Origin of the sequence: Microbispora sp. CL1-1, from assembly GCF_012034195.1 — a bacterium.
Lineage (GTDB): Bacteria > Actinomycetota > Actinomycetes > Streptosporangiales > Streptosporangiaceae > Microbispora.
In genome coordinates this window covers 57,672-226,367 of the sequence record NZ_JAATEK010000011.1, presented here as the reverse complement: position 1 = coordinate 226,367, position 168,696 = coordinate 57,672, and the positions used below count along the sequence as shown (strand labels likewise).

General features: G+C 70.2%; 146 protein-coding genes and 1 other RNA gene. 69 read left to right on the top strand and 78 right to left on the bottom strand.

Annotation, left to right across the window (positions count from 1 at the left end; translation table 11 throughout):
- Window positions 1–747: 747 nt before the first annotated feature.
- Genes HCK04_RS16645 through HCK04_RS16635 form a run of 3 tightly spaced genes read left to right on the top strand, consistent with a single transcriptional unit; the run spans window position 748 to window position 4,543 of the window.
- Window positions 748–1,596: an ATP-binding cassette domain-containing protein gene (locus HCK04_RS16645; RefSeq protein WP_168065985.1), complete on the top strand. Its 849-nt coding sequence runs from the start codon at window positions 748–750 to the stop codon at window positions 1,594–1,596.
- On the top strand, window positions 1,593–3,941 hold the full coding sequence (locus HCK04_RS16640) for a YhgE/Pip domain-containing protein (protein ID WP_142648223.1): 2,349 nt from the start codon (window positions 1,593–1,595) through the stop codon (window positions 3,939–3,941). Before HCK04_RS16645 ends, HCK04_RS16640 begins: the two co-directional genes overlap by 4 nt.
- A complete protein-coding gene (locus HCK04_RS16635) occupies window positions 3,938–4,543 on the top strand; it encodes a TetR/AcrR family transcriptional regulator (protein WP_142648222.1) in 606 nt (201 codons plus the stop codon). The genes HCK04_RS16640 and HCK04_RS16635 overlap by 4 nt, the downstream gene beginning before the upstream one ends.
- 100 nt (window positions 4,544–4,643) lie before the next feature.
- Here the strand turns inward: HCK04_RS16635 and HCK04_RS16630 are convergent, their stop codons facing one another.
- Complete coding sequence (locus HCK04_RS16630; RefSeq protein WP_142648221.1) at window positions 4,644–5,561, bottom strand: hypothetical protein; 918 nt, start codon at window positions 5,559–5,561, stop codon at window positions 4,644–4,646.
- A 166-nt stretch (window positions 5,562–5,727) separates the two neighbouring features.
- Here HCK04_RS16630 and HCK04_RS16625 point away from each other — a divergent pair, with 166 nt between their 5' ends.
- Both HCK04_RS16625 and HCK04_RS16620 read left to right on the top strand, forming a co-directional pair.
- The gene (locus tag HCK04_RS16625) at window positions 5,728–7,566 is read left to right on the top strand and encodes a substrate-binding and VWA domain-containing protein (protein WP_260617296.1); all 1,839 of its coding nucleotides are present in this window, start codon (window positions 5,728–5,730) and stop codon (window positions 7,564–7,566) included.
- A 32-nt stretch (window positions 7,567–7,598) separates the two neighbouring features.
- On the top strand, window positions 7,599–8,348 hold the full coding sequence (locus tag HCK04_RS16620) for a hypothetical protein (protein ID WP_142648219.1): 750 nt from the start codon (window positions 7,599–7,601) through the stop codon (window positions 8,346–8,348).
- A gap of 56 nt (window positions 8,349–8,404) precedes the next feature.
- Here the strand turns inward: HCK04_RS16620 and HCK04_RS16615 are convergent, their stop codons facing one another.
- A complete protein-coding gene (locus HCK04_RS16615) occupies window positions 8,405–9,367 on the bottom strand; it encodes a pyridoxal-phosphate dependent enzyme (protein WP_205830319.1) in 963 nt (320 codons plus the stop codon).
- 58 nt (window positions 9,368–9,425) lie between these two features.
- On the opposite strand from HCK04_RS16615, the gene HCK04_RS16610 reads away from it, so the two are divergent.
- Window positions 9,426–10,298 carry a LysR family transcriptional regulator gene (locus HCK04_RS16610; protein ID WP_142648218.1) on the top strand — a complete coding sequence of 291 codons (873 nt, stop codon included), beginning with the start codon at window positions 9,426–9,428 and terminating at the stop codon, window positions 10,296–10,298.
- A 4-nt stretch (window positions 10,299–10,302) separates the two neighbouring features.
- On the opposite strand, the gene HCK04_RS16605 is transcribed toward HCK04_RS16610, so the two are convergent.
- Both HCK04_RS16605 and HCK04_RS16600 read right to left on the bottom strand, forming a co-directional pair.
- On the bottom strand, window positions 10,303–10,833 hold the full coding sequence (locus HCK04_RS16605; protein ID WP_142648217.1) for a hypothetical protein: 531 nt from the start codon (window positions 10,831–10,833) through the stop codon (window positions 10,303–10,305).
- Window positions 10,834–11,129: 296 nt separating this feature from the next.
- Window positions 11,130–11,405, bottom strand: coding sequence for a helix-turn-helix transcriptional regulator (locus tag HCK04_RS16600; protein ID WP_142625059.1), 276 nt, complete (start codon window positions 11,403–11,405; stop codon window positions 11,130–11,132).
- A gap of 55 nt (window positions 11,406–11,460) precedes the next feature.
- Between HCK04_RS16600 and map the strand changes: the two genes are divergently transcribed.
- From map to HCK04_RS16580, 4 genes are all read left to right on the top strand, one after another.
- Window positions 11,461–12,228 carry a type I methionyl aminopeptidase gene (gene map, locus HCK04_RS16595; RefSeq protein WP_142648216.1) on the top strand — a complete coding sequence of 256 codons (768 nt, stop codon included), beginning with the start codon at window positions 11,461–11,463 and terminating at the stop codon, window positions 12,226–12,228.
- An 82-nt stretch (window positions 12,229–12,310) separates the two neighbouring features.
- Window positions 12,311–12,949 (top strand): LysE family translocator, encoded by a 639-nt coding sequence (locus HCK04_RS16590; RefSeq protein WP_142648215.1) that lies wholly within the window; start codon window positions 12,311–12,313, stop codon window positions 12,947–12,949.
- A gap of 152 nt (window positions 12,950–13,101) precedes the next feature.
- Window positions 13,102–13,848, top strand: a complete 747-nt coding sequence (locus HCK04_RS16585; protein ID WP_205830318.1) for a VC0807 family protein — start codon at window positions 13,102–13,104, stop codon at window positions 13,846–13,848.
- On the top strand, window positions 13,845–14,852 hold the full coding sequence (locus HCK04_RS16580; protein WP_142648214.1) for a hypothetical protein: 1,008 nt from the start codon (window positions 13,845–13,847) through the stop codon (window positions 14,850–14,852). The genes HCK04_RS16585 and HCK04_RS16580 overlap by 4 nt, the downstream gene beginning before the upstream one ends.
- On the opposite strand, the gene HCK04_RS16575 is transcribed toward HCK04_RS16580, so the two are convergent.
- The 5 genes from HCK04_RS16575 to HCK04_RS16555 are packed head-to-tail and all read right to left on the bottom strand — an operon-like array spanning window position 14,819 to window position 21,090.
- On the bottom strand, window positions 14,819–16,414 hold the full coding sequence (locus HCK04_RS16575) for an acyl-CoA synthetase (protein WP_142648213.1): 1,596 nt from the start codon (window positions 16,412–16,414) through the stop codon (window positions 14,819–14,821). The two genes, HCK04_RS16580 and HCK04_RS16575, sit on opposite strands and share 34 nt — an antisense overlap.
- Before the next feature lie 36 nt (window positions 16,415–16,450).
- On the bottom strand, window positions 16,451–17,599 hold the full coding sequence (locus HCK04_RS16570; RefSeq protein ID WP_142648212.1) for a thiolase domain-containing protein: 1,149 nt from the start codon (window positions 17,597–17,599) through the stop codon (window positions 16,451–16,453).
- 8 nt (window positions 17,600–17,607) lie between these two features.
- Window positions 17,608–18,633, bottom strand: a complete 1,026-nt coding sequence (locus tag HCK04_RS16565) for a lipid-transfer protein (protein WP_142648211.1) — start codon at window positions 18,631–18,633, stop codon at window positions 17,608–17,610.
- Window positions 18,630–19,553 (bottom strand): OB-fold nucleic acid binding domain-containing protein, encoded by a 924-nt coding sequence (locus HCK04_RS16560; protein ID WP_142648210.1) that lies wholly within the window; start codon window positions 19,551–19,553, stop codon window positions 18,630–18,632. Before HCK04_RS16560 ends, HCK04_RS16565 begins: the two co-directional genes overlap by 4 nt.
- On the bottom strand, window positions 19,543–21,090 hold the full coding sequence (locus HCK04_RS16555) for an acyl-CoA synthetase (RefSeq protein WP_142648209.1): 1,548 nt from the start codon (window positions 21,088–21,090) through the stop codon (window positions 19,543–19,545). The genes HCK04_RS16560 and HCK04_RS16555 overlap by 11 nt, the downstream gene beginning before the upstream one ends.
- A 209-nt stretch (window positions 21,091–21,299) precedes the next feature.
- On the opposite strand from HCK04_RS16555, the gene HCK04_RS16550 reads away from it, so the two are divergent.
- Together HCK04_RS16550 and HCK04_RS16545 are read left to right on the top strand one after the other, a co-directional pair.
- Complete coding sequence (locus tag HCK04_RS16550; protein ID WP_260617295.1) at window positions 21,300–22,115, top strand: crotonase/enoyl-CoA hydratase family protein; 816 nt, start codon at window positions 21,300–21,302, stop codon at window positions 22,113–22,115.
- A 95-nt stretch (window positions 22,116–22,210) separates the two neighbouring features.
- Window positions 22,211–23,719, top strand: a complete 1,509-nt coding sequence (locus HCK04_RS16545; protein ID WP_142648207.1) for a hypothetical protein — start codon at window positions 22,211–22,213, stop codon at window positions 23,717–23,719.
- Between the two features lie 4 nt (window positions 23,720–23,723).
- Here HCK04_RS16545 and HCK04_RS16540 read toward each other — a convergent pair whose 3' ends face one another.
- Complete coding sequence (locus HCK04_RS16540) at window positions 23,724–24,917, bottom strand: damage-control phosphatase ARMT1 family protein (protein ID WP_142648206.1); 1,194 nt, start codon at window positions 24,915–24,917, stop codon at window positions 23,724–23,726.
- Between the two features lie 299 nt (window positions 24,918–25,216).
- On the bottom strand, window positions 25,217–26,332 hold the full coding sequence (locus HCK04_RS16535; RefSeq protein WP_142648205.1) for a nitronate monooxygenase family protein: 1,116 nt from the start codon (window positions 26,330–26,332) through the stop codon (window positions 25,217–25,219).
- A 248-nt stretch (window positions 26,333–26,580) separates the two neighbouring features.
- Here HCK04_RS16535 and HCK04_RS16530 point away from each other — a divergent pair, with 248 nt between their 5' ends.
- Window positions 26,581–27,543 carry a LysR family transcriptional regulator gene (locus HCK04_RS16530; protein ID WP_142648204.1) on the top strand — a complete coding sequence of 321 codons (963 nt, stop codon included), beginning with the start codon at window positions 26,581–26,583 and terminating at the stop codon, window positions 27,541–27,543.
- Between the two features lie 234 nt (window positions 27,544–27,777).
- Entirely contained in the window at window positions 27,778–28,932 is a 1,155-nt protein-coding gene (locus tag HCK04_RS16525; protein WP_142648203.1) for a S1 family peptidase, read from the top strand.
- 43 nt (window positions 28,933–28,975) lie between these two features.
- On the opposite strand, the gene HCK04_RS16520 is transcribed toward HCK04_RS16525, so the two are convergent.
- The 4 genes from HCK04_RS16520 to HCK04_RS16505 are packed head-to-tail and all read right to left on the bottom strand — an operon-like array spanning window position 28,976 to window position 32,977.
- Window positions 28,976–29,725, bottom strand: coding sequence for a decaprenylphospho-beta-D-erythro-pentofuranosid-2-ulose 2-reductase (locus HCK04_RS16520; RefSeq protein ID WP_142648202.1), 750 nt, complete (start codon window positions 29,723–29,725; stop codon window positions 28,976–28,978).
- Between the two features lie 34 nt (window positions 29,726–29,759).
- A complete protein-coding gene (locus HCK04_RS16515; protein WP_142648201.1) occupies window positions 29,760–31,100 on the bottom strand; it encodes an FAD-binding oxidoreductase in 1,341 nt (446 codons plus the stop codon).
- On the bottom strand, window positions 31,097–31,999 hold the full coding sequence (locus HCK04_RS16510) for a decaprenyl-phosphate phosphoribosyltransferase (protein WP_260617298.1): 903 nt from the start codon (window positions 31,997–31,999) through the stop codon (window positions 31,097–31,099). Before HCK04_RS16510 ends, HCK04_RS16515 begins: the two co-directional genes overlap by 4 nt.
- Before the next feature lie 51 nt (window positions 32,000–32,050).
- Complete coding sequence (locus HCK04_RS16505; RefSeq protein ID WP_142648200.1) at window positions 32,051–32,977, bottom strand: DUF3068 domain-containing protein; 927 nt, start codon at window positions 32,975–32,977, stop codon at window positions 32,051–32,053.
- 215 nt (window positions 32,978–33,192) lie between these two features.
- Between HCK04_RS16505 and HCK04_RS16500 the strand changes: the two genes are divergently transcribed.
- Window positions 33,193–34,452: an acyltransferase gene (locus HCK04_RS16500; RefSeq protein ID WP_260617294.1), complete on the top strand. Its 1,260-nt coding sequence runs from the start codon at window positions 33,193–33,195 to the stop codon at window positions 34,450–34,452.
- A 1,902-nt stretch (window positions 34,453–36,354) separates the two neighbouring features.
- On the top strand, window positions 36,355–37,125 hold the full coding sequence (locus HCK04_RS16495) for a class I SAM-dependent methyltransferase (protein ID WP_142648198.1): 771 nt from the start codon (window positions 36,355–36,357) through the stop codon (window positions 37,123–37,125).
- Here the strand turns inward: HCK04_RS16495 and HCK04_RS16490 are convergent.
- The 6 genes from HCK04_RS16490 to HCK04_RS16470 all read right to left on the bottom strand — a co-directional run bounded on the left by HCK04_RS16490 (window position 37,066) and on the right by HCK04_RS16470 (window position 48,511).
- Window positions 37,066–38,049 (bottom strand): DUF3068 domain-containing protein, encoded by a 984-nt coding sequence (locus HCK04_RS16490; protein ID WP_168065983.1) that lies wholly within the window; start codon window positions 38,047–38,049, stop codon window positions 37,066–37,068. The two genes, HCK04_RS16495 and HCK04_RS16490, sit on opposite strands and share 60 nt — an antisense overlap.
- Window positions 38,046–42,176: an alpha-(1->3)-arabinofuranosyltransferase family protein gene (locus tag HCK04_RS16485; RefSeq protein ID WP_205830317.1), complete on the bottom strand. Its 4,131-nt coding sequence runs from the start codon at window positions 42,174–42,176 to the stop codon at window positions 38,046–38,048. The genes HCK04_RS16490 and HCK04_RS16485 overlap by 4 nt, the downstream gene beginning before the upstream one ends.
- Before the next feature lie 6 nt (window positions 42,177–42,182).
- Window positions 42,183–43,661, bottom strand: a complete 1,479-nt coding sequence (locus HCK04_RS16480; protein ID WP_260617293.1) for a glycosyltransferase family 4 protein — start codon at window positions 43,659–43,661, stop codon at window positions 42,183–42,185.
- 222 nt (window positions 43,662–43,883) lie between these two features.
- Window positions 43,884–44,015 carry a hypothetical protein gene (locus HCK04_RS43615; RefSeq protein WP_256862666.1) on the bottom strand — a complete coding sequence of 44 codons (132 nt, stop codon included), beginning with the start codon at window positions 44,013–44,015 and terminating at the stop codon, window positions 43,884–43,886.
- Window positions 44,016–44,167: 152 nt separating this feature from the next.
- On the bottom strand, window positions 44,168–46,168 hold the full coding sequence (locus HCK04_RS41180) for a hypothetical protein (RefSeq protein ID WP_185948979.1): 2,001 nt from the start codon (window positions 46,166–46,168) through the stop codon (window positions 44,168–44,170).
- A 135-nt stretch (window positions 46,169–46,303) separates the two neighbouring features.
- Window positions 46,304–48,511, bottom strand: coding sequence for an acyl-CoA dehydrogenase (locus HCK04_RS16470; protein WP_142648246.1), 2,208 nt, complete (start codon window positions 48,509–48,511; stop codon window positions 46,304–46,306).
- Between the two features lie 170 nt (window positions 48,512–48,681).
- Here HCK04_RS16470 and HCK04_RS16465 point away from each other — a divergent pair, with 170 nt between their 5' ends.
- The gene (locus HCK04_RS16465; RefSeq protein WP_142648195.1) at window positions 48,682–49,755 is read left to right on the top strand and encodes a trypsin-like peptidase domain-containing protein; all 1,074 of its coding nucleotides are present in this window, start codon (window positions 48,682–48,684) and stop codon (window positions 49,753–49,755) included.
- Between the two features lie 79 nt (window positions 49,756–49,834).
- Window positions 49,835–50,872 (top strand): adenosine deaminase, encoded by a 1,038-nt coding sequence (locus HCK04_RS16460; protein ID WP_260617292.1) that lies wholly within the window; start codon window positions 49,835–49,837, stop codon window positions 50,870–50,872.
- Here the strand turns inward: HCK04_RS16460 and HCK04_RS16455 are convergent.
- A complete protein-coding gene (locus tag HCK04_RS16455) occupies window positions 50,845–51,417 on the bottom strand; it encodes a UTRA domain-containing protein (protein WP_260617291.1) in 573 nt (190 codons plus the stop codon). The genes HCK04_RS16460 and HCK04_RS16455 overlap by 28 nt on opposite strands.
- Before the next feature lie 161 nt (window positions 51,418–51,578).
- Between HCK04_RS16455 and HCK04_RS16450 the strand changes: the two genes are divergently transcribed.
- From HCK04_RS16450 to HCK04_RS16435, 4 genes are all read left to right on the top strand, one after another.
- Window positions 51,579–51,992, top strand: coding sequence for a hypothetical protein (locus tag HCK04_RS16450; protein ID WP_142648193.1), 414 nt, complete (start codon window positions 51,579–51,581; stop codon window positions 51,990–51,992).
- Window positions 51,977–54,214 carry a hypothetical protein gene (locus HCK04_RS16445; protein ID WP_142648192.1) on the top strand — a complete coding sequence of 746 codons (2,238 nt, stop codon included), beginning with the start codon at window positions 51,977–51,979 and terminating at the stop codon, window positions 54,212–54,214. The genes HCK04_RS16450 and HCK04_RS16445 overlap by 16 nt, the downstream gene beginning before the upstream one ends.
- Before the next feature lie 141 nt (window positions 54,215–54,355).
- On the top strand, window positions 54,356–57,052 hold the full coding sequence (locus HCK04_RS16440; RefSeq protein ID WP_142648191.1) for a LuxR family transcriptional regulator: 2,697 nt from the start codon (window positions 54,356–54,358) through the stop codon (window positions 57,050–57,052).
- 53 nt (window positions 57,053–57,105) lie between these two features.
- The gene (locus tag HCK04_RS16435) at window positions 57,106–57,255 is read left to right on the top strand and encodes a hypothetical protein (protein WP_168065981.1); all 150 of its coding nucleotides are present in this window, start codon (window positions 57,106–57,108) and stop codon (window positions 57,253–57,255) included.
- Between the two features lie 1,776 nt (window positions 57,256–59,031).
- Here HCK04_RS16435 and ssrA read toward each other — a convergent pair.
- The 5 genes from ssrA to ftsE form a co-directional block, all read right to left on the bottom strand.
- Window positions 59,032–59,417, bottom strand: a transfer-messenger RNA (tmRNA) gene (gene ssrA, locus HCK04_RS16425).
- A 292-nt stretch (window positions 59,418–59,709) separates the two neighbouring features.
- Complete coding sequence (locus HCK04_RS16420; RefSeq protein WP_142648190.1) at window positions 59,710–61,614, bottom strand: penicillin-binding transpeptidase domain-containing protein; 1,905 nt, start codon at window positions 61,612–61,614, stop codon at window positions 59,710–59,712.
- Window positions 61,615–61,617: 3 nt separating this feature from the next.
- On the bottom strand, window positions 61,618–62,100 hold the full coding sequence (smpB, locus tag HCK04_RS16415; RefSeq protein WP_142648189.1) for an SsrA-binding protein SmpB: 483 nt from the start codon (window positions 62,098–62,100) through the stop codon (window positions 61,618–61,620).
- 56 nt (window positions 62,101–62,156) lie between these two features.
- Window positions 62,157–63,056, bottom strand: a complete 900-nt coding sequence (ftsX, locus tag HCK04_RS16410; RefSeq protein ID WP_142623990.1) for a permease-like cell division protein FtsX — start codon at window positions 63,054–63,056, stop codon at window positions 62,157–62,159.
- A gap of 14 nt (window positions 63,057–63,070) precedes the next feature.
- Window positions 63,071–63,760, bottom strand: a complete 690-nt coding sequence (ftsE, locus tag HCK04_RS16405; protein WP_079315626.1) for a cell division ATP-binding protein FtsE — start codon at window positions 63,758–63,760, stop codon at window positions 63,071–63,073.
- 179 nt (window positions 63,761–63,939) lie between these two features.
- Here ftsE and HCK04_RS16400 point away from each other — a divergent pair, with 179 nt between their 5' ends.
- Window positions 63,940–64,128, top strand: coding sequence for a hypothetical protein (locus HCK04_RS16400; RefSeq protein ID WP_030509253.1), 189 nt, complete (start codon window positions 63,940–63,942; stop codon window positions 64,126–64,128).
- On the opposite strand, the gene prfB is transcribed toward HCK04_RS16400, so the two are convergent.
- A complete protein-coding gene (gene prfB / locus HCK04_RS16395) occupies window positions 64,122–65,240 on the bottom strand; it encodes a peptide chain release factor 2 (protein WP_142648188.1) in 1,119 nt (372 codons plus the stop codon). The genes HCK04_RS16400 and prfB overlap by 7 nt on opposite strands.
- A gap of 83 nt (window positions 65,241–65,323) precedes the next feature.
- Between prfB and HCK04_RS16390 the strand changes: the two genes are divergently transcribed.
- A complete protein-coding gene (locus HCK04_RS16390; protein ID WP_142648187.1) occupies window positions 65,324–66,394 on the top strand; it encodes a hypothetical protein in 1,071 nt (356 codons plus the stop codon).
- Between the two features lie 13 nt (window positions 66,395–66,407).
- Here HCK04_RS16390 and HCK04_RS16385 read toward each other — a convergent pair whose 3' ends face one another.
- The 4 genes from HCK04_RS16385 to HCK04_RS16370 all read right to left on the bottom strand — a co-directional run bounded on the left by HCK04_RS16385 (window position 66,408) and on the right by HCK04_RS16370 (window position 73,422).
- The gene (locus HCK04_RS16385) at window positions 66,408–71,342 is read right to left on the bottom strand and encodes an NAD-glutamate dehydrogenase (RefSeq protein WP_205830316.1); all 4,935 of its coding nucleotides are present in this window, start codon (window positions 71,340–71,342) and stop codon (window positions 66,408–66,410) included.
- A 38-nt stretch (window positions 71,343–71,380) separates the two neighbouring features.
- Window positions 71,381–72,202 carry a tryptophan 2,3-dioxygenase family protein gene (locus tag HCK04_RS16380; RefSeq protein ID WP_142648185.1) on the bottom strand — a complete coding sequence of 274 codons (822 nt, stop codon included), beginning with the start codon at window positions 72,200–72,202 and terminating at the stop codon, window positions 71,381–71,383.
- A gap of 441 nt (window positions 72,203–72,643) precedes the next feature.
- A complete protein-coding gene (locus HCK04_RS16375; protein WP_142623997.1) occupies window positions 72,644–72,844 on the bottom strand; it encodes a zf-HC2 domain-containing protein in 201 nt (66 codons plus the stop codon).
- Entirely contained in the window at window positions 72,844–73,422 is a 579-nt protein-coding gene (locus tag HCK04_RS16370) for a sigma-70 family RNA polymerase sigma factor (RefSeq protein WP_312845745.1), read from the bottom strand. Before HCK04_RS16370 ends, HCK04_RS16375 begins: the two co-directional genes overlap by 1 nt.
- Before the next feature lie 123 nt (window positions 73,423–73,545).
- Here HCK04_RS16370 and HCK04_RS16365 point away from each other — a divergent pair, with 123 nt between their 5' ends.
- The 11 genes from HCK04_RS16365 to HCK04_RS16315 all read left to right on the top strand — a co-directional run bounded on the left by HCK04_RS16365 (window position 73,546) and on the right by HCK04_RS16315 (window position 86,037).
- Window positions 73,546–74,148 carry a DUF4142 domain-containing protein gene (locus tag HCK04_RS16365; RefSeq protein ID WP_142648184.1) on the top strand — a complete coding sequence of 201 codons (603 nt, stop codon included), beginning with the start codon at window positions 73,546–73,548 and terminating at the stop codon, window positions 74,146–74,148.
- A gap of 21 nt (window positions 74,149–74,169) precedes the next feature.
- Window positions 74,170–75,321, top strand: coding sequence for a DUF1996 domain-containing protein (locus HCK04_RS16360; RefSeq protein WP_142648183.1), 1,152 nt, complete (start codon window positions 74,170–74,172; stop codon window positions 75,319–75,321).
- Window positions 75,322–75,438: 117 nt separating this feature from the next.
- Window positions 75,439–76,320 (top strand): hypothetical protein, encoded by an 882-nt coding sequence (locus HCK04_RS16355; protein WP_142648182.1) that lies wholly within the window; start codon window positions 75,439–75,441, stop codon window positions 76,318–76,320.
- Window positions 76,317–77,774, top strand: coding sequence for an NADH-quinone oxidoreductase subunit NuoF family protein (locus HCK04_RS16350; RefSeq protein WP_260617290.1), 1,458 nt, complete (start codon window positions 76,317–76,319; stop codon window positions 77,772–77,774). Before HCK04_RS16355 ends, HCK04_RS16350 begins: the two co-directional genes overlap by 4 nt.
- A gap of 146 nt (window positions 77,775–77,920) precedes the next feature.
- Window positions 77,921–79,393, top strand: coding sequence for an FAD-binding oxidoreductase (locus HCK04_RS16345; protein ID WP_142648181.1), 1,473 nt, complete (start codon window positions 77,921–77,923; stop codon window positions 79,391–79,393).
- Window positions 79,394–79,451: 58 nt separating this feature from the next.
- Entirely contained in the window at window positions 79,452–80,171 is a 720-nt protein-coding gene (locus HCK04_RS16340) for a GNAT family N-acetyltransferase (RefSeq protein WP_205830315.1), read from the top strand.
- Window positions 80,172–80,333: 162 nt separating this feature from the next.
- Window positions 80,334–81,767 carry an ATP-binding protein gene (locus tag HCK04_RS16335; protein WP_142648180.1) on the top strand — a complete coding sequence of 478 codons (1,434 nt, stop codon included), beginning with the start codon at window positions 80,334–80,336 and terminating at the stop codon, window positions 81,765–81,767.
- A gap of 118 nt (window positions 81,768–81,885) precedes the next feature.
- Entirely contained in the window at window positions 81,886–82,521 is a 636-nt protein-coding gene (locus HCK04_RS16330) for a hypothetical protein (RefSeq protein WP_142648179.1), read from the top strand.
- Between the two features lie 32 nt (window positions 82,522–82,553).
- Window positions 82,554–83,183, top strand: coding sequence for an ABC transporter ATP-binding protein (locus tag HCK04_RS16325; protein ID WP_142648178.1), 630 nt, complete (start codon window positions 82,554–82,556; stop codon window positions 83,181–83,183).
- A complete protein-coding gene (locus tag HCK04_RS16320; protein ID WP_142648177.1) occupies window positions 83,180–83,971 on the top strand; it encodes an ABC transporter permease in 792 nt (263 codons plus the stop codon). The genes HCK04_RS16325 and HCK04_RS16320 overlap by 4 nt, the downstream gene beginning before the upstream one ends.
- 20 nt (window positions 83,972–83,991) lie before the next feature.
- On the top strand, window positions 83,992–86,037 hold the full coding sequence (locus tag HCK04_RS16315) for a polyprenyl synthetase family protein (protein WP_168065979.1): 2,046 nt from the start codon (window positions 83,992–83,994) through the stop codon (window positions 86,035–86,037).
- A gap of 18 nt (window positions 86,038–86,055) precedes the next feature.
- Here the strand turns inward: HCK04_RS16315 and HCK04_RS16310 are convergent, their stop codons facing one another.
- Complete coding sequence (locus HCK04_RS16310) at window positions 86,056–86,778, bottom strand: TetR/AcrR family transcriptional regulator (RefSeq protein ID WP_142648175.1); 723 nt, start codon at window positions 86,776–86,778, stop codon at window positions 86,056–86,058.
- An 85-nt stretch (window positions 86,779–86,863) separates the two neighbouring features.
- Here HCK04_RS16310 and HCK04_RS16305 point away from each other — a divergent pair, with 85 nt between their 5' ends.
- The 3 genes from HCK04_RS16305 to HCK04_RS16295 all read left to right on the top strand — a co-directional run bounded on the left by HCK04_RS16305 (window position 86,864) and on the right by HCK04_RS16295 (window position 89,886).
- Entirely contained in the window at window positions 86,864–87,712 is an 849-nt protein-coding gene (locus HCK04_RS16305; protein ID WP_142648174.1) for an NAD(P)H-binding protein, read from the top strand.
- An 87-nt stretch (window positions 87,713–87,799) separates the two neighbouring features.
- A complete protein-coding gene (locus HCK04_RS16300; protein WP_142648173.1) occupies window positions 87,800–88,228 on the top strand; it encodes a hypothetical protein in 429 nt (142 codons plus the stop codon).
- A complete protein-coding gene (locus HCK04_RS16295; protein ID WP_142648172.1) occupies window positions 88,225–89,886 on the top strand; it encodes a hypothetical protein in 1,662 nt (553 codons plus the stop codon). The genes HCK04_RS16300 and HCK04_RS16295 overlap by 4 nt, the downstream gene beginning before the upstream one ends.
- Window positions 89,887–89,949: 63 nt before the next feature.
- On the opposite strand, the gene HCK04_RS16290 is transcribed toward HCK04_RS16295, so the two are convergent.
- Entirely contained in the window at window positions 89,950–90,627 is a 678-nt protein-coding gene (locus tag HCK04_RS16290) for a TetR/AcrR family transcriptional regulator (protein ID WP_142648171.1), read from the bottom strand.
- Window positions 90,628–90,728: 101 nt separating this feature from the next.
- Between HCK04_RS16290 and HCK04_RS16285 the strand changes: the two genes are divergently transcribed.
- Window positions 90,729–91,691 (top strand): NAD(P)-dependent alcohol dehydrogenase, encoded by a 963-nt coding sequence (locus HCK04_RS16285; protein ID WP_142648170.1) that lies wholly within the window; start codon window positions 90,729–90,731, stop codon window positions 91,689–91,691.
- A 41-nt stretch (window positions 91,692–91,732) separates the two neighbouring features.
- On the opposite strand, the gene HCK04_RS16280 is transcribed toward HCK04_RS16285, so the two are convergent.
- The gene (locus HCK04_RS16280; protein WP_142648169.1) at window positions 91,733–92,368 is read right to left on the bottom strand and encodes a TetR/AcrR family transcriptional regulator; all 636 of its coding nucleotides are present in this window, start codon (window positions 92,366–92,368) and stop codon (window positions 91,733–91,735) included.
- A 120-nt stretch (window positions 92,369–92,488) separates the two neighbouring features.
- Here HCK04_RS16280 and HCK04_RS16275 point away from each other — a divergent pair, with 120 nt between their 5' ends.
- Window positions 92,489–94,606, top strand: a complete 2,118-nt coding sequence (locus HCK04_RS16275) for a glycoside hydrolase family 6 protein (protein WP_142648168.1) — start codon at window positions 92,489–92,491, stop codon at window positions 94,604–94,606.
- Window positions 94,607–94,608: 2 nt separating this feature from the next.
- On the opposite strand, the gene HCK04_RS16270 is transcribed toward HCK04_RS16275, so the two are convergent.
- The 3 genes from HCK04_RS16270 to HCK04_RS16260 form a co-directional block, all read right to left on the bottom strand.
- Complete coding sequence (locus tag HCK04_RS16270) at window positions 94,609–95,283, bottom strand: DUF4166 domain-containing protein (protein WP_142648167.1); 675 nt, start codon at window positions 95,281–95,283, stop codon at window positions 94,609–94,611.
- Window positions 95,280–95,867, bottom strand: coding sequence for a hypothetical protein (locus tag HCK04_RS16265; protein ID WP_240971472.1), 588 nt, complete (start codon window positions 95,865–95,867; stop codon window positions 95,280–95,282). Before HCK04_RS16265 ends, HCK04_RS16270 begins: the two co-directional genes overlap by 4 nt.
- Window positions 95,868–96,465: 598 nt before the next feature.
- Window positions 96,466–96,921 (bottom strand): very short patch repair endonuclease, encoded by a 456-nt coding sequence (locus HCK04_RS16260; RefSeq protein ID WP_142648165.1) that lies wholly within the window; start codon window positions 96,919–96,921, stop codon window positions 96,466–96,468.
- 120 nt (window positions 96,922–97,041) lie between these two features.
- Between HCK04_RS16260 and HCK04_RS16255 the strand changes: the two genes are divergently transcribed.
- Entirely contained in the window at window positions 97,042–98,979 is a 1,938-nt protein-coding gene (locus tag HCK04_RS16255) for a DNA translocase FtsK (RefSeq protein WP_142648164.1), read from the top strand.
- Here HCK04_RS16255 and HCK04_RS16250 read toward each other — a convergent pair.
- From HCK04_RS16250 to HCK04_RS16230, 5 genes are all read right to left on the bottom strand, one after another.
- A complete protein-coding gene (locus HCK04_RS16250; protein WP_312845744.1) occupies window positions 98,960–101,110 on the bottom strand; it encodes a UvrD-helicase domain-containing protein in 2,151 nt (716 codons plus the stop codon). The two genes, HCK04_RS16255 and HCK04_RS16250, sit on opposite strands and share 20 nt — an antisense overlap.
- Before the next feature lie 5 nt (window positions 101,111–101,115).
- Complete coding sequence (locus tag HCK04_RS16245; protein ID WP_260617289.1) at window positions 101,116–102,918, bottom strand: DUF1998 domain-containing protein; 1,803 nt, start codon at window positions 102,916–102,918, stop codon at window positions 101,116–101,118.
- Between the two features lie 81 nt (window positions 102,919–102,999).
- Complete coding sequence (locus HCK04_RS16240; protein WP_142648163.1) at window positions 103,000–106,200, bottom strand: helicase-related protein; 3,201 nt, start codon at window positions 106,198–106,200, stop codon at window positions 103,000–103,002.
- Complete coding sequence (locus tag HCK04_RS16235; protein ID WP_142648162.1) at window positions 106,184–108,091, bottom strand: ATP-dependent helicase; 1,908 nt, start codon at window positions 108,089–108,091, stop codon at window positions 106,184–106,186. Before HCK04_RS16235 ends, HCK04_RS16240 begins: the two co-directional genes overlap by 17 nt.
- On the bottom strand, window positions 108,088–112,773 hold the full coding sequence (locus HCK04_RS16230; protein ID WP_260617288.1) for a DEAD/DEAH box helicase: 4,686 nt from the start codon (window positions 112,771–112,773) through the stop codon (window positions 108,088–108,090). The genes HCK04_RS16235 and HCK04_RS16230 overlap by 4 nt, the downstream gene beginning before the upstream one ends.
- A gap of 425 nt (window positions 112,774–113,198) precedes the next feature.
- Here HCK04_RS16230 and HCK04_RS16225 point away from each other — a divergent pair, with 425 nt between their 5' ends.
- The 5 genes from HCK04_RS16225 to HCK04_RS16205 all read left to right on the top strand — a co-directional run bounded on the left by HCK04_RS16225 (window position 113,199) and on the right by HCK04_RS16205 (window position 119,339).
- Entirely contained in the window at window positions 113,199–115,292 is a 2,094-nt protein-coding gene (locus tag HCK04_RS16225; protein WP_142648160.1) for a helix-turn-helix domain-containing protein, read from the top strand.
- Complete coding sequence (locus HCK04_RS16220) at window positions 115,289–116,221, top strand: hypothetical protein (RefSeq protein WP_142648159.1); 933 nt, start codon at window positions 115,289–115,291, stop codon at window positions 116,219–116,221. Before HCK04_RS16225 ends, HCK04_RS16220 begins: the two co-directional genes overlap by 4 nt.
- Window positions 116,218–117,045: a DUF6339 family protein gene (locus HCK04_RS16215; protein ID WP_142648158.1), complete on the top strand. Its 828-nt coding sequence runs from the start codon at window positions 116,218–116,220 to the stop codon at window positions 117,043–117,045. The genes HCK04_RS16220 and HCK04_RS16215 overlap by 4 nt, the downstream gene beginning before the upstream one ends.
- A gap of 64 nt (window positions 117,046–117,109) precedes the next feature.
- Window positions 117,110–118,078: a DNA (cytosine-5-)-methyltransferase gene (gene dcm, locus HCK04_RS16210; RefSeq protein WP_142648157.1), complete on the top strand. Its 969-nt coding sequence runs from the start codon at window positions 117,110–117,112 to the stop codon at window positions 118,076–118,078.
- A 19-nt stretch (window positions 118,079–118,097) separates the two neighbouring features.
- Window positions 118,098–119,339 carry a DNA cytosine methyltransferase gene (locus HCK04_RS16205; protein WP_142648156.1) on the top strand — a complete coding sequence of 414 codons (1,242 nt, stop codon included), beginning with the start codon at window positions 118,098–118,100 and terminating at the stop codon, window positions 119,337–119,339.
- 162 nt (window positions 119,340–119,501) lie between these two features.
- Here HCK04_RS16205 and HCK04_RS16200 read toward each other — a convergent pair whose 3' ends face one another.
- A complete protein-coding gene (locus tag HCK04_RS16200; protein ID WP_260617287.1) occupies window positions 119,502–120,170 on the bottom strand; it encodes a hypothetical protein in 669 nt (222 codons plus the stop codon).
- A gap of 205 nt (window positions 120,171–120,375) precedes the next feature.
- Between HCK04_RS16200 and HCK04_RS16195 the strand changes: the two genes are divergently transcribed.
- The 4 genes from HCK04_RS16195 (at window position 120,376) to HCK04_RS16180 (ending at window position 121,707) form a co-directional block, all read left to right on the top strand.
- On the top strand, window positions 120,376–120,597 hold the full coding sequence (locus HCK04_RS16195; protein WP_142648154.1) for a hypothetical protein: 222 nt from the start codon (window positions 120,376–120,378) through the stop codon (window positions 120,595–120,597).
- A gap of 113 nt (window positions 120,598–120,710) precedes the next feature.
- Window positions 120,711–120,929 (top strand): hypothetical protein, encoded by a 219-nt coding sequence (locus HCK04_RS16190; protein ID WP_205830312.1) that lies wholly within the window; start codon window positions 120,711–120,713, stop codon window positions 120,927–120,929.
- Between the two features lie 84 nt (window positions 120,930–121,013).
- On the top strand, window positions 121,014–121,226 hold the full coding sequence (locus HCK04_RS42415) for a DUF397 domain-containing protein (RefSeq protein WP_142648153.1): 213 nt from the start codon (window positions 121,014–121,016) through the stop codon (window positions 121,224–121,226).
- A gap of 61 nt (window positions 121,227–121,287) precedes the next feature.
- Window positions 121,288–121,707, top strand: coding sequence for a hypothetical protein (locus HCK04_RS16180; protein WP_142648152.1), 420 nt, complete (start codon window positions 121,288–121,290; stop codon window positions 121,705–121,707).
- 6 nt (window positions 121,708–121,713) lie between these two features.
- Here HCK04_RS16180 and HCK04_RS42410 read toward each other — a convergent pair whose 3' ends face one another.
- The 5 genes from HCK04_RS42410 to HCK04_RS16160 all read right to left on the bottom strand — a co-directional run bounded on the left by HCK04_RS42410 (window position 121,714) and on the right by HCK04_RS16160 (window position 123,606).
- A complete protein-coding gene (locus HCK04_RS42410; RefSeq protein WP_142648151.1) occupies window positions 121,714–122,133 on the bottom strand; it encodes a cytotoxic translational repressor of toxin-antitoxin stability system in 420 nt (139 codons plus the stop codon).
- Window positions 122,130–122,543, bottom strand: a complete 414-nt coding sequence (locus tag HCK04_RS16170; RefSeq protein WP_142623584.1) for a prevent-host-death protein — start codon at window positions 122,541–122,543, stop codon at window positions 122,130–122,132. The genes HCK04_RS42410 and HCK04_RS16170 overlap by 4 nt, the downstream gene beginning before the upstream one ends.
- A 104-nt stretch (window positions 122,544–122,647) precedes the next feature.
- The gene (locus tag HCK04_RS43610) at window positions 122,648–122,779 is read right to left on the bottom strand and encodes a hypothetical protein (protein WP_261985922.1); all 132 of its coding nucleotides are present in this window, start codon (window positions 122,777–122,779) and stop codon (window positions 122,648–122,650) included.
- Between the two features lie 62 nt (window positions 122,780–122,841).
- A complete protein-coding gene (locus tag HCK04_RS16165; RefSeq protein ID WP_142648150.1) occupies window positions 122,842–123,348 on the bottom strand; it encodes a DinB family protein in 507 nt (168 codons plus the stop codon).
- A gap of 18 nt (window positions 123,349–123,366) precedes the next feature.
- Entirely contained in the window at window positions 123,367–123,606 is a 240-nt protein-coding gene (locus HCK04_RS16160; protein ID WP_142648149.1) for a hypothetical protein, read from the bottom strand.
- A 288-nt stretch (window positions 123,607–123,894) separates the two neighbouring features.
- Here HCK04_RS16160 and HCK04_RS16155 point away from each other — a divergent pair, with 288 nt between their 5' ends.
- Window positions 123,895–124,176 (top strand): Fe-S cluster assembly protein HesB, encoded by a 282-nt coding sequence (locus tag HCK04_RS16155; protein ID WP_142648148.1) that lies wholly within the window; start codon window positions 123,895–123,897, stop codon window positions 124,174–124,176.
- A gap of 118 nt (window positions 124,177–124,294) precedes the next feature.
- Here HCK04_RS16155 and HCK04_RS16150 read toward each other — a convergent pair whose 3' ends face one another.
- On the bottom strand, window positions 124,295–125,050 hold the full coding sequence (locus HCK04_RS16150; protein WP_168065975.1) for an SDR family NAD(P)-dependent oxidoreductase: 756 nt from the start codon (window positions 125,048–125,050) through the stop codon (window positions 124,295–124,297).
- 138 nt (window positions 125,051–125,188) lie between these two features.
- Here HCK04_RS16150 and HCK04_RS16145 point away from each other — a divergent pair, with 138 nt between their 5' ends.
- Window positions 125,189–126,049: a helix-turn-helix transcriptional regulator gene (locus tag HCK04_RS16145; protein ID WP_142648146.1), complete on the top strand. Its 861-nt coding sequence runs from the start codon at window positions 125,189–125,191 to the stop codon at window positions 126,047–126,049.
- 36 nt (window positions 126,050–126,085) lie between these two features.
- Here the strand turns inward: HCK04_RS16145 and HCK04_RS16140 are convergent, their stop codons facing one another.
- From HCK04_RS16140 to HCK04_RS16115, 6 genes are read right to left on the bottom strand one after another with little or no spacing between them, the layout of a single operon-like run.
- On the bottom strand, window positions 126,086–126,877 hold the full coding sequence (locus HCK04_RS16140) for an alpha/beta hydrolase (protein ID WP_142648145.1): 792 nt from the start codon (window positions 126,875–126,877) through the stop codon (window positions 126,086–126,088).
- Between the two features lie 18 nt (window positions 126,878–126,895).
- A complete protein-coding gene (locus tag HCK04_RS16135; protein ID WP_221889922.1) occupies window positions 126,896–127,483 on the bottom strand; it encodes a GNAT family N-acetyltransferase in 588 nt (195 codons plus the stop codon).
- A 60-nt stretch (window positions 127,484–127,543) separates the two neighbouring features.
- Window positions 127,544–128,149 carry a response regulator transcription factor gene (locus HCK04_RS16130; RefSeq protein ID WP_142648144.1) on the bottom strand — a complete coding sequence of 202 codons (606 nt, stop codon included), beginning with the start codon at window positions 128,147–128,149 and terminating at the stop codon, window positions 127,544–127,546.
- Window positions 128,146–129,327, bottom strand: a complete 1,182-nt coding sequence (locus HCK04_RS16125; protein ID WP_205830311.1) for a histidine kinase — start codon at window positions 129,325–129,327, stop codon at window positions 128,146–128,148. The genes HCK04_RS16130 and HCK04_RS16125 overlap by 4 nt, the downstream gene beginning before the upstream one ends.
- 10 nt (window positions 129,328–129,337) lie before the next feature.
- A complete protein-coding gene (locus HCK04_RS16120) occupies window positions 129,338–130,066 on the bottom strand; it encodes an ABC transporter permease (RefSeq protein WP_142648143.1) in 729 nt (242 codons plus the stop codon).
- Complete coding sequence (locus tag HCK04_RS16115; RefSeq protein WP_142648142.1) at window positions 130,063–130,974, bottom strand: ABC transporter ATP-binding protein; 912 nt, start codon at window positions 130,972–130,974, stop codon at window positions 130,063–130,065. The genes HCK04_RS16120 and HCK04_RS16115 overlap by 4 nt, the downstream gene beginning before the upstream one ends.
- 164 nt (window positions 130,975–131,138) lie before the next feature.
- Between HCK04_RS16115 and HCK04_RS16110 the strand changes: the two genes are divergently transcribed.
- Both HCK04_RS16110 and HCK04_RS16105 read left to right on the top strand, forming a co-directional pair.
- The gene (locus tag HCK04_RS16110; RefSeq protein WP_240971471.1) at window positions 131,139–132,182 is read left to right on the top strand and encodes an ATP-binding cassette domain-containing protein; all 1,044 of its coding nucleotides are present in this window, start codon (window positions 131,139–131,141) and stop codon (window positions 132,180–132,182) included.
- On the top strand, window positions 132,179–133,024 hold the full coding sequence (locus HCK04_RS16105; RefSeq protein ID WP_142648141.1) for an ABC transporter permease: 846 nt from the start codon (window positions 132,179–132,181) through the stop codon (window positions 133,022–133,024). Before HCK04_RS16110 ends, HCK04_RS16105 begins: the two co-directional genes overlap by 4 nt.
- Here the strand turns inward: HCK04_RS16105 and HCK04_RS16100 are convergent, their stop codons facing one another.
- Genes HCK04_RS16100 through HCK04_RS16090 form a run of 3 tightly spaced genes read right to left on the bottom strand, consistent with a single transcriptional unit; the run spans window position 133,025 to window position 137,700 of the window.
- A complete protein-coding gene (locus HCK04_RS16100) occupies window positions 133,025–136,210 on the bottom strand; it encodes an AAA family ATPase (protein ID WP_142648140.1) in 3,186 nt (1,061 codons plus the stop codon). It abuts the gene before it with no gap.
- A 34-nt stretch (window positions 136,211–136,244) separates the two neighbouring features.
- Window positions 136,245–137,036 carry an alpha/beta hydrolase gene (locus HCK04_RS16095; protein ID WP_142648139.1) on the bottom strand — a complete coding sequence of 264 codons (792 nt, stop codon included), beginning with the start codon at window positions 137,034–137,036 and terminating at the stop codon, window positions 136,245–136,247.
- A 19-nt stretch (window positions 137,037–137,055) separates the two neighbouring features.
- The gene (locus HCK04_RS16090) at window positions 137,056–137,700 is read right to left on the bottom strand and encodes a dihydrofolate reductase family protein (protein ID WP_142648138.1); all 645 of its coding nucleotides are present in this window, start codon (window positions 137,698–137,700) and stop codon (window positions 137,056–137,058) included.
- A 98-nt stretch (window positions 137,701–137,798) separates the two neighbouring features.
- Here HCK04_RS16090 and HCK04_RS16085 point away from each other — a divergent pair, with 98 nt between their 5' ends.
- Genes HCK04_RS16085 through HCK04_RS16075 form a run of 3 tightly spaced genes read left to right on the top strand, consistent with a single transcriptional unit; the run spans window position 137,799 to window position 138,953 of the window.
- Window positions 137,799–138,299 carry a helix-turn-helix domain-containing protein gene (locus HCK04_RS16085; protein WP_142648137.1) on the top strand — a complete coding sequence of 167 codons (501 nt, stop codon included), beginning with the start codon at window positions 137,799–137,801 and terminating at the stop codon, window positions 138,297–138,299.
- A gap of 25 nt (window positions 138,300–138,324) precedes the next feature.
- Window positions 138,325–138,582 carry a type II toxin-antitoxin system prevent-host-death family antitoxin gene (locus tag HCK04_RS16080; protein ID WP_142648136.1) on the top strand — a complete coding sequence of 86 codons (258 nt, stop codon included), beginning with the start codon at window positions 138,325–138,327 and terminating at the stop codon, window positions 138,580–138,582.
- A 2-nt stretch (window positions 138,583–138,584) separates the two neighbouring features.
- Entirely contained in the window at window positions 138,585–138,953 is a 369-nt protein-coding gene (locus HCK04_RS16075; RefSeq protein ID WP_240971487.1) for a type II toxin-antitoxin system VapC family toxin, read from the top strand.
- 69 nt (window positions 138,954–139,022) lie between these two features.
- Here the strand turns inward: HCK04_RS16075 and HCK04_RS16070 are convergent, their stop codons facing one another.
- The 3 genes from HCK04_RS16070 to HCK04_RS16060 form a co-directional block, all read right to left on the bottom strand.
- Window positions 139,023–140,936, bottom strand: a complete 1,914-nt coding sequence (locus HCK04_RS16070; RefSeq protein WP_142648134.1) for an acetoacetate--CoA ligase — start codon at window positions 140,934–140,936, stop codon at window positions 139,023–139,025.
- Window positions 140,937–140,998: 62 nt separating this feature from the next.
- Window positions 140,999–141,922 carry a serine hydrolase gene (locus HCK04_RS16065; protein WP_240971470.1) on the bottom strand — a complete coding sequence of 308 codons (924 nt, stop codon included), beginning with the start codon at window positions 141,920–141,922 and terminating at the stop codon, window positions 140,999–141,001.
- An 8-nt stretch (window positions 141,923–141,930) separates the two neighbouring features.
- The gene (locus tag HCK04_RS16060) at window positions 141,931–142,878 is read right to left on the bottom strand and encodes a LysR substrate-binding domain-containing protein (protein WP_142648133.1); all 948 of its coding nucleotides are present in this window, start codon (window positions 142,876–142,878) and stop codon (window positions 141,931–141,933) included.
- Between the two features lie 109 nt (window positions 142,879–142,987).
- Here HCK04_RS16060 and HCK04_RS16055 point away from each other — a divergent pair, with 109 nt between their 5' ends.
- Entirely contained in the window at window positions 142,988–144,535 is a 1,548-nt protein-coding gene (locus tag HCK04_RS16055; protein WP_142648132.1) for a penicillin-binding transpeptidase domain-containing protein, read from the top strand.
- Window positions 144,536–144,732: 197 nt separating this feature from the next.
- On the opposite strand, the gene HCK04_RS16050 is transcribed toward HCK04_RS16055, so the two are convergent.
- The 5 genes from HCK04_RS16050 to HCK04_RS16030 form a co-directional block, all read right to left on the bottom strand.
- Window positions 144,733–145,452, bottom strand: coding sequence for a haloacid dehalogenase-like hydrolase (locus tag HCK04_RS16050; RefSeq protein ID WP_260617297.1), 720 nt, complete (start codon window positions 145,450–145,452; stop codon window positions 144,733–144,735).
- 469 nt (window positions 145,453–145,921) lie between these two features.
- Window positions 145,922–146,554 carry an HAD hydrolase-like protein gene (locus HCK04_RS16045; protein WP_142648130.1) on the bottom strand — a complete coding sequence of 211 codons (633 nt, stop codon included), beginning with the start codon at window positions 146,552–146,554 and terminating at the stop codon, window positions 145,922–145,924.
- A 44-nt stretch (window positions 146,555–146,598) separates the two neighbouring features.
- The gene (locus tag HCK04_RS16040) at window positions 146,599–147,105 is read right to left on the bottom strand and encodes a hypothetical protein (protein WP_142648129.1); all 507 of its coding nucleotides are present in this window, start codon (window positions 147,103–147,105) and stop codon (window positions 146,599–146,601) included.
- 24 nt (window positions 147,106–147,129) lie between these two features.
- Window positions 147,130–147,804, bottom strand: coding sequence for an HAD family phosphatase (locus HCK04_RS16035; protein WP_142648128.1), 675 nt, complete (start codon window positions 147,802–147,804; stop codon window positions 147,130–147,132).
- 40 nt (window positions 147,805–147,844) lie between these two features.
- Complete coding sequence (locus tag HCK04_RS16030; RefSeq protein ID WP_168065973.1) at window positions 147,845–148,639, bottom strand: YbaB/EbfC family nucleoid-associated protein; 795 nt, start codon at window positions 148,637–148,639, stop codon at window positions 147,845–147,847.
- Window positions 148,640–148,722: 83 nt separating this feature from the next.
- On the opposite strand from HCK04_RS16030, the gene HCK04_RS16025 reads away from it, so the two are divergent.
- From HCK04_RS16025 to HCK04_RS16015, 3 genes are read left to right on the top strand one after another with little or no spacing between them, the layout of a single operon-like run.
- Window positions 148,723–149,055 (top strand): hypothetical protein, encoded by a 333-nt coding sequence (locus HCK04_RS16025; RefSeq protein ID WP_142648126.1) that lies wholly within the window; start codon window positions 148,723–148,725, stop codon window positions 149,053–149,055.
- The gene (locus HCK04_RS16020; RefSeq protein WP_142648125.1) at window positions 149,055–149,981 is read left to right on the top strand and encodes a hypothetical protein; all 927 of its coding nucleotides are present in this window, start codon (window positions 149,055–149,057) and stop codon (window positions 149,979–149,981) included. The genes HCK04_RS16025 and HCK04_RS16020 overlap by 1 nt, the downstream gene beginning before the upstream one ends.
- A complete protein-coding gene (locus tag HCK04_RS16015; protein WP_205830309.1) occupies window positions 149,966–150,247 on the top strand; it encodes a hypothetical protein in 282 nt (93 codons plus the stop codon). Before HCK04_RS16020 ends, HCK04_RS16015 begins: the two co-directional genes overlap by 16 nt.
- On the opposite strand, the gene HCK04_RS16010 is transcribed toward HCK04_RS16015, so the two are convergent.
- From HCK04_RS16010 to HCK04_RS15980, 7 genes are all read right to left on the bottom strand, one after another.
- Window positions 150,240–151,547, bottom strand: coding sequence for a glycoside hydrolase family 3 protein (locus HCK04_RS16010; RefSeq protein ID WP_260617286.1), 1,308 nt, complete (start codon window positions 151,545–151,547; stop codon window positions 150,240–150,242). The genes HCK04_RS16015 and HCK04_RS16010 overlap by 8 nt on opposite strands.
- 56 nt (window positions 151,548–151,603) lie before the next feature.
- Window positions 151,604–153,307 (bottom strand): phosphoenolpyruvate--protein phosphotransferase, encoded by a 1,704-nt coding sequence (gene ptsP / locus HCK04_RS16005; protein ID WP_142648124.1) that lies wholly within the window; start codon window positions 153,305–153,307, stop codon window positions 151,604–151,606.
- A gap of 29 nt (window positions 153,308–153,336) precedes the next feature.
- Window positions 153,337–153,594, bottom strand: a complete 258-nt coding sequence (locus tag HCK04_RS16000; protein ID WP_142648123.1) for an HPr family phosphocarrier protein — start codon at window positions 153,592–153,594, stop codon at window positions 153,337–153,339.
- Between the two features lie 25 nt (window positions 153,595–153,619).
- A complete protein-coding gene (locus HCK04_RS15995) occupies window positions 153,620–154,270 on the bottom strand; it encodes an HAD-IA family hydrolase (protein ID WP_142648122.1) in 651 nt (216 codons plus the stop codon).
- Window positions 154,271–154,274: 4 nt separating this feature from the next.
- Entirely contained in the window at window positions 154,275–154,721 is a 447-nt protein-coding gene (locus tag HCK04_RS15990; RefSeq protein WP_142648121.1) for a PTS glucose transporter subunit IIA, read from the bottom strand.
- 83 nt (window positions 154,722–154,804) lie between these two features.
- Window positions 154,805–155,041 (bottom strand): PTS glucose/sucrose transporter subunit IIB, encoded by a 237-nt coding sequence (locus tag HCK04_RS15985; RefSeq protein ID WP_030509331.1) that lies wholly within the window; start codon window positions 155,039–155,041, stop codon window positions 154,805–154,807.
- Between the two features lie 32 nt (window positions 155,042–155,073).
- Window positions 155,074–156,108, bottom strand: a complete 1,035-nt coding sequence (locus HCK04_RS15980) for an SIS domain-containing protein (RefSeq protein ID WP_142648120.1) — start codon at window positions 156,106–156,108, stop codon at window positions 155,074–155,076.
- A 154-nt stretch (window positions 156,109–156,262) separates the two neighbouring features.
- On the opposite strand from HCK04_RS15980, the gene HCK04_RS15975 reads away from it, so the two are divergent.
- The 3 genes from HCK04_RS15975 to HCK04_RS15965 all read left to right on the top strand — a co-directional run bounded on the left by HCK04_RS15975 (window position 156,263) and on the right by HCK04_RS15965 (window position 159,095).
- The gene (locus HCK04_RS15975) at window positions 156,263–157,003 is read left to right on the top strand and encodes a GntR family transcriptional regulator (protein ID WP_142648119.1); all 741 of its coding nucleotides are present in this window, start codon (window positions 156,263–156,265) and stop codon (window positions 157,001–157,003) included.
- 28 nt (window positions 157,004–157,031) lie between these two features.
- A complete protein-coding gene (locus tag HCK04_RS15970) occupies window positions 157,032–158,366 on the top strand; it encodes a PTS transporter subunit EIIC (protein WP_142648118.1) in 1,335 nt (444 codons plus the stop codon).
- A gap of 276 nt (window positions 158,367–158,642) precedes the next feature.
- Window positions 158,643–159,095, top strand: a complete 453-nt coding sequence (locus HCK04_RS15965) for an Rv3235 family protein (RefSeq protein WP_142648117.1) — start codon at window positions 158,643–158,645, stop codon at window positions 159,093–159,095.
- A gap of 61 nt (window positions 159,096–159,156) precedes the next feature.
- On the opposite strand, the gene secA is transcribed toward HCK04_RS15965, so the two are convergent.
- A complete protein-coding gene (gene secA / locus HCK04_RS15960; RefSeq protein ID WP_142648116.1) occupies window positions 159,157–161,958 on the bottom strand; it encodes a preprotein translocase subunit SecA in 2,802 nt (933 codons plus the stop codon).
- Window positions 161,959–162,177: 219 nt separating this feature from the next.
- Here secA and HCK04_RS15955 point away from each other — a divergent pair, with 219 nt between their 5' ends.
- Both HCK04_RS15955 and HCK04_RS15950 read left to right on the top strand, forming a co-directional pair.
- Window positions 162,178–162,450: an HGxxPAAW family protein gene (locus HCK04_RS15955; protein ID WP_142648115.1), complete on the top strand. Its 273-nt coding sequence runs from the start codon at window positions 162,178–162,180 to the stop codon at window positions 162,448–162,450.
- Window positions 162,451–162,508: 58 nt separating this feature from the next.
- Window positions 162,509–163,726 (top strand): crosslink repair DNA glycosylase YcaQ family protein, encoded by a 1,218-nt coding sequence (locus tag HCK04_RS15950; protein WP_260617284.1) that lies wholly within the window; start codon window positions 162,509–162,511, stop codon window positions 163,724–163,726.
- Here HCK04_RS15950 and HCK04_RS15945 read toward each other — a convergent pair.
- Entirely contained in the window at window positions 163,719–164,423 is a 705-nt protein-coding gene (locus HCK04_RS15945) for a response regulator transcription factor (RefSeq protein WP_142623623.1), read from the bottom strand. The two genes, HCK04_RS15950 and HCK04_RS15945, sit on opposite strands and share 8 nt — an antisense overlap.
- A gap of 232 nt (window positions 164,424–164,655) precedes the next feature.
- Window positions 164,656–165,015: a hypothetical protein gene (locus tag HCK04_RS15940; RefSeq protein ID WP_142648114.1), complete on the bottom strand. Its 360-nt coding sequence runs from the start codon at window positions 165,013–165,015 to the stop codon at window positions 164,656–164,658.
- A gap of 94 nt (window positions 165,016–165,109) precedes the next feature.
- Between HCK04_RS15940 and HCK04_RS44210 the strand changes: the two genes are divergently transcribed.
- The 3 genes from HCK04_RS44210 to HCK04_RS15925 all read left to right on the top strand — a co-directional run bounded on the left by HCK04_RS44210 (window position 165,110) and on the right by HCK04_RS15925 (window position 167,739).
- On the top strand, window positions 165,110–166,690 hold the full coding sequence (locus HCK04_RS44210) for an alpha/beta hydrolase (RefSeq protein ID WP_142648113.1): 1,581 nt from the start codon (window positions 165,110–165,112) through the stop codon (window positions 166,688–166,690).
- 86 nt (window positions 166,691–166,776) lie between these two features.
- Window positions 166,777–167,160, top strand: coding sequence for a hypothetical protein (locus tag HCK04_RS15930; protein ID WP_142648112.1), 384 nt, complete (start codon window positions 166,777–166,779; stop codon window positions 167,158–167,160).
- Between the two features lie 96 nt (window positions 167,161–167,256).
- Window positions 167,257–167,739, top strand: a complete 483-nt coding sequence (locus HCK04_RS15925) for a hypothetical protein (protein WP_142648111.1) — start codon at window positions 167,257–167,259, stop codon at window positions 167,737–167,739.
- 100 nt (window positions 167,740–167,839) lie between these two features.
- On the opposite strand, the gene raiA is transcribed toward HCK04_RS15925, so the two are convergent.
- The gene (gene raiA, locus HCK04_RS15920; protein ID WP_142648110.1) at window positions 167,840–168,505 is read right to left on the bottom strand and encodes a ribosome-associated translation inhibitor RaiA; all 666 of its coding nucleotides are present in this window, start codon (window positions 168,503–168,505) and stop codon (window positions 167,840–167,842) included.
- Window positions 168,506–168,696 lie beyond the last annotated feature (191 nt).

Genomic DNA, 168,696 nt, shown 5'->3' with positions numbered 1-168,696 from the left:
CGCCGCGTTGGACACGCCGACGAAGACGCCGCCCACCAGGGCGGCGACCCCGACAACGGTGCCGATCACCCCGACTCCGGTTCTGCTACTCCTTCTCAAAGCCGAGCTCCTCGCAGGTCGTGCAGGACCCCTGACCCAGGCTGGTGGCGGCGCCACTCCTGGTCCCGCTGAGGGAATTCATAGATGTGAACAACATCCATGAACCGGAACATGGCCAAAAGTACGGACCCCGCGAACCCGGGTCAATGCTCCGTGTCGACCAGCTGACGGGGTGGTCCTGGCACCCGCCGATTCCGGCAGGTGAGACCGTCCGCACCCGGTGCGCGCCAGTGAAATTTTCATGAAACACGGACACGCCGGGAGAGCCGAGGAGGTCATGGCGGAGAGCCATGGCCGACTGGAACGTTGCGCGGCGCCACCCGGCACTCCCCACACACCGCCTGGCACTTCCCACACGGCACCGCGTGACTCCCCCTGCACGGCACCGCCCGGCACTCCCCACACACCGCCCGGCACTTCCCACACGGCACCGCGTGACTCCCCCCGCACGGCGCCACCCGGCACTCCGCGACGTATCCCACACGGCGGCGCGCGGTTCGCCGGCAACCCCCTTCTCCCCGCGTGAGGCCCGGTCACCGCGGACATGGGCCTGTGTCGGCGAAATCACACCATGACGGGCATGGGGCGAGAGCTCCCCAGGGCTACTCTTTTGTACCGACTGGTCAGTGCAAAGAACGGAGCACAGACGTGAATGCCGGGCGAACCACCGACGTCGCCACCCCCTCGGCCGGAACCCCCGACGGGCCGTCCGGCGGCGGGGTGGACGACGCGTCCGACGGCACGTCCGAGGGCGCGTCCGACGGCACGTCCGGCGAGGCGTCCGGCGCCGTGTTCGGCGGGGTCGAGCTGAAGGCGCGAGACCTGGGCGTGCGCGGCGCTCACGGCTGGGTCTACCGGCACGTCTCCCTGCACGCGGCCCCGGGGACGCTGACCGTCGTCACGGGCGAGGCGGGCAGCGGCCGTACGAGCCTGCTGCTCACCCTCGCGGGACGGATGAAGCCCACCGAGGGGACGCTCACCGTCGGCGGCCTCGCCACACCCCGCGGGATCAGGCGGATCGCCGCCCTTGGGCTCTTCCCGGAGGTGAACCCGTTCGACGACGCCCTGACCGTACGGGAGCACCTGCAGGAGCGGCTGCGCCCGCACGGGTTCCTGTGGCGCAGGCGGCACCCGGACGCCGTGCGGTCGGCGCTCGCCCACGCCGGGCTCGATCCGGACGCGCTGCCGCGGGGCGACCGCACCCTGGCCAGGGAGCTCACCCGGGCCCAGGCGGTGCGGCTGGGCGTCGCGCTCGCCCTGCTCGACCAGCCGGGCCTGCTGCTCGTGGACGACGCCGGCACCGGCATCCCCGCGGGCAGGCGGCGCGAGCTGTGGGACGTGCTGCGCGGCCTGGCCGACCAGGGGCTCACCGTCGTCGCGGCGTGCACCGACGCCGAGGAGGCGACCGGCGCGGCCAGCACGCTGCTGCCGCTGCCCGTTCCCGCTCCCCCGGCACCGGGTGCCGGAGACGCGGCGGAGACAGGAGAACGCCGATGAGGATCCCCCACCCCGGCCGGCTCGAACTGCGCAGGTTCCTGCGCTCGCGGCTCACCAGGGCCGCGCTGGTCGCCGTCGTCATGCTGCCTCTGCTGTACGCCGGGCTCTATCTGTGGTCGTTCTGGGATCCCCAGGCGAACCTCGACCGTGTGCCGGTGGCCCTCGTCGTGGAGGACCGTCCCGCCACCGCCGCCGGCGCCGCGGGGAGCCCCCCGAGCACGGTGGACGCCGGACGCGAACTCGCCGCCGAGCTGGAGCGGCGCAAGGTCTTCGCGTGGCACCGGGTCGACGCGGCGGAGGCCGACAAGGGCGTCCGAGAGGGCCGTTACTACCTGTCGCTCACGATCCCGGACGACTTCAGCGCCGACCTCGCCTCGCCCTCCGGCGACGGCACGCCGCGCCCGGCCCAGCTCGGCGTACGGGTGGACACCGGGCGCAGCTACATCATGCGGACGATCTCGGACGCCGTGTTCCGGGAGGTCAAGGAGGCGGCCGGACGCAGCGCGGTCAAGGGCTACCTGGACCAGATCTTCCTGTCCTTCGGCGAGCTGCACGACAAGACCGCCCAGGCGGCCGACGGCGCCGACCGGTTGCACGACGGTGCCGCCGCCGCGAGCGACGGCGCGGCCTCGCTCGCCAAGGGGCTCGGGTCCGCGCAGGACGCGACCGGCAAGCTGTCGTCCGGAGCCGACGCCCTGTACAGCGGGTCGAAGCAGCTCACGAGCGGGCTGCACCAGGCCAGGACCGGCTCGGCCTCCCTGTCCGCCGGTCTGTCGAAGGCGGCCGCGGGCGCGGCCGACCTCCGCAAGGGCCTGTCCGCGCTCGGCAAGGGTGCGGCCGCACTGGCCGAGGGCAACCGCGAGGTCTACCGCCAGGTGCACACCCTGTCTCCCACCGTCAACCGGGCGGCCGACAAATACGTCCCGGTGCTGGAGAAGAACGGCGACCGCATCCGGCAGGGCGCGCTCACCCTCGCGAAGGGCGCCGACGGCTTGGCCGACGCACTCGACGGCCTGCCCCAGGAGGTGCAGGGCTCGGCGGGCACGGCCAGGCAGGACCTGCGGGCCGTCCAGCGCTGGCTGAGCGCCCATCCCGACGCCGACCCCGAGCTGCGCGCGCTGGTCGAGCAGGCCGCGGGGTCGGCGGGCGACCTCGCGTCGGCCGCCGGGCGGCTGCAGAACCGCCTCGGCTCGCAGGAGGGCAGGCTCGACGACCTCGCCGGCACGGCACGGACCGTCGCGGACGACGCCCGCGAGCTGGCCGCCGCCGCGCCCGGCCTCGGCAGCGCGCTGAACGACGCCCGCGACAAGTTCAACCAGCTCGACAAGGGGCTGAAGCGACTGGCCGACGGAGCGTCCGACCTGCACGACGGCGCGGGCAAGGCGCTGAACGGAGCCACCTCGCTGTCGCGCGGCCTCGGCACGCTCAACAGCGGCGCGCGGACCCTGTCCACCGGGCTTGCCAGGCTCGACGACGGAGCGACCGGCCTCAACACCGGGCTCGCCTCGCTCGCCTCCGGCGCGGGCAAGCTCGACAACGGCATCGGCAAGCTGCACCGGGGGGCAGGAAAGCTCGGCTCCGGGCTGGTCAAGCTGACCGACGGCTCAAGCGAGCTGGCCGGCAAGCTCGGCGACGGGGCCGCGCAGATCCCCGACTACGGCACACCGGAGCGCGACAGCCGTACGGACATGATGAGCGACCCCGTCCGGCTCGCCACCGAGGTGGACAACGAGGTGCCCAACTACGGCACCGGGTTCGCTCCGTTCTTCGTGCCGCTCGCGTTGTGGGTCGGCGCGATGGTGACGTACATGGTGCTGCGGCCGCTCAACCCGCGCCTGCTCGCCGGGTCGGCGCCAGCGTGGCGCACGGCCCTCGCGGGCTGGCTTCCCGGGCTCGCGATGGGGACGCTCCAGGTGGCGGTGCTGCTCGCCGTGCTGCGCTTCGGCCTGGGGCTCGAGGCGGCCGACTGGCCGGGGATGGCGGCCTTCCTGGTGCTGGTCACGGCGGCGTTCCTCGCCGTCGTGCAGGCGGTCAACGCGCTGCTCGGGCCGCCCGGACGAGTGGCGGTGCTGGCGCTGCTCATGCTGCAACTCACCTCGTCGGCGGGCACCTACCCGATCGAGACGTCCCCCGGGTTCTTCCAGGCCATCTCGCCGTGGCTGCCGATGAGCTGGGTGGTGTCGGCGATGCGCCGCCTCGTCAGCGGCGGCGACACCACCGTGGTGTGGCAGGCTTGCGGCGTGCTGTCCGCGTTCGTCGCCCTCGGTCTCGCCCTCACCGTGCTCGCCGTCCACCGTGGTCGTACGTGGTCGATGCGCCGCCTCAAGCCGGAGCTGTCGCTGTGAGCGGGCGGGGCGACGGCGCGACCGGCGGCAGGCGGGCCGAGACCCGGCAGCGGCTCTACCGGGCCGCTGCCGAACTCATCGCCGAGCAGGGTTTCGCCGCCACCACCGTCGACGCCATCGCCGAACGCGCGGGAGTGGCCAAGGGCACCGTCTTCTACAACTTCGGCAGCAAGGAGGCGCTGTTCGCGGGCCTGCTCGACCACGGGATCGAGCGGCTCGCCGACGCCCTCGCCGAGGCCGCACGCGCCCCGGCCGCCTCTCCGGTCGCCGTGCTAGACGCGCTCATGCTCGCGCAGCTCCGCTTCTTCGACGAGTACGGGCCGTTCGCCCGGGTGCTGCTGGCCGAGCTGTGGCGGGCGGCCTGGCAGGACGCGATCCTGCGGCTGCGCACGAGCGTGCTCGCGGTCTACGAACGTGTCCTTGCCGATGCCGTGGCGGCCGGCGAGCTGCGCCCGGGATTCGACACCGGCACCGCCGCCACCGCCGTCTTCGGCATGGTGCTCACCGTCGCCATCGAGCGTCGCGCGCTGCACCCCGGCCAGCCGGTCGAGGACGTACACGCGACGCTCGCCGAACTCGTCCACCGCCGCATCTCGCCCTGACGGAGCCCTGGCCGAGCCCCTGATGAGCCCCTGATGAGCCCCAGATGAGCCCCGGACGAGCCCCGGACGAGCGCGGATCGGCGTCGGGCGAGCGCGGACGTCAGAGGAAGAGCTCGTCCACCGACGTCACCGTCACCGCCTTGCGGACCCACTCCTTCAGGAGATTCAGGTCGGAGCATCGGCTGATCCGCTCGCGTGCCTCGGGGGGAATCTCCAGCCCCCGGGCGTCGAGCACGGCGAGGATCGCGTCGATCTCGCCCTCCGCGCGCCCCTGTTCCAGCCCCTGCTCCAGACCCTGCTCCAAGCCCTGTTCCAGGCCCTTGTTCACCCAATCGGAGAAGTAGCGGTCGCCGATGACCTTCTCGTAGTCGGCTGACGCTGTCATCAGAAGCTCCTTCAGGCGCTCACCCACTACTGTGGGTACCAGGCCGAACACGTAGCTCAAATATAGCCGGACGTCCTTCTGGTCGAGCTCGTTCAGCCCCTCCAGCATGACCTCCAGCCCCTTGTCGATGTCGGGGTGGTCACCGTTCATGGCCGCCGACAACACGGCCAGCTCGGGGTGCCTGCGTGCCTCGCCCGGATCGGTGACCAAGGGCAGGCGGTCCGAGTGAATCGCCACCGGGGTGACCGTTCCGCTCGGCCCCATGGAGATGGGCTGCTCGCACCAGCGGCCCACCGCCGGGTTCAGGCTGATCACCAGCAGGGCGGTGTCACACTTCAACCGGGCCCGCAGCGCGGCGACGTATACGGGCCAGGTGAAGCGCTTGTCCGCGTCGTGCCGTAACTGCACCTCGACGATCACCGCCAGCCGGGCCGTTCCCGACCCGTCGCGGAGCACCACGACCGCGTCCGCGCGATACTCCACCGGGGTCAGTTGCGTGGCGTCCACCGCCTCCGCCGTGGCCTTGGCGAATTCGGGCGGCTCGATGCCGCCGACCTCGCGTAACAGCTCCACCGCGGCGTTGGGCCTCCGGTGGAAGAGGTCGACCGTTTGTTGATGGATGAGATTCGGCACGCGGGAAACTTTACTCAGTGTGTTCGAGTCGTTACGGAGAATTATCGGGTTCTGTGGATGAGTGTGGAACGGGGCTGGGGTGTTAGCTGGACGAGATGATCGGCAACTAACGTGATCCGCCATTCGTCGGGATAGATGCAGGTATCCCGTGACAATGGAGGAGCCCGTGTACCCCCCACCGCAGCAGAAGCGCCGCCGCAGCGTGGCACCGTTCGTCGTCGCGGTCATCTTCGCGGGGGCGCTCATCGTCGGGCTGAGGCTGCTGTTCGGCGGAGTTTCAGGCGGCGGTGGCGATGCCGGTGACGGCGGGGGCGACGGGGGCGGGAGTGCGGGCAAACGCGCCTGCGGTGACGACGGGATCACGCTGACCATCGCCGCGTCGAGCGAGAAGGCCGAGCTGCTGCGCACGATGGCCAACGACTACAACGGCCATGAGGTGGACGGAAAATGCGTGGACGTGGTCGTGAACTCCAAGGCCTCGGGCGGGGCCATGCAGGCCCTCGCGCGGGGCTGGGACGAGCGGCAGGACGGCCCGAAGCCGGACGTCTGGACGCCGGCGAGCACCGGCTGGGTCACCCTGCTGCGGCAACGCGTCGAGGGCGGCGACCAGGCGTCGCCGGTGTCCGCCGACAACCCGACGATCGCCACGTCTCCGCTGGTCATCGCGATGCCCAAGCCGATGGCCCAGGCGCTCGGCTGGCCGTCCAAGAAGATCGGCTGGTCGGAGATCCTCGACCTCGCCAACGACCCCAAGGGCTGGGCGGCTTACGACCACCCGGAGTGGGGGAGGTTCCGCCTCGGCAAGACGAACCCGAACTTCTCGACGTCCGGGCTCAACGCCACGGTCGGGGCGTACTTCGCGGCCACCGGGCTGTCGGGCGACCTGACGGAACGAGACGTCGCCGCGGCGAAGACGCGCGAGTTCGTGCGGGGGGTCGAGCGGTCCATCGTCCACTACGGCGACACGACGCTGACGTTCCTGTCGAACCTCCAGCACGCCGACGACTCGGGGACGGCCATGTCGTACATCTCCGCCGTGACGGTGGAGGAGAAGTCGGTGTGGGACTACAACCAGGGCAACCCGACGGGTGATCCCAAGACGCTCGGCGACCACGCCAAGCCGAAGGTCCCGCTGGTGGCGATCTACCCCAAGGAGGGCACGCTCTTCTCCGACCACCCGTACGCCGTGCTGTCCTGGGCGGACGCCGCGAAGAAGGCCGCGGCGGCGGACTTCCTGAAGTATCTGCAGGCGCCCGAGCAGCAGAGGCAGTTCGAGAAGTACGCCTTCCGGTCGTACGACGGCAAGCCGGGCGACCTCATCACGACCGCCAACGGCCTCGACCCCAAGCAGCCGGCGACCACGCTGAGCACCCCGGCGCCGCCGGTGCTGAACCGCATCCTCAAGAGCTGGGCCGAGCTGCGCAAGCCCGCCAACGTGCTGATGGTGATGGACGTGTCCGGCTCGATGGGCGCCGACGTCGAAGGCACCGGCAAGACCAAGCTCGACCTGGCCAAGCAGGCCGCGATCAACGCGCTGCCGCAGTTCGGGCCGAACGACCGGGTCGGCCTGTGGCTGTTCAGCCTCAAGCAGGACGGCGACAAGGACTACCGCGAGCTCGTCCCCCTGGGCAGGGGCAACCAGTCGCAGCTCAAGAGCCGCATCAACGGCCTGATCCCCAGCGGCGGCACGGGGCTGTACGACACGGCCCTCGCCTCCTACCAGTACGTGACGCGCCATCAGAGCGGTGACGCGATCAACGCGGTCGTGTTCCTGACGGACGGCAAGAACGAGGACAACAACTCCATCTCGCTCGACAACCTGCTGCCCGACCTGCGCCATGAGGCGGGCCAGGAGACCGTGCGGATGTTCACCATCGCGTACGGCGGCGACGCCGACCTCGACGTCCTGCGGCGCATCTCGCAGGCCACGGACGCGGCGGCCTACGATTCGCGCAAGCCGGGAAGCATCGACGAGGTGTTCACCGCCGTCATCTCCAACTTCTGATCAACCCTGCCGTCCGACCTGGGAGCCCCCCTTTGTCCCGCTTCACCGAGGAACTCCGCGACCCCTGGGCGCTGCTCCTGGGCGCCACCGCCGCGGGCGCGGCCTGGGCGGTCGGCGTCCCTACCGTGGGGGTGCCCGTCGCCGGGGTCGCGGTCTGGCTCATCAAGGCGTTCGCCTCCGCGTGGCAGTCCACCGGTGGCGAGAGCCGTACGGAAACGCAGGCCCCGCCGGTGACGAAGGGGAGCGCGGAGGAGGCGTGGCTGCGGCGGGCGGAGCGGGCCGCCGCGTCGTTCGCCGACCTGACCGCCTCGATGCGCGGGCAGCTCCTGCTCGACCGGATCGCGGCGATGCGCCCGCAGGTGGACGACACCGTCGGCACGCTGCGCCGGCTGGCCGGGCACGCCTCGGTCACCGGCTCGGCCCTGGCCCGCTTCGACCCCCGGTTCCTGGAGCAGGAGCGCGTACGGCTCACGCAGGCGCGGCAGACGGCCCGGCAGGAGGTCGCGGGCGAGCTCGACCGGTCGATCGCCGCCCTTGACGCGCAGCGCGAGGTGTACGACAGGTTGTGGGGCACGCGGGAGCGGGTGCTGGCCCGGCTGCAGTCGGGCGCCATCAGCCTGGAGGGCCTGGTCGCGCGGGCCGTGGAGATCTCCGCCATGACGGCGGCCTCCGACGACGCGGGCGGCGCCCGGGCGCTCGACGAGCTGACCTCGGAGCTCGAACTGACCCGGCAGAGCCTGCACGAGATCGAGGAGGCCACCCGCGACGACGTCGGCCCCTGAGCCCACTTGAGCCCACTTGAGCCCGCTTGGGGGGCCCTCCGTCCGCCTGTGCGCGTTCAACCGGCGAGGAGGCGGGCGAGCTCGGCCGGGCCGGCGTTGCCGCCCGTGCACACCACGGCCACCCTGCGCCCGGCGAACTCCTCACGCCGGGCCAGCAGCCCGGCGAGGGCCGCCGCCCCCGCGCCCTCGGCCAGGGTGTGGGCCTCGGTGAGCAGCAGACGCTGGGCCCGCAGGATGTCGTCGTCGTCCACCAGCACGAAGTCGGCCAGGCCGTCGCGCATCACGGCCTGCGGGAGCGCGAACGCCGAACCGGTGGCGAGCCCCTCCACGACCGTCTTGACGGGCCGGGTCACCGGCTCCCGCAACCGCCAGGAGTCGTGCGCGGCCGGGGCCTGGGCCGACTGGACGGCGATCACCCGGCAGCCCGGCGCGAGCGCGGCGGCGGCGAGGCACGCCGCGGCGGCCCCGCTGCCGCTGCCCACCGGCACGAACACCGCCTCCAGATCCGGCCGGGCGGTGAACATCTCGACGTAGAGCGTGCCCACCCCGGCCAGGATGTCCGGCTCGTCGGCCGGGCTGATCAGCCGGCGTCCCGTGCGCTCGGCGAGGTCACGCGCGTGCCCGGCGGCCTCCACCATCGTCGCGCCCCGGACCTCGACGGTCGCCCCGAGCGCCTCGACCGCCGCGACCTTGGCGGGGTTCGGGTTCTCCGGCATCAGGACGGCGCACGGCACGCCGTACAGGCGGGAGGCGTACGCGACGGACTGGGCGTGGTTGCCGGTCGAGTAGGTGACCACCCCGCGTTCGCGGCCGGCCATGCGCGCCAGCAACGCGATGCCGCCGCGCACCTTGAACGCCCCCGTGGGCTGGACGTTCTCGTGCTTCACGTGGACCTCGGCGCCCACCGCCGCGTCGAGCACGGGATAGGACCACAGGGGAGTCTCGGGCAGATGCGGGGCGATGAGCCGCCGGGCGTCCAGGATTTCGCGGATGTCGGTCATGACCCCCAGCCTGGCCATCCGCAGGACAATAGGTCCAACTCAACTTCTCAGGCGAAACCATAGACGGGATCGATGAATGCCGCTCGACGTCGTACGGCTGCGGGTCCTCGTGGCGGTGGCCAGGACCGGCACGGTGACCGCCGCGGCGCGGGAGCTGCACTACTCGCAGCCCTCGGTGAGCCACCACCTCGCCCGGCTTGAGGCGGAGACGGGCGCGAAGCTGGTGCAGCGCGTGGGGCGCGGCATCCGCCTCACCGAGGCGGGCCGCCTGCTCGCCGAGCGGGGCGCGGAGATCCTCGGCCGTCTCGACGCGGCATCCACGGAGCTCGCCGCGCACGTCGGGCTGCGCGCCGGACGCGTCCGGCTGGCGGCGTTCCCCTCCGCCCTCGGCACGTTCGTCCCGGCCGCCGCCGCCCGGCTCGCGCGCGACCATCCGGGGCTCGACCTGCGGCTGATGGAGGCCGAGCCGCCCGAGGCACTGCGCCTGCTGCGGGCCGGCCGGGTGGACGTCGCCGTGGTCTTCCGCTTCGGCGAGACCGCCCCCGAGGACGACGGCGTCCGGCTGGTCCACCTGCTCGACGACCCGAGCCTCCTCGTCACTCCCACGGCGTACGGCGACGCGGGCGACCTGGCGGCGTACGCGGACGGGACGTGGATCACGGGATGCGAGCGGTGCCGCGCGCACCTGCTCGCGCTGTGCGCCGAGGCGGGCTTCACGCCGCGCGTCTCGTTCACGACGGACGACTACGTGGCCGTGCAGGCCATGGTCGCGGCCGGGCTGGGCACGGCGATCCTCCCCCGGCTCGCGCTGTCGGCCCACCGCCATCCCGACGTGCGGGTGTCCGAGCTGCCCGGGTCGGACCGCCGGGTCTACGCCGCGACGTACGGCGAGCCGCCCGACCCGCCCGCCACCGCGGCCCTGGTCGCCGCCTTGCTGGCGATCACATGATCCGTCAGCTCGGTGCCGGCGACGGCGTGGCGGCGTCGTTGTCCAGCTCCTTGGCGCTCCACACCGCGACGCCGGTGCCCGGCAGCTGACTGATTTTGGACTCGAACGTGGCGGTGCCGTCCGTCGCGTCGTCGTCCTCCTCGGCGAAGACGAGGAGCGCCTGCCATTCGTTGTACCGGTCCGCGGGGAAGAGCAGCCGGGGACCGATCGACAGGTCCGAGTCGCCGGACAGCCGCTGGCTGTCGACGGTCACCCAGCCGTACGACGGCCGGTCGCTGAGCCGCACGTAGATGAGCGCCGAGCCTCCTTCGGGCACGACCACCTGGGCGGGTGTGACCATGACGTACGGCGTGGCGCTCACGGTCGGGGTCGGCGTCGGAGTGGGAACCGCACTCGGCAGCAGGCGGGCGACGGCGGCCGATCCGCGCGGCGCGGCGTCGGCCGTGCCCGGGACGAGCCCGGTCACCGCGGACGCGGCGGCCACGACGGCCGCGAGGACGGCCGGGCGACGTAACCGGCCGTGGGGGAATCGCATCGGGCACCTCCGTGGTGAGCCGACCGGCCGCCTCGGGCCGGCTGCCGTTGATCGTCGGCGATGCTCACAGCGTCCGATCTGCCACGCGGCCTGTACAGGAACCGCCGCCCCGGCGGCCACCCGGAGGGGCCCGCGACGGGCCGTTCACCTGGGGCAAACGCCCCCGGACACGGACACCCGGCCGGTGAAAGATTCAGCGCCGCCACAGCAAGCCACCGAGCAAACCACCGAGCAAGCCACTGAGCAAGCCACTGAGCAAGCCGCCGCGCGAGGCGCGACGAGCAAGCCGTCGCGGGTCAGCCGGCCTGGCGGAACTCGCCGGTCTGGGGACCCTCCGCGCAGGCGGCGGCCAGCTCGTCCAGCGACAGGCCGAGTGCGGCGGCGAGCGCGGCGACCGTGAAGAAGGCCGGGGTCGGCGCGCGGCCGGTCTCGATCTTGCGCAGCGTCTCGGCCGACAGCCCGGCCGCCGCCGCGACCTCGACCATGCTGCGCTCGCCGCGCGCCTGCCGGAGCAGGACGCCGAACCGCTCCCCCCGCTGCCGCTCCTCGGGGGTCAGGGGCACTCTCACCATGACCGTGATACTAATACCGGTATAGTTATTGGTGCCACCCCCGGAGGGCATTGTCATGGTGGAAATCAAGAGCGACGCCGCGCTGGACGCGATGCGGGAGGCGGGGCGGGTCGTGGCCCGCACGCTCGACGCCGTACGGAAGGCCGCGGCCATCGGGGTGCGGCTCACGGACCTGGACGAGACGGCGCGGGCGGTGCTGCGCGAGGCCGGGGCGAGCTCCCCGTTCCTCGGCTATCGGCCGCCCTTCGCGCCGACCCCGTTTCCCGCCGTGATCTGCGTGTCCGTCAACGACGCGATCGTGCACGGCATCCCGACCGGCTACCGGCTGCGGGACGGGGACGTGGTCGGCGTCGACGCCGGCGCGGTGCTGGACGGCTGGGCGGCCGACGCCGCCGTCACGTTCATCGTGGGCACGCCGCGCCCCGGTGACCTGGAGCTGGTCGACACCACGCGCAGGGCGCTGGAGGCCGGGATCGCCGCCGCGACCGTGGGCAACCGCATCGGGGACATCTCGGCGGCGATCGGCGCGATCGCCAAGGAGGCCGGATATGGCATGCCCAGGGACTTCGGCGGCCACGGCATCGGCCGGCGGATGCACGAGGACCCGTCGGTGCCGAACCACGGGCGGCCCGGCCGGGGCTATCCCCTGCGGCATGGTCTCACCCTGGCCATCGAGCCGATGTTCATCGCCGGGGGCCGGGACGGTTATCACACAGCGGGCGACGGCTGGACGCTGCACAGCACGGACGGCAGCAGGGCCGCCCACATGGAGCACACCATCGCGGTCACCGAGGACGGCCCTCGCGTGCTGACCGTGCTGTGAATCCACTGCTCTGGAGTCGCTGCCCGTGACGGCGCTCTAAATTGACGTGCCGCGACGGCGCCGGTGTCCCTACCATCCGAACATGCCGACTCTGCCCACGCTCGCCCTGTTCGCGGCCGCCACGATGGCGTTGCTCCTGGTTCCGGGACCCGCCGTGCTCTACATCGTCACCCGGAGCGTGGCCCAGGGCCGTACGGCGGGGCTGGTCTCCGTTGTCGGCATCCACACCGGGTCGCTCGTCCACATCGCCGCCGCGGCCTTCGGGATCACCGCGCTGCTCGCCGCCTCGGCTACAGCGTTCGCCGTCGTGAAGTATCTGGGCGCGGCCTACCTCCTCTACCTGGGCATCCGCAAGCTCGTCCGGCGGACGGAGGCGGAGGAGACCGAGGTGAAGCCGGCCTCGCCCCGGCGGCTGTTCGGCGAGGGGTTCGTGGTCAACGTGCTGAACCCCAAGACGGCCATGTTCTACCTCGCGTTCCTGCCGCAGTTCGTCGATCCGGCGCGCGGCCCCGTGGCCCCGCAGGTGCTCGTGCTCGGGGCAGTGTGGGTCGCGCTCGGCATGGCCAGCGACGGCACGTACGCCCTGCTGGCCGCGGTGCTGGCCGGGCGGCTGCGCTCCTCGGCGCGCGCCCGGCGGCGGCTCGACCAGGGCAGCGGCGTCGTCTACCTCGGTCTCGGCGCCGTGGCCGCGCTCGCGACCGAGGGCGCCAAGAAGCTCTGACAGCCCGCCCGAGGGCAGACCCAGCACAGACCCAGCACAGACCCGGGGCAGACCCAGGACATTTGTACTGCCGCAATCGGGATCGCTGAATCTGTCGGGCTCCTCCGGTTTTCGCGAGGCTTAACGCACACGGAGACCCCCTGGAGGACCCGATGACCGAGACCCTGGCCGCCCCAGTGACCGGCCCAGTGACCGGCCCAGTGACCGGCCCAGTGACCGGCCCGGCGACCGCCCCGATGAGTGCCGGCAAGCCCCGGCGGGGCACCCTCCGGACCCTGCTGATGCCGCTCGCGATCGACGTCGCCGCGCCGATGGCCTGCTACTACCTCCTGCACGGCGCGCTCGGCACGAGCGAGGTCACCGCGCTGGCCGTGAGCGGCGTGATCCCGGCCGTCCGGGTGATCGCCGGGATTGTCAGCGACCGCACGATGAACGCGCTGGCCGGGCTGACGCTGGCGGTCAACGTGGCGGGCATCGCCCTGAGCTTCGTCACCGGCGACGCCCGCATGATGATCGCCAAGGACTCCGCCCTCAGCGGCGTGATCAGCCTGTTCATGATGCTCACGGCGTTCACCGCGCGCCCGGTGATGACCCAGGGCATGCGCGCGTTCATCACCCGGGGCAACGCGGCGCGGGAGGCCGCCTGGGAGCGGCTGGCGAACGGCGCGAGGTTCCGCCGCGCCGAGCGCCGCTTCACCGGGATCTGGGGCGCGGCGCTGCTCGCCGACTGCGTGGCCCGGCTGATCGGCGCGTTCACGCTGCCGGCGTCCACCATGATCTGGCTGTCCAACGTGCTGCTGATCGCCGCCCTCGCGGTGGGACTCGTGGTGGCGGGCGCGTTCGGCTCCGGGCCGATCATGTGGATGATCAACAACGAGGTGCGGGGAGACGCTCGATGAGAGGCAGGGGCATCAACTACGACACCGGTTTCCTCCCGGGCGGGCAGCTCAGCCGGGAGACGTTCGACCCGGAGACGGTCCGCGCGGAGATGCGCGTCATCGCCGACGAGCTGCACTGCACCGCCGTACGCATCACCGGCGGGCACCCCGAACGGCTCAGCGTCGCCGCGCGGCACGCCGCCGAGGCGGGGCTGGAGGTGTGGTTCGCGCCCTTCCCCTGCGAGATGACGACGCGGGAGCTCGCGCCGTACTTCGCCGAATGCGCCGAGCGGGCCGAGAAGCTGCGGCGCGACGGCGCGGAGGTGGTGCTCGTGACCGGATGCGAGATGAGCATCTTCTGCACCGGCTTCCTGCCCGGGGAGACCTTCTTCCACCGGATGGCGGCGCTCGGCGCGGGGGACGCCGAGGTGTACGCCCGGTTCGCCGAGATCCCCACCCTGCTGAACCCCTTCCTGGCGGAGACCGCCGAGGCCGCCCGCGCGATCTTCGGCGGGCGGGTGACGTACGCCTCGGGCGAGTGGGAGGACGTCGACTGGAGCCCGTTCGACATCGTCGCGGTGGACGCCTACCGCGACGACCGCAACGCCTCGACCTACCGCGAGGAGCTGCGCTCCCGCTTCCGGTTCGGCAAGCCGGTGGCGGTGACCGAGTTCGGCACGTGCGCCTACACGGGAGCGGGCGCACGTGGCGGCATGGCGTGGGCCATCGTGGACTACACCGCGACCCCGCCCCGGCTCGACGGCGACTACCGCCGCGACGAGGGCGAGCAGGTCCGCTACCTGCGGGACCTGCTCACGGTGTTCGAGGAGGAGGGCATGGACAGCGCCTTCTGGTTCACCTTCGCCGGCTACACCACGGCCTATGACCCCGACCCGCGCGCAGACCTCGACATGGCCTCCTACGGCGTGGTCCGGCTGCTGAAGGACGGCGGGCGGGAGCCGAAGGAGGTCTTCCACGCCCTCGCCGCCGCCTACTCCGGCGGACACGCCGCGGCGGCCACCTGACCGGCCCACCGGTAGTCGGCCTTGCCCGCCGGGGAACGGACGATCTCCTCGACGAACGCGTAGGTCCGCGGCACCTTGTAGCCCGACAGCCGGGTGCGGCAGTGGGCGTCGAGCTGCCGCGCCGTCGGCGTCGTCCCGTCGTACGGCTGGACGACGGCCGCGACCCGCGACCCCCAGCGGTCGTCGGGGATGCCGGTGACGACGGCGTCGAACACGGCGGGATGCCCCTTGAGCACCGCCTCGACCTCCTCGGGGAAGACCTTCTCCCCTCCGGTGTTGATGCACTGGGATCCGCGGCCGAGGATGCGGATCGTGCCGTCCTCCTCCACCGTGGCGAGGTCGCCGGTGAGCAGCCACCGCACGCCGTGGGCGTCGGTCACGAAGGTGCGGGCGGTCTTGCCCGGGTCGTTGTGGTAGCCGAAGGCGATCCGGCCGGCCCTGGCCACCGTGCCGATCCGCCCCGAGCCCGGCTCGACCGGGGTCAGCGTCTCGTCGAGCACGGTCACGGAGGCGCCGGCGTTGGGCCGATAACGCAACCCCGACTCGGGCGACGACCCCTCGACCCCCGACGCCGTGTATCCCGACTCGGTGGAGCCGAAGTTGTCGAGGATCATCCGGCCGGGCAGCAGCTCCTCCAGCCGGGCGCGCACGGCCCCGCTGAGGATCGCCCCGGTGGAGCTGAGCACGAACAGCGACGACAGGTCGTAGGACCCGGCGGCCAGCTCCTCGGCGATCGGGCGGGCCATCGCGTCGCCGGTGATGTTGAGGCTGACGACCTTCTCCCGCTCGATCGCGCGCAGCACGGCGGCGGCGTCGAACCTGCGGACGTGCACGATCGTGCCGCCCATCCACCAGGCGATGAACGTGCCCATCTGGGCCGCGCCGTGCATCAGCGGGGCCGCCGTCATCATGACGACCGGCGACGCCGCGCCGCGCGCCTGCTCGATCACCGCCTCGGGCGTCTTCAGCGGCTCGCCGTACGGGTTGCCGCCGCCGAAGGCGAAGAACAGGTCCTCCGACCGCCACATCACGCCCTTGGGCATGCCGGTCGTGCCGCCGGTGTAGATGACGTACACGTCGTCGCCGGACCGGGGCGGGAAGTCCCTGCCGTCGGGCCGCCCCGCCACCGCCTCCTCGTACGGCACCGCGCCCGGCACGGCGGAGGGGCCGCCGACGGCGACGAGGTGGCGCAGCCCGGGGACCCGCGCGGCCACGGCCGCGACGCGGTCGTCGAACTCCACGTCGAACACCAGGGCCGCGATGCCGGAGTCCTGGTAGAGGTAGCGCAGCTCGGACTCGACGTACCGGTAGTTGACGTTGACCGGCACGGCCCGCAGCTTCAGCGTCGCCAGCAGGGCCGCGACGTACTCCACCCCGTTGTAGAGCTGCATGCCCACGTACGTCCCGCGTCCGACGCCCTGCGCGGCCAGGTGGTGGGCGAGCCGGTTGGCGTGGGCGTCGAGCTCGGCGTACGTCGGGCGGTCGTCGCCGCAGACCAGCGCGACGCGGTCCCCGATGGCGTCGGCGAGCCCCTCGAAGAGATCGGCGTGGTTGAACTCCATCCGGCGGACCTCCCGCTCGTCAGGGTCTGAGCTGCCTCACGGTCTGCGGCTTCCGACGATCCACATCGCGAAGAACTGGGCACCCCCGCCGTACGCGTGGCCGAGCGCGAGGCGTGCCCCCTCGACCTGGTGCTCCCCCGCCATGCCCCGCACCTGGAGCGCCGCCTCGGCGAAGCGGATGAGGCCGGACGCGCCGATCGGGTTGGACGACAGCACGCCGCCGGAGGCGTTCCACGGGGTGTCGCCGTCGAGCGCCGTGCACCCGGCCTCGGTGAGCTTCCAGCCCTCCCCCTCGGCCGCGAAGCCGAGGTTCTCCAGCCACATCGGCTCATACCAGGAGAACGGCACGTACACCTCGGCGACGTCGATCTCCCGGCGCGGGTCGGTGATCCCGGCCTGGCGGTAGACGTCGGCGGCGCAGTCGCGGCCGGCCCTCGGGCTGACGACGTCGCGGCCGGCCATCATGAGCGGCTCCGAGCGCATCGCCGTGCCGTGGATCCAGGCGGGCGTGCCGGTCACCTTGTCCTCGGCCGCGAGCACGATCGCGCAGGCGCCGTCGGACGACGGGCAGGTCTCCAGATAGCGGATCGGCTCCCACAGCATCGGGGTCGACTCGACCATCTTCCGGTCGATCCCGGGGATGCGCAGGTGGGCGTACGGGTTCTTCAGCGCGTTGAGCCGGTCTTTGACCGCGACCAGCGTGCCGATGTGGCCGGGCGCGCCCGACCTGCGCATGTACTCCCTGATGTGCGGCGCGAAGTAGCCGCCCGCCCCCACGACCAGGGAGGCGCTGAAGGGCGGGTGCGTGGTCAGGGCCCAGGTGGCGTTCGACTCCGACTGCTTCTCGAAGGCGACCACCAGCACCCGCCCGTGCACGCCGCCCTGCACGAGCGACGCGCCGACCAGCGCGGTCGAGCCGCCGACCGAGCCCGCCGTGTGCACGCGCGTCACCGGCTTGCCGGCCGCGCCGAGCGCGTCGGCCAGGTACGCCTCCGGCATCATCACGCCCTCGAACATGTCGGGGGCCTTGCCGATGACGACCGCGTCGATGTCGGCGAACGTCAGGCCGGCGTCCTCCAGCGCCCGCAGGGCGGCCTCGCGCACCAGCCCGGCGAGCGACACGTCCCGGCGTCTCGTCTGGTAGCGGGTCTGGCCCACGCCGATGACGGCACAGCGGTTTCCCACGGCGACTCCTACAGGGACTGGTCGAGCACGGCGACGAGGTTCTGCTGCAGGCACGGCCCCGAGGTGGCGTGCGCCACCGCGCGGTCCGCCGAGCCGTCGAGGATCCGCCGGGCCGCCTCGCCGATGCGGATCAGGCCGGTGGCCATCACGGGGTTGGCCGCGAGCGGCCCGCCCGACGGGTTGACCATGACGTCGGCGGACAGGCCGAGCGCCTCGCGCAGGATCGGCTCCTCGTGGCTGAACTGGGTGTGCAGCTCGGCCACGTCGACCGGGCCCTTGCCCACTCCGGCCGCCCGGCCCGCCTCGGCCGTGGACACCGACCGGGCGAGGTCGCGCATGCCCAGATAGTGGGGCTCGGCGCGGTGTGCGATGCCGGTGATCCAGGCGGGCCGCCCGGCCAGCTCGCGGGCGCGGTCGCCCGCGGCCAGCACCACAGCCGCCGCCCCGTCCGTGACCGGCGCGACATCGTACGGCCGCAGCGGCTCGACCTCGAACTTCTCCCCGGCAGGGTCGGGCAGGTCGAGGGCGTACGGGTTGGCCCGGCCGCCGGCCCGGCTGCGCCGTACGATCTCGTCCAGCGCCGCCCGGTCCGCGTTCACCGCGGCGGCCTGCAGCGCGGCGTACGACACCTGGTCGAGCCCGAGCGGCGCCAGATAGTACGGGTCGAGCTGGAGCGTCATGATCTCCCGGATGTCCGACATCGACGACTTGCCGAAGCCGTAGACGAGGGCGGTGTCGATGTCGCCGTGCTGGAGCCGCACCCACGCCTCGTACAGCGCGAAGGCGCCGTCCATCTCGACGTGGCTCTCGCTGATGGGCGGCCAGGCGCCGACCGCGTCGAGCGCCGAGACGAACGAGAACGGCGCCCCGGCCAGGTAGTCGCACGAGCCGGAGCAGGTGAAGCCGAACCTCTTCAGCCCGGTCGCCCGCTTGACCTCGTCGATCACCGGCAGCAGCAGTTCCGGCTCGGCCGGCCCGGCGTCGTGGCCGGTGTGCACGGTCTGGGCGAAGGCGACGACCGCGACGTCCCTCATCGGGCACCCCCGGCGGACTCGTCGAGGTCGGCGTCCGGCTCCCCGGTCGGTTCGAACCACTTCACGTTGGCCATCGACAGCGTCCGCTCCTCGGGCGGCAGCCACACGGCCCGCACCCGCATGCCCTGCCGCACCTCGTGCGCCGGCACCCCGCCGATCAGCGCGATCATCGGCGTGTCCGCGCCGTCCAGCAGCACGTACGCGGAGACGAACGGCACCTCGGGGGCCCGGGGGTCGGGCAGGTTGTTGATGGCGAAGGTGGTGACCGTGCCGGTGTCGGCGACCTCCACCTCCTCCTCGATCACCGAGCCGCACGCGGGGCACGACACGCGGTAGGGCACGTAGACGGCGGCGCACTCGCCGCACCGGCCGCCGACGAACCTCCCGTCGCGCACGCCTTCCAAAAACCGGGTGAGCGCCCGCCCCGGCGTGACGCGATACTCGGCCCGCACGGGCGCGACGAGCGAGGCGACCTCGGGCAGGAAGCACTCGATATCCGTGATGTGCCCGGAGGTGGCGGCCCGCCAGCGCGGGCGCACCCGCAGGCCCGGCCGCAGCGCCTTCCGGCTCCCCGCGTCCACCGCGTGGACGAGGGCGGTATCGGCGCCGTCGAGCCGGATGAGCGCCCAGGCGAACGGCCGGTCGAGCGGGTGGCCGGGGCGCGGCGAGCCGACCCACGCCCATGCCTGGACGGTCCCGGCCGGACCGACCTCCACGTACTCCCCGGTGACCGGCTCGCCGGTGTCCGGGTCGTACTCCAGCGGCGGCACCAGCACCCGCCCCCCGGCCGTACGGACCCCGACCAGCCGCCGGTCGCGCAGTTCGGTGAGGAAACGCCCGATGACGGGCCCGGTCGTACGCGTGTAGCCGCCGGGGAACTCCAGAACGTGGGCGGCGACGAGCGGTTCCTCAGATGGCACGGTCCCTGCCTTCCCAGTAGGGGGCGCGGAGCTTGCGTTTGAGCAGCTTGCCGTTCGGCTCGCGGGGCATCTCGTCGATGAACTCGACCACGCTCGGCCACTTCATGCGGGCCAGGCGGCCCTCCAGGGAATCGACGAGCTCCGCGGCCAGCTCCTGCCCGGGGACGGCGCCGGGCGCGGGCTCGACGACGGCCATGATCCGCTCACCCCACTCGTCGTCCGGGATGCCGAACACGGCCACGTCGGCCACCTTCGGGTGTGCCATGAGCTCGTTTTCGATCTCGGCCGGATAGATGTTGGCCCCACCCGAGATGATCATGTCGGCCTTGCGGTCGCAGAGGAAAAGGAAGCCGTCGTCGTCCAGATAGCCGATGTCGCCGACCGTGAAGTAGTCCCGGAGGCGGCCCGCGGCGGTCTTCTCCGGGTCGCCCTTGTATTCGAACGAGATGCCCATCTTCATGTAGACGGTGCCGGGCGTGCCCGCGGGCACCGGCGCGAGCTCGTCGTCCACGATCAGCAGCTCGCTGCCCGGCCAGGCCTTCCCGACCGTGCCCGGCCGCTTCTTCCAGTCCTCGGGAGTGGCGACCGTGCCGCCGCCCTCGGTGGCGGCGTAGTACTCGTAGATCACGTCGCCCCACCACTCCAGCATCTGCCATTTGACCGGCACCGGGCAGGGCGCGGCGGCGTGGATCATCCACCGCAGCGACGACAGGTCGTAGGCGCGCCGCGTCTCCTCGGGCAGCGACAGCAGCCGCTTGAAGTGCGTCGGCACCATGTGGGAGTTCGTCACGTGATGGCGCTCGCACAGGCGCAGGGTCTCCTCGGCGTCCCACCTGTCCATGAAGACGAGCGTGTGCCCCATGTGCAGCGCCGTGCCGGCGAACTGGGTGACCGCCGTGTGATAGCTCGGCGACGTGACCAGGTGGGCGTTCGGGCGGCCCGGTGTCACGCCGAACAGCCGCAGCAGCGCCGTCATCAGCTCGGCGGCGTCGTCGGGGTCGAGGCCGGTGAGCGCGCGCCGCACGCCCTTCGGCCTGCCGGTCGTGCCCGAGGTGTAGTGCATGGTCGCCCCGGCCGTACGGTCGGGCGGCGGGGTGCCCGGCCTGCCGTCGGTCAGCTCGGCGACGGGACGGAAGCCCTCGACGTCGCCGTAGGAGAAGCACCGGCCGGTGTCGATCCCGGCCTCCCGCGCGCCCCTGGCGGCCTCCGCGGCGTACCGCTCGTGGGCGAAGAACGCCCTGGCCTCGCTGTCGGCCAGGATGTAAGCGATCTCGGGCCCGGTGAGGTGCCAGTTGACCGGCGTGTAGTACCACCCCGCCTGGAGGGCCGCGAGGTAGAGCACCAGACCGTCCGCGCCGTTGGGCAGCAGGCCGCAGATGCCGTCCCCGGGGCGCAGGCCCAGCTCACGCAGGCCGTGGACCATGCGGTTGGCCCTGGCGAGCAGCTCGCCCGCGGAGTGTTCCGTGCCATCGGGATCGACCGCGGCGATCCACGCCGGGTCGGCCTGCGCCAGCCTCCAGAAACCGAGTGAGCCCATATGCCAGCTCCCTATGGGGGCGCGCCGCACCACCGGGAGGCGTCAGCGGTCGCGGAGTGAAGCACGCGGGTGCGGCGCTGACAAGATCTGGCAATGCGGAGCGACTCAGACGAGAATCGGTTCTAGTTCTTGCGGGCAGACTAACCCCGCGCGCCATGGCTAACAAGCGCTTGATCGAGCCGGTGACACCACCCAGCCGGAGGACACCTGTGGAGCTCCTGCCCATCAGCACCCCGCACTGCCGGATCGAGCGCGACGGTCACGTGGTGATCGTCACGATGGACCGGCCCGAGGCCAGGAACGCGCTCTCGCAGGACATGCTGGTCGGGCTCGCCGAGGCGTGGCAGTACATCTCGGACGAGCCGGAGGTGCGGGTCGGCATCCTCACCGGCGCGGGCGGCACGTTCTGCGCCGGGGCCGACCTCAAGGCCATGGGCACGCCGTCCGAGGACGACCGGGTGCGCCGCCGGGCCGCCGAGATCCCCGACTACCACTGGAAGGGCCTGCTGCGCGACACCGGGGCGCTGCCGTCCAAGCCCATCGTGTGCGCGGTCGAGGGGTACGCCGTGGCGGGCGGCACCGAGCTGCTCGTCGGCACCGACCTGCGGGTCGCCGGGGAGAGCGCCACGCTCGGGCTGTTCGAGGCACGACGGGCGCTGTTCCCCATGGGCGGCAGCGCCGTACGGCTGCCGCGCCAGATCCCGTACGCGTTCGCCATGGACGTGCTGCTCACCGGCAGGGCGATCACGGCGGCCGAGGCGCTCACGATGGGCATGCTCAACCGTGTCGTGCCGGACGGCCAGGCGCTCGACGTGGCCCGCGAGCTCGCCGACCAGGTGGCCGCCTGCGGGCCGCTGGCCGTGCAGGCGATCCTGCGCGCCTACCGCGAGACGCTGGGCATGCCGGAGGCCGAGGCCCTCAAGGTGTCCGACGCGATCGGCTGGCCGGTCATCGGCTCGGAGGACGCCAAGGAGGGCTCCCGCGCCTTCCGCGACAAACGCCCACCGGTCTACCAGGGCCGATAGCCGGCCGATGGCGCCCGGCGCTTCATCGATGATTGACTTGCCCGTCTCGGGGGTGCTGTTCGCGCGAAGCGGTCGCGCATCGATGAGGAGGTCGCGTGGCGACGAACGGGCCCTCGGACGATCCAGGGCGGCGGGGACGATGGGCCCAGCGGGAGAACGAGCACCGCCGTCGGCCGTATGAGGCGGCGCTGGCCGCCTGGCGGCGTGCCGACGTCGAATTACGCCACATGCTCGCGAGCGCTCGCACATACCGCGGCCGGCCCCCTGGCGACGTCCCGCCCTCGCTCCGAATGCGGCGCGGGGAGACGCTTCTCTGGAACGCTCCCGGCGCACGGCTGATCGAGCTGCGGCATCAGCCCGCGCTGCCTCCCCCCGGTTACGCGAGCCTGCCGGAGTTGACCTGGGCGGCCGGGCAGGCGCCGCCGGCGCAGGCGAACGTCAGCGACATCGGCGCGGTGTCCGTGACGAACCAGCGCGTCGTCTTCCACGGCAGCAGGCACAACCGCGAGTGGGCGTTCGCCAAGCTCACCGGCCTGGCTCACGACCTCCCGACGTCGTCCACCCTGATGAGAGTCAGCAACCGGAAGTACGTCTCGGGCCTGGTGCTCGATCCGGGGGCGTCGGTGGGCTTCCGGTTCAATCTGGCGCTCGGCCTCGCCGACGCCATGGGCGACCGTGCGGGGTTCGTCGCGCATCTCGAACACCTGCTCGTGCACCACCAGTCGCTCCTTCCATCGCCACCCGCCCTCGTCGGCCCGGCGCAGGCCCCGCACGCGGCTCGTACGGCCCTCGGCGTGCTGAGAACGGCGTATTTCGGCCCGCGCGGCGCGTCACCGAGACGTCGCGCCCTCCAGGGTCTCGTCACGGTCGCCCTGACGCTCGGACTGATCGGCCAGGTGCTTCCCCATGCCCCCGTCACCATCGCCTCGGTGGGGCGACCGTCAACCCTTGTGCCATCCGCGCTCGCGCCGACCGTGCTCGCGCCGACCGTGCCCGCGCCGACCGTGCCCGCGCCGACCGTGCCCGCGCCGACCGTGCCCGCGCCGTCGCTCGCGCCCGCAGAAGTGGCGACCGACGTCGCGGAGCCCGTCGTGACGGTGACGATCACGCAGGCGCCTTCCTCGGAACCCGTGCCAGAGGCTGCGGATCCCGCTGTGACGGTGACGATCGAGGTCACGAGTACACCGGCTCCGGAACCGCCGGCAGTGCCTTCTCCCCGGCCTCCCGCTCAGGCGGAGATCACTGCGGCTCAGTCACCTCCGGCACCGCCGTCGGAGGCGGCACCGCCGCCGGAGACAGCACCGCCGCCGGAGACAGCACCGCCATCGGAGGCGGCACCACCGTCGGAGGCGGCACCGATGCCGGAGGCCGTCCCGCTCTGTGACGCGCCCGCGAATCCGTACGGATACACCTTCTGCGACGGCGACCTGATCACCGACCCGAAGCCGGACATCTGCCGGTACTTCCACTGCATTCCCAATTTCTGGGAGGGCAAGGGCTACATGATCGAATGCAGCGACGGCAAAGTCAGCATGTCGGGCGGGCGTCAGGGCTCGTGCTCATACCACGGCGGCAACCGCAGGCGCGTGCATCAGGGCCGATAGTCGCTCAGGGGCGGGCCTGCACCATGGCGTGGGTGCCAGTGGTCCGCCAGGGGCGGCCGGGCGCGTCCAGCTCGGCCAGCGTGCGCTCCGGCACGCCCACCAGCGCATCCGACTTGAGTGTGCGCAGGGCGACGACCGGCCCGGGGAAGTAGGCGGTGACCGCGGCGAACGGCGTGCTCGCCGGCCACATCCGGTCGCCGACGAGCCGCCGGTAGTTCAGGTCGCCCTTCATCACGGTGAGCGAGGCCGACGCGAACTCCGCCCGCAGGTCGTCCGGCATCTCCGCGTACGGCAGCGGGGCGCAGGCGAAGGGATGCGCCCGCAGCGTGAGGCGTCCCTCCTCCATGGCGTCCCAGAGGCGGGCGCCCGCCTCTGCGGCCCGGCCGGGCGCCGCGGCGAGCCGCCGCAGGCACGCCAGCACGTCGGCGGGGGTGGCGTCGGACACGAAGTACGGATAGGGCTTGACGTGCAGGACGACCTCGCCCGCGAGCCCGCAGGCGAGGAGATCGTCGGCCAGCACGAGATCGGGCAGCAGTTCGCGCCCCGCGTTGTCGGCGACCAGGCAGATCCTCCCCGGGGCGGCGGCCTCGACCAGCGACCACAGCAGCGGGCGGTCGTCCACGACCAGGTCCGCGGCCTTCTCCCGGTCACCGGTGAGGGTGACGCCGAAGGACAGGTCCGCCCGGTTGCCCCAGAGCGAGCCGAGCAGCAGCGCGTCGGCCCGCTCGGCCGGGGAGAGCGCGGCGGTCTCGTCGAGCGCCGCCAGCTCACCGTCCACGTCCGGGCCATCGAGCTCGGCCTGCTTCATCGGGCCGAACGGATCGATCCCGCGCCACGGGCCGTCGCCGAAATATCCGGTGGCTTCGAGCACCTTCCGATAGAAGTAGCTCTCCCCCCACAGGAAGGGCACGTCGACATAGGGGCGGCCGATCTTGCCGCGTCCCCACTCGGCCCAGGCCGCGGCGTCGTGCGCCGACGGCTCCAGCGGCTCCATGACGTCGCGCACGACCTCGTCGAGCAGCCGGTCGAGCGCGCGCCGCCGGTCCGGCGAGTACGGCAGCGCCTCCGCGACCTGGCGGACGAGCACCGGGTGCCGCTCCCTGAAGACGCTCAGCGCGTAGGAGCCGGGGACGTTCCCCATGATCGGCGGCGGGGTTGGCAGGGCCTCAGCCACGGTCTCGTCGCGGGCACCACTCATCCCCGGCGTCCTCCCTCTGCTCGCGGAACGGCACCGCCAGTAGATCGCAGCGGCCGGGCGACCGAGGGAGGCGGGGGCAGGCGTGGGGACAACCGGGCCTGGCAGGGCCCAGTTGCGTGCCCGTACGGGTGATGTGGTGGGGGCGGAGCGGGAGCTGGCGTTGGCCGGTGAGGCGGCCGATCGGGGTGCGGAGTCCTTCTCTCCAGGGGACGGACGCGCGAGGGGACCCGCCGCTCACCGCGTCAGCCGTCGCTCACCGCGTCAGCCGTCGCTCACCGCGTCAGCCGTCGCTCGCGGTGTCAGCCGTCGCCGGTCATGCGGCCGAGACGTTCCATCGCCTCGATGTACTCCTCCACCATCTCGAAGACGACCTGTCTGGCCGGCTTGACCTGGTTCATCGCACCGATGATCTGCCCGGCCGGGAACGTGGCCAGCTCGGTCGCGTCCGACCTGCTGATCCGCCGCAGCGCGTCGGAGATCAGCATGAACTGCAGCGGCATCGGCAGCGTGCCGGGCGACTCGGCCGACTCCCACGCGTCGGTCCACTCGTTCTTCAGCAGGCGGGCGGGCTTGCCGGTCCAGCTCCGCGACCTGACCGTGTCGCGGGAGGTGGCCGCGATGATGCGCCGCCGTACGGTCTCGGAGGTGTCGGCCTCCTCCACGGCCAGCCAGATCGAGCCGGTCCACACGCCCTCGGCGCCGAGCGCCATGCCCGCGGCCATCTGGCGGCCCGACCCGATGCCGCCCGCGGCCAGGACCGGCACGTCCACCGCGTCCACCACCTGCGGGATCAGCACCATCGTGGAGATCTCCCCGGTGTGGCCGCCGGCCTCGGTGCCCTGCGCCACGACGACGTCCACGCCGACCTCGACCTGTTTGATCGCGTGGCGGGGCGTCGAGGCGAGCGCGGCCACCTGCACGCCCTTGGCGTGCGCCTGCTCCACGACGTCCGCGGGCGGCGGGCCGAGGGCGTTGGCGAGCAGCGCGATGGGGTGCCGGAGCGCGACCTCGACCTGCGGCCGGGCGGTCGCGTCGGTCCAGCCGAGCAGCACCTTGCCGGAGTCGGCGCCGTCGAGCGGCGGCACGCCGTGCCGGGCCAGCAGGTCCTCCACGAAGGCCCGGTGCCCCTGCGGGATCATCCCCTGCAGCCGCGCCACCAGTTCTGCGGGAGTGTCCACGTCGAGGTCCGCGCCCGCGTAGGAGGCGGGCATCACCACGTCCACGCCGTACGGACGACCGTCCACGTGGTCGTCGATCCACTTCAGCTCGATCTCGAGCTCTTCCGGGGTGAAGTACAGGGCGCCGAGCACGCCCATGCCGCCGGCGCGGCTGACCGCGGCGACGACGTCCCGGCAGTGGCTGAAGGCGAAGATGGGGAACTCGATTCCGAACATGTCGGTGACACGTGTCCGCATGCCTCGAACGTACGACGGCCCCCACCGAACTGCAACGCGTTCTAATAAGCCGCGCCCGACAGGTTCCTACCAGTCGGTAACCATTCCCCGGAGGGCGGGAGAAAGCCCAGGCGAGAACGCGTTTCACGCCACGGCCGACGCCCCAGCCGCACCACCCGTCACAGCGGTGACGACAGCTCACGGGCCAAAGTCAGATTTCATGACAATGCGGGATTGCGGCCATAACACGAGGGTCGTACCGTCCCTCTATGGATCTGGAGATCCGCCATCTGAGAATCGTGCACGCGGTCGCCGAAGCCGGGAGCGTCACGAAAGCGGCCACCCGGCTCGGCCTCGCCCAACCGTCGCTCACCGCGCAGCTCAAGCGCATCGAGCGATCACTCGGAGGTCCGCTGTTCGAACGCGACCGCAACGGCGCCCGGCCCACTCCTCTCGGCGAGATGGTGCTCGCCCGCGCCCGGGTGCTGCTGCCCGCCGTACGGGACCTCCAGGAGGACGCGGTGAGGTTCGCCAACACCTCCGTCAAGCTGCCCGGCTATCGTCTGGGCGCGACGAACGGGCCCATACTCGGCGGGCTCGTCGAGCGTCTGACCGCCGACCAGCCGGGCATCCCCGTCACCACCCGCACCTCGTGGTCGGCCGCTGAGCTGACCTCGCTCGCGGTCGCGGGCCGGCTCGACTTCGTGCTGCTCGGAACGTGCGGCGACAGCCCGCCTCCCCCGGCCGAATCGATGAACTGGACCACGGTCGGCACCGATCCGGTCTTCGTGCTCCTGTCCGAGGATCATCCCCTCGCGGGAGAGAAGGAACTGGAGCTGTCGAGCCTCGCCGAGGAGCACTGGACGGTCGCCCCCGGCGACGGCTGTTTCGCCGACTGCTTCGCCGCCGCCTGCGCCCGGGCCGGGTTCGTCCCCGAGTCCATCTACGAGACGGACGTGGCGACCTGCCTGCACCTGGTCGGAGTGGGCAAGGCGGTCGCCCTGTGCCAGGCCACCTTCCGGCTCACCGCCGGGCTGGTCATGATGCCGCTCGCCGGCGCGCCGCTGCGCTGGCGGCATCTGCTCGGCTGGCACGCCGACTCGATCGGCGCGCGGGCCGCCGCCCCCGTCGTCGCCGCGCACGCCCGGGCCGCGTACGCCGACGCGGTGCGGCGCAGCGCCCGCTACGCCGACTGGCTCGCCACCAACCCCGAATACGGCGCGGTTCCCTGAGCGGTTCCCCGACCGAAATCGCACGACCGGCGAATTCCGTCATGAATGACGGCGTACGAAAGGGCTATTTCGGAATGCTCCCGCGGGCGTGGTGCGGGAGCGGCCAATTTCGGGCCAGCGAATCCTCTCGCGAGGGCGGTTCCATAACTCGGTGATAGGGGCGAACTGATAGATCCACCGGAGAGCGGAGGTCGGTTACGTTGACGGCACCCCCAGAGACAAGGAGAGCCCCACATGCTCCACAGACGCACCGTACTCGCCGGATGCGCTCTGGCCGTCACGGCCCTCGCCACGGTCGCCACCCCCGCCGTGGCCGAGCCGAACGACTCTCCCGCCTCCTCCGGCCTCAAGCCTCCGCCCGCCTTGGTGGACGCCATGCAGCGCGACCTCGGGCTCACCCCCGCCCAGATCGACGCCCGCCTGGCCAACGAGGCCAAGGCCATGTCCGCCGACGCCAAGGTCCGGGCCGCGATCGGCGACGCCTACGCCGGTTCCTGGGTCACCGGCACCACCTCCGAGAGCTTCATCGTCGCCACCTCCGACGCCTCGAAGGCCGGTGCGATCCTGGCCGCGGGCGCGCAGCCGAAGATCGTCGGCCGCAGCCTCGCCGCGCTCGAGTCGACCGAGGCCGCGCTCGACCGGGCCGCCGCCAGTGCGCCCGCCTCCACCCCCGTCTGGTACGTCGACGTGCGCAGCAACAGCGTCGTCGTGCTGTCGTCCAACCCCGCCGAGGCCGAGGCGTTCGTGGCGGCCAGCGGCGCCGACACGTCGGCCGTACGGGTCGAGCAGTCCAGCGAGCAGCCGCAGACCTACTACGACGTGCGCGGCGGCGACGCCTACTACATCAACGGCTCGGCCCGGTGCTCGATCGGCTTCTCCGTACGCAAGGGAAGCACGAACGGCTTCGTCAGCGCCGGCCACTGTGGCCGCGCCGGCAACACCACGACCGGCTACAACCGGATCGCGCAGGGCACCTTCCAGGGCTCCTCGTTCCCCGGCGACGACTACTCGTGGGTCGCGGTCAACAGCAACTGGACGCCCACGGGCTGGGTCAACAACTACAGCGGCGGCAACGTGGCCGTGAAGGGCTCGTCCGTGGCCCCCGTCGGCTCGTCGATCTGCCGCTCCGGCTCGACCACCGGCTGGCGCTGCGGCACCGTCCAGCAGCTCAACGCCAGCGTCCGCTACTCCCAGGGCACGGTGAGCGGCCTGACCCGCACCAACGTCTGCGCCGAGCCCGGTGACTCCGGCGGCTCGTTCATCTCGGGCAACCAGGCCCAGGGCATGACCTCGGGCGGCTCGGGCAACTGCACCGTCGGCGGCACCACGTACTTCCAGCCCGTCAACGAGGCCCTGTCGGTCTACGGGCTGACACTCGTCACCGGCTGATCCGGCCGATCACAGGAGGCTCTCCCGCCGGCCCGGCACGGGGTCAGCGGGGGAGCCTCCGCCATATGGGGCGGGGCAGCAGCCGCATGACGGCGAACGCGAGCCGCAGCCGCGCGGGCACCCACACGGTCACCTTCCGCGTGTCCAGGGCCTCCATCACGCCGTCCGCGACCTCGGCCGCCGTCACCGACATCGGAGCGGGGGTCATCCCCCGCGTCATCCGGCCGATCACGAACCCCGGCCGGACGACCACGACCCGGGCCCCCGAGCCGTGCAGCGCGTCGGCCAGCCCCTGGGCGAAGCCGTCCAGCCCGGCCTTGGCGGAGCCGTACACGAAGTTGGCCTTCCGCACCCGCACCCCGGCCACCGACGACAGCACGACGAGCGTGCCGTGGCCCTGCTCGCGCAGCCGCCGCGCGGCGGCCAGGCCGATGGAGACGTGGCCGCCGAAGTTGACGGCGACGTCGCGGGCGGCGGCCACCGGGTCGGCGTCATAGACCGCCTGGCTGCCGAGTACGCCGAACGCCGGGATCACCACGTCGAGGTCGCCCACCTTGGCGGCGGCCTCCTCGATCAGGCCGGCGTGCGTCTCCGGCCGGGCGGCGTCGAAGTCGAGCACGTGGACCTCGGCCCCGAGCCGTTCGAGCTCCTCCACCGGCGCGGTCCCGCCCCGAGCGGCGAGCACGACCCGGCGGGCGCCCCGCCGGACCAGCCGCTCCACGATGGCGAGGCCGATCTCGCTGCGCCCGCCGAGCAGCAGGACGGTGTCGACCGAGCCCAGCGCGTTTCTCACGACCACTCCCACGACGACGGAACCAGCACAGAACTCAGCACAGCCGCAGCCTACGGGCGAGATCGGAGACGAAGACGCCGTCCGGGTCGGCCCGGCGCCGGATCTCCCGCCACTCCCCCAGCCGCGGATAGGTCGCGGCCATCGTGGCGGCCGACATCCGGGAGTCCTTGGCCAGGTAGAGCCGCCCCCCGGCCGCCGCGACCCAGCCGTCGAACTCGGTCAGCATGGCGGCCAGCCCGCGCTGCCCGGCCGGGATGTCCAGGGCCAGCGTCCACCCCGGCATCGGGAACGACAGCATGCCGGGCGTCCCCGCCCCGAACCTCTTCAGCACGGTCAGGAACGACACGACGCCCGCGCCGGACAGCCGCTCGACCACCCGGCGCAGCGTGTCCTCCGCCCCGAGCGGCACCACGAACTGATACTGCACGAAGCCGCGCGGGCCGTACATCCGGTTCCAACCGGCCACGCCGTCGAGGGGATGGAAGAACGGCGCGATGCCCTGGACGATCCGGCGCGGGGCGGCGGGCGCCTTGCCGTACCAGGCGGCGTTGAAGGCCCGCACCGTGGCCCGGTTGAGCAGGCCGCCGGGCGCCCAGGGCGGCGCGGACAGCAGGGGCCGCGGCGCGAACGCGAGCGGGTTCGCCCGCGCGCGGGCGGGCAGGTCGCCGGGCGCGGCGTGGTCACCACGGGTGAGCACGCCCCGGCCCATGCGCCCGCCCCGCGCCAGCAGGTCGATCCACGCGACCGTGTAGCGATGCCCGTCGTCGGTCGCGGCCATCGTCTCCAGGGTCTGGTCGAGGTCGCGGGTGCGCTCGACGTCCACCTGCATCCACGCCGTCTCGATCGGCACGCACTGGAAGGCCGCCTCGACGACGATCCCGGTCAGCCCCATCCCGCCCACGGTTGCCCAGAACAGGTCGTCGCCCGGCCCGAGCGTACGTACGACGCCGTCGGCGGTGAGCAGGCGCAGCGACCGCAGATGGGCGCCGAAGGAGGAGTCCACGTGGTGGTTCTTGCCGTGCACGTCGGCCGCGACGGCCCCGCCGACCGTGACATAGCGGGTGCCGGGGGTCACCGGCACGAACCAGCCGCGCGGCACGAGCGCGGTCATGAGGTCGTGCAGGCTGACCCCCGCCGACGCGGTGACGAGCCCGGTGGAGTCGACGCGCCATGACCGCTCAAGTGCAGTGCAGTCGAGCACGAGCCCGCCCGCGTTCTGCGCGGCGTCGCCGTACGCGCGGCCGAGCCCGCGGGCCACGACGCCGCGCCTGCCCGCCTTCGCCACCAGCTCCGCGGCCTCCTCGGCGGTGCGCGGGCGGACCACCGTCGCCCGCGTGGGCGCGGTGCGCCCCCATCCCGTCAGCGGCGTCGTCATGCCAGTTGGATACCGCATGCCAGCAGGATCAGCATCAGCGCGAGGAACACCTGGAGCGGGCGGTCGCGCAGCAGCAGTTCCTCGGGCTCCTCGCCCACCCCGCGGTCGACGAGCAGCGCGTGCCGCAGCACGACCAGCACGAACGGCACGATGCTGAGCGCGCAGAACGCCCTGGCCGGTCCGGTGTGCTCCTGGAGCGCCCACAGGCAGTAGGTGACGATCATCGCTCCCGAGGCCATGACGCGCACGTGGCCGAGGTAGCTCGCGGTGTACGTCTCCAGGGTGGCCCGGGCGACCTGGCCGTCCTGCGGCCCGGCGCGGAGCTCGGCCTCGCGCTTGCCGGCCACCAGCAGCAGCGAGCCGAGCGAGACGACGACCAGGAACCAGCTCGTCACCGGCACGGCCACGGCGACCGCCCCCGCGTACGCGCGCACGACGTGGCAGCCGGCCACCGCGACCAGGTCCACCACGGGCTGGTGCTTGAGCCACAGGGTGTAGGAGAAGGTGAGCGCCAGATAGGCGGCGACGACGGCGGCGAGCGGCCACCCACCGGCCAGCCCCACGAGCAGGCCGGCCGCCAGCAGCACCGCGCCTGCCGTCCGCGCGAGCCGTACGGACACGATCCCGGCCGCGATCGGGCGCAGCCGCTTGCGGGGATGGCGCCGGTCGGCGGCCACGTCGGCCGCGTCGTTGAAGAGGTAGGACCCGGCGGCGGCCAGGCAGAAGGCGGCGAACGCGACGAGCGAGCCGCGCAGCCCCGCCCCGGTGGTGAGCACGCCGGCGGCGGCAGGAGCGGCGAAGACGAGCGCGTTCTTGAGCCACTGCCGGGGCCGGCAGGCCCGCACCAGCCCGGCCGCGCGGGAGCGCCGGGAGGGCGTGCCCGCCGGAGGCGCCGCCACCGGCGGGTGCAGGACGCTGTCCCGCTTCACGGGGTCGGCCGGCTTCCCGGGTCAGTCCGCGCGGCCCGGCCGCAGCAGCCACACTCCGACGACGGCGAGCGCGAGCCCGAGGATGAGCGACACCAGGGGGAGCGTCGTCTTGATGAGCGTGATCTGGGCGATGTTGTCCCGGGCCGTTTTGACGAGCTCGCCGATGGTCTGCGGCGTGAACGAGGCGGTGGCGATGAGGGCGGGCATGCGCTCGACGCCGTCGGCCGTCTTCAGCACCTCGTGGCGCTGCTGCTCCTGCTTGACCGGGACGCCGGTGGTCGGCTCGACCCAGAAGGTGTTCACGCCGTCGTAGACACGGTCGACCTGGATGTCGCCCGTCCCCTTCATGCCGAGCACGGAGGCGGGCGCGCTGAGCTGCTCGACGGGCGTCGGCGGGATCTTCTGCACGAACCGGTAGACCGGCAGGCCGTCGATCGTGTCCTCGCCGTCGAACGTCGCGTCGTACGCCTTGCGGGTGTCGGTGTTGAACACCTGATAGGTCTTCTTCTCGACGCCGAACGGGAACAGGAAGATCTGGCCCTGCAACTGCACCGGCTCCGCGCCGGAACCGCTGTTCACGCTCGTGCCGCAGCAGGTGACGCCCTGGCCGTTGTATTTGTTGAACGCGCTGCGGAACTGCGTCATGGAGATCTGCGGATTGTTGTTCGTCACGTCGTTGGCGTTGGTGAACTGGTCCCACACGACGTGGTCGTCCTTGGCCTCCTTGACATCGCCCCTGGTCGTGACCGTGATGTCGAGGGTGCCGGTGAGGACCTTCAGGTCGCGCATGCTGAAGTAGCGGGCGTTTTCGGCGGTCAGCCGCGTGACGCTGTATTGGTTCGCCGGCGCCTGCACGAGTTTGTCCGCGACCTGGAATCTCAGCAGCGGCGCGAGAACGACGAGGAACGCCCCGAGTCCTACGAGGACCACTCCCAATCCGCGGCGCATCGCTCCTCCTGGGGCAGGCCAGATACTACCTATTTGTCCTGAAACACGTTCCTATTTCGCTGTATGTTAGACGGGGCGGTGACCAACGTCACGAGGGATGCGGAAAAGTGACCGAAACAGGTTCTAGCTCGACGGCGACTCGTGACATGTTACCGGCCGGTTCGCAACCTGTTCGTGACACACCGGTGCTTTCCGGTCAGGTGCCTGCCGGACATGTGGACGCCCTCGACGGTGTGCGGGCGCTCGCTGCCATCGCCGTCCTCGTGTTCCATGTCGCGATCGAGTCGGCGGCGGCGCTGCACGACAACTTCTTCAGCAGCCTGCTCGCCCGGGGCGACGTCGCGGTGCCCATCTTCTTCGCGCTGTCCGGGCTGCTCCTCTACCGGCCCTACGCGCGTGCCGCGCTGCTCGGGGAGCGTCCCCCGAGCACCCGGGTCTACCTGGTCAAGCGCGCCCTGCGCATCCTCCCGGCGTACTGGCTGGTCGTGGTCGCGGCCATGACGCTGTGGGCCGGGCCGCACCTCGGCGACGTGAAGACGTGGCTGCAACTGCTGCTGCTCGGCCAGACCTACGAGATCCACCCCTGGTGGTTCGGCCTCGGGCCGCGCGGGCTCGCCCAGATGTGGAGCCTGTGCGTCGAGGCCGCGTTCTACGTGCTGCTGCCACTGGTCGCCGCCGTGCTGGCGGCGTACGCGCGGCGCGGCGGTCCCGATCTCGGCAGGCGCGCCCGGCGGCTGCTGACCGGCGTCGCCGTGCTCGCCGCGTCGTCGTTCGCGTGGGCGCTGCTCACCTATTTCCCCGTCTATCGGCCCTACCTGAACACCTGGCTGCCCCGAGCCTGGGTGTTCTTCGCGATCGGCATGGCGCTGGCCGTCGTCTCCGAGTGGGCCCGCCAAGAGACCCGCGAGGACGGCCCAGCGCACCGGTTCGTCCGGGCGGCGGGCGCGTCGGCGGGCTCGTTCCTGCTCGTCGCCGCGCTCGCGTACGCCGTGGCGGCCTCGCCGCTGACCGGCACGCGCTTCAGCGGCGTGGACGGCGTGTGGGCCGACCTGTCGGAGCTGGCCCTGTACGCCACCGTGGCGGCCGGGCTGGTGACCCCGGCCGCGCTGCTGCCCGCCGGGGGCTCGCCGTACGGGCGCTTCCTGGGCAGCCGGGTGATGCGCTTCCTCGGCCGGGTGTCCTACGGCGTGTTCCTGTGGCAGTTCGTGGCCCTCTATCTCTGGTACGACTTCACCGAGCAGCGGCCGTGGAGCGGGAACTTCGCCGGCAACCTCGTCGTGGTCGGCGCGTTCACGCTGCTGCTGGCCACGCTCACCCATCGCTACGTCGAGGAGCCGGCGAGGCGCCTCGCCCTCCGGGCGACCTCTTCACGGAGGGGGACGCGGAGGGGGACACAGACGGAGACGGAGATCTCTTCACAGAAGGCGAGGGCGACGGGGAAGGAGACGGAGACGGCGGCGTCACCGCGTCCGTAGGGGCGGGCGCGCCGGGCACGGGGTCGCCGTAGGCGAAGCCCTTCAGGCAGACCGCCGCCGGGTCGTCCAGCCGGATCAGCAGCCCCTTGCCGACGGCCGTGACCGGGAAGTGCACCAGCGCGCCACTGGATCCGGTGGCATGGAACCGCAACCGCCCCTGCTGCCCGCTCATCTCGTAGCTGCCGGTGCCGTCCCGCTTCGCGGTGTAGGCCAGCCCGGCGACCGGCCCGGGCCCGCCGAACGAGACGACGTCGGGGAAGAAGATCGCGTCGCCGAACAGCGGGAAGCACGAGCGGTCCCCCGGCGGCAGCACCCCGACCGACGCCTTCACCTCGACCGGCGCGAGCCCGCCCTTGTCGTCGAAGACGAGCGCGTGCTCCGACGGCTCGGGCACCCGCATCCGGGCGCGCAGCGCGGGCCGGGCGAGCGGGGCCAGCAGGTGGTGGCTGAGCCTGCGGTTGCCGTTCCACGGCAGCACGATGTCCTCGGGCAGCGGGCTGGAGTAGATCACCGCCGTGTCCGGCGTCTTGGCGAGGGAGGCCCGTACGGCGGCCAGGTAGGCCCGCACCCGGTCGCCCGACAGTGTGTCGCGGTAGTTCTGGATCGACACGATCGACATCGCGAGATAGGCGCCCGCGACGAGGCCCGCCGCCGTCGGCAGCCCGCTCCCGGGGGGAATCGGCCGGCGGTAGGGCGCGGTCTCGTCCCGGGCGGGCAGCAGTGCGAGCCCCAGGCAGACCGCGAGCACGATCGCGGCGTCCGCGACATAACGAGTCTCGGAGCCGACGACCTGGGCGAGCCCGGTGCCGCGGGCGATCGCCGTGGGCACGCCGTCCGCGGCCACCAGGTAGCCCGCCAGGATCACCCAGGCGCGTACGGCCCGCCGCCGCCACAGCACGGTGGCGACCACCAGGGCGGCGAGCACGGCCCACCCCGCGGCCACCAGCAGCGGGCCGGGGTCGGCCAGCCCGCCGTTGGGCAGCACCGGGCCCCACGACAGCGGCCCGCCGACCACCCCGGCCGGGAAGACCTGGCCGAGAAGGCGGCCCAGCAGGCTCGCCGCGTCACCCGGAGCCGGGACGGCCGCGCCCTCGCCCGGCGCGGTGCCGCGCCGGGCCAGGTAGAGCGCCGCGTATCCGCCCATCAGCAGCACGTAGGAGCCCCACAGCCGCCAGTGGGAGCGCAGCTCGCGCAGCATGAGCGCGATCCACGGGCCCGCCCACGGCCGCAGGTGCGACGTGGTGAGCGCGAACAGCAGGAACGGGACGAAGACCCCCTTCGTGCTGAACGCCATGCCGGCGAGCACCCAGTAGAACGCCCGGCGGGCGTGCCGCGCCCCGCCCTCCCCGGCCCACCTGACCTGGGCCGCCAGGGCCATGACCATCGTGAGCTGCAGCGGCACCGCGTTGATGGCGGCCGACCACCAGCCGAAGGCCGGGACCGTCAGCGGCGAGAACAGGGCGAAGGCGAGCGGCAGCAGGATCCCGGGCCGGGTGCCGAACAGCCGCACGAGCAGCCGCAGCAGCATCGCCGCCACCGCCGCCTGGACGGCGAGCGTGACCGCCGAGACCAGCAGCCAGTCGTACGGCGACAGCCGCGACAGCACCCAGGTGAGCCCGAGCGCCCCTGGCATCAGGTGGCCCTTGTGGACGCGGAACAGGAAGTCGAACGTCAAGGAGTGCTCGTAGGCGTCGCCCACGAACAGGAAGTCGTCCTCCACGAAGGACGACGACGTCAGCACGGGGATCCGCACCGCCAGCGACGCCACGACCAGCAGGACGCCCGCGATCATGACGGGGTTCCGCAGGCCCGCCCGCCATCCCGGCAGGGCCCCGGGCCGTTCCGTACGCATGGTCTGAGTCATCGGAATTCTCCCAGCGCCGTGGGACAAAGGGGGATGTTATGCTCCGGCGCACCCGACAGGAGAGGGACGTCGTGCACGCCGAGCCGTTCCGCGCCGACCTGGCCCGTTCGATCCGCCTGTTCAGCGCCTTCCGCAAGGAGCAGACCGACCCCGACTTCTTCTACGGCCTGCTCGCCCGGGACACCGTCGCCCAGCTCGCGGCGTACGCCGACCTCGACGGCGCGCTCGTCGCCGACGTCGGCGGCGGGCCCGGCTACTTCACCGACGCGCTGCGCGCCGTGGGCGCGCGGCCGGTGTGCGTCGACTGCGACGCCGGGGAGATGAGCGCGCGCACCGGCGCCATCCCCGACGGCGCGGTGCTCGGCAGCGCCCTCGACCTGCCGATGAAGACCGGATCCGTCGACGTCTGCTTCTCCTCCAACGTGCTGGAGCACGTGCCCGATCCGTGGCGGATGGGCGACGAGATGGTGCGGGTGACGCGGCCGGGCGGCCTGGTCTACCTGTCGTTCACCAACTGGCTGTCGCCGTGGGGCGGCCACGAGACCTCGCCGTGGCACTACCTGGGCGGACATCACGCCGCGCGCCGCTACGCGCGCCGCCACGGCCGCTCCCCCAAGAACGTGTACGGCACGAGCCTGTACGCCGTCTCGGTGGCCCGGGCGCTCGCGTGGGCCAGGCGGCATCCCGGCGCCGACCTCGTCGACGCCCTGCCGCGTTACCACCCTCGCTGGGCGACCCCGGTGATCCATCTACCCGGCGTTCGCGAGATCGTGACCTGGAACCTGCTGCTCGTGCTGCGCCGCCGCTGACCTTCCCGGCCGGACGCCGATCGCGTAGCCGCCGGCCAGCAGAATCGCCAGCAGCCCGCACCCCAGCGGGATCCACTCGCGCGTCAGCAGCATCCACCGGCGGAACCGGGCCGCCTCCCCGGCCAAGGCGTACACCTCGGCGGTGCTCGTCGTCAGGTCGGCGTCGAAGGCGACCAGCCGCTCGACCTGGTCGGGCGTGCGCAGCGTGTCGCGCCGCCGCTCCTGCGTGCGCACGGTCAGACCGCTCTCCGGCTCGACCCAGATCGTCCGGGTGATCTCGGTGTATCTCGCCACGGCGACCCGCTCCTCCTCCGGCATGCCGACCGTCGTGCCGGGCACCGGGCCGGGCAGATCGGCGGTCTTCACCGGCCCGGCCGAGTAGGTGTAGCGGTAGGTCGGCACGCCCGCGACGGTCTCCTCGCGCTCGAACCGCAGTTGCTCCTCCCGCCGCAGCAGCGGGTCGAACATCGCGTACGAGCGCGGCTCGGCCCGGGCGGGCAGCCGGAAGGCCAGCCCGGTCTGCCGCACGCCGGGATCCTCGTCCACATAGGCCGCGCAGCAGTCGACGGCAAGACCGGTGCGCCGGTCGAAGGCCGTGCGGCGCTCGTGATAGTCGACGCGCTCGCCGTCCCGGGTGTCGAGCGAGGAGAACTCCACCCACACGGCCGTGTGGTCGTCGCCCGCCCGCGGATCGCCATAGACGGCCACCGTGTTCTGCACCGGCACGTCGCGGTGCAGGCGGAAGGTCGCGGTGTCGAGATAGGTGGCCGAAGGCGAGACCAGCCGCTGCACGCGGGTCTGCTCCAACGGCATGACCGTGGTCCGCGGATAGACGTAGAAGTGGAACAGCGCCCCCACGGTGACCAGGAAGGCGATGCCCGCCAGCAGGAGCGGGCGCCGCAGCCGCACGAACGCGTCCGTCACCGGCTCACCCCTCCCTCGTCCCGTACGGCGGCCAGCAGCCGGGCCAGCACGACGAGACAGAGCGCGTCGGCGGCGAGGCCCTGCCCGGCGGCCTGGGCGAGCCCGGCGAGACCGAGCGCGACCAGCGCCACCCACGCGGAGGCGGCATGGCGGGCGAAGACCCGGAAACGGGTCGGATCGGCGTGCTGAGCGGCGGCGATCCCGCGCAGCCACAGGAACGCCGCCAGCGCGGCGGCGACGACGGCCACGCCCGCCACGCCTCCGGCCCACAGCCCGGCGACCGGCGCGGCGATCCACACCCACAGCACACGGACGCGGCCCGGCCCGGTGGCGCGCAGGCGCGACCGGCCCCGCACCAGCGCCAGGGCCACCACCACGAGGGCCAGGCCCAGCCCGGCGAGCAGCGCCGCGCGGTAGGCCGGGTCGGGCTCGTAGCGCAGCACCACCTCGCCGCCGCCGGACGGCAGCTCCCAGGCCTGCCGCCAGCCGTCGAGCCGTGCGGGGGTCAGCCGCACGCCGTCGAGGTACGCCTGCCAGCCGGCGTTGTAGTTCTCGTTGACCACCAGATAGGACGGCGCGGCTGCGGCCACCCGCAGGCGGCGCTCCTGCGGCCCCCATGACGTCACCGTGGCGGGGGTGGCCGTCACCTTCTCGTGTTCGGCTTCCGCTCCGTCGTCCAGCACCACCGAGCGCACCCGGAAGGCGTCGCCCGGCGCCACGCTGACCCTGCTGCGGCCCTCGGTCAGGTGCACGGGCGCGCAGCCCGAGTAGGTCAACGGGCGGCCGTTGAGCACGTCGTCGAGCGTGCCGCCGACCACCCGGGTCGGCACGTCGTCGCCGTCCACCCGCAGCGTCGGGCCATAGCCGCAGGGCAGCCGCAGCGGGATGGCGCCGAGGCCGCCGAGGGGCTTCACGCCGGGGATGGCGATCTCGGCCACCTCGATCGGGCGCGAGGCGGGCGCGGTGAACTCGATGGTGAACGTCCGCGTCTTCACCGCGGGGAAGGTGAACACGCCGTCTCTGTCCACCCACCCCTGCACGGCCCTCTCCCCCGCGCGCAGCGTGAGCTTCACGGGCGGGATGCCCTGCGCCGAGTCGGGGAACAGCACCCGGATCCGGGAGAAGCTCCGCTTTTCGCCCAGGTCGATCGACAGCGTCGGATGCCGGTCGAACGGCTGGGCGTACCACAGCGTCGCCGGGTCGCCGTCCATCGCCTGGCGGCCCAGCACGGCCCCGTGCTCGGTGGCGGTGGACGACGCGGTGACGTGGGGATAGCGGTCCGGCAGCGTGGTGAGCAGGTCCGCCGCCTTCGGATCGCTGAGCACGGCCTGCCCGCGCACCGTGCGCACGCCGGCGCGGGCCACCGGGACGAGCCGGTCGAAGCCATAGCCGTCCTCGCCGATGATCTGCAGCCGCGAGGAGCAGGTCCAGGTGACCGAGCCCCGCATGCACGCGTCGGCGTCCCCCCGCTTGGTGAGCAGCACGGTGCCCGGATCTTCGCCGGACACGTCGGGCACCGAGATCGTCCGCACCGCCCGTACGCCCGGGATGCGCAGGTCGGTGATGCCGACCCGGCTGCCGAGCGCCGTCTTCGGCTCGTACGCGAGCCGGGTCACCCGGATCCGCAGCCACGAGCTCGTCCCGGGCACCGGGCGCAGCGGCTGGAGCGCGTCGGTGCGCGCCACCGCCACCCGACGGACGCCGCGCTCGGTCTCCAGCGCGACCTCGGCCACCGGCGGGCCGAGCGTCCCCTGCTCGAAGGCCGCCGAGATCTCGGTCAGGTCCACCGGGCCGGTGAAGCGGACCTCCAGCCACTCCCCGACCGCGCCCTTCCAGCCGTCCGACCGCCAGCCCGTGCGCGGATCGTCGTCCAGCGCGGCGTACGGCTGCCGCCCCGGGTCGCGCTGGCCCACGGCGGCGGTCACGGCGGAGTCCGCCGACGAGGCGGTGACGTCCTTCACGTCGAGATAGCGGGCGGTCGAGGTGGCCGACGACCAGGCCGGGTCGGTGAGATCGGTGGTGACCGGCGCCTGGCCCTCCGTCAGCGTCGCCGACGCGATGCGCCGCACGTCACCGAACACGATGTCGCGTTTGCGCAGCGTGTCGGTGAGGATCGTGTCGCGGGCGGGGATCTGCGCCGCGCCCGGCTCGTCGCCGACGAGCACCGGGCGGTCGCCGGTGAGCAGTCCCTCCTCGGCCAGGTCGAGCATGGCCTCGGGGGCGCCCTCCACGTGCAGCGTGCCCGCGCGGGGCACGATCGAGGCGAGCGGGGCCGTCCCAGGGATCGTGTAGACCTCCAGCGCCGGGTAGGGCTGGTCGAGCCAGCCCGAGGCGGTGCCGTTCGCGGTCAGGCCCACCAGCGGCCCGAACTCGGCGGTCCTGGTCAGCCCCGAGTCCTGCAGCGTCTGGTGCACCCGGGCGGGCCAGGCGGTGCCGAGCGCCTCCCTGACCAGGTCGTTGCGGATGAGCAGGTAGGTCACCCCGGCCCGGCGCAGGGCCTCGGCGAGACCCGGCGAGCCGTGCCCGGTGGCGAAGCACTCGTCCACCGCCTGCACGAGCCGGGCCAGGCCGGGCGACCCCCACGGCACGTTGGCGTGGGTCGCCCAGCGCACGGTCAGCAGCGACTGCATGGGCTCGTCGAGCGGACGTCCCCACAGGTATTCGCCCCGCGCCGAGCCGGGCATGGCGAGCACCATGCCGTCGCCCGTGTTGCGGTTCAGCCAGGCCGCCGCCTCTCGCCAGTAGGCGGGGATGTCCGCGAAGGCACCACGAGCGGTCACCCCGGCCGTACCGACCGGCACGAGCGTGAGCGCGAGCAGCCCGGCCGCCACGGCGGTGACGGGTCTGCGCAGCCGCACCGGGCCCGCTACGGGAAGCGCGGCGAGTCCGAGCGCGAGCGGCAGCCGGATCAGCGCGTCGAACTTGTGCAGGTTGCGGAACGGCGCGAGCGGCCCGTCGAGCAGGTCCCTGACCTGGCCGGTCCAGGGGTGGGCGAGGTCGCCCGCGTGCCCGGCGGTGACGATCACGAGACCGGCGATCACGGACAGCGCGAGGAACGTCCGCTCGGGGGTGGCCCTGCGGACGACGCCGGTCAGCCCGAGCCCTGCCACCAGCGCCGTCGCGGCGACCAGCCACGGCACGGTCGCCTGGTCGTAGGCCGCGGGAAGCCACGGCTGCCCGTCCACCGGCAGGAACGAGATCCAGCTCGACGTGCCGCGCAGCGCGTTCACCAGGGAGGTGACGCTGGCGGTCGCCGACGCCGTCTCTATGAACGGCAGGAACGAGAAGATGTAGCGCCCGAGCAGCAGCAGCGGGACGAGCCACCACATCGACACGAGGCCGACGAACGGCAGCCACCAGCCGAGCAGGGCCCACTTGCGCCCACCGTGGCGGCGGCTGAGCAGGTAGAGCAGCGGGACGACCAGCACGGCCAGCTCCGCCGCCGCGTTGACGCCGCCCGCGAACAGGAACGCGGCGGCCGACAGCGCGGCGGCCCGGCGCGGGCTCGCCCCTTCCCGCGTGCCGTGCACCAGGGGCAGCAGCACCCACGGCAGCACGGCGCTCGGCTGGAACTCCGAGGAGTTGATCCCGATCAGCGCCAGCGCGTGCGGGGCCAGGGCGTAGGCGAGCGCGCCGAGGAGCCGGGTGCCGGGCGAGCCGATGCCCATCGCCCGCGCCAGCCGTTCGGTGCCGAGGAACGCCGCGCACAGCACGAGCGACATCCAGAGCCGCTGGATGTCCCAGGCCGGCATGTCCAGGGCCCGGAAGAGCACGTAGAACGGCCCCATCGGGAAGAGATAGCCGTACGCCTGGTTCTGCAGGTGGCCGAAGTAGGCCGGATCCCACAGGTGGAGCGCGCGCGACAGGAACCCCAGGGGGTTCACCGCCATGTCGAGCTTGGTCTCGGAGATCACCGCGCCGGGCGCGGTGTTGAACGCGACTGCCGCCAGCAGGAGGCAGCCCGCCAGCAACCGGAGCCGGTGCCGCAGCGTACGGCCCGGCGAGCCCGCCGAGCCCGCGGCGGGCTCGGCCGAGGCGGGAGCCTCGCCGGGCGCCTCCGGCGTGCGGGTCACCGCTTCCCGGGCGGAGCCGGGCTCCCTCGGGTGGACCGAGACGTCGACGGACACGGGCGCTCAGGACTTCTCGGAGCGGGACTTCACAGAGCCGGTCTCGGGGCCGGACTTCTCGGGGCCGGACTTCTCAGCGCCGGACTTCTGAGGGCGGGACTTCACAGAGCCGGTCTCGGGGCCGGACTTCTCAGCGCCGGACTTCTGAGGGCGGGACTTCTCGGAGCCGGTCTCGGGGCGGGACTTCACGGAACCGGACTTCTGGGAGCCGGACTTCACGGGGCCGTCGCCGGGGGTTCGCGCGGGGAGCCGGTCGAGCTCGCCGGCCACCAGCCTGGTCATCGCCGCCCCGGTCTTCCCCCAGGTGAACTCGCCCGCCCATTGGCGGCATGCCCGCGCCATCCGCGCCCTGGTCAGGGGGTCGTCCAGCTCGCGCAGCGCCTGGCCGACCACGTCGGCGAGCCGCTCGCCGTCGCGCACCAGCCACCCCGTCACGCCGTGCCGTACGGAGTCGCGCAGGCCGGCCACGTCGTAGGCGACGGTGGGCACGCCGAGCGCGGCCGCCTCGATCACGGTCAGCCCCCAGCCCTCGAACTCCGAGGCCGTGACGTTGAGCCTGGCGCCGCTCAGCACCGCGTTCTTCTCCCTCTCGGGCAGGAATCCGTGCAGGTGGACGCGTCCGGCCACGTCGGGCCTGCCCGCCCGCTCGGCCAGCCGGTCGTGCTCGGGGCCCCGCCCGATCACGTGGACGTGCAGGCCGGGACGGGCGGGCGCCAGCTCGGCGGCGAGCTCGACGACCCGCTCGACGCGCTTGTGGCCGACCAGGCGGCCGAGGTAGACGACGGCCGGGTCGCCGGGCACCGGCTCCCGCGCGACGGGCCGCGCGGTCGGGCTGCCGTTGGGCACCACCTCGATCGGCGCCAGCCAGCGCAGCCGCGCGCGCATCTCGTCGCGGGACGACTCGGAGACCGTCACCGTCGTGCACCGCCGATAGAGCAGCCGCGCCACCGGCCCCTCGATGAAGCAGCCGATCCGCGCCAGCCACCGGGGGAAGAAGGCGTAGAACTGCCGGTCGTGCACGTGGTGGACCACGCAGATCACCCGCGTACGGCGGCGCGCCACGACCGGCGAGAAGAACGGGATGCCGTTCATACAGTCGATGATGACGTCGAACCGGCGGCGGTGCATCAGCAGCCAGAGCGGGACGAGAAGGTAGACCAGGTATTTGTTGCCCATCCGGCGCAGTTCGATGCCGTCACGCGCCTCGCCGCGGGTCTGGTCGCGCTCCCGGCTGGTGAGGAAGTGGACGCGCGCCCCCTGACCGACGAGGTAGGCCGAGACTCGCCAGGCGTACTCCTCCGCGCCGCCCGCGACGGTCTGGCTCGGTTCGCGGAAGTTCAGCACGGCCACGCGTACGCCGTCGAGCAGCGGAACGGCGGCCGGTGCCGCGACCGTGCCGGTGGCCGCCAGATGCGGCCTGCCGGGCGGTTCGAGAGAGGGGGCCGGGCGCCCCGAGGACTTCGCCTTCGCACCCTGTGCGACCACGACCACTCCTTCGGGTGACGCGTCTCTGCGGGGAGTTCGGGGAGGCACCGCGCGACGTGGCCGCCCGTACGGGTGGTCCGGGTGCGGCGGGCGGGGCGGTGCGGGTGAACCGGGGCACGGACGCATGAGGGCATGGCGGAGCCACGCCCCTGACGAACTGGGTCTTCGCGGGGAGTCCTTTTCGAGAAAGTCCTTATGGCACGGGCGTCAGGTCTGGTGCGCTCACCTGTCGCCGTAGTTGTAGAGCGGCTTGTTCGGCGGCTCGGCGGTGGGCGCGGCCACGTTGACGACCGCCACGGAGGCGACGCCGGCGAGCACGGCCCCGACCGCGAGAGCAGCCAGCACCTTCAACACGTGGCTTCCTCCTTGTCGGAACGCACAGTGCCTAGCGGTATGTACGGTGCGCCGAGATTAGAACGTGATACAGCTCCTACACCAGAGCCTTGGTCAAACCGTGATAAAAAGACTTACCGTCCAGTATGCCGTGAGGCGCAGGTCTTCCCAGTTCACAGGCGTATCAGGAGAAGTTCCCGGCCTCTGTATACGGAGGTCACCCCCGGGAACCGAGACAAGAACGTGTTCTCATCGATTCCTTCCACGAGCACATACCGCACCCCCTCCCGCCGGAGCGCCACTGTGAGCGACGCAGTGAGCGACGCCGTGGGCGGCACAAGTGCCGACACAGTGGGCGGCGTCGCGAGCGGCACTGTCGGCGACACTGTGGACACCGCGGGTGGCACGGTGCGCGTCGTGGGCGACGCTGCGGGCGGCTCGATGGGCGACGCAATGGGCGACACGGTGACCGACGTTGCGGGCGGTGTCGTGGGTGGTGTCGTGGGCGACGCAGTGCTCGGCACGGTGGGCGACGCAGTGCTCGGCACGGTGGGCGACGCAGTGCTCGACGCAGTGGGCAAGGCTGCGTGTGCCCCTGGCGCCGTTTCCGGAGCGGCCAGCAGCGCGCCGATGCGCCGCGCGCGCGGGCTCTCGGCGGCCAGCCGGATCCGCGTCCCGTCACCCGTGCCGACGACGAGCCCGTCGTTCCACACCACGGGCCGGGAGAACATCTTGGTGGCGGGGTCGAGGACGACCCGGCCGCCGTTCCACGCGAACGCCCGGTAGGCGCTCCAGGGCAGCGACAGCAGCGCGCCGGGCGCGGGATCCCCGTTGACGATGGCCTGCACACGGCGCCATTCCTCGGGATACTCGGCCGTCCCGAGCCTGCCGAAGGCGCCCAGCGCGAACGTCGGCAGGGCCAGCACCGGCACCACCACTGTGGCCGCCGCGACCGGAGCCGGCATCGCGGCGCGCAGGGCCGTCACCGCCACCGCGACCCCCACGGCCTGCGCCAGCGCGAGCGGCGCGATGTACGCCTGGCCGTCGCGGAGCGGGCCGAACCCCGCCCACCAGCCGATCAGAGCGCGCGGCACGCCCGGCGCGAACGCCCCGGCGCACGCGATCACGACACCGGCGCACGCCGCCGCGGCCAGACCCCGCCACCACGCGGGCCGCCGCACGAACCCAAGCCGCGCGAAGCCGAACCGCACGAACCCGAGCCGCACGAACCCCGCGATCGCGACGAGAGCGAGGGCGAGGCGGACGGCGGCGAGCGCGGGCATGTCCTGTCCCGGCACGGCGGCGCGGGAGTTCCAGATGCCGCCGAGCGTGAGCAGGCTGCCGAGCGTTCCGAAGGGCCCGTCCGCCCGGGGCGCGAAGGCGGCCACCCCGGCGGGGTCGGCCGCGGTGTCCGCCCCGATCACCGATGTGAGCGCAGGGACGAGCCACGGCAGGCTGAGCACGGCGAGGACGCCCAGTGGCGGCGACACCGACGAGAGCACCGCCCGCACCCGGCCTCCCCCGCCGCCATCACGGCCGTCTCCCTCGCCGCCATCACGGCCGTCTCCCTCGCCGCCATCACTGCCGCCCTCCCCGCCACCGTCCCGCCGGCACAGCGCGGCCACCGGGAGCACGGTCAGAGCGCTCACGAGCATGGCCTGGAACCCGCCTATGGCGGCGGGCAGGAGGGCCGCCGCGAGCCGCACGGCCCCGCCACGCGACACGGCGTGCGACCCGGCGTGCGACCCGGCGTGCGACACCGCGCGCACGGCCCAGGGCAGCCCGGCATATCCGAGCAGCAGCGCCCACTGTCCGATGAGCAGGCGCTGGGCCAGATAGGCGTTCCAGGCGTAGAACGCCGCCGCGGCCAGCCGGGGCACGATCCCGCTCCCCGGCAGGGCGTCGCGCGCGAGCGCCGCCGCGCCCGAGGCGGCCAGCACGAACAGCCCGAGCAGGATCGCCTTCTGCACGATCTCACCCGGGATCACGGCCGACAGCACCGCCACGACCTGGTCGCTCGGCACGGCCCTGGGGAAGCCGTCGCCGAGGTGCACCGGCGGGTCCGGCACGAAGACCATGTCGTAGCGCAGGACGAATCCCGGTCCCAGGGCGGGCCCGAGCGCCAGCACCCCGAACGCCAGGCCGAGCAGGGCGGGCCCCAGCCGTACGAGCACCGCCCCAAGGGTGGCACCGTCACGCCCGGCGAGGCCAAGGCGCGCAAACCGGAAGGGCCGCCACATAGTCGTACAGGCTAATGGCAGGTCACCCGGGTGCCCGGTGGCCCGGGTGACCGGCCGGTCACCTGAGGGCTACTTGCCCGGCTCCGGGTCGCGGGGCAGGCCGAGCATGCGCTCGGCGATGATGTTGAGCTGCACCTCCGTGGTGCCGCCGTAGATCGTCATCGCGCGGGTGGCGAGCACGGCGCGGTTCCAGTAGCCGGCGTCGCCGAGCTTCCAGTCGGCGGCGGTGACGGCGGCCGGGCCGAGCAGCGAGACCGCCACCTCGGAGACGTGCTGCGCGTGCGCGGTGGACAGCAGCTTGCGCACCGACGCGTCGGCGCCCGGCTCGCTGCCGGCGAGCTGCTTGAGGGTCACCCGCAGCGACAGGGCGTTGATCGAGTGCGCCTCGCAGACGACGCGGGCGAGGTCCTGCCGCTCGGCGGGGGTGAGCTCACGGCCGAGCCGGCCGGCCAGGCCGAGCAGGTCGGGTACGGAGGCGCCGGTGCCGCCCGAGCCGGACGACAGCGAGACCCGCTCGTTCGACAGCGTGTTCCTGGCGACCCGCCACCCCTCGTTGACCTCGCCGACGACCATCTCGTCCGGCACGAAGACGTCGTCGAGGAACACCTCGTTGAAGAGGTTCTCCCCGGTCATCTCGGTCAGCGGCCGCACGGTGACGCCGGGCGCCTTCATGTTCACGAGGAAGTAGGTGATGCCGTCGTGCTTGGGCTTGGACGTGTCGGACCTGGCGATGCAGATGGCCCACTCGGCGACGTGCGCCACCGACGTCCAGATCTTCTGGCCGTTGAGCTTCCAGCCGCCCTCGACCTTCTCCGCCTTCATCTGCAGCGACGCGAGGTCGGAGCCGGCCTCCGGCTCGGAGAAGAGCTGGCACCAGATCAGCTCGCCGCTCAGCGTCGGCGGCAGGAACCGCTCCTGCTGCTCCGGCGTGCCGTACGTGACCAGCGACGGCACCACCCACGCACCGATGATCATCTGCGGCGGCTTGATCTTGGCCGCCCTGACCTCCTGGTGGATGAGCACCTGCTCCAGCGGGGAGGCCGCGCGGCCCCAGGGCCTGGGCAGGTGGGGCATGACGAAACCGGCCTTGGCCAGTGCCCGCTTCTGCTCGGCGCCCTCCAGGGCGGCGATCTCGGCGAGCTCCGCCCGGATGGACGCGCGCAGCGGCTCCGACTCCTCCGGCAGGTCGATCTCCATCTCCCGGGCGACACCCTGGAGCGCGAGCCCGGCCACCCGGTCGGACCACTCGGAGGAGGAGCCGAGCAGCGCGCGGAGGGTCAGCGCCCGGCGGTAGTAGAGGTGCGCGTCGTGCTCGAAGGTGTAGCCGATGCCGCCGAACGTCTGGATCGCGTCCTTGGCGCACTGCACCGCCGCGTCGGGCGCCATGACGGCGGCGATCGCGGCGGCGTAGTCGCGCTCGGCGCCGTCCGCCCGGGTGGCGTCCCAGACGGTGGCCCGCGCCTGCTCCAGCGCGACCAGCATCCGCGAGATCTTGTGCTTGATGCCCTGGAACTGGCCGATCGGGCGGCCGAACTGCACCCGGACCTTGGCGTAGTCCGCCGCTGCGGACACGCACCAGGCGGCCACCCCGGCGGCATCCGCTCCGAGGACGATCGCGGCCACGTTCCGCACCTCGGCGCCGGTCAGGCCGATCAGCACCCGCTCGGCGGGCACCCGTACGGCGTCCAGCTCGACCTTGGCCACGCCACGGGTGAGGTCGAGCGACTTGACCGCGGTGACCGTCGCCTGGGCGGCGTCGACGGCCACCCACTCCTCGCCGCCGTCCGTGGCCACCGGCAGGACCAGCACGTCGGCGACCGTCGCGCCGAGGACGTACCCGGCCGCGCCGCTGATCGTCAGCGTGTCCTCGTCGCGGACCCCGGTGATCTCGGCGTCGAGCGCCACCGCGCCGGTCAGCGACCCGTCCGCGAGCCCGGGCAGCAGCTCGGCCTGGGCCTTGCCCTCGGAGGCGAGGATCGCGGCGCTGGCGAGCACGGTCGGCACGATCGGGCCGGGCGCCACCCGCTCCGACAGCGCCTCGATCGCCACGGCCGCCTCCAGGAGGCCATAGCCGGAGCCGCCGAACTCCTCGGGGATGTGCAGCCCGAGCAGCCCCTGGCCGGCGAGGGCGGGCCAGAAGGATGGGCGCTCCTCCGTTCCCGGATCGGCGAGGACGCCCACCGTGCTCCGCACGAGGTCGGCGGGCACGGCCCGCTCGGCCCATCCGGTCACCGACTCGCGAAGCGCCTCGTGCTCCTCGCTCAGCCCGATCGCCATAAGATCCTCCAGCACTAGGTCCTTGTAGAACCATATTCTAGAGGAATATTCGCTGGCTAGGCCGGGTTCCGCCGGGCTCGGGTATCGGCCGTTCCCGGCACCCGTCATGAGCTGCGCCGGTCCCGGCGTGCCGCCTTGCGGCGACCGTACGCGCAGGTAGACAGGGGACTATGCAGCTCTCACGGAAGGTCCTCCGCACGGTCGCCACCCCAGCCGTGGCCGTGCTGGTCGCGGCGGGATGCTCGCCGGGATCCGAGATCGCCTCTCCGACGGCCCCTCCGAAGACGGGAACGGCCGCGCCCCTGCCGACCCGCCCGCTCGAACTGGAGACGACGTACGAGCAGGTCATCAAGAGCGTCCTCCCGTCGATCGTGCAGATCACCACCGGGCAGGCGCTGGGCTCGGGCATCGTCTACGACACCGACGGCCACATCCTGACCAACGCCCACGTCGTGGGCGCGTCGACGACGTTCCAGGTCACGCTGGCGACGGGTGGCAAGCCGAGGAGGGCCAGGCTGGTGAGCTCCTATCCCCCCGGCGACCTGGCCATCATCCAGGTCGAGGACAAGACCGGGCTGACACCCGCGGTCTTCGGCCGCTCCGCCGACCTCAAGGTCGGCCAGATCGTGCTCGCGATGGGCAACCCGCTCGGCTTCTCCGGCAGTGTGACCCAGGGCATCGTGTCCGCCCTGGGCCGCACCGTGACGGGCGAAAGGCACGCCGGCGGCGGTGCCGCGACCATCACCAACGCCGTCCAGACCTCCGCGCCCATCAACCCCGGCAACAGCGGCGGCGCGCTGGTGGACCTGTCCGGCCAGGTCATCGGCATCCCGACGCTGGCCGCCGTCGATCCCAACCAGGGCACCGCGCCCGGCCTCGGCTTCGCGATCCCGAGCGACACCGCGACCGACATCGCCCGCCAGATCATCCGGTACGGCCGGGTCGTCAACAGCCATCGGGCCGCCCTCGGCGTACGGGTCGGCACGGCGGTCAACGCGGACGGCGACCCGATCGGCGTGGCCGTCGGCTCCGTGGCCCCCGGCGGCGGCGCGGACAAGGCCGGCATCCGCGCCGGCGACGTGATCCTGAAGGTCAACGGCACGCCCACGCCCACAGCCACCGACCTGGCACAGGTCCTGGTGACGCTCAAGCCGGGCGACAGGGCCAAGGTCGAGCTGATGCTGCCGGACGGCAGCAAGAAGACGGTCACCGTCGTGCTCAGCGAGCTCCCGGCCGGAGGATGAGCCTGATCCTGACAAAGTGCTGTGAGATAGCGCGGAAACACTTGGAGGCGGCTCCTGCCTGCTCGATACGTTCGATCCCGTGATCTCACCGCGACTCACCACGTTCATCGCCGGGCTGCCCAAGGCGGAGCTGCACGTCCACCACATCGGCGCGGCGTCCCCGCGCATCGTCGCCGAGCTCGCCGCCCGATATGAGGGATCAACGCCCGTGCCCGCCGACCCCGCCGAGCTCGCGGCCTTCTACGACTTCCGCGACTTCGCCCATTTCCTCCAGGTCTATCTGCAGGTCGTGGACCTGGTGCGGACCCCCGAAGACCTGTGGACGCTGACCTACGGCGTGGGCGGCGATCTGGCCGCCCAGCAGGTGCGGTACGCCGAGCTGACCGTGACGCCCCATTCCCAGCTCGTCCGGGGCTTCGCCCCGCAGGAGTTCTGCGAGGTGATCGAGGACGCCCGCCGCAGGATCGAGGCGGACTTCGGCACCGTGCTGCGCTGGTGCTTCGACATCCCGGGCATCCCGGGCCCGCCCGCCGACCAGACGCTCGCCATCGCGCTCGACCAGCGGCCCGACGGCCTGGTCAGCCTGGGCCTCGGCGGCCCGGAGACCGGCGTGTCCCGGTCGCAGTTCGCCCCGCACTTCGCCGCGGCCCGCGCCGCCGGGCTCCACTCGGTGCCGCACGCCGGCGAGGTCACCGACGCCGATTACGTCTGGCAGGCCGTACGCGACCTCGGCGCGGAACGGATCGCGCACGGCATCCACAGCGTGGGCGACCCGGCGCTGCTGGAACACCTGGCCGAGCACAAGATCACGTTGGAGGTCTGCCCCACCTCCAACGTCTGCACGCGGGCCGTGCCCAGCCTCGCCGAGCATCCGCTGCCCGCGCTGGTCGCGGCCGGGGTGCCGGTCACTGTGAACAGCGACGACCCGCCGATGTTCGGCACCGACCTCAACCGGGAGTACGCCGTGGCGGCCGAGCTGCTCTCCCTAGACGAGAAGGGCGTCGCCGACCTCGCCCGCGCCGCCGTGGATGCGTCCTTCCTCGGCACCGAGGGCAAGTCGGCGCTGCTCGCGGAGATCGACGCGTACGCTCAGAACTCGTCGGCGCCGCTCACCTGAGCGATGTCGAAGACGTGCCGGGAGGCGGCGCAGATGGTCTCCAGGACGTGGATCGGCAGGTCGTCGGCCGAATAAGCGGCCCGTACGATCTGGACCACCCACTCTCCCGGGTCCAGGCGCAGCGTGGCCGCCTCCTCGTCCCGGGGCGGCCGGGCGACCAGATGCTCCTCCGCCCGTCCGAACCGGTGGCCCTGCTCCTCGATACGCGCCTGCAGACTCGGCGAGAGGAAGCCCGGCTCGCACAGCGGGGTGTCCGCGAAGAGGTCGAGCCGCAGGAAGCTCGTGGCGACCCGCACCGGCACGTCGCCGGCGAGCAGCAGCTTGCGCCGGGCCAGCACCGGCGTGCCCGGCTCGACCCGCAGCCCGGCGGCCACGTGCTCCGACGCGGGCTCCGGGCCGACGTACAGCATCCGCCGCCCGGCCCGCACGCCCTGCCGCTGGGCCTCCGTCAGGAACAACGAGGCCGATCCCCGTACGGCAGGCTCCGACGGCAACGACCGCCGCACCAGCACTCTCGGCTCCCCCACGACGTCCAGTTCCCCCACAGCGGATCCCCTCCCACGTACCGCCCCGACAGTACTCGCCATGCCCGAAAGCCGACGATCGGGGAAGCGCTCCCTAGAGGAATCCCTGGGCCGCAACCCGAGGCGCCGCCGCCGACGCGCCGCTTAGCCTGCGTCTCACGCGCGATCGGAGAGGCAGGGCGATGGCGGACCGGCAGGTGATGCTGAGCTACGGATACTCGGTGCCGGCGTTACCGGAGCCGTTGCTGCGTGGTGTCTACGGGGAGCGCACGCCCGATCCGCGGGTCGAGTTCGTCGCGCTGACGGTCGCCTGCTACGTCAGGGCCAACGCCACCCGCCGGCTGACGCGCGATCGCGTGCTGCGGGCGATGGAAGCCCGGATCACGTCGTCGAACGTGTACGACCTGATCTCCCTGCTGGCCGGGCTCGGGATCGCGGACGAGTTCTTCGGCCTGACGGCCCGGACCGTGGACGAGGACGGGGCTTTCCGCGAGTTCCTGCTCGGCCTCGATCCGCTGCTGATCGACGCCATCCGGCACCACAAGGGACCCAACAAGATGTTCACAGGAGGGATTAGCACATGGGCGAGGCCATAGTTGCGGGAATCGACACCGGCGGGCTTTCCTTCACGGCCGGCTTCTCCGACCGTTATGTCTATTCGAATTATTTCGTGCCCGTACTGCTTACCTACGGCGACGGGATCACCCCGATCCTGCCCTTCTACACCAAGCGGCTCCTCATCGAGGTGCTGCGGTATTCATCGGTCGGCGACCGGCTGTTGGACGCCATCGACGCCCTGAATCTGCCGGACCTGTGGTCGCTGAACGCCCTGGACGACGCGAAGGAACGGCTGCCGCAGACGGAGTCGACGATGACCGTCGGGGAGCCGCCGACCTCCCGGCCGACGCTGCTGGGAACGCAGGACGTGGAGTTCGTGGCCGGGATGCTCAGGTCCGACCTCGGCTTCGCCTTCCTCGACCGCACCTGTGTCCGGCCGGTCGGGTTCGCGCTGGGAGAGCATGTGTACGCCCTCGCGCTGGCCCCGGGTGAGGAGGTCGTGCTGGAGCAGAAGACCTACACCAAGCGCCAGCTCACCCTCGAAGAGCAGAACGAGACCGAGCGCCAGTTCGACCTGGAGCTGGTCAGCTCGCTGAGCACGGAGATCCAGGAGGGGTTCCAGCGGCAGCGCAACCTCACCGACAGCTCAGGACTGAACGCCACCCACACCGGCTCCTATCAGAGCCCGGAGTTCTTCTGGGGCAAGTTCAACGCCAGCCACACCATCGCGTACAGCAGGAACGTGACCGAGGCGCACCAGGAGAGCCGCAGCCGCACTGTCAAGGACAGTCAGACGGCCAGCTCCAAGGTGGCCGCCCGCTATCGCGCCCAGCACAAGGTGGACTTCAAGCTCGTCACGGAGACGGGCCTGGAGACGACGGCCAAGCGCACCGTCCGCAACCCGAACCGGACGACCCCTCTGACCCTCCACTACTTCAAGGTGCTGCAGCGCCTCCAGCTGCGGCAGGAGCGGTACGGCGTGCGCCTGTGCTGGGCACCCTGCGTCAAGGATCCCGCGCAGACGTTCTTCGACAAGATCCGGGCCGGCCGCCAGGCGATCATCGACAAGGCCCTGCGCGCGCTGCCGCCCCGGCCGCAGGAGCCGAAGAAGCCCGAGCCCGTGGCCGGGCCCGTGCAGACGACGGCGGCGACCAAGGTCTTCGCGTCAGCCGTGACACCGGCCGACAATTGGGGGTTCAGCGGCGACATGAGGGCCGAATACGACGTCCTCATCCCGTACGACGCTGCCTTCGAGTGGGATGGCGACACCGGCTTCGTCCAGAACAGCATCGCGATCTTCTCCCGCCGTCCCAAGGTCAGTCACTGGATCACCGGCACGCCCTACCCCACGGACGGCGGGCTCAAGGTCCGCGTCCACATCGGTGCGGATTCCTGGTTCGGCGGCCCCGGCATCGACTTCCAGGTCAAGGCGCGGTTCAGGGAGAAGCCGACCATCGTCCAGGAGACCGGGGAGAACACCAAGTACAACGACGATCTCACGGCGTACCGTACGGCGCTCAAGGCATGGGAGGACGCCCGCGACGCCGCCGTGCGGGCGGCCCACGAGGAGGGCGACGCGTTCGAGGCGCGGCTCAGGCAGGGCCTCAATCCGGTCAACGAGATGGTGTCCCAGATCATCGAGCAGCACTTCCCCGCGAGCGTGCGCGACGAGTGCTGGGAGATCGAACACTGGCAGCGGGTCTTCGACTGGGAACGCGCCTCGTTCGAAGCCTTCCCGAGCTGGTGGTCGGGTGGTGCCGCCCGTGAGCCGGAGCGCGACCCCTCCGATTTCGTCAACGCGAGCTGGGCCAAGCTCTACCTGCCCGTACGACCCGGAATGGAGCGCCAGGCCCTGCGCTGGATCTTCGGCAAGGCCGTCAGCAGGCCGCTGCGACCGGAGATCGAGAAGCGGTTCGACGTGGTCATCGACGATCTGCGGCAGTTCCGGACCGACCTCATCGGACAACCGGACGAGCTGCCCGACCTCGCCGAAGAGGGCCGCGAGCTTCCCGGCGCGGCCCACTGCCTGGCCACCTGGACGGAGCTGATGCCGACCGACGGGACGCACGCCGAGGTCGTCCAGGGCGTCACCAGCGCCGCCGACCAGACGACCATGCGGGAGATCGAGGACGCCGAGGCCATGCGGAAGACCCTGCTCGAAAGCGAGCGGCAGGCCGTCAGGCTCAAGGACCGGGCACACGAGCGCATGACCGAGCCCGCCGGCATCGACGTCGTCATCGGCTCGACGCCCACCCACTGAAGCGACCGGCTCGGCGGCCACGGAAGCGGCCGCCGTCCGGGCCGGCCCGTGGGCGTCCCGGCTCCACCTCGGCTAGGGGATTTCTCCGGGTTTGCACCTGTCGTACAGTCACGGTGGGCCGCACCAGCGGAGGTGATCATCATGTCGCCGCACAGGATCGTCTCATTCGTCGGACGCGCGGCCGAGCTGGCGAGGCTGGACGCGGAGCTGGCCGGGGTGCGGGCGGGATCACCGCGGATTCTACTGGTCGACGGGCAGCCGGGGATCGGCAAGACCGCGCTGGTCCGGCGGTTCCTGAGTCGCCATCCCGGCCTCACGGTGCTGTGGGCGAGCGGAGAGCAGAACGAGTCGACGCTCTCGTACGGAACCTTCGACCAGTTGCACAAGGCGGACGCCGTCCCCGCGGACCCGTTGGAGGCGGGGGCGGCCCTGCTGGAGAAGCTGGGCGATCTGCAGGACCGGGGCGAGCTGGTGCTGGTCCTCGATGACGCCCACTGGGCGGACACCGCCTCGCTGCACGCGATCACCTTCGCCTTGCGGCGGCTGCGTGTCGACCGGATCATGGCGATCGTCATCGTGCGCGATCCCGCCGACCAGCGCCTGCCGGAGGGCCTGCGCCGGCTGCTCGCGGCCGAGTCCACCGCGCGCATCTCGCTGGCCGGGCTCGCCGCCGAAGACATCCAGGGGCTGAGCGAGACGCCGTTGCCGCTGCGGGTGGCCTCGCGGCTGCGTGACCATACGAGCGGAAATCCCCTCCATGCCCGCGCCCTGCTCGAACAGGTGCCGGGAGAGCTCCTCGCCGATCTCGGGTCACCCCTGCCGGCGCCTCGTTCGTACGCCATGCTGGTCCTGTCGCGCCTCGCCGGCAGTGCTGTCCGCACCCAGCACCTCGTGGAGGCCATGTCCGTGCTCGGCGCGTCCGCTCCCCTGTGGCAGGCCGCGCGGCTGGCCGCCCTCGACCATCCGGTGGCCGCCCTCGACGAGGCCGTGGCGGCGCACCTGCTAGAGGAACGTTCCACAGGCAACGGCATCGTGGTCGCCTTTCCTCACCCGCTGATCCAGGCCGCGGTCTACCAGGACTTGGGACCCGCGCTCCGCATGGCCCTGCACGGCAGGGCGGCCGAGATCGTCGGTGACGAGCTGGCGAGGCTGAACCATCGGCTCCACTCGACCGCTCACCCTGATGACACGCTGGTGGCGGAGTTCGCGGCGTTCGCTCGGCGGGAGGCGAACGCGGGCCTGTGGTCCAGCGCCGCCGTCCACCTCACCCGCGCCGCGCGGCTGGCCCCGGCGGAGGACGAGCGAGCACGGCTGACCGCCGACGCGATCGAAGCGCTGCTCCTCGACGGGCAGGTCGGCGAGGCGGTGACGCTGACGACGGAGCTGCCCGAGACCTGCCCCGCGGCCGTCAGCGGATACGCCCGTGGCGCGGTGGCCTATGTGACCGGACGGCTGGAGGACGCCTTCGAGCTGCTGACGGACGCGTGGAAGCACTGCGCGCCCGATGAGGAGCCGGTGCTCGCGGCCCGGATCGCCGAGAACCTCGCGGCCCTGTGCAGCATGCGATCCCGGGGAGCGCAGGGCGCCTGGTGGGCCGAGCAGGCGTTGCGGCTGGCGCCCGACCGGCCGGGCATGGGCATGGCCCGCTATTTCCGGCTCGCCGGCCTCGGCATCTCGGGGAGTATAGACAAGGCGCTCGACCTCATACCGTCACTGCCCAACCCGGAGATCGCCAGTCCCTTCGAGCTCGACGCGATCTGCGGACGAGGGGTGCTGCGCACCTGGGCCGACGACCTCCAGGGAGCACTGCGAGACCTCTCCGGAGTCGTGGCCGCCTCGGCCGGTCGCTCGGCGCCGTTCCGGCTGCTCGCCGCGTCGATGCTCGGGTACGCCGAATATCGTGCCGGTCATTGGGATGACGCCGTCGTGCATGCCGAGATCTCCACCTCGATCGCCGACGACGCCGGTCAGGCGTGGCTCGCCGCCATCGCTCACGGCCTCGCCGCCTGCGTGCCCGCCGCGCGCGGCGAATGGGACCACGCCACCGCGCACATCCGGGCCGCGTGCGGGGTGCGTCCGGACAGCACCGTCGCGCTCACCACCGCGTGCAGCGCCGAGGCTCACCTGGCCGCGGCGCAGGGCAGCCATGATCAGGTCATCACCGCGCTGAAGCCGCTCGCGGACCTCGGTCACCAGGACGGGAGCCACGAGCCGGGAGTGATCGCCTGGCAGGATCTGCTCGCCGACGCGCTCATCGCCGTCGGCGCGGACGAGGAGGCGGAGGCCGTCCTCGTCCCGTGCGAGAGGCTCGCGAGGGAGCGCGGCCGCCACTCGGTGCTGGCCGCCTGCGCGCGGGTCCGCGGCAACCTGCTCGCCTTCCGCGAGCGGCACTCCGCCGCCGACGCCGCCTTCCAGGAAGGTCTCACCCACTGCGCACGGATCTCCATGCCGTTCGAGACCGCCCGGTTGCGGTTAGCGTACGGCGGCTTCCTGCGGAGATGGGGCAAGCGTGCCCTGGCGGCCGAGCAGTTGGAGGCCGCTCGCGACGCGCTGGAGAGGCTGGCCGCCCGGCCGTACCTCGAAAGGTGCGAACGCGAGCTCGCCGCCTGCGGACTGCGGGCATCCTCCGGTCATCGGCGCCGGGGAACTCTCACCCCGCAGGAACAGGCGGTGGCGAGGCTGGCCGCCACCGGAATCAGCAATCGCCAGATCGCCCGCGAGCTCATGCTGAGCACCAAGACCGTCGAATATCACCTCAGTCACCTGTACGCCAAACTGGGCGTGACATCCCGCGCGGCGCTGATCGCGACATTCGGGAACGTGAGAGACCCAGGGTAAGCACCTAGGCGTCTCCCGATGAATCTCCCTCACCTCAGGTCTACCGTTGGCTCATGCGATTCGTCATCGACCTCGACTACACCGATGACGGAGTGCGCGGCCAAGTGCTCCGCGAGGGCCACGCGCCGGAGACCTTCACCGGCTGGCTGGGACTCCTCCGGCTCCTGGAGCCTCCCTCAGCAGTCGACGAGGGCGACGCCTAGCGATTTCCCTGAGAGCTCCCCTGGGGCGACCTCCCCTCGATGCCGTCTTCAATGAGACGACTCCAAGGGAGGATCGCTCATGGACCGATTAGCGGCCGGCCAGGAGATGAAGGCCGGCTCGGAGCTCGTGTCCGGCAACGGACGGGTGTGCCTGGTCATGCAAGGTGACGGCAACCTGGTCCTCTATCGCACCGACGACGGGCGCCCCTTGTGGGACACCGGCACCTGGGGCAAACCCGTCGCCCACGCCGTCATGCAGGGCGACGGCAACGTCGTTCTCTACGACGACTCCGGCCAGGCACACTGGGCCACGAACACGGACGGCAACCCCGGCGCCTGGCTGTGGCTGCAGGACGACGGCAACCTCGTGCTGTACGGCACCGCCGGAAATCCGCTCTGGGCCACGAACACCGTCCAGCACTTCGGCCCGGCCGCCGTACCCGGGTTCCTGCCCTCCACGAGAGCCCCGCGGTTCGGAAACCGCCCGTGGCCTCAGGGAACCGCGCTGCAGATATCCATCCACGGCCTGCCGCCCGTCTCCATCGACGTCACCGAGATGGGGTTGTGCGGTGGCATGTCCTTCCTCGCCCGGGACATCCACGAAAGCGGCACTCCTCAGCTGAAGGGCACGGACTCGTCCGCCATTCCCGTCCCGCTCGCCCAACACATCCTCACCCGCCTGGTGCACAGCTTCGACGGCCCCGGCGTGGTCGCCCGCTGGCTGGCCGACACCCAGGCGCTCGACCACGACGCGATCGTCTGGGGCTCCGGGCTCTTCCGCCGGTCGTACAACGAGATCCCGGGCATCATCCAGGACATCGACAACGGCGTTCTCAGCCCCATAGGGCTCGTCCTCACCCACTCCTACGCCCCCTGGGACGTGTTCAAGAACCACGTCGTCCTCGTGTGGGGTTACGAGCGGCACGGTGACCTGCTGACCCTGCGCACCTACGACTGCAACTTCCCCGGCCACGACGACATCGTCATCCAGATGGACATGAGCTCTCCCACCCCGGCGAAGACCATCACCACCAACGGCACACACGGCCCCAATTCTGGCCAGATCCGCGGTTTCTTCAGGCTTCCGTACCGACACGTGGACCCGGCCCCCGCCTACATCGACGACGGCTCGGTCGTCACTTCGACCCCGCCCGCGGCGACCATGCCCGCCGGCTCGCGCACGCACGTCACTGTCCGTGTCACCAACACCGGGTCCACCACGTGGACTCCCGATCTCGGGTATCGGCTCGGCAGCCAGTCTCCTCAGGACAACACCACCTGGGGCCTGGGCAGGGTCGAACTGCCGGTGCCCGAGGTCCGCCCCGGTTCCACGGCGACGTTCCGGTTCGACGTCACCGCGCCCGGCACAGCGGGCATGTACGACTTCAGCTGGCAGATGCTGCGGGAAGGGGTCCACTGGTTCGGCCACGCCGGCCCCCCTGTGCGGATCGTGGTGGGCTCGACCGGCAGCGCGTGCGAGCAACTGCACCAGCGCCACCAGCACCTCGACGAACAACTCGCCCAGGTCAAGGCCGAGATCGCCGCCGTCGACTGGAGCGATCCCTTCATCGCCAGGCACGAGGCCGCCGGCCTCAGCCGCGTCGCCCAATCCCTGCGCCAGCAGATCAGCGACGTGGAGGCCCAGCAGATCGCGCAGGGATGCGCCCCGGATGAGTCCCACAGGGCTCCACGGGATGACGCGCCGGAGGGGATGTCCCGTGGGAAAACCGAAGGGCGGGGAGGAAGCGATCGCTTCCTCCCCGCCCTTCGGCGGAGATGTGGAGGTGGCGGGAATCGAACCCGCGTCCTTCAACACCAAGACAGGGCTTCTCCGGGTGCAGCCTGTTGCGCTTTTCTCGGCCCCGGCAATCTCACAGGCGAGTCGCCGACGGGCCCAGTCACTGTTTGGTTTCCCGTACGGCCCCGTGACCGGGCCGGACGGTTGAGCCTTCTAGCGATGTCAGTTCCGGGCCGAAGGCACTCCCGGGCTGACAGAGGTTACTCGCTGCTTAGGCGGCGAGAGCCAGGGAAGCCTGGCTGACCTCAGTGCTCTTCTTATTGGCACTTATTGTTTCGCGGTCACAGTGTTAACGGGGTTATGTCCGCAGTCCCCGACCCGCTTCCCCTGACTTGCAATGTCGAAGTCGAAACCGGTCACCCCCTGTGCAGTTGTCAATCCAGACCCGAGAGCCTGGCAACTCAAGCTTACTCGTGACAACACCGGCGACGCGACTCGAATTCCGGTGGGACGCCGAAGCCCCCGGGATCGCGGCCTGTGGCACGCGTCCCGGGGGCCGACCGGCAGGGTCGAGCCGGTCGAGACGGGCAGGGCTCCCCCCGAGATGGAGCCCTGTCCTCATCACGGCGACTGGGCCCGCAACCCCCCAAGCGGGTCCCAGTCACCTAGAAAGACGCCGACCGCCGCCCTGATGGTTGCTCGCCTCCGGATCTTTTTCAGGTCTGGGGCTGGGCGTCGCGGAAGAAGCTCCCGGCGATCGCCGAGGCGGCCGCCAGGTCGCCGCTCTCCGACAGCACGGCGACCGCGACGTCACCCTGCCAGCCCACGAACCATGAGAGCCGGGTGCGCTCCTTCTTCTCCGTCTGGGTGACCTCGGCGGCCACGCCGTACACGGGGTCGCCGGGGGCGGAGGCGGCGGTGGCCGCGCCGGACGTCACACCGGCCCGCATGAGCGTGCGCAGCTTCGCGGTGATCGCGGGGTCGAGCGTGACGGGCTGGGCGGTGGCCTGCGTGGCGCCGCCGACCGATGGGTCGGGGGCGGCGGGCGAGGTCACCAGCACCGGCGGCCGCCACGTGCCGGACTTCACGGCCGCGGCGACGAGGGCCATCGCCAGCGGGCTCACGCGGGCACCCTGCCCGGCCATGATCTTCGCGATGGCGGCGTCCCCGTCGGGGGCGTTCATCGACCCGCTGAACGTCTTCAGCGGCAGCCTCCAGTCGCCGCCGATGCCGAACTGGGTCGCGCTGTCGGCCAGCCGCTGTCCGCTGATCCGCCGGGCAAGCGACGCCAGGGCGGTCACGCAGCCCTGCGCGAAGTCGGTTTGGAAGGTCGGTGTCGTCACCCCGACGATGCCCGGCTGCTGGAAGCGGGCTCCGCCCACGGTGCGGTCGGCGCTGCACGGCACCTTCTGCTTCGGGTCGAGGCCCGACTCGAGCAGCCCTTCCGCGGCGATGATCGAGAAGGCGGTGCCGGCCGCGAACTTTCCGGCCAGCGCGTCGTTCTCCTGGTGCAGCTGGTTGGTGGAGACGGCCAGCACCTCGCCGGTGGAGGCCTGCACCGCGACGAGCGCGGCCGGGCGGGGTCCGGCCACGGCGGAGTCGCCCACGTGCTGCAGGCGGCTGTCGATCGTCGTCTGGACCGAGGAGTTCTCCCGTCCCGGCCACGCCTTGAGCTCCTTGACCTGCCTGCCGGTGGCGTTGTCGAGGATGACGACCCGGGTCTCGGTCGAGCCGGTGAGCTGGTCCTGGTAGGCCTTCTGCAGGCCGTCGCGGCCGAGCGTGTCGCCGGCGCGCTGCGGTCCGCCGAGCTTCTGCTCCGCCTCCGGCGTGATGGCCGTGACCACCCCGACGATCTGGGTGGGCGACTTGGGGGCGACCGGCGGGTTGTCGATCTGGAACTCGAGACCCGGGATGGCCTCCAGCTTGGACTTGATCTGGGCGAACTTCGTCCGCCCGAACGTCGCGAGGGGGACGAAGTCCTGCGGGGGCGACGACAGGATGCGGCTCAGCAGGCGGTCCTGGGCGAAACCGGTGACCTTCGAGAGCTGGTCGCAGAGCCTGCCGGGGTCCTTGATCTTGGCGGGGATGACTCCGGCGACGTGCAGCACGGTCTCGTCCTGCAACGGGTTGCCGTTCCGGTCGAGGATCGGCTTGCGGCCCTTGGGGACGGTGGCGACCGCGAGCCGCTGCCCGGGGTGCAGGTCGGGGTGGATGACGCTCGGCGACCACCGCACCTTCCACTGGCCGCCGACCAGGTGCAGGGGCAGGTTGCCGTCGTACTGCCAGAGGGGGTTGTTCTCGCCGAGATCCACCTCGGCGTGGTAGCCGGCCTGCGCCGAGTCGCCGTCCTGGCTGATCCCCCGCAGGGTGAAGCGGATCGAGGCGGCGTCCAGTTGCAGCCGGGCGTCCTCCAGCGCCTTGCGCACCACCGCCGGGTTGCCGTCGGCGCGCCGCGCGGCGGCGGCGTAGTCGCCCGTCTGCCAGCCGACGAGGAAGTCGCGCACCGCGTCGTGCGGCGTCGGCTCCTCGAAGCAGCCGGTCAGCAGGGGCGCGGCCAGCCCCAGCGCGAGCGCGGCCCGTACGGCTCTCGCCCGGACGACCCCGAATGATCGGAAGGACACGGGCTAACGGCCCCCCCGGCGGCGGACCGCGTTCGACATGGCCCGCGCCATCTCCCGGTTGGCCTGCTTCTCCATGAGCGTCTGCCGCTTGTCGTAGTCCTTCTTACCCCTGGCGACGCCGATTTCGATCTTCGCCCGGCCGTCCTTGAAGTACATCGACAGCGGGATCAGCGTGAGGCCCTTCTCCTTCAGCGTCACGTCGAGCTTGCCGATCTCCTTGCGGTTCAGCAGCAGCTTGCGCGTCCGCCGGGCGGCGTGGTTGGTCCAGGTGCCCTGGCTGTACTCCGGGATGTACACGTTGATCAGCCAGACCTCGCCGCCCTCGACCGACGCGTAGCCGTCGGTCAGGTTGGCCTTTCCCGCCCGCAGGGACTTGACCTCGGTGCCGGTCAGGACGAGACCGGCCTCGTAGGTGTCCTCGATGAAGAAGTCGTGCCTGGCACGCTTGTTCTGGGCGATCAGCTTGCGCCCGGTCTCACGTGGCATAAGGGGAGCCTACCGTCGCCTCGAAGGGCGGAAACGAGTTGCGCGGCGGTGCGGGCTCACACCCGCAGGTAGCGGCGCAGAGTGACGAAAGAGGCGAGCACACAGATGAGCACGCCGATGGCCATCGTGCCGGTGATCACACCCGCGACCGTGTCCCAGCCGAGGGGCGCGGCCATGTAGGTCTGGATCGACTCGAAGATGAAGACCTTGACGATGATCAGGATCACACCGGACAGAACGCCGCCGATGAGGCCCGCGATCAGACCCTCCAGCACGAACGGAAGCTGGATGTAGATGTTGGAGGCGCCCACCAGCCGCATGATGCCGGTCTCTCTCCGGCGGTTGTACGCCGAGAGCCGGACCGTGTTGCCGATCAGCAGGGTCGCCGCGATCACCATGAGGATCGCGATGCCCAGCGCCACGTTGCGCAGCGTGTCCATGAAGCCGAAGACCGACTGGAGCAGGTCGCGCTCGTTGACGACGTTGGAGACGCCGGGCTGTCCCTTGAGGCTGCCGGCCACGGCCGCCGCCTTCTCCGGGTCCTTCAGCTTGACCCGGAACGACTCCGGCATGTCCTCGGGCTTGGTCACCGAGAGCAGCAGTGTGTTGCTCTCCGTGCTCTGGAAGTTCTTGAACGCCTGGGCCTGGTTCTCGAACTGCACCCGCTCGACGTCCGGCAGCGCCTTGATCGTCTGCTCCAGGTTGCCCTTCTCCTCCTGCGTGACCGCGCCTCTGTTCTTGCACGGTTCGAAGGGCGAGCCCTTGGTGCACAGGTAGACCGACAGCTCGACCTTGTCGCTCCAGAAGCCGGTCAGCTTCGAGACCTGGGAGTTGATCATCAGTCCGACGCCGAGCAGCGCCATGCCGACCGCCACCGTCACGATCACCGCGATGGTCATCGTGAGGTTGCGCCGAAGGCCGATCCAGACCTCGGAGAAGATGAAGTTGGCCCGCATGGTCCCAGTTACTCCTAATACGCCTGGCCGTACACGCCGCGCGACTGGTCGCGGACGATCTTGCCGTCCTCGAGCTCGACCACGCGCTTGCGCATGGAGTCGACGATCGCGGCGTCGTGTGTCGCCATGAGGACGGTCGTGCCGGTCCTGTTGATTCGGTCGAGCACCTTCATGATGCCGATGCTCGTGGCGGGGTCGATGTTTCCGGTCGGCTCGTCGGCCAGCAGGATCATCGGCCGGTTGACGAACGCGCGGGCCATCGCGACCCGCTGCTGCTCGCCACCGGACAGCTCCTCCGGCATGCGGTGCGCCTTGCCCTCCAGGCCGACGAGCTCGATGACCTCGGGGACGACCTTGCGGATGAAGCGGCGCGGCTTGCCGATGACCTCCAGGGCGAACGCCACGTTCTCATAGACGTTCTTGTTCGGCAGCAGCCGGAAGTCCTGGAAGACGCAGCCGATACGGCGGCGCAGGTGCGGCACCTTGAAGTTGGACAGCTTCGACAGGTCCTTGCCGGCCACGTGGATGGAGCCGCTGTTGGGCCGCTCCTCCTTCAGCACCAGCCGGAGGAAGGTGGACTTCCCCGACCCTGACGGACCGACCAGGAACACGAACTCGCCCTTGTCGACGTCCACGCTCACGTGGTCGAGGGCGGGCCGGTTTTGGTTCGCGTAGACCTTGGTGACATTATCGAAATGGATCACGGGCGCATCACGGCTAGCCAGTCTAGGGGGTTGGACGGCCGGTCCGGGGGTCGCCGGTCACTTTGCTCTGGATCGACGTTCCGTTTGGCCAGAGGCCAGTCTAGGGGTAACACTGGCATGGAACGTCCATAACGGAAACAAAACGATTAGCCCTTGGGCGATGGGGCGGTAAAGCTGCTATGAGCTGCGAACATCTGATCTGCGCCGCGTGCGCGGGCCCCGTGGTGGAGGGGCGCTGCCCCGTCTGCCGAGAGGGCCGCGCCAAGGTTCACCACCACGGGTTCATGGGGCTGTCGCCCCTGGTCATCGCACTGATCGTGCTACTGGTCGTGGCGCTCGTCGCGCTCACGCACGTCAGCGGTTACTGACCGTCACCCGACTCCTGGCGGCGCATCCAGCGGATCTCGCCCTCGATGAACTCGTCGAGGTCGCCGTCCAGCACGGCGGAGGGGTTGCCCGCCTCCACGCCCGTACGCAGGTCCTTGACGATCTGGTAGGGGTGCAGGACGTAGTTGCGGATCTGCGTGCCCCACGAGGTCGTCGTCTCGCCGCGCAGCTCGTTCATCGCCGCGGCCTCCTCCTGGCGCTTGCGCTCCAGCAGCTTGGCCTGGAGGACGGCCATCGCCGTCGCCCGGTTCTGCAGCTGCGACCGCTCGTTCTGGCAGGAGACCACGATCCCGGTCGGGAGGTGGGTGATCCTCACGGCCGAGTCGGTCGTGTTCACGCCCTGACCACCCGGCCCGGACGACCGGTAGACGTCGATCCGCAGGTCGTCTTCGTTGATGTCGATGTGATCGGTCTGCTCGACCACGGGCACCACGTCGACGCCCGCGAACGAGGTCTGCCGGCGGCCCTGGTTGTCGAACGGGCTGATCCGCACCAGCCGGTGGGTGCCGTGCTCGCCCCTGAGCGTGCCGTACGCGTAGGGGGCCTTGACCGTGAACGTGGCCGACTTGATGCCGGCCTCCTCGGCGTAGGAGGTCTCGTAGACCTCCGCCGGGTAGCCCTTGCGCTCGGCCCACCGCAGATACATGCGCAGCAGCATCTGGGCCCAGTCGGCCGCGTCGACGCCGCCCGCCTGGGCGTTGATGGTCACCAGCGCCTCGCGGGCGTCGTACTCGCCCGACAGGAGCGTGCGGACCTCGAGCGCGCTGACCTCGGACCTGAGCGCGGCGAGCTCCCGTTCCGCCTCGGCCAGCGCGTCCTCGTCGCCTTCTTCGGACGCCAGCTCGAACAGGACCGGCAGGTCCTCCAGGCGGCGGCCCAGGCCGTCCACCCGGTTGACCTCGGCCTGCAGGTGGGAGAGCTTGCTGGTGACGCGCTGCGCCTGCTCGGGGTCGTTCCACAGGTCGGGCGCGGCAGCCTGGTCCTCCAACTCGGCGATCTGCTTGCGCAGGGCGTCGAGGTCGAGCACGTCCTGAATGCCCTTCAGCGTGCCGCTAAGCTCGTTGATCTCTTCGGCTGGATCGATGACTGCCACGTCTGTAAAGGGTACGCGAATCGGAGACCCGGTCAGGCAGTCCGCCTCGGTAGCATGTGCATCGATTGCATGGGGAGGCTGGCGTGAACGGGGTCGTTCGGAGTGCGCTGGCCTTCGCCCTTCTCACCTCCACGGTCGTCGCCTGCTCGGGCGGCGAGCCGGCCCTGCCGACGGCCAGCCCGGCGGCCGCCATCTCCGCCCTGCCGAGTCCCGGCGCGAGCCCGTCGTCGTCGGCGAATTCCCCGGCCGTGACCCTGGATGAGGCCTCCGAGGCGTTCGACGCGTTCCTCGACACCGACAACGTGCTGCGGCAGGCCGGGGCCGGCCGGTGGGCGCTCCTGCTCACCCAGGACGGCCAGCGGCCCATCACGATCGCCGGCATCCACTCGCAGGCGGGCAAGCCCGCCCACTACACGTGGGATCGCCGCACGGTGCTCGTGCCCCGGCAGAGCGGCCGTTCGAACGTCTGGTTCGCGGCCACCGCGCGGCGGCGCGACGCCTCCGGCGAGGTCCGCACGGGCGTGTTCACGTTCGTACGGCAGGGCCGGAACGGGCGGTGGCTCAACAGCTTCGCGTCGCTCCTCTACCCCGGGGAGACGCCGCCCTCGGTCGCCCTCGACGAGGACGGGTACGCCACGGCGCTGGAGGCCCGCGACACCTCGGTGGCCATCAGCCCCAACCTGATGGGCCCGCTGCACGCCACGGTCGCCGAGGAGGGCACCAAGGGCTACGCCTCCGGGCTGATCGCCCCGGGACCGCAGACCACGGGCTTCTACGACGAGATCAGCAAGGCCAAGGAGACGGCCAAGGCCGACGACTGCATGAACTACGAGTCGATCTTCGCCTCTGCCCCCAACTATCCGATCTTCGCGCTGCGCACGAGCGACGGCGGCGCGATGATGCTCTACACGCTGATCCGCACGTCCTCGTGGACCCCCAGCCCCCAGGGGCTCAAGTGCGGCGAGGGACGTCCGGTGGCGGTGCCCGCGGAGGCCCGCTGGCTGCTGAACCCCGCCAAGAGCCTGTTCATCCGGCAGAAGCGGCAGATCATCGAGACCCAGCAGTACGTGAGCGCGGTGCCGCCCAAGGCGTCCACCGCGCCCGCGCACGTCGTCGGCTACGAGGGCATCGTCACCGGCGGCTCCAACCACTGATCACCGGGCACGGTCACTCCTCCACCGCGTGGGGGAGGTTGCTGGTGGACACCAGCGTCCGCACCGCGCGCAGCGCCACCGACAGCGTCGCCAGGTCGAAGGTGTCGCTCTCCCAGATCTCCGACAGCGTCTGCCGCGACCGCGTCACCGCGGCCTGGTTGGCCTCCGTCCAGCTCGCCAGCCGCTCCTCCGGCGACAGGCCCGGCCGGCTGTGGATCAGCACGTCCCTGGTCAGCGTCGCGTGGGCGGCGTACAGGTCGTCGCGCAGCGCCGACCTGGCCATCGAGTTCCACCGGCTGTCGCGCGGCAGCGCGATCACCCGCTCGCGCAGCCGGGCGAGCTGGAGCCGGTCGGCCAGGTCGAAGTAGACCTCGGCCACCTCGCTCACCGGCCGGCCGGTGTAGGCCGCGATCTCCACCAGGTCGAACGTGGAGTAGGCCGGCACCATCGCCGCGACCCGCTCGGCCAGCTCGCCGGGCACGCCCCTGGCCACGAAGGAGTCCCTGCGCTCCTCGTACGCCACGAGGTCGGGGCCGGTCAGCAGCTTGGGCAGGTGGGGCAGCAGGCCGCTCGCGCCCTCGATGAAGTAGCGGGCCGTGGAGGAGAGGTCGAGCGGCGGACGGCGGTTGCCGAGCAGCCAGCGGGTGCCGCGCTCGGACAGCTTGCGGGCCTCGAACAGCATCGCGAGCTGAGTGGAGGTGTCCACCTCGTTGTCCAGCTCCTCGATCTGGCGCACCAACGACGGCAGGTCGAAGACCTCCCGCGTCACCAGGTAGGCCCGCACGATGTCGGGCGTCGAGGCGCCGGTCTCCTCGCCGAACCGGAAGACGAAGCTCGTCCCGCCGAAGTTCACCACGTCGTTGACGATCCGGGTCGTGATGATCTCCCGGCGCAGCGGGTGGGAGTCCATGTACGGCCGGAAGCGCTCCCGCAGGGCCGAGGGGAAGTACGACACCAGCCACGACGCCAGCGACGGGTCGTCGGGGATGTCCGACTGCAGCAGCTCGGCGTCCACCACGAGCTTGGTGTAGGCGAGCAGCACCGCGAACTCGGGGTTGGTGAGCCCGAGCCCGGCCTGGCGCCGCTCGGCGAGCACCTTGTCCGAGGGCAGGAACTCCAGCTCCCGGTCGACCAGCCCGGCCCGCTCCAGCTTCCGCAGATAGCGGGAGTGGATGTGCAGCATCTCCGGCGCCTGCGCCCGGGCCGCCGCGAGCACGACGTTCTGGGCGTAGTTGTCCTCCAGGACCAGCCTGCCCACCTCGTCGGTCATGTCGAGGAAGAGCTGGTTGCGCTGCTTGTCGGTCATCTCGCCGTCGCGGACGACCTGGTCGAGCAGAATCTTGATGTTCACCTCGTGGTCGGAGGTGTCCACACCGGCCGAGTTGTCGATGAAGTCGGTGTTGATCAGCCCGCCGTTCAGGGCGAACTCGATCCTGGCGCGCTGGGTGAAGCCGAGGTTGCCGCCCTCGCCCACGACCTTGCAGCGCAGCTCGGACGCGTTGATCCGCAGCGCGTCGTTGGCCTTGTCGCCCACGTCGGCGTGGGTCTCCGACGACGCCTTGACGTACGTGCCGATGCCGCCGTTCCACAGCAGGTCGACGGGGGCCCGCAGGATCGCGCTGATCAGGTCGTTCGGCGCGAGCGCGGTGACGTTGGACGGCAGGCCGAGCGCGGCGCGCGTCTGGGGCGACACCGGGATCGACTTCGCGGTGCGCGGCCACACGCCGCCGCCCGCCGAGATGAGCTTCCTGTCGTAGTCGTCCCAGGAGCTTCTGGGCAGCTCGAACAGCCGCCGCCGCTCGGCGAAGCTCCGCGCCGGGTCGGGGTCGGGGTCGATGAACACGTGCCGGTGGTCGAAGGCCGCCACGAGCCGGATGTGCTCCGACAGGAGCATCCCGTTGCCGAACACGTCGCCGGACATGTCGCCGATGCCGACCACGGTGAAGTCGGTGGTCTGCACGTCCACGCCGAGCGTGCGGAAGTGGTATTTGACCGACTCCCAGGCGCCCCTCGCGGTGATGCCCATGACCTTGTGGTCGTAGCCGACCGACCCGCCGGAGGCGAAGGCGTCCCCGAGCCAGTAGCCGTACTCCTTGGCCACCTCGTTGGCGATGTCGGAGAACGTCGCGGTGCCCTTGTCGGCGGCCACCACGAGGTAGGTGTCGTCGCCGTCGTGCCGCACGACGTCGGGCGGCGGCACGACCTGCCCGGCGGCCAGGTTGTCGGTGAGGTCGAGCAGGCCCGAGATGAACTGGCGATAGCAGGCCACGCCCTCGGCGAGGAACTCGTCGCGTCCGCCGGCCGGGGGCTGCTTGACGACGAAGCCGCCCTTCGAGCCGGTCGGCACGATGACGGTGTTCTTCACCATCTGCGCCTTGACCAGGCCGAGGATCTCCGTGCGGAAGTCCTCCATGCGGTCCGACCAGCGCAGGCCGCCGCGGGCGACCTTGCCGAAGCGCAGGTGCACGCCCTCGACGCGCGGCGAGTACACGAAGATCTCGTACTTCGGCCGGGGCCGCGGCAGCACGCTGATCGCCTGCGGGTCGAACTTCAGCGAGATGTACGGCTTGCGCCTGCCGGTGACGAACTGGCTGCCCGCGTCGCCGGCGTCGCGGCCGTCGTCGCGCGCGGCCTGGAAGACGTTGGTGCGCAGCGTCGCCTGGATCATCTCCAGGTAGGCCCGCAGGATGCGGTCCTCGTCGAGCGAGGCCACCTCGTCCAGCGAGGCGAGGATCTCCTCGGTCAGCGCGTCGCAGACCTCCGCCCTGGCGTCGTCGGGCCGGCGCGGGTCGAGCCTGGCCTCGAACAGCCGCACCAGCAGCCGGGCCAGCCGCACGTTCCCGCGCAGCACCTTCTCTATGTACGACTGGCTGAACGTCGTGCCGGCCTGCCGCAGATACTTGGCGTACGCCCGGAGGATCTCGGCCTGCTCCCAGGTGAGCCCGCCGGCCAGCACGAGCGCGTTGAAGCCGTCGTTCTCCACCTCGCCACGCCACAGCACGGCGAACGCGTCCTGGAAGAGCCGCTTGAACTCGTCGCGGTGCACCTCCTCTGAGGGGGTGTAGCGCAGGCCGAAGTCGTAGATCCAGGCGTCCTTGGTGCGGGGGTCGTGGTCACGGTCGATCTCGTAGGGCCGCTCGTCCACCACCTCGACGCCCATCCGGGTGAGCAGCGGAAGCACCCGCGACAGCGAGATCGGCGCGCCCAGCCGGTAGAGCTTCAGGCGCCGCTTCCCCTCGGCCGCGCCGTACGGCTCGTAGAGGTTGATGCCGATGGCGTTGGGGTCCTCGGCGAGCGCCTCCAGCCGCTTGAGGTCGGCGACGGCCGTACGCGCGGGGAAGTCGGCCTTGTAGCCCTCGGGGAAGGCGGAGCCGTAGCGGCGCAGCAGCCGGGGCGCGTCCTCTTCCGGGCACAGCTCGTTGATCGCGGTGGCGAGGTCGTCCTCCCACGTCCGGGTGGTGGCGGCCAGCCGCGCCTCCAGCTCCTCGACGTCGACCGGGGTGTCGGCGAGCGGCTTGCCGCGCTCGCCGCGGATCACGATGTGCAGCCGGGCCAGCGCCGACTCGCCGATCATCGTGCTGTAGTCGAGCGAGCTGCCGCCGAGCGCGTCCATCAGGATGCGCTGCATGTGCAGGCGCACCTTGGTGGTGTAGCGGTCGCGCGGCAGGAAGATCAGGCAGGAGATGTAGCGGCCGTAGTCGTCGCGGCGCAGGAACAGCTTGACCTGCTTGCGCTCGCGCAGCCGCAGCACGCCGAGCGCGATGGGCAGCAGCTCGTCCACGGACATCTGGAAGAGCTCGGTGCGCGGGTAGGTCTCCAGGATCTCCATCAGATCCTTGCCGTCGTGGCTGTCGGGCGACAGCCCGGCCCGCTCCAGCACCTCGGCGAGCTTGCGCCGCAGCACCGGGATCCGGGAGATCGACTCGTTGTACGCCACGTGGGTGAACAGGCCGAGGAAACGGCGCTCGCCGATCACCTCGCCCTCGGGTGAGAAGACCTTGATCCCGATGTAGTCGAGGTAGTGGGGCCGATAGACGGTGGCCCGGCTGTTGGCCTTGGTGACGATGAGGAGCTGTTTCTCCCGCGCCTTCTCCCGCACGGCCGGCGGCAGGGCCGCGAAGCTGGCCGATCCGGGCTTGTCGGCCCGCAGGATGCCGAGCCCGGTGCCGGGCAGGCCGCGCAGCGCCGCGCCGCCGTCGGTGTCCTCCAGGCGGTATTCGCGGTAGCCGAGGAACGTGAAGTGGCCGTCGGCCAGCCAGCGCAGCAGCTCCACGCCGTCCTCGACCTGCGCGGGGTCGAGCGGCGGCGGGTTGACCGCCAGGTCCTCGGCGGTCTGCACGGCCATCGCCCGCATCTTGGCGAAGTCCTCGACCGCGCAGCGCACGTCGAGCAGCACCCGCTGCAGGTCGTTCTCCAGCTCCTTGAGCACGGCCTGATCGGTCTGCCGGTCGATCTCGATGTGCATCCACGACTCGCGGATGACCTGCCCGGTGACGTCCTCCTTGTCGGGGCCGAGCAGCTCGCCGGTCATGTCCCTGCGCACCCGCATCTGCGGATGGACGATCAGGTGGGTGCCGATCTCGTGCCGGTCCAGCTCCGTCGTCACCGAGTCGACGAGGAACGGCATGTCGTCGGTGACGATCTGGACCACCGAGCGGCCCGGGTCCCAGCCGTGCTCCTCCAGAGTGGGAGTGAACGCGCGGACCAGCGCGCGTCCCTGCGGCCGGTGCTGGGCCAGGTGGCGGTGGGCCATCGCGGGGCCGTAGACGTTCACCGGGTCGCGGTCGGCCAGGTCCTCGACCGGAACGTTCCGGTAGTACCGCCGTAGGAAGGCCAGGACGTCCTCGCCCTCCACCTGCAGCGCTCCCGGCGCGTGCGCGCATCTCTCGGCGGCGATGCGGAGAAGCTCATCCAGCGCTTCATCCGATTCCTGCCGACTTAGCGCCATTTCGAGCGGCATGTCGCTACTCACTCCCTTGTGAGGATTCAAAGCCAGGCCCGCAGTTCCCAGAGCAGGGGAAAGAAGTGCAAACGCGTCCTTCCCCTCAAGTACGGTGCCCCAGAAGAGCCCCCCGTACCGGATTTCGTGCCGATCTGGCGCTCCACCATCTGCACGTGCCTCATCCGCCAGAGCGCCGTCGTCTCGTCGTGGGTGAGGAGATCTTCGGCCAGATCCCACAGATCGTCGTACGATCCCCGGTCGCGGGCGACGGCCAGCAGGGACTCCATGATCTCCTCGTCGGAGACAGGCAGGCCCCGCTGGGAGAGGGCGGTGACGAAGGCGTCCCACAGCGTCGGCTCGTCGAGCCGACGCCGGAGCCTGGCGAGCTCCGCCTCGCTCGCGTCCCGCAGCCGGCCGAGGTACGTCGGGTCCTTGGCGCCGGAGAGGAACTCGAGCTCGCGGAACTGCACCGACTGGAAGCCGCTCGCGGGGGCGAGCACCGATCGGAACTCCAGGAAGTCCTGGGGGGTCATGGTCTCCAGCACCTGGACCTGGTCGACCAGCACCTTCTCCACCGCGTGGACCCGGCGGAACAGGTGCCTGGCACGCCACAGGGCGCCCTCGATCATCGCGTCCCTGATCCGCTCCAGCTCGTGCAGGAGGAGCTTGAACCACAGCTCATAGACCTGGTGAACGGTGATGAACAGCAGTTCGTCGCTGGCCCCGGATCGCTGCTCCTGCTGAGCGAGCAGCTCGGGGAGGCGGAGATAACCGCCATAGGACAGGCGCGCGCCCTCCTCGCCGAAACTGCGCGGCGGGGGCAGGACGTCTCCGGACCCGGCCCGGCCGTACGGCGTCGCAGGCATGCGCCACTCCTCCACGATGGGCGCGCTCCTTCCGGTCCCCATTGACCGAAAGGTCGGCACCACCGCCCCCGATATCACCCCAAAACGGCACAAACGTCAACTTGGTCCAGACCCTTGTGATCAGGGGGTTGACCTTGCCCCATTTAACCAGCCACACCCCCGCCGAGGGGTCCGATGCGCACGCCGCCCCGCAATGATCGGAAAGCCACGCGCCGGCCATCGGGAAATCCGAAATTCCGGATCACGAGACGGTGTGCACTCCTCGAAGCTGCTTTCGACTCGCGTGCGATCATGAGTCGTGGAAGATCACCGTCCGGAGCGTACGGCCGTCTTCGTGGACCAGAGCGGACGCCGGGCCAGGATCTTGACAGCGGCCGCGGCCGACGGGCGATCTTCGGGCCGTACCGCGGCCGTCTGCCGCGGGCCGCCGGCGCCGGGCGATCAGGGGTGGGAACGCTCCGAGGAGGAGACGGAGCCGTCCTTGAAGGCGTCGAGCATGCCGGGCAGCTCCTGGGCCTCCAGCAGTTCCGCCCGGCATGGCGCGCATTCGTCGAGGTGCCGCTCGAACGCCTCGGCGTCGTCGTCGTCCAGCACTCCCAGGGCGTACGCTGCCACGTCGAAGTGCGGCGACGACGCGGACATCAGCTGGCCACCCCCCTCTCCTTCAGGGCCGTGCGAAGTGCGCGCAGGGCGTAAAAGAGCCTGGATTTCACGGTACCCGGTGGGATGCCCAGAACCTCGGCCGCTTGGCTTACCGTCCGGTCCCGTAAGTATGTCTCTTCGATAACTTCCCGGTGCTGACTCGACAGGTGCCGCAGCGCGTCCGCGACCACGATGGCCGCCAGCGTCCGGTCCGAGCCGTCCGGTACGGCGATGCTGTCCTCTTCGGGAGCCTCCACCTCCCTCGGCCGTACGCCGCGCCTGCGGCGCCCGTCGATCACGATGCGGCGGGCGACGGTGAGGAGCCACGCCCACAGCAGGGGCGGCTCCCACGTCAGCTTCGCCGAGTTGCGCCAGGCACGCACGAGCGTCTCCTGGACGACGTCCTCAGCCCATTGCAGGTCGTTGCCGGTCGTCTTGCGCACATGACGCAGCAGCGGACCGCCGAACTCGCGGTACAGCTCCCGGATCAGGCGTTCGTCCCGATCGTCGTTGTCAGCGTCATAGTCGGGGGGGTCAAGACGCACGAACCGGCTGTCGAGTTGTCGACGCACGGCCACATATTTGCACCAGGGTTACTGGTTCGTACACCACATCCGTAACTCCAGTCATTTCTGACTATTTCCTGAACCGCGCCCGAGGAGACCGCGTACCTCCGACCGAAGGTCACGAAAGGAGGCACGATGCGGTTCCGGTTTGGGGAACTCCTGGTGCTCGGCGTCTTCCTCTTCGCGGCGGCCGTCACGGTCGTCGTGGTCGTCCCTCGGAGTGCGTCGTCGCAGCCGGGCTGGACCGGGCCGGATTGGACGCAGACCCCCTACGGCCCGCTGGGCCCGGCCGACCGCGACCTGCTGGTCCGCGTGCGCTGGGCGGGGCTCTGGGAGATCCCCGCCGGCCGCTGGGCCCAGGACCGGGCCGGCAGCGCCAAGGTCAAGGACGCCGGCATGCACCTCGTCGAGGACCACACCAAGCTCGACGCGGCGGTCAGGGAGCTCGCCGCCAAGCTCGCCGTCCCGCTGCCGGACCAGCCCAACCCCGACCAGCGCGGGTGGCTGGACGAGATGGCGCCCCTGCGCGGCGCCGACTTCGACCGCGTCTTCACCGCCCGCCTGCGCGACGCGCACGGCAAGGTGTTCACCTTCGTCTCCGCCGTACGCGCGGACACCCGCAACAGCCTGATCCGCGACTTCGCCGGTCAGGCGGTCGACGTCGTGATGAAGCACATGACGCTGCTCGAAGGCACCGGGCTCGTCGACTACTCCACGCTGCCCACCCCCACGGTCTAGCACTGTCTTTAGGGAGACTCCATGCGAAAACGGCTCGTGCTCGCGATGGCGGGCGTACTGATCGCAGGCTCGCTGACCGGTGTGGGCCGGCCCGCGTTCGCCGACCACTGCGACCCCTCCGTCCAGGGCGCGGAGTGCGAGGACGTCGGCCCGGCCCTGGAGGACTTCGTCGACATCCGGCAGGTCCCGCCGGGCGACACCGGCGTACGCGCCGGGCGCGGCTCGTTCACCTCACGCTGCGGGCGCAACGAGAACGGCCACCGCAACTCCGACAACCACATCGTCACGCCGGGGGTGTCGAACGGCGCGCACCACGTGCACGACTATGTCGGCAACCTCACCACCAACGGCTTCTCCACCGACCAGAGCCTCGCCGCGGGCGGCACCACCTGCCGGTTCGGCGACAAGTCGGCGTACTTCTGGCCCGTGCTGCGCAGCCGGACCGGCGTCGGCGCCGCCCAGGCGGCACCATCGGCCTCCCCCTCGCCGGACGCCTCCGCCCGATCCCAGGAAGGACGGTTCCAGGAGGGGCGCTTCCGCACCGGGCGCGGCCGGGGCCCGGGCTCCGGTACGGGCTCAGGTGCGGGCTCAGGTGCGGGCGGCTCCGGTACGGGCGCGAACCCGGGCGCGGACGAGCCGGGCGGCGCGTCCGAGGGCAACGTCGGCAGGATCCTCCTGGCGCGGTCGGTCACGCTGCAGTTCCGCGGCAACCCGGTCAGCAGGGTCGTCGCGATGCCCCGCTTCCTCAAACTGATCACCGGCGACGCGAAGGCGGCCACCAACGGCGGCGCCAACGCCAGGGCGCAGTGGACCTGCACCGGCTTCACCAACCGGCTCACCAGCAAATATCCGCTCTGCCCCCGGGGCAGCCTGGTGCTGCGCGTGCTCGACTTCCCCAGTTGCTGGGACGGCCGGAACACCGACAGCGCCGATCACAGGACCCACGTCGTGTTCCCCGGTGCGAACGGCGCCTGCCCCGCGGGCACCCGCGCGATCCCGCAGCTCCGCATGACGCTGGCCTATTCGGTGCCGAGCGGGCCGTCGTTCGCGGTGGACAGCTTCCCCGAGCAGCGGCACAACCCGATCACCGACCACGCCGACTTCGAGAACGTCATGCCCGACCGGCTGATGAACACGGTCGTCACCTGCGTCAACCGCGGCCTGCGCTGCTGAGCCGCCGACCCCCGATCGTGCCGTTCCCCGTCCGGTCCTTTCGCAGACCACCCCCGCCTGAGGACGGGGAGCGGCACCCTCCCACATCGAGCCCGCATCGACGAAACGGAGGAATCCTTGCCCAGCAGACGGGCTCCCCGGCACACCCGGCCCGATTCCGGCCTCGACCTCGAAAGGCGCGGCGTGCGGATCGCCCTCGGCGCCGTGGTCGCCCTGGCCCTCACCGGAGGGCTCGCCGCCACCCGGACCAGCGGCGGCGCGGCGTTCCTCGCCGACGCCCAGGCGTTCCTCACGTTCTACGCCGGGGTCTTCTCGCTCGTCGGCCTCACGACCACGGTCGCCCTCGGCCTGGCGGCGACCGACCGCGTCGTCCTGCCGATCTCGCAACGGGTGCGCGTCCAGCTCGTGCACCGCGCCATGGCGCTGCTCGGCATCGGCTTCCTGATCGTCCACATCGGCATGAAGATCGCCGCCGGGCTGGTGCCGCCGTACGGGTCGGTGATCCCCACCACCAACGTCTACGTGTCGCTGGGGGCCGTGGCCTCGGACCTGTTCGTCGTGATCGTCGCGACCGGCGTGATGCGCGGCAGGTTCGCCCAGGCGGAGCGGCCCTGGCTGTGGCGCGGGCTGCACGACCTGGCCTATCTCGCCTGGCCGGTGGCGATCCTGCACGGCCTGACCGCGGGCCGGACCGCCGCCCCCTGGGTGACCTTCAGCTACGTGGCGTGCCTTGCGGCGGTCGGCGCGGCCCTGCTGATCCGGCTCGCCGCCGCCACCCGGCCCGCCCGGCAGGCGCCGACCGGCGACTGGAACGCCGAGTGGAGCGCCGGCCGCATGTCCCGGGAGGGCCTCGACGCGCCGCGGCCCGCCGTACGGCGGCAGCAGACCCCACGTGAGGCCGCCGTCCTCGGCCGCACCGGCACCGATCCCCACGACGTCCTCGACATGCCCGGCACACCTCCCACCCCCCAGGAACCCCGCCTCCGGAGGATCGTGTGATTCCCTACCGCGTCTCCCATGTCCGGCGGCTCGGCCCGGCCCGGCTCACCGCTGGGCTGGACGACCACCGCAGGCTCGACCTGAACGCGCACTACAGGTTCCACGACCGGCTCCCGAGCCAGACCGTGGACGCGCTGATCTCGATGGCCGAGGAGGTGGACCTGCGAGGCCGGGGCGGAGCCGCGTTCCCGTTCGCGCGCAAGCTGCGCGCCGTGTCCTCCCGCGCCCGCGACAGCGAGACGGTCGTGCTGGTGAACGCCGCCGAGGGCGAGCCCGCCAGCCTCAAGGACAAGACCCTGCTCACCCGGGCGCCCCATCTCGTCCTGGAAGGCGCGCTGCTCGCGGCGAGCGCGCTCGGCTCCCGCGAGGTGGTGATCGCGGTCGGCGCCGGCGAGCTGGCCGAGGCGTCGGTGACCGCCGCCGTGGCCGAGCGCGGCCTCACCGGCCTGGTGCGCGTCGCGGGCATCCAGGAGAGGTTCGTCTCGGGCGAGGGCGGCGCGCTCGTCCGCGCGGTCAACGGCGAGGCGGGCCTGCCCCCGGGCCGCAAGGTCCGCTCCAGCGACAGCGGGGTGCGCGGGCTGCCCACCCTGCTGTCGAACACCGAGACCTTCGCCCAGCTCGCCGTGCTCGCCGAGCTGGGGCCGGAGGAGTACGCCGCGGTGGGCACCGTCCAGGAGCCGGGGACGATCCTGCTCACGGTCGGCGGCTCGGTGGCCACCCCCGCGGTCGTGGAGGTGACGCCGGGCGTGCCGCTGGCCGACGTGCTGAACCTGTGCGAGGCGAAGATCGGCGACGGGCTGCTGCTCGGCGGCTACCACGGCACCTGGATGGCCGCCGAGGACGCGTACGGCGCGATCCTGTCGCGGCGCGGCGCGAAGGAGGCGGGCGGCGAGCTGGGCGCGGGCATCGTGGTGGTTCTGGGCGAGGACACCTGCCCGCTCGGCGAGACGGCGCGGGTGGCGAACTACCTCGCCGCGCAGTCGGCCGGGCAGTGCGGGCCGTGCCGCCTCGGGCTGCCGGACCTCGCGCGGGCCTGCCGCCGGCTCCAGGACGGCGACCCGGAGGGCCCCGAGCTGATCCGCCGGGCCGCAGCCGCGGTGAAGGGCCGGGGCGCCTGCTTCCACCCGGACGGCTCGGCCAGGTTCGCGCTGTCGGCGCTCGACGCGTTCGCCGACGACGTGGAGGAGCACCGCTTCCACGGCGGCTGCGGGCGGACGACCACGGGCGTGCTGCCGCTGCCGATCGAGGACGCGCAGGACGCCAGGCTCGTCGTCGACTGGACCCGCTGCCAGGGCCACGGCCTGTGCGCGCACCTCGTGCCCGAGCTGGTCAAGCTCGACCGGCACGGCTTCCCGGTGTTCATGGACACCGGAGTGCCCTCGTGGCTGCTGGGCGAGGCGCAGAAGGCCGTGGAGATGTGCCCCGCGCTGGCCCTCCGCATAGGCACGACGTGACCTCGGTTCACCCCGGCGTGTGGCTCCGGCAGACGGCTCCGCGGGACAGGGCCGGGGAGTAGGACCGAAGTGATGGGGTTGTTACCAACCTGACCGGTTCCATGAGCGTCTCAACGAGGGAGATCAGCACCTCGGGGAGTACGACCATGATCGACAGACGGAGTTTCCTTCGCGTTTCGGCTCTGGCCGGGGCCGCCGCCGTTACCGGTGCGGCTTCGGGTGCGGCCTTCGCCGCCGCGGGGCCCCGTCCCGCCGACTGGTCCGCGCTCGGACGGGGGCTGGACGGCAAGCTGATCCGCCCCGGCGATGCGTCGTACGACAACGCGCGCCGCGTGTTCAACTCGGCCTTCGACTCCGCCCGCCCGGCCGGGGTGGCCTACTGCAAGACGGCGGGGGACGTGTCGGAGTGCCTGGCGTTCGCCCGGCGCTACGGCGTGCCGGTGACCTCCCGGTCGGGCGGCCACAGCTACGCGGGCTGGTCCACGGGCAGCGGGCTCGTCATCGACGTGTCGCCGATGAGCGGCGTGTCCTACGCGAGCGGCCACGCCACGGTCGGCGCCGGGGCGCGCCTGGTCGACGTGTACGCCAAGCTGGCCGCGCACGGCGTCAGCATCCCCGCGGGCTCCTGCCCGACGGTCGGGGTCGCCGGGCTCACGCTGGGCGGCGGCATCGGCGTGGTGTCGCGGCAGTATGGCCTGACCTGCGACGTGCTGGAGTCCCTGAAGGTCGTCACGGCGGACGGGAAGGTGCTGACCTGCTCGCCGACCTCGCACCCGGACCTCTACTGGGCCTCCAGGGGAGGCGGCGGCGGCAACTTCGGCGTGGCGACGTCGTTCACGTTCCGGACCCATCGGACGCGTTCGGTGACCCTGTTCTTCCTGCACTGGCCCTGGGCGAAGGCCGCGGCCGTGCTGAAGGCATGGCAGGCGTGGGCGCCCGCCGCGCCCGACGCGATGTGGTCCAACTGCCATCTCGGCCACGACCCGTCGCTCGACGTGATGGTCGGCGGCCTCTACATCGGCGGCAAGACCGCGTGCGAGAACCTGCTGCAGAAGCTCGTCGACCGCGTCGGTTCGAGCCCTTCGACCCGCTACGTCGCGACGTCCGCCTACGACCACGCGATGATGGTGGAGGCGGGCTGCGCGTCGGCGTCCGTGGCCCAGTGCCACCGTCCCGGCACGCTCCCCGGGCAGAACCCGAGCGGCAAGCTCGTCCGCGACTCGTTCTCGGCCAAGTCGCACTTCGCTTACAAGCCGCTGTCGTCCGCCGGGATCAAGGCACTGGTGGCCCAGGTCGCCGCGCCGGGCCGGCACATCGTGATGCTCGACGCGCTCGGCGGCGCCGTCGCCCGGGTGCGCCCCGACGCGACCGCCTTCCCACACCGCAAGGCGCTGTTCGGCGTGCAGTATTTCTCCCACTTCTCCGGCGCCGCCGCCTGGGCCAGGGCCGCCCACGCCGCCATGCGGCCCCACTTCGGCGACCACGCGTACGTGAACTACGTCGATCCGGAGCTCAAGAACTGGCGGCAGCAGTACCACGGCGCCAACGCCGCCCGGCTGGCCCAGGTCAAGGCGGCGTACGACCCCCACCGCCTGTTCCGCCTGCCCCAGGGCGTCTGACGGGCCGCGACGCTGTTAACCGGTTGCCGGGCGGGGCGGGCTGCGCGAGCCTCGCGGTATGACCGAGGAACGGCGGACGATGACCGGCCCCCACGGCGTCCCGGTGTGCAGTTATCGGGAAGGCGTCCGCGACGGCAGCCCCTGGGCGTACGCGATCGAGGACATCGGCCCGGGAGCCGCCGACGCGATCATGTCGCGGATGCCCGGCTGGGCGGTCTCCGCGCCGGTCGAGCTCGGCCGGGCACTGCTCGACCGGGGCGCGCGGCTGGTGCGGCACATGCACGTGATGCGGTGCGACCTGCCGGTCGCCGAGCCGGTCGGGGGCACCGCTCCGGACGGCTTTCTGCTCGTCCCCTGTGATCGGCCGCCCGCCGAGATCCTCCCCGCGTGGTTGGCCGCCTACCCGCCCGGCCACCCCGACCACCAGCCACGGGATCCCGAAAAGGCCCTGGAGGAGGAGCTCGTTCCGCTCCTGAGCGGCGAGGAGATCGGCCCCCTGCTCGCCTGCAGCGTCCTTGCCGTACGGGAGGACTCCGCTGGTAAAGGCGAGGTGGTGGGCGGCGTGTTCGCGCACGACTCGGACCGGGGACCGTGGATCGCGGACGTGTTCCGGCACCCGGACCGGTCGCCGCGAGGTCTCGGCGCGCTCATGCTGTCGGCCACCCTGGCCCGCGCCGGCGCGGACGGGCTGAGCGGCCTGGGCCTGGTGGTCACCGAGGGCAACCCGCCCGCCACCTGTACAAAAGGCTCGGTTTCCAGGTCACCGACACCACGATGACGGTAGCGATCTGACCGCAAAGCAGACCGGTCATCACGCTCTCATCGCCTTGATGTGACCGCAGTGCGGAGACCGGCTTCCCCGACGGTTCACCGATCGGGAGCTCCAGGAAATGTAACCGACGACCCACGAAATGTAACTGACCGCAGTTACATTTCCCGCATGCCTGAGGACGTGAGCCATCTCATCGATGAGCTTCGGGCAGCCGGCGGGGACTCGACGGCCATAGAGGTCAAGTCGGCTGCCGGAGGACTCCCCGAGTCGCTGACCCCGACTCTGAGTGCGCTCGCGAATCTACCCGGCGGCGGAACGATAATCCTCGGGCTGGATGAACGGTTCGGGTTCCGGCCGGTTCCACTGCCGAACGTGCAGTCACTGAAACAGGGCCTCGCGGCGAAGGCGCGCTCGTTCACGCCACCTGTCCGCCTGACTTTGGACGACGGCATCGCCTACGGCGCTCCGGTCGTAGTGGCGAGGGTGCACGAGTGCGACAAGTCCGCCAAACCGTGCCGGGTCACCGCCACGGGCGCCTCCTATCTGCGAGGATACGACGGCGATTTCCGGCTCTCGGATATCGAAGAACAGGCCTTCATCGCGGCGCGACGAGCACCTATGTTCGATCGACCTCTGGTCGAGGGAGCCACCTCGGCGGACCTTGACCTCGAACTGGTGAAAGCATTCGTTGAGGCGGTCCGCGAGCGCGATCAGCAGGGGCTGGGGCGCTTCGTCCGGGACGATGAACTGCTGTGCCGCGCCGGAGTAACCGCCGTCGACGGCAGACCTACGGTCGCTGGGCTACTGGCTCTGGGCACGCATCCGCAACAGTGGTTCCCTCGATACGCCATCCAGATATCCGCCGACCCACTGCCAGGAGATCCACCCGGTTCCCGGGCACGCAACCTGGCCGTCCTGACCGGACCCATTCCCCGAATGCTCGACGCAGCCATGGAGTGGGCCAGACGAACCTTCGATACGGCCGTCGTGGCGGGGCTCGACGGCACCGTCCGGGACCTGCCCGCCTATCCGCTTGTCGCCTTTCGTGAACTGGTCGCCAACGCGTTGGTCCACCGCGATCTCGATCACTGGTCAGCGGGGATGGCCGTGGAAATCAGGCTTCGCCGGGATCGTCTTGTGATCACGAACCCCGGAGGGCTCTACGGCATAACGGTCGACCGTCTCGGCAAAGAAGCGGTCACGTCCGCACGCAACGCGCGGCTCGTCGCCATCTGCCAGAACGTGCGTTCCCCATTCAGCGGCGGCCGAGTCATCGAGGCGCTCGCCAGCGGCATTCCCACTGTGGGAGCGGCGCTCACAGAAGCCCGTCTACCTCCCGCTCACTACATCGACGCGGGCATTCGGTTCGTCGCCATCCTGCACCGGCCCATCGTCACCATTCCGGCAGCCGACCCGTTGAACGCCACCGAGTCACGCGTCCTTGACGCCCTCACGCACGGGGCCCTCACCGTCGCACAGTTGGTCGAGATGCTCGATCTCACGGCACCGAACATCCGCAAGGCTCTCCGCGGCCTACGCGAGCAAGGCTACGTGCGACAGCATGGCGGCCGAGGAAAGTTCACTCACTACGAGCGCGTCTGACGCCCTGAGCGAGAGCAGCGATGGGGAAGTGCCATCTGACCTGCGTCGACCAACCAACCCTCTAGTTACTGTCTGTGATAAGTAAATTACCGTCAGCAATCTTCCCGGGGGGATGTCCATGAACCTTTCTCGATCGCGCGTCTACCTGGCCTGCGGCGTCGGCGCCGCGGCGGGTGTCGTCGGCCTGGCCCTGACGGTCCTCCCGTCGGTCGCCCAGGGGACGTCGGGCGGCGGCAGCCAGAACACCAGGCCGGTCGCCGATCCCTCGCCCAAGCAGCCGGGCGGCCACACCGTGCTCACCTGCGCGGTGAGCACCAGCGGCCCGATCACCGCCGACCCCGCGGTGGGCAAGGAGGCCCGCGCGGTGACCGCCAAGGGCGCCGTGGCGCTCACCGGCTGCGCCTCTCCCGACGGGAGCTTCCCCAACATCCGCTCGGGCACGGCCACCTTCAAGGGCACCGGGCAGGCGTCCTGCACGGGCGTCCAGAACGTCGCCGGCACGGGCACCATCACCTGGAAGGACGCCCAGGGCAAGACGCTGGGCACCTCCACGGTCCACCCCAACCTCGACGGGATCGCCTCGTACAACCCGGGCGACATGATGCTGGTCGGCGAGGTCACCGAAGGGAAGCTCAAGGGCAAGCGGATCGCCGGGAAGGCCGCGCCCACCTCGGACATCAGCCAGTGCTCCAGCAAGGGCGTGAGCAGCGCCCAGGGCAGCGGCACGGTCGCCTTCATCGCCGTCGACAAGTAGCCGACGCGGGGCCGGGGCGGGAAGGGTGCCGAATGCCGTCGGATGAGGCCGTGCTGCGGGTGCGGGACGTACGGAAGAGCTACCGGGGCAACCCGGTCCTGCGTGGTGTGGATCTCGACCTTCCGCCCGGCCGGGTGGCGGGGGTCGTCGGGGAGAACGGCGCGGGCAAGACCACGCTGCTGCGCGTCCTCGCCGGCGACCTGCGGCCGGACGGCGGGTCGGTGCGCCACGGCGGGCGCATCGGACACTGCCCGCAGGAGACGGTGCTGCACGACGCATTCACGGTCGACCAGCACCTGCGGTTCTTCCAGGTCGCCTACGGCCTGGAAGACCTGCGCAGGGCCGAGGAGCTGATGGAGGCGCTGCGGTTCTCCGGCTCCCGCCGGGCCCGCCCCGCCACGCTGAGCGGCGGCACGCGGCAGAAGCTCAACCTCGTCCTGGCCCTCATGCACGACCCGGACCTGCTCCTGCTCGACGAGCCCTACCAGGGCTTCGATTGGGAGACCTACGTACGGTTCTGGGACCTGGCCGAGGAGCTGCGCGGACGCGGCCGTTCGGTGCTGGTGGTCTCCCACCTCGCGTACGACGCGGCCCGTCTCGACACCCTCCACCGGCTGGAGGGCGGCGTGCTGCGGGCCGCGGACAGGACCGGTGCCGCATGAGAGGTCACTGGGCCTGCTACGCCACCGCCGTGCGCATGACGTTCGTGGAGCACCTGCGCAACCGGCTGGCATTGGTGATCATCGTGCTCTTCATCCCGGTGTGGGTGATCCTCATCTACGCCCTGTCCCTGGAGATCCCGCTGCCGTTCTTCGTCCGGGCCGCCGACCGGACCGTCACGCTGCCGGCCGGCGTGCTCAACCAGCTCGGCGGGGCGCTGCAGATCCTGGCGCTGATCACCGGATTCATGATGTTCGTGACCACGATGAACTCGGCGTCGTTCGACCGCCGGCTGGTGCGATCCGGGTTCCCCCAGCTGTGCCTGATCGCGGCGAAGCTCACCGCCCTGGTGGTGGTTGCGCTCGTCATCGCGCTCTACGCGACCGGCCTGATCTGCCTGACCCATCCGACCGCGCAGCCCCTGCTGCTCGCCGCCGCCCTCGCCGGTGGAGCGCTGATCTACGGAGGGATCGGCATCGCGCTCGCCGCGGTGCTGACCAGCGACCTGGCCGGCCTGGTCCTCGTCACCGTCATCTGCTCGATCGACCTGGCCCTGCAGAGCCCGCTCGCCACCCCGGCCGCTACCAGTGTCCTGGTGCGTTTCCTGCCCGACTACGGGCCGATGCAGGCGGCGGTCGCGGCCGTGGCCATCGACACGGTGCCCTGGAACGCCGTCGGCCCGGCCGTGTGCTGGGCGCTGGCCACGGTGGCCCTCGGCATCTCCGCCTTCGTCGGCCGTACGCGCGCGCAGGGGCCGGTCGGTGTGCCGGTGACAGCAACGCATCCATGAGTCCCCCGTCAGGAGCATCCGTGACATCTGAGAGCGTTTCTCGTGCCTTCCCCGCCCTGGAGTCCGACCTCGATCGGGTGCGGGAGATCGTCGGCATGGCGGACGTGCCGAACCGCTCCGAACTGGCCCCGCTGACCAGGCAGCCTGCGGGGCACCGCCACCTCATCCGGCCCACTCTGGCGCTGTTGTCCTACTACGTGCTCGCCGGACCGGAGCGGGCCGCCGACATCCGCGCCGTCGAGGCCGCGGCGGCCGTCGAACTGCTGCACATGGCGTCGCTCTATCACGACGACGTCATCGACGACGCGCGCCGGCGCAGGGGAAGGCCGAGCGTCAACACCGTGTGGGGCGCGCGACTGGCGGTCCTGGCCGGCGACCTGCTGTTCACCAGCGCCAGCCGGATCCTCTCCGAGCTGGGCCGGCGCGAGTCCCTGGTGGTCGCCGAGACCGCCCGGCGGATCTGCTCGGGAATGATCGCCGAGACCGCCGACCGCTTCCTGCTCTCCCGCACCGAGGCCGATTATCTGGAGGTGACCGGCGCCAAGACGGCCGAGTTGCTGTCCCTGGCCTGCCGGCTGGGCGCAATGCAGGCCGGACGAGGCCCCGAGGCGGAGGAGGACCTGGCACGGTTGGGCTGGCATCTCGGCATGGCCTACCAGGTGCGCGACGACATCCTCGACCTGACCGCGACGACCGGAGAGCTCGGGAAACCGGCCAACTCCGACATCGTGGAAGGCGTCTACACGCTGCCCGTGATCAGGGCCCTGGGCCGCGAGCCCTCGCTCGCCCGGCTGCTGCGCCGCGGCCTGACCACGGCCGACGCCGAGCGGGCACGGCAACTGGTTCTATCGTGCGGAGCCGTGGAGGAGGCCCGGCAGGTCGCCGAGACCCACGTGGAGACGGCTCTGCGGCGACTCGACGGTCTGGGCGATCCACGGTCGCGTGAGGGGCTGGCCGGCTACGTGCGGTCGATCACGGGTTCCGGCGCCAAGGCCGCCCCCGCCGTGACCTCTCCCGCTCCGGCCTCCGCTCGGCCCGGCGTTCCAGCGGGGCGGCACGAGCAGGTGCAGGAGCGGTTGGACGCCTGGCTTCTGGACACCGGGCTGGCCACCACTCCGGAGGAGGCGCGCCACCCGCGGTGGAACGCCATGGCCTTGACGGCCGCGCGGTTCTGGCCGGGCGCCGACGCCGAGCAGGCCGAGACGCTGGCCCGTTGGATGCTGGTGATCGCCGTCGTCGACGACCTCTTCGACGAGCCGGGGCTCACCGACCCCGGCGAGATCGTCCGGCTGCGCCACCGGCTCACCCTGCTCGTCCGCGGGCTCGGCGACACCCCGCCGGCCGGTGGAGCGGTCGCCACGGCCATGGCCCAGGCATGGGAGCGGGTCCGCCTGATCCAGCCGCCCTCATGGCGGGCGCGCGCCCTCGGTCACCTGGAGGAGTGGCTGGAGGCGGCCGAGCGCGAGGCGTGTCACCGGCTCAGCGGTTTCGTCCCCAGCCTGCGGGACCAGTTCGCGTTGCGTCTGGGGAGCTCCGGAGCACCTGTCTTCCTGGACACCTTCGAGATCACGTACGGCGGGGAGCTCGAACCGGAGGTGCGCGATCATCCGCTCGTCCGCCGGCTGCTGAACGTCGGCGCGGCCGCGGCGCTCGCCGAGAACGACTTGATGACTCTGGACGAGGACGAGGCCGTCGGCGCTCCCTACAACCTGGTCAGGGTGCTCCGCCACGAGACCGGCTGCACCAGGCAGGAGGCGATCGACGAGGTGACGCGCCAGGTCGAGGACGGCTTCGCCCAGGTGGACGCCATACTCGCCGCCGCGCCCGCCATCCTGCGGCCCGCCGACGGCGGCGCCGCCGCCGAGACCGGGATGGGTCTCCTGCGCCTTTCCCGGGAGCGGCTGCCGGGCTGGCGCGCCCTCCATGACATCGACCGCTACAACCGGTCGTCCGCCGGCAGCGAGACGTACCTGGCCCGGCTCCGCCGGGAACTCCTGGACAAGTACGCCGAGCACGCCGAGTGCGCCAAGGACGCCGCGTACGCCGAGACCGGCGCGGCCCGCTGACGTTCGCCCGTCCAGATCTCAGCCGGGTCCGTCCGCGGCGAGCCGGTCGAGCCATTCGCCGAGCACGTGGCGTTCGCCGTCGGTGAGAGCTGTGGCGTCGGGCAGCGCGGCGCGCAGCGCCATCGCCGCCGCGGCCGGTCCGGGGGATTCGACCACGGGGACGTCGGTGGTGATGGCGGCTATCACCGCCTCGCGGGCCGTCTCCGACAGGCGCGGGTCACGCCGCTCCACGGGCAGGGCGAGCAACGTGAAGACCGTGCCGCAGCCGGCGGCGTGCACGAGGTCGGCCGCCAGGCGCTCGCCGACCTTCAGCCGCCCGGCGGCGGCGATGGCGCGGATGCGCTCCCCCAGCATGCGGAAGGCGGTGACGGCGGCGGGCGACTGCCGTCCCGGCGTGGGATCGCCGTACATGAGCGAGAACAGGGCGGGGTTCGCCAGCCCGAAGCCGACGTGCAGGTCCCATCCGGCGCGCAACGCCTCGATCGGGTCGCCGACCGGCGGGCTCGCCTTCTTGTCCCGGAGATAGGAGCTGAAGCCATACTCGGCGACCGCGTCGAGCAGGCCCTCCTTGTCGCCGAACAGGCGGTAGATCGTCGGCGCCTGCGTCCCCGCCGCGGCGGCCACCGCTCTGGTCGAGACGGCCTCGCGCCCGCCGCTCGCGAGCAGCCCGGCCGCGACCGACACGATGTGCGCCCGCGTCCTGTCGCGGCCGCTCGCCGTCTCGCTCTCGGGATCGCTCATGCTCCCAACGATAGCAGCAAGTTGATATCGGTTGATTTCCAATGTTAGCGTCATTGTCGATAACACCGATATCAAGGAGTGCATAGTGATCATCATCACCGGGGCGACGGGTCAGCTCGGCCGGGGCGTCGTCGAGCATCTGCTCGCGCGCATCCCCGCCGACCGGCTCGGCGTCAGCGTCCGCGACGTGGCGAAGGCCGGCGACCTCGCCCAGCGCGGCGTCCGCGTGCGGCAGGGCGACTTCGACGACCCCGCGAGCCTGGCGTACGCGTTCGAGGGCGCGTCCCAGGTGCTCGTCGTCTCGGGCCCTGCCGACGCGCGCCCGCACCGTACGGCGATCGAGGCCGCCACGGCCGCGGGCGCCAAGCGGATCGTCTACACCAGCCACATGGGCGCGAACCCGGCATCCCCCTTCGTCCCGATGCCGTCCCACGCCGAGACCGAGCAGGACCTGCACGTGTCCGGCGTCGCGTTCACCGCGCTGCGCAACGGCTTCTACGCCACCACCGCGGTGCAGTTCGTGCGTCAGGCGCTCGAGACCGGCACGCTCGTCGCGCCCGAGGATGGCCCGGTCTCCTGGACCGCCCACGCCGACCTCGCCGAGGTGGCCGCCGCCGTTCTGACCGAGGAGGGCCGGCTCGACGGGATCACCCCGCCGCTGACCGGCCCCGAGGCGCTCGACCTGGCGGACGCCGCCGCGCTCGCCTCCGAGCTGACCGGACGCGAGATCACCCGCGTCACCGTCCCGGACGACGAGTGGGTGGCGGGCATGGTGTCACACGGCGTTCCCGAGCAGCAGGCCCGCTTCCTTCTGGGCATGTTCGAGGCCGGCCGCCGGGGCGAGTTCGCCGAAGTCGATCCCACGCTCGGGGAGTTGCTCGGCCGCAAGCCGATCACGTTGCGCGAACTGCTGGCGGACGCGCTCGCGACCTGACGCGTTTCTGTTTTCCAGCGGCTGTTTTCCGGCGGCTCCGTCAAGTCCAGATATACATTGTCATTGGATCTTGTAAGGGGGCCGGGAATGCTCGAATGGGTGGCGGCGGCGGTCGCGGCGGGCGGAACCGCGGTGGTGCAGGCCGCGGGCACCGACGCGTGGGCGATCGTACGGCAGCGGACGGCGCGGTTGCTCAGCCGCGACGATCCCGAACGCGAGCGTACGGAGCTGATGCGGCTGGACCAGACCGCGACCGATCTCGCCTCGCTCCCCCCGGGCGACGCCGCGCTCGTACGGGCCAGGCAGGAGGCGGCCTGGGCGGCCCGGTTCGAGATGCTGCTGGAGAGTCTCGGCGAGGCCGAGCGTGAACGGGTGGCCCGCGAACTGAACGACCTCGCCGACCAGGCCCGCCAGGCATCGGCGGGAGGAGTGTCGGGGAACGTCTTCCGTGGACCGACCGCGTTCCAGGTCGGCGACAACAACCGTCAGGACAACCACTTCGGGCCGACGCCATGACCCGCGACCCCGAATCAGGAAAAGACGGGTCAACAAAAAACGACGCAGCAACGAAAAAGGACGGAGTAACGGGAAACGTCTTCCACGGCCCGGCGCCTTTCCAGCTCGGGGATCGCAACGTCCAGATCAACCACATTCACCAGGCGCCGCCGCAGCGCCGCCCGCTGGTCCTCACCGGTGCGGCGGTCACAACCCGGCACGAGCTGGCCGCCGCCATCCGCCGCGACTGGGCTGCCGCGAGGCGTCAGTTCTTCGAGGGCGCGGCCACGGCCGGCGCGCCCTCCGACGGCTGGCTCGGCCTTCTCTCCTGGCTGCGTGAGCTCGACGGTCTCACCGCCGAGGACCTGACCACCCAGATCGAGCTCATCGACCATCGGCTCCGCGACCAGGCTCTCCCGGCCGACCTGAAACTGCTTCACCTGCTGGGCTGGCTCGATCCGGCGGGAGAGGCCGTATGGCGAGGGACGCCGGTGACGGTGGAGGCGCTGTCCGAGGCGCTCAGGATCGGCCGCATCCGCGAAAGCGGCCCCGAGTGGGAGCTCTACCGCGATCTCTGCGAGGGTGGCCTGCTGGACGCCCTCGCCAGGTTCACGGTGCTGAGCGCGCTGCGCGGGACCCAGCAGGCGTGGAACGAGGTCTGGGAGTCGTGGCGGCGGCTGGCCGCCAGGATTCCCGGGCTGCCGTCCGAAGCCCGCGAATGGGCCGGGAGCGGGGCACGCGGGCTGCTGCTGGCGGCCCTCCTGCCCTACCCGCAGACCACGGTGTGGTTGCGCGCCGCCTGCGAGCACGTGCCGCCGCCCGCCACCGGTGAGATCGAGTGGTACGACTGGCTGCGCGAGCGGGACGGCGGCCCGGACACCCCCATCGGGTGGCTCGTACGCACCGACTTCACCGCTTACGCCGCCGCGCAGGCGGAAGCGATGCGGCGGCAGGCGGCGGCCGACCTGCAGAACCAGCGGATGGCGGCCGTGCTGGATCACGCCGCCGCGCTGCGCGACCGCGATTGGGCCGACTACGAGCGCCGGCGGCTCTCGCCCACGGCCCGGTTGGAGGCGGTCGGCCGCGCGACGCTGTGGCTCGGAGCCTGGGGCGCCGCCACGATCCCGGTGCCCTGGGTCATCTGGGGGTGGGCCGAGCCGGACATCGCCGCGACGGTGTCCTGGTATCTCGTCGCGCTGACCCTGGCGGCGTACGCGGGCTGGGTGCCACAGGTCCTGCGACTCGGCGCGGCGTATCGGCCTCCGCTGCACCGCGTACGGGAGTGGGCCGAGGAAGCCAGGGCCGACCGCGGAAGCGTGCGGAGGGGTCTCATCAGAGCAGGCAGCGTGGCCGGAGCCGTCCTGATCCTGGGCGTGCTCGTTCACGATGTCGGCGTCGTCGTGACGACGATCCTCGTCGTGCCCCTGCTGGCCGTGGCGTTCCATTTCGCCCGCATCGGGGCGCTGCACGACTGGGCGGACGAGCATCGGGAACGGCTGCGGGACTACCGGTCCGGGCGGCCCGACGCGGGCGGCATCCCGCAGAGCATCATCCAGGGCGTCCGGTCGCCGTCGCCCGGAGTCCGGGCCGACGCCTACCGGGAGTTCCTCCGGCAGTTCACCGGCCTCGGCCACAGCGGGCAGGACGAGGGCCGGGACAACGGCCGTCGCGACCGCTGACCGGGCGCGCCGCCGAGATTCCGCGCTCCGCGTGCGATAGCGAAAGCGTCGCCCATTCTCGCGTCAGGCCCTGAAGGAACGCGGTCTCTGTGAGCCGTCGGCCGCGACCGGGACATCGCGCAGCGACAGAGCGCTCGGCGGAGGCAGGGGCCGGTGAGCCGCCTCGGCGCGGAACGACTGCAGCAGGTACGCCACCAGGCGCCGGGACGCGGCAGTGTCGTGCGGCAGCGCGGTGACCAGACCACAGTGGGACAACAGGGCCACGATGAGGTCGGAAGGGTGGAAGTCGGCCCGCAGCGCGCCCGCCGCCTGGGCTCTGCGGACCAGGGTCGTGAGGTCGCGCTCGGTCCGTTCCCGAGCCTGCGCGTGTCCCGCCGTGCTGTCCGGAAAGGCCGCGACGAACGCGGCGGGGAAGCCGCGCTCCTCCCGCTGGAGTTCGCAGACCGTCTCGAACAACCGCTGGAAGCCCCTCCAGGGGTCGGGGTCGGCCAGCGCCTCGGTGAGCGCCCGGGCGCAGGTCTGCATCTGGTGCGCGAACGCGGCCCGCACCAGCGCGTCGCGGGTCGGGAAACGCCGGTAAAGCGTCGCCACGCCGACTCCGGCCCTCCGGGCGACGGCCGCCATGGGCGCGTCGATCCCGTGCTCGGCGAAGACCTCGCGGGCGGCGACGAGGATGCGCCCCCGGTTGCGCCGGGCGTCGGCCCGCATCCGCTGGCCCGCGATCCGAGAGGAATCCTCCACCACTGTTTCTCACTTCCGATGTAAGCGGACGATGCCGTCCACATAGAAGCCTACGCTCGGGCCCGATGCCCGCACGGCCACCGACGGCGAAGGTGAGAGCGATGGACGACCACACGATGAGAGCGGTGCTGTTCGACCGATACGGCGGTCCCGAGGTGCTGTACGTGAGCCGGGTGCCGCGCCCGGAGCCGGCGCCCGGCGAGGTGCTCGTGCGGGTGCGCGCGTTCAGCGTGAACGGCGGAGAAACGGCCGCCCGTTCCGGCAAGGTCCGTCTCCTCACCGGACGGAAGTTCCCGCAACGCATGGGGTTGGACCTCACCGGCGAGGTCGCCGCGCTCGGCGCCGGCGTGACGGACTTCGTGGTCGGCGACCGGGTGTGGGGTGTCGTGGGCCGCACCGGATTCGGCAGCGCCGCCGAGTATGTGGCGGTCCGGGCCGAGCGGCTCGGCCGCGTCCCGGCCGGACTCGATCTGGTGGAGGCCGCCGCGCTGCCGGTGGCGACCACGGCCATCACGGCGCTGCGCGACAAGGCCCGGCTGCGCCCCGGCGAACGACTGCTCGTACGCGGCGCCGCGGGCGGTGTCGGCAACGCCGCCGTCCAGCTCGGACGGGCCTACGGCGCCGAGGTCACTGCCCTGGCCCGCGCCGCCAACCTCGACTTCGTCCGTACGCTCGGCGCCCATCACGTCGTCGACCACCGGACCGTCACGCCGGGCGAACTGGGCCTGTTCGACGTGGTCCTCGACACCGCGGGCACCGACCTGCGGGCCTTCCGGCGCCTGCTGAGGCCCGGCGGGCGTATGGTCACCATCGCCTTCGACCTGACGCGGCCCGCCGCTTCACTCGGCTATCTCGCCGCCAGCGCCGTGCACGGACGCGGCCGGGTGCGCTTCTTCAGCGGCAACCCCACGCGGGCGCTCTTCGACGACCTCGCCCGTGAGGTGGCGGAGGGGAGACTGCGCCCCGCGGTGGACCGGTGCTTCCCGCTGGAGGAGACGGCGGCGGCCCACCGCGCGCTGGAGGCGGGCGGGGTGCGGGGCAAATACGTCGTCAGGGTCGACTGACGGCACCGCGCCGGCTCATCTGTCCGCCGCACTTCTCGGCCTCACATTTCGCCGGTGCCGGCCTTGCGGAGGCGGGCGCGTACGGTGCGCCGCACGAGCGGGCCCATGTCCTCCAGTACGCCGACCAGGCCGGCGAGCTGCTCCAGGCTGTTGAACGCGCGCTCCGCGCCGTCGCGGTCGACGCCGTCGTACAGTTCGAGGCCGACGAACGCCGCGGCCGTCGCGCGGGCGAGCCCGGCGACGTCCACGAACTCCGCGAGCGGGCTGCCGGCCAGCACGCGGCCGAGGACCTCCTCGATCTCGGTGACCCACATGCCGAGGCCGTCAGCCGTGGCGGGGGCGAGCCTGCCATCCATCTGGCTGCCCGCGAGCATCTGGGCGAGCACGGCGAGGTTGCCGGTCTCGCGCTCCTCGGCGTGCAGTGCACGGCCGAGGTCGAGCAGTTCGCGCAGGGAGGTCACGGCCGCGAACCGGGCCCGATAGACGGCCACCCGCTGCTCGGAGCCGTACCGCAGGGCCGCGGCGAGGAGGTCGTCGACCGTGCCGAAGTGATAGAAGACGAGCGCCTGGTTCACCCCCGCGGCGGTGGCGATCGCCCGCGCCGAGGCCCCCGCGATGCCCTGGGTGCGCAACGTCTCCAGGGCGCCTTCGAGCAGCCGTGTGCGGGTGTCGGCCATCGTCTCCCCCTTCGTTCCTGTTTCGCGGCTTCACCGTAGTGGCAGGCGTCCGGCGATGGCCCGCCCGGCGGCGGTCATAAGATCCGAAGTGACCTTCCCGGACATCCCAGCGGGGGCGATGTGTACGGCGGCAGCGAGGCGGACGGCTTACCCGGGCAGCATGAGTCCGGCCTGCGAGCAGGCGACCCGCACCAGGTGGGGCCTTACCGGCTGCTGCGCAGGCTGGGCGAGGGCGGCATGGGCACCGTCTATCTGGGCGAGGCGCCGGACGGCACGCGCGTGGCGGTCAAGCTGCTCCATCACTCCATCGCCGCCGACCCCGGCTTCCGCCGCCGCTTCCGCCGCGAGGTCGAGGCCGCCAAACGGGTCGCCCGCTTCTGCACCGCCGCCGTCCTCGACGCCCAAATGGACGGCGAAACCGCCTACCTGGTCACCGAATACGTCCCCGGACCGACCCTCCGGGAGGCCGTCGTACGCGACGGGCCGCTGCGCGGCTCCAGCCTGGAAGGACTCGCGGTCAGCATCGCGACCGCCCTGCGGGCCATCCACACCGCCGGGATCATCCACCGCGACCTCAAGCCCGGCAACGTCCTGCTCTCCCCCGTCGGCCCCAAGGTCATCGACTTCGGCGTCGCCCACCTGACCGACATGACCGGACACATGAGCAGCGCGGTCGTCGGCACGCCGTCCTTTATGTCTCCCGAACAGTTCGAGGGCGGCCCCCTCACCCCCGCCTCCGACGTCTTCGCCTGGGCGAGCACGATCGCGTACGCGGGCACGGGCCGCGCCCCCTTCGGCAACGGATCGCTCCCCTTCGTGCTCAACCGGGTCATCAACGGGGAACCCGACCTGACCGGCCTCGACGGGCCGCTGGGCACACTCGTCGCCCGCGCCCTGGCCAAGAACCCCGCCGAGCGACCGACCGTGCAGGACATCCTCGACACGCTCATCGGCTCCGCGGCGCCCGCGACCATGCCCGGGGGTGGTAGGAGACGCAGCCACAGGCTGGCGATGGGGATCGGGGCGGGAGCCGTCGCCCTGGCCGCGGCGGTGGCCGCGGTCTGGCTGGGCACCTCGCCGGGCTCGCCCTCGTCGTCCGGCCCGTCGGCCACCTCCGTGGCCGCCGCTCTCCCGTCCGGATCCCCCGCTCACCCGACTGCTTCCCCCGCTCTCCCGTCCGCTTCCGCCGCAGGCGCCGCCGGCAATCCGCTGCGCGAGCCCGGCGTACGGTTCGCCTACAGGAAGGAGCCCGACCCGCAGCGCCAGGCGGAGATCTGGGAGGCGCAGGGCAGGAAGGCCGACGCCGCGCTGATGCGCGCCCTGGCCGCGGTGCCGCATTCCGTGCAGCTGAACATGCCGCTCACCGAGGTGAAGGACACCGTCGCGTCCACCATGCGGCTCGCCACGGCCCACGACGCCACGCCGGTGTTCATGACGGACTACATCACCTTGGCGGACTGCTCCCGTCGCGGGGCGCCGGACGAGCGGACGTACCGGCACTGGATCGACCAGGTCGCGACCGGCATCGGCACCGGCCGGGCGGTGGTCGTGCTCGAACCCAACAGCCTGACCAAGGTGCCCGGCACCGACGGCTGCGATGAGGGCGGCGCGGCGGGGACCGCCGAGCGCTACCGCGAGCTCGGCTACGCGGTGGACCGCCTGGGGAAGCTGCCGCACACGGCCGTGTATCTCGACGGCGGCATCCAGGGCTGGCCCGAGTCCGTCACCATCATGGCCGACCGGCTCGTCAAGGCCGCCGTAGCGCGGGCCGACGGCTTCTACCTGAACAGCTCGGACTTCCAGCACACCGACACCCTCCTCCCGTACGGCGAAAAGCTCTCCCGCTGCGTCCACGTGGTGAGCGCCAAGGGCGGCACCTGTACGGACGCCGAGATCGCCGCCGTGCCGGCCGACGCGCCGCTGACCCACTTCGTCATCGACACCAGCCGCAACGGCAAGGGCGTGTGGGACGCGCCCGAGGGCAAGTACGCCGACCCGCAGCCGTGGTGCAACCCGCCAGGGCGGGGCGTCGGCCTCCGCCCGACCACCGACACCGGCGACGAGCTGGCCGACGCGTTCCTGTGGATCCGCCACCCCGGGGACTCCAACGGCCGGTGCCTGCGGGGCGGCCCCGGGCCGGAGGATCCGGTGTATCACCAGGTGGCCCCCGTCGGCGGCACCTGGTGGCCGGCCCTCGCCCTCGACCGCGCCCGCAACGCCGTCCCTCCGCTGCGTTGACGTCAAAGGCGTGCCTCTTCCCGTAGCGGCTTGATGGTGGCGGGCACGCCGTGCTCGCTGACGTCGACGTATCGGGCCGTGAACGCGCCCCAATAGCCGAACATGGGCCCCAGCCGGTGGTGCGACACCGTGACCCCGATGCGGAACTCCCCCGCCTCGTCGTCGTACGACTCCCTGACGACGGCCGTTCCCGTGACCGCTCCGGGGAGGCGGCAGGAGAGCCTGCCCTCGTGCAGGCGGAACTCACCGGAGCGGATGACGAGACCCCCGTGCTCGTCCACCTGGAAGTCCAGGTCCACGGCCAGATGCTGGTGCGAGCCCAGATAGTCGACGATGCCCCTGATGGGGTCGAACACCATCTGGGCGTCGAACCGCCTGCGGCGGCCGGGCAGCTCGAAGACGCGGACGAAGCTGACCGTCTCCCGCCCGTACGAGTCGACGTACGGGTAGTTCTCGATGGTGAACGGCACCTGCCGGCCCTGCTCGGGGACCAGGATGTTGCGGGTCCCGCCGATGGCGAGGAACGGCCGGGTGAAGCCCGCATGCCAGATGTGGTCCATCACCCCCGCGCCCACGCAGGCCCGCCTGTCGGCGACGCTCACACCGAAGCGTCGTTGCAGTTGCGGGTGCAGACGGGCGAAATCGGAGCCCAGGGCACGTTCGAAAATCGAGGTCATAGCGTCTCCATCAGGGGGTGCGGGGCTGTCGCCGCCTGCCGGTCGGGCGGACGGCGCAGGCATCGCCGGGCCGCCGGGGTCGACGGAAGCGGCGGCAGGAGTACGGCCGCCGCTCCGATCAGGCAGGCGACGGCCGCCGGGGTTGTGGTGATGGCGATCGCGGTCGTGAGGGTGCGCAGGCAGACCTCGGCGAGCGCCTGCCACAGGGAGCGCTCCGGCGTCTGGCCGGTCTCCAGCCAGAGGCGCAGCCGATCGAAGGACCAGGCCGTCGCCCAGCCGATGAGCGGCCGGAAGACGAGGTCGACGGTATTGCCCCAGCCGGGGCGATAGCCGTACCGGGTGATGAAGCGGACGCCGTCGTCGGTGGGGACGTAGCGCCAGTAGCCGGAGCCCGAGCGGATCAGCGAGAGCGGATGGCCGGAGGCGAAGCGCAGCGCTGACGTCCGTTGCCCTGGATCGCGCCGGTCTCCCGCCGTAACGCCGCTGCCGTCGATGACGAGCCCGGGCAGGAGCCGGAAGGCGTACCGGAACCGCTGCGGCCGGTCGGCGGCGCGCGGCAGATAGTCGATCTCCGTGAAGCGCAAGTCCCAACGTTGGTGCAGGTCAGGGCGCTGTGTCCGCTCCCACAGGGCCTCCATGTCGGCCCGGATCAAGCACTCGACGTACACAAACCGGCCCATGCGCACCCCTCACATCTTGAGCGATCGCTCAAACCCAAGCGTAAGCAGATTTAAGCGACCGCTCAAGTGTCTTGATTGATGGGACCCGTTGTCGATGCGGCGAGTCCGAAGGGTTCCATCGACTATCAGCGATGGGACGCCCCGCCCGCTGCGTGTACGCACTGACGCCAGGGTCACGGCGCATGTATGGGCACCGACCTCGACGCCGCGCCGGCTGATGCGCCCAGCGCCGGCCCCCGCCCCATCACCGCAGGACAGGCTGAATTTCCGGGCCGCCCTCGGCTACATAAGCGAACGCCAGGGCGGCAACCGTGTCCTATTCGTCTACAAGACCGGGTCAGAGCCGGCTAACGTGATCTTCGCACACAGGAAGATCCTCCATGATCGTCAACGACGCCCCAGTGCCCCCGGCGAGGCGCGCCCCGGTCGATACAAGGTGCTCTCCGCCAACACTAGCCGGTATGAGGGCCTATCAAGCCGACCCCACGGGACCCTGGGCACATCAGAGCGTCGAATAGTCTCTCTGACGATCCGTCGATCGGCCATGTACTTCTGCCGCGATCACCTTGGCCGACGCCGCAGGGTCTTCGTGCTCCCATATACGAATCACGTTCCACCCTGCTTCCGTCAGAAGCCGATCCGTTTCAGCGTCACGCTCTCTGTTTCTTCGGACCTTCTCGGCCCAGTACTCGGCGTTGGTGGCCGACTTCGTGTGGTGCTCGGGGCAGCCGTGCCAGAAACAACCGTCCATGAAAACCGCCACCTTGGCCCGCGTGAAGACGATGTCGGCGGTTCGACGAATGCCGGGCAGAGGGCGGACGGAGACGCGGTACCTGAGGCCCAGCGCGTGGACGGCTCGCCGGAGGGCGAGCTCGGGCTTGGTATCCCGGCCGCGGTTGGCTTGCATGCTCTTGCGGGTGCCATCACTGGACGCGCGAGTCGGCCTCTGGACTGCCATGCGACCTACGGTAGCGAGATTCGGTTGTGCTGATTGGCGGCTCGGCTCGCCCCGATCAGTGAGTCGTGATAGAGCATCGCCATAGCCGTGCAATCGGGACAAGTAAGGGTGGAGTGACGGATGCGAGAGGGGGAGACGCTGGCCGGCCGGTACCGCTTGGTGGACAAGCTGGGTGCCGGTGGGATGGGCGTGGTGTGGAAGGCCGTCGACCTGCGCCTTGATCGTGAAGTCGCCGTCAAGATTTTTCCCAGCGAGCTGGATCCGGATCCGCGGCGCGTCGAGCGATTCCGCGCCGAGCCCGTCCTGTGCGGCCGGTTACAGCACCCGGGCATCGTCGTCGTCCATGACGCCGACGAGCACGAGGGGCGGCTGTTCTTCGTGATGGAACTCCTCCATGGCCAGGACTTGATGAAGGTCTTTTCCAGGCACCTGAACGGCCTTCCGAGCAAGCGGGTCGTGAACATCGGTGCCCGGCTGGCAGAGGCGCTGGGCGTCGCACATGCAAAGAAGGTCATCCACCGCGACATCAAGCCGGCGAACATCATGCTCCTGCCCGGCGACCGACCGAAGATCTGTGACTTCGGCATCGCGAGAGCTGTCGATTCGGGGAAGGCCACCCTGCAGGTGGGCACGCCGGCCTATATGGCACCGGAACAGAGCGAAGGCGAGCCGGACGAACGCAGCGACCTGTACTCGTTGGGCTGTGTGCTCTACGAGATGGCCACCGGTGAAACGCCGTTCGACGGGAATGTTTGGCAGCTGATGCACCGGCATGCCACGGAGAAGCCCACCCCTCCCAGCGCTATCCGCAGCGATATCCCGTCGGCTCTGGAGGAGCTCATTCTCCAGCTTCTCGCCAAGAAGCCAGAGGACCGTCCACAGTCGGCGGAGGAGGTCGCCCAGCGCCTGCGTGCTATGCGCCCGGAAGGTCGAAAGGTCGACAAGAAGACCGAGCGGCTTCCTCCCGACTGGCTTCTGAAATCAAGCGTCCCCGAGCGCAAGCACACCGACGCAGATGACGCAATGGCCAAAGAGATAGATCAGATCTTGAAGAGAGCTCGAGTCGACGCGAAGGTCGCCGGATACACCCGCACGCCGGTACTGACCCGGTTCGAAGTCAGGCTCGGCCCCACGACTCCGGCGACCGCGGTTCTCGATTTGGCCCCGAAAATCGTTCAGGCTGCGAAGAACGACCGGGTCCGCCTTGTTCTGCTGGAACAATCGACATCACCGTTGCCAGGCTCTAAGGCAATCAGTGTGGAGGTGCCGCACAAGCTGCCGGACCTCCTCAGCTTGGGCGACATTCTTCGGCAGACTCCAGACGACTCTCTACTCGCCGGCCTCGGGCGCGCTCATGACGAAACGTCCGTCTACCTGGACCTCAACGAGGCGAGGCATGTACTGATCGGAGGAGATGGCGGACGGTTCGACCCGGTCAGGAGCATAGTCACCTCACTCGTGGTGAAGCACAAACCGAAGCATTGTCGACTGATCATGGTCGGCCGACGGAATCAGTTCTTCGATCTTCCCCATGTCGTCCAAGAGGCTATGGGGAATCCGCTCACGTGGGCAGTTGCCGAGCTCGGCTGTCGTTATGGGGACCTTGAGCGGATTGGATGCCGTGATATCGAGCAGTTCAATCGTGAGGTGCGCGAAGAGAAGGCTCCAATGCCGATCGTTGCACTAGGTGACATCGAGCGTGCGCATCCAGACGTGGTGGTGGTGATCGACGAACTAGCGGACGTCGATGACCAAGATGCTGTCGTCGAGCTGGCCCGGGAAGGACGCGCGGTCGGCTTTCATGTAGTCGCGCGTACTGCCCGACCATCCGAGACGGTCCTGAGCAGTCGTGTAAAGGGATACTTCCCAGCAAGACTGGCCCTTTCCATGACCACGGCCGATGAGAGCATCCGGGTCATCAACAGGCCTGGAGCCGAGGTCCTTGCGCCAGGCAGCGGTCTGTTCCTGTCCCGGACGAGTGGTGAGCCGCAGGAGATCCGACTCGCCGCGATCTCCGACGAGGAGATCGCGGAGATCGTCAACTACTGGCGAGGTTGAGGAAGGGGCTTGGCTCCCCATGCCAGGAGATGTAAAGGCGTTCTCTGGCACGTGTGCTGGCGACGAAGAGCAGGCAGCGCTCCCGCTGGAGGTCGTTCGCATGAGTGGTCGCGTCCTCTTCTAGGGGCGTGATCGCGTTTGCATAGGGCAACTGGTTGGCACCCACGCCGATCACGGCGACACAACGGAACTCGAGGCCCTTCATACGGTGCATGGTCGTGGCGCGGATGTGTCGCTCCGTGCCGTCCTTCTCGCGAGAGAGATAAACGACATCGATGCCGGCGCGGGTGAGGGCTTCCGCCGCCGATTGGGCCAGCATTTCGGAGCGGGCCGCGATGCCGATCTCCTCCGGTTGCACTCCGGCATCGAGCCAGCCTTGCACGATCTCGATGAGATGCGTGAGTTCGGCGTTCTTCGTGGATGCACCATAGAGTTCGGGCTCAGCCCCGTGGATCTCCGAGCGGCAGCCGGTCAGGCTCGTGTGCTGTCCGGCGAGGTCCACGATCTTCTCGCCTGCCAGCATGGCGCAGCTCCAGTTGAGGATCTCCTCGGTGGTCCGGTAGTTGATCTTCAACTTGGTGGACCGTCCGGCCAACTGGATGCCGACCGAGCTCAGGGAGACGCGGTTGTCATAGATCCTCTGGTGGGTGTCGTTCGCGATGAACAGGTCGTCCGGCCCCTCGGCGACCAGGCCCCGGATAACACGCCAACGAACAGGATGAAGATCTTGCGCTTCGTCCACGACCACGTGATCGTACGGTCGCGTGTCCAACTCGCCCAGCACCCGAGTGGCTTCGACGCAGATCGTCTCGAAAGTGCGGTAGTTGTTGTCCGCCAGTTCCTGTTCGAACTCGCCGATCGCCCGCCAGACCTTAGCGCGTTGCACCGGGCCAAGTCGCCGGCCACGCCCGATTCGGCGAGCATCCAGATAGGCGTCGAAAGACGTGACCCCTTGCGCCAGGACGACCTGTCGCCATTCCTCCTGAAGGAATTTCTCGGTGAATTCCAGGCTTCGGTGCCGGATGATCCGTCGCCAGATCTCCTTCTCCTCGTCTCGACGGAGCAGCGTGAACTTCCCCACGTGCCCGTCGACCAGCCGCCGAGCCACCTGATCGACGGTGAGCACGTCGATCCGAGAAAGGACCTCGTCGTCGGTCTCAAGTAACCTCAGCGATTCGGCCAGCGATCGCGTAAGCGTCGCGGTGAACGTGGTGAGCAGCACTCGACCACCCTGTCGGGCGAGGTGCCGAGCACGGTGGAGAGCGACCACCGTCTTGCCCGTGCCAGGCCCGCCGGTCACCTGAGCGGGACCTGAGTACGACCGAAACGCCGCCTCTTGCTGCAACGGGTGCAGGTAGACCCGCCATCTGGCGAAAGGCTTGGCGAACAGCTCCATGAGCTCTTCCGGCCCTTCGACCAGCGCTACCTTGTGGGGCATACGCTGCGTTGCGGCCACCAGGTCGTCCGGGTCGATCGCCTCGGGCGTGATGCCGCCGACGACGTCGTTCCAGACCTCTTCGGGGGACATGCCCGCGGCCAGACCGAAGAGCACGTCGTATTGGATCTGGGGGAGCTTGCCGTCCAACGCCTCGAGCATGGCCACATCGCTGAGCATCCGGGCGAACTTGAGCATCTGATCGTCGATGCCCAACCGCGCCATGTCGGCGTCCGAGACGTGTTCGAACAGTGGTCGTACGGTCTCTCCGTGGATCTTCTGCAACCCTTGGATCGTGTCAGTGATGATCGCGTCGTCACGGATCTCCATGTAACCGGTAGCCATGTTCACCGAGACGCGGCGGTGCTTGACCCACTCATAAGCCTTGTCGTGGGAATCAACGCGAAGCAGCATGAACTCGTCTCCGGATTCAGGAGCCAGGACGATGCCGCGGTACTTAAGGTCGATCCGGATGCTTTTGAACCGTTCGTCACGGATGTTGTGCAGCTTCTCCAAGTGCATGCCGGCGTGCGAACTCTGCTCGAACTTGGAGATCGCCTCGACGACCTTCTGCTGAATGGGACGTTCCAGCCGGATGAGGTCCTGCAGGAAGTCCTGATGGATTCCCAAGCGTGGCACCCGCGCCTCCTCGTTCGAACCCCCGGCCCGATCGATCTTGATCGGGCCGGGGATCACGCTACTCAGTCGCCCTTGTAGAAGAAACCGGTCGACGGGTCATCCGGCGTGCCGATCAACATAGCCCGGTCTAAGAAGACGTTGTTGTTCTCGCAGCTCGTCTCCGCGAGCAGTACGCAGGCGTAGCAGGCGGCCAGGTTGAGGCTGTTGGTACCGCTGGCCTCGGACTCCATGCATGGTGGATCCTGTGAACACCATTCGGCGCGGGACAGCGCCGACTCCAGGGTCTCGTAGAGCTTGCGATGCTCTCCCTGGGCGACAACGCCACCGAGAGAGCCGGCGGAGTCGCTGGTCGCGGTATAGATGAGGACCCCCGCCATGTCCTTATCGACATAGAGCCGCTCGCGGAGCGCGGCCGAAGGGTAGCCGCAGTCCAGGCTCCATTCGTTGATGAGTACATGTGCGAGGGTGTGCAGGAGGATGAAGCGCGGGGTTACAGGCGACCTGATGTCATCGAGTCGCACTTTGCCCGCGGTCCGTTCCACGCGTTCGCGCAGGAGCATCGTGTGGTTGTGCCAGATTTGGTGGGAGCGGGTCAGGGGGCCGGGCCGCTGCTCCCATGCCTGCAGCAGATCCTCAGCGATGGCGAGGAAAACGCCTTCACCGCTTACCTCGATCGCCGGAAGCCAGTCGACGGTGCCGTTCGCCATGGCGGCGCGACGAGTGTCACCGCCGGCCGGATCAGGCATGGTGACGCGCGTAAAGGATTCGAGTGCTCGCACTTCGCGCAAGCGCTTCACCAACATGGAGCGCTTGATGCCATAGGGCAGTGCGCTTCCGTCACCAGCCGCCGGCACGCATTCGAAGTTCTCGTCACGAGAGACGACCCTGGTGCCGTCGTAGAGCTGGTTGTACTCCTCACGGCGCAACTCATTGGCCGATTCGAGCATCGGCTCAGCCTCATCGGAGTCCGGCGGAGCACTCGCTTCGAGCTCACGCCTACGGTGAATCGCAGAGAGGACCTGATCCGCCGTGAACCGATCATCGTCCATGATGTCGGTCCTCTTGATGGCGTTCAAGAGCACCGAGTCGGACACGCCATCGTCCAGCAGGCCACTGAACATGTCGTAGTGCTGGTTGAGCCGCTGCTGGAGGGACTCCGACCAGGGCGGAATCGATAGAGCCGACCGGGTGATGGAAAACCAGGCGGCCGACGCGCCTCGCTGCAGCGTGCGCGGTGTCGCAGTGCACCCCGATTCGTTGGCATCGCGGCCAAGCCACGGCCGGCGTCCCTTGCACTTGATCCCCAACGCGAACATCGCGCCGCCGCCGAAGGCACCCTCCAAGGACACCGGGCGTACACCGCACGAACACTTGATCACGACCGATCGAAGTGACGCCGTCTGACCGCTGCTCTCCAGCGTGAGCTCGTGTTTGACCTTCTCGTTCGGGTCACGGTTGGGCTCGCTCTTCTTGTGAACCCATTCGAAGTAGGGAAAGTCGTCCAGGTGCCCGTTCTCGCAGGCGATCACGAATCGCGACGGTGTCAGCGGCTTGTCACAGGCACCGCAAAGGCTCTTGCCCGTCGGAGAGCCGAATCGCTTGAACTCCTGAAGCTTCTTGCACGTGCCGCATGAGTACATCTCAGGGAAGAGACGGACTCTGATCCCATCCCCGGAGGACGGCTCGTCCGCCGGGGGGAGTTGGAACCGTGCCACCCGGAGCCAATGCTGGAGCCTCGGCTCGTAGATCACATCCGACTTCCAAACGTTGCGCCAACTGTCCAGCCCGCACACGATGTAGGACTGGTCCTCGATGGCGATCATCGCGCCCACGCCGTACGTGGTGATGGTCTGCGCCCGTCGCACCGCTCCTAGCGGTGTGCGCGTGATTTCGGCGTCCCCGCTGCGACCCGTCTGACGAGTCCGCCCACTACGAAGTGCCATTCTTCATCGCTCCAAGTAAAGATCGGACTCGGCGTCGACGTCGCGGAGGCTCCACAACGTGGAGAACGCACGCTCGAGATCTGTGTCGGCATGGGTGCGGAGAAGAGCCTCATCGGGGTTGCGCTTCTCGCTCCGCTTGAATCGTGGCTTGGCCTCGTAGACCAGGTCGGGATTATCGTCGGCCAGATCGCGCCAGCGACCGATGATGTAGTTGAGGTCCTTCTCGGTGCCGGCCTCTTCCTCCTCGTCGACCGCCTTCGCTCTCGCGACGATGAGGTCCTTCAGTTCCTCGATACGGCTCTCGTACTTGTGCACGGCCGCCGCTGCACCGTTCAGGCGGAGTTCCGGGTAGAGGAGTCGGGCCATCCCGACCAGGACGGCGTGGAGCGCCCGGTCCCGAGCACGTGGCGAAAAGGGCGTGACGCTGGTCGATTCGACCTGCCGGTAAAGGGCCGAGTGGTACGGCACGAAGCTCTCGTAGTGCGACCGGTCCCGCGACCGGTTGGCGTTGTAGAGGATGACGACCAGTCCCGGGTGCTGACGCCCGACGCGGCTGCTGGACTGGATGTACTCCGCTGTGGTCTGCGGCTGGCCCATGATCGCCATAAGGCCGAGCCGATCCACATCCACACCTACGGAGATCATGTTCGTTGCGAGGACCGTATCGAAGACACTCTCGTCGGGGTGCATTCGCTCGAGATCCTTGAGCCGCTTGGGAATGTCGCTGGATTTCACGCGACTCGTCAGCTCCGTGAGCTTATCGGCGCGACGCAGTTTGGCGCCATGTCGCTCGGCCAAAAGCTTGAGTCGATCCTGGACGTCATCCAACACCTGAAGTTCGGCAGCGGCCAGGAGACGGAGGCTGTTGAAATAACCGACCAGTGTCCAGTACGCGTCCCTGACGGAGTCGGGGCCGCCTATTTCCGCGGCGTGGTGCAGAAGTGCGGCGTATGCACGAACCAACAGGGTCGCCTGACTGGTGTTTGGTGCGAGAAGACCGACGTAAAGTCGTGATGCTTTGTCCTTGGCCGGCGTTTCGACCGCGAACCAGGAGTCCCGTGCATCGAGGCCGGCGGGCGGGAACTGAGCGACATCCCGCATGAACAGACGTTTTCCCTGCTCTTTGGCGCGACGAATGGTCGCGGTTGAGGCGATCACCTTGGGCTGGTCCGCTGCGATGTCGATCGCCGTCTCGTACAGGCCGGTGAGGCTGCCGAGCGGGCCGGAGATGAGATGGAGTTCGTCCTGGACGATGAGCTCCGGAGGGAGCGTGCCTTCTCGGTCCCGGTTGAAGAGAGCCGCCACCTCGGGGCGCCATGTGATCTGGGCGAACTTGTCGACGGTCGCGATGATCAGCGTGGGCCGAACCTCGTAGATCTTCTCGTCGACCACATGAACCGGGAGCTCGCGGTTGAATTCGCACTGCGGATCGGCGCAGAAGATGCGCATCTTGGAACTGGCGACGTCCACTTCGTATTCGTCGGGCCCCATGGCGGTACCACACCACGGGCAGAAGCGAAGCTGGACAGGATTCTCCTTGTGCAGTTCCCCGCCGTCCCGGAGCTTTTTAAGGCTGGCGGCCGCGTCCTTGAGCTTGTTGGGCGTGGCTGCGGCGCCTACCCACATGCCGATGGAAATGGTCTCGTCACCCAGTTCCTTGGGTGCTCGACGTCGAATGATCTCCATAGCGCAGATCAGAGCTGCGGCACGTTCGAACTGCTGAAGCGTCAGCAGGCGGAGGGTGTACCGCATGATGGCGGTGACTCCGCCACCCGATTCGCCATTGGTGAGTCGGCGCAGGAAAACGGTGAACGCGATGATGCCCAGGTACGCCTCGGTCTTACCGCCACCCGTGGGAAACCACAGAAGATCGGCGATTTCTCGGTCCTTGTGCCCTCTGTCAACAATGCCGTCCATGCAGAGCAGCAAGAAGGCGATCTGGAACGGGCGCCACTTCCCCATTTCGACGTCCGGCACGCCCTGCTTCTGTCCCTTGATCCAGCTAGTCCTGGCCCGCTGGACGGCCATCGCCTCGTTCGCGCGTCGAAAAGCGACCATGGCCACCGGATTGCTACGGAGCGTCTCGATGCCCGAATCCATTCGGTCGCAGGCCAGCTCGCACTGCCGGATCTGTTCCCTGGCCGACTCGGCGAACTCGGTGTTGGCGAGCAGTCTTGATTCCTCGGCGCGTTCGGCGATCCAGGCACGGTACCCGTTCACCAGGTTCCGGAGTCCACTGAGGATCTCGTCTTCCGGCTTGCGCGCGAGGTCGATCATGCGGAGCGCCGAGTCGTCGATCTCCGGATTGGAGTCGGTCAGCAGCACCTCCTTTGATGGGACGAACTCGCTCCAGACAGCGGCCACGGCAGCCGGCACTCCCTTGACCAGCGCTTCGTCACGAAGTGGAGGGGGCGTCCAGTCCCAGTTCGCCGCGCATCCATGACCCGCCGCGAAGTTGGGGGCGTAACGGTAAAGCAGGCGGTTCGTTTTGATCTCCACCTCGTCCGCGCCGACCGGGACGGGCCGTTCCACAAAGGGCTTCGTGCCCTCCTCACCCTTGACGAGGATCTTCGGCTGGTAGAGGCAGTAGGCGTCACGGATGCCGAACTTCTCGACTTCGTTCACGTTGACCAACGCAACCGTGACGGACGCGGCTCCGCCTTCGGGACGACGGACCCGTACGCGAAGCTCTACTCCAGGAGCCAGCGATTCGCTGTACCGGCGGGGAACCGTGACATCCACCTGAACGGGCTCGAGTTCGAGGACCCGCCGCTGCCAGCGGAGATCCTGCTCTTCGACGGTACGCCGCTCGGCGCGCTGGGCCTTGACCGGATGTCCGGCCTTGTCGATCGGGTCATAAACGGCGGCCGTCACGAACACGGTGATCGTCGGAGACGCCTTCGGGTTCACCCCGAAGGTGAGACCCATGGACGACGGCGCTTGGTCGTTGGCCAGTGAGACACCCGTGTCGACGACATCGTCCTTGACTCGCGTTTCGGGAGAGAGGTCCGCGTCGCGTTCGAGCGCTTCCTCCTTCACCTCGGCGGGGTCACGGCGCTGGGGATAGAGGACGCCGGCAACGTACGTCGTCACCGGTGAGTCCGTGAGTATCTCGTCCGGGCCGCCGACCGGGCCGATCATGTCGAGGTGAAGACGCTCGACGAGGTCGGCGCGGAAGGCGTAATGCTCACTGTGCTTCGACATCAGGTTCCTTCTTGTCCCAGGTGAAGGTGGAGAGGCCGACGAGACGCGGTGCGAGCCAAACACCGTGCTGGTCGAGTCCGGCACGGACGCCGGCGGCTTCGTTGCCGGCGACGGTCTCCACGGTGTCGACGCGGACACCGGAGATCAAAGACGGAAATGAGTAAGGAACGAAGCTCGGACCGCGCTTCAGGAATGTGTAGAGATCGCGTCGGAACTTCTCCGAGACCGTGCCGATCGGCCGCCCCTCATGCTTGATCAGGTAGGGAGGGCTTTCGAGGAGTCCGATCGGTTCCGGGTAGACCCGCTCCAACTCGAGGGCATCTCCAGGTCGGACGGCGGTCGCCAAATAGTGTTGAACGTCTGAGGCATCGGCTTCGAAGTCGACCGAACCCGCCGGATACTCGGTGGTGACGTCGCCCCCTCGGAGTTCGAGACCGTCTCGCCGCCAGCGCTGGAAGAAGTACCGGCCCCATCGTCCGGTGGCGTCGTGGATGCGGATGTTGCGCATGTCCACACCAGGAACCATGTAGAGCTCGTATCGCGCTCGTGTCATCGCCACATAGAGCGACCGGGCTTCTTCTGCGGGATCCTTGTCGACCTTCTTGGACTTGTCCTCCGGGGACGCTTCCCGCAGTGGTCCCGGGTCCGCCACAAGGACCCGGTCGAACTCCAACCCCTTGGCACGGTGGAAGGAAGAGACGACGAGCCGCGCAGGGGGCTGGGCGATCAGGTCGTCGGGCAACCTGCCGGTGGCGAGCGCGGAGCGGAGTCTGGCCAGGTCCAGGATGCGGTCCGAACCACGTCCGGTACCGGTTCGCTGGAGCAATCGCCAGAGGACGTCGGGGTCCGAGCCCTCGGTCAGGGGCAGATCGCCGACCCACTCATCGAACCTCTCCCGGGTCAGTGACGATCCATGGGAGCGTGCCAAAAGGAGGCCCAGCCACATCGGCGCAACACGATCACGCGCGGATCGCTGGAGCCGATGCGGCACGCCGACTGCATGAAGTTTCTCGGAGATCATCAACGCCTGACCGTTGGTCCGGCAGAGGATCGCGGTGGTACCGGTGAAACCGGTAAGTGCATCGGCGGCCAACTCGTCGAACCCGCCGAAGTTCATCACCCCGGTGAGAACCTTCCGGAGATCGTTGTAGTGGCCTTCGCCGTCCCGATTCTCGGATTCTGAGAGCAGGCGCAGCCGCGGTCCGAAGTCGAGGGCGGTCTTCGCCTCATCGGTCTGCGCTCGGAAGTTGTCGGTAAGGCTCAGCTCTGTCAGATTTTCACCGAAGGTGCTGCGGAGCCACTCGAAGAACCGGTTGGTCTCCTGCCTACGCTCCGACGGATTCTTGACCGTGAATCCATAGATCGACTGGGCCGGGTCGCCGACGAGGGTGAACCCGCAGGCGAATCGGTCCAGTAGGGCCTCCACCAGCTCTCGCCTGGCGCCGACAAGGTCTTGAACCTCGTCGATGACGACATGGCGGAGGTTGTGCTCGTAGAGCTCGTTGGCGAGACCGTTGTCGATCGCCTGCTGCGCACCCTCGATGCGGGCATCGAAGGACTTCTCCAGCCAGGACCCTTGGGCGTCCACCTGCATGAGCAGGTCGAGCGCCCAGGAGTCGAAGGTCTGGACCCGTACATGCCGAGCCGAATCTCCGTACTTGGCGAGGCGGCTCTTGAGTTCGCGTACGGCGGCGCGGGAGAAGGTGAGCACCAGGATTTCCCCGGCGGTCAGGTCTTCCTCAGCGACCAGCCTGTCGAGCCGGCGCACAAGAGTGTGGGTCTTGCCGGCACCGGCCCCTGCGGTTACCAAAGTCAGGGCGTCGGCGGGCTGCTCGACGACAGCCCGCTGTTCGGCCGTGAGCGTAGGGGTGCCGTTGTAGGCATCGCTCACTTGTTGCTCCAGAGATATTCGAACTGGGTGAAGGCCAGCTGACGGTCGTAGTTGACGATGTTGTCCGCCACGTCGAGGATCAGGCAGGTCTCCTTGCCGCCGTTCTTCGGGCCCCGGAGACCACGCCCGATCATCTGCTGGTAGACGTTCGGGCTATAGGTAGGCCGCGCCACGATGACCACCTCGGTGGCCGGGGCATCGAAGCCCTGGGCGAGCACTCCATAGTTGGTCAACACCCGGATCTGCTTCCGCCGGAACCTCTCGATGTGCGTGCGCCGGTCTGCGTCCGGGGTGCCGGAGTCGATCGAGGCGGACCTGATACCGAGGTCGTTGAGCTGGGCGGCCATGAGCTTGGCGTGGTTGACCGATGTGGCGAAGAGCAGCACTGGACTGTCCTCTGGCAGCGCCTGGATCTCCTGGATGAGCGTCTGGTTACGTGCGATGTCCCGTCCCAGCTTCTCTTCCACGGTGGCGGGCAACCTGGCTCCTTCGAAGGCTGCTGCCTGGCGAAGGTCCTCCTCGGAGAGCGCGAGAGTGGAGCCCTGGAGCGCTCTGTGGTCGACCCGCGCCAGTACACCCAACTCCTGGAGCTCCGCATAAGGATCGCCGGTCGTGAAGATTCCCTCGTCGAGGCGGTTCCGCCCGTAACGCTCGACCAGGCGATTGGTCTCGGTCTCGTTGAAGCCGCGGAACGGCGTGGCGGTCAGTCCGAGCAGAGGACGCGTGGTCTCCCTGAAGGTCAGACCCAGCGACGCGAGAATGCGGGTGTAACGGGGAGTGATCGAGGTGTGGGCCTCATCCACGATCACTAGCGCGGGGTCGCGGAGCCATGCGTACTCGGCCGTGTCCAAGCAGACCTCCAGCTTGGCGTCCGTGGCGACGACCAACTGAGCCGTGTCGCCGCTCGGAGCGGCTTCGCGAGTGGACCAGAGGCGGTTGATGACCAGCTGTTCTTCGGGGCCGACCTTGGACCAGACAAAGGACCAACTCTGGACAGCCTGCTCACAGAGCTCTTCACTCTGCGCGATCCACAGGACGGGCCGACCACCGAGCCCCCGCTCCTTGATCACCCGGATCACCGCCTCCGCCGCCACGCGCGTTTTGCCGGCGCCGGTGGGCAGACACAGCATCGCGCGTGGAGCGTCGTACTTGGTCAACAGCTCGACCGCCTTCTGCGCGAGCCGCTCCTGGTAGTCATGGAGGCGGGGGAAGCGGGTGGGACCGTAGACCTTCTCCAGCGCCGGCAGAGTCTCCCCTCGGGTCCCTGCGTATTCGCCGGGGAAACCGAGATCGTTGACAATGCGCACGGACGTGGCGTCGCCCCGGAACCCGGCCGAGAGCTGGGAGAAGTTGGCCTCGATGTCCTTCCGGTAGATGCGCAACACCTCCGTCCCATACGCATTGTGGGCCAGCTCGGCCATCCGGCGGTCGCCCTGGGCGCTCCCGTGGTTGGCCTCGTCGCTCTCGAGCAGTCCCTCGGGAAGCCCCTTCTTCAGAGCCTCGACCCCGATGAGCAGAAGCAGCTTCTCCGCCAGGCTTTCGGCCCGGCGTATCTGCTGGATGCGCTCGTTGTTGCGCTCCTGTGTGCGGCGGTCGAGGATGCTCTTGCAGACCGACGCACCAAGGTTCAGCCGGAGGACACGATCCACGGCGATGAGCACCTGCAGGTCGTCCACCGGCGTACGAACGAGCACCTTGCGCTCTTCGGGCAGCTCAGCCGCGGGGATCGTCTGAGTGCGCATACCACTTGGAGTCCGGATGATCTCTTCAAGTTCGTCGCAGCGAACGGTGGACCAGCCCTCCACCTGAGAGCGCCGCAGCATCTTCAGATGAGGAAATTCCTCCAGGAGCGGGACGCCTTCCGCCTGTGCCGTGTAACGAATCTCCTTCTTGATCGCGTCGGAGGGTGCGAGCATGTTCCACGCCCCCCGCATCGTCTCGGCCAGTTCCTCGGTCGGGACGAGCAGCGCAGGCACCCTCTCTCTTACGAGCGTGTCGTATTCGGCGCGACTCGAGGTCACCGCGATGTCCTTGTCCTCGATGTCGCTACGCCACTCGTCTCCCACGCGACAGCGCGTCATCGCCCCTTCGGGGAAGTCCACGAGGACCTCGAACATCAGGGCGTAGACCTTGCCGGGGAACGTGTCCTCGGTGGAGTCGGACGCCTCCCAGACGAGCTCATGCCACAGGGCTTCGGGGACCTCGTTGAGGGTCTGCGAAAGCCCCAGCATCGCAGCGACGCTCGGCGACACGTTCGCGACGGGAAGGACGTCTCTGTGGCTGCTCAGTTCGGGACCGACACAGCGTTTGACCACCCGAAGTCCACGAGAAGTCTGAAGGTAGCCGAACTTGTGCGTGAGCCATCGAATCGGAGACGGCACGGACCTGCGGCTGGCCACTCCCTTGTTGCCGGCCTGCATGGTCCAGTTCACCACCGCGCCGCCCGTCGGAATGGCCTTGAGAAAGGCGGCTCGTCCCTCGGGCGACAGTGCCGTGAACAGGTGTAGAGGGCCTGCGGGGGCGCTTCCCTCGAACTGCATACGTGCAAGAGTGGGGCGGGGTTCGCCGGCCGGAAGCCTGGCCACATACTGCTTCCAGTAGACCTCCTTGTACTCCTCGAACCACTCCTCCCCCGCAGGATCGACGTTGGCCACGGGGCCGTCGAGCAGTCCGAGATCGGCAAGGTAGGCGCGGTCATCCCGATGGAACTGCATGTCCACCGTGACGTTCCTGTCACGCGAGCCGTCGTCGGGGACGACGCGACCGGGCAGCAGACAGTCCCTGATCCGACGAAACTCCCCGGTCAGGACCTTGACCTTGAGCTCCTTCGCCGTGTCGAAGTCACGGTTCCTGAACGCGGCGTTCACTCCATAGGGGCCGGCCAGGCGTGCCAGCTCCCAGAAGGCCACCCAGTCGCGGTCGGAGTATCCGGCGAAGCCGCGTTCCACCACCGATGCGAACCGACCGGCGGGATGCGCTTCGTGGATGCCAAGCAGGTCCAGAGCCCTCGCGATGGCGCCCTGGCCGGCGTAGACGTGCTCGTCCACGTAGATGGTGTTGTCTGCCAGACCGTCGTCGGCGGATCGCCGGAAGATCTGCGTGGAGGGAGTGACGAGTCCCAGCGTTTCGGTTAGGACGATCTTCGCCCGAAGGGCGTCTTCCACCTGCGGGTGGTTGTTCCGCTTCATGTCGGCGACGATGAGCACCGCGCGTGCCGACGCCTCTGGGGTCTTGTCAGAGACGAGCGCCTCCAGCCATTCCTTCACGGTGGCAACCGGCGTGGTCGAGTGCTCCAGGATGCGGTTGACGCTGTCCCGGCGATGCTTTGGGCTCTCCACGGAGTGGTGGATCCAGTTCGTCGGGCGCCCAGGGTGATCCGCCCACCACTGCAGCCATTCCGATCGCAGGTCGGCAGGGTGCACACGGATCTTGGCCGGGGTGTCGAAGTTGCCGTCCTGATCAGGGAAGACAGGCTTGACTGCAGCGAGTCGCCAGATCTTCGCCACCAGATCCTCGGCCGCCCACTGTGGCTCCTCCCGCCCTCGTGAGGGGACGGAGTCGAAGCAGGCCCCTACATCGTCCGGTCGCGCCAACGAAGGGAGGGACGAGACGACCAGATCGGCCACTTCGGCGATCAGCTCATCGTTGAACCGGTTGTTCGCGTAAAGGTTCTGTCGGTCCTCGCTCGTCTTCCAGGGAGCGTTGACGATTCCCCGAAGAGTCGTGGTGTAGTTCGTCGGGAAGTAGGCCCAAAACTGTCCCCGGTCACGAGTCCGGGTTCCGGCCTCGGGAACCGCCCAGGCGATATCGATCTCTGGCCTGTCGTGAAGTTCGCCGGCCTCTGTCAGCGCCGTGATCGACGGACGGTGGACGCGAGTGAAAACGCGCCAATCGGCGGTCTGCTTCTCCTGCCCACCGTCGCGGGAAGAGATCGTCTGCAGGACGCGGCGCTCGCCGTCGACCTTCTGGAAGATCTGCCGCTTGGATGTCCGCCCGGAGAGTCGCTTCTCCAGCGTGACGGTGCCGACCTGCGGGGAGAACAGCGAGAACTCTACGGGGAACTCGTCGATGTCCTTGGCGAGTCGCGCGACAGCGGCTGGTTTCAGAGGCAACCGTACGACGGTCGTGGCCCATGAGAGCAACTGTTTGAGGATGGGATCGGTAGCCGCGGCACGGTCTCGGTCGAGAGGGCGGGCCATGCGGAGCACCGGTGTCTCCGTGGCCGCGGGCTGGATGCGCTTGATCTCCAGCTCCGCCCACTCTCTGTCGAAACCGAAGCTCTTGTCGTCGTCCCTGCTGAAGAACTCGGGCACGTCGGTGACGCTCAGAACAGACTTCACTCCGACGCCGAACCGACCGATCTGACCGCCCCGCTTGCGCGAAACGCCCATGCGCAGAATGGTGTCGGCGCCCTCGGGAGTCATGGCGGTGCCCTCATTGGCGCAGTACAGGTGGGTGTCCGTGAGGACCACCGCGATCTTCCCGCCAGGGTCGTTTCTCAGCTCGTCGGCACCGTTCTGGACCAGCTCGTAGATCTGACGGTCGCCGTATCCGCCTTCCTTGATACGGCGCTCGCCGTTGACGTGCTCCTGGATCAGGCCGGGATCGATCCTGTACGTGTCGAGCACTCGCGCGGTCTGCTGAAGGACCACCTCCAGCACAGAGGGGTCATCGTTGCTCACAGCAATTGTCTCCCAACGATGGAATGCCAATTGAGGGGGTAGAGCAGTGGCATGGAAAAGAATTCAGGCACGCCAAGGAGACATTCGGCGAGGTGTTTGCCGAACCTTTGCTGGGCACGCTAAATGCAGTTCGATGCCGACAAAGTAAGCAGATCAATAGAACGAATCGGGGTGCGCTTCACCCTTCGGAAGAGCCTTGGGGAACTCGTCCTCGGTGAGGGTCATGCTGCCATATGAGCAACTTAGCCCGCAAGCGGAAAATCTTTGGACTTAAAAGGCCGAATGACGCACATGTGGCCAAATCGCCCTTTCCGGACTTGAACCAGCTTGAGGACATAGAGACTTCCCCTGCCGGTAGCGTCAAACCAGTGTCAAACGCTAGCCTGAGGCGTCAATTGGCCCTGTCCCACCTGGAGAAACCCGCGATGACTCAGGACGATGACAGCATCACCCGCGATCCGGAGGCGTTCGGGGCCTGGCTCGGCAGACAACTGCGCCGTAAGGGCATGAGCCAGTCGGAGTTAGCGGCCGCCCTGAACGTGACGCGCGCTGCGGTCTCGGCATGGATCACCGGCCGGGCCACGCCTCGGATCGAGAACATTCAGGCGATCGAGGAGATCCTCGACCTGGCCGCCGGCTCCTCCGCGACCCGTGACGAGGCTCCGGAATCGAGCGGCTATGTGGCCTGGCATCATCGCCTAGCGCATTCCGATGGCGGTCGGGAATTAGGAAATCCTGCCGCCTTCGCCTTCGACTCCTCTCTGGCGATAACCGCCAGAGAGGCGACACAGAACAGCCTGGACGAGCGTTGGGACAAGACGCGCCCGGTTCGAGTCCGCTTCACTCTGCACGAGCTCTCCGGCGAACGTCTCCGTCGGCTCCAGGAAGCCATACGGTGGGACGACCTTGCTCCTCACATCGAGGCGGCAGGCGATCAGAAGCAGAAGGTCGGCCGCATGCTGGCCGACGGACTTCGTGAGCTACGAGAGACCGGCAAACTGCTTCTCCTCCGCATCGACGACTACAACGCGAACGGCCTGACCGGTCCCGAGTACGAGGACGGGAGGTTCGCCGCGGTCGTCCGAAGACAGCTCGACAGCCATAAGAAGGGCATTGCCGGCGGGTCTTTCGGTCTGGGCAAGGCGACCATCTGGGGCGCCAGTCGTTTCGGTCTGGTCGTGATGAACAGCACGCTCTCCGAGCCTTACGAGGATCTTCGTGAACGACGTCTCATCGGCCGGATAGATCTTCCCTGGCATGAGCTGAACGGGGTGCAGTACGCGGGTCCTGCCTGGCTCGGCGGTCGGGATCCTCTGAGAGCTTCGGCCGCTCGATCGTGGTGGGCCGGTGAACGTACCGTGGAAGAGCTGTACCTGACTCGAGGAAGCTCCGATCCTGGTACGAGCTTCCTGATCGTCGGAGCGCACGATCCTTCCGGAGAAGCCACGACGCTGGAGGAGATGCACGCCGTTCTGGTGCGTGGCTTGGCCTCCCACTTCTGGGCATCCATGGTCGCAGGACGCGGCCAGGCACCCATGCTGGAGGCATCGGTGGAGGCTCTGCGCGATGGTCAGGCCGTCGTCGCGGAAGAGCGTGTCGACCCTTACCGCTACGAGCCCGCGCGGGCGCGTGCGGTCCGAGCATTCCTCGATAGGACAACTGTGTCGCAACTCGTTCGGGCGGAGGACGTGGTGGAGTTGGCGGTGCCGTTGGCCGTGCCGCCGTCCAAGTCAGATCCGCAGTCGGGTTCCGTGGAGCACGAGGCCGTGCTGTTGGTGACACGGGCGCATGAGGGCGAGGAAAAGCCCAATCGCCTGGTCGGGATGCGCGGCACCCGGATGACGGTGTTGGATCGGCCGGTCACCGGAGTCCCCATCGGTGCGCCCCAATTTCAGGCCGTGCTGCTGGCCGGAAACGCGACAGGGGCTGGGGCGCCGGCTGACGAGGTCGCCGAAGCGTTTCTTCGTGCGGCCGAGCCTCCAGAGCACAATGACTGGAAACCCACCGAGGATCTCACCGCGACATACGCACGCGGTGCCATGACCAGGCTGAGGGAGTTTCGAAGAACGGCCTTCGCCATGGTGCGCAGCGCGGTGAAACCATCGGAACCCGTTGGGCAGGAAGGTCCTCCCGCCATCCTGCGAGACCTGCTGGACCTCGATCCGATACCGCTGCCGCGGACCAAGGGGTATCCGACCGTCAAAAGCGCTACGGGGGAGGTGGACGATGCCGGGGCGTGGCGGATCAGGGTCGAGATCAAGTTGCCGGAGCGAGAAGATCCATGGGTGCTCCGTCCACTACTCAGATTCGCCACTCGTTCAGGCCCGAAACCCGAGGCTCGCTGGGCCGAACTCTTCGCCGAATCGAACTGCGAGCTGATCGGGGACGTGCTGGTATGCGCCGCGAAAGAACGCTCCGCGGTGTTCACAGGCGTCAGCGATGTCTCCAGCCATCCTGTGGCCGGGCGGATGGCGATCGCCGAAGTCGACCTGGTCCAGGCCAAGGATGGCAGGCGATGAAGCAGATCGCGCCCTACCCTGTGCTCGCAGGGGAGCTGACCATGACGGTCCACGAAGTTCGCCTCGATGATGTGGCGCTGCCCTACGACATGATCTCGGAACAGGACCACACTGTTGGGCTGCACCGTGTGAACCGTGAAGACTGGAGCACCCTACGACTGGGCATCCGCGTCAGCGCACCCCGACATGAGTTGGACGCAGGACCCTGGTACAGCCTCGCCTTCTTTGCCACAGCGTCAGAACGGCGGACCAACACCCACTCGGCCGTCAAGCTCATGATGGGCCAGCCGGGCGAATGGACCGGAGAGCTGGATCTCCATCGAGACGACCATTTCGGTCGGGTGCAACTCTCAGGCCACCTCGTGGCGACAGTTGACGAAGTACCAGGGCGAGTAGTTGCGACGGTCGCCCGGCCCTGGATCGTCGATCTTCAGGCGCGGCCGGCGGCGCAGAAGGAGGCCGTCCAGACGCGATGGGTCGACTTTGCCGAGGATCCGCACCTGGCCTGGTGCAAGAGCGATCCCTGGGCGCTGACCACCACCGATGAGGTGGCCACGCTCAATCTGAACAGCGGATTCGACGGATTGCGTGCGATCCTCGAAAGCACGAAGGCCGCCGAGCGTCCGATTCGGGAAGGGCTGGCGGCCCAGATCGGCACCGCCATGTGGACCGCCCTCTTCAACGAGGCGGCTCACCAGGTCGACGGCCGAGATTGGCCGGAGGGCTGGCGTGGGCTGGTGCTCCGTCGCATGCTCCCCACTCTCTTCCCCGATCATTCGCCGGAGGACGCGCTACGCCAGATCGCCGACCTCGGTGTCGGCGGAGTGCAGTCGCGGGTGATGCACGCCGCTGCCAAGCAGGCCCGAATGCCGCGCAGTCTGGGCGGCTTTATCCGATTCCTACAGAAGACCGGTCCGGAGGACGAGTGAACACGACGCTGGGCCTGCTGTCCAACGAAGCCGCCGCACGATTCCTGACAACCGGTGTCCTGGAGAACAGTGAGCCACTGCAGTCCTCCGCGATCGACCAGATGTCGGAGTGGTCAACATGGGAGGCCGAGCCGGTTCGACAACTCTTCGACGAGGCGATGAAGCGCTTCACGCCGGCCGAACGCACCTCTGCGGACGCCTGGCTGGCTCCGGTGCTGCACGCAACACTGCGCTTGACCCGCCGTGAGGCCTCGGACTCGGGGATATGGAACTACCTGGCACTACGACTCGCCCCCGACTACGTCTACTGGAGGCACCTGAGCAGGGGTAATCCACCAACGGTGTCACGTACCCGGTTTTCCGGGCCATTTCATTCCCAGGCCATGGCCCGATTGTGGTGGGCGGCCGAGCTCTTCCGCGACGGACCGGACTATGGACCCGTTGTCGTGGCCTGCAGTAATCAGGATGTGTTGAATACCGTGTTGAGGCTGGATGTGATTCTGCATCGCCCGACCGCTCAAGCGATGATTCGGCTGCTCAACACCGGCGTCGTCCGCACGGGACGACAGGTCAACGCGCTGGCTCAGGCAGTGAACACCGCGGGTAGCACCCTGTCCTACGAGGCGTACGCGCCGGACGACCCCAGGGACGTCGACGCGTACCGCGATTGGATCGAGGAGTTGGCGGGTGTTCTGGTGCCGTACGATTCGCTACCGACCGGCCCTTCGGACGGGCGAGTCCGTTCCACCTCGGTGGACACCTTGGCCACTCTCTTCAAGCAACTCCTTACTGAAAGTCCGGCGGCGGGAGAAATGGCGTTGTAGCTCCGAGGTATCTGATTCAGAGCTGCGATCACATATGCTCGACGATCTGGATCAAGGGGGGTGTATGGGCGAACAGTTCACCAGTCTGGAAATCGGGTCCGGAGTCGGTGGCCAGGCGCTCGGGCTTGAGAGAGCAGGCTTCCGCCCGGTCATGGCGATCGACAACGACGTGCATGCATGCCGGACGTTACGCGCCAACCGGCCGGACTGGAACGTCACCGAACTGGACCTCAAAGACTTCGTCGGAGCCGACTACCGAATCCGGACAGTCGATCTGCTGTCCGGTGGCGTCCCGTCCACTCCTTACTCGATCGCCGGCAAACAGGAGGGCGCCAAGGATGAGCGAGACCTGCTGTCCGTGGCGGTCTGTTTGGCGATCGAGTTGCAGCCCAGGGCGATCGTCCTGGAGACCACGCCGTCATTGAAGATGCCCAAGTTCGCAGGGGTCCGGAAGGAGGTCGAAGCCGAGCTCGAGCACCTGGGCTACCGGTGGGAGTGGAAGGTCCTGGATGCGCAGGACTTCGGCGTGCCTCAGGTGCGACGCAGCTGCCTGTTGCTCGCCATGCGGCCGAACGACTTCATGCGATTCGAGTGGCCCGAGCCGACGCACCGCACCGTTCCGACGGTCGGCGAGGTGCTGAGGGAGTCGATGGCGAGCAAGGGTTGGCGTGATGCGGACGCCTGGGCGGCGTTGGCGAATCGTGTCGCCCCGACGGTCGTCGGCGGCTCGAAGAACCACGGAGGTGCCGATCTGGGCCCCACTCGATCCAAGCGCCAGTGGATGGAAGTGGCCGTGAACGCCCACGGCCTCGGGAACGATGTCCCCGATGCAGACTTCGTACTGGACCCGAGCCTCGGGCGGGACGGAGTTCCCAAGCTGACGGTCGAGCAGGTGATGAAGCTCCAGAGCCTGCCGGACGACTGGATCGTCATGGGCGGTAAGACAGCACGCTATAAGCAGGTGGCGCAGGCGGTCCCACCGCCGCTCGCCGAGGCCGTGGGCCGACAGATTGCGGCAGTATTGGCCCAATGATCTCGGTAAGGTGAGGCTCATGACCGCCCGCCCCCTCAGCCCCATCAAGATCGTCGACCTATTCGCCGGATGTGGGGGGCTGACTCAGGGGTTCCATACGTTCAAGCCGGGCGCCTTCCGTACGGTCGGAGCGGTGGAATGGGACATCGCCGCAGCCTCTACGTACGCGGCGAACTTCGCCGAGGAGGCCGGCGGGACCGGCCATATCTATGCAGGTGACATAGCCGGGTGGGATCCCAAGAATGTCGCTTCCGACGTGGACGTGATCCTTGGCGGCCCGCCCTGCCAGGGTTTCTCCGGCTTGGGCAAGGAGGATCCGCTCGACCCCCGGAACAAGCTCTGGAAGGAGTACGTCCGGGTGGTCCTGGCGCTCAAGCCCAAGATCTTCGTCATCGAGAACGTGGACCGCTTCCTGAAGTCGCATGAGTACCAGTTGCTCAAGGCATCGACAGGTGAGCGCGGTGAGTTGCGAGAGTACGTTCTGGAGACGAAGCTGCTGAACGCGGCCGACTACGGTGTACCTCAGACTCGCCGGCGTGTGATCGTTCTGGCCACTCACCGAGACCTCATCGAGTCGCACCCGTCCAAGAAGCCTCTCCAACACCCCAAGCCCACCCACCGGAAGCCCGATAAGAAGAGCGATGGGGCGCTGTTCGAAGCGCTGGAGAGATGGATTCCCGCAAGCGCCGTCTTCAGCTCCACTCCTCCGGAGACGGCGACCACTGAACTACCGGCACGGACCTGTGACCTCCTGGGCCGGACACTCCCGGGCACCTTCCGCACGAGTGACCTTCATATCGGTCGTAACCCGACAGACCTCTCGCGCGAGCGATACAAGGCGATTCCCGAAGGGGGCAACCGTCACAACCTGCCGCCTCACCTGTCGACTCCGAACTGGATCAACCATCGAACCGGTTCCGGAGATGTGATGGGGCGCCTCTGGTGGGACCGTCCCTCAGTGACCATCCGCACCGAGTTCTACAAGCCGGAGAAGGGCCGATACCTCCACCCGAAGGCCGACCGCCCGATCACACACTTAGAAGCCGCGCTTCTCCAAGGCTTCCCCCTCGAGTATCAGTGGGTCGGCAGCAAGATCCAGATAGCGCGTCAGATCGGCAACGCCGTTCCCGTGGGTCTTGCCCAAGCGATCGCCGGCGAGCTGTATCGCTACCTGGCGGCCGCCGAAGCCTGGGAGCATTCCCCAGTCTCCTTGGTGAATCCGGAAGCGCATCCCAGCGGCTCATCCGGTTCTCTCGCGTGAGAACCCGCTGCCCCAAGGTTCCGAAGCACCGTCGCGCGGTCGCGACGTAGTGGACGAGTCGGGCATGGTTGCGGCCTCGAACAGGTCCACTGCTGCTGCGACTACTTCCGACTGAAACAGCATGATCACGAAAGTCGCCACTCATTCCCTGCACCGCTGATGTCATCCCACGCTTGCCTTCGGCCAGATGTCCCGGCCGGCTGACCATAGCTCCTTTACGTGGTAGGCGAAGCGGTCATAGAGGCCGTCGTCTTGGTGGCGCTTGAGGTGCAGGAGCGGCGAGTCGTGACCGACAAGCTTGGCCAGGTGTGGGGTGACGAGCATTTCGTCGTCGAACTGGAACACCGACATGGCGATGTGCTCGTCACCGAACCGCGCCTCGACGCCGGGCACGCCCTTGAGCTGGTCGAGTTCGGCCAGTGTGATGCGGATCCGCGTTGACACTGTGAGCGGGACGCCTTCGGCTTCCTCGCGTCGGCGGGTCACCTCGCTGTCGGGGTCGCCGATCAGGAAACGGACACTGCAGCCCTGCTCGACTTTGCGTTTGAGCACCTTCGCCAGGTTGGGGTGTTCAAGCCAAAGGAAGTAGTTCGTGTATCCCGCCAGCGTGATTGTCGATTTCGCCTCGGTGATGAGCGCCCGCCACACGCTCTTCGGGCAGGCGGACCGGTAGGGATAAACGGACACCACTTCTCGATCGGGGCCGATCTTGACCGTGTTCCGAATCGCCTCGGGCCATAACACGGACTCATCCACTCCCAACGCTTCGGCAGCGGCCCACCGATGACGCGGGTGCGGCACGCGTGCCTCGTCAGCCAGCCAGCGGGACACCGTCTTGACGTCTACCTCGCACCGTAACGCGAGGTCCCTTTCGGTAAGTCTCGCACTGGACATGGCTTGGCGTAGAGAGTCATTTGCCACTGGCGACCTCGAATCGGGGGGACGTTGAGGACGTCTCCCGACGGTAACGCGAAACGTCCCGCACGTCCCGCAAACGCAGTGTAAATGTGACGGCACAGTACGTGACTCTGTCGCCATGTCCCCGACGACAACCTTTGCGAACCTGCAGGCCGCGTTCCCCCAATGGACAATCTGGCGGAGCTCAGCGGATCGCCTGTGGGCAACGCGCAATCAGCGACTCACCGACGCGCAGTTGAGTCACGGGCTGAGCCACACCATCGATGCGGACGACGCCGACCAACTCGTTGCGCGGCTCTGCGACCAGGAGGAGCTCGCCGCAGGGTTGCTGCCCCAGTGAGTGCCCTCCGAGAGTCCGCTGTCCGGGCGCTCGATGCTCTGGCTCAGGCCGCCGACGCCTGCCCGGGGCTGCATCTTGCGCCCGAGCAGCCGGGGCACGTCACGCTGCGGTGGATGGCTGAGACCAGGCGCACCGCCCGGGTTCGGGTCGTGGCCCACACCTGCGACCACTGCTCCCCGCTGGCGTACGAACTGTGCGCGTCCGGCGGGCTGCTGTTCGTCCGCCGTACGGACCGGAGCGGCGGCCGACCGGAAACGAGGGAGACCGAACGGCTGCCCGACGCCCGGACGCGCCGGATCTGGCTGGACCTGCTACGCGGCCGAGCCCGATAAAGACAGGCCCGGTGAAGACAGGGCCGACGAAGACGCCCGCCCGGCGAACCGTACGAGGCGGGACCACCAACAGGAAGGAGCCCGATGGACCTGTACGACCGCGACCTCGCCGGAGCGCGCTTCCGGCGGCTGTGCGGCGGCAACCAGCAGGAGGAGGACATGGAGTCCTGCGTCGAGCTGGCCCCGATTCCGGGCGAGGCGGACGCCTTCGCCCTGCGTGACAGCAAGAACCCGGATGCCGGGACTCTCCGGTTCACCGGTGCCGAGCTTCGCGCGGCCGGCCTGACCACACTGTAGGAGCACGGCGGCCCCTGCCCGCTCGCACCAGGCAGGGGCCACCCCCACTGTACGGAGCGTCATGCACCTGCACTGCTACGTGTGGAGCGGCATCGGGGAAGAGCTGCGCAACGAGGCCGAGCGGCGACCGCCGCTGCCGCCCGCCGACCCCGGTCCGTTCACGAGCTCCCCGCTGCCGCCGATGCGTACGTGCGACTGGCTGCTGAAGCCGGCCCGCCGGATCGACGCCTCTGCGGCCACTCCCGACGACGCGCTCACGTGGCTGGCGGAGCGCTACCGGGCGATGGAGAGCTCCTTCCTCCGCCCGGCCGACGAGGCCCGCATCGGGCTCGACGTACGGCTGCGCAACGCCCGCGAGGCACTCACCGGCGGCGTCGACGTGCAGTGGGGCATCTGGCTGACCGGCGGCCGGTTCCTCACCTGCGGCGTGGTGTGCTGCTCCCCCAACCGCCACGCCGCCTACCGCTGCCCCACCTCCTGAACCGGCCTACGAGCCTTCCGACCAGAAGATCTGAAGACGAGCAAGCGCCTCATCTCGCGACATGCGGCCGACCTCGGCGTCGGTCAGCCCGGCTCGATGGATGAGGAGATAGACCAGGTCTGCGGGCAGCGCCTCAGCCGGCGCTTGACGGCCTCCCCGGTCAGGCACGATCCCGTCCCGGACGCAGCCCCAGAACTCCTCCTCGGAGACCTGGAGCTGGTCTCGCAGGATATGAGCCCAAAGGCTGGGCCCATAGCGGTCAGGTGGATGTGAAATTCGCGTCCGCAGGATGCCGCCCGTAGGGAGGTCGAACTCGTACGTGACGTGGTGCGTGCCCGTCCGTCCCCTGGCGTCCCGGATTCGCCGCCAGCCTTCGCTCTTGCAGAAACGCTCGTGATCTTCCCGGGTCGGCTGCGGCCACGTCATTGAGCCGCCCCTATCAGCCACTCCCGTAGCTGGTCGTCGCTGCTCAGGCAGATCATCTGCACCAGCCCCCAGTTGTCGCGGTGGTTGACCGCGTCCAACAGGTGGTCCTGCCAATCCTCGGCGTACTCTCGAAGCGCGTCGATCATCTCGTCGATGGCCTCGTCGAACGTCCGCCCGTCCGCGGCGACCGGCAGCCCTGGAATGAAGACCGACCATCCGCCATCCTCGGCCACTACCTGGGCGTTGGATGGGCAGATTCGAGCCAGGAAGTATCGCAAGCGCTCGCCGTCTACTACAGCGGCGGTCCGGTCGTCGCGGCGAACGGTCGCACTCCGACCCCGCTCAGCAGCGTCGAGGAGCTCCTTGAGCTTGGCTCTGGCCTCCGTGTAGCTGGCGAAATGCACTCCCATGCCACTTCCTCTCGTCCCACTGCCAATATCGGATCGAGAGAAACGTACGTCAAGTACGCGAAGTACTTGGACCCGCACGGCGTACTCCGGGGTTGTCGATCCGATCAGGCGCCGCCGGTCACCTTGATGGCCTGTGCGGTGATGCCGGTGTTGGCGGCCGAGACCAGGCGCACTGCCGGGCGCGGGTAGTGGCCCGTGCAGTGGGGCATCTGGCTGACCGGCGGCCGGTTCCTCACATGCGGCGTGGTGTGCTGCTCCCCCAACCGCCACGCCGCCTACCGCTGCCCCGGCTCCTGACTCAGTCGAGGACGAGGAACTGTTTGCCGTCGATCAGCTCGCGTACGGCGTCGAGATGGCCGGCGTGGGTCGCCGTCTCCACGATGACGTGGAGGATCGCCGAACGCAGGTCGCGCGGCGGCCGGTCGTCGCGGAAGTCCGGCCACCAGCGCGGCGTCTGGTTCAGACCGCTGGAGGCGATCACCTTGTCGGCGCGCGCCGTCTCCTCGCGGTAGAGGTCGAACACCTCCGAGGCGGGCAGGTCGGCGGGCACCTGCCACGCGTCGGCCGAGGTGGCGAACGAGGCCACCGCTTCGGGGTCGCCACCGAAGACCGCGCGGAACCAGAAGCGCTCGACGTCGAGGGCGAGGTGGTGGACGAGGCCGACCGGGGTCCAGGCCGACGGAAGGACAGGACGCCGGAGGTCGGCCTCGTCCAGGCCGTCGAGGATGTCGAGGACGTGCCGCCGCTTCCAGTTCAGGTAGCCGAGGAGGGTCTCGACCTCACTCGATTCCGGTGACGAGCTCATGTGCGATCTCCCCTTCGGTCACTCTGTCGCGATGGCGTCGAGCAGCCGCTGGAGGACAGCGCGATCGCCGGTGGTCTTCAGCCGCTCCCCGAGCCGGACGGGCGGGGTCCCGTCGATCACCAGGGCCTTGAGACCGGCCGAATCGATCCCGAGGGGCGTCGTCGTCTCCCGCAGCAGGGACTGCCGGCCCCATCGGCTCAGGTGCACGAGGATCGGCTTCAGGTCGTGGCCCCACTCGGTGAGCTCGTAGAAAAACAAGTAAATAGCTTTGCATATGTAGCGTCCTGTGCGCTGTTGCCACACTCAGGACACCGCGCGAACAAGCGATGGCAAGAGGACCGATGGGCGGCAGTTATCAGGACAGTGATCGCCAGGACGTGCACGGCCGGAGCGCTACGCGGTTTCGTCCCCGGATCGGGGGTACGGCGTAACGAGGTCGGAGTGGCCGGCGTCGCGCACGCGCCGTCGGGCCGTCCCGACCACATGGGGCCGGAGGTTTCTCCGGCCGTACGGAAAATCCGCCCCCATTCGTGAAGGAGCAAGTCAATGCTGACGCTGACCGACAACGCCGTCATGGCGATTCGTGATCTGACGGCCGGTGACAACATCCCTGATGAGGCGGGCCTGCGACTGGCGGCGAGGCCCGGCCCGGAAGCCTCCCTCGAACTGTCTCTGGTGAGCGCGCCGCAGGCCGGCGACCAGGTGATCGAGAAGGCGGACACCCGGGTCTTCGTCGAGGCGGAGGTGGCGCCCTCGCTCGACGACAAGACGCTCGACGCCGAGATCGGCGCGGAGGGCCAGCACACCTTCCTGCTCATGCGCCAGTAGAACCATCTCTGGCGGTGCGTAACCGCGGCCCGAGTCGTGCGGGCCCGCAGGCCGTCCGGCCCAGACCAGCCGGCGGCTACGGCGCGGGCTCGCATCGGGTCGTCACAGCGAACAGGTGTCAGGCTCCGCCGGTCACTTTGATCGCCTGTCCGGTGATGCCGGTGTTGGCGGCCGAGCCCAGATAGACGACGGCGTTCGCGACCTCGGCGGCGTCGAGCAGGCGGCCGATCGGAGCCCGCGCGCTGTAGTGCCCGCCCCATTGCTCGGCCATCTCGGCGTTCGTCTCGGTCCTGGTGAAGCCGGGCATGACGACGTTGGACAGGATGTCGCCGGCCTTCCCCAGCCCGAACGCGGCTGACCTGCTGAAACCGTGCAGCGCCGCCTTGGCCGCGCCGTAGAACTCCCCGCCGGGCATGCCGTCGACCGCGACGCTCGACGAGATGTGCACCATCCGGCCCCATCCGCGCTCGCGCATCGACGGGACGACCGCCCGGCTGAGCCGCAGCGCGCCCTCGACGTTGACCCGGATCACCTTCTGCCACCTCACGTCGGGCACGGCGTCGAACGGGAGGTCCGCTTCCGGCTCGTCGGCGCCCCAGTGCACGGCGTTGTTGACCAGCACGTCTATCCGGCCCGACCACGCGAGCACGCTCTCGACCAGGCCGCGGGCCGCTTCGTCGTCGTCCATCTCGTACGGCGCGACGAGCGAGCGTCCGCCGATCTCCTTGGCGAGCCGTTCCGCACCGTCCTGCGCGTGGTGATAGGTGAGCACCACGTCGGCTCCTTCGGCGGCGAACCCGCGGGCGATCTCCCGCCCGATGCCGCCGGAGGCCCCCGTCACGATGACCGTACGGCCGGTGAGTCCCAGATCCATGTCGGCGCTCCTCATGTCAGTGACAACCGTGAACAGCACCGAGGATCCGGTGACGGGGACCACCCGAGGGAGGCCGGGCCGAGACTGGCCCCCGCAGGGCCACGATCGGAGGCGAGGTCGCTCGGTAGCCTGCGAAGCGTGAGCGACAACACCCTGGGAGAGTTCCTGCGGTCCCGTCGTGAGGCGGTCACCCCCGCCGAGGTCGGGCTGCCCGGCGGCGGCCGGCGCCGCACCCCCGGCCTTCGCCGTTCCGAGCTGGCCACGCTGGCCGGGATCAGCGTCGAATATCTCACCCGGCTTGAGCAGGGGCGGGACCGTCACCCCTCGGTGCCCGTGCTCGCCGCCCTCGCCGACGCGTTGCGCCTGTCGTCCGACGACCGCCTCCATCTGCTCCACCATTTCAAGGCGGCCGACGGTGCCGGCCGGCTCGTCGGCCCGTGCCAGGGGCCGCCCGCGCAGTCGGTCCGCCCCACCGTCCGGGCGCTGCTCGACCGGCTCGAACCCGCCCCGGCGGTGGTCGTCAACCGGCTCGGCGACGTGCTCGCCCACACGAACGGCTACGAGCGGCTCGCCGGTCCCATCGGACTGCTGGACCGCAGGCCGCCCAACCTGGTGCGGTACGTCTTCGCCGACCCCCGGGCCAAGGCCGCGTACCCCGAGTGGGACCGGGTCGCCGGCGAGCGGCTCGCCGCGCTGAAACCGGGGATTTCCCGGGAGGACCCGCACGTCGAGCGCCTCGTCAACGAGCTGACCCTGGCCGTCGGCGCGCCCTTCACCGACCGGTTGGCGACGCCGCCCGGCCCGCCCAGGCGCACCGGTCTCGAACGGCTGGCGCATCCCGAGGCGGGCGAACTACGGCTGGCCTACGAGACCCTCGGCCTGTCCGGCGACGACAGCCAGGTCCTGATCGCCTATCTCCCCGCGGACGACGCCACCGCCGCCAGGCTCGACCGCCTCACGGGCCGCCATCCCGGCGCCCTCCGCGCCGTCTCGGGCTGATGATCGCTGATTCCCGGCATGGTCTAACGGCATGGTCTAACGGATCGCCACTCTGTCGAGCCATTCGCCGACGAGCGCGGCCAGCAGCCCGGTCTGCTCGTGCGGCAGCGCGTGCCCGGCCCGGTCGAGGACGGCGTAGGTGGCATGCGGATAGCGCGCCACCAGCTCCCAGGCGCCGGCGTACCCCACCGTGGAGTCCTGGCGCCCGGCGAGGATCAGGGTCGGGCCGGCGTACGGGGAGACGTCGCTCAGCCGCCATTGTTCGAAGACCCGCCCGAGGCCGTCCCTGTCGACGAGGGGCAGGGCCGGGGCCACGTGCTCCCGGAACCGTTCGAGCGTGGCGGGCGTCTGCACCACGAAGTAGTCACGGAACTGGGCCTGCTCGGCCGGGCTCAGCACCCCGGCCACGTCGGCCGAGGCGTGCAGCACCTCGTGTGCGGGCACGTCACGTGCGTCCTCGCCGAGCGGGCAGATCAGCGCCAGCCCCGCGACCTGGTCCGGACGGCGGGCGGCGATGCCCCGGGCCAGATATCCGCCGAACGAGTGGCCGACGATCGCGAACGGCCGATCGCCGGCGACGGCGTCGACCAGACCGAGCACGAGATCGAGGACGTCGTCGGAACCGCGGAGCCGGTCCCCCACCGGAGTGCGCCCCATGCCGGGCAGGTCGGGGTAGACGCGCCGATAGCCGGGCCGGTCGCGGAAGACCGGTTCCAGCGCGCCGGCCATCTCGCGGTGGTCCACTCCCGCTCCATGCAGCGCCAGAACGGGCATGCCGTCGCCGTGCTCGGCGAAATGCACTGGTATGCCGCTGATCTCCACGTCCATTTGGTCAACCTAGCCAGATCAGGCGGGGGCCGTTCGGGAAACGAGCCACTGCTCCCGGGTGATCGCATACTCGACCTCGCCGAGCTCGCTGCCGGGGAGCGGCTCCTCCCAGTCCATGTGGAACGTACGGACGTACTGCATGCCGATCGCGGCCATCGTCGCGCGGGAGGCGGCGTTGACCGCCATGGTCTCGGCGAAGACGCGGTCGAGCCGGAGGTCTTCGAACGCGTAACGAAGCAGCTCGCGGGCTCCCTCGCTGCCCAGGCCCTGGCGCCAGTAGCGCCGCAGGAGCCGGTATCCGAGCTCGGCCTGTCCGTCGGCCGGGCCCTGGTCGGCACGCGCGGGCGGCTCCAGAAGCCACCAGCCGACGAAGCGCCCGTCCACGAACCCGGTCCAGAAGCCGAGCCCGGCGGCGCGGTGCGCGACGTCGAGCCGCTGACGGTGGAGGGCCTCCACCTCCTCGCGGGTGCGCGCACGGCCGGTGAGGTAGCGCATGACCTCGGGATCGGCGTCGAGCTCGATCTCGTGCTCAAGGTGGTCGTCGGACAGCGGCACGAGCGTGATGCGGTCGGTCTGCAACATCGGCTGCGACATGGGCTCTGACATGCGGGCGATTCTCGCGCCCGAGCCGCTTTCCGGTCATTCCCTTTTTCCGGAAACGGCGCGTCAGAGCCAGCCCTGTTCGTCGGCTATCAGCGCGGCCTCGGCGCGGGTGCTCGCGCCGGTCTTGCCGATCGCCGCCGACAGGTGGTTGCGTACGGTCCCGGCCGACAGGTGCAGGCTCCGCGCTATCTCGGCCACCGTGCCGCCCTGCCGGGCCGCGCGCAGCACGTCGCGCTCCCGCGGGGTCAGCGGGCTCGACCCGCTGGCGAGCGACTCGGCGGCCAGGGCGGGATCGACCACGCGCAGGCCCGCGTGCACCCGGCGCACCGTGTCGACCAGGTGCTCGGGCGGCGCGTCCTTCACGACGAAGCCCGAGGCGCCGTTTTCCATGGCACGGGCGAAGTAGCCGGGCCGCCCGAAGGTCGTGCAGATAACCACCCGGCACGACGGGAGCGCGGCGCGCAGGTCGGCCGTGACCTCCAGGCCGTCCCTGCCCGGCATCTGCACGTCGATCAACGCCACGTCGGGCCGGGCGTGCCGGGCCGCCTCGACGACCTCCTCGCCCGAGCCCACCTGGGCCACCACCTCGATGTCGGGCTCCAGCGCGAGCATCGCCGCCAGCGCCCCGCGTACGAGCGCCTGGTCGTCGGCGAGCAGCACCCTGATCATGCGCGGCTCGCCCGCAGCCGGAAGCCGCCCGCGGGCAGCGGGCCCGCCTCGACCCGCCCGCCGACGGCGCGCAGCCGCTCGGCCAGGCCGGACAGGCCGTTGCCGGGCTTCGCCGCGTGCCGCCCCGCGGTTTCTCGCCCCGTGTCTTGCCCCGTGCCGTTGTCGCGCACCTCCAGCCAGTCGTCCCCGAGCAGCACCTCGCACCGGGTGGCGCCGCTGTGCCGGATCACGTTGGTGACCCCCTCTCTCAGGACGTACGCGAAGGGCTCGGCCAGCTCGGCCGGCACGTGGTCGGCGGACGGCGGGAGGATCGGGCTGATCCCGGCGGCCCGCAGCGCGGCGCGTGCCCCCGCCAGCTCGGCGGCGAGGGACGGCCGGCGGCGGCCCGACACGGTCAGGCGCACCTCGCCGTGCGCCTCCCGGGACAGCCGTTCGACGTCGCGCAGCTCGGCCAGAGCGCGTTCGACGTCGCCGCCACTCTCCAGCACCCGGCGGGCCAGGGCGGTCTTCACCGTGATCGTGGTCAGGCTGTGCCCGAGCACGTCGTGGAGGTCCCTGGCCAGCCGGTCGCGCTCGGCCGCCGTGGCCAGCGCCGCGATCTCCTCGTGGGCCTGGCCGAGCTGGACGACGAGCCGGATCAGCAGCGTCACGGCCACCGGGATCACGACCCCGGGGACGAGGCCGCCCACGTGCTCCCAGGTGACGGGGCCGGGGGCGAGCCACTGTGCGAGCACCTGAAGCAGCCAGGTCGCCGCCGCGAGCAGCACGCCCCAGCGGGCCGGAAGCAGCCAGGCCGCCACCGCGAGCACGTAGCTGAACACGCCGGCATGGCCGAGATAGAGCGGGCCGTCGCGCAGCAGGGCCGCCACGGCCGCCAGCGCGAACAGCGCCCCGACGAGCAGGATCCGCCGCCGGGGCGGCAGGCGGATCCCGCCGATCATGGACCAGAGCCAGCCCGCCGCGTACAGGACAGTGACGGCGCCGAGCGCGATCCGCACCGCCGGGGCCTGCGGCCCGGATCCGTCCGGCCTCAGCGCCTCCCGCAGCGTCTCCCACAGCGGCCAGACCAGCAGGAGCGCCAGCACGAGGACGCCGCGGACGTGAGCCGAGCGAGACCCCGGCCGGGCCGGGTTCCACACCGGCCAGGCGGAACGCCCCCATACGCCCTGCTCGCCCACGTCAATCACCCTAGGCCCGCGCCGTGTCGCGGCGATACCGGACGGCCACGGCGACGCCCAGCACGAGCGTGTACAGCGCCAGGACCAGCACGGCCACCCCGCTGCCTCCCCCGCTGCTGTGCCCGCCCAGCGCGGCGGCGTGGCCGATCTCGGCGAGCCAGTAGCTCGGCAGGACCTTGGCCACCACCGCGAGCGCGGCGGGGAACGTGCTCACCGGGATGAACAGCCCGCCGACGAAGCCGAGCACCAGCACCACCGCCCCCTGGTACGCCTGGAGGCCCCGGGCACTGGCGAACTGGCCGATCAGCAGGCCGAGCAGGGCGAACGGCACCGTGCCCGCCCACACGCCGAGCACGGCCGTCGCCCAGCCGCCCGCGGACAGGTCCACCCCGCCGGTGAGCGCGGCGACCAGCGACACCCCGGCCACCGGCGGCAGCGCCACGACCATCGCCACCGACGCCTTGGCCAGCAGATAGCCGCCGCCGCTGAGCGGAGTCAGCCGCAACTGGCGCTGCCAGCCGATGCCGCGCTCCACCGCCGTACGTGCCCCGACGTCGAGCGCCGCCTTCATCGCCCCGAACACCGCGACCCCGCCCATCACGTACGCCGCGGGAGCGCCCTGGTCGGCGAAGCGGTCGGCCATCAGCAGATAGATGCCCACCGGCAGGGCGACCGCGAACAGCAGGAACTTGGCGTCCCGCAGGGTCCGTCTGATCTCGAACGCGAGATATCCGGTCATCGCACGGCCTCCGCTGCTCCGGTCAGGCGCAGGAACGCCTCCTCCAGGCCCAGCGCGCCGACCTCGACGTCCCGCACCTCGGGATAGCGCGCCAGCAGGTGCCGTACGACCAGGTCGGAGTCGGTGCAGCGGAGCTCGGCCCGGCCGTCGCGCACGTGCGCCGCAGTCACGCCCGGGAGCGCGCCCAGGTCCTCGGCGCGCGCGCCGGGCACGGTCGCGGTCACCGTACGGCCGGACACCTCGGCCATGACCGCCGATACCGGGCCGTCGGCCACGACGCGGCCCGCGTGCATCAGCACGACCCGGTCGGCGTACGCCTCGGCCTCCTCCAGGTAGTGCGTGGAGAACAGCACGGTGCGGCCGGTCTCGGCGAAGGCGTGCATCGACTGCCAGAACTCCCGCCGGGCCGTCACGTCCATGGCCGCCGTCGGCTCGTCGAGCACCAGCAGGCCGGGGCCGGACACCAGGGCCATGGCGAACCGCACCCGCTGCCTCTGGCCGCCGGACAGCAGCGCGGCCCGGCGACCGGCGAGGCCGGCCACCCCGGCGCGGCCCAGCACCTCCTCCACCGGCAGCGGCGTCCGGTGCAGCGACGCGATCAGCGCCACCGTCTCGCGGACGGTCACGTCGTCGAGCAGCGTGCCCTCCTGCGGCATCACGCCCACCAGGCCGCGCCGCACCGCCTCATGCGGAGACGCGCCGAACACGGCGATCTCCCCCGCGTCCGGACGGCTCAGCCCGACGACCATGTCGATCGTGGTGGATTTTCCCGCGCCGTTCGGGCCGAGCAGGGCCACCACCTCCCCCCGGTCCACCACCAGGTCGACTCCGTCGACCGCGCGGGTCTCGCCGTACGTCTTGCGCAGCCCCGCGATGGAGAGGGCGGGGGCGCCGTCATGAAGGTTCATGCGACAAGCCTCCGCCGCCGCCTCGACGCGGGCCCCCGCCGTCTGTCACGACCCGCCCACGACAGATGTCACGGATCCGGGTCGTGTCGGCCCGCAACGGTGCCCGCTAGATCGGATCTAGCGGCGTCCGCGCCGGATCTGGCGCCTGTTTCGTGAACGTTTGGATGAAACGGAGACGACAGATCATGCACGACCTGGCGATAGAGACATCGGGCCTGGTCAAGACATTCGGCGACAACCGCGCGGTGGACGGTCTCGACCTCACGGTGCCGGCCGGCACGGTATATGGCGTGCTCGGCCCCAACGGGGCGGGCAAGACCACGGCGGTCAAGATGCTGGCGACCCTGCTGCGCCCGGACGGCGGCGAGGCCAGGGTCTTCGGCCACGACGTGCTGCGCGAGGCCGACGCCGTACGCGGCCGGGTGAGCCTGACGGGCCAGTACGCCTCGGTGGACGAGGAGATGACCGGGGTGGAGAACCTGGTCCTGCTCGGCAGGCTGCTGGGCCACAGGAAGGCCGCGGCCAAAGACCGGGCCATGCAGCTGCTCGAGGCGTTCGGGCTGACCGAGGCCGCCCGCCGGCAGGTCAAGAACTACTCGGGCGGCATGCGCAGAAGGCTGGACATCGCGGCCAGCATCCTCAACACGCCCGACCTGTTGTTCCTGGACGAGCCCACGACCGGCCTCGACCCGCGCAGCCGCAACCAGGTCTGGGACATCATCAGGATCGTGGTCGCCCACGGCACGACCGTGCTGCTCACCACGCAGTATCTGGACGAGGCCGACCGGCTGGCGGGGCGCATCGCGGTCATCGACCACGGCAGGGTCATCGCCGAGGGCACGCCGGGCGAGCTCAAGTCGTCGGTCGGCTCGGGGGCGGTGCACGTGCGGCTGCGGGACGCCGCGCAGCGGCCGGAGGCCGAGCGGGTGCTGGCCAAGGAGCTGAACACCCAGGTCCATCTGGAAGTCGATCCCGTGGCCCTGACCGCCCGCGTCGCCGGGGGTGACGCCGACGCGGGTGCGGAGCGGGCCTCGCGCGCCCTCGCGGCGCTGGCGGCGTCCGGCATCGTCGTGGACGACTTCTCCCTCGGCCAGCCCAGCCTCGACGAGGCCTTCCTCGCGCTGACCGGCGCGCCTCCCGGGGAGCACAGCCTTGCCCTTACGGATCACCCGGCCACCGGCGAGAACGCTCAGGAGGAGGCGGCATGAGCGCCACGACCACCGAGACCGGCACGTCCTTCGTCCCCGCCGCCGACACGCTCGGCGCGGTCCTGGCGCCTGGCGTACGCCCGCCGCGCCCCAGCGCCCTGTCGGCCTCGCTGACGTTCGGCTGGCGGGCGATGTTGAAGATCAAGCACGTGCCCGAGCAGCTCTTCGACGTCACCGCGTTCCCGATCATGATGACGTTGATGTTCACCTATCTGTTCGGCGGTGCGCTGGCGGGCTCGCCGACGGAGTATCTGCAATTCCTGCTGCCGGGCATCATGGTGACGAGCGTCGTCATGATCACGATGTACACCGGGGTCGAGGTCAACAAGGACATCGAGAAGGGCGTCTTCGACCGCTTCCGCAGCCTGCCGATCTGGCGGCCGTCGACCATGGTCGGCTACCTGCTCGGCGACGCGTTGCGCTACACGATGGCCTCGACGGTCATCCTCGTGGTCGGCCTCGCGCTGGGTTTCCGCCCGCAGGGCGGGGTCGCCGGCGTGGTGGCCGCGATCGCGCTGCTGGTGGCCTTCTCGTTCGCGTTCTCGTGGATCTGGACGATGTTCGGGCTGCTGCTGCGCAGCGAGAAGTCGGTGATGGGCGTCAGCATGATGGTGCTGTTCCCGCTCACCTTCCTCAGCAACGTCTACGTCGACCCGCAGACCATGCCGGGCTGGCTGCAGGCGTTCGTCGGGGTCAACCCCATATCCCACCTGGTCACCGCGGCGCGTTCCCTGATGGCGGGCAGCCCCGACACCGGGGAGATCACCTGGGTGCTGGTCTGCGGCGCGCTGTCGGTCGTGATCTTCGGCGCGCTGACCATGCGGCTCTACAACCGCAAATAGTCACAGGCGCCAGGTGATCTCGTGGCCGGGCTGGTAGCGGCAGGTGGCGCCGGTGGAGACGGCCGCGCGGAGGTGCGCGGCCAACGCGGGATGCAGGTGGTCAAGCTTGCGCAGCACGTCGCGGATGCGGGCGGTGACGGCCTTGCGGGCGCGCTCCGCCTCGTCGCCGAGACGGCGGTCCCGGCCGCCCAGACCGGAGGCGGAGCGCAGCTCGGCCAGCAGGGCCGCCCGTTCCCTGTCGAACTCCGCAGCTCGGCCGTCGTCGCGCCGCTCGGCCGCCCGGTCGATCTCCTCATCGAGCAGGGCGAGCCGGCGCCGATAGCGCGCCTTGGCCTCCTCGTCGAGGACCGCGTCGCCGCCCATCCCCCGGGCGGCGACGACCAGCTCCCCGCCCTCCGGATCGAGCAGCCGTACGGCGGGCAGGTCGGCCCCGGGATGGCTCAGCAGGAGATGGAGGTCGCGCAGGCCCTTGGCGTCGGGCAGGCGGACGGTGTGGCCGCCGAACCCCAGGGTCCAGACCGCGCCGTCCCGCCGGAACTCGGCTCCGGCGCCGGGCGGTGTGCGGCTCCTGCGGACGCGCTCCAGGACGTGCCGCATGCCGAGCCGGCGCGCCTCGCTCTCCACGTCGTCCAGCAGCTTCCCGGCCTCCTCGGCGTCGCCCGGGCGGCACCGCCGCAGCAGCGCCTCGCCGAGATGCGCCCGCGCCTCGACGGACCACGGGCGGGCGAGCAGCAGCTCGGCGGAGTGCCAGGCGGCGGTGAACCCGTCGATCGCCTCGTCCCAGCGTTCCTGCGCCGCGTCGACAAGGGCACGCAGGAGGACCACCGGGCCGCCGATGTCCCAGCCGTACATCGACACCGCCCAGGTGCCGAGATAGGGGTCGAGCTCGGTCCGCGCCTTCTCGCACAGCTCCGGGTCACGCGACCAGGCGGCCACCATGGCCTGGAACCGCAGCCACAGGGGCTGCACCGCACGTCGCGGCTCGCCCCTCGCCATGGTGTCGCGCAGGTGGCGCAGCGCGGTCGCGCCGTCTCCCCTGCGCAGCGCGGTCATCCCTTCGAGCAGGCCGGGGCAGGGGTGCCCGCCCCGGCGCAGCGCCCGGTGGATCTCGTCCAGGCCGTCGTCGCGGCCCTGGAGCATGCGTACGGCCCAGCGGTGGTGGTCCAGCATGTAGAGGCAGTGGTCGTGCCCGTGCTCGAACCGGGCGAGCTCGTCGAGCAGGGCCTCAGCCTGGGCGAAGTCGCCCGTGAGGGCGGCGATGATGCTGCGGTCGCTGGCCGTCGCTATGTCGATGCGCGGCAGGTCGGCGCGGCCGCCGAGCGCTACGAACTCGCGGAACTGGTCGAAATAGGCGGGATCGCCCTGTTCGAGCAGTGCCACCCAGCGCAACGCGGCGGCGATGCTCTCCATCTCGACGTCGCCCGTGCGGCGGGCCAGGGTCAGTAGCTCTCCGGTGAGCGCCACCCTCTCCGGTGCGGTGCCCAGGCCCCAGATGGCGTCGTGGGAGGCCCACAGGCTGAAGGCCAGCGCCTCGTCGTCCTCGCCGCGCCGGGCGAGCAGCGCCACGTGGATGGCCAGCTCCCGTGCCAGGTGGTCGAGGGACAGCTCCTCGCCGGGAGGCCGGCCGTCCCGGACCAGCGCGGCGTGCGCCTCACGCAGCAGATCTGCGACCAGCGGACCACCGTCGCCACCGCGGGACGCGTAGAAGGTCAGCGCCACCCTCGCGATGAGCTGGGGCTCGCCGATCTCCCGGGCGACGTTGGCCGCCTCCTCGAACGCGCGCCGGCCGCCGTCGCGGTCATGCCCGTGGAAGACCTCTCTGCCGAGTTCGAGTGCGATCAGGACGCGCCGGCGGTGCTCACCGGCGACGGCGGCCAGTTCGAGCGCCCGGCGATAGTGCCCGAGCGCCTCCTCGGTGGCCAGGCGCGCGGCGGCGTCGCGGGCCGCGGCGAGCAGCCGGTCGGCCGCGTGGGCCGGCTCGACGTGGTCACCGGCCAGATAGGCGTGCCGGGCCACGTCGGCGGAGAGCACATGCTCCGCGAGAGCCGGCGACCGCTCCACGGCGTCGACCACCGCGGCGTGCCGCCGGGCCGCGGCCTTCTCATCGAGCGACTCGTAGAGCGTCTGGCGGACCAGATCGTGCGCGAACGCGAACACCTCGCCGCCTGCCGACCCGCCGCCTGCCGACCCGCCCCCTGCCGACCCGCCCTTCGCTATGACGAGCCGGGCGGCCACCGCCTGGTCGAGCAGCCGTTCCACCTGGAGGACGGGAGCGGCGGCGACGGCGGCCAGCACCTGGCGGTGGAACTCACGCCCGAGCACCGCGGCGGTGACGAGAAGGTCCACGACCGGCGCGGGCAGCAGGGACAGCCGCCGCAGCAGGGTGTCGCGAACGCCGGGAGCGATCGTGGCGACCGAACCGCCGCTGCGCCACAGCCGCGCGGTCTGCTCCACGAAGAAGGGGTTGCCGCCGGTGCGCCGGTGCACCTCGGCGACGAGGTCGGCGGACGGATTCAGGCCGGCGGCGCGGGTCATCAGCGCGCCGACCTCCTCGCGTTCGAGCCCGGTCAGGGTCACCGTGGTCGCCCGCGCGACGAGCGGCAGCACGAGGGGCCGCAGCGGATGGTCCGCCGACTCCACCTCCACGTCGCGGTAGGTGCCCACCAGCAGCACCCGCTCGAACCAGGTGTGCTGGGCCGCGAAGTCCAGCAGCCGGAGCGACGCGGCGTCGGCCCAGTGGAGGTCTTCGAGCACGACCACCAGGGGACGGCTCTGGGACACCGCCACCAGGGCGCTCGTCACCGCGTCGTACAGCCGGAAGCCCTCGGCCGCGTCGGCGCTCGGCGACTCGCCCAGCAGCGCGGCCAGTCCGGCGCCCCCGGCGTCTTCGGCCGCCGCCCACTCCTCGGGCGCGGCCCACCGCCGCATTCCTCGCAGCACCTGCACCCACGGCCAGTAGCCGGGGGCGTTGTCGGACTCCCAGCAGGCTCCGCCGAGGACCAGCGCGCCCAGGCGCCTGGCCTCCTCGGCCGCGCTGGTGACGAGCGTGGTCTTGCCGATGCCGGCCTCACCGGCGACCAGCGTCAGGCCGCCGTGACTGCCGACCGCCCGCGCGATCTCGGCGCGCAGCAGCGCGGCAGGATGCTCCCTGCCGATGAGCTGAGGGATCGCGCCGTCGATTCGCATGCCGATTCGACGGTAGCCGCCCGCTCCGACATTTTCAGCCGAGAAACTTCGTGAGGATCTCCGCCAGCGCCGCCGGCCGCTGCAACACCGCGTGGTCCTCGCCGGGCATCACCCGGAGTTCGGCGCCGGGCACGGTCGCCGCGACGGCCTTCGTCCCCTCCGCCAGGTTCGGCGCGGTCTGGTCGCCGTACACCGCCAGCACCGGCACGCCGATCCGGGCGAGCCGCTCGTACGGCATCACCTGCCAGATCTCGCTGACCAGCACGTCGTACGGCAGGCTGGGCGCCTTGTCGGCCAGGAACGCCCACCCCGGCCCGGCCTTCATCCCGGCGATCGCCTCGGTCGGCACTCCGACCGCCTCGTGGAGGAACAACTCCACCCCGCCGTCGCGGTCACCGGCGGCCACCAGGGCCTTGAGCCGGTCGTAGATGTCGGCCGCCGGCCTCGGCTGGTTCTCGTCCGCGCAGTACGGCGGCTCGTAGACGGCCACCCGGTCGATCGGCAGGCCGCGCATGACCCCTTCCAGCACGAGGATCGCGCCCGAGGAGTGGCCGAACGCCGAGGCCCGGCCGCCGACGTGCTCGATGACGGCCGCCAGGTCGTCGATCTCGTTGGCGACCCGATAGTCGTCGCTCTTGTCGTCGCTGCCCGCCCGGCCGCGCCGGTCGTACGTCACGACGGTGAACGCCGACGCGAGTTCGGCGGCGAGCCCGGCGACGGTGGAGCGGTCGTTGAACGCGCCGCCCACGAGGACCACCGGCGTGCCCTGGCCGATCGTGTCGACGGCGAGGGTCGTGCCGTCCTTCGAGGTGATGTGCTCGGTCATGTCCGTCTACCTTTCACGGTTACCGGCGGGTGAAGGTCATATGGGTGACGCCGCTGGGGGTGGTCACGGACTCGATGTCGAAGCGCTGCTCAAGCCCTTCGAGCCCGTCCCACAGTCGTTCGCCGCGGCCGAGGACGATCGGGACGACGGCGACGTGCATGTGGTCGACCAGGTCCGCGGCGAGGAACTGACGGACGACGCCCGGCCCGCCGCCGATCCGCACGTCGAGACCGCCCGCGGCCTCGCGCGCCTGCCGCAGCACCTCCTCGGGGGTGGCGTCGATGAAGTGGAAGGTGGTGCCGCCCTCCATCTCCACCGATGGTCGCGGGTGATGGGTCATGACGAAGACCGGGGTGTGGAACGGCGGGTTCGGGCCCCACCATCCGGTCCACTCGTGGTCCTCCCACGGGCCCCGCTGCGGCCCGAACTTGTTGCGGCCCATGATCTCCGCGCCGACGCCCTCGTTCCAGGTGCGGGCCAGGGCGTCGTCGGCCCCAGCGGCACCGCCGGTCTTCCCCTGCATGGCGCGGAAGATGCGGGTCTCGAAGAACCACTCGTGGAGCCGTCCGCCGGCGTGGCCGAACGGCTCTTCGAGCGTCTGCCCCTCACCCGTGGCGAAGCCGTCCAGGGAGACGGAGAAGTTGTGCACTCTGACACGCGACATGGCTGATCTCCCGGATTCGGCGAGTGATTGCGGATTGCAACTACTGGGATCGACCGTAGACTAGGTGCTGGCAAAACGCAATCAGTTTGGAGGTCCGCATGCCAGACGAGCCGCGGTCGGGGTGCGCGATCAACGCGGCGGTGGAGGCACTCGGCGACAGGTGGAGCCTCATCGTCCTGCGCGACATCATCTTCGGCGGGCGGCGGCACTTCCGTGACCTGCTCGGCAACTCCATCGAGGGGATCGCGTCGAACATCCTCAGCAGCCGTCTCAAGAGCCTCGTCGCCGGTGGTCTGCTGACCCACGAGGACGCGGGCCGGGGACGGCGGGGCACCTACAGCCTCACCGAGGCGGGCATCCAGACGGTCCCGATCATGGTCGCGCTCGGCTCGTGGGGACTGCGGCACCGTCCGACGACGCCGGAGCTGGCCGTACGGGCACGACTGCTGGAAGAGGGCGGCCCGCCGCTGTGGGAGGACCTGATGGACGAGCTGCGCGAGACGCACCTGGGCATCCCCCGCCCCGACCCCAGCCGCCCGCGCGCGTCCCAACTGCTCCAGGATGCGTACGAACGCGTCGTGGCGACGTCGGCGGGCTAAGCTAACTTAGCTAAGGAGGTCGGTGATGTCAGAAGGCGCTACCGAGCAATACAACATCCACGAGGCGAAGACGAACCTGTCGCGCATCATCGACAGAGTCGAGCACGGCGAGGAGATCGTCATCAGCCGTGCCGGTCGTCCCGTGGCCAAGGTCATTCCCTTCCCGACCAAGGTGAGCCGCCGCGGCAGGGGCTCCCTGAAAGGGCAGCTCCACATGGCCGACGACTGGGACTCACCTGAGGTCAACGATGCCATCGCAAGGGATTTCGGGCTGCTGCCGTGAGGATGCTTCTCGACACACACGTCGTCCTCTGGTGGCTGAGCGACGACCCGACGCTCGCCGACGAGATCAAGAGCATGATCGAGGAAGAGCCGGAGGTCTTCGTGAGCCCGGCCACTCTTTGGGAGGTGGCCATCAAGCAGAGCATCGGCAAGCTGGTCGCACCCGACGACCTCGTCGAACGAATCCGCGACAGCGAGTTCCGCGAACTGCCGATTCGCTTTGGCCACACCATCGAGGCGGGGAGGCTACCACTCCTTCACCGCGATCCCTTCGACCGGCTGCTGATCGCTCAGGCCCGCCACGAAGGACTCTCCTTGGTCACCAGAGACGGCCGGATTCCCAAGTATGACGTCCATGTGCTGACGGTCTGAGCGCGCCGCCGGGCTCGGAGAATCTATATAAGTGCACTTCTTATAAGTGCACTTATATAGACGGCCGTTCTACTGCTGCGGCGTGAAGTGGGCGAGGACCTCGGGGTTGGCCATGGCGTCGGGGTTGGCGGCCTTCTCGACGGGGGTGCCGAGCAGGATCTTCCGCACCGGGACCTCCAGCTTCTTGCCCGACAGCGTCCTCGGGATGCCGGGGACCACGTGGATCTCGTCGGGCACGTGCCGGGGAGAAAGCTCGGTGCGCAGGGCCGTACGCAGGCGAGACACCAGCTCGTCGGACAGCTCCGCGCCCTCGGCCAGGGTGACGAACAGCAGCAGCCTGCCCTCCTGGCCGAGCTGCCCGGTGTCGATGACCAGGCTGTCGGCGATCTCGTCGAACCGCTCCACGACGCGGTAGAACTCGCTGGTGCCCATCCGTACGCCGCCGCGGTTGAGGGTGGAGTCGGAACGGCCGTAGATCACGCAACCCCCGTCGGGGAGGATCTTGATCCAGTCGCCGTGCCGCCAGACGCCCGGGTAGTCGGCGAAGTACGACTCCCGGTAGCGGTCACCCAAGGGGTCGTTCCAGAACATGACCGGCATCGACGGCATGGGCCGGGTGATGACGAGCTCCCCCACCTCGCCCACGATCGAGGCGCCCGCGGGGTCGAACGACTCGACCGACGCGCCGAGGCAGCGGCACGGGATCACGCCGGCCCGGATCGGCAGCAGCGGCACCGCGCCCACGAACCCGGTGCACACGTCGGTGCCGCCGGAGAACGAGCCGAGCTGCACGTCGGGCTTCACGTCCGAGTAGACCCAGGCGAACCCCTCGGGCGGCAGCGGCGAGCCGGTCGAGCCGATCCCGCGCAGCCGGTCGAGCCCCTGCGGCTTCACCCCGGCCTTCATCGACGCCATGATGTACGGCGCGCCGGTGCCGAAGTACGTCACGCCCTCCTCGGCGGCGACCCGCCACAGGGCGCCGGTGTCGGGATGGGCCGCGCTGCCGTCGTACAGCAGGACGGTGGACCCCACCAGCAGGCCGCCGATGAGGTAGTTCCACATCATCCAGCCGGTAGTGGTGTACCAGAAGAACACATCCCCCTCGCCGAGGTCCTGGTGGAAGGACAACGACTTGAGGTGCTCCAGCACGATGCCGCCGTGGCCGTGCACGATGGGCTTGGGCAGGCCGGTGGTGCCGGACGAGTACAGCACCCACAGCGGATGGCCGAACGGCACCCGCTCGAACTCCAGCGGCGCGGTCTCGGCCCGCAGGTCGTCCCAGCTCACGCCGTTATCGGGCGCGCCTTCGAGGAGCGTGGGAATCCAGACGGTCGCCTCCAGCGTCGGCAGCTTGCCGGCGATCTCGCGCACCACCTGCGACCGGTCGTACGCCTTGCCGCCGTAGCGGTAACCGTCCACGGCGATGAGCACCTTCGGCTCGATCTGCGCGAACCGGTCGGTCACGCTGGGCGCGCCGAAGTCGGGCGAGCAGGAGGACCAGATCGCCCCGAGCGAGGCGGTGGCCAGGAAGGCGATGAGGGCTTCCGGGACGTTCGGGACATAGGCGGCGACCCGGTCACCACGCCCCACGCCCAGCCGTACGAGGCCCGCCCGGACGCGGGCGACCTCCTCGCGGAGCTCGCCGAGCGAGTACTGCCAACGGCTGCCCGATTCGTTGCGGAAAATCACCGCCGTCCGGCCGGGGTGGCCGCGCAGCGCGTTCTCGGCGTAGTTCAGGGCCGATCCTGTGAACCATTCGGCATCCGGCATCGTTCCCCGGATGACGGGCCCGTCGCCACGCGTACCGACCACGCCGAAGTAGTCCCATATGGAGGTCCAGAAGTCGGCCGGAGACTCGACCGACCACTTCCAGACGTCCTCGTAGTCCCCCGTACGGCCCAGTCGTTCCATGTAACGGGTGATCCGGGCCGCACGTACGACGTCGGGCGTGGGTTCCCAGAGCAGAGCGCCTTCCTCGACCATGCCCCCATCTTTGCCAGGCTTGCGCCGCATGTCACCCTCCCCGCCCACATAGAAAGGGCCTGTCATATGTGGGTTCTGAGCTGGTCGATCGCCATCCGCGCCGCGGTCCCGATCGCGGCGTCGGCCCGCGGCTGGTTCTGCGCCGTGCCGTACGACCGGGTGAACACGGCCACGGCGTAGCGCCCGCCGTCGGGATACTCCACCACCCCGATCTCGTTGCGCAGCGTGGGCAGCGTGCCCGTCTTGCCGCTCACCGCGACATCGTCGAACGGGAACCCCGAGGCCAGCCGGTGCGGCCACACCTGCAGCGCCATGAGACGACGGATCGCCGCGCACGAGGCCGCTCCCGCCGCCTCGTCCCGCCAGATCATGGACAGCAGCCGGGTCATCTCGCGTGGCGTGCTCCGGTTGGCCACCGCCGGGTCGAGCGCGCTCAGGCGCGCCACCACCTCGGGGTCGGTGCACGCCTGGTTCACGTCCGACTGGTCCGCCACACCCGCGTCCACCCGCAGGCTGGTGAGCATCTCGCGGCAGTCCTGCGTCACCCGCGTCGCCGTCAGCCCGAGGCCGTCGAGCAGCGTGTTGACCGCCTCCCTGCCCACCCGGGCGAGCAGCACGTCGGCCGCAGTGTTGTCGCTCACCGCCATCATCAGGTAGGCCAGGTCGCGCAGCGACAGCGTCGCGTCGTCCAGCATCGCCGCCAGCCCGGTGCCCCCGCCCGTACGGTCCGCGCCCGGCACGCGGACGCGCTCGGTGAGGTCGAACAGCCCGCGCTCGGCCTGACGGTGCAGCTCCAGCACCAGCGCCACCTTGAAGACCGACGCGAGCACCACCGGCTCGTCGGCACGCAGGCCCACCTCGCGCCCGTCGTCGATGTCGACCACGTGCAGCCACCCCATGACGCCGGCGGACCGGAAGACCCGTTCCATCGGGTTCATGCCGGGACTCATGTCGCGTGTGGTGCCGCGCGTCGTGCCGCGTGTCATGTCGGGTGTCATGCGAGGAACCCGGTCGCCGGGCGCGGCGCCACGCGCGGCGCGGGCGGCACACCTTCGTCCACCATGCCGGCGCTCTCTTTCAGCACCTGTACGGCCACGGTCGTGAAGTCTCGCACGTACGGCCCCGGCTCGGCCCGCCAGGCCGGGGAGCAGCGCCAGGCCAGGGGCGCGCCCGCGAGGGGCCGCCACACCACCCCCGGCACCTCGGCAGGAGCGCCGAACGTGACGGCCGTGCCGGAAAGGACCAGGCCGAGGGCGAACTCCACGCGGTCGGTGCAGACGATCTCGGCGGGGACGAAGCCGCCCCGGCGGCACGAGGCCAGCGTGTCGTCGTACAGGCCGGGCTCGGCGTCCCGGGAGAACAGCACCAGGTCGCGCCCGGCCAGGTCGCCGAGGTGCACGGTCGCCCACGCGGTCAGCTCGTCGTCCTCCGCCAGCAGGACCCCCGGATGCCGGACGAGCACCGGCCCGTACGCGAGCCCGTTCGCGGCGACCGGATGCCGCAGCAGCCCTACGTCGAGCCTGCCCTCCAGCAACGCGGTGACCTGCGCGGCCGTGCCCATCTCGGTCAGCGACAGCCGTACGTCGGGGCGGCGCTCGCGAAACCCCGCGATGAGCGCGGCGAGCACGGCGGCGCCCAGGTCGGCGGGGACGCCCGCCCGCACCACCGCCGCGTCGCCACGCGCGAGGTCGGACATGAGGTCGCGCATCCGCTCGACCCTGGCCACGATCTCGCGGGCCTCGGGCACCAGCAGCCGCCCCGCCTCCGTCAGCGCCACCCGCCGGCTCGACCGCTCGAACAGGCGCACGCCCAGCTCCTCCTCCAGCCGCTTGATGCGCTGGCTCAGCGGCGGCTGGGCCATCCCCAGCCGCGCGGCCGCGTTCCCGAAATGCAGCTCTTCCGTCACAACCAGGAAGTAGCCGAGATGCCGGACCAAGTCCACGAGCTGGGAGCATATCCGAACCGAACATGAAGCACGTTGATATCCATATTGGACATCCTTCCGGTCGATCTGCTGCTCTATGGCGTGCACTCGATCCGAAGGGGGACGCATGCGAGAGCGCAGGCGCTGGCCGTACGTCACGGCGGCGGTGCTCGTGCCGGTAGTGGCCGCGGGGGTCACGGTGTGGGCGCTGCGGACGAAGGGATCACCCGAGGAGACCGCGCGGGACTTCCTCGCGGCGTGGTCACGCTCGGACTACGCGGCGATGCGGACGCTCGTCGCCGACCCGCCGGCCGGCTTCGAAAGCACCTACCGCCGCTTCCACGACGACCTGAAGCTCACGGGGCAGCGATTCCAGGTGACGAGCGTCCAGGACGACACCGTGCGGTTCCGGGCGCGGCTGACCGGCCCGCTGCCCATCGCGTACGACGGGAGGCTGCACCTGGTCGAAAGCGACCGCGCCTGGAAGGTGGCATGGACCTCGACTGCCATCCATCCCCGGATGGGCAACGGTGTCCGGGCCAAGCTCACCACCGTGCCCGCCGAGCGCGCGCCGATCACCGCCGCCGACGGCACCCGCATCGACACACCGGACGCCCCCGGCTCCGTGCAGCAGATCGTCGAGGGGCTGCGCGAGCAGTACGCCTCGCGCCTGACCGGCACCGCGTCCGCCCGGGCCGACCTGGTCGACAGCCGTACGGGCTCGAAGGTCGCCACACTGGCCGAGGGCGGATCGAAGCCCGGCAAGCCGCTTTCGACCACCCTCGACCTGCGGGTGCACCAGGCGGGTGCGCAGGCCCTTGAGGGCGTGGACAAGCCCGCCTCGCTCGTCGCGCTGCGCCCCTCCACGGGCGAGGTCCTCGCGGTGGTCAACAAGCCGGGCGGATACAACCGCGCCCTGCTCGGCGCGTACCCCCCGGGCTCGACTTTCAAGATCGTGACTGCCTCGGCCCTGGTCGCCGGTGGCGTCACGCCCGGCCAGACCGTCGAGTGCCCGGCCGAGAAGACGATCGGCGGCTTCCCGTTCCACAACGCCGAGTTCCACGACTACGGCACGCTGCGCTTCGTCGACGCCTTCGCCCACTCGTGCAACACGACGTTCGGCGACATGGCGGTGCGGCGCCTCGGCGCCGATCGCCTGTCCAAGGTGGCCTCCGACTTCGGTTTCGGCGCCAGCATCAAGATCGGGGTGCCCGCCGTGGACGCCGCCTTCCCAGCACCGCATGACGACACCGATCTCGCGTCCGCGGCAATCGGCCAGGGGCGCGTCCTGGCCAGCCCGCTGAACATGGCCGCCGTCGCCGGCGCCATCGCCGCCGGCACCTGGCGGCAGCCCCGGCTGGTCCCGGCCTCACTCGTCCCGGAGGGCGGCACGCCCCCACGCTCGCTGGAGCCCGCGGTCGTGTCCGCGCTGCGCCGCCTCATGCCCGCCGTCGTCAGCGAGGGCACCGCGAGCGGCATCTCCTTCCCCGCCGGTACGGCGGGCAAGACCGGCACCGCCGAATACGGCTCGGCCGATGGCGGCAAGAACCCGCCCACGCACTCGTGGTTCATCGGCTACAAGGGCGACCTGGCCTTCGCCGTCGTGGTCGAGGGCGGCGGCACCGGAGCACAGGTGGCGGCCCCCGTCGCGGCCCGCTTCCTCAAGGCACTGTGACTCCCCAAGGCCCTGTGACTCCGCAAGGCGCTGTGACGACGCTCAGTACGGCCGGCCGGGGACGTTCAGCCGGACGCGGAGAGGCCGAAAGGACCCACGTCATCTGGAGCGGCCGCGGCGCTGAAACGTTCAGGCCGCGCCCGTATGCGGTCGGCGCCCCACCGAGTCCGGGGTCAGTGGGTCGTTCAGTGGGCCGTTCAGTGGGCCGTACGGTCGGCCGGAGTGGTCAGGCGGGCGACGGCCGCGACGACTTCGGAGAAGTTGGACAGGTCGGACAGCACGATGTCCGCGCCGGCCTCGCGCAGCTCGGCGGCCGTGGAACGCCCCGACGCCACGCCGATCATGGCCGCGCCACCGATCTTCGCCGCCTGGACGTCACGCGTGGAATCGCCGATGAGGACGGTGTTGCCCGCGGTGAAGACGGCGCCGTACCGGGCCTTGGCCCGCCCCTGCGAAACCTGCAGCAGGGTGGCCTTCGGATAGACCTCCTCGCCGTAGCCGCCCACCTCGACGTCGATCCACTTGTCCAGCCCGAACGCCTTGAGCTTGTGCACGGCATTGCTCTTGATGGTGCCGGTGAGCACCGACTGCACGACGCCGTCGAGGCGTGACACGGCCTTGAGCGCGTCCTTGGCGCCGGGCAGCGCGCGGCCGTCCTTGGACAGCCGCCCGCGCCGCTCCGCGAAGCAGACGGCCAGCGCGTCGACGAATCTCGGCAGGTGATAGTCCTCGACGGCGATGCCGTTGACGGCCAGGGTCTCGAAGATGATCTCCGAGTCGGGGCGGCCCAGCGCCGGTGCGAGCTTGACCAGCGGTCGCCCTGTCACCATCCGGAACGCGTCCGCGTAGGCGTCGCGGGTGACGATGGCGACGTCGACGAGCGTCAGGTCGATGTTCCAGAGAACGAGGCGGTTGATCGCGGCCTCCGTGGGGGTGCGGTGTGGATCGTGCTCAGCGTACGGCCCACGCGGAGTGTCCGGTGTATCCACAACCGCCTTGATAACCCCTCCCAGACGGGACGGGTAACGAACCGGCGAGCCCGAGCAGTACGAGCTGCCGACCGGGGGCAACGGGCGGAGCATGTGGTGCGACGCCAAGGCCGACCGGATCGAGACGCGCGGCGCCAAGTGGGGCGGACGGCGCCGACCTCCCCAAGGAGCTGCGCAACCTGCCGTTCGCGCAGCTCCCCGGGGCCGTTATGTTCGCGATGTGGGCCGTGATGCTCGCCTACACCCGGGTCTCCGGCCAGGAGACCTGGGACGCGATCACCGGCCTGTTCCTCTTCGCGTCGTTCGTCGTCGGAGGTGTGGCGGTCAAGCGGCTCTACCGGCCGCCGCGCAGGGCCAAACCCCGATGGCTGCTGGAGGAGGACGCCAGGCCCGCTGATCAGACGAGATCGAGGGCGTCGGCCAGCGTGTCCACCACGGGGACGCCGACGCCCTCCAGCTCCGACCGCTTGGTCATGCCGCCGGTGTAGAGGATGGCGCGGGCGCCGACGTGCTGGGCCGCGTGGGCGTCGTCCACGCTGTCACCGATGACCACGACCTTCGCCGAGTCGAGGCCGAGCGCACGCAGGTGCTCCACCATGTGCTCGGCCTTGTGGCCGCCGGTCGCCGAGCGCGAGCCGTCGATCCGGGTGAAGTGGCCGTCGATGCCGAACTCGCCGGTCTTGCGGACCAGCCGTTCGTGGCCCCACATGGACAGCAGCGACTGCGTGCGGCCCGACTCCTGCCAGGCGCGCAGGCTCGACACCGCACCCTCGGCGAGGCTGCACGCCTCCATCAGGCGGTGATAGTGCTCGTGGAAGCCCGCGTCGAGCAGTTCCCATTCGCCTTCCCTGAGCGGCCGGCCGAGCATCCGCTCGTACGCCACCCAGATGGGGCGGGTGTACACCTCGCGGAAGCCGTCCGCGTCGTACGGCCCCAGGCCGTACGGCACGAAGAGCTCGTTGGTCGCGCCGACGACGGCGTCGATGTCGTGGAAGAGCGTCCCGTTCCAGTCCCAAACAATGTGTGTCATCTTGTCCCCCAGCTTAGACGCCGGGTGTGACAGATCCGTGAAGCTCAGGTGAGCAGGTCGGGGATCTCCTGGGTCGCGTACCACAGCAGCTCGTGGTCCTCCGCGCCGTCCACGACGAACTGCGCGTCGTCGTCCCCGCCGTCGGCCGCGGGCAGCGCCGCGATGGCCGCCTCCACGTCGGGCAGGGCGTCGGCGTCGTCCACGTGGACGGCGGCGACCAGCCGCATCGGGACCGGCTCCAGCACCCGCACCCGGGCGCGCTCCTCCAGGTCGGCCCCGGTCTTCACCGTCTCGTCGGGCACCTCGGCCGCGATGACCACACGCCGGGCGGCCGTCTGGGCGCCGTCCGCGCGGTCGGCGGCCAGCATGCGCAGGGAGGCCCGGGCGGCCTCGGTCAGCGCGACGTACTCCAGCTCCTCGGTGTCGCCCGAGGCGTACCACTCGATCAGCGCGGGGGTGACCGCGAACCCGGTCAGCGGGGCCGGGCCCAGCTCCCCCGCGGCGACGATGCGCGCCAGCGCGGGGATGGTGGACGGCAGATAAACGCGCATGCGTTCCTCGAATCAATCTTGCGGCTATGGACGGGCGGCGGCGCCGGGCTCGCGGAGAGGCAGGCCGAACAGGCGCTCCATCTCGGCGATGGTCTCCGCGGGATCGCTGTGGTGGACGCCGACCAGGCCGATCGCGCGGGCCGCCACGATGTTCGCCTCGATGTCGTCGACGAACACGCACTGCCCCGCGTCGAGCCCCAGCAGGCCGAGCGCATGCCGGAAGATCCGCTCCTCGGGCTTGCGCATGCCGACCTCTCCCGAGATGACGACCGCGTCGAAGAGGGCCTCCCAGTCCTCCCGCGAATAGTGGTCGCCCCAGGAGTTGGACACCAGGCAGGTGCCGAGCCCGGCCGCCCGGGCCTGGCGGAGCATCTCGTTCATCTCCTCGACCGGCCGGAACCCGGCGAACATCCGGGTCAGCAGGCCGTCGGCCTCCGGCGGTCCGCCGTCGAGGGTCACCAGCCGGGCCGCCAGGGCGCGCTCGAACTCCAGGACCGGGATCTCGCCGCGTTCGAGCGCGTGGATCGGGTTCTCCCCGCCCGGCTCGACGCCGGCCCGGTATGCCTGCGCGACCAGCGCGCGCATCACGTCCCGGTAGTGCCGGGGATCGATCCGGTCCGCCTCGATCCACTCCGCGATCGACTCGGCCAGGCTCGTGGTCAGAACCCCGCCCCAGTCGATCAGCACACCCTTGAGCACCGCGCCTCCCAGCCGACGTGCCTACAAATATAGGGAGTGGTCAGCCGGGCCGCTCGAACGGCTTGAGCAACCCGCCGAACCACTCGTCGACGGCGTCCGGGCCGAACGACTCGCCGGGCGCCAGCTCCCGCAGCGCGTCGTTCACCATCTGACGGCACTGCTGTTCCGCGTCCTCCTGCGCCCGGCGCAGGGCCAGCAGGAGCTCCTCGGCCAGCGTCCGGCTGGGCAGGCGCATGGCACGAGGCTCGATGACGACCTCGCGCACCAGGCCGTGCGCCGTCGTGACGGCCTGGATCCGGCCGTCCGCCGCCCGGCCGCGACCGGTGACGGCCTCGATCTCGCGCTCCCCGTCCGCCAGCCAGGACTCGATCCGCTCGGCCCGCCGCGCGTCCTGCTCCAGGTCGCCGGTTTCGCGCCGATCGGGGGCGAAGGCGTCCGGTCCCGCGTCCAGCTCCTGCGCGAGCTGATCGAACCGATAACGCACGAACGTCTCGTCGAGCGGGGCGGCCAGCCCGGTCGCCCTGGTATGGGCGGCGGCGACGAGCTCGTCCGTCCGTTCCTTCGCGGCGTCCTGGGCGGTCCTGGCCGCCCTCGTGACCTCCGCGCTCAAGACGGCCGAGTCGAGCCGCATGACCCGGGGGTCCAGGATGATCGCGGTCACCTGTCCCCGGCCGTCGGCCCTGGCCCGCACCTGGCCGTCGGCGGCCTCCCCTTCGCCGGTGACCCGCCGGATCTGGGCCTGGATGTCCGCGAGGCCGCGCATGACGTCCTCGGCCTGGCGAATCATTTGTTCCAGCAGCTCCAGATCACTGCCGCCCGGAAACGACAAGGACAAGCGTTCCTCCATAAAAAGAACAAAAGGCTTTTACTGTGCAATTCACCCGTCCGTAATTCGCGGGTCATGCTAACGTGCGGCGCATGCACGGGGAACTTGGCATCGAGCACAGCGGTGTGAACAGCGCTTCCCTTCGCCTGACCGAGCACGGCGACGAGTTCGTGACCGCCCTCGTTCATCTGCGCGAGCGGGCGGGCTCCGCCTCGTGGGGCGACGACGGCCTGTTCGGCGCCTTCGTGGCCGCCTACAACCGCGGCGCCCTGACCGCCGTCGAGGCGTACGCGCACCTCGGGGGGAATGTGAGCGGCCACGGCGACGCGCTCGCGGTCGCGAGCCGGCGGGTGTCGGACGCCGAGGGCGACGCGGGGCGCCAGATCTCGACGGCCGCCGACGAGGCGGGCCTCACATGGGCCTGATGCCGCCCGACTGGGCGCAGCCGATCGCGAGCCTGGTCAACTTCCCGAAGATCGACGAGGCCGACATCCGCGCGGAAATCCGCCCCTGGCAGGTCGTGCAGGCCGGCGCCGCCTCCGGAGGAGCCGGCGCGGAGAACGAGGTCAGGCGGCTGCCGGGCGTCTACCAGGGCGTGTCCGCCGACGCGATGCGCACCAACTGGAACAAGGCCGGCACCGCAGAACACCTCCGCACGGCCGTCGGGGCCGCCGCGTACGCGCCGGCGGTGCTCGAAGGCACCGCCACCGCGGTGACCGCCACGAAGGTGGCCATCATCAGCCAGGCCGTCGCGGGCGCGACGAGGCTGGCCTCGGTCCTCGTCGCGGGCGGTCCGTTCGCCGCGGCCTCGGCCACGGCCGGGCTTCTCGCCACCCGCTACGCCATGCGGAAGATCCTCAGGGAGGCCGAGGAGGGCGGGGCCCGGGTGCTGGCCCCGGCCGTCACGCGGCACATCACCGAACCGCTGGAACGCATCCTCAAGAACACCCGCGGCCCCTTCGGCGGTGGCCCGTCCCTGGCGGGAGCGGCCGGCCCCCACGTCCCGCTGCGGGGAGCGCCGGTGCGGACGACGGGCACGGCGGGGCCCCGCGGCGGCGTCAAGCTCGACATGGCCAGGAGCCGCAAGCCCTACTCCCGGCAGACCGGCCCACAGCTCTCCCCCGCCGAGCAGGCCGCGCTGGACGCCAAGAAGGCCGGTCAGCCGTACGACAGGAAGGCGGCCAAGGCGGCGGAGCAGAAGGTGAAGACCGGTGAGAAGCTCGACGGTGAGCGCAACGCGCAGAAGCGCGGCACCCAGACGGACCAGTCGAGCCGGCAGCAGAATCAGCAGCAGGGCCAGCAGAACCAGAGCAATCAGGGCAAGAAGAAGCGCCGGTGGGGATCTTCGTGACCAAGCCGATCACTAATCGAATGCACCACTTCACCCAGAACAATCCCGAAGGGATCGGCCAGGACAGCATTCCCGCGCTGCTCCGCCGGGTCGCGACCACGATCGAGGAGCTGGGCCAGATCGAGGTGTACGACCTGATCATGCACAACGAGATCACCGACGACGGCGCCGACTGGCCGTCCATCACGGTGTATTTCGACTACACCGACCCCGACGAGCCGGTCGAGGACGCGGAGGACGCGGAGGACGCGCCTGACGTCACTTGACGGCGGCGAAGACGCGCTTTGCGATCTTGAGGTGGGCGGCGGACCTCACCGCGCCGGGGTCGGTGCGGATCGGGCCGAAGAGGCCGCGCTTCTCCTTCAGCCGCAGGATCCGCAGCACCGACTGGTCGATCCTGCGTTCGGAGATCCGGCCCGACTTCACCGCGGCGAGGACGGCGTCGTACGCCTTGGGCAGGTTCGGCGGCATGAGGAGGATGTCGGCACCGGCGAGCACGGCCCGCACGGCGACCTCGGCGTCGCCGTACTTCTTGCGCACCCCGGCCATGTCGAGCGCGTCGGTGCTGATCACGCCGTCGAAGCCGAGCTCGTCGCGGAGCAGGCCGGTGAGGATGCGGGGGGACAGCGTGGCGGGGTCGCCCGAGGGGTCGAGCTTCGGCATCACCAGGTGCGCCGACATGATCGCGTCCACCCCGTGCGCGATCGCCTCCCGGAACGGCGGCGCGTCCAGCTTCCGCCACTGTGACTTCGAGTGAGTGATGACCGGCAGCCCCGTGTGGCTGTCGACCGAGGTGTCCCCGTGGCCGGGGAAGTGCTTGGCGACGGAGGCCACACCCGCCGCGTGGAAGCCGTCCACCGCCGCCCCGACCATCGCGGCCACCTTCCCCGGGTCGGCGCCGTACGCCCGGGGGCCGATCACGGGATTGCGCGGGTTGATGTTGACGTCGGCGACCGGCGCGAAGTCGAGCGAGATGCCGAGGTCGCGCAGCTCCTCCCCGGTCGCCCTGGCGACGTCGCGCGCGTTCGCCGGCTTGCGGGTCTTCCCGATGTCCGACGCGCCGGGAAACGTGGTGACGACGGACTTGAGCCGGGAGACCAGGCCGTTCTCCTGGTCCACGCCGATCATCAGCGGCGCGTTGCCCGCCTTGGCCGCCGCCTCGCGCAGGCCGGTGGTGAGCGCGGCCACCTGGCTCGCGCCGGAGACGTTGCCCGCCCAGTCGAACAGGATCACCCCGCCGGGGCGGAACTTCTCCACGACCTGCGCCGGCGTGGCCACGCCGTACCGTGCCTCGTTCTCCTTGCTCGCCGCGCCGGCCTTCTGACCCCACACCACGATGGTGAAGAGCTGTGCCACCTTGTCGCGCAGGCTCATCTCCGCGAGCGTCCGCTCGGCCAGGCTCCCCGAGGGCCGTGCCGACGGCGTGGCCGACGGCGTGGCGGACGGCTTGGCCGACACCGGCGCCGACGCGCGGGGCGAGGGCGCCGGGCTCGCGCCGATGCCCGGCCCGCATCCGGTCACGAGAAGGGCGGCGATCATGCCGAGACCGTGTCTGATTCGTGGCACGTTCTTTACCGTATCCGGGTCCGGCCGTGACCGGGCCGGAACCCGGTCACGGCCGGTCAGAGCGCGAGCGCGTCCAGGCCCGGCAGCTCCGCCCGCGCGGCGGCCTTCGCGGCCTGCGCCGACGTGGCCGAACGCGCCGCGGCGGCGGCGTCGCGGCACTGCGCGAGCGTGTGCCGCGCCAGGGCGGCGCGCACCCAGGGCAGCGCGGGGGCGCCCATGGACAGCGAGGTGACGCCCATGCCGACCAGCACGCAGGCGAGCACCGGATCGGCCGCGGCCTCGCCGCAGACCCCGCAGCCCTTGCCCGCCGCGGAGGCGGCGGAGGCCGCCGTCGCGATCAGGTCGAGCACGGCCGGATGCCACGGGTCCTGCAGCCCGGCGACGGCGCTGACCTGGCGGTCGGCGGCGAGTGCGTACTGCGTGAGGTCGTTGGTGCCGATCGAGAAGAACTCGACGGCCCGGATGAGGTCCGCCGCCCGCAGCGCCGCCGACGGCACCTCGATCATGATGCCCGCGCCGTCGAGCCCCGCCGTACGGCAGGCCTCGGCGAACCACTCGGCCTCCTCGACGGTGGCCACCATGGGCGCCATGACCTGCACCTTGGCCGAGACGCCGGCGGCGGCCCTGGCCAGCGCGCCCAGCTGGGCGGTCATGATCTCCGGATAGCGGCGGAACATGCGCAGGCCGCGCTCGCCGAGCGCCGGGTTCGGCTCCTCCTCCGGCGGCGGCAGGAACGCCAGCGGCTTGTCGGCGCCCGAGTCGAGCGTGCGCACCACCACACGGCCCTCGGGGAACGCCTCGAACACCGCCCGATAGGCCTCCTCCTGCTCGCTTCCCGACGGCGCGGTCTCCCGGTCGAGGAAGAGGAACTCGGTGCGATAGAGGCCGACGCCCTCGGCGCCGTTGGCCAGCGCGCTCTCCAGGTCGCGGGGGCCGCCGATGTTGGCGAGCAGGGGAACGGGGTGGCCGTCGGCGGTCGCGCCGGGGCCGGTGGCCGCCGACAGCACCGCCCGCCGCGCCTCGTCGGCGGCGCGCGCCTCGGTCACGCGGGCCGGGTCCGGGGCGAGCAGCACCTGCCCGGACGCGCCGTCGACCAGCACGGGGGTGCCGGGGGCGATCGCGGTCGCACCGGCGCAGCCCACGACGGCGGGCACGCCCATCGAGCGGGCGAGGATCGCCGTGTGGCTGGTCGGCCCGCCCTGCTCGGTGACGAACGCGGCGACCACGTCCTTGGACAGCAGGGCGGTGTCGGCGGGGGCGAGGTCCTTGGCGATGAGCACGAACGGCTCGTCGGCGCTGGTGGGCACGCCGGGCATGGGCAGCCCGGTGAGCACGGCGATCACCCGGTCGCGGATGTCGTCGAGGTCCGTCACGCGCTCGGCCAGATAGCCGCCGGCCGCCGCGAGCAGGTCCCGATATCTGCCGAAGGCGTCGAAGACGGCGCGCGGGGCGGCCACGCCCTGCTCGATGAGCTCGCCGACCTCCATGGCCAGGCTCGGGTCGCGGGCCATCAGCGCCTGCGCGCCGAGCACCTCCTGGGCCTCGCCGCCCGCCCGGGCGCCGCGCGCCTCCAGGTCGGCGGCCACCTCCTCGACCGCCCGCTCCGCGCGGGACCGCTCGGCGGCGGCGTCGCCGTCGTGGCGCGCCTCCTTGTCGGGCTCGGGGATCTCACCCGCGAGCACATGGGCCGGCCCATATCCCGCGCCCGGGCTCACCCCAGTGCCGGCCAGCACAGTGCCGGTCTCGTCCCCCGCTGTCATCCCCGTCGTCCGCTGCCCGTCCACTGGCGTCAGGAGGCCGAGGCGATCTTGGCGAGCTCGTCGAGCAGCTCTTCGGCGCCGTCGCCCTCCGCGCGGATGACGATCGACTCCCCCTGCCGTACGTCGAGCGCGAGGACCGACAGGATGCTCTTCGCGCTCACCGGCGAGCCGCCCGCCTTGGCGACGGTGACGTCGTAGGGCGCCTTCGCCGCGGTCTGCACGAACGTCGCCGCCGGGCGGGCGTGCAGCCCGACCTCGGACGCGACGCTGACTGTGCGTTCGGCCACGATTTCCTCCTCCTGCGGCGGTGGTCTAGACCGCCGGTAGTTCCGTCAAAGGCCAGTCAATACCCGACATATCGGGTACTACCAGATCCGCGTGTGACAGTTCATCCGGATGATGCGTGGTGGCCACCGCGACGCAGGTCATACCCGCGGCCCGGGCCGCCGCTATCCCCGCGAGCGAGTCCTCGAACACCACACACGCGGCCGGGTCCACGGCGAGCAGATCCGCCGCCTTGAGATAGCCGGACGGGTCCGGCTTCCCCACGGTCACGTCCTCGGCGGAGACGATGGTCCGCACCATCTCCACCACGCCGATCTCGGTGAGCCGCTCCACCGCCCACCATCGCTGGGCCGAGGTGACCAGGGCCAGCGGAGCCCCCTGCTCCGCCACCCGGGCCACCAGCTCCGCCGCCCCCGGCACCGGCACGATGTCGGGCAGGTCCGGATGGTCGTAATAGGAGCGGATCTCCTCCATCACAACCTGCGGGTCCAGACCGGGCAGCACCTCGGGGATGACGTCCACCCCGCGACGGCCCACGACGCTTCGCAACAGCGTGTCGTCGAACGTGATGCCGTGGTCCTCCAGGAACATCCGCCACAGGGCACGGTTGCGGATCTCGGTGTTGACCAGAGTGCCGTCGAGGTCGAAGAGCGCGGCCGTCGTCACCTGAGCGGTCACCTGATCACGACCACTCGAAGAGCGGGTCGCCCGCGCTCACGCTGCCCTCGGCGAGCCCGCCGACGGAGTCCGCCACGGCGTCGAGCGCCACCACCGGGCAGACCGGCGAGCGCCCGCCGGCCTCGACCGCCGCGGGGTCCCAGGCCACGACGGGCTGCCCCGCGCCGACGCGGTCCCCCTCGGCCGCGAGCAGGCGGAAGCCCTCGCCCTTGAGCTGCACGGTGTCGATGCCGAGATGCACCAGCACGCCCCTGCCGTCGTCCCCCACCACGACGTACGCGTGCGGGTGCAGCTTCACGATCGTGCCGTCGATCGGGGCCAGGGCCTCGACGGGCTCCCTGAGGGGGTCGATCGCGGTCCCCGGGCCGACCATCGCCTGCGCGAACACCGGGTCCGGCACGGCGGCGAGACCGATGGCCGCCCCCGCGACCGGGGCGAGAACAGTCGTCAATGAAGAGCCCTTCCCTGAGATCCGGGCAGGCGTCGTCACAGGTCCGGCCGAAGAGACCGGCGGACCCGCGACGATCTCCCGGTTCAGCCGATGATGTCCTCGATGTCGCTGGCGATGGTGTCGGCCTCGGGGCCCACCACGACCTGGACGACGTTGCCCGCCGCCATCACTCCGTGGGCGCCGGCCGCCTTGAGCGCGGCCTGGTCCACCTTCGAGGCGTCGTGCACCTCGGTGCGCAGCCGGGTGATGCACGGCTCCACTTCGATGATGTTGTCGGCGCCACCGAGCCCGGCGATGATCGCCTCGGCGTCTGCAGCCATGGGGTCCTCCTGTTGTATCGAACGGCCTGCCGTCAGTCGGTCTGCGTGACCTTCTTCAGACCGCGGGGGGAATCGGGGTCGATACCGAGCCTGCGCGCGAGCGCCTCGGTGAGCAACTGCCCGGGGACGATGAGTCCCAGCGGGGCCACCCACTCGGGCAGGTCCGGACCGTTCAGGGCGGCGGTCGAGGCCGCGGCGAGCCGTTCGCCGCCCCCGACGCCGAAGGCGGCGGCGCCCGCGCCGGTGACCCGCTCGGCCAGCGCGACCGTGCCCGCCAGCGTCGGGCCCTCCCCCGCCGCCACCAGGATCGCCGGGGTCTCGGCGTCCACGACCGCGATCGGGCCGTGCAGCAGGTCGGCGTACGACAGGCCCATGGCGTGCAGGTAGCACGCCTCCTTGAGCTTGAGCGCCAGCTCCAGCGCGGTCGAGAACGCCAGGCCGCGGCCGGACACGACGACGCCGGGCTTGTCTGCCAGGCCCTCGACGACGGCGTCCAGGTCACCGGGGTCGGAGATCAGCTTCTCCACCGCGTCCGGCACCCGGCGCAGGTCGTCGGGGTCGACGTCGGCGCCGAGGCCGATGGCGAGCACGGCCAGCGCGGCGAGCTGGGTCGTGTAGGTCTTCGTGGCCGGGACGGCCTTCTCCTCGCCGGCGAGCGTGCACAGCGCGAGGTCGGCGGCCTGGGCCAGCGGCGACTCCTCGCCGCCGTTGGTGATCGCGACGGTCTTCGCGCCGCAGTCCTTCGCCCACTGGAGGGTCTCGACGATCTCCTCCGTACGGCCCGACTGGGACAGGCCCACGGCCAGCACGCCGTCGAGGTCGAGCTTGCGGCGGTAGATGGTGGCGACCGAGGGGGCGCCCATGGCGGCCATCCGGCCCGCCCGCGCCTCGATCAGATAACGGCCGTACACCGCCGCGTTGTCCGAGGTCCCGCGGGCGACGAACAGCAAGTGGCGCGTGTCGCGTGCGACCGCCTCGACTTCACCGGTCCTCGGCAGAAGGGCGTCCAGCGTCGCCCGGATCGCCGCGGGCTGCTCGGCGATCTCACCGCGCATCCTGGTCGTCATTGATGATCTCCCTCTGCTCTGGCGAGATTTGTCCGTTATCGATCCGTCGCCGGCCCATACATTGACACACATTTCCCGGCTGTGGTCTAGTCCGGACTAGACCAGTAAGAACCTTAACTTATTCGGACGATCCTGAGCGAGAGGGGAGGGATCAGTGGCCCAGATCGATCCGGACAGCCCGGTGCCCAAGTATTTCCAGCTACGGGAGATCCTGCTCGACCTCATCGAGAGCAACGAGCTGCCGATCGGCGCGGCGATCCCCTCCGAGCGTGACCTGAGCCAGCGTTACGACCTGTCTCGTATGACGGTACGACAGGCCGTCGACCACCTGGTGTCCGAGGGCCGGTTGCACCGCGTCCCGGGTAAGGGAACGTTCGTGGCCCGCCCGAAAATCGAGCTGGCGCTCCAACTCACCTCCTTCACCGACGACATGCGGGCGCGCGGCATGGAGCCGGGCTCCCGCGACCTGGACCGGCGGGTGGTCCGGGCCAGTGCCCACCTCGCACGGCAGCTCGGCATCCAGCCGGGAGACGCCGTCCACTTCATCGAGCGGCTGCGCACGGCGGACGGGGAACCGCTGAGCATCGAGCGCGCCCACATCCCGGTGGCGCTCGCACCCGATCTCGATGCCTACGACCTGACCGGACGATCCCTGTACGCCCTGCTCGAGTCGCGCTACGGACTCGTGATGGACGCCGGGGAGCTGACCATCGACGGCGGGCTCGCCGACCCGAGCGACGCCGATCTGCTCAAACTGCCCCGGGGCGGGGCCGTGCTGCTGCTGCAGCGCCGGTCCTTCGCCGGCGGGGTATGCGCCGAACTCGGCGTCTCCACCTATCGCGCCGACCGCTACCAGCTCCGGACGCTCCTCGGAGCCCCGGCCCGACGCCTCTAGTAGTCCCCCCATCCTGGAGGAACACCAGATGAGTTCCACCTCCGCCGACGCGGGCCTGCCCGCAGCACCTGCCGGCCAGAACGCGGTGATGACCGCGCTTTCCCGCATCGGCCGCTCGCTGATGCTTCCGATCGCCGCGCTGCCCGCCGCGGCTCTCCTGCTCCGGATCGGCCAGGACGACCTCCTCGGCCGTACGGACAACGCGACGCTCGACAAGATCGCTCAGGTCATCGGCGGCGCGGGCGGCGCACTGTTCGACGCGCTGCCGCTGCTGTTCGCGGTCGGCGTCGCGGTCGGTTTCGCCCGCCGTGCCGACGGCTCCACCGCCCTTGCGGCCGTGGTCGGCTACCTCGTCTGGGACCGGGTCACCCACCTGATGTTCTTCGACGCCTCCGCGGACTCGGCGGTGCACACGAAGGTGGTCCAGTCCGTCCTGGGGGCGGACGGCAAGCCGACAGAGGTGCTCAACCTCGCGTCGGCCAACCCGACCGGAGTGCTCGGCGGCATCCTCATGGGCCTTGTCGCGGCCATCCTGTGGCAGAAGTACTACCGGACGAAACTCCCCGCCTATCTGGCCTTCTTCGGCGGCCGCCGCTTCGTGCCGATCCTCACCGCGCTGGCCGGGCTCGTCCTCGGCGTGGTCTTCGGCCTGATCTGGCAGCCGATCGGGCAGGGCCTGAGCAGCTTCGGCGACTGGCTCGCCGGCAACGCCACGATCGGCGCGGGCATCTACGGGATCGTGAACCGGGGCCTCATCCCCTTCGGCCTGCACCACTTCGTCAACTCGATCGTCTGGTTCACCGTGCCGGAGTGCACCGTCGGCGCCACGCACGCCACGGGCGACCTGAACTGCTACTTCGCGGGCCAGGACGGCGCGGGCGCGTTCATGGCGGGCTTCTTCCCGGTCATGATGTTCGGCCTGCCGGCCGCCGCGATCGCCATGTGGCGGGCCGCGCCGCCGCACCGCCGCGCCACGGTCGGCGGCATCATGCTCTCCACCGCCCTGATCTCGTTCGTCACCGGCATCACCGAGCCGATCGAGTTCGCGTTCATCTTCGTCGCCCCGATCCTGTTCGCGGCCCACGCGCTGCTCACCGGCATCTCGATGGCCGTGGTCGCGGCCCTCGACGGACGGCTCGGCTTCGGGTTCTCCGCCGGCGCGATCGACGCCGCCCTGAACGCGACGAAGGACAACACGCACAACTTCTGGCTGATCATGTTGATCGGCGTCATCTACTTCGTCGTCTACTACGTGATCTTCAGCTTCCTGATCAAGAAGCTGAACATCATGACGCCCGGTCGCGAACCCGAGCCCGACGTGGACTCGGGGGAGAGCGCCGACACGGCGCGGGCCCGCGCCTGACGCGTCAGGTTCCCCTCTCAGGGAGCAGGGGCGCCCGGTGATCCCGGGCGCCCCTGTTGTTTTCCCGCATTGCGGATGCCGCTAATGGCCGGCAGGCCCGCGCCCAAATCCGCGGTGACCCCGCCAACCCGCGGGAACCTGGCCGGAATCTTCCCGGACGAACCTCTGCACAAAGGCCCGCGGCTCGGCAAAGTTGGCGTTTTCTCGTATCAGGGCGGATGACCGCAACCTCTTTAAGACGTCAGTCAGGTTCACGGCGCAGAGAGCGGAGTCCCGATGCCCAAGCCCGTCCCCCTGCCACGGCTCGCGTCCGTCCCCCCGGCCGATCCTCCCTACGACGAGCGTGACGGCGGCGGCCACATCACCCATCCCGCCACGTACGGCGCACTCGCCCTGGCCCCCCTCCCGGCCCGTACGGGCACGCCCACGGACGAGCGCCGCCTGCGGGGGCTCGGCCAGGCGCTCGCGGAGGTCCTGGCCGGTCGCAGGCCGCCGGAGACCGTCCATGACCGGCTGACCGAGCGGGCCTACCGCGAGCTGGTCCGGGCCGGGAAGATGATCGATACCGAGCGGCCGCCCCTGACCGGCCTCCCCCACGTGCAGCGCCCCCGCGACGGAGTCATCGAGATGTGCCTGCTCGTCCACTGCGGGACGCGCAGCCGCGTGCTCGCCGTACGGCTGGAGCGGCGGGGCGTGCAGTGGCTGGTCACCGACTTCGAGACGGCGTAGGACGCGAAGGACCCCGCCGGGGCATCGCCCGGCGGGGTCCCTCTCAGGTCACGCTCTCAGGTCACGCCTGCTGGTTGCGCGGGTCGCCGTGGCAGCGCTTGTACTTCTTGCCCGAGCCGCAGGGGCAGGGCGCGTTGCGCTCGGTGTCACCGTACGCGGCGCGCTGCTCGGGGGTCGACCGCACCCGGTTGACCTCCACGTCGCCGCTCTCGCCCGGCGCGGTGTAGACCATCTCGGTCGGCCGCGACGGCTGCCGCAGCGCGCGGGCGATGATCGAGCCGGTCTCGGCGAGCGCCGTGTCCTCCTCGGCGTTCTCCTCGACGATCGGGTTGGCCTGCACCTCGACCTCGAGGTTGAACAGGTAGCCGACCGACTCCTCCTTGATGCCGTCGAGCATCGCGGAGAACATCTCGTAGCCCTCGCGCTGATACTCGATCAGCGGGTCCTTCTGGGCATAGGCACGCATGCCGATGCCCTCCTGGAGGTAGTCCATCTCGTAGAGGTGCTCGCGCCACTTGCGGTCGAGCACCGACAGGATGACCCGGCGCTCCAGCTCGCGCATCGCCTCGGAGCCGAGCTGCTCCTCGCGGCGGTCGTAGGCCGCGAGCGCGTCCTCCTTGACCTTCTCGGCGATGATCTCCGCCGTGAGCTCCTCGCGGTCGCCACCGATCTGCTGGATGAGCTCGTCGACGGTGAAGGAGATCGGGTAGAGCTGGCCGAACGCCTTCCACAGCTTCTCGAGGTCCCACTCCTCGGCGAAACCCTCGGCCGTGGCGCCCTTGACGTAGTCGTCCACGACGTCGGTGACGAAGCCGCGGACCTGCTCGTGCAGGTCGGCGCCCTCCAGCACCCGCCGCCGCTCGGCGTAGATCACCGTGCGCTGGCGGTTCATGACCTCGTCGTACTTGAGGACGTTCTTGCGGATCTCGAAGTTCTGCTGCTCGACCTGGTGCTGCGCGGAGGCGATGGCCTTGGAGACCATGCCCGACTCGATCGGCACGTCGTCCGGGATGTTGAGCCGCGTCATGATCATCTCGACCCTGGCCGAGTTGAACAGCCGCATGAGGTCGTCTTCGAGCGAGAGGTAGAAGCGCGACTCACCGGGGTCGCCCTGACGGCCGGAACGGCCGCGGAGCTGGTTGTCGATGCGCCGCGACTCGTGCCGCTCGGTGCCCAGCACGTAGAGCCCGCCGAGCTCGGTGACCTCCTCGTGCTCGGCCTTCACGGCCTCCTTGGCCTTCTCCAGCGCCTCGGGATAGGCCTTCTCGTACTCCTCCGGAGTCTCCGTCGGCGACAGGCCGCGCTGGTGCAGCTCAAGGTCGGCGCGGAACTCGGGGTTGCCGCCGAGCATGATGTCGGTGCCTCGACCGGCCATGTTGGTCGCCACGGTGACGGCGCCCTTGCGGCCCGCCTCGGCGACGATCGCGGCCTCACGCGCGTGGTTCTTCGCGTTCAGCACCTCGTGGGGCACGCCCTGGCGCTTGAGCATCCGCGACAGCTTCTCGGACTTCTCGACGCTGGTGGTGCCGACGAGGACCGGCTGGCCCTTCTCGTAGCGCTCCTTGATGTCCTCGACGCAGGCCTGGAACTTGGCGTCCTCGGTCTTGTAGACCACGTCGGGCTGGTCCTTGCGGACCATCGGCCGGTTGGTCGGGATCGGGACGACGCCCAGCTTGTAGGTCTGGTGGAACTCGTTCGCCTCGGTGGCCGCCGTACCGGTCATGCCGGCGAGCTTGTCGTAGAGGCGGAAGTAGTTCTGCAGCGTGATCGTGGCGAGAGTCTGGTTCTCGTCCTTGATCTTCACGCCTTCCTTGGCCTCGATGGCCTGGTGCATGCCCTCGTTGTAGCGACGGCCGTGCAGCACGCGCCCGGTGAACTCGTCGACGATCAGGACCTCGCCGTCGACGACGATGTAGTCCTTGTCCTTCTTGAACAGCTCCTTGGCCTTGAGGGCGTTGTTGAGGAACTGCACGAGGTGGGTGTGCTCGGGCTTGTAGAGGTTGTCGATGCCGAGCCAGTCCTCGACCTTCTCCACGCCCGCTTCGAGGATGCCGACGGTGCGCTTCTTCTCGTCGACGACGTAGTCGCCGGTGCTCTCCTCGCCGTCCTTGCCCTCGGTGCCGCGCCGCAGCCGGGGCACGATCTTGGCGAACTCCTGGTACCACTTGCCCGACTGCTCGCCCGGGCCGGAGATGATGAGCGGGGTCCTGGCCTCGTCGATCAGGATCGAGTCGACCTCGTCCACGATGGCGAAGTTGTGGCCGCGCTGGACGCACTCCTCGATCGACCACGCCATGTTGTCGCGCAGGTAGTCGAAGCCGAACTCGTTGTTCGTGCCGTACGTGATGTCGGCGTTGTACTGCTTGCGGCGCTCCTCCGGCGACATGTTGGCCAGGATGACCCCGACCTCCAGGCCGAGGAAGCGGTGGACGCGGCCCATGGTCTCGGCGTCGCGCTTGGCCAGGTAGTCGTTGACCGTGACGACGTGGACGCCCTTGCCCGAGATCGCGTTGAGGTAGGCGGGAAGAGTACAGGTGAGCGTCTTGCCCTCACCGGTGCGCATCTCGGAGATGTTGCCCATGTGCAGGTTGGCGCCACCCATGATCTGCACGTCGAAGTGACGCTGCCCGAGCACTCTGCGGGCGGCCTCGCGTACGGTCGCGAACGCCTCGGGGAGCAGGTCGTCGAGGGACTCGCCCTCGGCGTGACGCTGCTTGTACTCGGCGGTCAGCGCGCGGAGCTCGGCGTCGGACAGGCTCTTGAAGTCCTCTTCGATGGAGTTGACCTGCTCGGCGATGCGCTTGAGCTTCCGCAGAGTCTTGCCTTCGCCGGCGCGAAGGATCTTGTCGAGAATGGCTGGCACTTTTAGTAAAGCTCCTCGCAGGTCTACCTCGGTTGATCACCGGGGTGTGAGGACGAGACATACTTCCCCGCTAGCCATCGTAGGCGGTTCCAGTACCAGACACACCCACCTGCTATCGACGGAGCGCCGCGGCACAATCGCATAACTCATGGGGGAAAACCGCCGCCAGGGGTTCCCCCGATGTTCCGACCACCACTGCCATCAGGTAGAAAACGGGGTATGGCACAGAGCGGACACCAGGGCAGCCACGCGGGAAGCGCCAAATCTTGGCTTGCCGTCATCATCATCCTCATCGGCTTCACGCTCGGGGGCGTGGCGCTGACCCTCGGCCCCAACTGGCTCTTCGTCTGGATCGGCGTCGGCATCTGCACGGTCGGCGGGCTGCTCGCGCTCGCGTTCGACATCTTCTCGGACGTGATCGTGGACGCGCCCCGCCAGATCCCGGTCCAGGAGCACCACTCGCCCTTCGAGCACCGGTCCATCAGCTCCTGAGGCAGCCCCCGAACCGCCGTAGGGGTTTTGTCGGTCACAGCGTCTAGCATCTCTGGCTGTGACCGACCTGACCGCAGACGAGGCCCGCAGGATCATCCTCCGGGCCCAGGGTTTCCTCGGCGCCACCGCCCGCGGCGGCGGCGTCCCCGGCATGCTGCGGCGCGTCGGCGCCGTCCAGCTCGACACCATCTCCGTCCTGGCCCGCTCCCACGAGCTCGTCGCGTACGCGCGCCTCGGGGCGGTCGGCCGCTCCGCGGTCGAGCGGGCCTATTGGGACGATCCCGCCCGCGCCTTCGAATACTGGTGCCACGCCGCCTGCATCCTGCCCATCGAGCAGTGGCCGCTGTACGCCTTCCGCCGCCGCGCGTACCGGGACCGGCGCTACCGCTGGCACGAGGTGCCGCCCGTGGTCGACAAGGTCCTCGAGCAGGTGCGCTCGGACGGCCCGCTCACCACGGCCGACATCGGCGGCGCCAAGAACGGAGGGCCGTGGTGGGACTGGTCGGACACCAAGATCGCCCTCGAGTTCCTGCTCGACATCGGTGAGGTCGTCTGCACCCGCCGCGTCGGCTGGCGGCGCGTCTACGAGCTCGCCGAGCGCGCCGTCCCGGCGGACCTGCTCGCCCAGGATCTGTCCGACGACGAGTGCGTGACCCGGCTGACCACGATCGCCGGGCGGTCGCTCGGCGTGGCGACCCGGGCCGACCTGGTCGACTTCACCCGCGTCAAGGGCAAACACGCCGCCATGCTCGACGAGGCGCTGCTGAGCGGCGCCGCCGGCCTCGTGCCCGTACGGGTGTCCGGCTGGCCCGCACGGCGCGGCACGGACCCGCATGGACCGAACGCCTGGGCGGACCCCGCGGCGCTGGAGAGCGAGCCGCGTGGGCGGCACCGCACCACGCCGCTGTCGCCGTTCGACTCGCTCATCTGGGAGCGGGCGCGGGCCGAGCGCGTGTTCGGCCTCAACCACCGCCTGGAGGCGTACGTCCCGAAGGACAAGCGGGTGCACGGCTACTTCGCGATGCCGGTGCTCGCGGGCGGGCGGATCATCGGCAGGGTCGACCCCGCCCGTGAGGGCGCCACGCTGGTCGCCAAGCAGGTCGGTTTCGAGCCCGGCGGCCGGGCCAGGGCCGTGGAGGCCATGAGCGACGCCCTGTGGGAGGCCGCAAGCTGGGTCGGCTGCACCGACGTGCGGGTGGAGCGGGTCGGCGCGGCCGACCTGGAGGCCCCGCTGCGCGCCGCGGTGGCCGGCGGCCCGGGCCGGCCGATCAGGTGATCTCCAGCAGCCGCTCGCGCACTGCGTAGACCACGGCCTCCATGCGCGAGTGGAGCTGGAGCTTCTCCAGGATGTTGCGGACGTGGTTCTTCACCGTGTTCTCGGAGATGAACAGGTCCTTGGCGATCTCGCGGTTGTTCATGCCCTTCGCGACGAGGCGCAGCACCTCCATCTCCCGGTCGGTCAGGCGGGGAACCGGGAGCTGGGGAGGCCGCTCGGCCTCCTTGCGGCTCATGTTCGCGAACTCGCTGATCAGCTTGGCCGCCATCGCGGGGTTGATGAGCGACTGCCCCTCGTGGACGCCGCGCACGGCGTCGGGCACCTCGTCGATCTGGACGTCCTTGAGCAGATAGCCCGTCGCACCCGCCTTGATCGCCTCGAAGAGGTCCTCCTCCTCGTCGCTGACGGTGAGCATGATGATCCGGGTGCTCGGCACCGACTCCTTGATCTTCCGGGTCGCCCCGATGCCGTCCAGCCTCGGCATGCGGACGTCCATCAGGACCACGTCCGGCATCAACCGGTCCGCGAGCTCCACGGCCTCCTGGCCGTCGCTCGCCTCGCCGACCACCTCGATATCCGCCTCCGCGGCCAGCGCGAGCTCCAGGCTGCGGCGGATCAGCGCGTGATCGTCGACGATCAGCACACGGATCGGCTCGCTGCGACCGGCCGCTCGGGCCGCCTCGTCGGGTCGGGTCACGGAACCTCCTTGCGGGGGCCAAGGACGCTGGATCGCCATCATGGCACGGTTCGGGAACCGGTGTGGATCTTCGTCGAGGCGTTACTACCCCCGGCACCAGGACATACCTGGGTGAACGACACCTGCTGCGCGGAACGTGCTCATCCTCTTCACGATAAGTGCCCACACCCCCGAATCACGCACTCTGCTTCGATGTCGCGGCTTTTCGGCCGGCATCGTAAGGCCCGGTTTCTCAGAGGAGGCCGTACCGGGAGAGCACGTCAGATACGACGGGCCCCACTGGGCTCATCTGGCGGAGAACTCCTCTCACCAGATCCGCCGGAGACGGCGGCTGCGAGATCCCTGGTGTGGGCGTTGGGGGGACGGCCGCCGCCGCGCCCCTGAGCAACACGGCCCGTTCTCGCAGGCTTCCACTGACCGTCCCGGTGCCGCGCCGCATCGCTCCCAGCTCGGCCTGCACCCGATCCCGATGCGGGCCCTTCCAACTCATCCGGTCCATCAGGACGCCGACCGGCTGCAGCACTTCATCAATCGCCTCGGCCAGATCCTCATGTTCATGTGCCAACCGGCTCAAATCATCATGCAGAGACATCCCCGTTATTCCATCCGATCCAGGCGGGTGGCGTAAGAATCCTTCCACATTGTGCAACGACGGGCTAGGTTTTAGTCCTGTGGAGCCGGAACGGGTGGTCGACGCGGACGATCTGGAACAACTGGCCAAGCTTCTCACCGACAAACGACAACTGGCGGAGCAGTACTACAAGCGGGCCTGCCAACTCGTGGGACAGGCCCAGGCCACTCCACTGGCGGCCATGCTGCGGTGGGCCGGGGACACCGCCACAGAACTGGGCAACCGGGCCGCTATCGTCCGCGCAGCGGAAAAGGGCGGGGACCCATTCGGCGCATTGTCCACATTCGGCCTGACCACCGCAGTCGGGACCATTTCCGGTGATGACAAAATCCGGCTGCGGAAAGACCTGAAAAAGGTCATCAGCGACAACGCCGCATCCACTCCGGAGCAGCGAGTTCAGGCGATCCGAAAATTCTTCGGCAAACTGACCGCCGCCGAACGATCCTGGCTCGCGATCGAACAGCCCGACGTGGTCGGGCGACTGGACGGCGCGCCGGCCACAGTGCGCTACGCCGCCAACCGGCTCCTGATCGAGCGCGCCCTCACCCATGAACAGAAGGACCTGGCCGCCTTGAAGGCCACCGACCCCAAAAATCCCCAGGTGACGCTTCTGGAGAAGCGGGTGGCCCGCATGACGGAATTCCTCCAGCCGCGGGTGACCGGCGACGGCCGGTCCGTCCCGCGCCAGTTCCTGCTGTTCGATCCGGCCGACGACGGAAAGGTCGCGGAGGTCTTCGGCGACCTCGCCAAGGCCGAACACGTCGCCGTCATGGTCCCCGGCATCACCAACCGGCTCGACAACTACGACAGCATCGCGAACGATGCGGTGGCTCTCTTGAAGGATCGCGACTCTGGCAGGGAACTCCCGGAGAGCGCCGTAATCACCTGGCTCGGTTACGACACGCCCGAGTTCGGCGACTCCGTGCTCCCTGCCAAGGCCGAGGCTGGTGCTCCCGCCCTCCACTCGTTCCGCGCGGGGCTGGAGGCGGCCAAGGGGGCGAAGTTCGCGCTGTTCGCCCACAGCTACGGCACGTTGCTGTCCAGCAAGGCCCTGCAGGAGGGGACGCCGTTCGACTCGGTCGTGTTCATGGGGAGCCCGGGACTCGGCCCCACCATCAAGAGCGCGGCCGATCTCAAGCTGAGGCCCGGCACCCAGGTGTTCGCCATGCGCGCCCCGGGCGACTGGGTGTCCTATACGGAAGCACACGGCAGGGATCCCGCGGACATGGCCGACATCCGCCGACTGGCCACCGGCCGGTCGTCCGGCCACTCCGAGTACTACACACCGAAGAACACGGGCTTGGACAATCTACAGACCATCCTCACCGGCGACGGGTGCGTTCAGACCTTTATGGGGTCGCCAAAGCTGGATGACGAGCAGTTCGGCGCCGCCAACGTGCGGGTCCTGGTCAAGGAACTGCAGAGCAGGGTCCCGCAATGGAAGGCGGGCGAACTCGCCACGGCGTTCGAGCCGATTATCAAAGGGGTGATGAACGGCAGCACCGACATACCCACGCTCATGGCTCTGACGACGAAAACGCTCGCCGACTCCGGCCTCGGCGGCTACTTCGCCCCGCAGGACATCGCGCAGATCGTCGGAAAATCCCTCACGGAAGCCGGAGCCGACCAGAGATGACCCCACCGCTCAGGCTTCGCCTCCTCCCCACGCTCTTGGCCCCGCTCGCGCTCGTAAGTGCCTGCACAAGTCAACCGGAGATGAAAATGACCCCTGAAGAGTCTCGGCAGGTCTTCATCGCCGAGGCCAAGGCCATCATCCGGGCGGTCTTTCCCGACGCCGAGCCTCTCGTCGTCGTACAGGTGAAGGACTCACCTTGCGGGGGGCCGGTCGGCACCGAACACACCAGCGTCAAAAGCGCCATCAATGTCCACAGCGACGCAACCGACAAGCACCTCAACCCGGACGACGTGTTCCAACAAGTCCTCACAGTGCTGCGGCAACGCGGCTGGACCGTCAACTACAGCCGTACTCGCGTGGCCGGCGCCGAACGCGCAGGCGTGGGCGGCATCAGCGCTGGAGTGGGAGAGTCACCCGTCGGAATCAACATCTTCGGTGATACGGAATGCGTGAAGAACCCTGATAGATAGGTTTCCAAACGCTCCGACACCCCCTCATGCTGGCGAGCGTGTGCCGAACTGCTACCCAATTCCGCTACCCATCGTGATGAGTGACCAACAGACCAAATGATCTCCCTGTCCCGGAACCGCCGCGCCATCATCGCGATGCTATGCCTGCCCATTCCCCTGGCCGGCTGCATGCGCGTACCGGAAGTGGAGATGACCCCCGAACAATCTCGTCAGGTGCTCATCACCGAGGCCAATGCCATCATCCGGGCGGTCTTCCCCGACGCCGAGCCCCTCGTCGCCGTACAGGTGAAGGATGCGCCGTGTGGCGGGCCTGTCGGTACCGACGACACGAGTGTGACAAGTCTCCTCACGGTTCGCAGCGACACCGCGGACGACGCGTCCGATCCGGACGAGGTGTTTCGGGAAGTCCTCACAGTGTTGCGCCAGCGGGGCTGGACCATCAACTACACGAAAGGTCGCGTGGCCGGCGCTGAACACAAAGGCATGGGCGGCATCCGTGTTGGGGTGCCCGAATCCCCTGTCGGAATCAACATCGGTGGCGACACGGAATGCGTGAAGAATCCGGAACGAGCGACCTGACCGTAGGAATGATCCGAGAGTGTCGCCAGGTGCCCGTGGATGGGTGTACGAGCGTGGGCCGGCCCCGTTGAGCGAGGTCCGGCCCACGCTGGGCGAGGTGCTAGCTCTCCACGAGCCTGAGGACTCCGTAGTCGTAGCCGCGGCGTCGGTAGACGACGCTCGGCTGACCCCCTTCCTTGTCGCGGAAGAGGTAGAAGTCGTGTCCGACGAGCTCCATTTCCAGGAGCGCCTGATCGATCGTCATGGGGTCGGCCTTGTGGAACTTCTCGCGTACGATCAGCGGTCCTTCGCCGTCCATCTCGATGGGCACGATGGGCTCGGAACTCCGGGCCCGCCCACCGGCGGTCTCGGCCGGGATCTCGGCGACCGGCTCCGGCTCCTCCCGGACGCTCGTGACCACCTCCTGCGCGTTCTCGGTCACCGCGGTGAACTCTGCCATCGAGGGAGGGCAGTTCTTCCCGTGATGGATCTTGCGGCGATCGGCGAGCCGCCTCAGCCGTTCCTCCAGTTTGCCGATGGCGATGTCCAGCGCCGAGAACCGGTCGTCCGCGCAGGCCTCCGCGCGGATCGCTGGGCCCCGCGAGTGGATGGTCAGCTCCACCCGTTCACGCTGCCCGCTCTGCCGGTGGTTGGGTTCCTTCGAGACCTCTACGTCGACCTGGATGAGCTTGTTGTTGAGCTTCTGGATCCTGGCCAGCTTGGACGTCACTTGATCGCGGAACCGGTCACCCACAGTGGTGTGCCGTCCCTTGACGATGATTTCCACGCAAAGCCCCCCTTCGCACATCGACGGTGGTGCACGCGCTCTTGGACACCCGTCCGGCCGACCTGGTCTTCGTCCCCACATCCGCCTGCTGAGGGGTTCGCAGCTCACTCGCCACTACTGCCCTTCTCCTCTTACGGGGGACATCTGGACCCCCGGGAGGGCAGGACTTACCTCTAAGCCGCACCGTGATC

What these genes read in the sequence shown, in the direction of transcription:
- HCK04_RS16150 (WP_168065975.1), bottom strand. Translation starts at nt 125,050, where the DNA reads ATGGATCTGGGACTCACCGGCCGTACGGTCATCGTGACGGGGGCCTCC.
- HCK04_RS16195 (WP_142648154.1), top strand. Translation starts at nt 120,376, where the DNA reads ATGTCCCCGACGACAACCTTTGCGAACCTGCAGGCCGCGTTCCCCCAA.
- HCK04_RS16335 (WP_142648180.1), top strand. Translation starts at nt 80,334, where the DNA reads ATGCCTGAGGACGTGAGCCATCTCATCGATGAGCTTCGGGCAGCCGGC.
- HCK04_RS16025 (WP_142648126.1), top strand. Translation starts at nt 148,723, where the DNA reads ATGCACGGGGAACTTGGCATCGAGCACAGCGGTGTGAACAGCGCTTCC.
- HCK04_RS42410 (WP_142648151.1), bottom strand. Translation starts at nt 122,133, where the DNA reads ATGACGTGGCCGCAGCCGACCCGGGAAGATCACGAGCGTTTCTGCAAG.
- HCK04_RS16020 (WP_142648125.1), top strand. Translation starts at nt 149,055, where the DNA reads ATGCCGCCCGACTGGGCGCAGCCGATCGCGAGCCTGGTCAACTTCCCG.
- HCK04_RS16360 (WP_142648183.1), top strand. Translation starts at nt 74,170, where the DNA reads ATGCGAAAACGGCTCGTGCTCGCGATGGCGGGCGTACTGATCGCAGGC.
- HCK04_RS16205 (WP_142648156.1), top strand. Translation starts at nt 118,098, where the DNA reads ATGACCGCCCGCCCCCTCAGCCCCATCAAGATCGTCGACCTATTCGCC.
- HCK04_RS16090 (WP_142648138.1), bottom strand. Translation starts at nt 137,700, where the DNA reads ATGTCGCGTGTCAGAGTGCACAACTTCTCCGTCTCCCTGGACGGCTTC.
- HCK04_RS16540 (WP_142648206.1), bottom strand. Translation starts at nt 24,917, where the DNA reads ATGAGTGGTGCCCGCGACGAGACCGTGGCTGAGGCCCTGCCAACCCCG.
- HCK04_RS16345 (WP_142648181.1), top strand. Translation starts at nt 77,921, where the DNA reads ATGATCGACAGACGGAGTTTCCTTCGCGTTTCGGCTCTGGCCGGGGCC.
- HCK04_RS16380 (WP_142648185.1), bottom strand. Translation starts at nt 72,202, where the DNA reads ATGCCTGCGACGCCGTACGGCCGGGCCGGGTCCGGAGACGTCCTGCCC.
- HCK04_RS16270 (WP_142648167.1), bottom strand. Translation starts at nt 95,283, where the DNA reads ATGACCTCGATTTTCGAACGTGCCCTGGGCTCCGATTTCGCCCGTCTG.
- HCK04_RS15970 (WP_142648118.1), top strand. Translation starts at nt 157,032, where the DNA reads ATGAGTTCCACCTCCGCCGACGCGGGCCTGCCCGCAGCACCTGCCGGC.
- HCK04_RS15955 (WP_142648115.1), top strand. Translation starts at nt 162,178, where the DNA reads ATGGCACAGAGCGGACACCAGGGCAGCCACGCGGGAAGCGCCAAATCT.
- HCK04_RS16135 (WP_221889922.1), bottom strand. Translation starts at nt 127,483, where the DNA reads ATGTCAGAGCCCATGTCGCAGCCGATGTTGCAGACCGACCGCATCACG.
- HCK04_RS16240 (WP_142648163.1), bottom strand. Translation starts at nt 106,200, where the DNA reads ATGTCGAAGCACAGTGAGCATTACGCCTTCCGCGCCGACCTCGTCGAG.
- HCK04_RS16450 (WP_142648193.1), top strand. Translation starts at nt 51,579, where the DNA reads ATGGCGGACCGGCAGGTGATGCTGAGCTACGGATACTCGGTGCCGGCG.
- HCK04_RS16110 (WP_240971471.1), top strand. Translation starts at nt 131,139, where the DNA reads ATGAAACGGAGACGACAGATCATGCACGACCTGGCGATAGAGACATCG.
- HCK04_RS16340 (WP_205830315.1), top strand. Translation starts at nt 79,452, where the DNA reads ATGACCGAGGAACGGCGGACGATGACCGGCCCCCACGGCGTCCCGGTG.
- HCK04_RS16470 (WP_142648246.1), bottom strand. Translation starts at nt 48,511, where the DNA reads ATGGCGATCGGGCTGAGCGAGGAGCACGAGGCGCTTCGCGAGTCGGTG.
- HCK04_RS16555 (WP_142648209.1), bottom strand. Translation starts at nt 21,090, where the DNA reads ATGGGCTCACTCGGTTTCTGGAGGCTGGCGCAGGCCGACCCGGCGTGG.
- HCK04_RS16310 (WP_142648175.1), bottom strand. Translation starts at nt 86,778, where the DNA reads ATGAGCGATCCCGAGAGCGAGACGGCGAGCGGCCGCGACAGGACGCGG.
- HCK04_RS16445 (WP_142648192.1), top strand. Translation starts at nt 51,977, where the DNA reads ATGGGCGAGGCCATAGTTGCGGGAATCGACACCGGCGGGCTTTCCTTC.
- HCK04_RS16465 (WP_142648195.1), top strand. Translation starts at nt 48,682, where the DNA reads ATGCAGCTCTCACGGAAGGTCCTCCGCACGGTCGCCACCCCAGCCGTG.
- HCK04_RS16260 (WP_142648165.1), bottom strand. Translation starts at nt 96,921, where the DNA reads ATGGCAGTCCAGAGGCCGACTCGCGCGTCCAGTGATGGCACCCGCAAG.
- HCK04_RS16585 (WP_205830318.1), top strand. Translation starts at nt 13,102, where the DNA reads ATGACCGAGACCCTGGCCGCCCCAGTGACCGGCCCAGTGACCGGCCCA.
- HCK04_RS16600 (WP_142625059.1), bottom strand. Translation starts at nt 11,405, where the DNA reads ATGGTGAGAGTGCCCCTGACCCCCGAGGAGCGGCAGCGGGGGGAGCGG.
- HCK04_RS16155 (WP_142648148.1), top strand. Translation starts at nt 123,895, where the DNA reads ATGCTGACGCTGACCGACAACGCCGTCATGGCGATTCGTGATCTGACG.
- HCK04_RS16120 (WP_142648143.1), bottom strand. Translation starts at nt 130,066, where the DNA reads ATGACCGGATATCTCGCGTTCGAGATCAGACGGACCCTGCGGGACGCC.
- HCK04_RS16065 (WP_240971470.1), bottom strand. Translation starts at nt 141,922, where the DNA reads ATGACACGCGGCACGACGCGCGGCACCACACGCGACATGAGTCCCGGC.
- HCK04_RS16575 (WP_142648213.1), bottom strand. Translation starts at nt 16,414, where the DNA reads ATGGAGTTCAACCACGCCGATCTCTTCGAGGGGCTCGCCGACGCCATC.
- HCK04_RS15965 (WP_142648117.1), top strand. Translation starts at nt 158,643, where the DNA reads ATGCCCAAGCCCGTCCCCCTGCCACGGCTCGCGTCCGTCCCCCCGGCC.
- HCK04_RS15980 (WP_142648120.1), bottom strand. Translation starts at nt 156,108, where the DNA reads ATGACGACCAGGATGCGCGGTGAGATCGCCGAGCAGCCCGCGGCGATC.
- HCK04_RS16325 (WP_142648178.1), top strand. Translation starts at nt 82,554, where the DNA reads ATGCCGTCGGATGAGGCCGTGCTGCGGGTGCGGGACGTACGGAAGAGC.
- ftsX (WP_142623990.1), bottom strand. Translation starts at nt 63,056, where the DNA reads ATGCGGGCCAACTTCATCTTCTCCGAGGTCTGGATCGGCCTTCGGCGC.
- HCK04_RS42415 (WP_142648153.1), top strand. Translation starts at nt 121,014, where the DNA reads ATGGACCTGTACGACCGCGACCTCGCCGGAGCGCGCTTCCGGCGGCTG.
- HCK04_RS16040 (WP_142648129.1), bottom strand. Translation starts at nt 147,105, where the DNA reads ATGCGCGTTTATCTGCCGTCCACCATCCCCGCGCTGGCGCGCATCGTC.
- HCK04_RS16365 (WP_142648184.1), top strand. Translation starts at nt 73,546, where the DNA reads ATGCGGTTCCGGTTTGGGGAACTCCTGGTGCTCGGCGTCTTCCTCTTC.
- HCK04_RS16180 (WP_142648152.1), top strand. Translation starts at nt 121,288, where the DNA reads ATGCACCTGCACTGCTACGTGTGGAGCGGCATCGGGGAAGAGCTGCGC.
- dcm (WP_142648157.1), top strand. Translation starts at nt 117,110, where the DNA reads ATGGGCGAACAGTTCACCAGTCTGGAAATCGGGTCCGGAGTCGGTGGC.
- HCK04_RS16580 (WP_142648214.1), top strand. Translation starts at nt 13,845, where the DNA reads ATGAGAGGCAGGGGCATCAACTACGACACCGGTTTCCTCCCGGGCGGG.
- HCK04_RS16615 (WP_205830319.1), bottom strand. Translation starts at nt 9,367, where the DNA reads ATGGCCAGGCTGGGGGTCATGACCGACATCCGCGAAATCCTGGACGCC.
- HCK04_RS16165 (WP_142648150.1), bottom strand. Translation starts at nt 123,348, where the DNA reads ATGAGCTCGTCACCGGAATCGAGTGAGGTCGAGACCCTCCTCGGCTAC.
- HCK04_RS16535 (WP_142648205.1), bottom strand. Translation starts at nt 26,332, where the DNA reads ATGCGGACACGTGTCACCGACATGTTCGGAATCGAGTTCCCCATCTTC.
- HCK04_RS16080 (WP_142648136.1), top strand. Translation starts at nt 138,325, where the DNA reads ATGTCAGAAGGCGCTACCGAGCAATACAACATCCACGAGGCGAAGACG.
- HCK04_RS16045 (WP_142648130.1), bottom strand. Translation starts at nt 146,554, where the DNA reads ATGACACACATTGTTTGGGACTGGAACGGGACGCTCTTCCACGACATC.
- HCK04_RS15925 (WP_142648111.1), top strand. Translation starts at nt 167,257, where the DNA reads ATGATCTCCCTGTCCCGGAACCGCCGCGCCATCATCGCGATGCTATGC.
- HCK04_RS16285 (WP_142648170.1), top strand. Translation starts at nt 90,729, where the DNA reads ATGGACGACCACACGATGAGAGCGGTGCTGTTCGACCGATACGGCGGT.
- smpB (WP_142648189.1), bottom strand. Translation starts at nt 62,100, where the DNA reads ATGCCACGTGAGACCGGGCGCAAGCTGATCGCCCAGAACAAGCGTGCC.
- HCK04_RS16220 (WP_142648159.1), top strand. Translation starts at nt 115,289, where the DNA reads ATGAAGCAGATCGCGCCCTACCCTGTGCTCGCAGGGGAGCTGACCATG.
- HCK04_RS16610 (WP_142648218.1), top strand. Translation starts at nt 9,426, where the DNA reads ATGCCGCTCGACGTCGTACGGCTGCGGGTCCTCGTGGCGGTGGCCAGG.
- HCK04_RS16075 (WP_240971487.1), top strand. Translation starts at nt 138,585, where the DNA reads ATGCTTCTCGACACACACGTCGTCCTCTGGTGGCTGAGCGACGACCCG.
- HCK04_RS16515 (WP_142648201.1), bottom strand. Translation starts at nt 31,100, where the DNA reads ATGACGACGCCGCTGACGGGATGGGGGCGCACCGCGCCCACGCGGGCG.
- HCK04_RS16375 (WP_142623997.1), bottom strand. Translation starts at nt 72,844, where the DNA reads ATGTCCGCGTCGTCGCCGCACTTCGACGTGGCAGCGTACGCCCTGGGA.
- HCK04_RS16505 (WP_142648200.1), bottom strand. Translation starts at nt 32,977, where the DNA reads ATGCGCCGCGGATTGGGAGTGGTCCTCGTAGGACTCGGGGCGTTCCTC.
- HCK04_RS16495 (WP_142648198.1), top strand. Translation starts at nt 36,355, where the DNA reads ATGCTCCGGCGCACCCGACAGGAGAGGGACGTCGTGCACGCCGAGCCG.
- HCK04_RS16225 (WP_142648160.1), top strand. Translation starts at nt 113,199, where the DNA reads ATGACTCAGGACGATGACAGCATCACCCGCGATCCGGAGGCGTTCGGG.
- HCK04_RS16070 (WP_142648134.1), bottom strand. Translation starts at nt 140,936, where the DNA reads ATGGTCGAGGAAGGCGCTCTGCTCTGGGAACCCACGCCCGACGTCGTA.
- HCK04_RS15940 (WP_142648114.1), bottom strand. Translation starts at nt 165,015, where the DNA reads ATGTCTCTGCATGATGATTTGAGCCGGTTGGCACATGAACATGAGGAT.
- HCK04_RS16435 (WP_168065981.1), top strand. Translation starts at nt 57,106, where the DNA reads ATGCGATTCGTCATCGACCTCGACTACACCGATGACGGAGTGCGCGGC.
- HCK04_RS16590 (WP_142648215.1), top strand. Translation starts at nt 12,311, where the DNA reads ATGCCGACTCTGCCCACGCTCGCCCTGTTCGCGGCCGCCACGATGGCG.
- HCK04_RS16530 (WP_142648204.1), top strand. Translation starts at nt 26,581, where the DNA reads ATGGATCTGGAGATCCGCCATCTGAGAATCGTGCACGCGGTCGCCGAA.
- ptsP (WP_142648124.1), bottom strand. Translation starts at nt 153,307, where the DNA reads ATGACAGCGGGGGACGAGACCGGCACTGTGCTGGCCGGCACTGGGGTG.
- HCK04_RS15930 (WP_142648112.1), top strand. Translation starts at nt 166,777, where the DNA reads ATGACCCCTGAAGAGTCTCGGCAGGTCTTCATCGCCGAGGCCAAGGCC.
- HCK04_RS16640 (WP_142648223.1), top strand. Translation starts at nt 1,593, where the DNA reads ATGAGGATCCCCCACCCCGGCCGGCTCGAACTGCGCAGGTTCCTGCGC.
- HCK04_RS16140 (WP_142648145.1), bottom strand. Translation starts at nt 126,877, where the DNA reads ATGGACGTGGAGATCAGCGGCATACCAGTGCATTTCGCCGAGCACGGC.
- HCK04_RS16300 (WP_142648173.1), top strand. Translation starts at nt 87,800, where the DNA reads ATGCTCGAATGGGTGGCGGCGGCGGTCGCGGCGGGCGGAACCGCGGTG.
- HCK04_RS16565 (WP_142648211.1), bottom strand. Translation starts at nt 18,633, where the DNA reads ATGAGGGACGTCGCGGTCGTCGCCTTCGCCCAGACCGTGCACACCGGC.
- map (WP_142648216.1), top strand. Translation starts at nt 11,461, where the DNA reads ATGGTGGAAATCAAGAGCGACGCCGCGCTGGACGCGATGCGGGAGGCG.
- HCK04_RS15985 (WP_030509331.1), bottom strand. Translation starts at nt 155,041, where the DNA reads ATGGCTGCAGACGCCGAGGCGATCATCGCCGGGCTCGGTGGCGCCGAC.
- HCK04_RS16525 (WP_142648203.1), top strand. Translation starts at nt 27,778, where the DNA reads ATGCTCCACAGACGCACCGTACTCGCCGGATGCGCTCTGGCCGTCACG.
- HCK04_RS16330 (WP_142648179.1), top strand. Translation starts at nt 81,886, where the DNA reads ATGAACCTTTCTCGATCGCGCGTCTACCTGGCCTGCGGCGTCGGCGCC.
- HCK04_RS16440 (WP_142648191.1), top strand. Translation starts at nt 54,356, where the DNA reads ATGTCGCCGCACAGGATCGTCTCATTCGTCGGACGCGCGGCCGAGCTG.
- HCK04_RS16255 (WP_142648164.1), top strand. Translation starts at nt 97,042, where the DNA reads ATGCGAGAGGGGGAGACGCTGGCCGGCCGGTACCGCTTGGTGGACAAG.
- HCK04_RS16095 (WP_142648139.1), bottom strand. Translation starts at nt 137,036, where the DNA reads ATGACCGAGCACATCACCTCGAAGGACGGCACGACCCTCGCCGTCGAC.
- HCK04_RS16130 (WP_142648144.1), bottom strand. Translation starts at nt 128,149, where the DNA reads ATGATCAGGGTGCTGCTCGCCGACGACCAGGCGCTCGTACGCGGGGCG.
- HCK04_RS16100 (WP_142648140.1), bottom strand. Translation starts at nt 136,210, where the DNA reads ATGCGAATCGACGGCGCGATCCCTCAGCTCATCGGCAGGGAGCATCCT.
- HCK04_RS16385 (WP_205830316.1), bottom strand. Translation starts at nt 71,342, where the DNA reads ATGGCGCTAAGTCGGCAGGAATCGGATGAAGCGCTGGATGAGCTTCTC.
- HCK04_RS16085 (WP_142648137.1), top strand. Translation starts at nt 137,799, where the DNA reads ATGCCAGACGAGCCGCGGTCGGGGTGCGCGATCAACGCGGCGGTGGAG.
- HCK04_RS16170 (WP_142623584.1), bottom strand. Translation starts at nt 122,543, where the DNA reads ATGGGAGTGCATTTCGCCAGCTACACGGAGGCCAGAGCCAAGCTCAAG.
- HCK04_RS16190 (WP_205830312.1), top strand. Translation starts at nt 120,711, where the DNA reads ATGGCTGAGACCAGGCGCACCGCCCGGGTTCGGGTCGTGGCCCACACC.
- HCK04_RS16105 (WP_142648141.1), top strand. Translation starts at nt 132,179, where the DNA reads ATGAGCGCCACGACCACCGAGACCGGCACGTCCTTCGTCCCCGCCGCC.
- HCK04_RS16605 (WP_142648217.1), bottom strand. Translation starts at nt 10,833, where the DNA reads ATGCGATTCCCCCACGGCCGGTTACGTCGCCCGGCCGTCCTCGCGGCC.
- HCK04_RS16400 (WP_030509253.1), top strand. Translation starts at nt 63,940, where the DNA reads ATGAGCTGCGAACATCTGATCTGCGCCGCGTGCGCGGGCCCCGTGGTG.
- HCK04_RS16055 (WP_142648132.1), top strand. Translation starts at nt 142,988, where the DNA reads ATGCGAGAGCGCAGGCGCTGGCCGTACGTCACGGCGGCGGTGCTCGTG.
- HCK04_RS16115 (WP_142648142.1), bottom strand. Translation starts at nt 130,974, where the DNA reads ATGAACCTTCATGACGGCGCCCCCGCCCTCTCCATCGCGGGGCTGCGC.
- HCK04_RS16320 (WP_142648177.1), top strand. Translation starts at nt 83,180, where the DNA reads ATGAGAGGTCACTGGGCCTGCTACGCCACCGCCGTGCGCATGACGTTC.
- HCK04_RS16295 (WP_142648172.1), top strand. Translation starts at nt 88,225, where the DNA reads ATGACCCGCGACCCCGAATCAGGAAAAGACGGGTCAACAAAAAACGAC.
- HCK04_RS16280 (WP_142648169.1), bottom strand. Translation starts at nt 92,368, where the DNA reads ATGGCCGACACCCGCACACGGCTGCTCGAAGGCGCCCTGGAGACGTTG.